Here is a 230,686-nt window from a genome sequence, read left to right on the forward strand (position 1 = left end):
ACAACGATGTAATGCCATCGCAGCTAAATTAAATACAAGACCAAGAAAGAGATTGGGATATAAAACACCAGAGGAATGCTTTTATGAATAATCACTTTTGTCGCACTTCAAACTTGAAACTAAGCTTCTTACTTAATTTTGAAGGTTAACTTTTTTAGCATAAAGCATAAACAGGTCATATGATTGACCTGTTGAACATTCGTTATTATAGTCATCGCAACTCCTATCATTTAACGATGCGGATTAGGAGTAACCTTAAGACAGTTTTATAGCTTTCTTATATACCAAAACAAAAGAAATTTAACTTAATATAAATTCATACCAATATGTTAATCTCAACTTTTGTACTGCTAACCCCATACTTAACGGCGATAAACAGTTGGATAAAACCGGTGCATCGCGAACGTTACCCACTGTTTTTTATTGATTTTAGTAAATAATTTAAATACAGAGAGCATTGAGAGCGTTAAGTATACTCAAAGCACCCAACTACCTTCACCGTGTAACGACATGCCAGATAACATAAAACCAAGACAAGAAACCATGTAGAATTGCCCATAAGACCGACTCATTTACACCCCATGAAATCGCAATAGAGAGTGCTGTTCCAAAGGTAACCCCATACTTTGCTATTTCTTTCCCTGAATTATTCATTAGTTATACGCCTCGTTTTATTATTTGAACTTAATATAAAAGTTGTGATGAAAAGACACCGCCAGCTGTAATTATTATCTATTAGATGGCTTGTTAGCTCTTTATTTCTTGAAGATGATTATATAAATGCATCACATGCGCAATTTCATATTCATCTTTTGTTAGTTCACCATATGCAAAGTGCGGGGCAAGAGCTCCCTGATAACGGTCAAACTCAATTAATGATTTTTTCAAGCGATTTAACGCTATCATAGCGTCTAAACCTTTAGTCAGTTTAGGCGCGCTTGGAATAGGCTCGTTTAAACCGTGAGTCATCTTGCCTTTAGATGCAAAAATTGAGAAGGCTAATTTGCCAACAGTTCGCTTAAAGAAACTCGATTTATGTTCTGGAAACTCAGACATCGAAAACTCTACACTTTGTGCGCAATGTGTAAATATTTGATATGGATCCCACTCTCCTATATTTAAAAAGTTATCATGGGACAATTTATCGAGTTTTCTTAAAGCTACATCTACAGTAAGGCTATCTTTACTGCTCTCTTCAATGAGCAAAAATGTCCCTGCGCCTATACCTATAATTCCTGCTCCACTTGCCAGTGAAGCTTTAACAAACTGCCTACGTTTCATAACTTGCTCCTCAAACGCCTTTAGTCTAATTGGACCGATGATATAATTAAGATAACAAGTGACCAAGTTTACCCGCAATAGAATTGCGTATTATATTAGCACCTTTAGCTTTAAATGCTTTTAACTAAAAACCAAGCCCATAGCTTAACTTAAATAAATAAACCTAGTATGATTAGCCCCTATTAACAATAAAATGCCCTATTCCCTCGTTTTAAAGTAAAGAGTGCCCATATTCTTGTATATTAATGTATAGAGATTGTCTAGACTCAGGGCCGAATAATCTAAGCTTATAAGAGTTGCTTAATGGCTAATGTGTTGATCGTTGGTAGAAGAAGTCGTTGTTATCGCGCTGCATTAAAAATGGGGCATAAGGTCTTTCTTTGGAGCGATGGCCCCTTACACGAAAGTCGAAAAGAAAAGTTGGCGGGTTGCATTGAAACACCTTTTTCATATTGTGAAAAAAATATTTTAACATCAGATATACAGGCGATCAGTAAATTCAATATAGAATTTGTTATTGCAGCGACTGAATCAAGTGTTGACATCGCTGCGAGGGTCCGCGAAACATTCAAACTTTCAGGTACGCCACTGAAAATCACCAGCATTTTACACAATAAAAATGCCATGAAACTCGAAGCCTTAAAACACGATATACCTATTACGAAGTTTCATCATATTAATGAAGAAGATACGCCCGAGGCGTTGGTAGAAAGGTTAGGATTGCCACTTGTTGTTAAACCTGTCGCTGAATCAGGTGCAAGAGGAGTTAGGGTATTAAAAAGCCTTGAAGATGTTAGTAAACATGCAAAACCAGGTCTTCTAGCAGAAGCCTTTGTTGAGGGCTGCGAAGTCAGTGTAGAAACGTTAATTCATAACGGAATTCCTATTTTTCATAATATTACTGACTACCTTCATCAGTGGAAAAAGTCAATATTACCCGCAACATTAGAGCAAGACTTAACACAAGAGATCATCAAAATAAATGATCGTGTCATTAAAGGTTTTGGCGTTGTAAATGGTATGACCCACTCAGAATTCTATCTCACTAAGAAGGGCCCTGTGTTTGGGGAAATGGCCGTTCGACCGCCTGGTGGCTATTATATGGAACTGATTGAGTCTGCCTATGGTTTTAATCCATGGAAAACCTACGTTCAACTAGAAACAGGCGCTACACCAGCGCCTTTACCCGCAAAGGCTAATAAATACGCATGTGTACTTATGATTCATCCTGGAGCGGGTATTGTTGACGAAATTTCTGGCTTAGAAAAGTGCAAAGCGCTGAAAGAAATAGAACAATTTAAATTTAAAATCGAACCCAGATTTGAAGTTCCCGAATATAACAGTACCAGCAGTGAAATTGGGCATATTATTATGGCTGGCGATTCACGTGAGATCTTACTTGAAAAGTTAACGTTTGTTGAAGACAACCTAATCGTCAAGATAAAAAAATAGCATCGCATCAATAATTAATTGCATGATTATAACCTCATTAAAATAACATTTAAATAGGAGCACTTAGTGCCAACATCTCCACTTATATCAGCGACGACGAACAAAAGTATTGACGCGCCAATAGCAAAGAAAATTCCACATAAAATGGAAGTGCATAATCATCAACGTGTGGATAATTATTATTGGATGCGCGACGATCAGCGTAGCGATGAAAGTGTTTTAGCCCACCTTAAAGCTGAAAACAACTATGCTGATGCCATGTTAGCGAGCCAAAAACCGTTACAAGAAAAACTTTTTCAAGAGCTCAAAGACCGGATCGTAAAAGACGACAATACGGTCCCCGCAAAAGACGGTAAATATTGGTATCACAGTGAAATTAATGGTGAGCAAGAATTTTCAAACTATTATCGCGCAACAAGCTTTACTGGCGACAATAAAGCACTGTTATTGGAGGTAAATGAGCGAGCTAAAGACCATGAATTTTATGATTTAGGTGATTTATCGATAAGTCCAAATGATGCAATAATGTCGATATCTGAAGACACCGATAGCCGCCGTATTTATACCATTAACTTTAAAAACTTAGTTGAATCTACTGATGCTAAAGAAGCTTATTTAACTGATACTCTCGTTGAAACTGAAGGACAAATTGTTTGGTCTAATGACAATCAAACGGTATATTATGTAAAAAAAGATCTAGAAACCTTATTAGGTACGCAGGTTTATCGTCATAAATTAGGGTCAGCACAATCAGATGACATTCTTGTTTATGAAGAAGAAGATCATCGTTTTTATATGAGTTTAGACAAGAGCAGAGATGAATCTCAAATTTATATTTGTTTACACGCGACCCAATCAACACATTATCTAGCACTCAATGCAGACGAACCTAACGGTGAATTTTTAGCGCTATTTCCCTATCAAGAACAGCATGAATATCACGCTGATAAATTGGGTGAATATTTTTATATTGTCACCAACTATCAAGCTAAAAACTTTAGGTTAATGAAAGCGGCTATTGATCAAATTGATGATATCAGTAACTGGCAAGAAGTGGTCCCACACAGAGAAGCTGTGCTACTAGAAGGCTTTGAAGTGTTTAATAACTTCATTGTCGTTACCGAAAGAGAACAGGGTCAAATTCGCTTCATTGTACACACAACCCAGGGAGAAAATGCCGGTCATCACTATCCGTTATCTTTTGACGACCCATGCTATTTTGCTTGCCTTGATGAAAACCCAGAGCCAAACAGTACTATCGCAAGGTTATATTATTCTAGTTTAACAACACCTGATTCTTTATTTGAGTTTGATTTAGCAACAGGCCATCGAAAACTGCTAAAACAGCAACAAGTATTGGGTGATTTTGAAAAAGAAGATTATCAATCAGAACGTTTATTTATTATCGCTCGCGATGGTGCAGAAGTTCCGGTATCTATTGTATATCGAGGCGATAAATTTAAAAAAGATGGCACAAATCCCCTACTTCAATACGGTTATGGTGCCTATGGGATCACCATAGATCCAGACTTTTCGAGTCAAACGTTAAGTTTACTCGACCGAGGTTTTGTTTACGTTATTGCCCATGTTCGTGGCTCAGAAATGTTAGGTAGACAATGGTATGAAACAGGGAAAAAAGAACATAAAAAAAATACCTTTAATGACTTTATTGATGTTACTAAGGCATTGGTTGCTCAGGGTTATGGGGCTAAGGATAAAATATTTGCCTCGGGTGGTAGTGCCGGTGGTTTGTTGATGGGGGCGGTAGTTAATCAAGCGCCCGAGCTATATTTAGGTATTGGCGCTCATGTACCATTTTTAGACGTGTTAACGACAATGCTCGATGAAAGCATACCGCTAACCACCAATGAATATGACGAATGGGGCAACCCAAACGAAGCACAAGCCTATAAAGATATTTTAGCTTATTCACCCATTGATAATATCAGTGCTCAACACTACCCCAACATACTGGTCACCACCGGATTACACGATTCACAAGTACAGTATTTTGAACCGATGAAATGGGTAGCAAAAATGAGAGCCCTTAAAACTGATGATAACTTATTGCTCTTTAAAACTGATATGGACGCAGGCCATGGCGGTGCATCAGGACGCTTTAAAAGTTTAAAAGAGAAAGCGCTCGAAATGAGCTTTTTTATCTCTTTATTGCCTGACTAAACGTGCAACGTTGTTATTTACACGTTTGTTTGGTTAACATTGTCGATAATAGAAATAAAAAAACCTGATAAAATCCCTCTAAAAAGTGACCCGTTTTATTGAACGGGTCACTTAACCATAAAAAGCCAATGATTAACCTTCAAATCACCCATAATTGCTAATAACTCATTCGTTTATTTATCTATAGATGCCACTGATATTTATAGATATTAAGCGCTTATTCGAGCATAATCACAATAAAAAATATAAAAACTTTTTAGCATATAATTTCTAATGTTAATTATGTTTCAACTTGATTTTATTGATGGCTTGCTTAAAAATAATACTATTTAAGCTAAAAACCTTTGCTTGAACTATAATATTAAAAAGTGATTATAATTGGCTTAACATTGCATTATTTAATTCTAGTTTATTGTTCAATCCTAATAGTCTTTGCGTGTTAACCGCATGGCCAAACGTTATAAGTTCATTTTCAACTTTGTGTTAATAGCCTTATTAGCTATTTCAATACAAGCATTCGCTGCTAACGTAGTACCGAAGCTTAAGCAAGTTAGTGTACAACTCAAATGGTTTCATCAATTTCAATTTGCTGGTTTTTATGCCGCTATAGAGCAAGGCTATTTTACCGAAGCAGGGCTTAATGTTAAATTAATTGAAGGAGGACCAACCATAAAAGTCATAGAGTCTGTGACAAGTGGTAAAGCAGAATTTGGTATCGGTAACTCATCACTGTTAATTGATTACAATAACGGCTCACAAATAGTGGCTGTCGCCACCCTATTTCAACACTCTCCATCGATTATACTTGCCAGACGTGACGAAACTATTCGCACAGTAAAAGATTTGGAAGGACGAACAATAATGGGAAAATTACACACTGCTGAATTGATGACCTATCTTAAAGTGGCTGGTGTAGACCTAAAAAAAATTAAATTAGTCCCTCACACTGGCACGGTTGAAAGTTTAAAGCGGCCCAGTGAAAGTGGCATAGATGCGACCACGGCTTACCTTTCTTCTGAGCCTTTCTTAGCCACACAACTTAACATCCCCTATCATATATTTAATCCTAGAGATCTTAATATTGATTTCTATGGTGATACGCTATTTACTTCTAGTCGTTTTGCCAACCTTCACCCTGAAATTGTTACTGCAATGCGTAATAGTCTTATTAAAGGTTGGCAATATGCCCTTAAAAATTCAGATGAACTTGTATCAATAATATTAGCAAAATACCACCCAAAAAAAGATCAATTAGCCCTTAGCTACGAATCCCAAGCTATAATTCCTCTATTTGCATCTGATATAGTTGATATAGGGCTTATGAGCCACAGACGTTGGCATGAAATAGGCAGTGCTTTTGTAAAATCAGAAACGCTAAAACAGAACTATACTGTTGATGGCTTTTTGTTTGAGAATAAAGAGCCCCTTCCGACATGGGTGTATAATTTATTAGTGGCAAGTTTACTTATAATTACCCTAACCACCTTCATTGCAGTGTATATTTTAAGCATTAATCGAAGATTAACACTCAGTCTTGAGCAAATAAAAGAACAAAAAGAAATCATCGAATATCAAGCAACTCATGATACGTTAACTGGTTTACCAGAACTGAGGCTTTTGCACGAAAGATGGGATAAAGCGGTAAGTCGCGCTGACAGGGACAATTCCAGAGCTGCTATATTATTTATTGATTTAGATGGTTTTAAATTGGTGAACGACACATATGGTCACCATGCGGGTGATTTCGTCCTTAAAATTGTTTCAAGCAAGTTAAACAAGTCAATTCGTAATGTTGACACTGCTGCACGATTGGGAGGAGATGAATTTATTGTCATATTGGATTGTATTAAGAGTATCGAAGACGCTCCACTTATTGCAAATAAACTCATAGCAGCCATTTCTCAACCTATTAGCTTCAACAATAGTGCCATTAGTATTGGGGCAAGTATCGGTATTGCTATTTATCCTGTGCATTCATCAAAGCCTGAAGAAATAATTAAACTTGCTGATCTATCTATGTATAAAGCTAAAAAATCGGGAAAGAACAAATTTAAGGTGTATTCCTCGAATTAACCCCCGAATACCTGCCAATACTCCGCTGGTGTATTTACAGAGCAAGAAGTTGATAACCTCACAAGAAAGTACTCAACTGTTAATCTATTTTCAAATCATGCTTACCGTGATTTTTTTTAGTACGTAGATAATTATTATTGTCATCTTTTAAATGCAAACTCGTATTCACTTGCTCTACGATATTAAAACAATCTTTTAAGGCATTTAATTTTTTAGGGTTATTGGTGATCAAACGTAAATCAGTAACCGCTAAGGCTTGCAACATCGCAACGGCGTCTTCAAAACTGCGTTCATCTTCTTCAAAACCTAAATGTTTATTGGCTTGATAGGTATCCATGCCTTGACTTTGTAATACATAAGCATCCATTTTATTGTATAAACCAATACCGCGACCTTCTTGACGAAGATAAAGGATAATTCCCCCTTTATCTTTCATTAGATTAATAGTTTCATCTAACTGTTCACCACAATCACAACGGGAAGAGTGAAAAACATCACCGGTTAAACATTCTGAATGCATGCGCACTAGGGGTGCTTGCTGATTTTTATCGGCTTGTTGAAAAATTAACGCAATGTGCTCATGGTTTTCATCAAACATATTAAAGGTTGCTATCTCTGCATCTATATCACTATGTAAACCAACTTTTAGATTAATTCTTGCACGTATTTCGTTCATGGGCTTCTTTATAAATTAGCAAAGGTGCCGTTATTGGCCCCTTAAATATTACCACTTGTTTACCTCATATTGAGATGTTTATCTAGGTTTCAAGTGCTTGTCATAAATGCCTATACGTTCAGAGTCAATCTTTGGTCCAAATTGTCTCACTTTTATTAGAATTATCATGGGGTGGCTCGCGTAATAAAGCATTTAAAATAAGTCTAAATCAAACTTTGATACTCTACCGTTTTGCAGCCCAAAAGGTAGGGTATCGTAAATCAGTAACGTTATTTTAACTAACCGTAATTTATTTTACGTATTTCTTAAAAGCGTTATCTACTGGCGTATTGGCTAAATGATTCGTGTAGTTACTCATCACTTTTTGTGATAAACCTAAAATAATTTCGAGCAATTGTTGTTTGCCATAACCTGCAGCAAAAAACGTTTCAATTTGTGCATCGCTGATCACGCCACGTTCACGTGCCATAGCGAGGGTTGTCTCACGTAGAGCTTCAAGCTTAGGGTTTGCAAGTGCCGTATTGTTAACAAGTGCATCAACAATGCTTTGATCAACTTTCATTGCTTCTGCAATGCCACTGTGGGCAGGCACACAATAATGACAGTTATGTTCGACATTAATTGATTGCCATACAACAGTGAGCTCTTCTGCATTAAATGACGTTTTTTGAAAAAGCTCATGTAATACTTGGTAACCTTCAAGTAATGTTGGCGCTTCAGCCATTACTGCATGTAGGTTTGGTAACATACCAAATGCCGCTACTGAATTAGCTAATAAAGGTTTTGCCGCTTCTGATGCATTGTCTGCTGTGTATAAAGTAAATTCTGTCATGTTTTGCTCCAATAAAAATAGTCTTTAGGTGATTCGATGCTATGGTGCTTGTTTTTGAGCGATCGGTCAAGTTATAATTGAGCGACTGTTCATCTTGGTTATAAATTATGGTTAACAAGGTTAAATTTGAACGCGACGATGTAATTCGTCAAGCAAGCCAATTATTTTGGGAAAAAGGGTTCCATGCCACCTCAACACGAGACTTACAAGAGGTGATAAATATGCGTCCCGGTAGTATTTATGCTGCATTTGGCTCGAAAGAAGGGCTTTATAGTGAATCGCTAAAAGATTACACGGCGCAAATACAAGCTCAAATTGAAGGTTTTTTAAATCACTCCGACGCCATACTAAGTGGCTTACGTGCATTTGTTAACAATGTAATTTTGACTCGCCAAGACTACCCTAGCGCTATTTGCATGCTGATAAAAGCCAACAGCGAGTTTACAGAAAAAGAAGATACCTTGCGTGAACTCAACTTAAAACTGCTCAGGGTGTTTGAACAATATTTATGTGTGTTATTTAACCAAGCCATTAAAAATGGTGAATTAAACAATAATCGTACTGCGCTCGAATATGCTCAATTTTTTCAAATACAGTTTACGGGATTACGCGGTTATTTGAATCGCCCCGGAATTGATGAGTTAGCACAACCGATGATCGACCAAATGTTTACTCTATTAAAGAATATTTAAGTGAAGATAATAGAGGGGAAGCTGTTTTTTAGATTTATCTAATTATGTTGGTGAATCTGATGTTAAATTACGCTGGCATTATTTCGATCTCAACGCTGCAGATTGGGATTGGTATGCACAAATAGATGTTGTTTCATTAGTCTTTGAAAATGTACCGCAAGCTATACAGTGTAATGTAAATTTGGATGGTTTTGTTGACCGTAGCGATATAAGATTAATCGCGGCTGCGCGTAATCAACCCACTGCACCTGTTAGTCCACATGATAATGATGGCGACGGTATTATTACCGTATCAGATGCACTTCAGCGTGTTCAGCTTTGTACTTTACCGCGTTGTGCACCTCAACCGTAGTAATAAATAATAGTTATAAACTAAAAAATCTCGGCATAAGCCGAGCTTTTTTTCACAACAGAGATACGTTTAGACTAAGGAAAAATTATTAATGTTCAGATTAATTTATATTGTAATCATCGCTTTATCTGGCTGTTTAGCTGGTAGTTCAACTGTCGCTGAAACAGCAAAAACCACAGAAACGTTGGCTAAAATAGAGTACGATTTTGCACTAACCAATCAAGAGCTAAGCTCTGTCATTACGATATACGCTGAAGAAGTTATAAAATATCAAAATTTGAAATTACGTTTGATCTCTTTAGAAGATTCTAGATGCCCCATTGGTATGGCATGTATTTGGGCAGGTCAATTGATTGTAACACTTGAAGTTTTAAATGAGTTTGAAGAAAAAATAGAGGTAAAATTGACACGTAAGCGCGAACCAGAAATTGCTCATGCTTTTGGTTATCGTTTACTTTTATTAAGCGTCGAACCCCATCCTAAAAAAGGTAAAGATATTCAATTGAGCGATCAAATCATTCAGTTTGAAATAACAAAGCTTGCTGATAAAGCATAAAACGATCCCTTTTTAGTCGCACCTCAATGCAGCAAATACTGAATTGAGGTGTAAATATAGCTTTGTATTACCTTTTATTCATAGCTTTAGTGTTCAACATATTACTTTAACCAATAAAGCATGTCTCAACTTACTGTTTTACTGTAAACAACATTTTTTATATTTCTTTCCACTGCCACACGGGCAAGGATCATTTCGGCCAGCCGTCGCTAATGAACTAACCGGCACACTGTTTTCTAAAATTGTATTTTCGTCATACAAAATATTAGCCAGTAAGCCGCCTTCTCCCATTAACGAATCAAATATATCAAGGTCTTCGTCTGGTATATTATCGAGTTCTTTATCGTTTGAATCATCATCAATCCAAGCACTTAAGGTATCAACAACATTAAACTCTGTTTGAATAATACCAGCCTCAATCAGCTTAGGTGCATCTCCCCTACCCCATGCTTTTACTTCACATTGTTTAAAGCGATCTTCATCAAATACATCTTTATCACATAATTCAATAAACTGATTTTTAAAGTCATCAAGTTGATATTCAATACAAGAATCTGCTAATGCACTCATCAAGAAACTACTGATTGAACTTGGCAAAGCTAAAAAGACTGATAACCATCGAGTTACGTGCTCACCTAATTCAACCTTATCGATAGTGCCCACTTCATATTGAGCAAATACCGCTTCAATAGCAGACGCTTTACAGTACATCGCTTGATGAACATCAACAATGTAATCAGATAATACTTGGCTATTACCATTTGCTACATTATAAAATAAGGTCGGTGTTAATTCAGTAAGGGCATCTCCAAATACCCCTTCAAGCGGGGTTGAAAACGTATCACTGCGCGAAAAGAGCTGTAAACATTTTGACAATGCAGGAGCATATTTTAATTCTGCTAATAATAACGTGCCAAAAAATAAAATGGCCTGTTGCTCATCGGTTAGCGAGGTATCATCAGTAATAAATTGATCTATTAATCGCGCTAAATCAGGATAAAATATCGACCAATTCGATTTAACGGTTTCGAGCGCTTCAACAGGTAGTTCGTTGCCATGTGAATGAGCTATTACCAATAAAGCTTGTTCTAAATTCATGTAAGTTCCGCGTTAAGTAATCAATGATGAGTGGCCAATGCCAAATGTTATATCTTAAACACTTCCTATTGCCGTTACCATTGAAAGCAACAGATCAAAACCAATTTTCATTTAATTTTTTAATTATTTGTTATTTCCTCCGATTATTTTATTAATGTCGCCTCCAGATACCAATACTCATGCGCAAATCAACTAACTTTTACACAAAAACATAGTTCGCAAATTATTAGAACATATTATTCATCAAGCGAGTATTCGCTCGTATAAAAAATTGTACCTTGAGACTTGAACGATGAATGCTCTTTTATCCGCAAACTTACTTTATAAACAGTTTGGCTTTAAAGAGTGCGAGCCATTTGGTCATTATCAACTAGATCAATACAGTATGTTTATGTCAAAGGATATCGTGTAACCTGTATCTAAGGAGCGAACACAAAAGGACAAAAAAAGATTTACTTTTTGTTCTCACTATTGTGCCCCTGCATAAGTTGCCACTTATTTGCGGCGGTTATATATCTTGATTAGCTGTGTAGTTATCTATGAGTAAATATTAAATGAAATTAAGACATAACCATATTTTTTTAGGACTTTTGTTATCAAGTGTAGCGTCGTGTTCTGATAGTGCTCAAAAGGCTGATCCCGATTTCATCCCAAAAAACACACAAAATAGCTTTTCTGGCTTAACTAGCCCCGTAGTGTTAATTGATGAAGCACATCATAATTTTCACACGACTCAAGGTAGATACAAACCCTTTTCACAAGTGTTGTCGAGCGATGGTTATACTGTTGAAGCGGGAAAAGAAAAGTTTACTTTAGAGTATTTACAACAAGCTGACATTTTAGTTGTTGCAAATGCACTAGATAACAGCAGACGGGATTATAACCCACCATATGGAGATGCGTTTGAAACAGAAGAAATTGAAGCCCTTATGCAATGGATATCTCAAGGTGGCTCTCTATTTTTAGTTGCCGATCATACGCCTTTTCCAAAAGTTATTGAAACACTCTCAAGTGCACTAGGCATTCAATTTAGTAATGGTCATGTCGGAAAGGCAATATTTCGCATTAATGATAATACGCTTGTTGATCACGCAATAACCAAAGGGAGTTCAACTCAAACTGACCTGCCATTAGAAAATGATACTTCTCCAATCTTACAAGGAAAGCCCAATTCAGAACAAATAATTCAAGTTAAAACATTTGGAGGATCTGCTTTTAAAGCTCCTGAGACTGCAAAATCACTTTTGGTTCTTAGTTATACAGCTGTTTCCGTGATGCCAGACATTCCTTTTCAGGTAAATGCTGAAACACCTAGGCTTGCGATTCCAGGGTGGAGTCAAGGAGCTGTTTTAGAAATAGGCAAAGGCCGAGTCGCTGTGTTTGCTGAAGGTATGATGTTTTCCTCACAACTAACGGTTAAAACAGGTAAAAAATACGGTTTACTATCTAAAGGCGCAGAACAAAATGAGCAGTTTTTACTGAATGTCATGCATTGGCTTTCGGGATTAATTTAATAAAAGTAATCCTAACGACCGTTAAAAAAGATACTGAAGCTAATTTTACTATTCACTTTATATAACTTATTTTTACATAATTGAGATGAATAATTAAAAGATGATGTCTTCTATTTAAATTATTTTATTCTATTTCTTTATATTTTCGCAAAATAAGGTTAATAAAAGGTCTTTCAATATCTTATTAATTTAGCCTAGATAAAATGAGTATTATGTTAGCAAAATTTATAGCAGTAACATTTTTTAAATGGTGTGATTACGGGTATATGTTAAGCTCAACCAAATTGAGAGCGTATGCACCTTATAAACACCAATTAGACTGGTTTTATGATTGAATTGACGTAACAACAAAATATAAAAAACTTACACATGGGATCTATTTGATGCAATTTTTAAACACCCTTTCTATCCGATCAAAACTGGTCATTGCCATGTTAATGGCTGTTATTATTTCAACCAGCATCGTCGGATTTGTTGGCCACTCAAAAGCAAAAGAGCTACTCATTTCAAGGCTGCAACAATCAGATTTACCTAACCTGCTTTTGCGTGTTCGTAATGCGGTGAATGGAGAAATTTCTGAAATGAAAGTGCTAACCAAATCAATTGCGACAAACCCCTTTCTTCTTGATTGGATTGAGTCTGGTGCGAACAAAGAAAATGAAGCTAATGTTATAAAAATGCTGAATAAAATAGCTAAAGATAACAATTTAAGTAATGCGTCTTTTGCCGATCGAAAAACAGCTAATTACTGGAATCAGGATGGGTTTCTGCGAGTGCTGAAAAATGATGAGCTTGATGGCTGGTTTTTTGCGTTCACCAATGGGGGGGAAGCAGAGTCGGCAAGTACCTATGGATATCCTAATGGCAATGTCGATGTATTTATCAATTATCAGCAGATAAACGGTCGAGGCGTATCTGGATTATCAAAGTCTTTTAATGACATGGTTAATTACTTAAATAGCTTTAAAATTGAAGAATCTGGCTTTGTTTATCTTGTTGATCATACCGGGTTGGTAAAAATTCATAAAGATAAAGAAAAAAGTGAAAAAACAAAAATCACTGACCTTTATAGCGATATAAATGCGCAAACACTGTTAACTCAAAAAGACTTTGCATTCCAAGAAACTGACAAATTAATTATTGCGACAAGCTACATCTCAAGCCTTGGCTGGTATGTAGTTGCCGAAGTTCCAAAAGAAGAGCTTTACCTCGCGCTAAACGAGTCTCGAAATTATATGCTTATGTGGTTTGCCATTATTGTTGCTGTCTTTATCTGTGTCAGTATTATTTTAGCAAAAAGTTTAACCAGACCGATTAATGATCTTGCGGTCATATTCAAAGAGCTGGGTGATGGAGATAGTGATCTTAGTTACAGACTAAATGAAAGCGGTGGTGACGAAGTATCGCGTCTGGCGCATGGTTTCAACGCCTTTATTATTAAGATACACACGGTGGTGAGTGATGTGTCAGCAACATCGAAAGATGTTCGTCAAGCATCTATAAAAGTTTCCCAAGATGCAGAACAGTCAAAGGTAGATGCTCAGGGGCAGCGTGATATCGCAATACAAGTAGCCGCGGCCATTAGTGAAATGGGTTCAACGATCACAGAAATTGCAGCAAACGCTGTACATGCAGCAGATTCGACGAATGATGCGACAACTCAAGCTAAAAATGCACAAGATATTGTTAAAGAATCAACTGAAAATATTTACCAAATGGCGCAGAAAATGGACTCGGCATCAACAACCATTGAATCTTTAGCGGATAAGAGTAATGCCATTAGTAGTGTGCTTGAGGTTATTCGTGGTATTTCAGAACAAACAAATTTACTTGCATTAAATGCTGCGATTGAAGCTGCACGTGCGGGTGAACAAGGTCGTGGTTTTGCTGTTGTCGCTGATGAAGTACGCAACTTGGCGAAGCGTACCAGCGAATCAACAGATGAGATTAATAAAATGATCAACCTTTTGCAGTCAGAATCTAAGCGAGCAGTTGACAGTGTAAGAGAAAGTAAAGAAACCGCCGATATTGCCGTAAATGATGCTCAGCAGACAACAGAGGCTCTCGAAGATATTGTTGCAAACATTCAACAAATTTCAGATCTAAATACTCAGGTTGCCACTTCAACGGAAGAGCAAGCAACCGTTGTTGGGGAAATTAATATTCATGTACACGCAATCAGTGATAGCACAGAAAACAGTGCACAAATATCAACTCGTATAGCCTCTGCAAGTGAGTCACTAACAGCAATGGCAATGAAGCTAGATAGCTTAGTCGAACGATTTAAAATATAAGAAAACTTTTAATCAGTAATAATATTAATATTTAAGCGAGAAATAAAAATTTATACGTCTTAGCTTTCTATCTTGTTATAGGGCCTCTGACACGTTACAGAACATATGCTAATGTCGATTATCATTGAAGGTAATCGACATTTTTTTGGGCAAAAGACCTGTTGTGACAACAAATTCTGAGCAATTTACATTAATATGCTAATGACTGCATTAATGAAAACCAGACAGTATATTTTATAAAAACTAAAACGTATGCATTAAACAGTCGATAAAATAAGTTAAGGTTGTTTACTGGTTAATCTCGTTAGAACTAATAATATTCACGATATTCTCATTTATGTAACGACGCATAATGTTTGAGACTCCCAACCACTAAATGAAACTGGCTTCTAATGATCAAATTTGCCAAAAAAGCCGTCCTTTTTTATGGTTTATAGATTATTTCTGCTAACGATAACTTAGGAGTTGAGAGCGGACATATCAGATTAACCAGTAATAAATTAGTCACGAGAGTTTTTATAATGCTGCTAGCAGGCCCTTTACTCTGCTTGATATCCAAAAGATTAACGGAAATACTATTCTGTATAATTGACTAACATTACGAACTAAAAATATAGCAGTAGTTTGAATTATATTTACTGTTATAGTTACATATCACAAGCTAAATTCTTGTATGTAATCAAGAAAAGATCCTTTTGTACCAGTGTTTCCGCCTATCACATAAGTAGTATCACCTAATGTTGTTGTTGCATTATGCCTACTGGCCTTATAACCAATATCAATCAACTCCCACTCATACGTTAGAAAATCATAAGAATAAGTAGAATTCAAATTATTGTAATTCCCAAAAACAAATAATTTATCTTTGACAATAGTGAGAGAGTGAGCGCTAATTCCTTCAGGCATAGTAGGAAGCGATTCCCATTTATTCAACTGTGGATCAAATCGTTCAAAAACATCAAGCGAAGAAGTTCGATCATACCCTCCAACAACATATATTAAACCGTCTCTAACCACCGCTCTTGTCGTTTTCGCTGTTGGCATATCAGCAGCTCGTACCCACTTTTTTTGAGCTATGTTTAAGACGGCTACAATCGGACTAGCTGTTATCTGCTCTTTACTAGGATATCCGCCACCAAAAACAAAAACACTTCCATTTAAAAATACTGCACTATTGATACGTGTTGGTGCGGGAAGCGGTTGTGCAAAGCTAACTTCATGTGTGATCGTATTAAATACTTCGACTCTCTTTTCATATCTAAATTTTTTGTCCTCAATACTTACTCCACCTAATATATAAATTGAATGCTTTCCATCCCAAACTGCTGAAAAATATCGCCTTGGTATTAACCTATTTTTTAGAATCTCTTTTTTTCCTAATAAGGGTTCAATAATCTCAATATCTGAAAGAAAACCTGATTTGTTCGCACCAGCCAGCACATATATCTTACTACCATCATTTACAGCAGCATGGCCATATCGAGCAGTAGACAAAGATAAAGACTCTGAATTCAAATCAGACTTTAAACTACAGCCCGCTAGAATAATTAATAAAAAAGTTGTCATAGATAGAGAAATATTTTTTGAATTTATCACGATTTTAATCCATTAAATGATGAAGTCTGTAGATTATTATATTTACGTCACACAGACAATAGCATCAAATAATTAAAGACAACCTTCCTTTTCACAAAGTTTGCTTTTTGTAAATCAGCGATAAATGCTCGCTTATAGCGTTGAATTGACCTAAAGAGCAGCTGATAGCTAACGATACTAATGCGAAAAAACGGTCCTGATTTTGATGTCATTTATCGTCCATACTGTGTCCATTATCTTCAAGAATAGCTAACGGGAGATGTTTGTAAGTTTATATATATGCTGATGAGCTATGTCAAATTGAAAATTTTAACAATAATTGTATCTAAAAACAGTGAGTTGAAGCATCATTTCAATTTTGCTCCAATTACTTTCAAATAAGCTTATTTCTTATAAATAACATTTTACCTAAAATGCTAATTCAGCGTTAGCTGGCAAGGCTTATACAGGATCAGTACGATTAAATTCCCTAATAAAAACATGATAATAATAGCCATTATTTATCTTCAATTTTTGAAATATTATCAGACAAGTTTTTATCTAATCTAGTGTAATCTGGATCAATCATTACACAGCCAGGTTTATCTTCGACAATCAAGGTGATAGTCGAGTTAGTTTGATTAATTAACTGGTTTGTAATAGATAATGCCTTTGCACTCCTACGTCCTGGGTATGCGCGGTATAATGCAATTTGTATTGACTCATCTATGCCTATCTCACTGACCAGTCCATCCTTATCTGTTGATAATCGTAATGCTTTAACATCGATCACAACCTCATAACGGCCATCAGGAAGCTCGCTAACAACCGCTTTATTAATAGCTAAATCGTATTCAATAACCTTAGTTAACCAATCTTGAATAAGGCCTTTTTGCAAGTTATTGGCGATATCTAATATTGCGCTGAGTAAATCATCAGTTGTGGCACTTAAAGTTAATTTGTGACTATCGATTAACTGTTTAAAGGCAGTATTAAGTTTTTGCTCTCCTAACAATTCTTTTAAGGCTGTAAATACCACCGGTCCTTTACCATAAGTAAGATAACGTTCATGGTCTGCATCGATTACGCCAACTTCAGCAGTACGAGCATAAGCACGTCCTGAAAAATAACGACGTTGAGTATATTTTGTTAATTGGCGAGCCATGTTATTTCCATACATTTTTTCTAATATCACCGCTTCCATATACTTGGTTAACGATTCAACTAATACACCTTCACCTTGGGTGATTTTAGGGGCTAATTTTTCTCCCCACCACTGATGCATCACTTCATGAATGGTATTTCGAGCTGTGTTATTAATGTCCGCACCATCATTATAATCTTCGATGTATAAACTTTCCGACAAAGCGACAATGCCCGATGTAGCTTTGCCACCAAAAGGATGATATTCAGGTACTTCAAGGATACGTAAACTGTCAAACGCATAAGGCCCAAGGTTTGCTGTTGCGTAGTCAAGTGTTGCTTTAGTTGCACGTAACATTTCATCGATATTTATCCCATGTTCAGGATGAAAATACATCTCAACAACAAGTCCATTGTGCTCAATGCTCTTCGTTTCATAGATTGCTGAGATGTAGTCTACTAGTGGATATATGGCTTTTTGCATTTTGTAATGGAAATAGTTTCGGCCATCTTGTTGCCACGTTTTTATCAATTGCCCTGAAGTTACGGCTGTTTGCTCAATTGACGTTGATAGTACCGCTTCAAACGTCCTTTTTTGGGTGATGAACTTGCCTTTATCTGTGAGTTTTTTTCTGTCTGAAATACTGGTGGCTTTGGCAGTTAAACCACGATTTTCACGTTCAAATTCATCATTTATTTCAATACGTTCGATATAGCCCATCAAGGGTTCAAATCCACTGTGATTAAGATAAGAGCCGTTATTCACTATGCCTTTATTAATAGCGAAAGGCGACGATGATTGCGATAATTGATAACTCATTGCTAAGCTTTCTCCTGATAATAATGGCTTTGTTAATTGAAATAAATATACACTCCAGTTTGCAGTTGAATCGTTAAGTAATACCGTTGCCCCCGAAATTTCTATACTTTGTAGCGGTACACGTGCGGTCACAAATATTTCATGCATTGCTTCATTACCCGTATTAACCAAAAGGTAATCCGCTTTAACTGAGTAACTTTTCAGATTGGGATAAAAATCAACAGCAAGCTTCATTTCGCTCACTTGTGGAATAACTAAGCTTTGATATTGCTTATATTTATGCTCATAAATCGCTTGGTCTTCAAAACTTTTATCCCTTGCTTGGTAATCACTCTTTACAGGAATATTGACTTGAATAAAAAAACCGAAGGCCAAAAGACCGGCTAATGATGCAGGTAAATACACCTGTGTTAAGTTGGACTTTGTCTGTTTCTTTGTATCATTGTTATACGATGGTGATTTTGTTTTACCTGAAAAATCACTTGTTTTATACCACTCGCCCCTATTCCATTTAAGTACAGTCAGTCCAGCAACGATAAGTGCAAATATCCCCCAAAATCCAGCTAAGTAATGGAACTTAATGGCAAACTCTCCATACCCTACTAAATCGGAATCAATACGTAATAAACTAGGCAGTTTATTGATGTTTAAGAAAGGATGTTCAAAGCCAAAGAGTCCATTTGATATTGCTAACAGTACAATAACAATCGCACTAATCATCATGCCTAAATATTTATTGGCAAAACGACTATTGGCAATACGCGTTTGTATAAAGAAAATTAATACCGTTTGAATTAACACCGGCAGGGCGACGAAATAAAACAGTGAAAGATAATGAGAAAATTCGAAGCGGTAATAATCATTGGATATTTGAAAAATAATCGATGCAACAATATTCATCGCCACGAGAAACAATGGAATAAAAAATAATGATAATAGCTTTGCACCATAAATAGTGGCATTAGCAACAGGTGAGCTGTCAATAAAACTGTCGGCTTTAAGGAGCTTTTCTTGCCAGATTTTTTCTGCACTATAAAAAATAATAATCGCAGTAACTAATGGAGTAAAAGCTTCGGTGCTATAGCTAACTAAAAGCACTGTTGTGGGATAACGTCCAGAGAAAACACCACTACTAAAGACCCCCACTGCCATCAACATACCCACAATGGCCAAGCCAGTAACAAATATAACTAAACCTCTAAATGCCCATTGACCGACGATTTGTTTAATTTCAATGACTGACAATGTTAACAAGGCTAAAAGTTGAAATTTAAGTCTTTTAGTATCAGTAATGACTAAAGGTGCTGCAAGATGTTTTTTAAATTGAGCTGGAACAAAGCTAGGTATAGCATTGATTATTTTAGATTTATTACGTGAATTTTTTCGTTTATCACTAGACGTGTTTTCACTTGGTTGAAAATGTTGAATAACAACTTTCCCAAGATATACAAATACAGCTAATGCTATCGATAACCAAATAACCCGATTTAACAATAACGAACCCGACAAACTAAATAACTGCTCGTTTTTTTGTGCCGGTGTCCAGAATTGACTTTGTTCAAAGAAAGCACTCGTACCAAAAGGGTCTAACAAAGCAAAGATGCTGACCATGCTTGGATCTTTAAACACCATGCTTCCAGTTACCGGCGCACCGATAAACATCATTGATACCCAAAAAAAGATAAACAGTGAAATTGCCGTGATGTAAGTGGCAAAAGCATTTTGTTTTTTTAAAGTCACTGCCACTAATATACTTGTGGCAATAAGGGTATTTGGTAAAACAAAGACTAACCAAGGCCATAAATAGTGGCTCAATGTAAATTGGCTAATTTTTTCTTGGTCAAGACTAGGAGATAATATTCCCAACATTAGCCCAATGGATAAAATAGAAACAACACATAAGGTACTCATTAATACTGCGATGGTACAACTGGTAAATCGTTGCTTTATCGCCAACATACCGACAATACCGTCAAAATGATGATCTTTGTCTCTAAGTAAACTATTAACACAAAATATCATCGCGGCGAAAATGCTAAGTACCGAAGTTAGTGCGATAAAATAACTTAAACGATAAGGCGAGTTAATGTGGAGTAATTCCATCCCCTGACCTAAAACATCTGCGTTAATAACAACACCATAACTCAGTAAAGCAAGTAAAAATATAATGAAAGACGGTTGTTTAATTTGATATAAACTCTCGAAACGTAATAATTGAGTCAACATATTTAGCTCCTTAGCTACTCTTTAGTTAGCGCTGTTGTTGCTTTAAGGTATGGAAATAAGCATCTTCTAAATCGGCTTCCACAGGTGTAAAACCATGCCCAGGATTAATGTCGGATACCAGCCTGATTTGATAACAACCACTCTTCAATCGCACAGACAACAATTCATATTGTTGCTGAACCTGCTCTAATTTATTTTTTGAGATAGTTTTTCTCCAAAGCCTGTTTTGTAAAGTGCTTATTAAGGCTTGTGGTTTCCCCTGAAAACATATTTCCCCTGCATTTAAAATCGCCATTTTTGGACATAAATTATTGATATCTTCAACAATATGAGTTGATAAAAGTATGATCATTTTATCTGCAATATCAGATAAAATATTATGAAAACTATTACGCTCAGCGGGGTCTAAGCCTGCTGTAGGTTCATCAATAATTAACAATTGAGGCGAGCCGAGCAATGCTTGAGCGATACCAAATCTTTGTTTCATACCACCTGAATAGTTGGCAACCGCTTTATTTTTGTGCTCGGTGAGATTGGTTAACTCCAGTAGATAGTCTATTTGTTTTTTTCTCGTTGTTTTGTCTATTACACCTTTTAATACCGCTAAGTAATCAAGTAGTTGCACAGCAGACATTTTAGGATACACACCAAATTCTTGTGGTAAATAACCAAGGTATTTCCGAATCGCGTCAGGGTTAGCTTGGCTGTCCTCACCATTGAAAATAATATTGCCATTGTCGAAAGTTTGTAACGTTGCCAAACTCCGCATAAAGCTCGACTTACCCGCACCATTTGGACCAAGTAAACCGAACATACCGTTAGCTAATGTTAGATTGACATTATTTAGGGCTCTAAAACCATTATGATAGGTTTTACTTAATCCAGAAATTTTAAGCTGATTCTCAATACTACTGTGCTTATTTGAATCGATATTCAAGCCTGATGTTATTGCTACTGCTTCCATAGTGTTACTCCACAAGAGAAAGGTAAATTTATTTGCAACAGTTATAACCAAGCCAATAACTATTCCCTAGTGATAAATAAACTATGTGACGTACCCTAGATTTTCTTGGCCAAACACCAGTTTAAAAGGCGTAATACCGTTTGTATCGAAAAAGACTTAATTGGACATCATAATGATAGGATTGGTCAAATAGCGTGATTTTACAGAGATTTTCGACAGTAAAGTGCTCGCTTGTATTACTAAATACGTGTATTTTTAGCGCTCTTTGATAAGGTATGCGGGGTGTTGTATGAACAGTTTATTTTTGGTGTTTTTATTGGTGGGACTTTTTATTATCGACAAATTCATTTGTAAATTAATAGAGCCAAAAAATTATTCACTTAAAGAAAACCTAGTGAAAGCTAAACTAGCCTTGTTCACTCAATGTAAAAAAAATCGAGTGAGCATATTATTGGTTTCAACTACGTTTCTGGCCTTAACCATGTTTATGTTGATATTAGATGCGCGAGAAAATCGCTTACCTTTTGCCATTACACTACTTTGTTTAAATTATCTCGTTTTGATCCTATTGATAATCGCTCATAGCCCAATGTTAAAGTCAATAATAGGGGTAAATATCTCCCAAAAAGAAAGTAATACTACAAAATTAAGGATGTTTTTAATTTGGCTTAATAACCATAACATCGCGTGCAGTTATTTATTGGCATTGAATACTTTATTAGTCTTTAAAGAAGTACATATCATTGATCTATTCTATAATTTGACCATAGCTTTTTGTTACGCGCTTATGCTTTATCACATCGTACTTTTTATTAAAAAAAAGTCACAAAGCCAGCCTCAATCATTTGATTTGAAAACCCAAAAAATTTATATCCTTTATGCGAGCTTTATTGCCGTATGTTTCTTTGCATCGAACACTGTCGATAATAGTGAATACGGCACTAAGTTCCAATTAACCATATTGAGCTGGCTGATGCTTTTTCACTTGTTTTCTCATTGGGTTATAGGTCAATGGAAGTTAGTTAAACAACTACAAAACGAACGTACTGATGCCGAGTTAATGCACTTAAAAAGTCAGGTAAATCCACATTTTCTCTTTAATACTATGAACAATTTATACGGTTTGGCGTTAGAAAAGTCTGATCAAACTCCGGGTTTGATCCTCAAACTTTCAGACATGTTGCGTTATACTATTTATCAAGGTAAAAAAGATCAGGTACTACTCAAGGATGAGATCAATTACCTTAATGATTTTATTGAGTTACAGCAAATAAGATACCATAAGCCAGTAAATATAACGTTTGCTCATGAGATAGCAGATGCTGGTTTAGCTATTTCACCCTTATTATTATTAATACTGGTAGAAAATGCATATAAGCATGGCGTTGAAAAACTCACTGATGAAGCTTTTATACTTATCAAGCTTGAGGCTACAGAACAAAGCATGGTATTTGAAATAGAAAATAATTTCGATGAGAGTGAACAAAGTTGCCATACGGGTATCGGGCTACAGAATTTAACACAACGATTAAAGCTGATTTATCCTGATTCACATCAGATCGATGTCACCTCAAGACATGGTGTGCATTGTGTTCGACTAGAAGTACAATTAAAGAGCCAACATAATTATGAATAACAAAGAGATTCGCTTCATGGTCATTGATGATGAGCCTATCGCGCATCGTATCATAGAAGAATATTGTACAAACTTGCCACATTTTAAGCTGGTTAATCATAGTTATAACGCGCTGGAAGCCATGCAATTTCTCGCGACCGACAGTGTTGATTTAATGTTTCTTGATATCAATATGCCAAAATTAAGCGGCTTTGATTTTCTCAAAACGTTAACCGTCAAACCTCAGGTAATTGTTACTACGGCTTATCAAGAGTTTGCCTTAGAAGGCTTTGAATTAAATGTCAGTGATTACCTGTTAAAACCTTTCAGTTTTGAACGATTTTTAAAAGCAGTAAATAAAATACACCCTAAAAATAAGTTACCTGTGGGGGAATACCGGACTACTTCAAATTCGCAAGATAAGACTAATGCCTTAGAGCAGAGAATATTTATCAAGGGGGATAAAGCTCGTCACCAAATAGCCCTGAATGACATTCTTTATATTGAAGCTTGCGGTAACTATTGTTTGGTTTACTCTAGTGATAGCAAAATAGTTACTCATCAAAAAATATCACAGTTCGAAAAAGAGTTACCCCAATGTTTGTTTATGCGCGTACATAAATCTTTTATCATTGCTAAAAATAAAGTTAACTGTGTCAGTTCTTCACAGCTAGAAATTTCCGATGAAACTATCCCTATTGGGCAAACTTACAAAAAAATGATAACAGAATTTATTAATAAGACTAGAGAATAAATAGCTAAGTTTACCTGATACTTTAAGACTATTTCAAATATTGCATACTTTAGTTCTCAATCAACTTTAAATTTTTCATTCTACTTTTAGGGATAAAAATATCTCACTTTCTGCCCCACAACGAGTTAGAACTAACCGTTATTTTTGCCAAAAACCCGTCCTAATTTAGGCGTAAATGTATCTTCATAAATAGTCAGCTTAACCACCATAGCGGTCATATAGATTTTTTGCTGTTGTATTTTTAATCTCAATAACAGCGCTAGTAAATGTTAAAATAAGATAATAATTATTTTTTTGACTTTAATTTATTGATATTTGTAGTTGAACTATCTATCAATGACTGATTTATTTGTTACCGCAAGCATCTCAATACTCAAGCATCTTGGTAAATAGCTCCAGCTAAGTTATTGTTAGCACTGTACGTGCGAGCCTTAAGCAGATTTAATTCTCTTACGATTTTCTTTTAGTATTGCTTAATATTAGCTTCAGAGCGTTTTATCTTATTGCTGATAATATGTGATTTGATAATGTAGTCATTATTACAGGTTGTAGATTGAGGTTGCTTTTGGGCTGACGTGATAGATTTAGACATTACATCTAATATTATTAACTTTTCAGGTTCGCCATCGCCGCAAGGCATTTGACTATATTTAATTATCCCTATCAACAGTACATTTATATACTGTTCCAGCTAACGTTTTATCAACCAATATCATTGATAATATAAATAAAACCACCCTGCTCATGACTATATCCCTGTCAATTTTCAATAAGATAATATTTACAAGACTAAACACAAATAATTTAGGCGAAAAATCACCGTTAGTAACTCAAAGGCTGACGTCTGTTTTTAGCGGTGAGAATAGCAACTAAACCCGATTGAATATCACCTTGACTGGCTCCTGATGCACCACAGCGATCATTCGTCATTAAACGCAGTGCGTAAGTGAGTAAATCGCTTCTTTTCCTGTCTGCTATTGATCTCAAAGAGGGTATTAACAATTTCACCTATCCGGTACGATCCTAACTAGAATAGGCGTTAACCCGTTGAACAAATAATAGTTGGATTATAAAAGTTAATTTCAGCATCTAGTACGTTATAAACATCGGAACTAACCAAAACAGCTTTTTGACAATCAATTAAATGTTGTATCCTACTCGCGTATTTCCCCCAAGCCTGCCTGTCTTGGTTGAACGTCACATATATGCTTATAGGATGATTCTCAAAACAATTATATGCTTCTCCTGAAATACGAATGACATAATCATGGGAGCTTTCAGGAAACGTAATTACATTTCCTTCTCTTACGCTCTTGCTTTGTATTTTATTTTGATCACAATTTAATGCTGTTAGGTAGCAACCTAATTTCATTTGGTGATATTCTCGATGCTCAGTAAGCACATCACTTAACTCTATGATTTTTATTTTTTTATTAGTAATCAACATTATCTTTCTCATGAATTGAAGCAATAGCATCGTCGGCAACTTTTTTATTCACCCATTCAATAGCAATAACGCGTTGCTTAATTTTAATTATACCGTGGCAGTTTTCAAGTAATATGATCTGACTTTTATACTCAATGAATGCACTTAATAAATGCTGCATGAGATTAAAAAAACCAGACGCTTTATACTTACTAAAATCATCATCAGGCGTTGACCAAGTGCTATAGTCAGCATCTTCCGCTATAGCGCCAAAGACAATAGTGAACTCAGCTTCCCCATAAAGAGTAAACTGCTCTAATAATTGCCGTATTCTACTGTATTCAATACTCATATCACTTTCGTTAAACATAATTTTTAACTAATTGCCTACCATGAAAACATCTTAACTCGCTGTGCGACAAAGAGTGTCGCAATAAAATATTTTTTAAGCGACACCGGTTGTCGCGAGAGTCATTATTATGTGTTATGGTAAAAAACATATTATCTAAGCTATTAAATTAAATGATTTTTTATTAATATTATAAAAAGGAGTTCACTATTAACGTCGGTATATTTTGGTTTTATAAAAACAACTTAATTGCTAAAAAAATAGCGATTGAAACTTTGGCCCCTGATGATATAGGCATGGTTGATAGTCCCTTTCAACATATAACAGAATGGGAAAATAAACACATTTACTTACCCCATTTTAAAGAACTTATCGCTAGCGAATACCAGGAACTTCCACGAGGAAGGGTCGTGTATTCTACGTTAGCAAACACAATAACCATTTATATGGATAGCTCATTATTTGCTAACGTATATAAAGAGCAATTAAAAAGTTATTTTGATTTTACTAATTGTAAAATAATCTGGAAAAAAGACAGTCACTATAAAGTTTATAACCACTAAAAAATCAATAAATTTATCTCCTAGGTAGCACCTTGTTATGTCTAAAAGTACTACATTACGTCATTTAGAGATGTTAAGAAAAATCCCTTTATCTCCAGGCAAACCCATAACGACCATTGCCTTACATCAACACCTTACAGATGAAGGGTTTAATGTGAGTAAACGCACTGTTGAAAGAGACTTAGTGAAACTGACCGATATAGGTGGGCTTTATTTAGAAGACACCGCAGAAGGTCGCGGTTGGGGCTGTATTCAAAATAACGCGAGCAAATTTAAAGGCATTCAACCAACTGAAGCGCTGATGTTGATTTTATCAGAAAAGCTGCTACTCAAAGCAATGCCTAGTGAATATACCCTTCGAGCAGAAGCACGAATAGCTGACGCTAAATGCACACTCAACTCAGACAATGCATTTAGCAAATGGCAGGAAAAATTACAGGTAATTTCAGAGGGCTATCCATTAATAAATAATAGTAGATTTATATCTGAAAGTGATCGTGAAATTATTTACGAGTGTGTGCTTTACGAAAACCAAATACAAATCGATTATCAAGCAAAAGATAAAAATACTGCGGTACATTATTGCTTAAACCCTTTAGGAATTATCATTCGAGGACAAAGCCATTATCTAGTGGCAACTAAAAAGGATAGTCCTGAAAAACCGATGTTATTTTTATTTCATCGTATTACAAACGCTGACAAAAACCATACAAAAATGGATGCTCCACTTTCTTTTACTCTGCAAGAATATTTCGCCAAAAACCCTTCTGGTTGGTTATTAAAAGCAGGTAACAAAAGAGAAATCGTTGCACTAAAAGTAAAGGGCTTTGCACTAGATACACTTACCAACAATCAATTAGCAGATGACCAACAAATTTTACAGACTTCAACTCAATGGACGCATGTACAATTTAGCTGTATCCCAACCTATGACTTGGTTGCGTGGATATTAAAATATGGTGCGGATGTAGTGTGCGAGTTACCAACTTATCTTAAAGTTGAAGTCGTAAAAGCCTTAAAGAGCTCATTAAGTAATTATGAATACTAAAATAATGTTAAGAACCAAACAATGACTAAAAACTACAATAGGATTAAATAATAAGATGAGCAAAGAGCCTAATTTTTTTGATTACGTCACTGGTGAACTTTCACAAGATACTTTTATTTATTTATTTGTTGGTTGCTTAATTGGCTAGATTATACAGAAGTGCATGAGTTAAAAAATGCAGCAAAAGAGTTCATTTTATTACTGTGTAAGAAAAATCACCCTCGTGCAGATAAAGTAACTTTAGAATCTATTGGTAAGTTGTTATTAACAGGGAAAGGGAAAGTTTTACAGCAATATAGGAAAATAGATGTGTTTTTCGCTATTGAAATTGGTGCTAAAAGATCAGCATTTATTATCGAAGATATAACAAATACATTCCCACATTCAAACCAGCTTTAAAAATACGTTAATTTTGTAATAGATGAGCAAAAAAGAGAAGAAAGAAAAAAATATCATTATGGAATCCTTAATTGTTATGCCATATATGATTTCCTTACTGGTATGGCTACTGATAATGTAATATTTACATCATATAGATATTACATTTCGAAAATAAAAGACAATCACGATGAAATCATTAGTCAATTAACTGAAAAAGAAGGTTATAAAAAACTTAAATTTGATTTTTTTCAAGACGAATTAATAAAATATATATCAAAATAGTGCCCTAAAACCATAGGTGAGATAGCAATAACTCATGGGACAAGTAGTGGGCGACCTTCGACACTGTATCGATTTATTTTTCTAAAAGATTTTATGACAAAAAGAAAAATGAAAGTGTTTTTACCGATTTGAAAAAAGGAAAAATAAATCTATCGGTGGATATGATTACAGCTTATCTATTAGGCAATATGCTGTAATTAACAACACTAGTATACCTAAAAAATAGAGCGACTGGGCATTTATAAAAAATGATTTTCTGAAGTAGAAATTGAAACATCTGGTTTGTCATTTGGTAAGGCAGTGAAAGATAAGTCAGGGTCTAACTCAAGTGAGATTGCGGTTTTATGCTTCGATAAAAATCAGAAAAACATGCATTCTTTAAAAAGGGTCCTACCACTAGTTCATAGTAAACCTTTAGCTTTGATAAACGAACATCGACAGTTAATTCCATAATCCATTAATCTTAAGTTGTGTTGTTCTTTCTATACGGAACGCACAGTAAACTGAAATAAAGGCAAGGAGGTTCTTTATTAAGATCAGTTCATGCCTAAATTATGACTTTCAGTGGCAGCGAAAATAGCGTTCTGAGATGAAATATAAACGGCCGTTATAAACTTTAAGCAGCTGTTAAGATTAACGAGCTGCTAACTTCAGTTTAGCGCACTAAGTACATCTTAATATTATTGATAGATTCTTATATATTCTGATTTAAAGTCTTCACATAAAAGTGAATTTGATGAGCCCCTTTAAAGTAAACCTAAAAACCTATATTCCAGAAATGCAAAAAACCCGCTAATCTTTCGATTGACGGGCTTTTCTTTGTTTGGCGGTGAGATAGAGATTTGAAAGCTACTCGAAGGTTTAATGCTATAACCCCTTATTTATCTTTAACGTAATGTTTTCAGTTCAAAATGCAAAAAACCCGCTAATCTTTCGATTAACGGGTTTTTCTTTGTTTGGCGGTGAGATAGAGATTTGAACTCTAGAAGGGCTATAAACCCTTGCTGGTTTTCAAGACCAGTGCTTTCGACCACTCAGCCATCTCACCTGAATGTCTTAAAACAATTGCTTGCTTGAAGACGGTGCAGATATTAAGACCTGCAATAACATTTGTAAAGCACTAATTTTATTATTTTATCTTTATGTTCAATAAACCAGCAAGGTAACTAAAAAAACAGCTTTTTAGCTGAAAGTCAGTATATTATTCATTTAAAATCACTTTTTCTCTTTTTATATTTCAATGAGATTGACCCGCACTTAGGCAACAATGAAGATTTAAAGCGCTTCATTGATGCAGCACATAAAGAAAATATAAAAGTATTTTTTGACATTATTACTTACCATACCGCTGACGTCATTAAGTACGTTGAATGTCGTGGCGAAGATGGCTTGCAATATCTGATGAAAGAAAATGACGGTTGCCTTTATAAGTCGCTTGCTCAAATCGCTGTTGGAGATGCCTATTAGCCTATTATTCCTAAAGGACAAGAAAGTCTTAAATCTCCTGCTTGGTTAAATGACAAAAAGTACTACCACAACCAAGGTGATACCACTTACGAAGGAGAAAATTCAATATACGGTGACTTCAGTGGTTTAGACGATATTGATACAGATTCACCAGAAGTTGTTCAAGGTATGATCGATATATTCAAAAACGTGACAAGTGAATTTAAACCTGACGGTTTTAGAATTGATACCATAAAACACGTCAATATGGCGTTCTGGGCAGAATTTGCACCTGCACTGGTTAATCATGCTCAAGAGCTTGGTATTCCAGAATTCGTCATGTTTGGTGAAGTTTATAGTGGTGACAGTGAAGAATTAAGATCATTTACCACTGAAGGAAAAATGCAATCTGTACTCGACTTTTCAATGCAGTTTGCTTTGCAAGACACCCTAATTAAACAACAAGGGACAGATAAACTCGTCGAGTTATTTGAGCGCGACCATTATTATAATGACAGCGACAGCAATGCCAATCAGTTACTTAATTTTACCGGTAATCACGATATGGGGCGCTTTGCTAGCATGTTAAAAGACAGTGTTCTTAATTACAGCGAAGCAGCAATAATTCAACGCACCTTATTAGCCCCTCGCGATGGTTTACTTTCTACGTGGTGTGCCAATTGTCTATTATGGCGACGAACAAGGTTTTGTTGGAGATGTTGGTGACAAAGGAGCTCGTCAAGACATGATGCCTTCATTGGTTAATAGCTACAACGATGATGACTTGCTTGCAAATACGAAAACCACTGCTGATGACAATTTTGATGAAAATCACCTACTTTATAAAACATTTGCTAAATATGCCGATGTTTATTATCAGTATCCTGCACTAAGATTTGGTGAACAAAAAACCTTATACGCTCAAGATACACCCGGTGTGTTTGCAATATCACGTACGCTAAAAGACAGCGACACAATGGTCGTTGTCTTTAATACCGAAAAAACAGTCCAGCCAATCAAGCTAGCACTATCTGGCGCGAAAAAAGTTTATCCCGCGTCTAAATATGATGAAGTGAACCCTGATTCATTAAGTGTGCCTGCGTTGAGCTTTGCTATTTATAAAATTAAATAGCCAGTTTTATAGATAAACATTACAGATAAAGAAAAACCAAGGAAGTATGGGAGTGTCCTTGGTTTTTAATCTTTTAGTCTTTATTCATTTAACTCTATTTCTATCACTGATGTTTCACCTCCTTAGATAAATTAATGAATCAACAAACCTAAACAACACTTAATAATTATTTGCCATTTGTTTACTATTACTGTGTAGCTTAATAACGACACGTCGATCGTAAAAACTCACTTCCTTTTCACTATTTGCCACTACAGGCGCTTGCTCACCAAAAGCAAATAACTGGATACGCTCAGCTTTAACACCTTGGTCGATTAACGCATGCTTAACCGTATTAACACGGGCAATAGAAAGCGCCTGATTTACCTTTTTATTGCCTTGCATATCGGTATAACCTGATAAATCGATAAATAATGTAGGCGATTGCTGCAACATTTCAGACAGAGCAACAATTTGACTGTGATAATGCGGTTGTAAGTCACTAGAGCCGGTTGGAAACTGTAAACTCATCAATAAGTTTTCTGCTTGTAACTGACTGGCACGTTGATATTTTTTATCAACGTTTTGCTCTAAAACAGAAAGTTCTAATTGGTGATTTTGCTCAGCGCGTGCTAATTTTTGACGAAATTGTTGTACGGCAATCGAATAATCGCTTTCTTGCTTATTTATTGACGCCTGCAACTCATTTAAATTTTCTTTGTCGTTTGCAGTTTTTGCTACTAGTGAGCCAGTAACACCAACAAGAATAGCGCCAACCGGCCCACCGAAAATAGCGCCAATGAACATACCAGCACCAAAACCAATGCCTTCTTTATCACTATCAGTAAGTTGTAGTGATTCATTATCAGTAGCGGTGTTATTGTCAAAAGCATAAGCAGACTGGCTTAACGTCGGCGCGGCAATAAGGGAAGCGATTAAAAATAATTTTGCTGGGCTTAATTTACTGTTATTCGTTGTTTTGATATTAATAGTTTTCATGTGAGTTCCTAAAGTAATAAGTTGTTTGTTGTTGACGAGGTAATTAAAACAAGAAAAATAGGCGTTGAAACGACATAAAAAAGGCAAAGTAATGAGCAAATGTGGCAACAATATGGCAATTACAATAATTGCGCGCTTTTATAAAAAAACTCTTATATAGTGCCTAAAATAAGTCAATAAATAGAGTTGCTAGACATTGTTAAAACGAATTGCCATAGTTGAAGATGAAGCCGCTATTAGAGAAAACTATGCTGATGTGCTTCGCACACAAGGTTATCAAGTTCAAACCTTTGCCAACCGAGAAAGCGCCTGCCAAGCATTTGCGATAAGCTTGCCTCATTTGGTTATCCTTGATATTGGTTTAGAACAAGAATATGACGGCGGTTTTACCCTTTGCCAATGGCTTAGAAATATATCAACCACATTGCCTATTATATTTTTAACTGCTCGTGATAATGATGTTGATACCGTCTCAGGTTTGCGCATCGGCGCAGACGACTATTTAACTAAAGATATTAGCCTGCCACATTTGTCAGCGCGTATAGCCGCACTTTTTCGTCGCCAAGAAGCGCTTAAACAACCTACCCCAGAAAGTAGCTTGCTAACATTAGGGTCCTTAACTATCGATAATCAGCGTATGACTATTGTCTGGCAACAGCACAGTGTTGATTTAACCATTACTGAGTTTTGGATGGTCTTTGCTTTAGCTAAACACCCCGGACATGTTAAAAACCGTCAGCAACTGATGAAAGATTCCAACATCTACGTTGATGACAGCACGATTACTTCTCATGTCAAACGTATCCGTAAAAAATTCAACCAAATTGATAAAGACTTTAACTGCATTGAAACAGTCTATGGCATGGGCTACCGTTGGAATAAAGATGAAAAATAAGCTCCATATTCGCTTTGGTTTGCGGGCAAAATTATTACTCTTATCAAGTTTCTTATTTGCTATTCCGTGGTTTGGTTATCAATACGTATGGGAGATGGAAAAGTACTTACGTTTTGGGCAAGAGCAAACAATAATAGGTACCGCAAGAGCACTGGCGACTTCTTTACATGAGCGCCCCAACCTGTTTAATAACCAAGCGAGTTTTTTACCTGATGTTGAAAAAGGTAAAGACTTATATGGTTACCAGTTATCTCAAGCGGTAAACCTTGACGGCTTACCCAACGACTGGCCAAGCTTTCAAGAAAAATCGCATTATTATGGTGTTAACAATCAACTAGGGACACCTTTGTCGGTTGAGCAATTAACCCATCATTTCAGCGCCGCCGTTGGAAAATACGATAAATACTTATATTTTTTTATACAAGTGGTTGACGACAAGGTTATTTATCGCGACGAAAATGCTCGGGCAATAAACAGAAATGACCATCTTGAATTAGCATTCAATGATGTTAATGGTAATTTTCAACGTTTTATTATTAGCAATAAGCGTCAAGGTTGGCTTTCCGCTTATCGTATTAATGATATACAAAGCAATGAAATACTTGAATTTCCAGCATCAATAAGCTTTATTCAAGGACAATGGCGCGATACAGACCAAGGCTATAATATTGAATTTCGTATTCCATTAACCAAAATCAGTGACCGTTTAGCTTTTGCGCTTCATGATGTTGATGCACCATTAAGTGCTGCAATCACCATCATAGGAAGTGCTGACCCTAGTACTGCTGACACCTTAGGTACTATTTTAGTACCATCGCCTGAAATTGAACGTATAGTAAAAGGCATGAGTTACACACAATCGCGTATTTGGGTTGTTGACCAACATCATCGTGTGTTGGCAAAAAGCGGTGACATAACAAAAGCCAGTGGGTTATGGCAGAAAAATATCAATACCTCTGATAAAGATGACTCTTGGTATGCTTGGACACAGAAATATTTAGCCCCTGTCTTTCAACATTTACTAAATAAACCGCAAAATGATTTTATTGACCAGTTATATGACACACAAAATCTGACTGGTGAACATATTGAAGCCGCACTCGCCGGTACACCTAAATCGCAATGGCGGTTAACCACCGATAAAAAAGCAGTCATAATATCTGCCGCCTACCCTATTTACATCAGCGACAAAGTCAACGGAGCGGTGATCGTTGAGGAAACGACCAATGGTATTCTCAGTGTACGAAATAAAGCCTTAGAGAAATTATTCACGTCGATACTTGCGATTATGTTATTGGGAGCGTTAGCTTTTTTCTTTTTCGCGTCACGTATTTCAAACCGTATTCGCCAACTGCGTAATCAAGCTGAAGTCGCTATTGATGAACACGGTAGAATTAATAATGATATTGCACAAAACATGCAAATATCAAAGGCAAATGACGAAATTGGTGATTTATCGCGTAGCTTTTCAACAGCAGTAAATCGGTTAAGCCAATACAATCATTACTTAGAAAACATGTCGTCGCGACTCTCTCACGAATTACGCACACCGATAGCCATTGTTAGAACATCTTTGGAGAATTTATCTTTACAGGCATTACCTGACAGCAGTTCAGCTTATATTGACCGTGCCCAGAGTGGCATTAATCGCTTAAACAATATTTTAACCAACATGAGTGAAGCGACGCGTCTTGAGCAAATGTTGAATCAAACTGACAATGTTAGTTTTAATGTATTCGATGTTTTAAATGGCTGTGTTCAAGGTTACCAGCAAATTTATCCTCATTTTGAGATTGAATATATCGCATCAGATAAAAAAGTTATTTTGGCGGGTTCTCCTGAGCATATCGCGCAATTACTCGACAAAGTAGTGACGAATGCCGTGGAATTTAGCCAAGACAATACGTTATTTATAACCACAGAAACAAAAAGTAAAGCGATAACTATTCACATTAGTAATAACGGCATACTATTACCTGAAACGATGGAACAGCGATTGTTTGATTCAATGGTGTCGATGCGTGAAACACCTCAAACCAAAGAAGATAAAACACCTCATTTAGGCTTGGGGTTATATATCGCACGGTTAATTTGTGAATTTCATCATGGCAAAATAGTGGCAAGTAACCATCATAACCCGCAAGGTGTTACGGTTTCGATCACTTTACCACTACAGAAAAAATAGTGAATGAGGGCTATTGTATAGCGAAGTATTTATTCAATGCCTAGATATTTGTGAACTTGGACTGATAAACGCCAGTTGTTTTCAATACAACTTTTGATCGCTAGCGCTGTTGCTCGTTCTTTTTGACTAATGGGCTGTAAATAAACTTGGGTATCAACAATACTATGCTCTGTTAATAACGCTTTTAAATCATCAATGTGTTGCTCGGTTGCAACGGGATGCTTTATTTCATTAGCACGTAGCATGGCTGAATTTAATATTTTGTAGCCCCCTTTCATATTTACTTTCGGTGAAACGGTCACCCAACACTGCTCAGAGACTTTAAGTTCGAAAGTCCCTGATGTTTCTAACTGACAGCTAAACCCCTTTTTTTCGAGTGCTTGACAAAGGGGGAGTAAATCAACCATAGCTGGTTCTCCACCCGTGATCACAATATGTTTTGCTTGATAACCTTTCTCGCTTATCACCGCTAAAATAGCTTCTACAGAGAGTTCAGACCACGTTTGAGACTCTACTTTTTTTGTTAACATTGCGGATGCGTTTACCTCATCATCAAGATTGATGTCCCAAGTATGTTTGGTATCACACCACGAACAGGCAACGGGGCAACCTTGTAAACGGATAAAAATCGAAGGTTGGCCAGTAAAAGCGCCTTCTCCTTGAATAGTTTCAAATAATTCATTAATTTTATATTTTACGGTCATTGGGGTTTTTGCCTGTTTATTGCTGGTGTGAATTGAAGTAAAATGTGCGACATTAATTATACCCTAAGAGACTTTAGAAATGACAAACAAAGTTGTTGTTATTTATTCTGGTGGCATGGACTCATTCACTGTACTTAATCGCGCCTTGCACGATGGAAAAGAAGTATTTGCCTTAACATTTGACTATGGCCAGCGTCATGTCAAAGAAATTGAGTATGCAAGCACCGTTTGTCAGTCACTCAACGTAAACCATAAAGTTATTGATATTTCATCAATTAATCAGCTACTTGCCGGTTCTTCATTAACTGACGATATTGATATTCCACAAGGGCATTACGAAGCTGAAAGTATGAAATCAACGGTTGTTCCTAACCGTAACATGATTTTATTGTCACTTGCAGTTGGTTATGCGGTTTCAGTCGGTGCTAGCCAAGTTTATTACGGTGCACATTCTGGCGACCATGCGATATACCCTGATTGTCGTCCTGAATTTGTGATGAAAATGAATGAAGTATGTAAAATAGCCAACTATGAGTCCGTAGAAATATTCAGCCCTTATCTTACTGTGACTAAAAGTGATATTTTAACGGATGGATTAAAAATGGGCTTGAAGTATGACAATACTTGGACATGTTATAACGGTCGTGAAAAAGCCTGTGGGCAATGTGGTGCTTGCCAAGAGCGATTAGAAGCTTTCAGTGATAATAATATGACCGATCCACTAAATTACGAATAACCACAACGGGTTGAACATGCTTTCATTCATCGTTTACAAACATCGACGTGCATGGATGTAGGCCTTGTTATTTTCTAGTACTCATTCATGACAACCTATTATGTACATAAAGATAAGACACATAAATGTGTTTTATCTTTTTTTATAGCATTAACTTGGCTAATCACAGCTTATATTTAAGCAAACAAAGCCGTATGTAGCTTTTCAACAGTTTCGTTCGCTTGCTTCTCATCCACCAAAAAACATAAATTATGTTCACTGGCGCCATGACAAATCATCCGAACATTTATGCCTGAAATTGTCTCAAAAATACTGGTTCCTACGCCATTACTGCGATGCATTTTGTTACCAATAACAGCAACTAACGATAAACCATGCTCTACCGTGACTTCACAAAGTTGCTCAAGTTCTTCAACAACGGTTGAATTTAACAGGGCTTGCGTTGACCCCGTTGGATTATCGAAAGTAAGCGCGACACTTATCTCACTCGTGGTAATTAAATCAACACTCAGCTCATGCTTGGCCAAAATACCAAAGACTTGCGCAAGAAAACCGCTTGCGTGCAACATTGCAGGGCTTTTTACGGTCACTAAGGTTTGTTCTCGTCGCAGTGCTATTGAGCGATAAATCGGACTTGATTCAACAAATTGCTGAATACGAGTCCCGCCCTTTTCTGGCTCTTTGCTTGAACCGACAAACACTGGAATATTCTGTCTCATCGCAGGAATTAACGTCGCAGGATGAAGAATTTTCGCGCCAAACGTTGCCATTTCAGCCGCTTCACCAAAACTAATTTCTTTAATCGCACGGGCCTGATCGGTTATGCGTGGATCCGTGGTAAAAATACCTACAACATCAGTCCAAATAGAAAGATTATCAGCGTGTAATGCTTCAGCTAATAGTGCAGCACTGTAATCAGAGCCACCACGACCTAATGTCGTGGTATAGGCATCTTCGTCTTGCCCGATAAAACCCTGTGTAACAACCACTTTATCAGCAAGTAGCGGAGTAAGGGATTGCTTTGCATGTGCAGATAATTGCTCAAGATCGACTACCGCTTTTCCATATTGAGCGTTGGTTTTCATGACTTGGCGAACATCAAACATTTCACCATTAACACCCACTGATTGCAGGACTTGTGCAAATATACGTGAACTCATTTGCTCGCCAAAGGACAAAATAGCATCTGATATACGTGGGCAATAATTTAGTGATTGGGCATTAGAAAACTCACTTAGCTGCTGAAGTAATTCAGCAATTTGGTCATTAAGCATTTGCTCTTGTGCTAAATGTTGGGTGATATTTAATTGAATAGCGCGAATATTGGTAATAATGTCTGTTTGTTCATGTTCTGGCACATTTTTTTGACTTAAACGAACCAATAAGTTTGTTACGCCCGAGCTTGCGGAAACGACAACCAGTTTATTACTTGGATCGTTTTTTATGATGTGAGCGCAACGCAACATCGCTTGGTGATCAGCAACACTGGTGCCACCAAATTTAGCAACGGTAAGAGGTGATAATGACATTAAGGTCTCCCTAATTAAGTCCTGATATATAAATATCAAATAACTTGTAAACTGTAAGGAAGAGCATGACTGAAGAGAAAGTGTTCATGAGTAGAGCCACTTAACTTTTCAGCCAGAAGCTCTCCACCATAAAATAATTAGGCTTTTAAAAGCACTAATTAGAGGTGACAATCCCAGGGATTCAGCCCTAGTAACCGAATAAATAACGCCACTCGCTAACTATTCTCGGCTGCAGTCTCCCTCAATAACAGTCAAAAGAATGGTGGTTCCTCGTGTTATTTACCTAGCTACAGCTCCTCTTCTGGTGTAAATACTAAACAAGTCAATTTGAGTATTTAGTCTAATATTTCACAAGCGAATTAAAACCTATATATAAAGAAAAATCAACCATCAACGTCAATATTTTGATAAATAAGCTTTCTCATAGAGAAAGCTTATGAGTAACAGAGCTTTGTTAACCGTGAAATAAATAGAAGTAACGCAAACAAGCACTTCACGAATAAATGCGCTGTAATATAGGCCTTCAATAACGCCACCTACATAGCAATACTTAGAGATTTACTTGGCCATATAACGCGTTGACGAAGAGGAATAGTTTGTTACCACGGGATAGCAAGAGCACTCATATTATTTACAGTCCAGGGATAGGGATATTTGCCAAGTTTAATTGGCGTTATTTAATAATTGAAACACCCGCAACTTCTACAACTGTTTTTGCATCCGCTCGTTCAATAACTTTTAGTAATGTGGTTTGAATGGTTTCGTCTTTTCTAGCATCAACTTTACTGGTAAATTTTTGCTCTTGAGCCGCCTCACCTTCGCCAGCGATAAAACCAACCACAACTTCACTTGCGTAATCAGCTGATTCGCCAAAATATGCCAGTGATATTTGAGGGTAACCTTGAAATCCTTTTTTAACTCTTTTTTCTATACGTTTTGTTGATTTATCTAAATTCATAGTAGGGTCCCAAAAGATATATAGCGCTGTATTAAACAACTCATTGTCATTAATTATAATGTTAAACGAAGTGAAAAAAAACTACTAGCTGATGTTATCTCACCTTTACAACAATATTTACTGGCGTATCTCCATCTTTTATTGTTGATTTTAATGTGCCTCCCCTTAGGTTGACTATAATGTAAACGCCATTACATTATTAAATGAGGCTTTAATCATCATCAATCAATTAAGCTTGATAAAATAACACAATCATCACATTTATCTGTATATTAATATCGTTTACGTCTATATTTAAAATGACATTTGCCATCCTATTAAAGGACTTAATAAGTTTTTATCTAAAAGTGACAATAATGAAACTAAAATCGGTTTATATACGTATAACAACCTATAACCAACTCAACGGTAAATAAAATGTTTGGAATATTTAAAAAAGACCCGATCAAAAAATTAAATAAACTCTATGAAGCTAAGCTCGAGCAAGCGATGTTCTCGCAAAGAAATGGCGATATTAAGTCGTATTCAATGATCACCGCTGAAGCTGAAAAAATAGCGGTTCAAATACAAGAATTAGAACTAGAACGTTCAAAAAAATAATCGTTCGTAAGTAGATTGAAGCGGAAAGTAATATTGTTAAACATTATATATTCCGCTTCTTAATCTCAGTGTAATACTAACTCGAAATAATGTTCTTGTTTGGTAAATCCAACACGCTTTAAATATATCCCATGGTTTTCATCTGATGCCTCTACCACCAAGTGCTTAATACCCTCTAATTTTAGTTTGTTATCTTGGTGGGAAAACATAAATTTAGCCGCTTTAAAATCTCGGTCTTCTGGAATAATATAATCAAGTAGTACTTCAACCTTCCCCATATCATTCAATTGTCGATAAGCAAAGAAACCCACGGGCTTCATGTTTCTAAACACTAATAGAACATGTGCATCATCGAGTTGTTGCCACTGAAATTTTGTACATAACTGCTTGATATCTTTACCGTAGCGCTCTTTTAACAAGCTAAACAGTGGCGTTTGTACTGACTTTAATTTAACTAAATCAAACTGATCTTTTTCTTTATAAATACGCACTAAGTAGTAAATATCTACTAAAGTTATCCAACCATTTAAAATAAAAACAGGATAAGCATCAATAAAGTAGCCATAAGCACTAAAGGCAGCAGCTCCAAATAAATTTATCCAACGCAATCGTTTGATATTCGACATCATTAACGACAACGCGATTAGCACACTAGCAACATAACCAAAGACTTCTAACAAGGACATCACATCACTCTTTTAATAAAAAATTAAATGAAAAACAATTTTCTGACCATTTGGTCAGAAAAAATAGGTTTTATCTTGACACAGCAGTCAGGAAAACACAATATATCCTCATTAACTGTAGATAACAGTCAGTTATGACACAAATAAAAACTAAGTAAAGCAATATAAATTGAGCAATTAGTCACGCTAACAGCTCAAGGCAAGATGCCATAATCGCTATAACTAACCCACGGAACAATTACCCTACGGATTGCTGTTCAGTGAATACCTAAAGCTTTTATAACACAATTATTATCTAAAGGATTTTTATGCACTTACCTCAAAATATTATTCGTCAAAAACGTAACAAACAAGCCTTAACCGTAGATGAAATTCAATGCTTTGTTGATGGCCTTAAAACGGGTGATTTTACCGATGCACAAGTAGGTTCTATGGCAATGGCAATTTGGCTTAACGGCATGACAACCGATGAAGTTGTAAACCTAACCATGGCTATGCGTGACTCAGGCACTGTTGTAAATTGGCATAGTATGTTAGATAAACCCATTGTTGATAAGCATTCAACTGGTGGTGTTGGTGATAAAGTGAGCTTAATGTTAGCACCAATAGTGGCGGCTTGTGGTGCAAATGTCCCGATGATTGCTGGTCAAGGTTTAGGTCATACTGGTGGCACAGTTGATAAATTAGAGTCTATTCCAGGCTTTAATGTACGTCCTAGTCTGTCAGAGTTCCAAGCGACAGTGCAAGTTCAAGGTACCGCTATTATCTCACAGACAAAAGACTTAGCCCCTGCTGACAAACGTCTTTACTCAATTAGAGATGTTACCAGTACGGTTGAATCTATTCCTTTAATAACCGCCTCTATTTTGTCAAAAAAATTAGCAGCGGGCCTTGAATCATTAGTTATGGATGTCAAGGTTGGCAATGGCGCTATGATGGCTGATATAGAATCAGCTCGAGCCTTAGCTCACTCAATAGTCTCTGTTGCCAATGGTGCTGGAACACCCACTCAAGCATTAATTACTGATATGAATCAACCTTTAGGTACAACGGTAGGTAACGCACTTGAAATACAAGAGACTATTGATTATTTAACCGGAAAGTACCGTGAGCCAAGGTTACATGAAGTAACAATCGCCCTTGCTGCTCGCATGTTATTAACCAGTAAGATAGCGACCAGTATTGAACAAGCAACCATTTTAGCCGAAGAGGCACTAACGTCAGGCAAAGCGGCTGAAATATTTGGAAAAATGATCACGGCAATGGGCGGCCCAGCGGATTTATTAACTAACAGTGAAAATAGACTGCCTAAAGCTAAGATCATTAAAAACATCAAGGCACCAACAGCCGGTTATATTGGCACAATGGACACTCGCGCTATTGGTATGGCGCTAGTAGAAATGGGTGGTGGTCGTGTCGATCATAATCAAAGCTTAGATTATAGTGTTGGCTTTAGTGATATAAAACCCAAAGGCACGAAAGTGGCGGAAGGTGACGTCATTGCTATTGTACACGCGAAAGATGAGGCTCAAGCAAGCCAAGCAATTAAACAATACTTAAGTGCAATTGAAATTTCAACGATGCAAGTTGTTGTTGAACCGGTTATCCATGAACTCATTACATAATACCTATTTGAGATAATAAGGCGCAATGATGCTTTATCTTTAATAATAAAAAACCGAGCGATAATAAGCTCGGTTTTTTATGGCTGTTATTATATTATCCCTTAAAATAACGCGCGAAGACTGCTGCATTCCCAGAGATAAAACAGCTTATTGAAGCTCACTCAATCAATAACATTATCGCTCACTTAAGGTTGATTAGCATAACGATATTGAGCAAGCAATAATTCGGTAGAGCTATCTGAAAGCTCAGTATTATTGGGTTGTCCTATACGGGATAATATATCATCCCCTAATATTTTCCCAAGCTCTACACCCCATTGGTCAAAAGAATTCAAATTCCAAATAACCCCCTGTACAAAGACTTTATGCTCATATAAGGCAATTAACGTTCCCAGTTGATAAGGCGTGAGTCTGTTAAAGGTCAAGGTATTTGAAGGTCGATTACCCGGCATTTCTTTATGTTTAGCAATCACTTTAGCTAACGCTTCTTCCATGCCTGAACCAACAAGTTCATCATAGGCTTGTTGATGGGTTTTTCCTTGCATTAGTGTTTTACTTTGCGCAAAACAATTGGCCACAAGCATATCTTGATGGCCATTCATCTTATGTTCTGCGACAAGAGGTTGAATAAAATCAACGGGGACAACCGAAGTCCCTTGGTGTAACAACTGATGAAATGCATGCTGGCCATTTGTACCTTCTGCACCCCAAATTACAGGGCCTGTGGTACTACTGACAATTTCATTGTTAAGCTGACAGCTTTTGCCATTAGATTCCATATCCATCTGTTGTACATACGCGGGGAAACCGCGTAAATAATGACTATATGGTAATAAAGCATGGGTTTGGCAGCCAAAGAAGTTATGGTTCCAAACCCCTAACATCCCCATTAATACGGGTAAGTTTTGCTCAAGCGGTGCCTCTTTAAAATGCTGGTCAAGATCCGCCGCACCTTTAAGTAATTCAGTAAAACCCTGATTACCAATAGCCATTGCAATGGGCATACCAATCGCTGACCATAATGAATATCTACCTCCAACCCAATCCCACATAGGAAAAACATTCTCGCCACTAATGCCAAATGCGACGGCTTTAGTAACATTGGATGAAATAGCAATAAAGTGACGACTCAATTGCTCAAAAGCCACGTTGTTATCATAAAACCATTGGCGAGTAGATTCAGCATTCGTTAAGGTTTCTTGGGTATTAAACGACTTTGAAGCAATCAGCACCAAAGTCGTTTCAGGGTTTAAATCACTTAAGACATCATGGAGATGATTACCATCAATATTAGCAACAAAATGCTGTTTAGGCCCTCCTTGAACATAAGGTTTTAATGAAGTCGTTACTATTTTTGGTCCCAAAAAAGAACCACCAATGCCTAGATTTAAAACATCAGTAATACATTTGCCACTATACCCCAACCATTGCTTGTCGCGCACTTGGTTCACGACTGCTTCTACCTTAATTCGTACCGCTTTGATTTGAGGCACTATATCAACTCCGTCAACGAGAATTGGCTTATCATCTTGTTGTCGTAAAGCGGTATGTAATACTGACCTGTTCTCAGTATTATTAATCGGCGCACCTGCAAACATCGCATCACGTTTTGCGGCTAATTGTGCTGAATCTGCTAATGCCATTAATAAAGCACGCGTTTTTAAGGTAATACGGTTTTTTGAGTAATCGAGATTTAAGCCACAAGCGCTCACTGATAAATTTTCTGCTCGTTTGGGATCACTAGCAAACAAGTCACGCAAATGGCTACTTTCTACCTCAACTAAGTGTTGTTGCAGTGCTCGCCACTTATCGTTAAAAGTATCCATTAACATGAGCGGTGTCCTAACGTTATCTTAAACGTATCTATTAGCATGAACGGTTTCCTGACGTTATCTTAAAATAATTGACTTAGTTGACTTTCGAGCTTGCATTGGTCAATGGCAAAGTTACGAATACCTTCTGCTAATTTTTCTGTTGCCATAGCATCTTGATTCATCTCCCAGCGAAATTGCGCTTCGGTTAATGATGCTGGCTTTTCTTGAATATTTGTTGCTGGCATTAATTGTTGTGTGATCTGCTGATAATTTTCTGATAATTCGCTCATTAATGGTGGACTGATTGTTAGTCTGTCACAGCCCGCTAATGCAATAACCTCATCAATATTACGAAAACTTGCGCCCATCACTACAGTGTTATAATTATGCTGTTTGTAATAATTATAAATTTCTGTCACTGAAATCACCCCAGGATCTTCAGCGGCTAAATAGCTATCACGACCGGTATCTTTTTTGTGCCAATCAAGAATTCGACCCACAAAGGGTGAAATTAAATACACTTGTGCTTCGGCACAAGCTTTTGCTTGAGCAAAGCTAAATAACAACGTTAAATTACATTGAATGCCCTCTTGCTCGAGTTGTTTAGCGGCTTGAATACCTTCCCAAGTAGATGCCATTTTGATTAATATACGCTCTTTCCCAATACCGGCTTCTTGATACATAGCGATAAGTTGACGGGCCTTAACCATACTGGCCTCTTTATCAAAAGATAAACGTGCGTCAACTTCTGTAGAAATACGCCCAGGTACTATCGCTAAAATTTCTAAGCCAATTAATACTGATAATTTATCAGCCGCAAGATTGACTTCAATGGCTTTGTCTTTAGTCTGACTTTTTGCCCAATTAACAGCTTCTGTCAGTAAGTTTTGATAAGCAGGTATAGCAGCAGCTTTTAATAATAATGAAGGATTAGTCGTCGCATCCATTGGTGAAAATTTTGCTATGGCTTCAATATCGCCGGTATCAGCAACGACTGTTGTCATGGTTTTTAATTGTTCGAGTTGAGATAGTTGTGCTTGCATAATAATTCCTGTAAAAAAGTTTCTGTTTATTTATTTGTTTAAATTAATGAGGTAAATTAGATAAAAATGCCTGCAATAGTTGCGCTCATCAGGTTAGCCATAGCGCCAGCGAGAACCGCTTTCATGCCAAGCTTAGCAATATCAGGTCGACGTGTCGGTGCCATATTCCCCATACCGCCTAATAAAATAGCCACCGATGAAAGGTTGGCAAAACCGCACAGCGCAAAAGTAATAATGGCTTGGGTTCTTGTCGTTAATTGATCAGCAACCGTAATAAAATCTAGATAAGCAACAAATTCATTGATGATAATTTTTTGTCCTAAAAAGCTCCCTGCCATGTTTGCTTCATGCCAAGGAATACCAATAAGGTAAGCGACAGGTTGAAAAACATAACCTAAAATCAGTTGCAAACTAAGGTTTTGTAGGCCGAACCATTCTCCAAATCCGCCTAATAAACCATTTACCATGGCTAATAAAGCAACAAAAGCTAACAGCATTGCACCAACATTTAACGCGAGCATCATGCCGTTAGATGCCCCGGTTGCTGCTGCGTCAATCACATTAACCGCTTCTTTAGCATCGGTGTTCATATCGTCTAAATTATCATTGGGTTGTTCTGTTTCAGGCACTAACATCTTTGCCATAAGCAAACCGCCTGGTGCGGCCATAAAGCTTGCAGCAATTAAATATTTTAAGTCAATACCAATGCCTGCATAACCGGCAACAACAGATCCAGCTACTGAAGCGAGCCCGCCAACCATTACCGCAAAAAGCTCCGAGCGTGTCATTTTAGGAAGAAAGGGCTTAATCACTAACGGCGCTTCTGTTTGGCCAACAAAAATGTTTGCGGTTGCTGACATCGATTCTGCTTGGCTGGTTTTAAGAAGTTTTTGTAGGCCACCACCTATAAATTTAATCACTAACTCCATCACGCCAATGTAGTAAAGCACGGCAATCAAGGCTGAGAAAAAAACAATAACCGGTAAAACATGGAACGCAAACATAAAGCCTAAACTTTTTTGCCCAATTTGTTCACCAAAGATAAAACTAATACCGTCATTAGCATAGCCAATAACACTAGACACACCGCTGGCAACACCCAGTAAAATGTCTTTTCCTGCGGGCATATACAAGACAAATGCCCCCAAAGTTACTTGCAACACTAAGGCACCGATGATGGTACGCCAGTTAATATTTTTTCGATCTGACGAAGCTAAATAGGCAACAGCTAAGAGGATGAATACCCCTAAGATACTGCGTAATATATTTGTATCCATGTTATTCCTTTATTATTTCTGATGACACTAGCTACCGATATAAATTACAGCGACATTAAAAATTTATTATTATTATTTGAATAAACCTGACTGTATAGTCAAGTTTAAATCTAAACTAAGAATCTATTAAGGTCAATAAGATATTTGCATTGAAAAGGCTATACAGTCTTTTAAAATAAGTCTTTATAGTTTTATTGCCGAGCTGAAACGAAAGAATATTAATGCGACTATATAAAAACCTGACCACCTGGTTAATTTATATTGCATTTAACATTTGATGTTATAGGAGGTGATTATCTTTGGCAGAACAGTTGTTCTCAATGAATTTGACACCGTTGTAGATAACCCAAAAGAGCGAAGAGATATATGCCGCCAATAGACACTAAAGACAGTAAATTGTTCAGAAACGGTTATATGAGTCCTGTAGCATAATGAAGTCGGTATTTTAAGCGCTGGTCATATTTTTTGGTTAGAGTTGCTCAGTGCTGACCAAGAATGATCAGCACTTAAGCCTAGGTCACAAAATGATGTTCGATAAAATAAAGGTAAGGCTAAAGCAAAATACCTTCATATATTCAATACTTTTGCTTATCACTTTCGCCTTTATTTGAATCATCAATAATCGCTCCAGCTTTAATCCAATGTGCTAGTTGCGCTCTTTCTTTGTCAGTTATATTAGTTTTATTGAGTAAAGGCATATCTTGACTATCAATTACCCGTGCTTTTATCCGAGGTGCCCACTGCTTAAGTTGTGCTTGAGTATCAAGCATTACACCTGCAGGAGCTGAGCTGAACACATCATCAGTGGGGGTTGCTGAATGACATGTCGTGCAACGTTGCTGCACAATACTCATTGCGGTACTTGCATTAACCGCTGCTAATTTGTCAGCGCTACTATCAGCTGATTTTGGCGCTATGACAATAGCGAGGGCTATTGTAGCCAAGCCTGCAGCAATAAGTATCATCGGTTTTTGCTTACCAAAGTGGCGAAGAATAAAATATTGTCTCGCTGCACCCGTAATAATAATTATCGCCACTAATACCGCCCAGTTATAAGGTTGGTTATAAGTAATGGGATAATGATTAGAGATCATAATGAACAAGACTGGCAAGGTGGTATAGGTATTAAAAGTTGACCGTAATTTCGCTTTTTGTGCATATTTTGGATCAGGGGCTTCGCCGCTTTCAACAGCCGCAACTAAAGCACGTTGTGCAGGCATAATACCGCGAAATACATTACCCGCCATAATGGTACCTATTACAGCACCAACATGAATAAAGGCACCTCGAGCACTAAAAACTTGGCTTAATCCATACGCTAAACCTGCGCCCATAAGCAATAATACCAGCGCAAAAAGCACTGAATGGTTAGCCAGTCTAGTCATACACATCAATTCATAAGCTAACCAGCTACCAAATATTACTGACAAGCCGATAATTATCGCCTGCATTTGACTAATATCGGCAACACGAGGGTCAATAAGATAGGATTCTGCGCCAACATAATACATTACAATTAGCAGTGCAAAACCGGTTAACCACGTACTGTAAGCTTCCCATTTAAACCAATGTAACGTCGTTGGCATTTTTTCTGGTGCAAGTTGATATTTAGCCACTTCATAAAAACCACCACCATGAATAGCCCAAAGGTCGCCTTTAATGCCTTTGTCTGCTTTCCACTGTGGTGGTGTTTCAAGGTGATTGTCTAACCACACAAAATAAAATGACGCGCCAATCCAAGCAACGCCCGTGACTAAATGTAGAAAGCGTAAAATTAAGTTAAGCCATTCAGCAATATATGGATCCATATTTTTTCCTACTTATTAATTCTTATAATTATTGTGTGCGCTAATCGTAATGAATATTGGCTAACTCGCCCTGTATATAAGTAGCCTTAACCGCACGGTCATCGCCTAATATAGTAAAAGAGAATAGTTTTTCTGCCAGTGTTTGGCACTGCTCTAATCTCAACTTAATTAATGGCGTTGCATGATAATCAAGTACGATAAAATCAGCTTCACAGCCCGGTAAAAAATTACCTATCGTACCTTCTAAATCTAATGCCCTCGCGCCGCCTAATGTTGCCAAGTAGAACGACTGCAGCGAATCAAGTTTTTTACCTCTAAGCTGTTGTGTTTTGTAGGCATCTTTTAATGTTTCTAATATTGAAAAGCTTGTTCCTGCGCCAATATCAGTCCCTAAACCCACTTTAATATTGTGTTGCTGTGCAACATCAAGTTTAAAGAGTCCGCTGCCTAAAAATAAGTTTGAACTTGGACAAAAGGATAAAGCAGAATTAGACTGGGCTAAGTCTTTATATTCAGCGTCACATAAATGTATGCCGTGAGCAAAAATACTGCGTTCACCGAGTAACTCATGTTTTTTATAGACATCCAGATAGTTTTCACAATCTGGGTTGAGTGATTTAACCCATTCCATTTCTTTCAAGTTTTCAGACAAATGAGTTTGCATATAAACACCTGGATATTCTTTTAACAATTGTCCTGCCAAACTTAACTGTTGATCACTGCTGGTTGGCGCAAACCTAGGCGTTACTGCGTATTGCAAGCGGCCTCTTCCATGCCAATTTTCGATAAGCTGTTTGGAGTCATCATAACTACTTTGCGCGGTATCGATTAAATCTATCGGTGCATTTCTGTCCATCATCACTTTGCCAGCAATCATTCGTAGATTTTTACGTAAAGCCACTTCAAAAAAAGCATCGACTGATTCAGGATGCACGGTACCAAAGACAAGTGCTGTTGTTGTACCACTGCTAAGTAATTCATTTAAGAAAAACTCGCTAATTTTGCTCGCGTACGCTTTATCAGCAAACTTTTTTTCGGTAGGAAAGGTATAATCTTCTAACCACTGAAGTAATTGCTCACCATAACTTCCTATCATTTCAGTTTGAGGATAATGGATATGGGTATCAATAAACCCAGGAACGATTAGGCCATTTTTAATGTGTGTAACGACGATAGCACTGTCTAAATTAACTAAGATAGCTTTTGCAGTACCGAGTTGTTTAACTTTGCCATTTTCTATAAGCAAAAGACCATCTTCAAAATACTGATAGCCGCACGATTCGTTTTGCTCAGTATTTTGGCAAGACGTTAAGGCAGGGTCTTCTGTGAAGTGTAAAATTTCACCACGAAAAGCTTTTACTGACATCGACTTAATAGTTCCTGTTGTCTAAATTAAAATGAATGGTTATTGTATTTTCTAACGTAACTTCATCGCAGTTTTTACCGACACCTTGTCGGTCAACAACTAAGAAGTCAGACGTTTTACCTAACGCTAAACTATAGTGATGCCACGTACCTTTATGGTAATTAACACCTTGGTTTCCTTGGGCAATAAAGATCTGAAGCTTGGTCACGTCAAATTCGCCCTTTGGTGCAACCACAACAAGGTAAGCGTTAACAGACAAAGGATAGAATGCTTGACTAGATAAGGGATGACGCTCCATACAATCAATCGTTAACTGCCCTTTCTTATCATTAATTTCGCAACATGCTTTTGGCGATGAACGAAAAACACTGATAATGCCTTGTCCTGCTTCATCGGTAACGTCAAGGGATGTTAACGCATGATATCTTTGTGTTAGGCCATAATTTATTGATATTTTTTCAGCATCATCACTGACTTCAATAACGTCACCAAAAGGTTCAAATGCCTCTCGGGTAAGTGGCTTAGCATGTAACTCCATACTAGCTACCACGATAGGTTGAGTAACCAAAAGCCGTCAGCAATAAGGGAATATGGTAATGGTCACCATCTCCACTAATATTAAAAACAATATCAACGTAAGGGTAAAATGCTTGTTCGTTCAGCGCGCTAAAGTAATCACTAATAGCAAAATGAACGCGGTAACTCCCAGCAGGCAATACCCGATTTTGTTCAAGTAAAGCAGGTACTCGCCCATCAGCATTTGTTTTACCTTGTGCTAATAGCAACCATTCTCCTTCATTATTACTGTTAAACAGTGAAATGGTAATACCTGCAGCGGGTTTACCGCGACTTGTGTCTAATACATGCGAAGTTATTTGACTCATCGTTTTATATCTCTTTTACGTTTGAAGCAGTGTTTATAGTCACAGGCGTTTCGATCATTTTTTCAATTCTGATCTGCAAAATTTTTCTTTGCTCTTCTGCAGCGTTAATAATTTCATCGGATCTTTCATTAACAATACGTTGACTCAATATTTCTAACATCTGCGACGCTGTTTTACCGGTGGCGCAAACAATAAAAATGAAAGCAAATTTTTCTTGATAGTCATCATTTAATTGCTTTAACTGAGTTAACGTTTTTTCTGTTGCGGTGTTCACACCCGATTGCTCACCCGCTGCTATTTTTTCTGTTGAGCGATATTTTTCTCTTAAACTTGATACATCACCAATTTTGGGATGCCCTTCAAAAGCTTGCAAATAATCAGCTTCCGTCAAACCTTGCCAGCTGATGTTAGCTTGCTCTTTTAGAGCTTCAACATGATTAAATGGCATGGCTGCAACCATTCTGTCAACCCAGGTATTAGCCGTACAGCACTGCATAAATTCAAGTTGTGCTGCTTCAGGTGCTAATTTATTTAACGCTGAAATTTTCATATTCTTTAGTTACCCCACGTAGCCCATAATGCGCATTCGACTAACACCACCATCAGGGTAGATATTTAATCTGACATGACTAAAAGACTGTTTATTATCGTCGACAACAAACCACTGCTCTCTATCAGCGTAAAGCTTTGTTTGGTCGATAATAGTTTGCCATTTCATCTCATCTAAAGCCGTTATGCTTTTTTCAGCATAAGCACCTTCTAACTTGAATGTGTCAGGGAAGTTACCTTTGAAGTGGCAGGTATCAATGAGTACTTTTTTGATTTGAGCGACTTTCGCCAATTCAATAATGATCCAGTCAGGTCCGGGGTCTCGGCGACGTTTAGTTTCCCAACCATCACCCATATCTTTACCACGACCCGGCATAATTAAATTGTTTTTATCACTAAAAAACATATCGCTACATAACAGGGCTTTACCACCATTGGTAATAGCAGCAACATCAATTAACTCGCCTGTTAAAAATTGCGGCCAATCAGCGACAACTTCACCATAAACGCGGAATCTTGCAACACCACCGTCTGGGAATATATTTAAACGTACATGTGTCCAAACTTGTTCGCTTTGCACGGCAAATACATTTTGGCTATGCGCATGAGTTTCATGCTTCGTTAATATTTCTGTCCATTGCGTGCTGTCATCAGGGTTATCTATTGAAATACAGCCTTCAATGCTAATTTGTGCGGGTGCGTTACCACGGAAAAAATTAGTATCCACGTCTACGCCTTTAATAATTCCTGGCGTACCTAAACGGATAACGCACCAATCGAATGCTCGACCATTGTCACGACCATAGCTTCTGCGTGATTCCCAACCGTCCATCCATTTACCACGGTCAGTATATTTATCATCAATAAAAATGCCACGACCAGGCTTAAGTAAGTTTTCCATTTCTGCAAAGAAATCATCACTACACGCGATAGTCTCTCCACCAATACGTTTTGACGCTAAATCAACATAGTTACTGGTTATAGTGTCCAATAAAGTATCAATACTTTTTGTATCTGAAGTGTTTACGGTTAAATCATTCATTTAAATTCTCTTTCATTAATGCTTTTATTATTAAATTTAGCTTTTATTTAACGCGCGTATTAGTAGTTATGTTTCAACAAAGTATTGCCTTGAGGTTGACCGATAATGTCTTGCTCGCTATAAACCAGTTGGCCACGGAGATAAGTTTTGCTGACTTCGCCCGTTACTTTTTTACCAACATAAGGGGTGATTTTATGTTTATGTTTGATCATATCACTACTAATAATGACTTCTTTTTCATCATCGAATACTAAAATGTCTGCATAAGCGCCTACAGCGATTTTTCCTTTTTTGTCATCTAAACCAACGAATTGAGCCGTTGCTGTCGACATTAAATGACTAATGTCTGATAACGTAAAACCGCGTTGTTTTGCTTCCGTCCAAATTAAAGGTAAACCAAATTGTAGTGCTGATATGCCTCCCCACGCACTCTCTAAGTCGCCAGAGTCAATTTTTTTCAACTCAGGCGTACAAGGAGAATGGTCAGAGACAATAAAATCAATATCACCGGCCTTTAATGCTTGCCAAAGTTTTTGTCTGTTTTCATCTTCTCGTATCGGCGGACAACATTTAAAAAGGGTTTTTCCATCAGGAATTTCTTCAGAAAACAGCGTCAAATAATGAGGGCACGTTTCCGCGGTAAACTTCAGGCCTGCTTTTTTGGCATAAATGATTTTTTCTAATGCATCACTTGATGATAAATGCACAATATGGATGTGAGCATCAACCCCTTCCGCTTTAGCTTCTTCGCCCAACGAGACCATTAGATCAATAGCGTCGTTCTCCCATGACCTTGGTCTAGAGTCGAGAAAACTTTGGTATTTATCGCCAATTTCCTGTGGTTCGTTATGCGCTTTATCTAATTCAGCATGGATCAAATATGGCACCTGATGTTTTGCCATAATCGGTAGTGCTTTTTTAACGTCTTCACCACTCACATTTGGGAATTCATCTACACCAGAATGTATTAAGAAACTTTTTGCGCCTAAAACGCCAGCACTCAACAATTCATCTAATTGTGCGCCATTGTTCTCAAGACTTTGGGGGATAACGCCGCCCCAAAACCCACAATCTACCCAAAGTTTTCCTTTAAGCGCTTGCAGTTTAATATCTAAGGCTTCTTTTGTAACGGTTGCTGGAATACAATTAAGTGGCATATCAACTAATGTTGTAATACCGCCAGCTGCGGCTGCTTGTGTAGCTGTGTTAAAGCCTTCCCAGTCGGTACGTCCGGGCTCGTTTATATGTACATGAGTATCAACTAACCCCGGCATTATCACTAAATTACCGTGATCTATTAACTCGCATTCAACTTCACATTCGTAAGGTAGTAAGGTATCAATTAAGCCGTTAATAATAATGATGGTCGCAGCTTTTACACCGTTTGGTGTGATCACACGTTTTGAGCGCAGTGCGAAATTATTCATTTATCTTCTCCGTAACCGATTTACTGAGTATAGGTTCATTATTGTTTTGGCTAGTATTTTTAAAATTTTCACTTTTAAGATCCGCACGTTTAAGGTTAGAGCCGCTATTGAGTAACGGTGCTAACGCTTTAAAACTAATGCCTTGAGCCTTACTTGAGTGATGACTAGCATTGTCATCTTTTTGATATAAACCGATAACTTCTGCCGCAATAGATACGGCAACTTCCATAGGTCGTTTACCCGGGACTTCGCTTAAGCCAATAGGACACTTGAGTTGTTCTATTGCTTCTTGGCTGAATTCTCTATGTTTTAAACGGTGCTGAAAGCGCTTCCATTTTGTCTCAGAACCAATAAGACCCGCGTATGCAAAGTCACCTCGCTTTAATAGCGCCTGACAAAGTTCGAAATCTAATTGGTGATTATGGGTCATAATGATAAAAAAGCTGCCTGCTGGCATATTGGCAATTTCGTCAACAGGGTTGTCACTAACAATACATTCAACATTATGAAGCCGATTATCAAGCATTTGGGCTGGAAATTGTGCTTCACGGTTATCTACCCATTTTACCTGACAAGGCAAATCAGCCAGTATAGTCGTTAACGCTTTACCAACATGCCCTGCACCAAAGAGCATTATTTGAGTTTTACACGCCGCAAAGCTTTCAAACAAAACCGTACAATCACCACCACAACATTGGCCTAACGTAGCGCCTAAAGAAAAATGTTCAATATGTTGATTTTCATCCTTGTCGGCTAATAATTTATGTGCAATAGCGATAGACTTAAATTCTAAGTGCCCACCACCAATCGTGTCATAAGTCGACTTGGCAGTAACAACCATTTTTGTACCCGAATTTCTTGGCGCAGAGCCATGAACACCAATAATAGTAAGCAGTACAAATGCTTCACCTTTAGCCTTTAATAAGCTAACAACTTCAGACCAACGTTGACGATTATCCATTTTCAACAATCCGCTGTTGCGCTGTTATCAATTGTACAGCTTTCAAAACTCGCTCTGGTGTAGCAGGTGTATCAAGAGATGGAATAACGCCTTTAACTCTGTCTTTAACATCAACAGAATTAGCAATGGCTGCTCGCAATGCTGACCATACCGAAATAGCCAACATAAACGGAGGTTCGCCAACCGCTTTAGAGTGGTAAATTGTTGCTTCGCGATTAGGCGAATCTTTTAACAACTCAACATTAAATACTTTAGGTGCATCACTAATCGCAGGAATCTTATATGTTGCAGGTCCCGTTGTTAACAAACGTCCTTTATCATTCCAATGCAATTCTTCTGAGGTTAACCAACCGACACCTTGAATGTAACCGCCTTCAATTTGGCCAATATCGATGGCGGGATTTAAAGAATCTCCAACATCATGTAAAATATCGGTTTGCAATAATTTGTATTCACCCGTTAGCGTATCGATTATTACTTCAGATACTGAGGCACCCATCGCAAAATAAAAGAAAGGCCTACCTGTTGCATTCTCTCTATCGTAATGAATTTTAGGTGTACGGTAAAAACCGGTTGACGATAAGGAAACACGAGCAAAATACGCTTTTTGAACCAGTTCAACAAAACTGATTTTGTCTTTACCTGCTTTAACAGCATCTTCACTAAAAGTAATATCGTTGTTGTCTACTTTAAAATGCTCAACCGCAAAATCAATCAATCTTTGCTTAATCGTTTGTGCGGCGTTTTGAGCGGCTTTACCATTAAGATCTGTCCCTGAAGAGGCCGCAGTTGGTGAAGCATTAGGTACTTTGTCGGTTCGGGTTGCAGAGACCTTTACGTTATCAACATCAATACCAAAAACCTGAGCAACTATCTGGGCGATTTTAGTATGTAACCCTTGACCCATTTCTGTGCCGCCGTGCGTTACGTCTACGCTACCGTCGGTATAGATATTAATCAACGCACCTGCTTGATTTAAATGCTGCGCAGTAAACGAAATACCAAATTTAACAGGCGTAAGTGAAAGGCCTTTTTTAAGAAATTTACTACTAGCATTAAAATCCACTATTTCTTGAAGACGTTCAGTATATCGAGCGTTTGCTTCAAGTTTTGATATCATCTCGCTTAAATTATTATGTTCAACTTGCTGATGATACGGCGTAATATTGCGATCATCGGTGCCATAAAGATTCGCTTTACGAACGGCTAAAGGATCTAATCCTAGAGAATAGGCAATGTCGTCCATTACGCATTCAATGATCATCATGCCTTGTGGTCCACCAAAACCTCGAAAAGCCGTATTAGATGCTGTATTTGTTTTACAACGATTGCCAGTAATACTCACTTGGTCCAAGTAATACCCGTTATCGGCATGAAACATCGCTCTGTCAACAATAGCGTCTGATAAATCAGGCGAGTAACCACAATTACCGTTAACGGTTAAATCAATTCCTTCAATAATACCTTGATCGTTAAAGCCCACTTGATAGTGATTTTCAAAGGGGTGTCGCTTACCTGTCATCATCATATCGTCTGAACGGTTTAGACGAATTTTTACTGCTTTTTGCGTTTTATTCGCTAGCACAGCCGCTAAACAAGCCCAACCAGCAGCTTGGGTTTCTTTGCCACCAAAGCCGCCACCCATGCGTTTCATATCGACAACGACACGATTAAAGGGAATACCTAAAACTTCAGCAACAAGCTTTTGTACTTCAGCGGGATGTTGGCTTGATGAATAAACGGTCATACCGCCATCTTCGGTTGGAATAACACTAGCAACTTGACCTTCAAGATAAAAATGTTCTTGTCCACCAATAGCAATTTTACCACTAAGTTTATGCTTAGCTTGCTTAATTGCGATTGCGCTATTTCCTCTTTTCATACTATGTGGCGGTCTAACAAAACTTTTGGCCGCTAACGCTTCATCAATACTAAGCACAGGCTTAGTTTCTTTATACTCAATTTTCGCAAGCGCTACTGCTTGTTTAGCGAGGTCATGACTTGTTGCTGCCACTGCAAAAATAGCTTGACCATAAAATTCGACAACATCGTTTGTTAATATCGGATCACCCGGAAAAACAGGGCCAATGTCTGTATGGCCGACAATGTCATCAAGGGTAATAACCGCCATAACACCTTTTGCGGTAAGCACTGCGGTCAAATCTATCGCCGTAATATTACCACTGGCAATGGTTGCCATACCTACGGCTGCGTGCAGTTGTCCTAACGACTCTAACTTATCGTCAGTGTATACAGCTTTGCCGGTCACGTGCATTTCAGCGCTTTCATGCTTAGTAGAGCGCCCTACTGCACCTGTATTGCTTTTCTTATTTTTTTGCTTATCTGCATCAGTCAATTTACGCATGAGTAACTCCATTTACTTGCAAGGTGTCAGTTTCAAACGTTTCAATTCGCGTCGACGCATGCGTCTGCTCTAGTTCATAAAAACATTTTCTGACTAAATTTTTTGCCACTTGTAAACGATATTCACTACTCGCTCTAACATCAGATAAAGGGGAGAAGTCTGTTGCTAACGCCTCCATGGCTAAAGCAATATTTTGGTCGTTTGGTACTTTGCCCATTAATGCTTGTTCACAAGTAAAAGCACGTTTAGGAATTCCCGCCATACCGCCAAAAGCAATTTTAATGTCTGACACTTTTTGGTGAGAAAATTCGATATAAAAACAAGCGAGCACGGTTGAAATATCATCATCTAAACGTTTGGAAATTTTAAATACTTTTAGGTGTTTTTTATTCACCGCTTTAGGGATTTCAATACGTTGAATAAATTCTCCGCTTTCAAGCTTAGTGACTTTATAATCAACAAAATAATCTTCAACAGATACTACGCGAGTACGTTGTCCTTTTCTCAGCACGAGTTTTGCACCTAAGGCGATCAAAACCGGTGGCGTATCACCGATAGGAGAAGCATTACCGACATTCCCCCCTAACGTGCCAGAGTTTCTGACTTGCGTAGAACCAAGTCGGTAAAGCATTTGACCAAATTCAGGATAGTGCTTGGTTAATAAAGCATGACTGTCTTGATAACTGACCATTGCACCAATAGACAGCATATCTTCAGTTTCCTTGATTTGAGCAAGTTCGCTAACATTACCCATCGCAATCATGGTTTGAATTTTCGCCATGTTTTGAGTAACACTTAACGCTAAATCAGTGCCACCCGCTAATAATTTTGCTTGCGGAAATTTTTCAACGAGTTGGGTTAATTTATCAAGGGTACTGGGCAGGTAAAGACTTTTATCGTTATTGTGAAGTACGACTGTTTCTTGCTGCTTTGCAATATCTTTCAGTGTCTTGATAGTGACTAATTTATCTTGGTCGAATTGATCAACCTCATCATTATTACAAGCTTGCTTTGCTGCATCAGTAATTGAACGGTATCCTGTACAGCGACATAAATTACCCGCTAATCCATGCTCTATGTCATTGTCTAAGCTTAGGTTGAGATCAGACGATGAAGATTCAGTAGTACCATCGGTAAAGGAAGTTTGCGCTAAGTTTTTCTTTAATGAGAAAAGTGACATAACAAAACCGGGGGTACAAAAGCCGCACTGAGAACCATGACAATCAACCATCGCTTGCTGAACAACATGTAATTTATTACCTTGTTGTAAATCTTCAACGGTTAGTAATTGTTTGCCATGAAGCGCCGATAAAAAAGTAATACACGTATTAATAGATTGGTAACTAAGGTTTTCGGTCGTTGACTGATTATTCTCTTTCGTCGCAACTTCGACAAGCACAGCGGTACAAGCACCACAATCGCCTGAGGCACACCCCTCTTTAGTTCCTTTTCGACTTAACTCTTGTCTTAAATAATTGAGCACTGTCATATTAGGGTCACAATTTTCTATGACGGTAAGCTCGTTATTTAGCAAAAATTGAATGTTATTTTCTGACATAGTGCTTTAACCTTTACAAGTATGCATTACAAAATTTAATCAAACTTTCTATTGTAACTTTAGTTCTTTAACTAAATTTTAACTGACGATTTACCGCTAATATTTTCGCGCATTTTAAGCGCGCCTCACAGTAAGTAAAAATGTGCCTTTAAACTCACTCAGCACTGCAACCATAAAGCCTGTAAGCTTAGGTTTATGCGGATATAATTTATTATTTTTAAGAACTTCAACGACAAAGACTCTGGCACATAGAATTAATTTGCAGAAGAATATCGCCTATTTGCGTATTTTTATTCATTTTTTAGTAATAGCTTCACTAAATTTTAGCTATTTTAATTTACATAATAGAAATAAGCTGACACCAGTGTCAAGTAATAAATGATTTTGATAAAATTAAACCGCCTATTGAGTATTAACTTTATTGTTGAAATAGCTTATATTTGCCACATTGAATAGATTGAGCAAAAATGATTGATTAATATGCCAATAATAAAAAGTAAAGACCAAAACACTTCACCTACAGGGCGAGTAAGAAAAAAAAATCAATCCATCATTTTAAAAGCCGCCGAACAAGATTTCTTAGCACATGGTTTTAAGGGGGCATCTATAAAAGGTATTGCAGAACGTGCGGGGATCCCTCGCGCAAATGTTCACTACTATTATAAAAATAAAGAAGCTATATATTCTGATATTTTATTAGAAATACTCTCGTTATGGGATTCATCTATTATTACATCGACTGAAGAGCCAGCTAAAGTTTTAGGTGATTACATTCTTGCTAAGGTCATGTATTCAAAGACTAATCCTGAAGCCTCTCGTATTTTCGCTAGTGAATTTATTCATGGCGCACCTAGATTACAACACTACTTACAAACGAGTTTTAAGACTTGGATAGATGAAGTTAAAACAACGATTGAAGGCTGGATTAAGCTAGGTAAAATGGATGATATTGACCCACTTTATTTACTCTTTACTATATGGGGTGCAACCCAACATTATGCCGATTTTTCTCCACAGGTTACTGCTGCAATGAATAAAGATAAATTAACCAATGAAGATTTTGAACAAGTGGCCAAAACCCTCACTCAGATCATTCTTAAAGGTTGTGGCATCACTAAATAGGAAGGCATTTCACCGTTTGATAAAATGCCTTATGTTATTTTCTAAGTCGAATATTTCATAGAGAAAACCTTTTAATTACTTCCCCAAATACGGTCAACATACTCAGGATGGTCAACAAAAGGGTTACGATTTCCTTGATGCCCAAGTGCAGCCTCATTACGGTCGATTTCTTTTTGGCTGACAGGGTCATTGGTATGCCAGCGCATTAACATGTCTAATTGCCACAATTCAAATACTCTGTTACTGCTACCATCTAAAATAGCATCACCATAAACTGAATTATTCTGCCAGCTACTAATCAAATTTTCATATCGCGTTGCCATATAAAATTGTGCGCGCGCTAAATCACCTTTAAATTCGTCAATCGGTTCAAAGACAGTACCGTTATAGCCTAACGTTGTCGTTGAAGAGCCAAGTTTACTGTTATTAGTTGAAGTAAAAGATGCCGATGCCACTTCACCAAAAGGAAAACCACCACGTTTTGAGTTAACAAAACCGTCGGTTGCATAAATGTGATGGACATCAGAATTCATCGGTTCAACCTTGCCACCAAACCAACTTTTAGGGAACGTATGTTCTCGGTTATAACAGCCCCCCTCACCACTATAGTTACCACACTGATCAGTAATCTTAGTAAAGCTATAATTGTCGGCTGACAGAGGATCCTCAGAATAGATATCTAAAATTGAACCATCATTTTCAAAATAAACATCCAGTGAATGGTTTTCATAGAAGGTCCATAGTGCTGAATAACCTTGGTTTGCGTGGTCTTTAATTAGATTATAAAGCTGTGTTTTTAAGGGATAACCGGCTGATGCTGTAATACCATCATAATAAGTACCAACATAGTTGCCCGTTACACTACCCGTATTGCCTAAACTGAAGCTTTTAGTTTCGCTCGAACTAAAGTCACTACCACTTATTAATGAGGTACCCGCAAGAGAAAATTCATAAGAGCCATTGCCATAGGTGCAACAGATGCCATCACCGTAACTGTCATCAATAATGAAGGTATAATCACCATCAACTAAACAATAACTTTCATTATAGCTTGTTGAGCTTTCGTAATTATTACCACTCGCAACTTGTTGGTTACTCTTGTTGGTTAAGGACCAGCTAGTTTCATAGCCGTAGTTGTCTGTCGTTAAACTAAAAACAACATCGTTGCTACTACAACTGTTACTACCTGATGCTTGGGTTGGTTGAAAATAGTCAACATAAACAATTTCAGAGCCATCAAAACCAGCAAGGTCATAGAAGCGTAGGCCAACAGCAATATCTGACGTGGCACTTGCAGTGTAGTTATAGGTGATTTTTTGCCATTGATTAACCAAACTTTCATCAGAATAGGCCTGATAGCCATCAATGTACAAACGCGCTTTAATGCTGCCTTCTGTGTGGTATATCCAAACAGAAAAGTCATAACTTTGACCTGAAACAACACTAACAAGCTGTTGCATGTCGGTTGAACCTTGAGTGCTTGTATTGACCGTGATTTCAGCGGAGCTCAAACCTTCTTGAACGATACGGGTATTCTTGTTTACACCTATACCAGAATCAATAGTGGTCCAGCCCGAAGGAGAGCCAGTGAGCCATGTTTCAAAACTACCATTAGTAACATCTGCCGTAGCATAGTGACTAACAGTGCAGAGTAATAAAGCTGCCATATTATTTTTATAATTCATTTATATACCTTACGTTTTATTGAATAATGATAAACCTCCCTATATCTTCCATAATGTTTAATGCTCCGTAATAAAACCCGAAAAAACCGACACTATTTACGTGCAAATTTGATACGTCACTAATTTAGAGAGTCTTAATCAACTAGTCAACATGTAACAAAAAGTAATATTTTTAATATAAGGTCCAAGCCGGTATCTAAGACAAGCGGTTCCTTAGAGTGATGTTTAACTCTTATTATCTCAAAGGTTTTTTTAACAGCTAAGCATTAGCTACACTATTAATTTATGCTTAAGATAATACAATGGGCTACACCCATACCAACGTTGAAATGCACGATTAAAAGAACTTTGGTCGTTAAAGCCTAGTTTATTTGCGATGATGCTTAAGGGGTATTTTCCTATGTACAGCAACAGTCGTCTTTTTCGTTCGTATTCAAGTAAATTAACGAAAGAGGTTTCTTCTTGTTTTAAGTAGCGCTGAACTGTTCTAGAAGTCATGTTTAATGCACTTGCTGTACGTAATAAGCTACAGTCGTCTAAATCATGTTTGGCCATCAGTAAATGGTTGATTTTTTCAGTTAATCGTTGTTGGCTTTTAAAGCGCGAAAGTTGCTGTGCCGATACTTGTTTGAGCGCTTGGTTAATGTGTGTATTGTCAGTTTTAAAGGGCAACGCTAAATAACTGCTAGGGAATGTTATTTGATTGTATTGAGCATTCGTTTCAACCGGGCATTTAAACCAATTAGAGAGTCTTAATTGCTCAGTACCATGCCAAGCGTGCGTAAAAAAAATACAACTGGGTGATAACTGCAGGTTAAGTAATTGACGAATAACACCTACCCAAGCGGTCATATTACGAAGCACCACCTGTGGGTTACAATTTGGGTCAGGCAACCAACGAATAACAGCAAAATCTTCTTGCTGTTCAAATTGTGCTTTTCCTATGTCTGCAACCAAACTGTCATAATTAAGAAGCGCTGTAATTGCGCTCGCTAAGTTATTACTCGATTCTATTAGATAGCCCAGTACACCAAAATCAGCAGTCCGAATTTGTTGACCTAGCATGAAACCAAATAATGGCTCACCTAAGGTCTGTTGGGCATACTCAAGAAGTGCATTATAGCTCGCTAAACTAATACGCGGGGCTAGCTGATGTGTCTGTTTATTGGAGTATTCTGTAAAATTAATAGCGAGCAAAACACGCTGACTTTTCAGCCCTAGAGTTTCAAGGTAATCTAGGCTGCTTGAAAAGTAATGATCGGCAAGTGTGTTCATTTGTCGCCTAAAGCTAAAAAATGGTCGTGTAAAAGCAAGTCTGCCACGGAAGTTTTTTATATACTAGTGAAAACTATAGATAGTTGTCGTTATAAAAATGATATCAATAACCTTAAAACAGAACGTTATCGCTTCGCCTTCACAAGTAAGTACTATCTTGCTGGAACATGATCAGTTGAATCGTTTTTTTGATGCGGACTTCTCACTGATAAAAAACCAAAATAATGGCGAAATAAAAGGTGGAAAAGGCGCTATTAGACAGATAAGTATGCTCGGTGTTAAATTTAAAGAAGAGATAATGAGTGCTGATAACCAACATATTCACTACAAAATAGTCGGAAATAAACCGGTTAGCGACCACCGTGGCGATATTTATTTTTGCTTAAATAAGGTAACGGCTATCCCAACAACTGAAGTTACCTACCATATAAGTTGTAAAGCTCCCTGGTGGCTACCGAGTTTTGTGCTGAGCTTTTTTATTAAAAAAGATGTCACTCAAGCTCTTAAAAAAATAGCGCTTCACTTCAAAGGCAAGACCCTATGACAATAGAAATTATTTTGCTTGCACTGAGTCCGATTTTTATTGTTTTTGTTAGTTTTGAATTTATTAAATATCGCCGCTATTACGATATAAAAGACAGCTTAGCCAATACCGTTCTCGCCCTTATGCATCAAGGTGCGGATGCCGTTGCCTTACTGGTATTAATGCCTTTTTTTTATTGGCTTTATACCTATCGGGTATTCGACATAGAACTTACAGTCTTGAGTGTATTTTCTGCATTTATATTACAAGATTTTTTATATTATTGGTTTCATAAAGCATCACACCATATTCATTGGTTATGGGCAGCACATGTAGTGCATCATAGTTCTACCAAAATGAACTTTTCCACCGCCTTTAGGCAGAGCTTGATGTACCCACTTGCAGGCATGTGGTTATTTTGGCTGCCAATGATACTAATAGGTTTTGACCCTATTACGGTATTTACCGTCGTCGCACTTAATTTGGCTTATCAATTTTTTGTTCATACACAAATAGTAAATAAGTTAGGTTGGTTTGAAGAAATATTTAATACCCCATCCCATCACCGGGTTCACCATGCAATAAACAAAGGTTACCTAGACAAAAACTTTGCAGGCGTGCTTATTATTTGGGATAAATTATTTGGTACTTATGCTGAAGAAGAGCCATTAAAACCTTGTAAATATGGCATTGTCGGACAATTGAAGAGTAATAACCCGTTGACGATCACCTTTCATCAATGGCGTTACTTAATTAAAACTACACTTAATGCTAAAGGCTTCAAAGCTAAAATGAAGGTACTCTTTGGCTACCCAACAAGTGCTATAAAACATCAGTAAGTATAAATAATTTGGTGTTAACATCAGGTTTTGTTATCGGGCCCTTTTAAAATGAAGGGCCTTTTTTTAGGGGAAGTCGAGGCTATATTTTATTGTTGAGCTTATATCCCTACCGCGTATTTAACCTTTTCTTTGTAACTTCTGCTCACTTTTAATTCTTTACCGTTACTCATCACTAAATAATATTCGCCATTAAGTTGGCTACAAAATTTATCCACATAATTTTTATTAACAATGGTAGAGCGATGACTACGAACAAATTGTTTAGGGTCTAAAATTTCTTCAAGCTGTTTCATTGTTTTACGTAAAATATGCGTGGTAGTATCCGTGTGAACACACATGTAGTCACCTGCAGCATCAATCCATAAGATATCTTTGACGGGAACTCGGCTAACTTCTCCAGCATCTTTAATAGCCAAAATATCAGAATAAGACGATAAGCTTACGGGCTGATTGTTTGCTAACTCTTCTAGAATTTTTTCACAGTCATTACCGGTGACATCACTCACTAACTGAATAAGTTTAGATTTATGTACCGCATTTTCTGTACTGATAAGTCTCTGTCGTACCTTGTTCATCGACTCAGCTAAGCGAGCTTCGTCAGCAGGCTTTAACAGGTAGTCTTGTGCATGAACTTCAAATGCTTTTAATGCATATTGATCAAATGCGGTAACGAAAATAACTATTGGTAATTTTAAACCTTGTTCAATAATAGCTTGTACAACTTCAAAACCATTGAGCCCAGGCATTTGAATATCAAGAAACATTAAGTCAGGCTCATAGGCACGGACTGCTTCGAGTGCCTCACGACCATTATGGCATTGTGCAACAATATCAACGTCTTTGTGATCAGCTAATCTTACTGCAAGACCTTTTCTTGCTAAAGGTTCATCATCAACAATGATTGTTGAAAGAAGCATTGTCATGTCTTTGTCTCTAGTTCATAGGGCATTCGGATGCTCACTTTAACACCTTTTGGTTTATTATTGGCAACAACCAAAGAAAAATCATTACCATACAATGCTGATAATCTTTCACGACTGTTAGCAAGGCCAACGCCATTTTCACGGTATAAATTACCATTTTTAATTTCAGCACCGGGCCCATTGTCTGCAAGTTCTAATAGCAAGTCATTAGCAAAGCGCGTTACGGTTACTTTAATTGTGCCACCATCTTCTTGAGAAGCAATAGCATATTTAATCGAATTTTCAGCAATCGGTTGTAATATCATACTAGGTACTAATGCACTTTCACAGTCGACAGCAACAATAAATTCTACGCACAATCGGTCTTCAAAGCGTACTTTTTCTATATCTAAATACAATTTAAGTGCTTGTAATTCGCTATTTAAAGTGACTTTTTTCATTGGGTCTTTATCAAGAGAGTAACGTAAAAATTCACTTAATTTAGTCACCATACCATTCGCTATTTTATTTTCTTGCACCAGAATAAGGGTCGAAATTGCGTTAAGGGTATTAAAGAGAAAGTGTGGATTTAATTGATAGCGTAGCATTTTAAGCTGAGCTTGATGAGCAACACTATTCGCTTCTAATACATTTTGTTTTTCTTTTTGTAGCATTTGATAATATTTGGTACCGAAATATAAACCACTCCAGCTCAAAATAATAAAAAATGAATAAACACTGTTTGTTGTGTAATACAGCCAAAAATCAGGGCGGTAACCGTGTTTATATATTTCCCAATGATTAATATTTTTAACAACTTGCCAAAGAACACCCACCAGATAAGACGCAACGATAACAATAACCGCTATTTTTGCGGGGCTAAAATTCCAAACTTTCCGATAAAGATACCGTAGAGGTACAGTAAAGAGCCAGCCGGCATAAGCATTTAAAAAAATAATAACGACAAAGATATCGCGAGGATCATGTAACAATGACCCTAAATAATGTACTAAAGCAAAACCAAACCAACTTGAGCTATGTACCAGCCAAAACAGTCGATTTTTGTTTTCTAATAATTCTTTCCAATTCACACAGTATAACCAATAGAATATATTACGATAATTATGGGGTAGCTTTGCATTTCACGCATTGCCATTGAGCGTAGCATTTCAGCGACTTATCTCATTTATTTTAAATAAAATAAAGAGAGTGTTTATATTGCTAACATTTTACCCAAATGCTGCCCACCCACTAAATGCATATGAATATGGTAAACCTCTTGGCCACCATGTTCGTTACAATTAATAATAAGACGGTAACCATCTTCTGCAATGCCTTCTTCTTTGGCAATTTTTTTGGCTACAGTGATCATTCGACCTAAAGTGAGTTCATCATCTTCGGTTACATCATTAATCGTAGGAATTAATTTATTGGGAATAATAAGAACATGTGTACTTGTTTTTGGTGTTATATCTCTAAATGCAGTAACAAGGTCATCTTGATAGAGTAAGTTGGTTGGTATTTCTTGTCTGACTATTTTTGAAAATATAGTTTCTTCTGCCATGATGTGCTCCAATTTTTAATGTTAAATTTTTTCGGCTGACCATTTATTATAGTGTATTGCTTTATCGACTGTACGTCTTGGCAACCACCCTGCACTTTCTAGCTCAGGTTTATCCTTAAAATGTGTGACATAGCCAATACATAAATAGGCAATAATTTCGATTTTTTCAGGTATATTTAAAGCGTCTCTTAGAATGTTGTCTTCGATAATACTTACCCAGCCCATACCTAAATTTTCAGCTCTGGCGGCAAGCCATAAATTCTGTATTGCACAAACCGCACTGTATAAGTCCATTTCAGGTTTGATGGTTTTCCCCAAAACTACCGGACCATTTCGTTCTCTATCGCAAGTGACACAAATACCAATCGGTGCTTCTAAAATACCTTCAAGTTTAAATTTTTGATACTGCCTTTGCTTATTATCAGTAAACATTGCTTTTGAAGCTAAGTTTGCTTGATCAAAGCCATTTTTAATCTGCTGTTTTGTCTCATTGTCATTTATAACAATAAAGTCCCACGGTTGCATAAAACCAACACTAGGAGCATGATGAGCAGCCGTTAATACGCGCTTTAAAACATCTTCAGGAATTGTTTCGTTGATAAAGTCGCTTCGAACATCACGACGGGAAAAGATAGTTTTATAAACAGCATTTCTTTCTTCTTCAGAGATATTCATGTGAATTTTTCGATTAAGGTAAAAATTTTAGTTAATAGTGTCGCATAAAAAAGGTCTAGATTAATCACTAATCTAGACCTCATAAGATATTTTAAAGCTAAACTTAGTTTTTTGTAAAAAACCTACGTGTAAAGCCAAAAGTTAATAAAGCAAAAAAGCTAAAAAAACCTAAACTGGCGCCTTCTCTTTCTACTTTCTCTTCAACGGCTGAACAGTCTTCAATCTCACCCGCTATAGGTTTCAACGTAACAGCACGAACCACATCTTCGACAAGCTGTTCGCCTGTTGTTGTATCAATTACCGGTTGACCTTTAGAATCAAGACGCGGAACTTTAATCAAAGCAGAAGCTGCTATTTCATTGTTGTCGTTAATATCACGGGCTTCAATAATCGTGTAATCAGACGCACAGGTTAAGAAATCATTAAGATCAGTAAACTTTTTACTGCCAATATCATACATAAAAGCATGTTTACGACGAGGAGCATTTGCACTGTCATTATGCGTTTCAACTTCACCTTCACCAACAATAATACCGTTTTCATTAATCGCACGAGCAGTGCTTGATGAACCTTTAAAGAAATCATCCGGTCTTATCATTGCCATAACACCATCAAAATCGTTGGTGTCTACATGGAAAAATTTAGTCCGTAAACTACCATTTACAAACGTTTTAACATGGCCAATAGCAATACCTGCGTTATTTATACCGTATGCGCGAGAATCAAAAAATTCGCTATGGTCTTCAGTAAAATCTTTTACTTGACCATTTTTATAAACAACTGCATAAAGTTGACGTTGTTCATTAGTACTTGGTTCGGTTTCAGTTTCATCCCACCATCCGTGAGCAAAACCTACAGCGACACCTTGATTGTTTATCGCTTGGGCGTAATTAACAAATTCACGTTCATCCTCGAGGTTTGGAGTAACTAAGTGGCCTAAAGTTTTTGACGAGGTAGGACCATCGGCACTGAGTGTCCACAAAATAGCTTCAGTATTGTACATGCTATCAATAGCACCTTGAATACACACCTTAAAAGGAACATCGTCAAGTATGTTAGGATCAGCACAACCACCTGTTTCATCAGTGATAAAATCAATGGCATTTTGATCAATGCTGGTACTTGCATAGCCGACAGCAAATAAAGATTCACTAATATCTAATATCGCAGACTCCCCACCAAAACGTAAGTTTTCAGCAATACTATCATCTTCCGTAGGTGGCTTTAATTCAATAATAGTTTCACCCGCATCAGGAGAAAAGAAAGCACGAGTAGTGAAATCACGCACCCAATGCACAACTTCATCACCATCGCTCTCAGTAAAATCTACTGGGATATATGGCGCAGAGCCATTACCGTAAATCCATCCGTCATTAGTAATACCATTAACAAAATTAACCGTTGAGCGTGTTAACGTTGTGGTATCAGGAAAGTTTTGGTCAAATACAACAAAATCTTCAGTATCACCGGCATTACCTGTTAAGTTGCGCATCGCTACAATGCCCCCAATTTTTTGATACAAGCTACTACTGGCTTGGCTATTTAAAAATTGAACAACCCAAGATAAATCGTTTGCAGTAGGCGTGCCCGCTCTTAAAGCAATTTCATCTTCAATATTATTTAAGGCGTAAACATTTTCATACTGCAGATCCGCTAGCCTTACAATATTGTCAAAATCTACTTCATCGAAATATTGAAATTGCACAGGGAAATTATAAAGATCTGAGCCAGAAATAGCCATTTGACTTTGGTTGTTTTCTTGCTGAGCATAACTATATTTAACTATGTTAATGCCACCTTTATCGATAACTTCATATTTAGCTGCATGTGTCATTGATACACTTAAAGTACTGCTAATGCCTAACACTAATACCGATTTTACAAATTTGTTCATATAACTACTTAACTCTCATTTCTTGTTATAATTCATCTAGCTCTTGCCATCTTGCGAAAGCGATTTCGAGTTTTGACTCGCTTTCTTCAAGCTGGTTCAATATTTTTTTTGTTTTATCACTATCTTGGGCAAAAAAGTTAGCATCATTTACCTGTTCTTGCAGTGAACTAATTAATAATTCAAGCTCATCAACTTGTTCAGGTAGCGCTTCTAATTCACGACTTTCTTTGAACGACATTTTTTTTTTAGCTGACACATTAACAGCTGGCTTACTTTCATTAGCTGAAGTCGGTGCTGTTTTTACACCGTCTGCTAACTGCTTACGCTGCTCAGCTTTGTAAACTAAATAACTATCAACATCGTCATAACCACCGACAATATTTGTTATTTGACCACTTCCATCAAAGTAAAGGCAAGTGTTTACACAATTATTAACAAAATCACGATCATGGCTAACTAAAATAACGGTTCCTGCATAATTTGCAACGACTTCTTCTAATAATTCTAAAGTTTCTATATCTAGATCGTTAGTTGGCTCATCGAGAATAAGTAAGTTGCTGGGTCTTAAAAATAAACGGGCTAATAACAGGCGGTTTTTCTCACCACCTGATAATGCTCTTACAGGAGTTCGAGCACGTTTTGGACTAAATAAGAAATCTTGCAAGTACCCCAATACATGACGTGTTACGCCATTAACAGTCACTTCTTGTTTACCTTCAGCAACAGTATCTTGAACAGTCATATTCAAGTCTAATGCATCACGATGTTGATCAAAATAGGCAACATCTAAATTAACACCTACTCGCATTTTTCCAGACGATGGTTGCTGCTGTTCCATGATTAATTTAATTAATGTTGACTTACCCGTGCCGTTTGCGCCAATAAGTGCTAAACGATCACCACGAGTAATCAATAAATCTAAATCATTGAAAATGGTTTTATCGCCAAAAGCCATATGTAAGTTTTCACATTCAAACACTAACTTACCTGAGCGATCGCCTGTTGATATATTAATATCACCCTGCTTTTTAACTTCACGACGCTCTTGGCGTTCAACACGTAATTTTTCTAGAGAGCGAACTCGACCTTCATTTCGGGTTCTACGCGCCTTAACACCCTGTCTTATCCATACTTCTTCTTCAGCTAAGCGCTTATCAAAAAGCGCATTTTGTGTAGACTCAACTTCTAAGTCATGGGCTTTTTGTTCGATATAAAGATCATAGTTACCTGGGTAGCTCACTAATTGACCGCGGTCTAAGTCTAAAATACGGGTTGCTAAACCACGAATAAATGCTCTATCGTGGCTAATAAATATGATCGTGCCCTTAAAGTCTTTCAAGAACTGCTCTAACCACAACACACTACTAATATCTAAATGGTTAGTAGGCTCATCGAGTAATAACACATCAGGTTCACTGACTAAAGCTTTAGCGAGTGCAAGTTTTCTTAACCAACCACCCGAAAGGTCGCAAATCATTTTGTCAGCTTCTAACGCTAACGTGGTTAATACTTTATCGATACGCTGTTCGTCTTGCCAAGCATTAGCTTGGTCAAGCTGTTGTTGAACATTCGATAACTTATTCAGATTTTTCTCTGAAGGGTCTTCGCCAATAATATGAATGATATGATGATATTGCTTAATCAATTCTGCATTTTCTGCAACACCTTGAGCAACATAATCAAAAACGCTCATGTCAGATGACTCTGGTGGATCTTGTTCTAACATCGCTAACTTAATATTGCTCGACATCAGTATTTGACCATCGTCAAGGTTTTGCTTACCCATTAACACTTTCATTAATGACGACTTACCTGCGCCATTTTTACCAACTAAACACACTCTTTCACCCGTTTTTACGGTCAAGTCTGATTTGTCTAAAATACTGTCTTCACCAAAGGCTAATTCGCCTTGAGCTATTCGGATTAATTCCATGGGCTATCTCAACTCTACTACTTGTGATTGTTCGAAAGGCCAGAATAACGTTGTATTGTCACTCAGACGCTCTAATACGGGAATATGAACACCGTATAATTTTACTAAGTTATTTTCACTTCCTTCATCGCCATCAATAATATCTACTACCCTAAGTTGGTGTTCGGGAATGATATTAGCGATTAGTGCTAAAGCTTGCTCACAAAGGTGGCAACCTTCACTACTATATAAGTGAAATAATACGGTCATTATTTATTAACTTTTTTACGGGTAATTAACCAACTGTTATGAATATGCTTATTGCGCTGAAAATCTTTATCACGCGTTAACTCAGAGATTGATTTAACCTCAAAGTTTAAAGCGGCTACTGCGTCGAAATCCATTTTAAAGTTTCGCTTATTATTGGTAAAAATCAGCTCACCATTTTCAGCAACACATTTCATCGCGTCAGTGATAAGTGAAACATGATCGCTTTGTACGTCGAAGCTGTCTTCCATACGTTTTGAATTTGAGAAAGTTGGCGGATCAACAAAAACAACATCGTAAGTGCTTCTGTGTTCTTTTAACCACGTTAAACAATCTGCTTGAATAAATTGGTACTTATGACCAGACAATTTGTTTAGCGCAAAGTTTTCTTGTGCCCAATTCAAATAAGTATTCGACATATCAACAGTTGTAACTGTTGCTGCACCATGAAGTGCTGCTTGTAAGGAAACAGAACCGGTATAGGCAAACAAATTGAGTAATGTTTTATTCTTTGATTTTTGAGCAACAATTTGTCTTGTTTTACGGTGATCTAAAAATAAGCCGGTATCGAGATAATCCCACAGGTTTATTTTTAATTTTGCGCCATGTTCAGTAATAATCATTGACTGCTTACTTTGATCAACACGCTGATATTGGTCGCTACCCTTTTGCTTAGCACGGGTTTTTAATATGACTTTATCGGTAGGTACGCCAAGTACCTTAGGTGCAAAATAAATAACTTCTTGCAAACGTTTAGCTACTTTACTTTCTTCAATAATCTTAGGTGCTGAATATTCTTGGATAACTAAGTAGTCACCGTAAACATCAACCGCAACATTATATTCTGGAATATCAGCGTCGTATAAGCGGTAACATTCAATATGCTCTTTTTTAAGCCAACCTTTTAAATTCTTTTTATTTTTCAATAAACGGTTGCCAAAATCTGAATCTTTATCTTCAAACTCGGTATCATTGCTTTGCCCTGAAGCTTGTTTTTCATCAACGTTATAAAGTGCTAACTGACAATCTAAAGGACCATTTTTAAATTTATAGCGTTTATGACTGGCAAGTTTCATCATAGAAAGCAATTCAACATTCGCTGTTAAAATTGCAATACGCCAGTCAACAAACTGTGCTTTAAGTTTACGACCTAATAAAACAAAGTTTTCTACAAGCTCAGGTAATTCACCAATACGTTCGCCATAAGGAGGGTTAAGTAAAAACGTTCCGTTGTGACCAAAACCATTATTAAGCGCATTAATATCTTTACATGAAAACTCAATAAATTTCTGTACACCAGCATTTCGCGCATTAACTTGTGCGGTATTTATCACTCGACTGTCAATATCTATACCAAAAACCTTCGTCTTTAATTGCTCAAGGCCTAAATGTGATTTTTGTTTAGCTTGTGTCAACTGTGCTTGCCACGGGTAAAGTTGATGACCTAACCAACAATCAAAGCCCCACTTTACTCTGTCGATACCTGGTGCATAGTCAGCTGCCATCATTATCGCTTCAATTAAAATAGTTCCTGAGCCACACATTGGATCAACAAGCGGCTTAGATGTATCGTCTAACCAACCTGAACGGGTAATAATAGCAGCAGCTAAATGTTCTTTTAATGGTGCTGCACCAGAATGTTCACGATAACCTCGCTTAAATAAACTACGCCCTGAAAAATCGAGATAAATAACGACGTTATCTCTTAACAAACGTGCTTGGAAACTAATATCCGGAGCGCTTTTATCAACAGAAGGTCTGTCCATGCCTTGATCACGAAAATGATCAACTAAAGCATCTTTTATAGTCAGTGCGCCAAATTGTGTATTTCTAATTTCATCACTTGAACCGACAAAATCAATAGCAAAGGTATGGTTACTCGAAAATTGCTCTGACCAATTAACGGTTGTTGCTGTTGCAAACAACTGGTCTTTATTCATAGCATCGCCTTCGGCAAGCTTTAATAAAATTCGCGTTGATAAACGACAATAAAGGCAAATTTTGTACGCTTCTTCAATTGTCGCTGTAAAATATACGCCTTCAGGCTTTTGCACGACTTGTGATGCTTTTAAATCTTTTAGCTCTTGGGCTAATAAAATTTCTATACCAGGAGATGTTAATGCTAAAAATTGCTGCATGAGTGTTTTCCAGACCGATTTATGACCGCGATTATAAACAAAGACGTTAACTACTTATATAGAGACATGTATAAAACACTCATATTCTCCGATATATATTTTAAAATATTTTCAATAACGGTGTTGACCTGTAATAAAAGGTCATTAAAGCAGCTTTTAGTCTACAATTAGGGCAATTTAAAGGCGTTTTTTGATAGATGTAAAAATGTTAAAGAAACGCCTTGCAATATGATGTAACTATCCTTAAGATACGCCTCGCTTTCAAGGGCAGATGTTTTTGAAATGCATTCGTTAATAACACGAATTAAAACAGTTATGGCTTGTTTAAGTAAATCCTTTATCGGAAGTATTTAAACCATTCGGACGCGGGATGGAGCAGTCTGGTAGCTCGTCGGGCTCATAACCCGAAGGTCGTCAGTTCAAATCTGGCTCCCGCAACCAACTTAAGATATAAGTATAAAATCAGGTCGTCAGTTCACTCTTCAAAGATATGGGCTGCCACAACCAATTCTTCTAAAGAGAATTAAAACCTTTAGGGCTTCCTACTTATTGTAGGTCATTCGGACGCGGGATGGAGCAGTCTGGTAGCTCGTCGGGCTCATAACCCGAAGGTCGTCAGTTCAAATCTGGCTCCCGCAACCAATTTAAGATATAAGTATAATATCAGTTCGTCAGTTCCCTCTTAAAGATATGGGCTCCAACAACCAACTACGTTTAAGTATAAAAACATTTTACCGAAGTTCGTAATTTCCCTCTTAAAAAATCACATGTTAAATATCAATAATTCTATTCCAAGTAAATATTCATTTTATTAATAAATATATGTTTAAAATCATAATTATATGATGGTAATGACTTTATAAAGTATGGAACGGGTATATAGATAATTAAACATTCCCGTATTATAAACTTCCTTATAAAATTAACTTTCCCTATTGGCACACACACCGTTTTTCTTTACGGGAGCCAATGATACTGAAGGATCCAAAATTCTATCCCAAACACGGCCAAGCATACTTAAATCAGGTCTATCACTTACTTTTTCAATATCACTCTTAACAATTCCAGTACTTGTTTGTGCGCCGACAATAAAATTGAATACATAGCTACACTCTGCCCCCATACGTAAATCAGATAAAACAATATTGTGATCTTCTTCTTTCACAGAATAGAAGCCTTTAGTGAACCATTGAAGCCTCTGTACATTCCAGTCGTCTTGAAGATTTATAAGCAAAAGATCTGAAGAATTATAGGCCACTAAACTCACATCCGATGCCGAGTCAAACACCGAGACATAACCCTCGTAATATTGACCATCCGACATCACCAATATTCGCCAAAGTAAGGTGGAAAAAGGTGCTGGTGTACTCAAATAATGATCTGCTTTTATTTGCTTATCGTTTAGGGCTACTGCTACTTTCTCGTCTATATAAAATTTTGCCATCAAAGACCAACAAATATAAAGGCTGCTTATGACTAGTGCACAATGATTAATTTTTGAGGCACTTGTAGGCTTAACACTAGGCAGAAAAATAACAATAAACGACAACAATAGTGGCAAGGTATACATGGGGTCAATAATAAACAAATTAGAAACCGCAAAGGGATACTCAGTAATTGGCCACAACAATTGTGTACCATAAACGGTAAAGCTATCTAAAATCCCATGGGTAGATAAACAAAGGAAAACCAAGCAGAACCATTTATTTTTGTAAATGGCAGTAGTTTGATGATATTTAATGAGTAACCAGGCAATAAAAGGGCTGATTAGCAAATGTACTAATAGCGAATGGCTAAACCCTCGATGGTAGGTAAAGGCTTCTACTTCACCACTGTATGGGAGAAACACGTCTAAGTCAGGTAAAGTCCCTAAAATAGCGCCATAAATAGCAGCTTTATGGCCAACTTTGTTGCCTAATACCGCATAACCGACCGCGCCACCCAAGACAACTTGTGTTAATGAATCCATAATAACCTTGTTAATTTAATAATTATTTACGTTCTATACGCCTCAACCATCAATCCTAGATCAGTAAAGGCATCCAATTTATGTGTTATTAGCCATCAGCGTCTTCAAGGACTGATAAGCGATTTTTGCAGGGCTCACTCAAAACTCGAAATTGTCTCATTTTTTACAAAACATCAATACAAAGTAGCGATTTCATTTTTGAAGTAACATAATTTTATCCTTCGTTAGGTGGTAAACTGAGGCCATTATTTACCTGTTCACTAACCTTTGAAAAGTAACTCTGACAGGATAAAAAAAGCCGCAATTAAGCGGCTTATATTATACTGACATCACCTTTATTTTGCTCTCATGTCCAATATTGGCATATTACTGCTGCCTAGAATTGTCGCTGGAAGCTTTCCATCCCAGTTTTGCGCTTCGGTGAGTTTAACAATTAAAGGATTATTACCCAACGCTTTAGCTTTAGCGGTAATCGCTTCTGCCTCAGCTAAACCTTTAATTCGAATTGATTCAGCCTCTGCTATAGCAACTAATTTGATACCATCAGCTTTAGCTTTAGCCGTGTTTACATCACGTTGCGCTTCTAAGTTTTGACGAGCTAGTTTATGTTTTTCCGCATCAGCTAGATTTTTTTCTGTTTGCTTAGTTTCAATAGAGGTTAAGTACTTAGTCGGTAATTGAATATTTTCAATTTGAATGTTATCAACAGTAACGGGGAAATCTTTCATTTCTTCGATAAAACTCGCTTCAATTGCCTGTATTGCACTCGCTCTATCTTGTATTAATTTTTCTGCATCATACTGAGGGATAACGTCTTTGGTAGCGGATCTAAAGCGCGGATCAAGAATTCTATTCTCAAATTGCTTTAAACCACCATATTGACGAAAAAGCTCAAGAGCAGCTGTTTTATCTACCGTCCAGTTAACAGAAACAATAACTGTTACCGGCATTTGCTCTTTGGTGCTTGATGCCATTTTTTCTTCGTTTTTACGTGTTCTGACTTCTATTTCTTCAACACTATCAATAAAAGGAACTTTGAAATGCAGACCCGGGTTAACTTGCTCTTTGGCTTCACTAAATCGTTTAACAATACCGATGTGACCTTCATTTACTGTATATACAGAACTAAAAAATAGGCTTGCTGCAATCGCTACCGTTATGAGTGTTTTCGTTGGGATATTAAATTTATCTATATTCACTTTTTTACCTCAGGGTCTTCTTTATTAGGTGTCGCTATTAATAAACACATTTTTAAATATTACAGCACGTTATTCGCTATAGACAGACCATAACCTTTTAGGTTGCTTGAGGTCAAACATCTGCTAATAGCAGACTTCAATCAATATATAAGTACAATTTAAATACATCTGTGCTTTATTACCTGCAAGATAATAAGCAATGACTAAAAGTAATAGTAATGAAGTGAACAAGCTAAACACAGGAAATTTATTGTCATAAAAAGCAGGAGACATATACTGGTGGGTTATAATTATTTTATTTTGTATTGCTGATCATTTTGATGGCGATGTCAGTTAAATCAGTTACTTCTCCTATACCAATAGTACTTTCTAACTGAATTTCAAGGTCATGAGCCAAATCTTTATCTAAACTTTTTAGGTAACTTATTTCGTCACGATAATACATATTTTGTACTTTATCACTTTTTTTCAGTTCTACTTTTAAAATTGCAGGTTTACCATGACTAGAAACTTTATTGGTATATTCTTTTAGTTGATTAGACTTCTTTAATACAGATAAATCACGATACCAGAATGAGTACTCTTCATTTTCATTTTTATCTTTAGGCAACACAAGGATATAAAAAGCGCGAGCTGATAAATTTTTATAAGCAAGTACCGCAATAATCGATAAACAAGACTCTCTAAATTTTTGATTACTTAACAAGTTAAGGATAATCTCCTCACTATTTTCGTTTTTATAAATAAGATGTTTGAGTGCTGAGTTACCACTAAAGCTCGCCGCATTGATATATTGTTGGTGCTTCGTCGCTTTTAAGTAAAAGGGAATAGAGAAGTGATTATGTGCATATATGTTTCTCATCGCTTTTTGCAAGCCATAAATACGACTACCACGCTTTCCGCAGGCTTCAAGGGTATCAACATGCTGATAAATATACTTTCTTATTGCTCTACAGGCTAAATGCTTACTCTCTATAGTGTTCATTAATAACCTGACTGCGCCATGACTGTCATAACCTAGGACAACATACTTTTGTTTTTTAAATGAACGTTCTTGTTCGTTAAAAGGTACGATTAATTCAATTTCAATTTCTTCACCTGCTTTAAATTTAGTTTTTTTTACCAAGTTAACTAATAGCCCTTGTACAGAAATATTTTTAGTTATGCCCGGAATATTTGTAACGACATTATTACTACGTGTAATTGCCATTTTAAAAGCTAAGACGAAGCGATCCTCACTTCTTAAGTCATCATTTTCAGCCGTTACTATTTCAGTGTCATCAAGTGAGTCAATCGCGCTGAGTTGATAACGCAGGGGTAATAAATCCTCTAATTCAGTAATATTGCCATTCACTGGTTGATATATCGTTTCATAAAGGCTGGTAATATCTGAAATTGTGATCATATGATCACAATCACTGATCATATCTAAAGCTGCTCTAGGGATCGCCCTATTTAATACCGCCATTTTAGGATGAACATGACAGGGTAACGCAGAGGGTACATAAGCATCTTCTTCGGAATTAATAAACGACGACGATATTTTGACTACCCTAAAAAGACCGTTTTTGAAAAAATTATTAAAAACAGACTTAGCACTTCTATTATTCACAAAGTCGTCGTACCAAATAAGTGAATACGTAAAACTACCTTTATGACTAGATTTTAATAATAAAGCATACTTATCAACGGTATTTCTTTCGTTTAACGCCTGCTGAATATCTTGATTTCCAAGCAGCACAGGTAAATGAAAGTTTTGCTTTATATCACTAAAAAAATTCCATAATTCGTCATTACCTGAGGTTTTCATTGCTACTTTAGCATGCCATATCTTATCTTTTTTATAGCAAAGTAACGGAATATCATGAGTTTTATTTAAGTAAAGTTGCTCGTAACCTTTAGACGTTACCGAATCAAATAATGGGGTGATAAAGCGCTCTGTCGGCCCTACGATGGCAAGTTTTTTTTGTCGTAAATAATGAGCGAATAAAACACGCATTTGTTGATCAGTTAGTGGGCTTGAAAATTTTAACAAATATTCAAAGCTATTATTCACTTTAGATTTTTGACTATCAATAATTAAAAAACCAAGCTCAAGTTCTTCCGTAAAATCGATTTCTTTATGATGGTCAAATAGCCATAAATAGACTTTATTAACATCTACATTTTTTAATTCATGTGACGTTTGAATAATAACCTTTTGGTTATTCATCTTTTCAATAATAGCGGTAATACCAACTTCTTTTTTTCCTTGCGTTGTCATCCCCATAATTGGATTGATAAAGACTTTACAAGAAGAGTTAAGCTTCTTTAACTCGTTAATTATTCTATTTTTATTAACTAAGGGTTTAGGTTCAGTTTTATCTATTCTAAACTCTGAAAATTTACTTTCATTTTCACTCTCTCCTCCGCTGACACTTTTATCTTTATTCGACGCCCTAAGTTGTGCATCTTCATAAACTTCATAGTACATCGCTGTCGTATAAAGATTTTGGTATTCAACAAGTTTTTGGTTGAATAACTCCCAGCCTGCACAGTCAAGATAGTGTTTGACTTTATTATGTTCAAACATTTCGCAATCAGAAAAAATCAACCGTAAATCAATAGATTTAGTTGCTTGTTTGGCAAGCTTTTTGATTTCATCTTTAACAGCGAGGTGTCGACTAGCATCTTCTTCAGGTAGGAGTTTTTTAACAAGATACTCTAATCTGTCGTTGCTGGCATAAGGAACTAAGCTTAATATTTGCTTTTCAAATCTTTTTAAGTGAGGACTTATGACACTGCTCATTAATCGTTGTACCTCATATTTTTAACAGAATTACATTAGAAGGGATCCAATCAATAACTCGTTAATGTTACTCATTAATGTTACTCGTTAAATCTTAGTGCATATTATCGAATAAAGGCTAAATAAATGTACCCATAACGAATAATAGATCTATCAAGTATATATATATTGGTTCCACTGTCACGATACTTTAATGCTTTTTAAGTATCTGTTTAAATAAAACAGAATGTTTTTTAGCCTAAAAAAGGAGGGTTTTATCAATAAATGAATACTTACACCGCCAATAACAAAGTAAAAAGCGTAAGTATCTCTTTTAAAAATTAAAAGCTTAAATCATTAACCTCAATAGTTTGCTTTATTTTATGATGAGGAATCGGGTTAATGAGTATAAATTAGTTTATCAAAAAGCATTTAATGAATACTAGTCGTTGATCAGCCAAAAAGTAACATCAATGACGAGAAACGAGACGCCTTTATTTACAAATCGGTTGTTCTAATCAAAAAATAGGAAGGCCAGATCTCTCGAACCTCACTTTCCCAATGAGGGTCAACGTTGCCATTAGGTGATTGTAAAAACCAATATCTCGCCCATTTATGAACAACCTTACCTGATTTACTTAATTTTAATGGCGAAAATCGGCGCTGATAAAACCTACCTTCATACTCAACAACCGCGTTATTTTTAGCTCTTTTATATAAGCCCTCTAATACTGCACTGATTAGCTCTACCGATGATAATGCCAATATGCCTTGTTCTTTTAAGCAAGCGAGTATCGCTGCTTTTTTTATACTTTCCTGCATATAATCATCAATGTAGGGTGTATAAACCATGCCCGTCAAACCATAAATAGAGACTCTTTCTCTATCAGCTAAAGCTTTTAAAGGTATAATTGACTGATTAATATCATGTAATTCGCTGATAATATGCAACTTGGGGATCACTTTAGACAATAGCTACGCTCTCATGAATTTTCATTAGTTTCTCATTAGCTTGGTGGATCAATATTATTGGCAATGCTGTTATTTAAACGAAACCAGCCCGCTATAGAGTATCTGTCTCGCTTTATGGGTAATACTTCATGTGAAAACTCTTCACTTAAAAATATCACTATTGTGCCAAAGCTTGGTATTACCTTTATTTCACTATTATCAACAACGGCAAAAATGCGAGACTTTTTATCATAAATAACTAACTCGCCACCATCATCTGCAGACGACTGTTGATGGAGATATACCACTACTGATAACACACGATTACCTTCACCTTTTAAGGCGTCTTTGTGCCGCTTATAAAAATCACCTTTGGCATAATGAGCAAAATGACTTTCAAAAGAAAATAAACCGAGAAATAAACGCCTATTCAAATAAGCCTGTAGTGATTCTGTACAGTTTATCCAAGCACAACTTGCTAGATTGTTATGAGTTATCCAGCTAATTTCGTCTGTTCGAATAAAGTCATTAATCATATGACCTTTAGCTCAACCTATACCCGCACGTTTAAATTTACCCGTGGGAAGTTCGATAATATGCTGTAGTAACAAGCATGTTAAATCTTTGGGCAAAGCATAAGGGCGAATACTGTATCCCTTTTCAACGATGTCATCGGATATTCATTCAAACAGTGATATGTTACCGCCAGAATAAGTGGTATGTGCTAGGTTAAACTACATCCTGTCTTAGGAAGTAAAACTAACATTTTATTGATAATCTAATAAAGTTGAATGTAAACCATAATAGCACTTTGACTATATATTAGCGTAAGCTTTCTTAGTAATAAATGGTTTAATAACTTGCTTTGCAAAAAAGCACATTCATTCCTACAGTTAACTATATAAAATTTTCAGTAGACAATAATAAATTCAAGGATCGAATGTGAAAGTTATTAACCAACTGGTGAAAGAAACATCTAAACAATTTTCAACGCATATATTAAATTCAGGAATAAAATGTGGGATCAGTAAAGATATTACGGATCCACAAGGGAAAAGAGTATTTTTAAAAGCAGGAACTGAAATTACAGATAAAATTAAAATAAGATTAGAGAACTTACAAAAAGAAGGCGTTATAGGGCATGAAGATGTTATTTCACTTACTCATAAACAATCGACCCAAGATTTATTAAGTCCTATTCTAGAACTTGCAAAAAAAAACCCCGTATTAAATAATTTTCAATTAAAAGGAACACTTGCAACTATTTCTGAATATATAGAGCAGGACTCCATTCCTAAAGAAATTGTTGATCATCTAAAGATATTTTCACATTTGAACCCTCTAGCTTATGAGAATACATTATTAAACTTAGTTTTTGGCACTCATGTTGGCAAAGCAAATAACTATTCTGCAAACGAATTATTTGAACTAATCTCCGTACTGTTTTTCGAAAATATAGGCTATGCCCGATTAAATAAAAAGATGAAAGACGCACAGTTAGTTCATCCTATTTTAAGCAAAGAAATTGTTAAAATTGCGGGGTTAGAAAATAAGTTAGTGTTAGAGTCCATAGAGCAGCACGAAGAAAAGCTTGATGGTTCTGGGTATCCAAAAAAATTAACACACATGCATGAGTATGCTCAAATTTCACAAATAGCGAACCAATATTCACAAATCACTCAAAAAAGTAAAAATATTAATACTGCCATAGGAGAACTTTGTTTATTGGGTGAAGGATTTGACTTTAGAACGAGTCAAAAAAAAAGTGCTCTTTATTCTTATCAATTACAAAAGCCTCTCTTATCAATCATGCAAGAGAGTATACAAACCAAAGTGCACCAACACGCCTATGGTAATCATTTGTACGACCAACTATCAAAAGTCATTAAATGGACCAATACACTAAATGCTACCAACGCTGAAATGAAGTTCATTCAAGCCAAACTTAGAAGTGCATTATGGATATCAGAGACATCTCAATATCCATTTCAAATTAATCGTGAAGAACTCAAAGATAATCAAATTTGTTCTATGTTTATAAACGACGCCAGAAAATTAGTCCTTCAAATATCTCAATTTGCAAACTACTTCAACCAAATACTTCATTACCCCATTAAAATTGACAACATTTCAACCAATAAAGAATATTTTTTAACGTTAATCAATCCAACAACTTAATAAAATAGTCTTTAGTGGCCAATACAAAATCAGAAAATTAAATACCGCCCATACAAAGATATTTAATTTCTAGATAATCATCAAGGCCATATTTAGAGCCTTCTCGCCCACCACCTGATTGCTTAACACCACCAAAGGGAGCGGCTGCGTTAGAAATTAGGCCCTCGTTAATACCTATCATTCCAAACTCTAATGCTTCTGATACTCGCCAAACACGTCCAATATCACGGGCATAAAAGTAAGCTGACAAACCGTATTCGGTATCATTGGCAATTTCAATGGCTTCTTTCTCTGTTTTAAAACTAATAATAGGCGCCACAGGGCCAAAAATTTCATTGGCAGCAATTGCCATGTCGTTGGTTACATTAGCTAAAACGGTGGGTAGGTAAAAGCAATTACCCATTTCAGATCGTCCCCCTGTCAGTAATTTAGCACCAGAATTAAGAGATTTGGCAACTAACTGCTCGACATCTTCAACAGCTGCAGTAGACACCATAGGGCCAACATACACGTTATTCTCTAAACCATTACCTACTTTCAACGCTTTAACCGCTTTTACAAATTTTTGGGTGAATGCTTCTAAAACGGCTTCTTGTACCAAAATACGATTAGTACACACACAGGTTTGACCGGCATTGCGGTACTTTGAAGCGATAGCGCCTTGAACCGCCGCGTCAATATCTGCATCATCAAAAACAATAAATGGCGCGTTACCACCAAGTTCCATTGATACTTTTTTAACTGTAGAAGCACATTGTTTAATTAAAGCTTTACCCACTTCGGTTGACCCCGTAAAAGTAAACTTAGCCACATCAGGGTGAGTGGTTAACACTTCCCCCATCGCACGTGAGTCGGTTCCAACGACGACATTAAAGACTCCGTCAGGTATACCAGCTTGCTTTGAAAGCTCCGCCAAGGCTAGCGCTGACAAAGGGGTAAGCGAAGCGGGCCTGACAACGAAGGTACAACCGGCAGCTAATGCAGCGGCAGCTTTTCGTGCAATCATTGCATTTGGAAAGTTCCATGGTGTTATCGCGGCAACAACACCTACTGGTTGCTTGATTACAACAATTCGCTTGTCGCTACTTAACGCTTGTATAGTGTCACCATAAACTCGCTTCCCTTCTTCAGAGAACCACTCAATAAATGAGCCTCCATAAACAATTTCACCTTTGGCTTCAGCTAAGGGCTTCCCCTGCTCTAATGTGAGTATTTTAGCTAATTCATCTTTATTTTTTATGACAAGGTCGAACCATTTTCGCATTAATATCGCACGTTCGTTTGCTGGCTTTTGAGACCAAGCAGCTAAGGCCCCCTTAGCCGCTTGAACTGCTTGTGTCGTTTCATCAACGCCAGCATTTGAAACGCTTGCTATTACACTGTTGTCAAATGGATTCGTTACGTCAAATTTTTCCAGAGATGATAACCATTGGCCGTTAATGAAAGAACCATTTTTTAATAAACGTGATTGATGCATAATTTCGCTCTTTGTATATTGTTGTGACACTAAATAAAAAAACTTAGTTTGCGTAGCTACTGCCAATGGCACTTAAAGGGAGTTCTAATTCAAGTTCTGGTACTTGATTACCTATCCAAGCAATAAAAGTATTACTATTAGGGCCTGGGAACATACTGTATTCATGTAACCAAGGATAAAGGGCTATAGCTGATTTAATTTTAGGAATAAGCTTTGCGGCTTTATCTCCTTTAATAGAGAGTAATAATGTAGGCTTTGACCCATACCAATATCTGTCAGGTGTGAGTGTTTCATAGTGCTTTATTGCCGATAGGCCTCGCCTAACTTGCCAACCCGTAACCTCATAAACACTATATTGAGTCGCTTGCTCTTCTTTTATTGCGACCCAAGGATGAACCGCAAACCAACCACGCCAACTAAAAGCGTCAGCAGCATAGAATTCTATAATAGCCCGGTTATCTTCACTCGGTAATGAAGCAATGCCTGCTGGTTCTCGACTAGCCGTGCGCCAGTTGCTATTAGTACAAGCGCTGAGTAGTAATACAACGCAGATAATCTTCCAATATCTCATATATTCTATTCTTATATCTTCTTTAAGCTATAGGCTGTTATTGCCTAACATTATAAAGCTATAGCAATGGTTAATAAAATTAAAAGTAGCAGTTATTTTGTTAGTGGTAAATCTACGAAGACGTAATTTTAACATCAACGTTCAAGAATAATGCGTAGTATTTGTATAAAAGCAGACGTTACCCTTTTTTCTAATGAAAGATGTTTACGACAGAGCGGACGTTAACATCAATAGTTTCCTCGGTTAAGTGCGTCGTTCAAAAGAAATAGATCTTCCTTTAGAAACAAAATCAAAGGGTCAGAACACTTTATTACGGTAGTATTTTTTTTATAAGATATGTTGTTGGAATTCGTTAGACATTGTCACTATGAATACATCTTAATTATGTTAAAACATTCTGTTAGAATAATAGGCTATTGATTAAAGGACACCGAGGCAGCATGTCAGAATTTAAAGAATTTTCACTTTTAGAGTCAATTATTGATCGCGTTACTCTTAAGGGCTATAAAGAGCCCACACCGATCCAAAAAGAATGTATTCCGGCTCTTATTGATGGGAATGATCTGCTTGGTATAGCGCAAACGGGAACAGGAAAAACGGCGGCTTTTTCATTGCCAATTATCAATAATTTTGGTCGAAATAAAATAGAAATAGAAGCTAAGAGTACGCGTTCGCTAATACTAACGCCCACAAGAGAGCTTGCTTCACAAATAATGCAAAACATTGATGACTACTCTGATGGTTTAGGGCTTAAAACTAAGGTTGTTTACGGTGGCGTAGGAAGACAAAATCAAGTTGACTCTATCGCACTTGGACTTGATATTTTAGTGGCCACCCCTGGAAGGTTATTGGATTTAATTGAAACGGGCGACATAAATTTTAAGGCGTTGGAAGTATTTGTGTTAGATGAAGCAGATACAATGCTTGATATGGGGTTCTTTAAGGATGTTCAAACTATTATAGCTAAACTGCCAAAGAACCGACAAACACTATTGTTTTCAGCGACTATGCCTGCTGAAATAGAAATACTAGCGACAGCAATATTAACTAGTCCAATAAAAATTCAAATTACTGCTGAAACGGTTACTATCGACTTGGTTAATCAAAGTGTATACCACCTTGAAAAAGCGAATAAAGTACCTTTACTCTTTAATCTCTTGAAAAATCCTGATTATAAAAAAGTGCTCATCTTTTGTAAAACAAAGTATGGCGCTGACATCATTGTTAAAGCACTAGAAAAAGCATCAATAACTGCCGCGAGCCTCCACAGTAGTAAAACACAAGTCGTTAGGGAAGAAGCCTTACAAAACTTTAAAGATTCTAATCTAAGAGTACTCGTTGCCACTGATGTTGCCGCTCGCGGAATTGATGTTGATAATATTAATTTAGTCATTAACTATAATCTTCCTGAAGACCCAAGAAACTACATACACCGTATAGGACGAACTGCTCGTGCTGGAAAAAGTGGCATGGCAATTTCATTTGCTGTAGAAAACGATATAAGACAATTAATTAATATTGAAAATAGCATAGGGCAAGTTATTCCTATTGTTACAGAACAGCCTTTCCATAAAGAGTTTTCAAAAGCGCCTAAACAAGTCAAAAAAAAGGTAAGTAAAGCAAACAAAACAAATAGAACAAGAAAAAAAAGTAAATAAAGTAAATAAAGACAGGTATAGATTAGCCGGTTAGACTAAAAATATTACCTTGTCTCACGATAGGTTAAACGTGACTTTCTTTATGGTGAAAACAAGCACACCAGGCAAAATTATCCGCATCGCCTGATTGGGGTAAAGAGAAATACCGTATGCTAAGAAATGTTTTACGGTCGGTGCGTATACGGTAATGGGTAACCACAACCATTGGGTGCTATTTATTGATGGGTAACAAACAATATCTTAGCCAACAAACAAAGTGGTTACCCTAAAGAAAAAGCCAATCTATACCCTCAGCGATACGCACAAAGTGAATGTTAACAATTTAACGATGAATGCACCGTTACTGGCTCAGGAACCAGTAATGCTTACGTACAATCAAGCTTAGAGTGTATGACGCCTGCAAGCTCATTGTTGGTGTTGACATCTCTAACCCGAAACGATTAAATCAAAGCAAAAACGACTACTTCAAATACTTTTACCGCATTGATTTACTCGAATAGATTAATTTTCTTTGTATAGGATCGAAAGTTCAGTAAAATAGTGAGTCTTTAACAGTTCTGTAAAGGTTTGTGATGAAACGTGTTGTTTTATATATTTCAGAGAAATGCCCCCATTGCCGTCAAGCTCAAAAATACTTGGATGATAATGGCATTCAATACAGATTAACAAATGCGAAAATGCAGCGCGGTAGAAAAGAGCTCGACGCTATAGGCGCTAGCTCTGTACCAGCTCTCAAAATCGGTAATAAAGTAATGATTGGCTGGGATTTAAAAAATTTTAAGAAACTCTATGCCGCAGATTAAGAACGAGAATTATCTAACGAGATGATTGTAAAACCAATGGGCACAGAGTTTTGATTACTCTATCTCAATGTAGGTAATATTAATGATTGTAATCATTAACTTGTCAAGTTGATTTTGATTTTGATTTTGATTTTGATAATCATAATAAAAACGTGAAATTGCTCACCGCGGAAAAAGATACTTTTACTGCATTAGGGACAGCACAGGAAAAAGCAGTAGTTAAAAAATTTGGAGTGAGAAAACAAACAGAACAATCCTTTAATGAAGATAAAGCATATTAATAAATGATTATTTCCTTCGCGATATTAATATATATCATTTAACGTGAATATTCTTAGATACAAAATTCAAAAAACCGCTAGTCTTTTGATTAACGAGTTTTTCTAAGTTTGGCGGGACGAATATGAGCACTGGTTTTATTCAATAAAATTGCCACTAGAGGAACTACTATAAAAAACTAAGGCGTATACATTAAAAAGTCAATAAAATAAGTTGAGTTTTTTTATGGGTTAATCTTGTAAGGGCTGATAGTATTCTCCTGGGTCTCATTTACATAACGACACATAATGTTTAAGACCCCCTATCACTAAATGAAACTGGCTTATAATGATCACTTTTGCCACGCAGAAGACCTAAGCATTTGATCATTTACAAGCAAAAAATTGAACGACTTAATGTTGAGTGATTAGGCTAACTAATGCCACAAAGCAGAAGTAAACATTTGAGACTTTTCACTGCAAAAATTTGTATGTTTTGATCTACAGCGGACATGGCTGAATAAAGCCATTACGCTAGCAGCTCCCTGATAGCGGTCTTTCACGTAATTGTATTGTCAGTTTAAGTTGTTTCTTGTATGTATAAATTGATTTAGTATTATTGGCCCCATAAAGCTATAGTAATGTATATTTCAGAATATTAGGTCATGTACACAGCACTTATTCCATTGTCATTTGAAGTGATTTTATATTGAAATACTTCTTCATTTTTACCTTCAGCTAAACTCCCTTCAAATGAAGATTTAATTTTAGTACTCCAATATTGATAAAGTTGATTATTTTGTAGAGCTTCAGGCGAGTCAACAGAAAACCTTACAATAACCTAATGTGTACAAAGGGAAATATATCAAATTACAACAAGTTATCTTCCCAAGAGAAACGACGCTCAAAGATACTCTCTCATATTAATCATTTTTTTTGGTTAATAGGCAAGTGAATAAATTTACCTATATTTCAACTAATAACAGAATTAAACTGGTTGTTTTTTAAACTACCAGTGTTGGCTTTATTTACAACAAGCTATGCCCTACAACAGTAAAAACCCCTAACTCGATGAAAAGATGCGTTTTTTAGTGCTTGGCTTTATATTTGCTTAAGTTAAGTCGATAATTAATAACAATTTATTTTTACACTGCCAATCCAAAATCTATGGAAAGGGATTAATAAGAAATATTTCATGAAATTAAAATTTATACAGGCTGCTGTAGCTGGTCTGATGTTTTCTGTTTGTAATATGGCTAATGCAGGATTAATTGATAGTGGTATTTGGAAATATGAGGATCAATTAGCAAGTTTTGATATATATTACTTTACTGCTAATACAGACACAGATGCCATATTCGATATATTCTCATGGGGAGAAGTGGATGGATCGAACATGATCAATTCTATGATGTGGTTATTAAAAAATGATGGTATTTTAGATAATAATTCATTGTTAACAAGTAATGATGACTTTTCGGATCTCACAATAGCTGGTGCTGATGGGTCAACATCTCATTTTGATAGCTATATTTCTATGAACTTATTTGCGGGTGATTATGTATTAATAGTAGGAACTGTCGATCTTGCAGGTAATACCCCTACCTTAAGTGATATAGATTTTTCTACCCAAATTCAAGACAAAGCAGCGGTATATTTTTATGACGGTATTGGTCATACGAGTGACAATGTACCCTATGGTAGTTATAGGTTAACATATGATGGAGTAGAACGTACTTTTACAAATCCTGTAAATCCCGTAGCTTCTGTTCCTGAACCTTCAACTTTAGCTATTTTCGCATTAGGTATAATGGGGTTAGTTACTAGACGCTTTAAAAAGCAATAATTTTTTCGTTATAGCTCAACAAAAAAGCACCTTAATATTAAAGGTGTTTTTTTTGCTATAAATTTAAGTTTTACTGTAAAGCTAATATGTAAGGTATTAAAATATAATAAAATTTTCACTAGATATGCGCACACTCAATATTAACCTCAAAAAATTCTGGTTTCATATTTGTACTAATAGCCGGTTTATCCTTTAATTTCCTAACTATAGCTAACCTTTCAACACTAAATTCAAGAATATCCTGCACGTTAAACGTTTTATCAACTAAACCAATATGTTGCGCTGACGTTTTAGGGAATTGGTTCTTTTTAAATTTGTTCTTAGTAAAAGATTTCCATTCGTTAAAATAAAATTATTATAAACTCTAAAAATAGAATGTGAACGACTATAATGTGCTTTCAGGCGACGGAGTTGATACTCTCATACTATAGGTGTAATTTACTTTTTGTGATTATAAAACCGATTTCGGCAACGTCTGCTTTGCCTTAAATTTTAAAGTTAGCTATCGGCTAGGTTAGGTCAACTACCAAACTTACAGCCGACCTAGACAAACACTCATAGTTTCAAAAATTTTCTTCCGCATTGCGCACCAAGAAGTCTTAAGCATTTGATCATTTGATCATTTACAAGCAAAAAATTGAACAACTTAGTGTTGAGTGATTAGGCTAACTAATGCCACCAAGCCAACCTAATTATTAAAGTAATTAACTCTATTTTCATGTCAACTATCTTTAGGGATAGCTAACATTAGGATATATACCCTATAGCGCAATGGCGCCCAGAGCGAGTTAGATTTATACTCACTTTTGCTTAGAAGACATAATTAAACCAATATTCACCTGGGATCATAGCACTGTCTCCTACCCTTCAACCAATGTGGTAATAATTTGGGGATCATTGTGCAACGTTCGGTGCACAGGACAACGGTTAGCTATTTCCATTAGTCGATTTTTTTCTGCATCGTTTAACGGTCCAAACAACTGAACTTTGCGAATTAATGACTCCATATTCTTGTTTTTTTCAGTCACATTACTCGCATCTTCTAAATAATTACGTTCGTGTGATAACGACACTTCCACATGCTCGAGTGGAATATCCTTGCGAGTAGCGTACATCCGAATGGTCATTGCAGTACAGGCACCTAAAGCAGCCAGTAAATGCTCATAAGGATCTGGGCCTGAATTTTTTCCACCGACTTGTACCGGTTCATCTGCATTCCAGTGATGGTGATCACTAAAAATATCTTGTTGAAATTTATGGTCTATCTCGGCCACCAAAACATGTCCTTTTGTGAGACTGGGACGAGATGTTTCTAGCGCAGGAATATAACGGCTTGCCCACCCTGAAATAGTTTGCGCGACATATTCACTATCTACTGATTTTGATAAAAGATGATCGGCAGTGTCCAAGCTAACAAAGCTTTTAGGGTGCTTGGCAGCTTTGTAAATTTGCTCGGCATCAGTAATATCTACGGTTAAGTCAACAGGAGAATGTAATACCAGTAAAGCTTTATTAAGGTGCTTTATATGCTCTGTGGTTTGATTACGTAAATCATCTAAAAATTGTTTTTTAATAGTAAAGTCACGCGTACCTAAACTTACTTTCGCCGAACCACTTTGCTCTATTGTTTCTATATGGGCATCAAAGTTGTGTATGACATGGCTTGCTTCAAACGGTGCGCCGATGGTCACAACCGCTTTTACTTTGGGAAGCTGTGCCGCCATAGCTAAAACCGCAGCACCACCCAGGCTATGGCCAATTAATAGTTGAGGTGCTTGATAATGCTGCTCTAGAAATTTTGCTGCTGATAGTAAATCTTCAGTATTGGATGAAAAATTTGTATTGGCAAAATCACCGTCACTGTTTCCCAAACCTGTAAAGTCAAACCGAAAAACTGCAAAACCATGTTGCACAAGAAATCGACTAATTCGCGAGGCCGCTGCAACATCTTTACCACAGGTAAAACAATGAGCAAACAGCACATAGGCTCGTATTTTTTGATCCGGCGTTTCTAGCAAACCAGCTAAATTTTGTTCTTGGCTAGGAAATTCTATTTTTGTTCTCATTGATTCTATCTCTTATTTTTAATAAAAATGCTGTCTAGCACATTTTATTATGACTATAACGATGGACTATTATGTATCTAACAAAGGTTCAATCACTGTTTTTCACTGCGCTAAATTTGATTTGTCATTAACGGGGATATTTCCAGCATTGTTGATAAATAATGTAGGGGTTGGCCAAATAATACGCGAATGCGGACATTGGATATTAATAAACGCATTAATGCTTATTTGCGCAGCGGCATCACCAAGTAGAAAACCGCTTGCACGATGTGGTATTGGTATCGTCATATGGGTGTTCCCTTGATTACTCTAGATTCATGGTTAAAAAACGTATACAAAACGAACAATACTGAGCATACTAATAATGAAGAACTTAACTCAGTAGCCTTTATTTAACTCTATTTGATTAATTTATCAATGAGTTAAAATAAAAGACCCTTGAGTTAAATTTTTAATTTTCTAACTAGAATAGGAGTAGTCGTTGCTTGAACGACAAGTGTGAAAATAACAATGCCAAACCCTATTGATTGAATTGTCCACCAATAAGGTAACTCTTTTGGCAATGACAATACTAATGCGATAGTGACAGCGCCGCGCAATCCCCCCCAAATCATTATAGGGGGGTATTTGGGGTTAATAGGCTGTCCTACGGTAAAATGATTTAACCACGTGGAAATATATACTGCGGCAATACGGGCAATAAAGGCGCCACATATTGCTAATAAAATGGCTAACCACATTTCAGTAAACATATTAAGACTAACAACTAAGCCAAGTAATACAAAAACAAATATGTTGGCTATAAAGCCAAGTGACTCCCACACACTGTGCAAGCCTGTATAAACATGCTCTAGTAAACGGTGTACTGATTTCTTAAAAATCAAGGCAGCAAACATGACGGCAACAATACCCGATACGTGTAATAAGTGCTCAGCAACATAAAAAGTTCCATAAGCAAGCAGCAGTGTAATAACCACTATATGCGGCACAGATACATTAATGAACCTAACTATAAGCGCTGCAATATAGCCCAGCAGACTGCCAATAATAATCCCGCCCAAAAACACTTTGCTAAATGTAATGATTGCAGACGTTACATCAGGCTCACTTTGCCCTAAAGCAATACTGAGAATGATGCCAAATAAAACGATAGCTGTAGCATCATTAAATAAGCTTTCCCCTTCAATCAAAACGTTTAAGTCTGCAGGCGCTTTTAATTGCTTTAATTGACTAACAACGGCAACTGGATCGGTAGCCGAAATAACAACACCTGTTAATAAAGCGGCAATAAAAGGAAAGCCTGAATGATTAATACCATAATAAAGAAGAACCGCAATAACAGTGGTAGAAATGAGTAAACCTATTGTCGCCAGCGTTAGTATATTGGGCAAATATTTGAACAAAAGCTTACTGTCTAATACGAATGCAGCTTCAAATATTAACACTGGCAACAAAATAAATAACATTAAGTCTTGAAAATTGCTCGCACGCACACCCGTCTCTATACCAAACTCTACGGTGAACAAGGAGAGAATAAACCCCAATGCCACTAATAATATTGTATAGGGAATACGTACGAAACGCTGAAGTACTATAGCGAATGCACCTACACCTAAGAGAAGTAAAGTAATAGCAACAACAGTGTGAATATTCATAGCTGAATTATACTCCTAGCGTGTCAATATGTGGCGAACCTTCTGGGTCCGGTATTGGGTAAAGGTCTGATAACAAGATACTTCGCCCATTTTCTGTAACAACTTTAGCATGATGTCTCTTGAGTGCACGAGGCTCCTTTACACCGCATGAATGTGCAATTGTACCTACTTCGTAAACCATATTTTTAATATACGATGCGACACGAACAGATTTATCGGCTGGGTTTAGACCTTTTTGAAACCTAGGGTCTTGTGTTGCTATGCCTGTAGGGCAAGTATTTTTGTTACATTGCAACGCTTGTATACAACCTAATGAAAACATGAAACCTCGGGCAGATGTAATAAAATCTGCTCCCATAGCAAGTGCCCAAGCAGCATTAGACGGTGTTACTAACTTACCTGAACTTATTACTTTTATTCTATTTCTCAGTTTATACTCAATTAACTTGTCTACTACAAAGGGAAGGCTTTCTTTTAAAGGCAAGCCCATATAATCCATTAAACTCTGTGGTGCTGCCCCTGTACCGCCATCGGCACTGTCAATTGTGATAAAATCAGGCGCAGAGGCTATTCCTCTTTCGTTTATTTTACTAAACAATGAGTCATAAAAATCTTGTCTACCCACGACTGCTTTAAATCCGACGGGTTTACCGGTAACACGACGTACTCGGGCAATCATGTCTAAAAGCTCATAACTGCTAGAGATATCTTTGTGGCCATTTGGGCTAATAGAATCTTGACCTACTTTGATACCTCGTATTTTTGCTATTTCAGATGAAACCTTAATTCCAGGTAAAATCCCCCCTTTGCCAGGTTTTGCGCCTTGACTCATCTTTATTTCGAACATTTTTACTTGGTCATGCGCAGCAATTTCTCTCAGCTTTTCATCGCACAAATTACCCTTTTCATCTCTTACGCCATATTTAGCAGTGCCTATCTGAAAAACAATATCTGCCCCACCTTCAAGGTGATAAGAAGATAAACCACCTTCCCCAGTATTCATCCATGCTCCTGACTCTTTGGCGCCAGTTGATAATGCAAGCACAGCCTGTTTTGATATTGCGCCAAAACTCATTCCCGACACATTAAATAAAGAATTTGTTTTGTAGGGATTTTTGGCATATCCGTCACCTATCGTAATTGTTTTTGGTAAGGCTGCATCTTCAGTTAGGGTTGGAAAAGGACAGCTGAGAAACATGACTTCTCCAGCATTAGCGAGTGAACGTGTTGAACCAAATGCAATAGTAGAGTCCACATTTTTTGCAGCGCGGTAAACCCATGACCGCTCAGCACGGTTAAATGGCATTTCTTCCCTGTCCATGGAGAAAAAGTATTGACGAAAAAATTCACCCATATGTTCAAAATAATATCGAAATCTACCAATAACAGGAAAGTTTCTCCGTATGGTTTGCTTAGTTTGCGTAACATCAGCGATATATAATAATAAGACGTAAAGTACGCCAATCCCTATGGCGACAATAAAAGCAGCAGCAGCCCATAGTAAAATAGTAAGTATCATGGAATCGAGCATCTATATTTCCTTCTAAATAATGTATGTATGTTGAACAAGTTATGCTTTATAGGTATAGGTCATTTATCTGGAAAGCAGGTACAACCATTAAACTTGCTCAACTATCGGGTAAGGACTCAATTAAAATAGTTTTAATTCACAACTACGCCCCTAATTAAGTGTTATTAATTTGATGCTTTCCTATTGAATAATTGTTCTTCTGCTATACGATCCAAGGCAAATCGACCACCACTAAAAATAACAACTTGTAGTAATAATACTCCCCATAAAATATGTTCTGCGAAGGCAGCAGGGGCTATTTCTTCTAAGCTTATGACTGCGACAATATTGACAAAAAACAAACCCAAGGCAGAAAAACGACTCGCTAATCCTGCGATTAATAACAAGGGTAAAATAATTTCTGCGGCAGTGCCTAAATAGGCGGCTAATTCAAACGGTAATATCGGCACTTGATATTCATATTCAAATAACATTAACGTGCTGTCCCAGTCTCTTAACTTAGTAAGCCCGGAGGAAAAAAACGCCCAAGCCACATAACAGCGAGCGGCTAATAACGCGAGGGGTTCTAAAAGGCTGATATTACTGGCTACATTACGATATAAATGGCTAGTAGATAACACTAGATTGTTTAGAGTATGCATAGTTACTTCTCTTTAATAAGATTAATTAAGTTACGTTCAATCGCGATAAACAGCCATTGTTCGAATGAAAATTCGTTGTTATATTTCAGCGCATCAAGTGATTGCGCCAATGATTGTCCAGACAATAAAGAAAACATAAACGTCCCTTCACTGGCCGATAAGGTAGTCACTTGCGGTTGAAACTCAGGACGAAAAATCATCACAACTTGTTCAATGTTTTTTTCTGACAGTGCTTTTTTTGCAGCACTCATTGCGGATTTTCGTTGAAGTTCATCACTGTGATGATGAGCCTGAAAAATTTCAGTCAATGGATAGGCTGTTTTAAATACTTTGACATTGTGATTAAAGGCGATGAAAAGTTGCTCTGGTTGCCCCTCACTAAGCAATTGTAATGTCGATGAGATAAGGGTTTGATCTCGTCCATGTAATGCACAATGAACATGCCAGTCGAGTACAGCACAATCAGCAAGATACGGGTAGTCTGTCCCCACTTCTGTGGTCCCTAAAAAGTGAGGAAATTTTTCGCCCCATTGCGTCCAATCCCCTAGGTTAGGTGGTGATACTCGTAAAAATTGATAAACAAGACTTTCGCTAATGTCGCTATCAAGCAATTCAAACACCGTTGGAAAACTAATAGATAATGCTCGCTGAGCATTTGCCAATAAATTTTTTCTATAAATGTTAATGCCTTGAGTATTAAAACCGCATTGTTCTAGGGCAATAGATTCATCATTCCAAATGACCTCTAATAACACGTGTTGTTCATTTTTAGCAGATTCATTAATGGTTGACTCATTTCTTCCTGTTTCATTTTTACCTAGCTCATTCATGCACTTTTCCTCGTTAATACAGCATGGGCGATATCACGTGCTTTTTTCGCTTCATCAACCAATACTGACCATTGAGGTAAATCACTGTCCCATTCAATTAACGTTGGCACCGCACCAAAACGTGTTAACGCTTGTTGATAGCCTAACCAAACATCATCAGAAACGGGCCGCGCATGATCATCAATGGTCATCTCGCCCGTTAAAGGTTCACTGCAACCCGCTAAGTGAATTTGTGCCACACTTGCCACCGGTAATTCATTGATATAATCAGCGACTGATTGTTGAATATCACCGCTTTCAAAGTTCATACTGTTAACGGCAATATTATTAATATCTAATAATATTTTTGCCCCCGTTCGTTGGCAAAGTTGTGCTAAAAAATCCGCTTCACTAAGGTAACTTTCATCAAACTTCACATAGGCAGAAACATTTTCAATGATCAGTTGCCGTCCTAAATAGTTTTGTACTTTATCCACTTGTTCAGACATTTTGGTTAACGTTTTTTTATTATGAGCAATCGGTAATAAGTCACCACTATGAATAAGCTGCCCTTGTTTTTGTCCCCAAGTAAAACAGGCATGTTCGGACATCATAAATGGGGCTATTTTTTCCATAAGCGTTTTTAAACTCGCCAAATATTGCATCGGAACATTCTGTGTAGAACCTAGCCCCATAGATGTTGAATGCAAACTAACAGGGTACATTTCTCTGACTTGAGTAAGCACAGACAAAGCGGCTCCTCCTTGACCAAAAAAATTCTCAGAATGTACCTCAACAAAGTCAATTTGCTTAGTTGTAGTTAGTATGTCGGTAAAATGTGGATGCCTTAAACCAACACCTACTATTACATCGCTATTTGTTACCGACATAGTCATACTTTAAGCGCCTTTTGTTGCTTTATAGTGATCTTTCGCTGCTTTTTTTGACAAACCGCCCAGCGTTGAACACGTGCCTTTTGTTACTAATTTCCATTCCCCCTTGTCGTTATCAACCTTTGACTGACCGGCACATGAATGGGTGCCTGCTAAATTTGCACAATCGTTTTGAGCGGCTTTGGCCACGCCATAACATTTTTCTTTTTTACCTGCTGCTTCTGCTGGAGCAATAACCCCAGTAGAAATTACCGCGGCCAATGCGGCGCTTACTAATAATTTATTGTTCATCATCAATCCTTATATTTAAAAAGTGAGCAGCTAAATTAACTGCTCTAACCATTGCATTAATTGCTGTGGTGGTAACCCACCAACACGTTGGTCAATAATTTCACCATTTTTGACCAACATCAGCGTAGGCACACTACGTATCCCATAATCAGCGGCAAAAATAGGCAATTGGTCGATATCCACTTTAATCGTATTAAAGCGACCGTTCATCATGTCCGACACGCCTTCAACTACCGGTGACATTGACTTACAAGGCCCGCACCACGAAGCAGTAAAATATAACAGTGAAATTTTTTGCTGTGAAAGTAACTCATCAAGTGAGTCAGCTGATGTTAGCTGTTTCATCATTAAAATCTCATGCTTGTTATTAAGTAACTCAGTATTAATCGTAAACTTTTTCAATCTGTTCTTCTGTTAACCCTTTAATATCGATCCAATTAGTTTGCGCTGTTTTGATGTAACTCGGAATATCCGTTACCCATTTCTTTTGTACGTTTTTATTTAGATTCAAATACAATTTATCGCCACGGATATGCCAAGCCATAGGATCGGTATCGAATTTCTTATGCATCGTAACGCCAAAGGCACAGTAACCACCGTATTGTGGTGCATATTTACTTGGCTCAACTTTAAATAAGTCGCGGTTATCAGCACTTGAAAACTGATAAATGGCACCATTGTATGCGGCGGTAAAATTATCAGTACCTTTAGTCGGCTCGCCTTTAGTAAAATAAGAGACCGCGTCGTATCCTTTAATCGCTAAGTCATTACCATTGGCATTCACTTCAATGTTTGCAGCAAAACTCAGGCTGCTTATCAATAATGCAGAAGTAGCGAAGGTAGATTTAATCAGTGTTGAAAGTGTCATTTTTGTTGCTCCAGTATTTAAGGTGGGACGTTCAAAGTTTGTTTGTTAATCAGTTAATGAATAAGGATGTTTTCCTTGGTTGATAATATAGGGCTTTCAATTAAGCAAAAGGAATGACATAGTCCTAACTTTGAACCCAATCGTCCTAAACGAGCCTAAAGGAGAGAAAAATGGATCAACTTTCAGTTATCTTGCAGCGCTTTTCGATGAATACAGAAGTTTTCTTTACAGGGAGCCTTTGTGGTGTCAGTAATTTCAGTAGAGAACCAAATCAAGGGCACTTGCACTTATTACGGAGTGGGGAGTTGACGATTATTGATGAAAGAGGAAAGTCTGAATTAATCAATGAGCCTACCGTGCTTTATTTTCCTACTCCCCACGCACACCGTATTATTGGCAATGAAGAAAATCCTCCTGAATTGGTCTGCGCTAATATCATTTATAATGAAAGTACGTCTAATCCAATTGCCAATGCTCTACCTGCTCTGATGTGCTTTAAGCTTAGTCATAGTGAAAAGCTCAAACAAACCGCGCTATGTTTATTCGAAGAAGCATTTCAAGACCAGTCCGGACGGATCCCCATGATTAGTTTGCTTACCGATATGTTTCTAATTCACATACTTCGTCATGTGCTTAATAATAATATTATGCAACACGGCCTGCTCGCTGGTTTAGCGCACCCACAATTATCAAAAGTCTTACTTGCCATTCATGAAATGCCCGAGAAGCAATGGGGGCTCGATGCCATGGCAGAGCTTGCCTTAATGTCACGTTCAAAATTTGCTGATCTTTTTAAACGTACTGTTGGGCAAAGTCCTGGAGATTATGTGATTGATTGGCGTATTGTGATAGCGCAAGGTTTATTACAACAAGATAAACCAGTGGCGTTAGTCGCCAATGCAGTTGGCTATGAAAATGGCTCAGCGCTAGCGCGCGTATTTAGAAAAAAGTTGGGCGTATCTCCTAAAGAATGGCTTGAAAAAACGCTTGGATATTTCCCTTAGATTAAAAATAAGTAACTTTTATTAAGCTCATATCCCAAGATTTCCGTGATTACTTAACGTAATCAAGTGCCCCATTATATTGACGGGTTTATCTTGGTAATATTTTGATACTTCGGCAACGTTGGTCAGATTGTGCGCGAATGCGGACATTAAATATCAATAAAAGCATCAATAGTAATTTGGGCCGCGGCATCACCAAGAAGAAAGCCGCTTGGCTGGTGTGATATTGGTATAGTCATATAAAATATTTTCCTAAATGACTTTAGATTAATAGTCTTAGTTTTGTATATTGAATTAACAATCAAACAAACTTTTGAGCAGTTAATTCAATGATCTACGCTGTACCTAATTTTCGGTGAAAATTTTTAAACATCATGCATTAAAAACTCCAATCCTATGTTTAACTTTCTAACAAACATAGGATTGGTAGCTCATTGAACGATAAGCGTAAAAAGTACCATGCAAAATCCTATTGATTTAATTGTCCACCAGTAAAGCAACTCTGTCGGCAATGGCAAAACTAGGGCAATAGTGACAGCGCCAACTCTCGCTAACATGAACGAAGGTTCTATGGAGTAATTACCCTAGGTGGCAGAGTAAATTCAATATCATATTTCTATAACGTCAAAAAGTCCAAAACTATAGTTATTTTAAACATCATCTTCTTATTAGCCCTAAATTACCTAATGAAAAAATGTAGTTACTTGGAAAATTTACTAGACATTCAACTGATATTTGCATTGTTGCGTTCTAGTTTTATCAATAATTGAAAAAGTGTCATTACACACAATGCTAATAATAACGAGATATAACAAAGAGGCATGCCTACGTTATTTTTAGGGCATATATCTCCCACCAGTAATTCAGCCACAACACCAAAAATGGCAAATCCAAAGACTAAAATCCACGCAATAGTAAAAATTTTATTTCTATTGCTCCCTGCGGGAAATACCTGCGTAAAGAGCATGGATAAGTATCCTGAAAATACTAGGTAACAAACATGTACAGTAAATATTTCTGGGCACGGATCTCTACCTGAAAATGTAGCATAGGATACTAAAAACGCACCCCAGCTACCGAATGCAAGGCATAGCAGCAATAGTGTTTTAACAGAGAGCTGCCAATACTTCATTAAAAGCGAATCATTTCATTGGAAAATTCACCGATCTTTTCAACCGTAGTACCATCGATGTATTCAACCGTAACTTTATTAGCGCTAAACTGAGATAAGCCAATAATTTGTACATGTGATTGATCTGAATTAAGGCCTTCACCTGAAATGAAGTCTCGATAAATTATAGAGCCATCACTTCTGGTCACTGTAATTTTTGCCGCAATTGAAGAAATAGTATCATCGAGCTTAACTTTCAAATAATTATTCTGCCTATTTTGGCTAATAAAGACCTTAGATTTACCAGCAATATTGATGTGCACAACATCAGGTGAACCATCATTGTTAAAATCAGCGGTAAGAGGCGTTATGCCATAACCGCGGTTAATAACACCACTTTGCTCACCCATCGCAGCAAATTCACCTTGTTCTGTTTGCAAAAGAAACCGGCCATTAAGTCTTAAAAAGGGTAATTTATGCGGAGGAAAACCAATGTAGTTTTCCGAAACAACAAGATCATCTAATCCATCAAGGTTAAAGTCTTCGAATATTGCGCCCCACGAAAATTCATAATCTGCCAGTTTTACTTGTTCTGCAACATCTTCAAATTTAAAATCACCGTTGTTTTTAAACATTATCCATTTAGGATTAAAGACTTGGTCTTCTCTTAAATCTCCCGTTACGATAAAGGATGGCGGTGTAGAACCAACATTGGAAAAAAAGAAATCTACAGTACCGTCATTCGCATAATCGGTTACGGCAATTCCCATTGGGTAGCTCGATTGTTTTGTATTTGGATTAGGCATATTTGAAAATTTGTTGTTACCTAAGTTTTTCCATGTTCTTACTTGCCCCGTGTCATGAGCTACAACCAAGTCTTCTAAGTTATCGTTGTCTACATCAACAAATATTCCCATAAATGTGTTGTGCTTGTAAGCAAGACCGGAAGAGTCGGTGATGTCGGTAAAAGTGTTATCGCCATTATTTAACAGCATTAGACTAGAGCCGCCATAGCCTTCTTTATTAAATATATTTTGCCCTTGGGCAAGTTCCTTTTTTATGTATCCAGCTACATACATATCAAAGTGTCCGTCTCTATTTATATCACTGATTGCCACAGATAAAGGAGATGTGTCAGCTGTAATAGGTAAATCTAGTTTCTGACCGGTAAAACGACCTCCATTATTTAAATACAACCAAACACCCGAAGTCCGAGAAATGATTAAATCTGAAAAACCGTTACCGTCTACATCAATTACTGAAGAACCGAACGTTGCTTCAGATAATTCTGTTTTTTCTAAGATGCTTTTATCTAGTTCAATAAATTCATTTTTAACAAATTTAAAAATGGCATCTTGTTGATTTGGCCCACCGCCTATAAATAGCTCTTCAGTACCATCATTATCGATATCAATAATGGCACTCGCCGTAAATGGAAGCGATTTTGATTGATCAATTTTATGCTCAAAACTTAACGGAATTTCTTTAAAGGTTGGAATAATCGTATCACCAAGTGCGACGTCGTAATCTATCTGTCTATCCATAGTGAATCGAACACTGATCACCGTGAATAAGATCATGATGAATATAATAGGAATCAAAAGTAGTTTTTTCATAGTATTCTCAGTTAGACCTTAGAAGTTAATGTTATTTTTTTTGCTTGAATGATGGACATAGCAAAAAAGATAAAAAATGCTACGTTCAAGGCGATAGGCATAATGTATTTACCAATATCCTTGTTAATGAGGTAGACGACAAAGCAACCGATTAATAATATAATCGGGTTAAATACCGCTTGCCATTTCTGATAATTCGAACGCCCGGTAAGCGCTAAATAGACGAACCCTGCCGATAATATGAGTGTTGTTATACGTATCACCGACAGTAAAGTCTCATATCTAACATCATAAAGTGCGATGAGTGAATTCAAATCCACGCCTAAACTTTGTGTATGGACTATAGCGCCGATTGATGCACGTGAACTTATCCAATCGCCACCAATGATAAAGCCGAAGGAGCCAACAAAAAAGAGGAGTAATGCAAACTTGCTATTTGCTGGTTTGAGCATCAAATATATATGCCAGCATCCAATAATGTAAAACGGTGCAGATAGTACACCGATAAAATGCCCTATGGTTTGTTGAGCCTCTGGGGCTGCCAACATAAAGTCATAACCATTTTCTGAAAATCGGGCTAAGGGATCGAAATGTAATAAAAACTCACCACACCCCACTAAAAATGAAGCAATTAGTCCTACGTAACCGGTAAGCAAAAGGACTTTGTGATCTGTGTTTTCTACTTCATTCATAAGTTTTCCTTAAATTTAATTATTGTAGTTAAAGCAAGTGCTACTACACTTGATAAATCTTAATAAAAAAGACTATTCATAAAAATTATTATCCAATTAAGTCATATGTTTCAACATCATGGATAAAAAGTAGTTTTACTGCTTTAAGTCAATCAAAAGCTTGTTTGTCATTGCTAAAAACAATCAAGTGTTCTCTTATACTGCAGGGGTAGTCTCTGTAATATTATTCCTATTTACTCTGTATTAATTATTTTGAGTTCTGTGATTAAATGAACAAAAATTTTAACTATCTACTTAATTTTTAATTTATTAATTAGTCATTATTTGGTATACATAATGCAATCTTTTCATCATTAACCTGATGCTTAAAATGTGTTAATAGCAGTCTCAATTTTGGATGGATATAAGTTTTACAAAATGGTTTGTTAGGTGAATTATATAAATAATTCTGTAATTCATCCTTATTCGCCTTAAATGAATCAAATGGCAGTACCTGCGTTATAATTGGTTTATCAAAATCACTTTGTAAAGCATCTAAAACACTGTTAGCTTCTTGGTTTTGCGCATCGTTATAGGTATATATAGCCGATCGGTATTTTTTACGCATAGAGTGGTTAGCTGTCGAGGCATGGGTATGTGCATGAATCTCAATCAATGTCTGCAAAGAAATCATAGATTGATCAAAACATACTTCAATAGCTTCAGATAATTCAGCATGATTATCGATTGACGCAATCCACCCTTGACTCACCGATATAATACCGATAAGTGATTCGAAAACGCCTTCGGTACACCAATGGCAACCACCACCTAAACCAATCTTACTGAAGTTTTCAGTAAGATTGGTGTTATATATACTCATTATTGAAGTTACTTTTATTGGCTCATTTTGCTAAAGGTAATACCCAGTCACTTCGGGGAAAGTGGCAAGTATAACCATTCGGTATTCTTTGTAGATAATCTTGATGTTCTATTTCTGCTTCCCAAAAATCACCTGCAGGTGCTAATTCAGTCACTACAGTCCCAGGCCATAAACCTGATGCATTCACATCGATGATCGTTTGTATCGCCACATAATTTTGCTCAGTTGTACAGTAATAAATCGCTGAACGATATGAAGAGCCTTGATCATTTCCTTGTTGGTGCTTTGTTGTTGGATCATGGATCTGAAAGAACAATTCAAGGATACTGCGGTAATTGACAACATCAGTATTGAATGATATCTCTATGCCTTCTGCATGACTGCCATGATTACGATAAGTTGCGTTGATAACGTCTCCACCGGTATACCCCACTCGGGTTGATGTAACTCCGGGAAGTTTGCGTATAAGATCTTGCATACCCCAGAAGCAACCGCCAGCTAAAATAGCGCGTTCAATTGTCATATTTATACATTCTCCACTTGATTAACGTATTCACCATAACCATTAGTGACCATCTCATCACGATGAATAAAACGAAGTGATGCTGAATTAATACAGTAACGTAACCCACCTTTACTTGTTGGTCCATCGTTAAATACATGCCCTAAGTGACTGTCCCCATGGCCCGAGCGAACTTCAGTTCGATTCATGCCGTGGCTATTATCATTAATTTCTTTAACATTTTTAGTTTCTATCGGTTTGGTAAAACTTGGCCAACCGCAACCAGATTCATATTTATCCGATGAAGCAAATAATGGTTCACCTGAAACAATATCGACATAAATGCCCAGCAGAGTATTATTAAGATGCTCTCCGCTACCCGCTCGCTCTGTGCCACTTTCTTGTGTTACACGATATTGTTCTTTGGTTAGTGCTGAAATTGCATCGGTGGATTTTTGATAGGTTGTCATAACTTTCTGTCCTCGGCGTTTTGTCACCTTTCATTGTGACACTATAGAAATTCACTGTATGGTTTAACGGTACTCATTACCTTATTTTATTTTATGATGCATTATTTTTGCACCGACATAACCAATCAATAATATTGGCAGTATCATATATGAAGTTACATATCGATGATAATTGGCAAAAGGCTTTATAAAGGTGATCATTAACAGCTCAAAATTTTGTTGTAATAGTTGTTGAAAAAATTCAAACCTAAAAAACCAGGTAGGCTTATAACACCTGCTATAGGAATATCAAAGTCAGTGCCTATTAAGGCACTGACGGGTAGTGAAAAAAACATAAAATACAAAGTATAAAGCATTATTTTTACTGATGAATTTAGCTATACTTTATTGGGTGATAAAGTCTTAGCACCCATTTTAGATAAACAGTAACGTGAAACGAACATAATGAAGCTAAGTATCAATATTAAGACTAATAGACCAAAGTTAATATGAACAACGAGTAAGGTCCAATTCGCACCTTCAGTTTGTGTAATATACCAATATCGATAATAAGCCGTTAAATAGGCTACGACAATACTAAAGACAATACTCCAGTGTAATATCCTTACCATAGTATGGTACACCCATATTTAGTTGATAAATATTTATTTAGAGCTACCGTTTAACACTTCTCTATCTTTACCTCCAAGTGCGGTATGACAACCTAGACACATCTCTGAACGGCCTGATAGATCTACGCCTTGATAGTTAATGATTCTACCATCAGCATAATACTCAGCCCAAAACCAATCACCATTAGTTGAGTCATAGCCTTTCTCACGTTGAAACATAATCGTAAGCGCGACATAATTATCGGCTTGATCATCGCTGTAGACTTTATGTGGTGTAAGTTCTTCTTTAACACCATAATTATGCTTAACAATCAATTTTCCTTTTTGCCCTTCTATTTCAGCGTTAGTTGAAATAACTTCTTGAATACTGCCATGGGGTCGGTTTCCTACAAAAGGATAACTGCGTGTACGCCCATCACCTACCAGTTTATTTTTAACCATGTATTGCCACATTTTAGCTGCATATGCATTATCCACGGCTGTTCCTGATGATATTTCAGCTTTTTTAGCCATGGTATGGAATGGGAGTAAAAAGAGCATGATTACCATAATTTTTAATCGATTTAAGGTATTGGTTGAAAATTTAAGCATATTTTTCTCCTACAAGCGTTACTGATAAAACTAGAAAAGTGAAAAGTGAAAAGTGAAAAGTGAAAAGGGTTATCATTTGACTTTAATAGATAATCAAAGGAAAAACGGCTTGGTAAGTTATTTTTATTTAATTGGCTTAAGACTGTCGAAGTATCCACCACCCGCTTTCATTTTCATCCCTTTACCCTGACTTAATACTGGGTAATATTGCGTAAAAACAAAATCATCAGCTGCAGCACCTGCATGACATGAATTGCAAGACTTTGAGGGGAATGCTTTTGCTGTTTTTGATAGCGTTTTATGATCTGCACTTGAGAAACTAAAATAAGCCCAGTTACCCGGTTCATCTTTAAAATGTTTTTTACTTTTAATGGTCGCTTCAAGACCGATAAAGTCGCCCATAAAATAGCCATTACCGCTAACAGCTGATTTAGAGCCAACAGAAACTAGCTCTTTAATAATGATAGTACCCTCACGAAATTCACCTTTGTTTTTCCAGTGTTTCCAGCTCTTAGGATCAATATAAACGTTATGAAGTTCAGGAAATGCCGCTTTGCCGTCATTCATATCGTTGGGTGTAACAGGAGTACCAACGTAGATCCATTCTCGATAGCCCGTAGGACGTTCTAGCTCACCGTTTTTTATTACAAATGCTTCATTTGCATAAGTAAATCCTGAAAAAATGACTTGCACAAACAGGAAGGATGCTGCTACTAATACTTTATTCGCTTTCATAATATACTCTGCTGAATTTCGTGTAACGTCACTATAGCAGTCATTACTATTAACCTTTGGTATCTGAAATGCTCAAAAATGTCGCTCATCAACTCAAATGTACAACATCAGAATTTAATGTGCTTGATGATGTTATTAATACACTTCGTTTTCGTGGCAGTATATTCTTTCATTCGAACCTTGCTGCGCCATGGGGAATGTCATTATCATCAATTGTAATGCCAAGATTTCATATTGCATTACAAGGACACTTTTATGTTGGGGCAGGAGCTAGCAAGATTACCGTAGAGCCAATGGATATCGTCATGATCCCAGGCGGAGATATGCATTGGATAGCAGATGAAATTGAAAGCGAACTGGTGCCTAGTGAACAAGCGGGCGACGCCTGCTCTTTAGGTATGCCACTTTTTCAACAAGGTAAAATCACCAATAAGATTATGTGTGGAATAGTGGAATACGATGAAGCTATTGAACACCCTATTCTCAGCGCCTTACCCTCCATAATTCAACTTTCCAATATTCAATCAAATGATAATATTTGGATGACAGTAAAATTAATTGACGCGGAAATAATCAGAACAAATAATAAGAAAAACAGTATTATCGACCGTTTAACTGAAGTATTATTTATTCAGTTATTGAACAGCTTTATGGAGAAAAATGAGCACCTATCGGGTTTCTTCTCAGCGCTTAAAGAGCCTCGTTTGAATAAAATATTACAGCTTATTCATCAGCACCCTCAAAGGCAATGGACGCTAGATATTATTAGTGATGTTGTCGGTATGTCTCGTGCCACCTTACAGCGTAAATTCAAAGCTGCCATAGGTCTATCGCCAATGGTTTATATAAGCCGTTGGCGTATGGCAAAAGCTTATCAATTATTAAAGCATTCAAATTTATCACTTGAAGGAATTGCTGATGTCATAGGATTTTCTGACGCTCGCACACTTTCACATGCCTTCAAAGACCATTATGGTGATACGCCAAGTCAATTCCGCAAGAAATTAGAGAGACTATTATAATAACTAATACTATCTATCTAAAATCTTATTTCGTATAGTTTACATTCGTATATAACTAGTGAGTACCCTTTGGACGACCAATCTAGTAGCATTATAGAATGTCATGAGTGCGCTTTATCTGTCAATATTTCCCTATTGATGGAACGACAAAAAGCACTTTGTCCACGCTGTGGTTTTTTATTATCTGCAAAACATCATAATGCCCTTGATAGAATACTGGCGTATTCTATCACTGCCCTATTTTTCTTGTTATTATCATTACCTTTTGAATTTTTAGCATTTAAGTCCAATGGAATTGAACGAAAAATTGATATTCTGGCAAGTTTAACTATTTTGAACAACAATAATTATCACGTTTTAGCAGTACTTGAAGTACTGACAATATTTGTAATACCGGCACTGATATTGTTTTCATTGATTTACCTCACCATTGCGCTGCGAAAAGGAATTTACCCTCGAGGTGGTCATTACCTTTTAAAACTCACCTATAAATTATTACCTTGGAGCATGGTAGAGATATTTGTTGTTGGCGTTTTAGTGAGTTTAATTAAAATTATTTCATTGGCTGACATTAGTCTTGGTCCATCATTTTTTGCTTACATTTTATTTTCCTTAGCGATGACAGCTGCTGTGTTGCATATGGATAAACATCAGTTGCAACAACTGTTAAACTATTGTAAATCAAATCAAGCGAGTCAAAAAAAACAGATAGAACCTACAAAAATCAAAGAAATAACGCCACGAAATCATTTGAGCCTAGTGTTAAAAAAGAGAATAAGTGTTCAAAAAACCTGGGCCTTACTGATAACATCTATCGTATTTTATATTCCCGCTAATATTTTACCCATCATGAATACTCGTTTTTTAGGGCAAGATGAACCGAGTACTATCTTAGGAGGCGTTATTTTATTATGGGAAATGGGATCTTATCCAATTGCTGCTGTTATTTTTGTCGCGAGTGTCGCAGTACCCATGGCCAAAATGTTAGTTTTGGCATGGTTGAATTATAGTGTTCAGCACCAACACAGTCGTTTCTCTAAAGAGCGCGTGAAACTTTATCGGTTAGCTGAGTTTGTCGGTCGATGGTCTATGGTTGATGTTTATGTGGTGATCATTCTGGTGACACTTATTCAACTAGGCAATACTATGAGTATTTATCCAGGTGGAGCAGCATTAGCTTTTTCTGGTGTAGTGATCACGACTATGCTGGCGGCGATGAGTTTTGAACCACAATTCATTTGGCAAACAAAAAACAATTTATATAGTGAAGAGTATAATGACCAATAACGAATATACCGATATATCTAATAAAGAGACTGAAATAAGCCCCGCAAATATTGAACAATTAAAGTCGATATCTATGATTTGGTTTGTACCCTTTGTTGCTTTGTTAATTGGCGCTTGGATGGTTTATTATCAGTGGAGTAATGAAGGTCCAATAATCACCATCGCGTTCGATTCTGCTGAAGGTATGGAGATAGGTAAGACTAAAATAAAAACCTATAATGTCGACATTGGTGAAGTATCTAATATCGTACTTAACGAAAATGCAGATGGCGTTATTGTAACGGCAAGAATGACAAAAAATGCAGAAAAATTACTTAATCAAAACAGTAATTTTTGGCTAGTGTCACCAGAAATTTCACATACCGGAATTTCTGGTTTAAGTACCTTAATATCAGGCGTGTATATTGAATTTTCTCCGTCTTCTATTTATGCAGACGAAGTCGATGAGTTAACATCAGAGTTTATTGCGCTAAAAGATCCACCGGTAACTCCTCCCGGAACACCTGGTTTACATTTAACGTTAAACAGTAACGATCAGTTTGCTTATTCAAAAGGTGACCCAATCATATATAAAGGCTTAACGGTTGGTCAGTTTGAGCACATTCACTTCAACCTTGAAGAACGTGTAGTTTATTACAATGCTTTTATTAAAGCGCCGTATCATCAATTAGTCACTACCAACACTAAGTTTTGGGATGTTAGTGGTTTACGGATGGACTTAACGGCCGATGGTTTATCAATACAAACCGGTAACATAGAAACCATGTTAACTAACGGGGTTACTTTCGATGTGCCCAAAGGCATGGTAAAGGGCGAAGAAATTACCGAGCGATCATACTTTGATATCTATGCCAATTATAAGGCAGCGGACGATGAACGTTATAAATACTCTGTTGAATACATTGTTTTGGTCAGTAATACCATACGCGGTTTGAATGTTGGCGCCCCAGTTGAATATAGAGGAGTATTAATAGGGCATGTTAAATCTATTAACCTATTAGCACAAAGAAATAGCGATAGACCTCAAGTTTTTCAGGACGACATAAAAATACCCATTTTGATAAGTTTACAACCTGGAAGAGTTGGCTTACCCGATAATGAAATGGGTGTAAGCCTTATGAAACAGCAACATCAGTTATGGATTAAAGACGGTTTAAGAGCGAGTTTAAAAACGGGTAGTTTATTGACAGGTAGTTTGTTTATTGATTTTCAGCATTATCCTGATTTGAATAAAGAGGAAAAAAATACACAAAGAACTGATTTTGAAAATAGCCAATATGGTGAATATACGATCATCCCTAGTGTTGATGATGAGTTTTCACAAATTACCGCGAAGGCAAGCCAGTTCATCGATAATCTTAATGCGCTACCATTAGATAAAATTTCTGGTAATACCAACGAACTTATTACTGAATTCACCCAAACAGCAAAGTCATTTCAAAGTGTTAGTGATAATTTATCAGGCGTACTTGATGGTGTGAATCAGCAACAATTGACTCAGGAATTGATAACTACCCTGCAAAGCTACACAAAATTAAGTAAAGATCTCTCTGCTGGTTCTAAAGGGTATGAAGACCTTCGTCAAACATTATCGGCATTAACTAAGGTTATGAATGAATTACAGCCACTTCTTAATCAATTAAAACACCAACCTAACGGCTTAATATTTGAATCAGGTAAAGTTGATGCGATTGAACCTAAAAAATATACACCTAATAAGAAGGCAGGATGAACTCAATGAAAACACCCCCCCCCATTTTTATCAGGCACTTTTTAACACTAGCTTTATCAACCTTAGTTTTTTTTCTAAGTAGTTGTAGCTCAAATTCAGAAATTCCCTTGGAAACAAATTACTACCTACTTAATAGCCAACACTTAGCTAAAAATTCGGTAAATATTAACAAAACAGTAGTGGTAGAAGTGCTAGAACTTCCGGCTTATCTAGACCAACCACAATTAGTCATGCAGCTAAATAGACATCAATTACATTATGCTCGTTTTGATGTGTGGGCAGAGCCGCTGCAAGCTGGTTTTACCAAAGCGTTAATTAATGATTTAAACTTAAATAATAACCGTATTCAATTTGTTACTGACGAAGTAAAGTCGAACAAAAAAAGTAATGATAAGTTAATGGTGAGAATTGATTATTTTCATCCCAGCACAGCTTCAAAGGTTGTATTATCTGGTGTATTTTGGACAGAGAATAATGAGGACAAAAACATAATACAGCAGCACTTTTCCTTCGAATTATTATTAAATGAAGATGGCTACACTCATGCAGTTTCCCAAATGCGACGATTGGTGTCGATGATGTCAGCGTCAGTTATATTAAAGAACTATCACATAACGAGAGAGAACTAATAAATTGATGTTAGCTGTATGATCAGAAAATTGACCTTGTTATTCAGGGGGCTTCATGTCTTGAATGTGCACTTAGTTGACACTATTTTTTAGCGACGTATTAGATCTTTCATAATTTTCTCACAACTTTTACGCAAGAATTATCATGATTTGTGAAGTTCCACATACATTTACTTATTAATAATTGGTCTAGATATCCCTAAATATGAACTAACGGACTGTTCTAAAATACCAATTAACTCTTCATCCATAGATTGATATTCATCAGGGATATCTAATACTTAAATATCTTTAAATTTAAGTAATCGGTGAACTCAGCTTTAAGCCAACTTTTATGCTTCTCTTCCATCACAAACACAGTCTCAGCCGATAGAATATCTTTTACATTTACCGCTTTTTTTGTGCTTGAGCTAGTACCTGCTGATCTCACATTGAGCTCAGCATGATTTTTAAATATTTTTCTCAGGTAGGGCTACGCCACTTATTTTTATTACAGATGAATAAGATATTTCTCAATTAATTTGCATTACATGTAGGCTGTTTTTAATGATCCGTTGGTCCAATATGAGTTTGCATTACCGTTGAAATTACTTTTTACATTCTGATTTAAGCAATCTATTTTCATTCTCTTTAGTTGGCAACATGCATGCATTGAGTATAAAGACTTTGAACTACTTAAAAATGGATTTAATCCAAAACAGGTTAACTAATTGCGAAAGTCAGAAACTAAAAGACAGCATTAATACTGATCTTGCAGGAGTATTAGAGTACTTAGTTTTTATTTAGCAACCCCAAAGATCTTGTATCACTTTTAGTTCTTTATCCCCAAGGGAACGCATTACTTTAAATAAATTAAAATCAAATTCTCTTCGTCCTCCAGTCCATACCTCGAAAGTGAGCCTTAACATCCTTGACTCCCCAGATGAGCATACAGATAAATAGCCGGTTTGATTGTTATGAAGAACTTCCTAATGATTGAGAGTGGACTGTAAAGAAGATTGGATAACAGCCTACCATTACTGCTTTATATTACTTTTTTGTAGAAAACATCTTATTAAGGCTCAATTGCCTTAGTGATATTTCCAGTTGTGCGCAGTATACTATTCTCTTTTTAAACCCTACTCTCTAGATTAGCCTGCGCAAATTAATGAAGGCTTAAAGTTGGCTTTAAATTTTGGACTTATCCGCTATGTTGCTATTATGGCGGTTTTACGTTCCCTATAAGGCAGCATTACTGCGTGGAAGTTTTTCAACTTAGAGATTATCAACAAGAAGCCGTTTCTGCGGTGCTCAAACACTTTCGAAAAACCAATGAGTCTGCGGTGATTGTTTTACCTACAGGCTCAGGTAAAAGTCTGGTAATTGCCGAACTCGCTCGCTTGGCAAAGCGAAAAATACTGGTGCTCACCCATGTGAAAGAATTGGTCGAGCAAAATCATCAAAAATATGAAAGCTATGGTGTTACCGCCGGTATTTATTCTGCTGGATTAAAACTGAAAGAAACGCAGCACCAAGTCACGTTCGCCAGCATACAATCGGCAGCCCGTAATCTAGATGACTTCTATGAGCCCTACTCTTTAATTATTATTGACGAATGTCACAGAGTTAACTTAGCCAGCGCTGATATGTCTAATGAACAGTCTAATGATAAAGCTAAAGACGAAGCTAAAAGTAACCAGTATCAACAGATCATTGAGAAATTGATGCAAGTTAACCCCAAGGTAAAATTATTGGGTTTAACCGCAACCCCCTATCGTTTGGGCATGGGCTGGATTTATAAAAAGCATTACCGTGGTTTTATGCGAAGTGAAGAAAAACGGCCTTTTGAACACTGTATTTATGAGCTACCGCTAAGTTACTTAATTAAACGCCAGTACTTAACCCAGCCCAATTTAGTAGATGCCACCATAGAACACTATGATTTTAGTAACCTGCGAGCAAACGCCTCTGGCGACTATAGTCCTACGGATATTAATCACCTACTAAACAAAAATCCCCGAGTGACTCAAGGCATTATGGAACAGGTCATTGAGTTAAGCCATAAACGTCAAGGTATTATGGTATTTGCCGCTACAGTTGAACATGCTAAGGAAGTCTTTAGTTATTTACCCACCCAATTGAGTGCGTTAATTACCGGGGCTACCGACAACACTGAGCGCGATAAGTTAATTAAGGCATTCAAACGTAAAGAAATTAAATATTTGGTTAATGTTTCAGTATTAACCACTGGTTTTGATGCTCCCCATGTCGATATGATTGCAATATTACGTCCAACACAATCGGTTAGTCTCTATCAGCAAATCATCGGTCGTGGTCTGCGTTTGAGTGATAACAAAAAAGATTGCTTGGTGATTGACTATACGGGCAATGATTATGACCTCTATCATCCCGAAGTCGGTGAGAAAAAGCCGAATGGTAAAAGTCAGCCCGTTCAAGTTGTTTGCCCAAGTTGTGAATTTCCCAATATATTTTGGGGCATTTGTGATGATGATGGTTATTTAGTGGAACACTACGGGCGACGATGCAAAGCCCTCATCGATGATCCAAATGAAGAGCAAACTACCGAGAGTCAATGTGACTATCGTTTTGTCTTTAAAGAATGCCCTCACTGCGGTGGTGAAAATGACATAGCTGCTCGTAACTGTTTACAGTGCCTTGAGATCTTAGTCGACCCCGATGATATGTTAAAAAAGGCACTGCAACTTAAAGATTCAAAAATTATTCGCTGCGCAGGTCTTAATTTAACAAAAGTTAGTGATAAGGGCGCTGATAAGTTAAAAATCACTTACCATGATGAGGAAGGCGCTGAACTCAATGAATCTTTTGACTTCGCTAAGCCAAATCAACTTAAAGCGTTCAATGATATCTTTTCTAAACGCCTTAGCGCTAAAATCAGTGTTCAACTGGGCTCTACTGGGTCGTATGAAGTGACTAACCTTGAACAAGCATTAAAGTTAGCTAACATATTGCCGTGTCCTGATTTTGTCATTGCAAGAAAACAGAAATTCTACTGGCGCATTAAAAATAGACTTTTTGACTATCAAGGTAAATACCGAAAAGCCAATGAGCTTAAATAAACTCATTAACTCGGGCTCATTTTCATAAAGAAGTTTAAACCCTATTGGAGTGGTACATCACTACTACCAGTAGATGGTACAACATGGTAAAGCCTATGAATAACCATTATAATCAACACTTTATTATACTAGCTGTTCACTGAGTTAGTCAAAAACACCTTTTTTAGATATTCAGAAAGTAAGAGTCAGCTAATCTCTCGATTTACTGATTCTTTAATGTGGCGGTGAGAGTGAGTTTGAACTCTACTCGAAGGTTTAGTGCTATAAACCCTTGTTTATCGTTAACGTGAATGTTTTCAGTTCAAAATGCAAAAACCCGCTAATCTTTCGATTAACGGGTTTTCTATGTTTGGCGGTGAGATAGAGATTTGAACTCTAGAAGGGCTATAAACCCTTGCTGGTTTTCAAGACCAGTGCTTTCGACCACTCAGCCATCTCACCTGAATGTCTTAAAACAATTGCTTGCTTGAAGACGAGGCGAATATTAAAGTGTCGAAAAACACTTGTAAAGCATTTATTTTCAAAAGCTGACCGTTTGCTAAAAAAAACAACACATTGCTAGCTATTTAAACAACATTTAAGGTTGTATATGAATAATGAAAACTCTGCCCTGAAAATTTGTCGCTGTTCTTGGCTTAATATCTCAAAACCTGATTATGTAAAATATCATGATGAAGAATGGGGGGTTCCTCTTTATGATGATCAAAAACTCTTTGAGTATCTATGTTTGGAGTCTGCTCAAGCGGGTTTAAGTTGGTATACCATATTAAAACGTCGTGATGGATATCGGGCAGCATTTGATAATTTTGATATAAATATTGTGGCTACTTATGATCAGAATAAAGTTGAAGTACTTTTACAAGACGTTAGTATCATTCGGCATCGAGCCAAAATTAACGCTGCCATTAATAACGCACAATGCTTTATTGATATTCAAAAGGAGTTTGGTAGTTTTAGCGCCTATATGTGGCAATTCGTTAATAACAAAACCATTGTAAATTCATGGAATAGCGGTGACAACAGCCCTGCTACATCTCCAGAATCAGATGCTTGGTGTAAAGATTTAAAACAGCGTGGTTTTAAATTTGTAGGTCCTACCATTTGCTATGCACATATGCAGGCATGCGGTATGGTTAATGACCACAATATTGACTGTTACAAACGCTCACAAATTATTAATGAATATCAACAGATTTAAGCAACTAAATAATAGTAATTTAAAAAACACCATGCCATAATATGTCAAGATGTCGAAGTAAATTTTAAGAATACTCTTGAATTCTACTTATACGGCCTTATCTAAAAAGTATAACCAAAGTTATCAGAGGAAGTTTTATGCAATCAAATACTAGTTTACAGGGTAGCAAAAGTTCAGCTATCGAAATTAACAAGGTACTTAAAAACACTTACATGTTGTTGTCAATGACTCTAGCATTTAGTGCCGTTACTGCCGCTATTTCTATGGCAATGAACCTACCACGTGGTGCAGCGCTTATAATGACCTTAGTTGCTTTTGGTTTGATGTTTGTCGTAAACAAAAAAGCTGATTCAGCGAGTGGTATTTTTTGGATATTTGCTTTCACCGGATTAATGGGCGCCTCTTTAGGACCAATGCTTAGCCACTATGCTTCAATGCCAGGCGGCCCATCAATGATAATGCAAGCACTAGGTGGAACAGCATTAATATTTTTCGCCTTATCAGGTTACGCATTAACCAGTAAAAAAGACTTCTCGTTTATGGGTGGTTTTTTAATGGTTGGTTTAATCGTTGCAGTTATTGCCATGATAGCGAATATGTTTTTCCAAATACCTGCGCTTTCGTTAGCAATTAGTTCTGCAGTTATTATGATCATGTCAGGTTTAATTTTATTTGATACCAGCCGTATTATCCGCGGTGGTGAAACCAATTACATTCGTGCAACGATTTCACTTTATTTAAGTGTTTACAACATTTTCGTTCACTTGCTAAGCATGTTAGGTATTTTGGGCAGCGACGATTAATGTCTCAAGGTCATAGAATATAAGCTGATTATTGCTTATAATATTAAACCTCGCTGGTCTTATGATCACCGAGGTTTTTTTATAGTTATTTGTTTTTGAACATCTAGGACATCTTGTGAAAAGTATCGCTTTTGTTATCACCACTCCTCCCAACAGTAATTTAACCGCTACCGCTATTAATATGGTTACCGCTGCCTTAAAAAGTGGTATTGAAGTTGTTGGAGTATTTTTTTATCAAGACGGTGTTTTAAATGGTAGCCTACACCTTGCCCTACCTAATGACGAATACCAAGCACATCAGCAATGGCAACAGCTTCACAACGACCATAACCTTGCTTTACATTTATGTGCTACGGCAGCAGATAAACGTGGGTTAATTGACGATATTAGTGATAACCAAGCGACTCATATTCATCAAGCATTTACCTTGTCAGGCTTAGGTGAGTTAGTAGAATTGAATGTAAACGCTGATCGTTTAATTCAACTGTAAGGAATTTATGATGACCCAACCTGAAAAATCCGTTGCTATAATTAATGCCAGCGCACCATTGTCAAAAGCCAATGCTAAAGATGCTCTCGATATTGCACTTATTTTTGGCTCTTATGAACAAGCCGTTAGTTTGTATTTTCTTGGTGAAGGCGTTTATCAATTAGTCGCGGGGCAACAGCCTGAGAAGGTTGAACAAAAAGACTTCTTAAAAACGTTTGCGGCTTTAGAGTTTTACGACATTGAAAATATTTATGTCTGTCATCATTCAATGATTGAACGTGGTTTAACGAACCATTTTTCTATTGAAAATGTACAAGTACTCAACCGTGATGATTTTTCAACATCATTACATCAACATCAAACAATATTAAGGTTTTAACCGACAATGAGTATGCTTCATTTAGTGCGCACTTCCGCTTTTCAAGCGAATGATTTCCAGCAATGCCTTAACGTAATACAAACAAGTGACACCCTCGTTTTACTCGATGATGGTTGCTACAATATTAGTCATGATTTATGGCAAAAAGCTTTAAATAAAGTCACCCTATCAGCACTTTATATTGTTGAGGCACATGCTCAAGCAAGAGCAATAGCTATTGATAAAAACATAATTAATACGTTATCACTAGAAGCTTTAATGACCCTTATTTGTGAAACAGAAAAATCGGTAACTTGGCAATGAGCTTACGCTTTAATGCACAAGAAATAGCTACCGACAAACAAGGCTATTTAATTAATTTTAAAGAATGGCACAGTGATTTAGCGCAGTTAATTGCAGATAAAGACGAACTGTTATTAACGGAACAGCATTGGGAAGTTATACGCTTCGTTAGGGCGTTTTATCTAACCTACAACACATCTCCTGCGATCAGAGCATTGACGAAGGCGATGAAAGCTGAGTTTGGTGAAGAAAAAGCCAGTAGTCGGTATTTATATCGATTATTCAAGGAAGGTCCAGCAAAACAAGCAACAAAGTATGCTGGCTTACCCAAGCCAGCACGATGTATTTAAGCTCAATATTTAAATATTAAACCTTAATATTAACATTATGCCCACTAACACCAACCGCAGGTAAAGCGGCTGAATTGCCCCCTCCAGCGGAAGTAAGAAGTGTTAACGCCATTTTCCCCTCAAGCTCTTGCTGCCCCTGTGCTAGCTTAGCCGTTAACAACGCGTGCCCAGTGGTTATATTGGCCTGAAAACTTTCAGTATTATTTATTGATATAGACATAAAGCCGCTCACATTTTGGCTATTCAATATAGCAAGTTAAAAAAATTACAATGTTTATTAAAAACTGTATCGACAATATTTATTAAAACTTTAGTTCATGAAAATATTTAGTCAAAAGCTGATAATAACGCTTCCACAGGATGGCGAGTCTGCATGTTACCTAAACGCTTTGTTTGGCTTCTACAAGAGTAGCCGGTAACTAAGACTTGTTTAGCCTCTAATGTAGCTAATTTATTTTGCCAACTCATTTCAAAAAGCATTTTTGAATTTTCAAAGTTTACTTGCTCGTGACCATAAGTACCGGCCATACCACAACAACCAACAGAAACATTTTCAAGTGGTAAACCAAATAACTTGAATATCTCACGCCATTGCCCTTCACTACCTGCTAATGCCGTTTTCTCAGTACAATGCGCAAATAATTTATAAGGAACAGCCTGCTTTTCATAAGTTAATAATGAAAGCGCGGTTTTAGTATTTTGATGTGCCATAACTGTTAATAACCATTCATGGGCTAACAACACATGAAAGTCACCTCGTTTATCGCCAAGCGTTTGTTTGTATTCATCGCGATAACAAAGTGTTAATGAAGCATCTAAACCTACCATAGGAATATTTAATTGATGTAGTTCATTTAAAAACTCAGCGGTATTTTTAGCTGTTTTTGCAAACTTGGCTAGAAATCCTTTTACATGCTGTGGCTTACCATTAGGTTTAAAGGGTAATAATACCGGTGTAAAACCTAATTTTTCGATTAACGCCATCATAGCTTCAACCACATTTGCGTCATAGAAAGAAGTAAAAGGGTCTTGCACGATCAATACATGACTCGCTTGCTGCTCGGCGTTTAGGTTTTTTAAATAAGCGAGATCAAAAATTTTATAATTTTTGTCGCTCACTTGCTTTGCCAAGGTGGGCACAGACAATATGGGGGTATCAATATACCCAATAGTTGCACGTGAAAATTTGTCGTACCATTGGTGAGATAACACTGAATTAATTAATTTAGGTGCTTTCGCCATCAATGGCGTCAACGTTTCTACATTAGCGACAAGATGATCTTTTAACGGACGAAAGTATCTTGAATGATATAGGTTGACAAAACGGGCTCTAAAGTCTGGTACATCAACTTTTACAGGACATTGGCTTGCACACGCTTTACAGGCTAAACAACCTTGCATGGCTTCCATCACCTCATGAGAAAAATCTTCTTGTTGATTAGACGAAAAACGATTCTTTATTTTATCGAGTAAACGTTTTACTGACCAATGCTGAATATTTTCTTCTAAAGCCAATATGTCTACACCCTTCGCTTCTAAAAGGCGTAACCACTCACGCATCAAACCTGCTCTACCTTTTGGAGAATGTCTTCTGTCACGAGTTACTTTACTTGACGGGCACATTGGGCTATCTACATCATAATTAAAACATAAACCGTTGCCGTTACAGTCAAGTGCTGAGCTAAATGAATCTTTAACCGTTATAGGAATTTGGCGGTCATAAAACCCTCGCTTGGTATCGTCAACTGAAACGAGCTTTTCATTCGACTCAAGCGGCGTACAAATTTTGCCAGGATTCATTTTATTAAGTGGATCGAATACTGATTTTATTTTTCTTAATTCGTTAAATAAATGTTCACCAAAAAACTGTGGGCTATATTCACTGCGGTAACCTTTACCGTGCTCACCCCACATTAAGCCGCCATACTTGGCGGTTAAAGCAACCACTTTATCGGAAATTTCACGCAATAATTTTTCTTGATCTGGATCGCACATATCAAGCGCCGGGCGGACATGTAAAACGCCAGCATCGACATGACCAAACATACCATAATGTAAATCGTAACTATCGAGTAACGCTCGAAATTCAACAATATAATCGGCTAAATTTTCAGGGGGAACGGCAGTATCTTCAGCAAAAGCTAACGGTTTTTGACTACCAGGCGTATTACCTAATAAACCCACTGCTTTTTTACGCATGCCATAAAGTTTATTGATACTGCTTAAGTCAGTAGTCACTTGGTAACCAATAACGCCCGTATTGTTGCTTATGTCTTGCGTTAAACGTGCGGTTAACTCCGCCACTTGCTCTGCTAGAGCTTCGATACTTGTTCCGTTGTATTCAACGATATTAATACCGTCCATCACTTTATTTTCTACGTCGGTAATTAGGTCACTCACAGAATGCCAAACAATGTCTTGCTTCGCTAAGTTTAAAACCTTTGAGTCAATAGTTTCAACAGATGTCGCTTTAGCTTCAACTAATGCTGGAGAATGACGAAGTGCCGAGTCAAAACTATCATATTTAATAACGATCAGTGTTTTAGCTTTTAATATTGGTGTTAAATTAAGCTTTGCTTCACAAACAAACGCTAATGAGCCTTCTGAACCGGTGATCAAACGAGAAACATCGAGTTGGCTTAAGTCATCATTAAAAACGTTCTCTAAATCATAACCCGTTAAAAATCGATTTAAACGAGGAAATTTTTCTAAAATTAAGTCGCGATTATCACGGCAAGAGTTAAGTACTTGTTTGATAATATTGCCGTAACTGCTATTTTCTTTGGCAAGTTCCTCTGCTAGCTCAATTGCCATTGGTGATGTTGAAAGCATCTCGCCATTCGCTAAAACTGACTCTAACGCCAACACATGGTTTGAAGTTTTTCCGTAGACCAAAGAGCCTTGCCCTGAAGCATCTGTATTGATCATCCCACCAATGGTTGCACGGCTACTGGTTGATAAATCAGGAGAAAAGAAAAAGCCATGAGGGCGTAAATAATCATTTAATTGATCTTTAATAACACCAGCTTCAACACGTATCCAGTTTTCTTCAGTGTTAATCTCTAAAATACGGTTCATATATTTTGATAAATCAACGACAATACCTGGCGTTAAACTTTGACCATTTGTACCAGTACCACCGCCACGTGCACTAAATTTTATGCTTTGATATTGTTCAGTCGAAGACAATTGACTGATCAATTGTATGTCTTTTTTGCTTCTAGGATGCAAAACCAATTGCGGTAATTGTTGATAAATACTGTTGTCTGTAGCAACCGCTAAACGGGCACTATATTGACAATTTATTTCACCTGTATATTGACTATTAGCAAGCTCCTGAGAAAACTTTTGATACAGTGGAGCGATAAGTTCTAGGTGTTCTAATGAAGGTAAGCTTTGAGACATAAGCGAAAAACATACTGACAATTAATAATGTTTTCAGTATATCACGTCAGTTTTGATTTATGACCAAATTTTGCTTAAGACAGCAAAAAGGCTAAGAACTTTTTAACTAAAATTATCGTTAAAAGATCCTAGCCTTTATTAATGATACTGCCAGCAAGACTAAAGCCTTACCCTAAAATACAGTTTATAAAATTATGCTTTGTGGTTTTCAGCAATATACAACCAAGTTGCTAGTACGGTATCTGGATTAAGTGAGACACTGTCAATACCTTCATTAACCAACCAAGCGGCGAAATCAGGATGATCTGAAGGGCCTTGGCCACAAATACCAACATATTTCCCACGCGCTTTACACGCTTTTATTGCCATTGATAGTAAGGCTTTAATAGCAGGGTTACGTTCGTCAAATAAATGAGCGATTAAGCCAGAATCACGATCTAAACCTAACGTTAATTGCGTTAAATCGTTTGAACCAATAGAGAAACCATCGAAGTGATCAAGAAATTGATCGGCTAACAAACAGTTAGAAGGTAATTCACACATCATAATAACGCGTAAACCATTCTCACCACGTATCAAACCATTTTCAGCCAGAATTTCAATAACTTGCTCAGCTTCTTCTACGGTACGAACAAATGGGATCATCACTTCTACGTTCGTCAAGTCCATATCGTTACGAACACGTTTTATTGCTTCACATTCAAGCGCAAAACATTCACGAAAGTCTTTCGAAATATAACGTGCCGCGCCACGATAGCCTATCATCGGGTTCTCTTCTTCTGGCTCAAACACGTCACCGCCAACCAAGTTAGCGTATTCGTTAGATTTGAAATCAGACATTCTAACAATTACTTTCTCTGGCGAATAAGCAGAAGCTAAGGTGGCAATACCTTCGGTTAATTTAGCAATATAAAATTCAACTGGACTAGCGTAACCAACAATAATATCGTTAATTTCATCTTTTAAATCATCAGATTGTTCATCAAAATTTAATAACGCTTTCGGATGAATGCCTATCATCTTATTAATGATAAATTCTAAGCGGGCTAAACCAATACCTGCATGGGGTAATCGTGCAAAACCAAAAGCTCGGTCGGGATTACCCACATTCATCATTATTTTTAATGGAACTTCGGGCATTGAGTCAACTTGAGACGTTGTTACGGTAAAATCAAGCTTGCCTTGATAAATAAATCCGGTATCTCCTTCAGCACAAGAAACCGTTATATCATCACCATTAGCAATACGTTTTGTCGCATCACCACAACCAACAACCGCAGGAATCCCCATTTCACGCGCAATAATAGCCGCATGACATGTTCTCCCACCACGATTAGTCACAATCGCCGAAGCGCGCTTCATGATAGGTTCCCAATCAGGGTCGGTCATATCAGTAACTAATACATCACCGGGCTTAATTTTGTCCATTTCAGCTAGAGAAGCTAAAACTTTTGCTTGGCCACTACCAATTTTGTGACCAATTGAACGACCTTCACAAATAACATCAGCTGTTGCTTGTAATTGAAACTGTTCCATTACGTTAGCACTTTCACGGCTGCGCACGGTTTCAGGACGTGCTTGCACAATATAAAGCTTTCCGTCTAAACCGTCTTTTGCCCATTCAATATCCATTGGACGTTGATAATGCTGTTCAATAATAACGGCCTGTTTAGCAAGTTCTTGTACTTCATCATCAGTTAATGAAAACTGGTTAGATAAGGCTTCTTCAATATCTACAACTTCAACTTGATTTCCATGACTTTCATCCGCTGTGTAAATCATTTTTATGGCTTTACTGCCAATATTACGACGTACAACTGCAGGTTTACCTTTGGCAAGTGTCGGCTTATGAACGTAAAATTCATCAGGATTTACCGCACCCTGCACTACCATCTCACCTAAACCGTAACTTGAAGTAATAAAGACTATATCTTCAAACCCTGACTCGGTATCAATAGAAAACATCACGCCACTTGAAGCAATGTCACTACGAACCATACGTTGAATACCCGCAGATAAAGCAACACCACGGTGATCGTAACCTTGGTGAACACGGTAAGAAATAGCACGGTCGTTAAATAATGAAGCGTAAACATGCTTTATAGCAATCATCACTGCATCGAAACCACGTACGTTTAAGAAGGTTTCTTGTTGGCCAGCAAAAGAAGCATCGGGCATATCTTCTGCTGTTGCCGATGAACGCACGGCAAAAGAAGCATCGTCAGCAAAACCGTCAGCTAACTTTTCGTAAGCCTGAGCAATATCTAACTGCATTTGCGGGAGAAAGGGCGTTTCTATAATCCAGTTACGGATCGTTTCACCTGATTTTGATAAGGCTGCTAAATCATCGACATCTAAATTATCAAGAAGCTGATATATTTTATCATTGATGCCACTTTGTTCTAAAAATTCATTAAATGCGAAAGAAGTTGTGGCAAAACCACCCGGGACTTGTACGCCTACGTTTGAAAGGTTTGAGATCATTTCACCGAGTGATGCATTTTTTCCGCCAACGCGGTCAACATCATTCATTCCTAAAACTTCATACCAAAGTACATTTTCTTGCACGACATCTTCTCCAAAAAAAAGAAACAAAAATAAATAGATTTATATGTAATACCCAAGCTACTTGAAGATGCAATTTCAGAGCTAAGCTAGGAAATCAGATTAAGACGCGATACGCAGAGAATGGTCATTCCCTTTTCAATTATCGCAACGCAGAACTTATTTTCTAGCTTATCTCCCTATGGGCAAGCCGAGAAAGGGTCATCTCCTAAGTTATTAATTTCGATAATAGAATAACTATTGTCTTCAATCAATTCCTTGGTGCTAACCCTTTCTCGACTTGCTGAAACTTGTATTTTCAAGTAGTTTGGGTATTTATCAGTATATTTATAGCTTAAGACATTTTACACTGCGAGCTTTATAAACTGAAATGTTATTTGAAACATTTTATAATAAGTTACAGTTATTGATAATAAAGAGGTTTTAAATGCGCGCTGCTTTTTATATTTCTGATGGTACAGCAATTACCTCAGAAGTTTTTGGCCATGCTTTGCTTTCACTTTTCCCCATGGAATTTGATCACGATACTATTTCATTTGTTGAAACCATTGAAAAAGCCAAAGCGGCGAAAATAAAAATTAATAAAGCCGCTAAACGAACGGGTATGCCTCCTTTAGTTTTTCATACTTTTGTTAATAACGACATCAGAGAGATTATTGATAGTTGCGACGGTGTTATTTATAATTTTTTAGAGCACTTCGTCGCTCCACTTGAAAAAGAGCTAAAGCTAGAAGCTAAGCCAACCGCACATAGAACACACAGTATCCATGAGGATAGCTACGATTATCGTATCGATGCGGTTAATTATTCTTTAGCAAATGATGACGGTTCAAATGTAACCAACTATGAGCACGCTGATGTTATTCTTGTCGGAGTCTCTCGCTCAGGTAAGACTCCTACTTCATTATATTTAGCACTTCAGTATGGCATTAAAGCGGCCAATTACCCTTTTACTGACGATGATATGGATGATCTAACGCTACCTGATTTCTTAAAACCCCACAAAAAGAAACTGTTTGGCTTAACCATTGATGCACAACGCTTAATTGATATTCGTGGGGAAAGGTTAGCCAATAGCAAGTACTCATCAGCCAGACAATGTCGAATGGAAGTAAGAGAAGTTGAAAAACTTTATAAGAAAGAAAAAATCCCCTTCCTTAATAGCACTAAGTTTTCGGTCGAAGAAATATCTGCAAAAATTCTCAATGAGACTGGCTTGCAACGCTATAAATATTAACTTAGTTCAAATTAATCTTTTAAAAGGCAGAAACCATTTCACATAAGCCGTTAATTTGGTTATGTTAGCGCGATAAATTATATTGCGCTGACTTTCATTGCGCATTAACGCTTTTAAATAAATTAGAATACCATGACTATTAAAACCGATGAGTTTAGAACAACGCTAATTGAAAACCTTGTTTCTCCGGAAGAATTAGCACAACAAATTCCACTAGATGATGAAACAGCAAGTTTTATTATTCAAAGTAGAAAAGACATTGAAGCGATCATTAATGGTGAAGACGACCGTTTATTAGTCATTATTGGTCCTTGTTCAATTCATGATACAACTGCTGCGGTCGATTACGCTAAAAGACTTAAAGTATTACATGATAAGTATCGCGATGAATTGTTAATCGTTATGCGCGTTTATTTTGAAAAACCACGTACCACTGTTGGTTGGAAAGGATTGATTAGTGATCCTGATTTAGACAAATCGTTCCATGTAGCTAAAGGTTTAAACTTAGCGCGTTCACTATTAATGGATATTAATAGACTGGGTTTACCTGCGGGCACTGAGTTCTTAGATATGGTTACTGGTCAGTATATCTCAGACTTAATAAGCTGGGGGGCTATTGGCGCTAGAACGACAGAAAGCCAAGTCCACCGTGAATTGGCCTCGGCACTTTCTTGTCCCGTAGGCTTTAAGAATGGCACTGACGGTAATGTACAAATTGCTGTTGATGCAATAAAGGCAGCTAGTGTTCCCCATGTGTTATATTCGCCAAACAAAAGTGGTCAAATGTGTATTTATCAAACACATGGTAATCCTTATGCTCACGTTATATTGCGTGGCGGTAAAGAACCAAACTACCACCTCGCAGATATTAAGACTACGGGCGAAGTGTTAGCTAAGGCTGGCTTAGATAATCGTATTATGATCGATTGTAGCCACGGAAATAGCGATAAAGATCACAATAAGCAAATTGATGTTGCCCGTTCATTAAGAGCTCAAATCGAGCAAGGTGATAAAGCCGTATTTGGTGTAATGGTCGAAAGTTTCATTATTGAAGGTAACCAAAAAGTTGTTGATGTAAACAAACTAACTTACGGACAAAGTATAACAGATGCCTGTATTAATTTAGACACCAGTGTAAATTTGTTAGATGAGCTATCAGCCGCTGTGCAAGCTAAACGCTCAAGCTAAATTAAAATATAAAGACAAAAAAGCCGCTAGGATAATTTCTAAGCGGCTTTTTTTATTAATAAATATATTTAATACCGTTCAAATAAGACCAATAAACGCTCTCTAACCACAGCGTTTATTGTTCTGTGTTAAAACCTAATGCTCAACTAATTCTTTCTTTTGTATGTAACTAAGCACTAATTTGTCTTTTTTAACCCCCACCTTTGCAACACCACCATGAGTGAGATCACCAAACAACAGTTCATTCGCTAAAGGCTTCTTTAATTGCTCTTGAATTAATCGAGACATAGGACGAGCGCCCATCGTTTTGTCATAGCCTTTCACTGCTAACCACTTTTTAGCTTCTTTAGTCAATTCTAATGAAACGCCTTTTTCATCCAGTAAAGCTTGCAACTCAACAATAAATTTATCAACAACTTGTTGAATAACGACTTCATCTAAATGATTAAACCAAACAATATTGTCTAAGCGATTTCTAAATTCAGGCGAAAAGGTTTTATTAATTTCACCCATCGCATCAATCGTCTGATCTTGCTGTTTAAAACCTATTGATTGGCGGGTTATTTCATGAGCGCCAGCATTTGTAGTTAACACAAGCACAATATTTCTAAAATCAGCTTTACGGCCATTATTATCGGTTAGAGTTCCATGGTCCATAACTTGTAAGAGAATGTTGTATACATCTTCATGTGCTTTCTCTATTTCATCGAGCAATACCACAGAATGAGGGTGTTTAATGACAGCATCTGTTAATAAACCACCTTGCTCATAACCTACATAGCCCGGAGGCGCGCCTATTAAGCGACTTACAGCATGCTTTTCCATGTACTCAGACATGTCATAGCGAAGTAACTCTACACCTAAAGCTTTAGCTAATTGTTGTGTTACTTCTGTTTTACCCACTCCAGTTGGTCCAGCAAATAAGAACGAACCTACGGGTTTTTGTTCACTGCTTAAACCAGCTCGGGATAGTCGAATAACAGAGGTTAATTCATCAATAGCGTGATCTTGACCAAAGACAACCATTTTCAAATTACGGTCTAGTGTTTTAAGACTGTCTTTTTCTGTTGATGAAACTGACTTTTCTGGGATCCTTGCCATTTTTGCAACGATCGATTCGATATCGCTATTATTGATCACTTTTTTGCGTTTAGAAGCAGCAACAAGTTGTTGTTTAGCACCCGCTTCATCGATAACATCAATAGCTTTATCAGGTAGAAAGCGCTCATTAATATATTTAGCTGACAATTGTGCAGCAGCACGCAATGCTTTATTGGTGTAACGAATACCGTGATGTGATTCGTATTTTTCTTTTAAGCCCTGCAATATTTTAGTGGTGTCTTCAACACTTGGCTCAACCACATCAATTTTTTGGAAACGACGGGCTAATGCACGATCTTTTTCAAAGACACTTTGGTATTCTTGATAAGTCGTTGACCCCATACAACGTAACTTACCAGACGATAATAGTGGTTTAATTAAGTTAGAAGCGTCCATCATGCCACCAGAAGCGGCACCCGCACCGATAATAGTATGAATTTCATCGATGAATAAAATAGCATTACCATCGTCTTCTAATTCTTTTAATAGCCCTTTAAAACGTTTTTCAAAGTCACCACGATATTTGGTTCCTGCTAATAATGCCCCCATATCAAGTGAGTAAATAGTCGTTTCAGCTAAGAATTCAGGTACATCGTCAGAAATCAATAAATTAGCAAGGCCTTCCGCAATAGCTGTTTTACCTACCCCTGCTTCACCAACAAATAACGGATTGTTTTTACGGCGACGGCTTAATACCTGCAACGTGCGCTCTAATTCACTATCGCGACCTATTAAGGGATCGATATTACCTTTTCTAGCTTCTTCATTAAGGTTAGTGGCAAAGTTTTCAATAGTACGTGGCTCTTCTCCTGCTTGTGCTTCATCAGTTGATTGAGGAGAATCAACATGTTCTATTTTGGATATTCCATGAGAAATAAAGTTAACAATATCCAAACGGCTAATATCTGATTTTTTCAAAAAATAAGCGGCCTGAGATTCTTGTTCACTAAAAATAGCAACCAACACATTTGAACCAGTAACTTCACTTTTTCCAGAAGATTGCACATGAAAAACTGCACGTTGTAATACCCGTTGAAAACCCAATGTAGGTTGAGTTTCACGCTCTACTTCACCTTCTGGGATCACAGGCGTTGTTTCTGCAATAAAGTCTAATAATTCTTTACGGATTTTTCCCATATCAGCGGCACATGCTTTGAGTGCTTCAATTGATGAAGGGTTATCCAATAAAGCTAATAATAAATGCTCCACCGTCATAAATTCATGACGAGAGTCTTTGGCTTGACGGAAAGCCATATTTAATGATATTTCTAAATCTTTGTTCAGCATAGACTACTCCACTTTAAACCATGCGAATTCACGCTTTTTCCATTGCACATTGCAATGGGTGCTCATTTTCTAATGCGTATTGGTTAACTTGCTCAACTTTTGTTTCTGCTATTTCAGAAGTAAAAGTACCGCAGCGACCTTTGCCTTTATAATGAATCTCTAACATTACGTCAGTCGCCTTGTCTGAGTTCATATTAAAAAATCGACACAACACATCTATAACAAAATCCATCGGTGTATAGTCATCATTAAGTAAAATGACAGTATACATAGGGGGCTTTTCAAATTGCTCAATGAACTCTTCTTCAAGAACTTCCTGATTATCTATTAACTCTTTCCACTTGCTCATAATTTTATACTAGTCTGTACCGGGTGATTTTGCTTTAACATTTACAAAAAATTCAATTTGTAAATTACTTATAAAATAAACTTGATTATTTTCAGAGGTTGTCTACTGTTTAATTTAGTGATTATTTTTTAATCATAAATGTATTTATGTTAATGCTTCTAGGCAAGCATACCTAATTACCGATGAATATAGAAGGAAGTTGAAGTATGGCTCACGGTACAGTGAAGTGGTTTAATAATGCAAAAGGGTTTGGTTTTATTCGTCCAGAGGACGGTGGTGAAGATATTTTCGCACACTATTCAACAATCCAAATGGAAGGATACCGTACATTAAAAGCTGGTCAGGACGTAGATTATGAACTAAATGCAGGGCCTAAAGGCCACCATGCTGCTAGTATCACACCTGATGAAATTGAAGGTGAAGAATAATTTTCAATGCTGCTAAAATAATCCAATAAAATACCTGTTTGTCAGTACAATAAACAGGTATTTTTTATAGATGAATGATTTTGTAAAGCTCTCTACCGTCAATATTGCTGGCGTTATCGAATAACTTTTATATTTTATATTTTATACTTGTACTAAATTATCGCTTTTTACTCTGTTTAAAGGCTGCTATGACTATTTACTCATGATATTTACGTATCACCGCCACTTTACCCTTTTCTATTTCTAAGACTTCCATCATCGTTTACCATAAGCTATCGGCTGGTTATTTTGAGGATGAATGCCTTTTGCACTATTCTTATATCTAATTGCTATTACTCAATGATTAAAAATAAATACATCCAACAGTTCTGCTTGATATTCAGTAAGCGCACCTAAATAAAATGCCATACCTTTACGCATTGATTTTTTCCCATCAGCCTCTCGAGAATCATCGGTTACATAAGGTAAATGCGAATGCCCAACATCATCAACAAGTAAAGCTAAATAATTTTCTAGTTCTTTTGTTGTTGCATCAGGTGCTTGACTCGCCACCATGGCATCAAAATATTGTTGAGCAAAGACCTTTAAATCTAGCTGTGACTCATCTCCCCAAGCGGATATCGAGCAGGTAAATAAAAAGGAAATAAGTGACCACTTTTTCATATAAAACCCCTTCTTATTTTAATCGAGTGTTACCAACTAATACACAGCCCCCCCTCCAATCATTCCTGCCAAGCTTCAATAGGCGTTTCGCCATTAAATGCTCGACTTAACTGAGGGCTAGCAGCATCATAAATATTACAGCCCCTCATAGCTAAAACAACACCAACAATGATAAATACAATTCCAAACATTTTATTATTCATAGATACATCCGATTCAAAACTCATTAACATTGCGTGAGTTTTGTTGGCTATACAACAAACACTATGCACGATTATAGACATAGAGAGTTAATATTTTAAAGTCGTATTTTTGGTAAATTTAGCAGAGTTTCTTTATTAAAAATGAGTAACTCTTATATTAAACATAATCCAATAATTATATGTAAGCCCTTCTATTAATGCATTATTTATAATCCAAAATTTTCTATTGATAATATATAGTAATAATTTGCACTCGGTATATACTGTTTAAATATTTTGAGACAGAAAGGCTGCGTTAATGTTTATACGTTTATTGTTTATTGGAGTTTTATGTGGGCTAAGTCAGCAGGTTAATGCGACAGATAACTTGATTGTTAACTTCGAACTTATGCAAGATAAAAGCTTACAAAGCCAAGGCAATGTTTTAGTAACATCAAAGCTTACGACTTGGAATAAAGGACTGAGAAGCAGTTACCTGCAATTAAAATGTCGACAATTAGAGAATGGTAAAACTGAAAAACTGTTCTCATCAATTGACTATTTTGATGGTCTAAAGCTAACCCATCAGATGCTAAACGATGAAGTAGAACTCACGGTTGTGCATAGTAGGGTTAGACCCCAAGCCATTGAAATACACAAACTACCTGATGATGAATGCAAAGATATGTCTCCAATCGTGACCACTACGGTTGAAACTTACAAGTTTATGGCCAAAAAAGGCGTAACAAAATCTTACCCTTTTGGCAAAAAAATGACCTTTAGTTATAGCCTTAATTAATCATCCGATGATGAGTGTCGCGGCGAATGATGATTAATCATCGCTATGCGATCTGCCTTTACTACCATATCAAAATCAAAATAATTGGCTTTATTGTTCAGCGTTTATTAAATTTTCAAACAGTCAATCTATAAAGACTTAATGCTTGGATTTGCTCTTAACATCGAAAATCAGCTCTATTTTTCATACTCGCTAAGCTCATTACTTTTTATAGCTTTTGAGTAAAAATACTTATTCTCTAGTTAAAAAAGTAGTAACCAAGCCCAACATAAAACACATAAAACAACGGTAAGAAAACTGATTTAATTTTACTGATTGAATGACCAAACAATAAAAACGCTGTTAATACCACCGTAATAAACAACAAGGCCCATTGATCAAAGTCAGTAAATCGCCCTTCAAAGGCAATAGGAGAAATTAAGGAAGAAACACCCAAAATCCCTAAAACATTAAAACATTAAAACATTAAAAATATTGCTACCCACAACATTACCAACCGCTACATCCATCTTTTTTCTCAATACCGCCATTATCGAAATTGTAAATTCGGGCAATGAGGTACCTATCGACACTAATGTTAAGCCTATAAGCGCTTGTGATGCTCTTAAATGCGTAGCGATAACCGAAGCACCCGTAACAAACCACTGTGCTCCTAGCATCAACATCACTAGACCTGATATGACAGATAATATCACGAACCCTATATTATGTGGCTTAGCATACAATGCTTTACCTTCGTCTTGATGGAGTTTCTGAGAAGGCGTTTTTGGGTTTTTTTCTGTATAAATAGTAAAGCCTAAATAAGCAAATAGTGCGCTAAGCATCAACAGACCCGAAAGCAACGAAAAAGCCCCCGTTAAGCCCACTAATATAAGTAAAATAACTGCCGCTAACATCACCAAAGCATCATGTTTAAGTGCTAACTGCTTAAACGCTAATGGCGCAATCAACCCACAGGTACCGATAATAAGGCCAATATTACCAATGTTACTCCCTATTATATTTCCTAATGCGACTAATGCGTTATTGTTCATAATGGCATTAACTGAAACGATTAATTCAGGCATATAGGTGCCAAAGCCAACAATAATTAAGCCACTTAAAAATGGCGATATCTTAGGTTATTCGCAGCAGACATAGCGCCATGCATTAAAAGCTCACCGCCAATAATTAACATCACCAGCCCTGAAACCATCATTATACAATTCATTAATTCGCCTGAAGGCTGCCCGTACAAAACTTTTAGTATAGAGTGAAAATAACAAAATGATGACAATTTTTTGTACGCTTTACTGTAGTTAGCTCCTATAATTGTGATTAATCTTATTGATAAAATACTAAGTCTTAAATCTTGTTTTACTTTATATCCAGCCGGTTATTAACCGGCTTTTGGTTTTTACTTTCTGACGGTGATATTACTTCACTACTTGTGGGTGTCGTCTTTATCCCAATGAGTGTTTATGTATCTGCCAAATTATCTGAAAAAACTGACCTCGCTAATCGTGCGTTTTACATTAATATCGCTAAGATACCAAAATTCATCTAGTTTTTTCTTTATCAATTCATAAAAGGGGGCACCGACACAGCAGTGAGATTGTTCTCTTTTGACATAAAATTACAGCCTGAATTTATACATTATCCTATTAAGTATTTGCCTGCAGGTTCACCAATGAATTTGTTTATGAATGAAGTGAGTTTATTACCAGGTTCTGTCAGTCTAATAAGAGAACCTACTAGCGTGCTCGTTCATGTATTAGCTGTCACTAAAAGTTCATTAGAATATATCTATGAATGCGAACTCGCGATTTGTGAACTGTATAGTTTAGATATCTATTCACAATGCCATGTTTCATCAACAAGAAAAGTGAGTTAAAAGTGACTGTTTTTATATTGCTGTGATTGTTCTTTTACTGCTTTGTTTAATTATAGGGTTAATAAGAGTATTCATTGGGCCTGACAACGCTAACCGTATGTTAGCCGCTCAACTGTTTGGCACTATAATTGTTATTATCTTGTCGGTATTACAAAATAACGAAGTGATAACTAACGTTGCGTTAGCCGTTACTCTATTGGCCTCGATTACAGTAATTGCATTTTTAAAGTTGGCAGAACAACCTATCAAGCCTACTTCTACTTAGGATAACCACTAACATGATAGCCAACCTATTTACGGTAGTAATGCTCTCGCTTGGTTGCCTTTTCTTTATTGCTGGAACCTTAGGGTTATTTCGATTCCCTGACATTTTTTGTCGCTTACATGCTCTCACTAAATCAGATAATTTACGGTTAGGCTTAATCACCTTAGGTTTGCTGCCAAAAGTAAATAGTGTCTCTATGGGAATAAAAGTTATCTTGGTATGGACTTTGTTATTACTCACTAGTGCAACGAGTTGTCATTTAGTTGCGCGACATGAGCGCAAAAGATAAATCAGTAAGAGCGATGGCAATCACAATACAAACAGGAAAAATGATAGATGAATAGAGACTTATCCGTTGATATCTTATTATGTATTTGTGTCTTGGTTATCGCTAGTTCAATGTTTTTAGTGAAGCAGTCGTTCACTGCCATTATTTTATTTATAAGTCTTGTGCTGGTGATCACACTTTGTTGGATCCCGTTGGATGCTATTGATTTCGCTATCGCTGAAGCGGCTATTGGTGCAGGATTAACCGGTGCTATGTTGCTGGCATCATGGAGAAAGCTGTCTATCGATAAGCCCGCTGAAAAAAAGACTAGAGGTGATCTTTGATAAAATTTTTGACAGACAGTCGTCACGTTATTAAAAAACATTGATTGTTATTTTAGTCACCCTTTTTACAGTATTTTTCATATTTGCTTTATTTAATCAGCCATTACACAATAATGAGTTACAAGCATTAGCCGTCAATCATCTTGATAAAACAGGTGTAACTAATAGGGTCACTGCGGTACTTTTAAACTACCGTGCTTACGATACCTTCATTAAATTTGCTGTTTTTCTCTGTGTGGCAGTAGGGGTATTACCTTATATTTTAGATACTCCGATATTAACATTTAAACTACAAGAAGAGTCTCAAGTTTTGCTCATTGCCAAGGTCTTTATTCCGTTAACCATTATTATAGCTAGTTGCTTACTGTGGATAGGTTCAGCAAAGCCAGGGGGGGCTTTACTAGCGCGGTGTTTGTATTTTATTATTAGTGGCGTTTCGCTTTTGATCTAAATATTTCAGCACATAATGAGGTTATTAGTTTGGTGCGTTTATATGCCTATAACATTTTCCCCAAATAGGTGATGAGAGTTACGGGTCTGCGTGTGTTTAACAAAACATTAGCACACCGACCTCATCAACCTTTAAAGTGTCTATGTCTTTCCACTGTTATCAGTGTCACTGTTAAGTCGTTTTACTGCTCTTTTACTGTGTTTTATCAGTTATCAGTGAGTTACTTAGTTATTGTTCACTTTAACGTCAATCACGGGGCTAACGACATTAAGTTTATGCCACTCTATATACTCATTTTTGATCATAGGTTTTGCAATCATATAACCTTGAATTGAATCAATATGCATAGCGGTTAATATTTCAAATTGTTCTATCCCTTCAACCCCTTCAGCAATCGCGGTTATATTAAGACTTTTGGCCAAATTTATAATCAAATTTACACGCTTAAGTCCGCTACCATCATCTAACACTTTATCAATGAGGCTTTTATCAATTTTAAATTCATTAATAGGAAAAACACTTAGGTGTGCCAGGCGAGAATAACCGGTACCAAAATCATCTATTGAAAAGATAAATCCATATTTGTTAAGTTCTTCCATCTGTCTTGCGGTACTTTCCATATCACCAGAGAGCATTGATTCTGTAATTTCTAATTTAATTTGTGATGGTCGTATATTAAAGTCATTAATCACATTAAGTAACTCAGAATTTAAGGAAAGTGAGTTAAATTGACAGTGACTTATATTAATCGACACACTAAATAAATCATCAATAATGTTTTCAACACTCAGTTGTTCAATTAAAACACAGATATCCTTTAGTACAATATGTTGTAACTTATGCATGAGACCATACTGTTCAGCAATCGGTATGAACTCATTGGGGGCTATCAGTCCTTTTATGGGATGATCCCATCGAATAAGCGCCTCTGCGCCAATAACTTTTCCTAATGCACTTATTTGCGGTTGAAAGTAAGTGCAAAACTCATTACTAGCGATAGCCCTGACAAGATCTGCTTCAAGTTCAGCCTGGTTTTCTAGTAATGTTTGTAATTGAGGATTATAGAAACTATAACGATTACCCCCTTTCATTTTAGAACGGTACATCGCGGTATCTGCGAACTTTAATATATTATCTGTAACTGAATTTCTCCTATCAACGAGGCAAATACCAATACTACAACTCATCTGAAATGCTAATCCCTCGACCTCAAATTTTTTCTTGAATACACTTTGCAGTTTTTGAGCAACAATTTCTGCTTCGATATTCGCTTGCTCATTGTCATCACCGACATATTCCAACAAAATAATGAACTCATCGCCTCCAACTCTGGCTAAAGTGTCAGATGCTCTTATAACAGAACTCAATCGGTATGACAGATCAACTAAAAGTTCATCACCAGCGCTGTGTCCTAATGAATCATTAATTTTTTTAAAGTTATCTAAGTCTAAGAATAATAAGGCGCCTGTTTTATGCGTACGTTTTATTCTTTCAACACACATAGTTAACCTTTCGTTAAGCATTCTACGATTAGGCAAGTTTGTTAATGAATCAAAAAAAGCTAATCGTTCGACTTCTTTTTCTGCATTCTTGCGGATCGTAATATCCCTTGCCATCCATACAATATGTCTTTTAGATGGGTTACTTGTTTGGTAATTTTCAATGGGTGCCGTTCTTCCTTCGAAAATAACGCTACCTTTTTTAACATCAAGTTCATATTCAAAAATTTGAACCTCGTTGGTAGCTAATGTTTTATCAATCACAGCCATAATTGGCTGAGAATCCTTTTGAGGCATAACGGCATTTACATTTTTATGAATAAGTTTACTCAACGACTTATATAACAACTCATCAGGTGAGCCATAAATGTCAGTATATTCACCTTCTTCACTTAAAATTAAGGTTAAATCAGGCATAACTTTAGTAAAAGCTTTAAACTTTTCATTACTTTGCTGTAGGTCAGCGATTAACTGCTCAACCAAAAGCGACTCAGTATTTTTTTCTAATGCTATGCTAGAAAAATGAACGAAATAATCGATTAATTCTAAATCTTTGGTGGAAGGTGTTTTAGGAGCGCTATGGTAAATAGCGAACGTACCGAGAATATTTGATTGTGTGGAAATAATAGGTGTTGACCAGCACGATTGAAGGCCAAAATTTAGTGCCAGTTCTTTAAAGTCAACCCATAGCAATGATGTTTCTATATCTTCAACAATAATACGGGACTTTAAATAAGCTGCAGTTCCACATGAACCTACATTTGGGCCTATATATACGCCATTTATTAACTGACAATATTTATCATCAATATTGGGTGCTGCACAATGAAAAAGTTGATCTCCCTTTAACAACAATATTGAGCATTTTGCCGACTTATCATCAATAATTTCTTCAATAGACAAACAAATATCGTGTAAAACATCATTTAAAGGTGTACCTAATGCAATTTTAGATAATATATCTTGTTGGTGAAAAAGTAACTTTTTTAACCTAACAGTATCCATACTTCACCATATACTTTTAATGACATTAATTATTCATTGTTAAAATATTTTAAGGGTCAAAGACATAAAAGAATTTACGTTATGAACTTCATTCCTATATCAGCATAGTTTATTAGTTATGATTAATCTGCTTTTCATTCCATTCACGTAAGTAATCAATCGCAATTAAGCTTAATTTAACCACGTTTGGAAAACCTTCATGTTATTTTGCAGACCGTAATAATGTTGTTGTAGTAATAAATTAACCTAAAGAAAAATAACGAACTCAGTACTTTACGATACTGAAGTTAATCATAGTAGCTGAAAATTAACGCTTAACTGCCTTTAAGGAGAATAATCAATACTGATAAAATTCAGAAATAAGTAAGAGGTAAACATGGGGAAATATGTTGGTGATATATTAAATTACGTATTTATTAAATATTGATAGTTGCATGATAGCTGCGAGATGGTAAGTATAATATAATTCATCGTATATTATAAATTCACTAAACAGAAAGTCCAGTAAAAAAGTGGTACCCGGAGACGGACTTGAACCGTCACACTCTATGAGCGAGGGATTTTAAATCCCTTGTGTCTACCAATTCCACCACCCGGGCATCGGATAATTCTTTTTAAAGTAGAGATTGGCTCCCTACTAACTCTGCTACACTTATATAAAATCGTGAAGAAGAGACTTGAGTAATTAATAAGATTGTATCTTATACTACTCTCTAGTTTATTAAAACACTAGAATTGTAATTATTAACAATTAATTACATTTTTATTAACAACTTACATTCATAATTAATGTCAATGCTTTGCTAATAAATTTAGTTTATTAAAAACTAAATTGGAGCGGCTAACGAGACTCGAACTCGTGACATTCACGTTGGCAACGTGATGCTCTACCAGCTGAGCTACAGCCGCTTCGTAGATTAAATAACTAAACATTATTTAAGGTATTACTAATAAAACTAAATTGGAGCGGCTAACGAGACTCGAACTCGTGACATTCACGTTGGCAACGTGATGCTCTACCAGCTGAGCTACAGCCGCTTCACTTCTTGTTTTACACAATAAATTGTTTTATTTGTATGAGCCAACATACACCATCAAATTAGCCGTTTAACTTCGTTAGAAGAAAAGTGGTACCCGGAGACGGACTTGAACCGTCACACTCTATGAGCGAGGGATTTTAAATCCCTTGTGTCTACCAATTCCACCACCCGGGCATCGGATAATATTTTTTATAGTAGTGATTGGTTCCCTACTTATTAGTCTTTCAGCTAATTCCTTTAAACATCCATAAATTATTCTCATAAGATATGGAGGCGGGTCCCGGAGTCGAACCGAGGTAGGCGAATTTGCAATCCGCAGCATAACCAGTCTGCCAACCCGCCAAACTTATTATTTGACAACAACAACAATATTATAAATCAAACTTGGAGCGGCTAACGAGACTCGAACTCGTGACATTCACGTTGGCAACGTGATGCTCTACCAGCTGAGCTACAGCCGCTTCATCTGCTGACTCCCTGTCAACTTGGGACGCATTCTACATTGAAATTATTTGGAGTCAACAGTTTAATTTCAATTTTGTTTTGACTGCTTAAAAAGCGGCTAATTTGACGTTTTTTTAACTAAAAACATCATTTTCTAACTGTTTTGTTTAACTAACTCAGGCCAAGCTACTTTAAAATAAGCGACCATCGACCAAAAAGTAAGCACTGTAGCTATTGCATAAAAGCTATAAGCGATAAACATTAATATTTCATGTGGAAAATTAAACAATATTAACGGAATATCATAATCGGGTTGCCAAATGAGTCCCATAATACCTAACATTTGTGCAGCGGTTTTATATTTCCCCATTTGCGACACCGCGATTTCATCTCGTTTACCACGAGAAGACATAAATTCACGCAAGGCACTAATGAATATTTCACGAGCAATCATTAAGATGGCTGAAATTGAAATCCACCATAATTGATAGTCTTGAATAAGGAGTACTAAAGCGGCAACAACCATTAGCTTATCTGCCACTGGATCAATGAACGCGCCAAAAGCTGAAGATTGATTGAGTTTACGCGCTAAGTAGCCATCAAGGGCATCACTAATAGCTGCAAGCCAGAATACGGCAAATGCGCCGAAATGATTCCATGATACCGGTAAATAAAACACCACTAAAAACACAGGTATTAATACTATACGGAACATAGTAATTTGATTTGGAATAGTCCACATAAATTTATTTTACTACTAATGACAACAAGCGTTGTCACATTCTACACAGATTAGAGGCTTGACGTAAATTTTTATCAAAAAACAAGCATAATAAGTAAACATATATTAAGTCATTCTTTTAAAAATCACTTCACTTATTTTTCATGGAGGGCATTATAAATAGCTTCAGCTAGCACTTTACTAATACCAGGAACTTTTTCAAGTGTGCTTTTATCTGCTTGCATAACTTCTTGTAGGCCGCCTAAGTACTTTAGAAGAGCTTGACGTTTCTTGGCGCCAATACCTTCAATAGATTCTAGTGTTGATTTTTTACTGGCTTTTTGACGTTTAGCTCGGTGTCCAGTAATAGCGAAGCGATGTGACTCATCACGTATATGTTGTACTAAATGTAAAGCTGAGGAGGTAGGGGGTAACGAAATTAATTGGTGGCTGCCGGCTAAAATCAACGTTTCAAGTCCAGGCTTTCGCCCTTCTCCTTTTGCAACGCCCACTAATAAGGGAATTTTGTCTAAGGTTGTATTAGCCTGAAGGTTTGCAAAAAACTCTTCTGCTTTTGATAGTTGCCCTTTGCCGCCATCAATAAAGACAATGTCAGGCATGTTTTCCATATTTGTCACTTTACCATAACGCTTGTTAAGCGCAAAAGCCATCGCCGCATAATCATCTCCGGGAGTGATGCCATAAACATTATAACGTCGGTAGTCACTTTTTAAGGGCCCTTCTTGATTAAAAACCACATTTGATGCCACAGTTTGTTGCCCCATGGTATGGCTAATATCAAAGCACTCAATTCGATTAATTCCATTATCAAGCTCAAAGACTTCGTTTAATGCCAAAAAACGTGCCAGCATCGAAGCTTTATGACTATTTTTTGTGGCTAATGCATTTTGTGCATTGGTACACGCTAACTTTAAGTATTGTGCGCGCTCACTGCGGACACTTGTTGATATTTTAACATTACGCTCAGCTTGTTCACTTAAAAGTTGAGTAAGTTCTTTAATCTGTTCAAAGCTTTCGCTGATCACTATTTCTTTTGGTATAACAGCACTGTTTAGGTCTTGCCCTAAGTAATGCTGGCTGATAAATGCCTGGTAGACTTCTGCTGGTTCGGTATCAGCTGGAACACTTGGAAAATAGCTTTTACTTCCTAAAATCTTTTGATCACGTATAAATAATACGTGCACACAAACCTGTGATTTCTCAATATAAATACCGATCACATCAAGCTCAGCCACAATACCACTAACGAACTGCTGTTTTTGAACTTGACGTAAAGTGGCTATTTGATCACGGTATTTCGCTGCACTCTCAAAATGAAGTGTTTGACTCGCCTCTTCCATTTTACTAACAAGACTAGTAATAACAGTAGAGCTTTTACCGCGTAAGAATAATTTTGCCATATCAACTTGTTGTTGATAATCAATGGCTGATATTTTGTCAACACACGGCGCAGAGCATCGATTTAATTGATATTGTAAACAAGGACGACTGCGGGCTCGGTAGTAGCTATCTTCACACTGGCGAACAGGAAATAACTTTTGCATTAAACGAAGGCTTTCCCAAACAGCTCCAACGGTTGGATAAGGACCGAAATATTCACCTTTAACCTTTTTCCCACCACGATGAACACCTAATTTAGGGTGTTTGTGATCAGTGATCAATAAATAGGGGTAGGATTTATCGTCGCGCAGTAAAATATTATATTTAGGGAGATACTTTTTAATATAATTATTTTCGAGGATTAACGCTTCGCCCTCAGTGTGAGTAACAGTAACGTCAATGGCAATGATATGACTGACGAGCACTTTGGTTTTAGTGCTGCCGACATCTTTACGAAAATAACTCGATAGACGCTTTTTAAGTTGCTTAGCTTTTCCTACATAGATAACGGCTTGGTGTTTATCGTACATCCGATAAACACCCGCTTGTTCAGAAACTGAAGAGAGAAAAGCTTGATGATCAAAAATGGGCTGAGTTACTGACAAAGTTTATAGTGTTTCTGTTTTAATCATACCGTGGCGAATAGCAAGATGAGTTAGTTCGACATCATTACCGACATTTAATTTTTCAAACATTCGGTAACGGTAACTATTGATCGTTTTGGTGCTTAAAATAAGTTGTTCTGAAATATGAGGAACTTTTTCACCACGCGTGATCATCAACATAATTTGTAGTTCACGTTCAGACAACATATTAAATGGATTTTCTTGATTAGATTTAAACTGGCTCAATGCCATTTGCTGCGCGATATCAGGTGTTATGTAACGTTGCCCGCTATTAACTGCACGAATAGCGTTAACCATTTCATCAGCACCCGCCCCTTTCGTTAAATAACCGGCTGCACCAATCTGCATAACTTTTGTAGGAATAGGGTCTTCAGAATAAACCGTTAAGACAATAACTTTTATGTCAGGCGAATAGCGGATTATTTTTTTAGTCGCTTCTAAACCACCGATACCTGGCATGTTCATGTCCATTAGTACAACATGGGGTTCATTTTTACGACAAAATTGTACGGCTTCCTCTCCAGTTTCGGCCTCACCAATAACCTTAAGTCCTTTAACGTCGTCAAGAATTCTACGTATCCCTGTACGAACCAACTCATGGTCATCAACCAATAAAACATTTATCAACGGAGGTTCACCTTAATTTACAATTTTTATTGTGTAGAAGAATATTGCCATTAATATCCATACTTTATACGTTCAGAGCATATAGGGTATTAACAAGCAGCACAATTGAATTTAACTATCTTGATTAAAAAAGTGTAGCATAAATTTTCCTCTGCCTTATTTACCGACAATGAGGTTGATTTTTAACTACAGGTCATGCTTTTTCAACCAATTATTCAGTAAACCAATTTGACCATTTTTATAAGCCGCATAGGTTAACCGAACGGCATTGCTTAAAATAACACTGTCAGTCCATTTAGTTTGTTCCGCAATGAGTTCATAGCAATTTTGCGCTTCTGGAGATAAATAACCACGCATTTCTTTTTTTCCACACTCTTTTTGGCGTTCACGGTAGCGTTTTTGCTTTTCTGCGTTGCTAAACGCTTTTTTATCATCTTTCATCAGTATGTTACCAAATTTCCTTTTTTAAAAAAAAGGTTATGCGTAACTAAATAATATCTAAAAAAGCAGTAATGATCTAACTTTATATCAATAAAATTCAAATAAAGTACGGCTCAGAGTTGTTTAGTGTACAGGTGTTCGCTAAAGTAGCGAATAATTTTATTACTGAAGAAAAGTGACCTCATGTTAGATCAAAATTCATACTCTAAAGAAGACTTAGTAAAAGCGGGTACGGGCGAAATGTTTGGCGAAGGTAATAGCCAATTGCCTTCTGACAATATGCTTATGATGGACCGTATTATTTCTATCACTGAAGATGGCGGCGAATATGGTAAAGGCGAGATTATTGCTGAACTTGATATTAGTCCCGACCTTTGGTTTTTTGATTGCCATTTCAAAGGTGACCCCGTAATGCCAGGCTGTTTAGGTTTAGACGCTATGTGGCAACTGGTGGGTTTCTTCCTAGGTTGGTCTGGTGGACCTGGCCGTGGCCGTGCACTTGGCGTGGGTGAAGTGAAATTTACCGGTCAAATTTTACCGACGAATAAAAAGGTTACCTATAAAATCACTTTAAAACGCGTCATAAAGCGTAAACTTTTCATGGGTATTGCTGATGGTGAAGTTTTAGTTGACGGTAGAGTAATCTACACAGCTAAAGACTTAAAAGTAGGTTTATTTACGGATACAACGTCTTTCTAAAATAAGTTTTATTTACATTATTACAGCGCGTCACACGATTAAAACTCAAGCCCACTTTTTAAACAGTGGGCTTTTTATTTTTATTAATTCCTGCCTTTATCACTGTTCTTCTGCTAAATTAATGAAATATAATCAATTTTTTTTGTCGCTATTCTTACATTATTCTTATGATCAAATTACCTTCAAGTATTTATAAAACAGCTAGATTAACTTTTATCTTTATGATTTTTCTAGTTTTAGTTTTTATTTTTAATAGCGTGTGGACATTTATCAGTAATATTGATGAACTTGCTCTGCGTGACGACTCTTCTTTAATCAGCAGTGAGTTTAGTTATTATATTGATCATGAAAACAATTTAGATATTAAGACACTTGTTAACCAAAAAGATTCTGTGGCTTTATTTATCCCTTCCTTAGCTAATGACATTCCTTATGATTTAGGTCATCAATCGTATTGGATAAGAATTGATATTAGCAATCATAGCCTAAGCACTCAAAAGCTTGTTTTACATGCAGATAATAGTATGTTGGCATTTTTTGATGTTTACAAAGTGAATGTAAATCTCGAAAATATCACCGCGATCACACAGCAAAAGCCAACACGTAAACGCGTAAAGTTATTGGACGTATTCCCCCATGTAAGTTTTGACCTACTCGCCAATAGCACGGTACAACTTATTGCCCATGTAAAAAGTAATGGCCCACCAAATGTACCATTAGTTGTTTATAACAAAGAGGATTTTGGTAAGAGAATTGATTACACACAAATTGTCTATGGTATTTTCATTGGTATTATTTTGTTGATGGCAACCTATAACTTTGTTTTATACTTTGCGACAAAAGATAAAGTTTACCTCGTTTATATCGGCTATTTGTTATCTTCTTTTATCGTTTTAGCTGGCGTTACAGGTTATGGCTATCTAATATTCTCAAAAGAATTTCAGTACTTTATTCATGAATATGTCTTATTTACACATTACGCCCTCGTATTTTTCTTATTATTATTTTCGTTATTTTTTTTACGCTATGACCAAGTTAATAATAATCTTTATAAAATAGGTATTACGTTAAGCATATTGTTAATGCTCGTTGCTCTGTATTCCCTGTCTTTAGACCAGATAACTCAAACTAAACTCTTCTTTTCAATTCAACCTCTTTTTTTTCTATTTTCATTATTTATTATTTTCAAAAGACTCTCTAAAGATTTTGCTTGGGCCCGATTCTATTTTATTTCATGGATACCTTTTCTAGCGGGGGCAGCAATCCAACCCTTAGTGTTATTAAACTATATTGATTCAACATTTTTAACGCAAAATGCATTTTTGTTTGCCGTAATGATTGAAATCACCTTCATGGCTTTTGCCCTGGCTGAACGCATGCGCAGAAATGACCAGGATAGAGTTCATAGTATCAGCTATCATGAATTGACTAATTTACCCCGTAAATCAATGCTTGAAGCCGTGATGAATAAATTGCAATTATCTGGGAATAACGATTTTTGTGTCTTAGTCATTAAGCCTGAACATATTGAACAGATATCTCTCTATATAGACGATAAAGCTAACGCCGCTTTATTTAAACGCTTAAGCCGTCGTTTAAGCTCATTGTTCATTTATAATGATGCGATTGAATCGTTATCGTCTAATAACGAAAAAATTTGCTTCTTAGAGAATAATTGTTTGGCTATTGTGGTCAATAAAAATAAGGGTACGCAAGATTTATCCGTTCTGATAAAGTCAATACAACAACTTATCTCAGAAACATTCCAGATTGATGATCTTAAACTGCCTTTATCCGCTGTCATCGGTATCGCTAATTATCCAGAGCACGGCGACGCTAATTATTTATTAATTAATCATGCTTTGTTAGCCGTTAATGATGCCCAACTCGTTTATGGCCGCTGGGCTTACTATCAAAGTGAAAAGTCAGATCAAACCAGCTATTTACTTAAATTAGCGACTGATTTAAAAGAGGCTATCGAAAAAGACACATTGGAAATATATCATCAGCCACAAATTGATTTAAAAACCTTACGAGTGTGCAGTAGCGAGTGTTTAATTCGTTGGAATCATCACAACGAGGGATTTATTTCTCCCGTTGTCTTTATCCCCTTAGCTGAAGATTTAGGGCTTATTAACCAACTTACGTTATGGGTCATTAAACGGTCTTTAGTACAACACCAGCAAATATTAGTAAACAATAATCATATGGTATCTATTAACATTAGTGGTAAAGATATTGCTCATGAGCACTTTTTTACTAATGCATTGACCGTTATTGAAGAAAGCGGTATTCCTGCTGAAAAAATAATATTAGAGATAACCGAATCTGCTTCAATTAGCCATAATCAACAATCTCTTGAATTAATTCAAAAATTAAGTGATTTAGGCTTTACCATTAGTATTGATGATTTCGGCACGGGTTATTCGTCGATGGCACAAATTAGTCATCTCCCCTTTCAAGAGCTTAAAGTTGACCGACTCTTTGTTGAAAATGTCAATGACGACCATAAACGTAAAACTATTGCTGAAGCAACGGTTAAAATGGCAAAAGGTTTAGGCTTAGAAGTTGTCGCTGAAGGTATTAATAGTCAAGCAGATGAAGATACATTACGCAGCTTTGGCTGTGATATTGGTCAAGGGTTTTACTACGCAAAGCCTATGCCAATTGACGATTACCTAGACTGGTTAGTTTTACAAAAAAAAGGTCGAACACAAAAACGTGTCGACCTTGATGGTGAGTTCATCCCTGCTGATAAAGACTAGAATAATCTGTTTTCTAATGTTTTGCCGTTAGTTAATTGTGAATATTGCCATTGCTGTTTATGGCAAAGCTGAAGTATTTGTAGATCTAACGGTTCACTTTCAAGCGAAATAGCAGAGCTAGTGATTAAAAACTCATTACTTTGCGTCTGTTCAATATGCTGTACATTAGCAATGGAGCCCACCAAGGATAAAAAGTCATCATACGACTGCCTCATTCTAATCGTTAAATAACGCTGTTCTTCTTCACTTTGTAAGTTCTGATGTTGTTGCAACTGTCCTTTTTCTAAATATAAAACTTGGCTACATAACCGCTCTAGCTCACTTAAATCATGAGAACTCAAAATAAACGTAATCTCTGATGATAAAGACGCAACCAACTCACGCACTTCTCGAGCATTTATCGGGTCAAGACCCGCCGTGGCTTCATCTAACATTACAATGTCTGGCGAACCTATTAAGGCTTGTGCAATAGCGACACGTTTACGCATACCATGTGATAATTCATCAGGTTTTGCATTAAAAGTATCCGCTAAGCCAACCAGTTCTAATGTTCTTTGCGCTTCTTTTATCGCTTTTTTACGGCTAAATCCTTGCAGTTGAGCATAAAACGTTAACTGTTCAGCAATCGAAAAACGCGGATCAAACTGAGCATCTTGTGGCAGCGCAGCCAACCGGCCAAATAAGTTTGCATCTCCTGTTTTAAACCCCGCGATGGTAATACTGCCACTACTTGGCAATAAATAACCACATAATAGACTGAACAAAGTGGTTTTACCTGCGCCATTAGGGCCAACCAATGCAATAGGTTGCCCTTTTTCTATGTTAAATGACACGTTATCTAACGCTAAATGGTCGCCAAATGATTTTGACAGGTTATTAACTTGAATTAACGGACCTGTTTGGCTGTTCAGTAAACTCATATTGACGCCCTTTTTAATAGTTTATCCGCAACAAATAACAAAACAACCGTTTGAAAGAGAGGAATTAAATAATGATAAAAATCGAGAGTTTCTAATGAAACTACGCGACTAATTTGTGTACCAGGAAAAATAAAATTAAGAAAAAGACCGCTGTTTAGTTGAAATTGAATAAAGCCTATCAATAACGCACCAAGAGTATAAAACAAAATTCCTGCAACAATGCTCATTTTAGCGGAGGATAAAATGCTGTTAAAAAATGACATAAGCGCAATAAAGGGTAAAATAATAATAGATAACTCGACAAACAGTACTGCAGCTTGTTTTATCGCAGGAAACAATAATGCGCCATCTCGGGCGACAGCTAATGCGACACAGGCCAATAATGTTAACAATATTAAGCTAACAAGAATAAGAAATTGCCCTAAAAATCGCCCAAGCAGTATTTCACTCCGTGTCGCTCTTAATGTGATAAAGCGTAAAGTACCACGTGCCCTGTCTGAGCAAGTTTGATCACTTGTCACCAGTAAAGTAAATATTGGAAAGGAATAAACAGCCACCAACCAGTAAATAGAAAACTCCGCTACGGGCCATTTTAATAAAGCACTTAACCCTAAAGAACCAAACAAAGTACTTGCAGCAACTTTAAAAGTATCCGAAAAAACAATGTCTGTTGCTGAGCTGATCACATAATATAAAAGAACAAACCAAACAGCACAAAAGGCTGTTAAAGCGATTAAACCATTTTTAGTTTTAAAAATACGGTTCAGTTCAAATTGAGTGAGAATAGAAAGTCTATGAATGTTTAACAAATGAAAGCCTGCTAATGATTATTTTGCAATACCATAAATGCACCGCCCAAAAAATGCGAGTGTTATTTTGTTTCACCATACGTCAGCCAAAGACATAACTATTTATTTTTGCAAATAAAAAGCCAATCAATATTGATTGGCTTTTTTATGCTACTTAAAATGAAACAGTCAATAAACTTATTTTCTACGTGTAGCAACTGATTCACTCAATTGAGCCAACAGTAATTCTGTATCGGTCCAGCCAATACAAGCATCGGTAATACTTTGACCGTATGTCGCGACTTCACCATCAACGAGGTCTTGGCGACCTTCCACTAAATGACTTTCAACCATCACACCAAAGATATTGTGATTCCCACCGCTAATTTGCTGACAAACATCATCGCAAACTAGCATTTGATTTTTAAATTTCTTACTACTGTTAGCATGACTAAAATCGATCATAATTTTAGTATTAAGTGAAGACTTCTCTAACTGCTCTGTGACGACTTTTACACTGTCAGCATCAAAATTTGTCGTTTTACCACCACGTAAAATAATATGACAATCTTTATTACCCGTTGTCTGCACAATAGCAGAATGGCCATATTTGGTCACCGACAAGAAATGATGAGAAGCACTTGCCGCGCCAATAGCATCTATAGCGACTTTAATTGTGCCGTCAGTGCCATTTTTAAAACCAACCGGGCAAGACAAGCCTGAAGCGAGTTCTCTGTGCACTTGGCTTTCCGTAGTACGGGCACCAATTGCTCCCCAACACATAAAGTCAGCCATATATTGTGGCGTTATCATGTCTAAAAACTCACCCGCTGTAGGCATACCCATATCATTTAAATCGAGTAATAATTTACGGCCAATACGAAGGCCATCATTAAGCTTAAAAGTATTATCCATGTACGGGTCATTAATTAACCCTTTCCACCCGACTGTTGTGCGAGGTTTCTCAAAATAAACCCGCATGACAATTTCAAGGGTATCTTTATACTTTTCACGTAATTTAACTAATCGCTGACCATATTCTAATGCGGCTTCAGTATCATGTATTGAGCATGGACCAATCACCACGAGCAAGCGATCATCTTTATCATTAAAAATTTCACTTATGGCTTTACGCCCAGAAAACACCGACTTAGACGCTTCTTGAGAAGCAGGAAATCGCTCAATTAATGCGATAGGAGGTAATAATTCTTTTATTTTGTTAATGCGAACGTCGTCGGTTTGGTAGAACATAGTCATTTCTCTTTACATCAACACTAAAACTGGACAGTAATTGCACACTTTAGTGTTTTATTATTTTCATTGTGTATGTCTAACTCGCTGGCTAGACTCCTAGATGGTTAACCCATCAACAACTTATCAGTGTTAAACAGACAATACCAATAGAAAATGCCTTAAAAACGATATATTCATAAAGTGGTTTATAATGGCTGTTGTCATCCTATTTTTATCGAAGTTCCTGCCAGTTTATTTTATACAACCATTGAAACCTCAATATTTATCTGTCTATAATAAAGCTTCAACAAACAATCTAATTTTATTATGTGGCGAAATTTTTCGATAGTGGTGTTTTTATTTGTATTAGCTTCTACAGCTAATGCTCTGCCTGCTGAAAATTTTACGAATAAGATAACCTTTACCACTACATTAACGATTGAAAAAAGTCACTCTCCTTTATCTCCTGACTTTACCTTGTTCGTCGATGAAAATGCCCCTGACCAATCATTCAACTTGCCACGATTAAATCGCATTTGTTCATCATTATTTACTAACGAAATACAGACTACACCGAACTACCTGCTCGTTATTGAGTTTTTTAAAGTTAAACTCACCGCTGGATTATTTAAAAATCTGGCTAATCCGCCTGTGCATATTAATTGGTATGAGCAACTTAGCCATCGCTCAAGTTCTAATCGACTTGCAGGTTGGAAAGATGGCAATAGTTTATACACAGCTAGCATAACCTACCATTCATAGATTCATCATCTAACAATTACTAAACAATCTTTTTCCTTTTTCTGCCACTTTTTAACCGTGGCCCTTGTTGTATGCCCTTTTCTAAAATTTAGAAAGCGAAGGCAACAAGAATTTACGAGATTTTATGATGAACTCACCGATGAAAAAGCCATATCGTTATTTTAAATGGCAAAATCTATTAATATTATTCACCTTACTTTTCTTATTAGTCAGTGCCTTACCGAATCTATATGTCGATAAAGTAAAAATTGAACTCTTGCCTATTAATTCAAGCGTTCAACAAATAACCACAGCAGAACTTAAAAACTTATTCAATCAGCAAAATTTATCTGTTGATGAAATTCATGTTACTAGCGAAAAAACAACAATTACATACGGTAACAAAGCCAATATAAAATCAATTAACTCACTGTTATATAATAAGTTAAAAGATGACTACCTTATTGAAATTAACAAGGTAAATAGCTTACCCTCATGGCTAGAGTCACTTAATGCTAAGCCAATAAAATTAGGCTTAGATTTAAGTGGCGGGGTATTATTTGTGCTTGATGTTGATACAAAACAAGCCTTATTTGATCGTTTAAAAAACATCGCATTAGCGATAAAAACACTTGCCATGGAAGCACGTATTCGAGGGGTTAATGTCATTCAAAGCAAGGCAAGCCAATTTGCTGAAGCACATCAACAAAACCTTTCTGTCAGCTTTCCTAACGTAGCGAAGAGTAAAGTTGATACGCTTTTTAGCAAACTAAAAGCAATCTACCCTGAATTATCCCAGCAAAAAAATCAGCATAACCAAGTGACGTTGTCATACTCCTCAAAAATAACAGCTCAATTTCGTCAAGAAACGATGCAGCAAACATTAAAAACAATGCGAGGAAGAATAGCAGAGCTAGGGATAACTGAAGCGATAACACAGCAACAGGGAAAAAATCATATTCGCATTGAATTGCCTGGTGTTCATGATCCCGAAGAAGCAAAACGTATCATAGGTGCCACAGCTTCACTCGATTTTTATCAGCTTGCAGAAAACTCAAAGGCAGCAGGTATATTGCGCATGTCAGATGAACATGGCAGAACACTCATCTTAAACAGCCAGGTGGTTTTTTCAGGCAGCAATATTAAAGATGCACGAGCAGGACAAGATCAAATGAGCATGCCTTTAGTCAATCTTACCCTAGATGCTATCGGTGGTAAGAAGATGTCGCAATTTTCTAAGCAAAATATCGGTAATACTATGGTAACGGTATTTTCTGAATTTTATCGAAATGCTGAAAATCAAATGGTCAAAAAAAGTAAAGTCATTAACGTCGCTACAATCCAACAACACCTTGGCTCTATATTTAGTATCACTAACATGTCAAGCCAACAGGCTGCACAAGAACTCTCATTATTATTGCGAGCAGGTTCGCTAACAGCGCCAGTCACTATAGTAAAACAACGCACCATTGAGGCGTCACTCGGTGAAAATAACATCAAAAAGGGTATTAAAGCCCTTAGCGTAGGTATTAGTATCACCTTGTTATTTATGGTTTTTTGGTATCGTTCTTTAGGAGTCATTGCAAATATAGCACTAACATTGAATTTGATCAGCTTACTTGGGTTGATGTCGTTACTGCCTGGTGCAGTACTGACTTTACCCGGTATTGCCGGTTTAGTGTTAACGGTTGGTATGGCTGTTGATACCAATGTTCTTATCTTTGAGCGGATAAAAGAAGAATTAAAGCGCGGCCATAAAGTGTTGTCAGCCATTGAACAAGGTTATAAAAGTGCTTTTTCAACAATTCTTGATGCCAATATTACCACCATGATCACTGGCATTATTTTGTACACTATAGGAAATGGTCCGGTTAAAGGTTTTGCACTTATTTTATGCTTAGGGATTTTAACCAGTATGTTTACGGGTGTTTTTGTTTCAAAGGGATTAACAAACATGGTTATTCGAAAAAATAAAACACAATTATTGGGAGTTAACGTATGAGTACCACGAAACTTAATAAATACTTTACTTTAAGCTACTTTCGCATTGCCAGCTTTTATTGCGCAGCAATATTTATTGTTATTGCACTTTCTGGTCTATTGAGCAAAAATTTAGCGCTTGGTTTAGATTTTACTGGCGGTTACCTTACTGAATTTTCAACGGAAAATCCCCTTAGCCAAACAAAAATGAAGACCTTACTCAGTGCTTATCTCCCTGAAAGCTTTAAATTAACCTCTGCTGAACAAGGAACACATTGGAGTGTTCAACAAGCAGATAATAACGTCAGTTTACAAGGTAAGGAATGGCTAACTCATTTTGCTGACAAAAATCAGTTAAACATCACGCCTCAAGACGCCGTTTACATAGGAAGCCAAGTCGGTGAAGAATTAATTAACCAAGGTGGATTAGCGCTATTAACCGCAATTATTGTCATCTTAATCTATTTGTCTTTTAGATTTGAGTGGCGTTTAGCCGCGGGTGCTGTTATTGCTCTTTTTCATGATGTACTTATCGTACTCGGGTTATTTGCATGGTTTGGCTTATCCTTTGATTTAACAATTTTAGCCAGTTTGTTAGCCATTATTGGCTACTCATTAAACGACTCAATTATTGTCGGTGACAAAATAAGAGAAATAATGAAATCAAATAATCATGCAAATATAGATAACGTGATCAATCAAGCCATTAAATCAACTTTAGTAAGAACGATGATCACCTCAGGAACGACATTAGCGACTATTATTGCCATATGGGGGTTTGCAGGAGAGTCTTTAGCAGGTTTTTCTATATCACTATTCACCGGCGTTTTAGTGGGTACTTTCTCTTCGATTGCAATTTCAGCAACAGTGCCACAATTACTTGGTTTAACCGCTGATTATTATCAAAAAATAGAAACAGATATTTGCCCCTTACCTTAAATAATAGTCCAGTAATTTCGGCTCGATAATCGTATCAAGACAATAACTCACAAGGGTATTTACTTAACCGTAAATACCCTTAACGACATCAGCTAGACGATGATATTTCCAACGCCGCATTTAATCTATCAAAACCTCTAGCAAGGTCGGCAATTAAGTCATCAACATCTTCTAAGCCTATATGCAAACGAATTAATGGGTACTCATAATGCCACTGAGTTGCTGTGCGTATGCGCCCGACATTAGTATTACCCAAAATCAAACTTTCAAAACCTCCCCAAGAATAGCCCATTTTAAAATGTTCCATACCATCGAGTAAGGCATTAAGTGACCGCTTATCACCACGCGTTAACACAAAAGAAAACAAACCGTTAGCGCCCGTAAAGTCGCGCTTAAAATATTCATGGCCCGGACATGATTCAAAAGCAGGATGAAGAATTACATCAACTTCATCGCGTGTTGCCAGCCAATTAGCTACTTTTAGGGCACTGGCTTGGTGTTGTTTTAAACGAACACCTAAGGTGCGAATACCACGCATCGCTAAATATAAATCGTCAGGCGACGTACATTGTCCCATTAAATAGCTATTTTCACGTAATTGTGGCCAGTACTCTTCTGTCGCCGTTGCCGTGCCTAACATCACATCTGAATGACCAACGATATATTTAGTCGCGGCTTGAATCGAAATATCAACACCGTAGTCAAAAGGTTGAAAATTGACCCCCGCAGCCCAAGTATTGTCGAGCATAACAATACAGCCATGCTGGTGAGCAACTTCAGCAATACCCGGAACATCTTGTACTTCCATAGTAATAGAGCCAGGTGATTCTAAGAAAATAAGTCGGGTGTTATCTTTGATAAGTGTGTCTATATTTTTACCCATAGTGGGATCGTAATAAGTGGTTTCTACGCCAATGTTAACCAATATCTTGTCGCAAAAATCGCGTGTTGGTTCATAGGCGGTATCAACCATTAAAATATGATCACCGGTTTTAACAAACGAAAGAATAGCATTAGTGATCGCCGCAGTACCCGATGGATAAATGGCACAACCTGCACCGCCTTCAAGATCAGTCATTGCATCTGCGAAAGCAAAAGCGGTTGAGGTGCCTCTTCGTCCGTAGAAAAGCACCTGATTGCCGCGGTTAGCGGTTGCGTGATTCATTTCTTTAACCGTATTAAAAACAACGGTTGATGCACGTTCTACCGGGGGATTAACAACGCCACGTGTCCATTTTGATTTTCGTCCAGCATTGACTATTTTGGTATCGTTGATCATGATTTTTCATCCTAAAGCATAAAATTCATTTAGCCATCTAAATAGCTAACTTAATAAAGTTACCTTATGATCTTTCCAAGCATGATGCACGATTTATTTACAATAATTACAGCGATAGACTTATTGAAATAAGTTCATTTGATCACTGGTTAGCTTTTCGAAACTGCTGCCAACAAAAGGTAAAAGAGCATCGGCAACAGTCGCTAATTGTCGGTCAATATAAAACTGGTAATCTAAGGGCGCTTTGACATAACCTTTAGCTTGCGGACCAGACGTCGTAATGAAATATTCTATCCAACCGCGTTGCTGATACTTTAACGGCTGATTGTTTATTTTATTAATGTCATCAGCTAAACGTGCAGCTTTGACATGCGGGGGCACATTTTTAACATAGTGATCTAATTGCCGGCGAATACGCTTACGATAAACCAGTAAGTGATCTAATTGCCCTGCAGAGGTTTGAGCAACAATACTGCGGACATAGTCGGCAAAAGGTTCGCCGTTAAATATTTTTAAATACAACTCTCGTTGAAAAGTTTTTGCCAATTCTGTCCAGTCGGTGCGAACACTCTCTAAACCTTTAAAAATAAGTTCAGACTTGCCCTTTTTTTCTACGATCCCCGCATAACGTTTTTTAGTACCAACATCTTGCCCTCTGATTGTTGGCATTAAGAATTGGCTAAAATTATAGACTGAGTATCCCAGCAACACCCTTTTTTACTCATACTACCAATAAACCCATTTAATTTGAGCAATCGACGATATTGATGACTGGCATACTGAACGCCTTGATCTGAATGAACTATTAACCCTGCTTTAGGTTGTCGTTGCCAAATAGCCATTGTTAATGCATCACAAACAAGCTGCGCTTTCATTCTTGATCCCATGCTCCAACCCACGATTTTTCGTGAATATAAGTCAATCACCACACATAAATATAGCCAACCTTCTGATGTCCAAACGTAGGTGATATCACCTACCCACGCTTTATCTGGCGCTTCAACAGCAAAGTTTTGCTTTAACTCATTTTGATAAATGGGTTTGTTATGGTCGCTGTTCGTTGTTGCCTTGTATTTCTTTTTATAACGAACCCAAACGTTCGCTTCTTTCATGAGTTGAGCCGTTTTACGTCGACTAACCGGAAAGCTTAATGTATTGAGTACTTTTTTAATCCGCCTAGCGCCATAAGTATTGTCACTGAATTTAGCAATATCTTTGATCAACGCAATCATTTCTTGATGGGTTAGATCATCAGCGGCACTTACTTTACGCTACTGAAAGCTATAGAGTTTATTACTTTTAACACCCAGTACGTGACACATTACTACCACAGGCCAGATCTTCTTATGTTGGGCAATGAACGAATATTTTACTTCGTTTCTTTGGCAAAGAAGACCGTCGCTTTTTTAGGATCTCACGCTCCATTTCTAAACGTTTAACTTACGCTTTTAGGTTGCGGATTTCTTCTTGCTCGGGTGTTAATTTCCCGTTACCACGAAAAGCATGACCATCCTCATTGTCAGCTTCTTTGATCCAACGACCTAGCATATTAGGATTAACACCTTAGTTTCTTGAGGCTTCTGCCTGGCTATAGTTTTGCTCAACGACTAAAGCGATAGCATCAGGTTTGAATTCTTTTGAATATTTTTACGTTTTGTCATTTTCGATCTCCAGTTAAGATTATTATCTCTTAACTAGGTAGTCGAATCCATTAGACCACGTCAAGGTACACCTAGTACATACCACTTGACCCTCAACCACTTATCTAATTCTTGTAAACTTGGTTTAATACTTTCCACTTCGCTCAACTATTAATATTCAAATATTATCAGTATAATAAATAAAATTTTACTACCTTAAACAAGTAGTTGTACCATAAGTTTATTATCAACCAACTATAGTTGGACAATTAAAATCACTTAAAATAGAGATTAAGACTGAATTCGATTCTAAAACTAAAGGATAAATATGCTTCATCTACCTTCTCTGGCTCCGTTGGTGAGGAGTCTAGATCAGGGTTGGTTTTTTCCATATATTACCCAACTAAGAACCCCATCTAACACCACTGAAAGTGCATCGGTTATTAATATACTAACCCACACACCCGATGAATTTAGTGCTTGAATATCATATTGGCTGGCATGCTCAACGTTACCCCAAGAGATAACCGACTCACCGTTACTTTCTGTTATTTGCACATTATTTGGTGCTGTTAGCCCGGAGCTAGGCACATAAGTAATAAAGGTTGTTATGTCACCTACATTTATAGGCACCCATGTTGTTTCTGCATGACTTAGTGCAGAAAAAAGCAACGTAATATAAAGAATTATAGCTGGGTTATTACGGTCATGTTATGCATTCCTTAGCACCTAATGCTACTGGCAAATGTTATATTGTTATTTTGAATGCTTTGCAGCATTTTTTTCACTCTACTCATCAGTTACAAAGATAATCTTTCTATTAACATGTTCATAATTACTATCAATATGTTCAAACGAAAACACCTCCCTTGTATCGACACTAATTAACTGTAGGTATTCTTGTTCACCTGTTACGACTTCATTATTTAAAAGCTTCAACCCGCTCTCGATTAAAGTAAACTGTTCTGAAAGTTTATCCCACGTTTGGGTGCTTACAACAAGACTTCTCTGACCATTTAGTACACTGTAATGCAATATTTTTTCGTGGTAAGTAAAATAAAAATTATTATCATCTGCTTGATAAACAATAGAGTCATCGACTGTTAAAAAATTATTGGCATGATACTTTTCACATATGGTATCTGCACCGCATATCGCCGCCTTAAAAACACTTTTCACTAGCTTACCTAAACTTGCCCATTCTTCTGCGGTCATTTCTATAACGTTGGCTTTTTCAGCATTTAAATTCAGCTGATAATACTTGTTATCATAAAGCATGTAATAGTTATTTTTTTCTAAACAATCAACATCATCCGTACAATCAAGTTGATATATTATAGCTAATTGTTCCGATTTCACTGGCTCTGACGCCAATGAATAATCAGAACAAACCTCATCAAGGCTGCACGCTTGAACACGGTAACGGTAACTTCTCGCTTGCTGATCTACAAGGACAACACTGTTGGTTTCATATCGATTTCTATTTTGCCACGCCCCTTCATTGATACTTACCTGTCGATAATAGTGATGTGCATCAGCAATCCAAGAAACAGTGATATCGTTACCATTTGAGATAGTTGCAAGCGGTTTGGGGGGCGCGGCCGTAACCGGCTCCGATGCTAGCGAATAAGGTGAACAATCATTAAGACTGTAACAGACTCTTACGCGGTACTCGTAGGTTCGAGCCTGTTGGTGCATGAACACTGCAGTCTTTGTTGTAAAGTCAGTAGCATTCTGCCAGCCGGCCCCATTTATATTTACTTCTCTAGTGTAATACTCACCATCTGGAGATGACTCCCACGAAACTCGTATCTCATTGCCATTTGTTACTGTCGCTATAGGTTTTGGACCGACAATAGTTACTTGGTCTGATGCCTTCGAATAATCAGAGCAAATGTCATTAGGGTTACAAGCTTGTACACGATAACGATAACTTCTCTCTTGCTGATCTAATAGCAGGATACTGGTAGTGGCATATCGAGTTTTATTTTGCCACTCACCATTATTTATACTCACCTGTCGATAGTAATGATTTGCATTTGCAACCCATGAAACCCTTATCTCATTGCCATTTATCACTGTAGCTTCTGGTTTTTTTGGGGCTGCTGTAACCGTATCTGATGCAGGAGAATAATCAGAACAGATTTCATCGGAGTTACAAGCCTGTACACGATAGCGATAACTTCTAGCTTCCTGATCTAAAAGCAATATACTCGTAGTGTTATATCGATTTCTATTTTGCCAAGCACCACCATTAACACTCACTTGACGATAATAATGACTCGTATTAGCCGTGGCGTTCCACGAAACAGTTATATCATGACCATTTGCGATAGAGGCATTTGGCTTTGATGGAACTGATGGTTCGGGTAAAACAGATATCGATTTAGAAGCAGAGGAGTAGCTAGAACATGTGTCATTAATGTTACACGCTTGTACTCTGTAACGATAGCTTCTCACTTGCTGATTAGATAACAGTACAGTGTTAAACGTATACTTATTTCTATTTTGCCATGCGCCATTATTAATACTCACCTGACGATAATAATGTTGTGTATTAGCTGTGGCAATCCATGAAACAGTTATATTATTACCATTTGCAATAGAAGCCTTTGGCATTGAGGGCGTTGATGGCACAGGTGGAATATTAACGGTAATACCTTTCTTTATCGAAAAAGCACTACAGCCATTGGCATTACAAGCTCTAATTTTATAATAGTAAGTTCCATTAGGTTTATTTCTACTTAATGATAAACCAGTACCGGCATATATTGTGCCGCTTAACTCACCCATCAATTCATAACGAGTAGCTGATGTAATTGGCTGCCATGAAACAGTATAACCACCATCACTATCATTACTTGGAACTGAAAGGTTAGGTGTACTTGGATACGCCGCAAATGCCTTTCCGCACAGCGTTAACACCATTAAAGCAATGATTTTTAATTTTAAAATTATCGAAAAAAAAGTAAATAACTGAGGCATGTAATCCCTAGGAGTTAGTAAATAGGGACAAAAGTGAAAGGTTAAATAATGAAAATTTGTTTTTCGTCATCATCCCTAACGACTTAAACACATAAATTTCCAAGCATGATATATAACTCCATATAAATTGTAACTAACTATTTACATTTTATTCAATAAATTGTTAATTAACCTGAGAAATGGATAAAAATTAAATTAATTGCCCACCTCGCGATCAGAACTTTCGACTAAAAACGATTTAAAAGCAACAAAGGTGGGCAGATGAATAAGTTAATAGATATATTTTGTGATGTCGATGATTTTTTCATAAATTTTTACCTGTATGGGAAGCCGAGTTAATCGCAAATGGGACTAAGAAGCGAAGGCGCCAATCAAAGATGACGACGAGTAAATGTCTGTCTATTGTTATTGCTTTTCATCAATCAAACCATAGGGATTTCAAGAACTTCTATATGGGATTAGTTCAACGATATTGGCGAGAAGACTTCCCTACCTTGTTAAGCTATACGCGTTTCTTACATAAAATGTCCGCGTTAATTATTCCTATGTGCGCTTATTTTCAAACGGTTAAAGGAAAGCCCACAGGCATTGCCTTTGTCGATTCTACAAGCCTGAAAGTATGTCACAACATTCGTATCCCACGTAATAGGGCCTTTAATGGTATAGCCAAACGAGGAAAACGAACCATGGGTTGGTTTTACGGTTTTAAGCTACATTTATTGATTAACCACATAGGTGAAATTATTTCTCTGAAGATAACACCTGGTAATACAAATGATAGAACGCCAATCCCTGAGTTATGCAAAAACCTTAAAGGAAAGCTTTATGCAGATAAAGGATATATAGGTACAATCTCAGTGAAAAATTAGCTGAAAGTGATATCGATTTAGTAACTACCGTTCGGAGAAATATTAAGACTAAGGCAATGTCCCTATTTGATAGAGCAATGCTATCAAAGATATACATAATTGAAACAATAAATGACCAGCTAAAAAATATTTCACAAGTTGGCATAGTCGCTACCGAAGTGAGACAGGTTTCATGTTAAATGTAATTTCAGGCATAGTGGCCTATTGCTTAGAGAAGCAAAAGCCACGTATTAAATTATCAGCGAGTGAATTTGGATTGATGGCTGTTTAGAAAGCGTCTCTCTTAAACAGATCTCAGGTTATATTTAAAATAAGACTACTTTCACTATTTCAGACATTCATCATTAAACTAGTAACGCCTCTATGTTCGTATTACTTTACGTTCAACTCTTTCCATATTCAGTCAACTGAATTTGGACAACATTGCATAAAAAGTTCAAAAGCATTTTATGTTCAACACTATAAAAACAGATTTGCTCAAGTTATTGTCTGAACAATTAATACCTTCGGCTTTCACATAAAAATTTAGGGTTAATGTTCTACATTTTTATATAATTTTAACGTTCGATGAGTGGCACACCATTTTCGATGGGTAGAAACAGCCCATTTGGCCATATTTACTGGGCTACCTGCGGCGTGAATAAAATGCCGATTAAATGCGGTTATTGTTTCAAGCCAATCTTGCTCATTCACCATAAATCGTTCAAATATAGGTTTAATATGAGCAGGGATAGACCCTCGTTTATCTTCTCGAATACATCGCCCTGTCCATTCCACCAATTGAAAGTAATCAATGAGTTTAAACGGTAAACCTATTTGTTGCTTACTGTGTGGCTGATAATAAGTAAATGGTAATATATTATCAGGCTGTGCTTGTTTACTTTCTTTTATCCCTGCTTTAGCAACCGTTTTTAGCCGTTGTTGAATGGAAGTGAAATCAGAGTTTTCAGGTGTCTCTGCAATAGCAGCGCGAATTGGGTTTAAATCAACATACACCATGCAAGACAATAATGCCGTTTCATCAAGTAATGCTTGGGACTTAAACCGACCTTCCCAAAAACGCCCTTTGCAGTTATCTTCTTTATTTGCTTGTACGGCAATGCTTTCGTTTAAACAACGCATGTACCAACCTAAATCATATAAGCGTGCTCGCCATACCTGAATAAGTTCAAGTGTTTTGTCTTTTTCTGCTTGAGTGGTTGCTTTGTTGGTTAGCCAACGGTCAACCATAATATGACCATTAAATAGCTGCTTCCAACGCATCACTACATCATAATCACTTAAGCTATCCGCTTTATCTTTATCAACTTTCAAGACTAAGTGGTAATGGTTACTCATTACGGCATATGCACAAACATCAATAGTAAAAATAGTTGAAAGCGTGGTTATTTTATCAACCACCCACTGCTTACGATGGTCAAAGTTCTGACCTGTGAACTTATCATCACCACATAAAAACGCCCTACGTACACAGCGACAAATACAGTGATAGTAAGGCGTAGCATCTAAACAAACTTGCTCTTTTCTGGCGCGGGTCATGGCTTAACCTATTAATTAAAAATCAAACAATATACTAAGCCTAGTTGACCTTTTTAATCAATCTAATTTGGGGGTGTCCCTTTTTATTTCCAATTAGACCGTCTAAGTCACCTTCAAGTTTTAAGGTGGCGGAAGTCGGATTGCCAGTCGGAGATTGAGGGGCATAAACTTGATAATATTTTCCTTCAAATTGGATAAAACCATCATTTTTTCTATCACCAATACGCCCTTGTGGTTTAACTTTTTTAAAGTCCTTGTTTGATGCACGCATCACATCGCAAAATAAATCTTCGAATGCATTTCCATTTGACTCATGGATACGCAGTTTAAAGGCTTTACGTACATCTAGTTTTTGTTGCACATCCATTAGCAATTCCCTATGAATTCTTCCTCACTTTGACTCTATATTACAAAGCCTCGGCTAGCGAGGGTTTGGAAAGTCCTTGTACCAATAATTAGATAATGACAGTAACACATTAATAAATCTAGCTAAAATATATCAACAATAGGTAAGCTGGATATTGATATTACGCAACAAAAAGCCCTATAGGTTATATAGGGCTATTTTCTTTGCTCCCAAAGAAGCCAAACCTTCGGGCAACTAGCCGTGGGCGGTTGAAATAAACCTCTAATATACTTTTATTGCTTAGCTTCTACTTTAACAATGTTCTTTGTTTTTCCGTCAACAAAGTAGGATACCTTAACAAATCTACCATTTGAAATAACTCCTTCACTCCTTTTTCTATTTGCAAAAAAATACTTTGGAGTAGCTACATCGTTATATTCAAATTTAACATTATTAATAATAAACGACTCCTCTCTACTAGCTATTTTTTCTGAAATATACCCTTCTATCATCCCTTCAACTAACTCAATATTTTTATTTGCAATCTCATTTTTAAGTTGGCTTACTTGATATGTCTTTATTAGATTCATACAAACATAAATCAGTACAACCCCAATAACAAAATTATATTTAATCTTAGTGATTTTTAGAATTTTTGAGTCATATATAGCCTTCATTTTTTTATAAAACAATAAAGCCAATAAGGACAGAGAAATATAAAAATAATAGCTAAAACTACTAAGCTCTATTACCGTTTCAAAATAAGTATTCATCTCGTTTCTCTATAATTCAAAAAAGTTAACCTTAACGATATGGTATTGGTGTTGTGGTCATATGCATCATACTAGCACCTGTTCCACCAAAACCAATGTCAACCCCCCATGAAGTCATTTGCGGCATGCCAGGCCCATAAGTTGTCGCAAAATCAGCCCCTACAGGCCCTAAAGGTACGGAATACTCAACGGAGTCACCAAAAAAATGTCCTCTAGATGGACTATAATCAAACGACATGCCATGGCTAACTTCACTACCAAATGCTTCATTCATGTTTAAAGGGTTCGGGTTATAACCTAACTTTTGATAAAAGCCTGCATCATCATTTTTTGTATCCCAATATACACCGTAACCTGCTTTAATACCGATAGTACTTTTAACGGCAGTAGCTTCATAGCCAACAGCATAAACACCAGATAGCTCGCTGTTCGCATTATCCCAATAATCACTCCATGTTCGCTTCATATCCTTCCATATTTTAGAGTAATTTGCTTTACTGGCTTGATTAAACATAAATTGATAAGCACCAGTCCTTGCACCATTAGCAAACTTTCCACCTGAAATTGCAGACGCTGTACCACCAATGACAGCAGAAATTACCGTGCCGCCGACAATTTCTCCGCCAGATAAATTCTCTCCGCCAGGTAAAAATGCACCACCTAATCCCTTAGTAACACCAGCACTAAAGAATCCGTGTCCAAATTTCCCCCCTTGAAGTTTCGATATTATACCTCCAGCCGCTGCATGACTGGCTATTTGCCCTGCGACTTGGCCCGAAGTAAGCATATTTCCACCAAATTCATTAAGCCCCTTAACACCATTGGCTACATTATTTGCTCCAACACCACTAAAGTGTTGTCCTATCCCATAAAATACAGCTCCACTAAAGGCACCTACTAAGGCCCCCTTAAGGCTACCTGTTGCTATCCCACCAGCGATAAATCCTTTAAGGATTGCCCCGCCAATTCCTTGCATCCCAGGAATAAACATCATTGCCATACCAACAAATGGAGCAAACTTCCCAAACATCTTATTCAGTCCTTTGAATAATTTATTAAAGAAATACCCACTCGGATCGGTATAGCTCATAGGGTTATTCAGCACATAACTATAACGGTTATAACTCTGGCTATTCTTAGGTGCCTGAATATGCGGATCAGCCTGCAAGAACCTCCCCAATGTTGGATCGTAGATCCGACCGTTCATATGAATAATATCAGCATGATCTACAGATTCATGCCCGGTAAAGCCTCTTGGCGTAATATCAAGTAACTGCGTTAAGGTTATCGCGCTAAATGATCCTAAGTTGGCGACATAGTTCCCCGTATTAATAACTTGCTTTTTACCCCAAGCATCAAAATACAGTTTTTGTTTAATGTCGCCATTAGCGTCTGAAATAGTGTCAATACTGCCCAAGTGGTCTTTATGTAAGTAGCTAATTTCACGGGTACCGTTACTACGTCTTAGCTCAATTGCACCGGGTAAGTTACGGCGCGTAGTGATCACTGACGAGTTAGATTTACTGACAATTTCAACGCTACCAAGGTAATACGTTGTCGTTGTCACGTCGATACCATCAACCTCTTCGGTTGTTACACGTTTAAAGCGCTTACGGTCGGTGCCATAGGTAAACTGAGTACTACCTTCGTTGTTGTTAATATTTACGGGCTTGTCAAAATGACTGTAATCAATCGTTCGACCTCTACCAGAGGTCATATTACCATTAGGATCATATTGATAACTTTGCGTAGTACAACCTGCACTGCCTATGCCACTAACTGCATGCGGCCGAGCTGAGTTATAGCAATAATTACCCACATCATACTTCCACAGTATGTTGCCATTTGCCGCATACCTGACTTTTTCAACATCATTAATATCTGTTAAGCGATTGATATCGTCATAATCAAAGGTTTCTAGTTGCCCTAATGTACCTGTTTTCAGGGTATCATTTTCGCGACTGCGTAAATTACCTAGGCCGTCAAAACTGTAAGCATTGCTTTGAATAGCAACACCATTACTTTGTGTATTAATAGTGCTAATAAAACCATTCGCTTGGTTAAAGCCTTTAATTGAAGAGGTTAGGTTGTCGCTTTGATTAAAGTGGGTAACATTGCCTAGGGCATCCATGGCTGTTACTTGGTAATAAACCTTAGCATTAGCACTGGCGCCATTTCTTGATTCCAGTTGTTTTTCAAGGTAACCATAAGTATTGTAGTGGTTTTGTACGCCCCAACAATTACCAACGGCACTGCTATTGTTTACACAGCCTTGTAAGCTCGAGCTGTCTGCTTCAAAACTTTGAAATAATCGCCCTTTTTCATCATAGGTAACTTGTTGACTGTAAGTCACATTGTCAAAGGTTGTTCTAACAATATCTGCTCGCCCAAAGGCATCATAGAAATACTGTTTGATTTGATTACCATCACTTTCCGATTGCAACAAATGTGAAGCAAAATAGCTATAGTCGGTATAATCTGTAACATTATTACCCGTAACTGCACGCAATACTGTTCTACCAATACTGTCTCGATAGAACTTGGTGATAAAGCCATTAGCGCTTGTTTGGCTTATTAACTCGCCTAAATTATTATAGCTATAGCTCCAATTACCTTTGTCGGGGTCGTTCATGGCAATTTTTCGGCCATAATTATCATATGTTGTTTCGATAATTGTGTTATCTACACCAATAACTTTTGTTAAATTGCCAACCGCGTTGTATTTGAATTGAACAGTACCAGCAGCATCTTGCACACTGGTGCTTTCACCTAAAACACTTTTAGTTTCAATACGACTTTGTGAGACGTTATGGCTATCGTTGGTGTTAACGGTTGTTGTCACCGTTAAGCCATTATAGACCATTGTATTTGATGTACCATTAGCGGTACCTGCTGCGGTGTCAGATGATTGCACACGACCAAAAACATCGAAATAGGTAATATTCCAATACTGTGTTGCGCCCGTATAGTAAGGCATGCTTTGTTTTACGGCTCTGCCGTAAGCGTCGTAAATAACACTCTGTTTGACAATGGTACCGTCAAAGCCAATTTTTTCAGTGCTAACGGCTAGACCACTGGTATTAAAGTGGCTGGTCATTCTTGGTTTATCTGATGAGGTGGTGTACTGCGTATAAAGTAATGTTGATGTACCCGACCAGCTGAAATCAAGATAGTTATGAAGTGTTTTTTTACTCCATTGCCCTAAGCTATTACCGGTATAATACTGATTACCAAAATCATCATAACCAATGTTAGTAACTACACCATTTATGTCTGTTGTTCGGGTTACTTGCCCACGATTATTACGACTATTGATAGTACTTAGCGCCGCAAACTTATCGTTACCTTTCGAAATAACATAGCGACCATTAGCATCATAAGTAGTTAAAGCACGGCGGAACACGCGATTATTTAACCCGTTAGTCCCGGCACTTTCTGTTTCAATATGCGCACTACTACAGCTAACACTACCCACATTGGCATATGCGATGGTCTTTATTTCATTGCCCTTTGTGTCATAGCAATGCAAAGTACTTAACGCTTCAGAGCCACCTAAGTTAACGGTTTCAAGACTCAACATACCACTTGTGCCATGATATTCGAATGACGAGTTTCGCGTGATAACTCTTTGAGCTACTGGATGCGCTGATGGGCGATTATGGGTAACAGAGGTGTTCGATACGCGACCTAACCACCAATTACTTACATTTTCATCCGCATAAGTATTAGTTGTCGTTACTGTTGACAGAGTCGTATTGTATGAATTTTTTGTGGTTACCGCTATCGTTTGTAAATTTGCATGATTATCGCTATACACTTGATAAGTATGATCAGTATTAACTTGTGCTATTTTAGCTGTAGCGGTACCTGCATCGTTAAGGCTGTACTGGTATTCCGTACTAACGTCTAAATATGGAAAGACAATAGTCGATGATTCTAACCATTTTTCACCATAACTATTTATTGCATATTTAATGCGCTGGCTTGTCGCTACCGATGTTGTGCCATTAATATTTAATGCATTTAGCTGCGGTTCACCAAAGTAACTTAATGTCGCCTTCGGCATGCCAATATAAGGGAAGTTTTGCTGATATACCGTATCGGTTGTAACATTTGACTGATGATCATAACTGGTGAGTTTTTCAAAACCTAAACTACCACGACCGCCTGCTTGTACACGTAAACCTTGATATTTATAACTTACGCTAACTTGATTATTTGATTCATACAAATTAGTCGAGGTATTATAACCAGGGGCATCTGAGGTAACCGTACTCACTAAATAGCTTGGTGAGATAATGTCATAAATGGGTGAGCCATTACCATAGTCGGTTAAATCTTCAGCGTTATCTGCTTTGGTATAGAACTCATCATTGGTGAGAAGATCATATTCGATATAAGTTTTTAAACCAAAACCATTGGTGATAGTGTGAATACGGTTACCCGGTTGGTTCGTCCATTGCCTTTCAAAATTAGGGTAATGACCGGTGAAGTACCAATCGGAATTACTACGATAGTAAAAAGTTTTACTGCTGTAATCAATTTTAGCAGTATCAAGCCTACCGTCACCGTTCCAGTCACCAACCAAGGTGCTGTCTGTATTCGAGTCAAAATTTGACTCTTCAAATAATAATTCGCTAGCACCAAATACTGTTGCTTGCTGATGATGCACACGCCATTCAGCATCCTTTTTATTAAAATATAAAATGTCTGCTTGACCATCTTTATTTACATCAACAAACTGCATACTTTGTATGTCGTCATTATTAACAGTGACTCCGTTACTGTCTTTCAGAGCAATATTGATTACTGAATCTGCAAAGCCATCACCTGTTGCAAGGAGTAATTTATAACCACTACTACTTTTGTGCAGAATATCACTAAGTCCATCACTATTGATGTCGCTGGTGAATAAACCACCATGTTCAGTACTTGCCGAGTTACTATATGAATCAGCTATATTTTCAACAAGTTGGTAACTGTAAGTGCCATTATTTTCAACTAATTCAAAGGCGGCCAAAAAATAATAACTTTGCACGCCACAGCCTACTTGAGCCTGACCTCTAATTCTAAAAATAGCATCGGCACGACCATCGCCATTAAAGTCAGTAGGCGGTAGATGAGACACAAGCGAAGAAACCGACAATGAGCCAATAGAGCTTGAACTGTACCTGACACCAGTCATAGATATGTTAACAGGTACTGCTGAACCGAAATCTCCATAGCTATTTTTAACAATATAGTTTGTACCGTTATGTCGGTATACCATGTCGGCGTCACCATCAGCATCTATATCGTTAAACATCACGTCAGTACCTGTTTGCGAGATGTTTGGCCCTAAATACTTAATATAGTTTGTGGTAGTTCTGTCTATGCCGGTGCGATCATCTTGGATAGTAGAAATTATTGCATCATCAAGGTCGTATGAAACCCACCTATTTAAGCTAGCAGAGCCTCGAGGATAAATAATTTCCATTTTACTGTCACCGTCAATATCTAACGGCGTTATGCTCGGCTGCACACCATTATTAAGTGAAAATGAATCTAAGCGAGAGGGTGGTTGAAGCGTACCTTGGTTGTTGTAGCTGATATACAAGTCGTAATGCCCTCTAGTCTCTACGATATACGCTAGGTCATTAAAACCATCGCCATCGAGATCAAACGGGACACTTACTTTAAGAGTATCTGAGCCTAAATCAAGGCTCTTATTCGGAGCCATAGCTCCTGAACTTGCACTTGTTTGATTATGCCAATCAAACACTGTGGCTGGTAAACACGTGCCGCTCGCGATGCCATTACATTCTTGAATTTCTTTAACGCGATATACATTGGTTATAGCATCATTTTCATACGTTAAATGGTAGCTTTGAATAGCGGAAGTTGTACTAAAGTGATTGTAAACAGCTATATCGTCTAATAGTGCCGTGGCTTCTACTTTTTCACCCTGCATATAACCATAAGCTTGATCAGTGCGATCTAACCCACTTCGGTAGTTAAATTCTATTTTATTATTACTATACTCAATTTTATCTATAACAACTTCATTCTTACCAAAACCGTCTGCTTCGGTATTGTAGTAAAAGAAAACTGAATTATCGATGTTTTTGAAATTGTCACTGGTACTGGCAATAAACCAAGTGAAGGCTGTGCCATTAGCACTAAGATGAAGACTGTCCGTTCTTGCAGCAGAAATATCTTGGCCACCATAATAACTAATAGAGCCATCTACCCGCTCTACGGTGAAATACGCAGGTCCATCACCAGAGTTACCTTTAGAAATAACTCTAACTTGGCTGTCAACTTCTGTTCTATATTCAGTTTCAGGCTCGCCGTAATTACCACTAACAGCTAATAGTTTTTGGCCATTGAGGCAGAAACGATCATCATTTGATAATGAAATAGTGCCAATATCATTGTCTTGTTCTTGTGTTTGTCGACATCGTGAAATTGCAGATAGACCACTAAGGTTCCACCCCATTCCTAAACTACCGTTGCCACTTCCAGAGTTATAATTGAGCGATAAACTTGGGGTTACATTGGCAATCCCTGCTGGTAACTTTACGGGTATGTTATAAGTTGCAGCACCTGACTCATCTACTTTAAAACTGCCTGGCGTTAAACCAATACGAGCATCGTGAAGTGCATCAATAGGTGGTATCGCAGCTAAGGAAGGGGCTAGTGGTTGTGCAACATTTCTTTCAACATTGGGTTCAACGTTTAAATTGATTTGGCCACTCCAACCACCTGTGCTTGAACAAGAGTTATAGGTACACGCCATGACTCTAATGCTCGTATAACCGGAAAAGCGACTATCAATAATCGTGGATAATTCATCAGTGATTAAAATGCTGACCCACTGCCCTGCGGAATTTAGTGCTTGAATTTCATATTGACTAGCATGCTCTACATCACCCCACGATATTGTTGATATTCCGTTATTTTCAGATATATGAACATTGGCTGGCGCAGCAAAAGTGCCTGTGGGTGTATAAGGAATGAATGTTGTAATATCTCCTACACTGATTGGGATCCAAGTTGTATCTGCTTGGTTATCAAGTGAATAAAACATGGTAAGCATCGTTAATATTTTAAGAGAAATTCCTCTCATGAAACACATTCCTTATATTTTTATTATTTAAAGAGTAATAAATCTACTACAGCTGAATTTGAGGATTAAGCTATAAAAATTTAGTTTACAGTCAAATTATTAATCCCACATCTACCAACAAAAAGTAAACATGACATATTATTATTTTTTATAATTTACATAGATACTTAATAAACAACGTTGCATAAGCACGTTAAAAAATATCATCTTAACCGTACAATACGACGGTAAACATTCTGATTGGCACCCCAAGCTTCACAGCTACCGGCTTCATTATAACTAACGGTTATATTTCTCCCTGTTGCTTGAGCAGAAAGTAACATTGCATACATTCTTGAGCGGCCCTCTGCTGACATTGCAGAACTTATTGCAAAAGTGTTCTTACTAAGACATTCCGCTACATTAACGCCAGGGGATGATAAAGTAACCAAAATTGTTTCTTTCCCCATATAGGTAACAATACCTGTCACTTTTCCTGAAGTATCCAACCATCCAGCAATACTGGTTTGTGATACGATTAAGAATAAAAGTGCAGCAAGGAATTTAAAATATTTCATTATATCTTTCCTAAATAATAGTCTGATTAAAATTGAATATAGTTAATGCGGATATAGGCCATATTGCCTGTACCACTTCCACATAATCCATGGAAAACAATCGGCAACTTACTTGCTTTCGATGTTAATGCAGCCGACAAGGCTGCACTCGCCGCAGGTGAACTTTTATCTAAATAGGCATATATTGCATTTTCACAACCTGGTGCTTGCCATGTACCGTTTTCTGGCACAAAGTAATAAGTAGCACTCGTACCTGTGTCTTGAATTCTAATTTCTTTAATGATCTTGCTTGCTGTTGTTGTTTGTTCATTCGCAGCACTAGCCGCAAAAAATGGCAATGCAATAAATAAAAAAACCAACCGTTTGTATTTCATGGTTATACCTTCAACGTATAATTTATTTAGCTTTTTAACAGTACAATGCCATAACCCGTTTGGGTAATATCGCAAGCTTTAGTACCATCGAAATGACTAATATTTGAAATCCGTACATAGTGGTCATTTGTTAAGGCTGTGGTAATTAACCCGTAATAGTAGGGATAGTTTTTGTCTGACTGAGGAATATACACATTAAAACCGTACCAACCGACTTTACAGAACTCATCGAACCTTGGCTCTGAGAGCTTTATCCATAACATGCCATCGCCATTAATTTGTATTCGTTCAACTTTTCCAACCAGATCGGTGCCTGAAAAACCATAGTTAGAAAAAGTTACTAACGAAAACAGTAAGGCTATTTTTATAAAAAAATTCATTAATTACGCTACTCTTTACTTATTTATTAAAAATTTAAGACACAACTTAAACAGCTATAATTTAAACAACTCCAATATAAACGGGCGCAGGTGTATTACCGTAAGTAGGTAATGCTGCACAAGTGCCTGAGCCAGGATAATAAAAAATAGCTTTATTACCCTCCTTTTTTATATTTTGTAACATGCTTGTCCACATTGCACAGGTGGTAATACTGACGCCTTGCCTAGCTTCATTTAGACTACATATAACAGTGAAATCATTTCTTCCTTGGTGAAGAACATTCACCGAACCATTGCCATAGACAAGAATTCTTGAAAGACCAACAGTACAATTAAAAGCAGCTTCGCTTAAGGTACTTATTGACAGTAATAAGGTGAACAGACTAATTTTCAGTTTCATATTTATTCCTTTAAAGTGTTTTACTCTTTATTTTAAAATTTTTTTCATGAGCTTTTTTGTTTAATATAGACGCGTTGAAATAGGTGCTCTATATCGACTGTTACAACGAATAAGCCAACTACCAAGAAGGTAACGATATAATACGAAGCGAGAATAGCAGCATATATTTGGTCAAAGGAACAATCTGCGGGAGCTAAACAATATAGACTTTATTTCAAAATTATCTCTAGTAGACACATCAACGCTGGGCATTGCGATTTTAGAATTATAATGAATTATTTGACTGACTTTTTCATAGGGAAACGAGCTATTCGCGTTGACTTGAAATGAACAGAATAAAATAATAACGAATAATACTTTCAACAGTTCAATCCTTGAGACAACATAGAAAATTTAATATTAGACAAACAAATCAAAGCCTAGATTTATTTTGTTACATAATTTACATTATATTAACTACATTTACTACATATTAATAAAAAATTAAAAAACATTATTTATAACTTCATTATTGCTTTCACTTAACAGTTACGCTGTTAGTTTAATTTGCTCTGGGGTGGTTGACAGTGTTGGTTATCATGAAAAAAATCAGTTAATGGTAAACGTTAAGCAGCATGCATACACCTGTTTTTTTCTGTGATCCGAAACAATATGGACAGTCGCAGGTGCATGAGGCCAGAAACATGCAAATCACTTTTTGCGATATTCTTAAGTGCTAGAGCAACAAAAGAGCCAGTTAGTAAATTACATTTTGATGGTGACAGTGTGTCTGCATCGTATAATGGATTTCAGTCGAGGCAAAAAGTTTTTATTCGTTACGTTAACTAATAAGTAAATAGCGAATTCAACGCCATGTTATGCGTGACTATTCTTGCATAACATGGTGTTATTCAACTGAAATGTAAAAACCGTAACATAGGCTTTAAAGATCAAATATCACACCATACACTCTATACTTTGCAATGGTCCATTTAACTAAAATTCAATCGAATTGCATCTATTTCACAAAGCCCCGCAATTATTTTGTCATTATAGAGTTGAAACCTTGCAATTTTTTGAGTTGTTGCTGCAACTATGGCAAGCGAATAGAGACGATCAAAACCTACCGAGTTTGGGTTTAAGTAACCTCCATTAGGGCATGATGAGTTCACATTGGTCATTTCAATTCTAATAATGCCACCTTGATAATCATCGTATGCTGATATTTCGGTTATTTTTACATCACCCACAGCTACTATTTCAGCATGGGCAATATTCATAATACACCCAATGAATAAAATCAGGGTTAAAGCTAAACTTTTCATATATTTCCTATGAGCCTCGCTTAATAAACTGACTCGATAAATTTATTTTATTCTAAGTTGCACGGCAAACTGCTACACGCACACTTTAAATAATTCGAATGGATGCCTGTTATTTCTCAAAGTAGAGGGATGTTTGTTATTTCCCGTCTCCGTTTTAGTCATTTATTTTGATACTTACTTAATCAATTTAATTGAAGATAATAAAACAACGGTGTTACCTGCGCCAATATAGCCATGTCCGACTATGCCTTTACAATATGATAGTTGTATCGACTTATCTGCAGCCAAGGCAGTAATCAATAAAGGCATAATGTTTTTTTACCCATATTCATTCAACTCGAGTGCCGCTATATTACTTAAAGTAGCATTTGTAGCGTCGGCACTGGCATCTAACCTGGTTCAATTTTTATCTAAGCAAAAACCACTAAACATATGAATATCTTTAACCTTTTGTGCTGCTCCTCTATTGTCACAAAAGCCAGCAAATACTGATGATGAGAAGAAGGTTAAAAGTGTGATTAATAGTAAAATATTTTTCATTGTTAGTTACTCTAGTAAACTGGTTTTAATTAATATTACACACGATTAAAGTTTGAGTGGGTGCCTGTTATTTTTTGCTATTTATTATTCCGAAAACACGTGTAAGTACATTGGGGTTAAATAATGAGATGATAAACTCTCACATGTTTCACCAGAGACCTTTACTCGAAAACTAATACTTTTACCCGACATTAAGGCTGATAAAACCATTGATTCACTTTTACTTGATATAGTGCAAACATATTTTCCATTGCTCTTATTACCATCTAACATGAACGCTAAATTACCGTTGCATTGTTGAGGCCATTCCAAAACAAGCTTTACTGTTCCCTTACAATCTACATCGGCAAAAGCTGAAGTAGACATTATTAATAGCATTATTAATATTAATTTTTTCATCAGTACTCTTTACCTAGCTTCATAGCCCTAATAATGACTTTAATAGTCGTTATGATCAGCGAGACAAGGGTATCGCCAGCTAATGTAGCTTATTTAATTAAGGTTAATTTTAGCCGTCGAGATGTACCCAGCGAGCGGTTGCAACTTCCCAGGCTCCAGCAGAAGAACAATTAGAGCTAGAAACGTTATCAAAATGTACACTAATTGATTTCCCCATAGAATAAGCCGTTAAAAGAGTACTATATGCAACTTTACATTGTTCTGCAGAAACAGGATAAACCGTTCCAATCGTCTTGCCTAAATTACAGATATTAACGGGACCAGCCATTCCTTCTAAACGCAAGAAAGCTCTATCTGTGCTATGAACGCCTAATGTAGTTATCTTACCTGTACAAACAAATGAATTTGCGGCATTCGCCGTAAATGTAAATAAAGTCGCTATGCCTAAGCCTATAACTGTTCTGTAAAATATGTTCATGTAGAATCTCTTAATATAATGTTTTTTTTGTAGATTTCTGATGTTTTTTACTTTTTAACTTAGCCCTCCAAGCCTATATAATAAAGCTGATAAGCACTTGAGCTAAAATTTTTCCAGTTGCCTTTTGTACAAGATGTATCGGTATCATTCCTAAAATACAGTCTTATTTTTTTCTTTGCCATTTTTGCACTCAATATCATACTTAATGCTGAATTGCATGCCTCTGGCGTATACTCTCCTAACTTAACGCCTGTATTACAAAGTACGTTTCCGTCTCCAATCGAGCCTATATTTACATGGATATTACCGTTTCCAGCGACTGCAATTGAATTCACATTACCTATGCAATGGTGAGTTGCCATAGATGAAAAGGATGTTAGTAATGTGGTTAATAATAAAACTTTTTTCAATTTTCGATACCCTACTAAACTTGGTTTAAATTAATTGGCAAAAGTTTTTATCTAGTTTATTAATTATTAAAACTAAAAATAGTGATAGGTCTAACGTTGTTATTACCACACCAAGAAATAGGGTCTTTAGGGAAAATATTCGCGGTAGTTTTATCAGCAGCAATCATAAACATTGCCATTGAAATAAAGTGATTTAGTTTTTGCTCACCAACATCACTCTTTCTAACTACCCAACGCTCACCATTGCTCATCAACATGGAAAAATCTGAGGCACAATAAAAAACACTTTTTATTTTCAAACCACTGCCACTTGCCATAACCTGATTACTGAGTAGTAGAAGACCGATTAACATTATTTTTTTTAACACTTAAAACTTCCTTATATAACGCTCCATTAGGGAGCGTTTCAACGTTGTTTAGCTTTTCAAAACACCCAATTTTAAACGATAAGAAATAATTTAATCAAAATTAACCTCTTTACCTTACATTTACGTATAAAAATTTTAGTCAAAAACATGGGTGTCCCTTTTTATTCAGAATAATCTAATTTGGGAGTGTCCCTTTTTATGTTTTATTTTCACTACGGATTTGTAGATAAGTGAATTTCGGTAAACACTTGCCCAGGCGAACCGATACTGCATCTTCCTTGTGCTTTAGTATAAATATCTACTTTATGGTTTGATGCTTTTGCTGCCATTAATACCGATAGTGCCTCTTTCTTAGCTTCTGGATCCCAACCTGTAAAGAGCACCCAATATGAGCCACTAGTATCTGACGAACTAGACATTAATACTACTTTATCAATGCCCTGCTGGTGATGAATACTTATTCTTCCCACATAAACACCAATACATTTGTCAAATGCTGCAGCTGCTTGATGAGAAAATAGAATCATTAAAACTAATAATAACCAACGCATTTTTTTACCTATTTATTTTTTGAGTGGATGTGTTTTCATTGAACTAAATATATGAAGAGGCTTTTTAATCTTTTATTGACAAGTATGTCAGTGCCCCCTGTCTATGTTAATTCGATAACATAATATAACCAGGGCTAGGCGCTGCATTGTATTTTGGAATTTCCGTACATGAAGGCACATTACTGTAATAAGCAATCATGGGAGTTTGTGCCGTTTTTCCGGTAATAACCATTGAAAGCCAGCTTTTACAAACATCGACAGTAACTCCTTCTCTTATTTCGTTTACATTACATATCGCTGTGTAATCGTTTCTCCAACTACCGAAAATAAACAATGTGCCATCTTTAGCGATATAGGTCCGGGATATAGTACCTGAACACCATTGACTACTTGCCGATGCATAACTTGAAAAAATTATAAGAATTAATAATAACCAACGCATTTTTGTATCTCTTCCTTTTATTTTTATTTTTATTTTTTAAATAACCAATGAGAATCATTCTCAATTGTTACTGGCCACTTTTACCCTGGATATTCAATGGAATATAATTTACACCAAAAACTGCCACTGCCAGGCCATTTTTGATCCGTGTGACCAGTAACTTTGACTTTAGTTTTAGCTTGGTAAGCGGCAAGAATGAGGCTGAGATTCGCATTAAAGCCAGCATCATTCTTGCTTATCCAATATCCGTAACAGTTAGCCGTTGGATTTGCAATACGAAAAACCACATCGCCACCACCAAACTGATTGTATGAAATAAATCGTGTAATAGTGGTGGCTTGGCTTGCTTCGGCAGCTTCAACATGGTTTATTCCAAGCAGTAAAACGATCCCTAAAATAATTTTCTTCATATATTCCTAATAGATTTACGTGTAAATGTTTTCATAAAACAGGGCTATTTATATAGCCTTATTTGAGAGGGTGTTTGCTATTTTTTTTATCACAACTGATCTATCAGTAGATAATCACTTATTTCTCAGCCAGAACACCGCTTAAAGCCAAACTTACATTATTTTTAGCATTTTTTGGGTGTCCCTTTTTATTCTGCTACTTTAATCCCGATTTTTTCGCCAACCAACAGGACGACCAAATTTTTTGGGCGTCATTCTCCTGCCCGTTAACGTGGCAAGTTGCGCTTTAAATGCATCATTACCTATCGCCATTCCTTGATTCAGCGCCTCTCGAATATCCGTTAACAGCTTTCCTTCAACATGGAACTTAAACAAAGCACGATAAGCCGCTTGACGTGCTATCAAATCACCTCCAAGTGCGATTAATAACGCATGCGGTGTACACAACACCGACGGCTTACCTAATGCATTAACCTGATAGCTTGACCATAGATAACTAGAAGGATCTGCTACCATGCCCGCCCGGACAGGGTTTAATTCAATATAACGATAAAGCTGTATTAAATATTTATCTTCTTGCACTAAACAAGACTTATAGCGCCCTTCCCACAAAGAGCCTGTACGCTTATAACTAAAGTTAAAATAGCGCACATATTGCCGCCCCAATGACTGCATTAACTTACTTACCCCACCGTCACACCTTGGCGTACAAAGTAAATGCACATGGTTAGTCATTAATACCCACGCATGTATCTCGACATGATATTTCTTGGCGTATTCCTCTAACCAGCCAAGATATGCGCTAAAATCTTGCTGACTAGCAAAACAAACTTGGCGGTTATTACCTCGTTGAATAACATGTTGTGCAACACCTATTGGAGAAACTCGTAATCGTCTTGCCATCGGCTTTACTCACCTTATTTCCGTTTAAAGAAAGATAAGATGAGTATAGAACAGGTTTAACTTTACACTGACCCCAGTTATTTCTCTTTTATTTTTCCGTTTAAAGAAAGATAAGATGAGCATAGAACAGGATTAACTTTACACTGACCCCAGTTATTTTTACTTGTAAATTTTTAATAACAAATAAGGCTATTTATATAGCCTTATTTAGGTAGCTATTTACTCTATTATCGGTTGAACCAAATGAGAATCAATCTCATGTGACACCGCCCCCTTTGACCCCTTTTATTATTTTTTGTTTAAATCTTTTACAGAACATTTTGTTTTCAAATGCAAATTTTTCAGTTTAGAAAAATCAGGCTGATGAGATTTGTTTTTATCTAAAAGCTGAACCATTTCACTTTCTATTCTTGAGCCGCTTTTGGCAATTGACAAACCAAACGTTAACCATGCCATGGCTATAGGTTTTAATTCATCACTATCAAGCAATAATGATGAAAGCCTTTCTATTGCGATTGGATTACAACTTAAAGCGGACTTTTTTAACCATTTATAAGCATCATTATTTATTAAACTATCCCTATTTAATTTTTTATAAAGCTCCCATTGCCCAGCACTATTTCCAAACTCTGAAGCTTTAATTAGATATTCTTTTGCTTTTTCATGATCTCTTGTTGCATAGTGATCATATAAAATGAGCATAGAATCAGTGTTCCCCCAAGATGCAGATAGTGAGAACCATTTTATAGACTCTGATGAAAGCCTCCCTTTTCCCCCAATATAAAACGTACCTAATAAATAAGCAGCATACACATCTTTATCTATTTCAACTTTTTTTTTCAAACATGCTATATCGTGTTTTTCAGCTATCATAAATGATGAGTTTCTTTTACAGAAATCAACTGTATCATCAGCATTAACGCAAAAATTAACTGATAAACAACACACGATAATAAAATAAAATTTAAACATAGCTCCCCCTTAGTTCTTTGGTGTTAAAAGTCTCCATTGAGCATTATTTTGTAACGTAACTTGCCCATATTCACTAACATGTATAAGACCTGTTGGAGCCCATACATTGACATTATGCATATTTGAAAACTGTTGTCCGATTGAATTTTCTCCTAAGCCCGCATTGCAAGCATAAACACGTAAAGTTGTCTTGAAATCATAAATTGTATCAGTTTTTAAAAACTCACTTAACCCATTTGCATCTACATGTTTATACTTCAAATAAACTTTTTCCCCATTTGTTTCACCATGAGAACCATACGAAAACTCTCCATCTTTTCGTTCAATCCGGCTCATCAGATCATGATCTTCAGTACCTAGTGCATTTCCATTAGCATCTACACCCTGACCGACTCTGTAGCCGTTATGAGTTTTAATCGCTGCCTGATTAAACATATATTGAAATGCTGCGGTATTAGCACCATTAGCAAACTTCCCACCAGAAATTACAGAAGCCGTACCACCAATCACTGCAGAAACTACTGTGCCATATGCAATTTCACTACCAGAAAGATCGCTCCCTCCTGGCAAGTAAGCACCACCTAATCCTTTAGTAACACCTGCGGAAAAGAAACCATGGCCAAAATTACCACCGCTGACTTTGGAGATAACACCTCCAGTAACCGCATGCGCTGCTATTTGCCCTGCTATTTGACCCGAAGTGAGCATATTCCCCCCGAATTCACTTAAACCTGCAGTACCACTGGCTAAATTCTTGACACCTGCAGCTTGGAAACTTTCACCTATTTGTTGAAAAGCTTTAGCCGATACATAAGCAATGGCCCCTGCTTTTAATGATGCACCAAGATCACCTGTAACAGCATAAGTAGAAGCCGACGCATATGCTGCACACCCCCATGGGCCACCATAGAAACAAGCAGCACCTTGCGCTATGGTATTTAAAATAGGTATTTTAGCAATTGACCGTAAAAGCTTCTTAGCACGCTTTAAAGGATTAAATGAGAAGTAGCCACTCGGATCGGTATAACTCATCGGGTTATTCAATACATAACTATAACGATTATAACTTTGACTATTATTTGGGTACTGTACAAAAGGATCAGCCTGCAAAAACCTGCCAATTTCAGCATCATAAACCCGACCATTCATATGAATCAAATCAAAGTGGTCAATCCCCTCATGCCCAGTATAACCACGCGTAGTTGCGGAACCTCGCGTTAAGTTAGCCACGAGGCTACCCACATTGTTATTTATAATAACCTTGGTTTTCTTGCCCCAAGGGTCATAAATAAACTGCTCGGCAACTTGCCCATTTTCGTCGGTAATGGTAATAGCAGAGCCTTGGTAGTCGGTATGCGCAAAGAGCGTACTAAAGGTTGTTTCACCTTCTTTACGGGTTAATACTGCCCCCGCTATTTGATATTTATGCTCAATTTTACTGCCTGCACCACCGGTGCGTTCTATACGTTCGTAAGCGCCAACATAATGGGTTTTATATTGTGTTAACCCTGAATAGTTATTGCCATTCGGCATTTTTTCTTGAATCTCATCTTCACGTAAATAACGGCTGCGATTCGCGTATTTAAATTTACTACTTTGCACGCCGCTGGTAATTTGCCAAGGTTTGTCGAACGGTGTGTAATCATAGTCTCTGCTACCATCACTGGTTACATTACCGTTAGCATCGTAACTATAGTTGCGGTAACTGGTGTTACTGCCTTTTTGAATATTATGTAAACCACGGCGTTTTAACGGATAAGCGCTCGTGCTGTCGCTATGGGTTTGCCACTGGTAATTATAGGTATAATTATTTGCATGGTTTACTTCTTCTCTTTCTCCACCACTAATAGGCCAATGGTTACCAGGTGTAAACACTGGTGGCCTTGGGTCTATAATTTCGCCAAAACGAACTAATTCACTACTGTATTTACGGGTAATATTGCCAATAAAGTCGTATTCATAGTTTTGCTGGTAGGCAAACGCTTCGTCAAGTTGGCTTACATCAATATTACTGTAATCAATGCTTCTTTCTTTTACGCGGTTAATACTGTCGTATTCAAAGTTTTCACTAAAGTTAATACTGCCTGCATAATTTTGATTGCGTTCGGTTAAGTTGCCTACATAGTCGTAGTCGTAACTTAAGTTATGCAGTACTTGTCCACCCGACTTGGTTAAACTTATATTAGATACTCGGCCTATTTCGTCATAACCGTTGGTTTTACGGATACCTTTACCAATGGTTTCCTTTTTTATTCGGCCTGCGGCGTCCATTTCGGTAATTTCACGTAGCGTTAAGTCACCTTGTTTGATGCGTTTTAAGTAACCATATTGGTATTGGGTATTTACAACTAACCCTTTGGGTAACGTTTGGGTACTTACTCGGCTATAAGCGTCGTACGTTTGACTTTGTAAAAAGCTTTTCCCTTCAAAGGTTGTAGTTGTGCCAGACAAACGGCCTAATTGATCAAAATTAACACTTTGCTGCCACGTGGCCGTGGTATTAATTTTAGACGCACAGTTAAAGCCACTTAATGCACTATTACTACTGGTAAACTGTTGTTGCTTAATGAGTTTCCCGACATTTTTATCGGCTGTACTCGTACCGTAATGAAAACAACTGACTGTTGCATTATAGTCGCCTAACGCTTGCTCGGTAGATTTAGTTTTTCGCCCTAATACATCGTAATAGTTACGTGAAGTTAAATTATTTGCACTTGTTTGAGCCGTAAGTTCGCCAAAGGCATTATAAGCATATTGCCAATACCCTTTGTCAGGATCATACATGCTGGTTTTACGGCCTTCGTTGTCGTATTGCGTATGAATAGTGACTTTTTGACTCGTATTGTTAGAAGCATAATTACTGACTTTGGTTAATTTACCGAACACATCGTATTGGTAGTCGGTAATAGACCTGACAAACGTTGTGATTGTCGTAGGTGGTGTCGTTGGTGGCGTTGGTTCAGTAGGAACATACAGCGCACTAAACATTCCCTTAAAGGCATCTTTTGCTTGTAACATTGTTTCGTCGCCACCCGTTTCTTGCGTAATAGTGGTATGAACGGGTGTTGTTACTTTAGTTAACTGCCCTAAAGCGTTAAATGTTTCGGTGCGGGTATTTTGTTCACCGTCGGTGTATTTATTTTCTAAGGCGTTATACCTTCGCTTATTAATGGCGCCGTCTGGTAATTTTTCTTCAGTAACACGCCCTAAAACGTCATAATAAAAGGTGGTTTTATCAAGGGCTGTGGTTGGCGCTAAACCATTAAGTCTCGATTCAAAATATGCTTCACTGGTGGTTTTTCCACGAGCTAGTGCATCGAAAGTATAATATTGGCTTGACCATTGGTTTCCTGAAAAAGACTGTGTTTGTGCTTTTACTTTACGACCGTAAGCGTCGTACCACACCGTAGAACTTGGTTTACCACTTGAGGTTGTCGTTTCAGAAAAGCAAAGTTTCTGGGTATTGACAATACAGTTACCTAGATTAGTGCTTGAACTGTATGCGCGAGTAATCAAACTGGTTGTACCGTCAGCCCTTTGCTCTTTAACTAATTGGCCTTGAATATCAAAATATTGTGTTGTTGCTATTTGGTTAGGGCCTGTGGTTGTTTTTGACCAAATACGGCCATTAACGCTACCCGCTTGACCGTTATATAAATAACGTTCACTTTGCGCTATTGCATTCTCTACACCGGTAACAAAACGGCCATCTGAAGACCAAAGTGTTGTTGAACAACGTGACTCACTGGTGTTTTCGTCAATAACACAAACCTTTTCTTTGCTACCGAACGCGTTGTATTTATACGTTGTTTTTTGCTTTAAACCATCGATTTTTGACCATGCCAACATGCCATTAGCTTGATAACCAAAACTTGAACTTCTTGTTTTGCTTTCGCTACCACGGGTATGAGTTACTGATGAAGTATCTAATCGCCCTTTTTCTGCTCCGCCACCTAAACCATTATAAGTATTACTGGTAGTAACACGCGCTAACTCAACAGTCCCCCCTGCATTAGCAAATTGCTTGCTAGTGCTGCCGGTTAGATTCCCGAAAATGTCGTAATTTGAATCTAATTGGCTATGGCTAGAAAAAGCGACAGTGTTGTTAGTTAATAAGCGCCACTTTTTATCGGTAGCAATGTCAATGTATGGGAATAGACCAAATTTCGGGCTCCAAGTTGGAGCAAAAGTATTTGTTGATTCACTTAATACCTTTCCGTCGTAGCTTTGTGTTGTTGATATTGGCATACCTACATACGGAAAAGCTTGGCTATATTTGGTGGTGGTTTTTATGCCTGTAGTATTATCTATGGTGGCTAATTGTTCAAATCCTAATGAGCCACGCCCGAATCTGTGCATTAACATACCTGAATATTGATAACTAATAGATACAGGTTTATTTCGGCTTAGCTCGTCTTGGTATATTCCGTAAGAGTCGTAACCTATATTGGTTACGTTTGAGACAACCCAAAGGCCTAAGTTTGGTTGTACAAAGTCACTTTTAAAATATGTAGCATAGTATTTTGAGGCCGCATCTCGCCTAATGTTAATTAAAGAGTCTAAATAGGTTGAACCCGTTTGAATACGATTACTATCTTCTTGCAATAAACCATAATGAATTTCTGTTGTTTGTCCGAAACCGCTGGTGACCACATCAATAACGTTTTTACGTTGTTGTGGAATTTTAGCTAGCTTGTATTTCATTTGGCTGCCTTGCTCAAATAAAATATCTAACTGACTATCACCGTCGAAATCTGCGAAGTGCATTTGTTTTTTATCGTCAACATCTACCGATATAGTTAAGCGTTGAGTAAAAATTGGAATATTATTCTTATTTGCTTGGGCTAAATAAACTGCAAAATAGCTGCCTTTGTAAGCAAGAAGATCGGTTAAACCGTCGCCATTAATATCAGCAAAACGATGATAACCATAGATATCAGCATCTGATGCATTTAAAACATTCGTTGGAATAGCATTAGTGATAAATTTGCCATCGCCTTTCGATATTCCTACATGCCACTTACTGTTTACTCGATATAAAACATCACTTAAACCGTCACCGTTAAAATCAGCAATGCGAATATCTTCTTCCACATCAACGAAAGCTAAAAAGTTTAGTGGATATGCCGACTGATAATTAGGCGTACCGCTACTATTTACCGTCCCCATTAAAGCTACAGGTATGGTTAATGAAGTTGATCGATTGCGGTAAGTTTGTTCATTTTTTGCTATAAGTGGATCACAATAGGCTTTGGTTTCAGAACGTACGTAGCTATGATAAACAATTTCCCAATGACCGACATTGCTAATTTTAGGTGTAGGAGCAGTGCCAATTAACTTTTCACAGTAATATTTTGAAACCGAGCCCTTTGATATCAGGTCTGAAATACCGTCGCCGTTTAGGTCTAAAAATGCAGCATTTTTAAGCGCGGGGGTTTGTAAATGAACTTTTGAGGCATTGCCGCCTAGGTTATTAGTCACCATGCTATTAGTGATTAATTTTTTGTAAAAAGGACTTATGTAACCACCAAAATTGTAATAAACCAACAAACCGGTCTCTTTTTTGGTAACCATATCAATAAAGCCATTACCGTCGACATCAAGCAATAAAGTGTTTTTATGGTCATCATCCCTATAGCTATTGATATATGTATTGGTTAGTTTATTATCTGCTGATAAAGCGAGCTTGTACCATTTTTTGTCATGTGGATAAATAACTTCCATTCGACCATCGCCATCAATATCAACAACTCTAGCGTAGTCAGAGCTTCCTTTACTAAAAGTACTTCGATGTGAGTCAGAGGTTTTATAAATAATTCTATTATCGCCTTCTCCTGTAGCAGACATAATAGCTATTGCCCATTTACCGTCATCAACATAATAGATATCGCTCAGACCATCGCCATTTGCATCTGCGGTAAGGTTTGTTTCAGAATTTCTAAAGTCACTATCAAAGCTAATATTTTTAACATCACCAAAAGGTTCGAAATTTGCAGTTTGGATGATTGTTTTCCATTTTTTACAAATTTGATGCCCTTTCGGTTTACCATAATAAGATGTGTTGTCAATGTCTTCGTCAAACCACGCTTCACACACTTGTTTTTCTCTTGTGCCCGTTTGTGTACTGCTCCAATTAAAACTCGAAGCAGTGAGGCACTGTTCAGTTGTATTTTCAACTAAACATTCTTGAATATCTGTGACACGGCTTATATTTTCTTCAGTTGGGGTGACATCTTCATCTACAATTCCGTTATCCCATGTAATGTTATAACGGCGAATAAGTGTTCCTGATTGTGTTAATTCGACATTATTTATGTATTTCGTTTGCGCGAATTGTCGGCCATATCTATAACCATAATGAGGTCTAGGGTTAGGAATATAATTTACTTTTAGCTCGTTTGGTGCGGCTGTTGCTCCCCAAGTAATTGTGTCTAAGTTAACTTCGTCTACCTCTGTGTCGCTAACATCGAGTGCGTTGGCGTGCGAGTAGTTGTAACTTATTTGGTTTGCTTTAATGTCTTGAATAGCGGCAATTAAGTAAGCACTCGGTGAAGATATGCTGCCAACATAAGCAGCAGCGTTAGCATTTACAGTATTAGTACCAAAGTAATGTGTTTCACCTGACTTAGTTTCTACTTCAAACCCTGTTGCGCCTTGGGTATTGGAGCTGGTGATAGTAATAACACTAAAGTCTGCAAATTCAGTATGGTATACAGCATTGGTTTGCCCATGCGTACCGCTTACTTTGATTAAACGCTGGCCGTTGTAACAATATTCATCGACAATCGATAAGTTAACTCCGGCAATATATCCGTCTTGGGCATAATTTTTAGGGCAACGGCTAATGCTTGTTAAACCAGAAAGTGACCAACCTCGACCTAAATTACTGTTACCACCGTTAGATGAGTAACTAAACGCCATTTGTGGAGCAACACCCGCAATACCTTGGGGTAATTTCAATGGTATTTGATAAGAAGCGGAGCCATCTTCTGCAACTCTAAAGCTACCGCCTGTAGCGCCTATTATTTCAGCTTGGCTCGTTTTGTATCGTGAGGCATTAAAGAATTTTTTATGAATATCACCTAGCAAGGTGTAATTTGGATATTGAATGTCTTTGTAGCCATCGCCATTTACGTCAATAAATTGGGCACCACTACCTTTTGATAAATCGACACCATCTCTGTTTACGCCGTGCACGCTAAAAGAGATTGACCCATTTTCTAAACCATACAAAATAAAGCTGTCATTTTGAATGTTCTGAGATCTTAAAACAACTTCAAGATCGCCATCGCCACTAAAGTCATGATACTCAATATTATAATCAGAAGGAGTTAGTGTTAAGGCATTAAATTGCGCTTCGGTTAGGATTTCTACTTTCCATACGCCATTTTCTTCATATAATCTAACTAAGGCATTATTAGGGTAAACAGATAAAGGTATAGAAATATCGGCATGAATGAGAACAAACTGCTTTGGGAGCTGTAAGTAAATATTCCCTTGGGGGTCTTCAAAAGCTTGATACTCCTGATATAAAGGCGTATCTCCTGCTTGTGTTACTGTAGATAAAAGGCACAACAAAAAGACAATAGATTTGACGAATCTATTAAACATACTAACTCCTGAAATATGTTCCCAAAGGCTACATATCGGTAATGTAAATTTATTCAAATTGATTTATTAAGGTTTATTATTATTGTTATTAGAGACTTAGTTCCTAGGCCAGTAGCACTTACTATTAAGGGAATTGCATCCTTGTAACGCGGCTAGTCTAAATTAAAGTAAAGAAAAAGAACAGGGAAATGTAACCAAATATTAACAAGACATAATTATCTATATAACATCAGTGGGTGTTTGTAACAAAATCACAAAACCAAAATGATAAATATTCAGTACGTTATTTGCACTATTTTTTATGAAGAGTTGATTGCAGCCATCGTGTTCACTGAATGTTTCATAGCCGTTATATCGGTTTAAAATTGGGTCAGCGTTTATATAAAAAAAGGATGCGTGCGCATCCTTTTTTTATATATGAATCGCAACTAACTAAATATTTTTATAGATAGATAACGTTGAAAGGAGATTACTTTTTCACAATAAAATAACCATTTAAACTCCGATTATGATCCCAACCATCAATGCAATCGCCTGAAATTTTAACAACAAAAGATTCATCTTTAGTTGTGTTTCCGGAGCCAACTAAAGTTGAAACAGAAAATAATTCAAGAACTTCACCACCATTAGCTAAACTATCAGCAACTGCATGACTTGAACATACTTAAGTTAAAAATACACATAATGCTTTTTCATACTTACACCTAATTTGATTAACACTCTTTGAATATAACGCCACATTAAGGGGCAAAAAATAGTTGGTCAAAATGTTGAACGGTGTGATAAAAACCAACTGTTTTATGTCCGTTTTAACGCCTTGCAATAGGTTTACTGCAAATACAAGCTTGAATATTCTTCTAATATGGCATCAAGCGCTTTTGTTGTACATCTTAAATTTTCAGTAACTAGTACAATAGGTGTTTTCTACCACATCTTAGTTATTTTAAAGTAGAACTTCGAGAACCAATTAAGGTTACTAAAGAATTTATTGTCATCATTTAGGTGAATAGAGAAATGTGGAGGTGGATTCAAATCAGGACAGTTTATTAATTTAACATCCGACCATTCAATTAGGATGTCATTAGGCAAAGTTGAATGATCAATTAATCCTTCAGGTGTAAAAATAAGTCCTAAACAAGTACTTCTGACAATTAAGAATTGAGCATATGAGTAAACACTCATAATAAGACCAATAGCTATAAATAATATTGAATATGAAACACTAATTTTCTCGATATACAGCCAATAAATGCCATATACAATTAAAGGAGGTTCAATGAATAAACTTAGTAATGCGTAAAATAATGCTTTACGTTTGTTTATCTCAATTTGCACCACAACTCCTTAAACGTTAACGCCTTGCAAAGCGGAAAGTAATGGTTGGCTATACTCTGTGAGACACGAGCGCGGCCAACTTTTTTTTGTCATGATTAATTTGCTTGTTAGACTTTATTTACTTAACTATATGTATACCTTAAATAATACACCATTTTGAGCTACTCGAACCTCGCCAAGGTTTGCCAGTGTATGCATGTATTTCAACATTGGAATTAGAATGAAATGCTGACATTGCAATACTTAAACTTGAGTTCAAGCCCGCTGTACCTTCTAATAATAAATATCCTGAGCTACAACTTGCTGAAGGTTTATCAGCTCTTATTAAAACATCACCACTCGCGGAACTGGAATGATACGCTCCCACCCAAATTATTTTCGTGCGGCTTGATTTCTCATACTCGGCAGCATATGTAATTGAAATGGTAAAAGTACATAAAATGAGAATGAGATAATTAAAAAATTTATTCATATATACTTTCCATTATTAGGATTAAAGTCTAACGCCTTGCTAAGCGGAAAATAATGGTTCGCTATAATAGAGAAGCGATGACCAACTGTTATTTTTCCGTTTGAGCAACTTGTTATGTTTTAGTGCTTAATTGTTATTACATTCATATCTTCAGTATCAGGCCAAACGGTGCAAGTATTTTTCCCGCCTGCGTCTACAATATTTTGAGTGCTATAAGCTGTCAAAGCTAAAGATAGTATTGCTTTACCTGTATCATCATCTGTTTTAATTTGCATTCGCTTCCTACTTTTAGTGTGGCAAGTTGGAGAGTCTGAGAGAGCTTTATCAAAATATATTGAGCACATATTTGCTCCATCGTAATAACCACAATAAATTTGAGTTATTTTTGCATTACTAACAGAGCCAGCTAATGTAGTCGATGAAACAACTGCAATATTTATAAATAGAAATGTGTTTAATAATAAAGTTTTCATTTTTGAATTACCAAATGTTGGATGAAGAAACACAACGCCGTTTTAAGCGAAAATTACAGTTGGCTAAAATAAGTGAGGTACGAGCAAATAGCCAGCTGTAATTTGTCCGTTTTGAAAACCCTTGTTATGTTTAATTTCCAGATACAGTGAGGTTTTTTACATTGCACCAATGAGACTTATCACCTCGATCTACGTAAGTAACAGCAACTTTATTCCCTGACATTAAGGCCGCAAGAGCTGTTGAATGAACAATTTTATCATGTGTCCATAATTCACAAGTAACGGCTGAGTTGTCTGGGTTATTACCTACGCGACTATTTCCATTAATATGTAACCATACATTAATAGATTCATCCGCTGTTTCATAAGCCTTGATAGATGTAATTTTAGCATTGGAAATAGTTAATTCCGTAGCTAATGATGTACCTGAAAAAACAAGAAATAAAGATAAAAGTATCACTCTCAATTTTGAACTCCTTTAAACATAACTCCCCATTAAGAGGCTTTTAATTGTTGGCTAAAATGTGAAGCAAAACGGAACCTAACCAATTGTCAAAGTCCTGCTTGGATGGCTTGTATGGCAAAGTAACAAATTTATTTAGGAAATACATTGAGCCCTTCAATAGAACAATGCCACCAACCACTACTAGTTGTCTCTTTATATCTCACAGTCCCTTTGAATGTTTTACTCGCCATCATAGTTAACATAAGTGAATACAATTCCTTATAATTTGGATTAGCCTTTGCTAATCGCCCACCTTTGTTGTGACTACAACCTGGCATACTGCCACTTTGAAACTCCACATAAAGTCCATCTCCTGGCTCTAGATAAAATGCGGTTGGGTATAAAGAATCTTGTTGTGGTCCGACCTTTAGTTCCGTGGCATTAGATAACGAAGTAAAAGTACAGAAGACGATAGCGGGTATTACTTTTTTTTGCATTTATAAACACCTTAATTTAACTTGTTTGCTTAACGCCCTATTAATGGGTAAATAATTGTTGGCTAAAATAAGCGACGAAGGAGCAAAAACCACGGTTATTTGTTGATTTTCTTATTAGCTTTTATTTACTGCTAGTGATGTGCTTGATTCTTGATATCCCTTGAATACACCCATCTATACTTAGCGAAAGTGATTGTGATGAAATATGAGCAGAAAGGATCAGCGAGTAAATCTCGTTGAAATAAGAATGTTTATCATCAAGTATATAATAATCTGCACGACCACATCCTCCTAAATCATACATTCCTATTTGTTTAACTACCCCCCTGCGCGGCCTTCATACCAATGAATAGTAGTAATTTTTCCGGTACTTACTCCCGATGCTGCATTCGCAGAACCAAAAATTGATGTGCATACTAAAAATAGAATGGTGTAGATAATATTTTTCATTGAGATATCTCTGAGTTAATTTAGAAAGCTAACGCCGTTTTAAGCGGAAAATTGCAATGGGCTAAAAAGTGTAGCTGAGTGAAACAGCCAACTTTTTTTATCATTGTTGAATTTCTTGTTATATTTAATTTGTCGTAATATAAGCATGCCTTAAATCTTCTGAGGTTGAGGCAAGACTACATTGTCCTGTTCCACCTAATGTAATAGTCTGCTTTGAAACTTGAGAAGCCAACAAAATAGAAAGAATATTTTTCCCTTCATTAGTTGATCCATCAAAAGTAAATCTCCATGAACTAGTACCACAAGTTTGGCTTGATATAGCACCATTAACTTGTATTTGACAGTTCTGGCTGATTCCAGTTGTGTGGCAAACTACTTTATTAATAGTCCCGGTAAACGAAGCTCCAGCAAAAGAGTAACTAGAAATAACAAGACTTAGAAATAGACACAATATTCTCATTGATACACCTTAAATATAACGCTCAATTAAGAGGTAAATAATAGTTGAAAAAAATAAGCGACGAAGGAGCAAATAGCTAGCTGTTATTTGTCCTGCTTGAACGGTTTATATTTATTTACCCCATTTTAAGAGGAATGAGTACCTCCAAGAGTCATTTCCCCTACGGTACAATTAGCATCTTTTAACCACAAAGAAACATCCTTATTACTCATATATGCAGCAAGAAGGTTGGCATGAATAGCCTTTATTCCAGGGTGAGTATGATATATAGAAGCATATTTAGCTCCATATCCACTTTGTGAAGTACAGCCACTTAACTCAGGTGATAAACGAACATTTATCCCCCCATTTTGAGTCACAACTAATTTCACTACTTTTGAAGAAACAGTCCAACCTGCCTCCGCTGCTTGAGAAATTACAGGGGTCAAGATCAAACTAAATAAAAGCATATTTTTTACATAGGTTTTCATTGATATACATCCATATTGATTTATAAAAATAACGCTTCATTAAGAGGCAAATAATGGTTGGCTAAACTAATCCACGAAAGAGAAAATAGGCAACTGTCTTTTTGATTGACTTGTTATATTTTTAGCAGCTAGGGCTACCAAGGCATTTTTCCAATTTTGATCCCCAATAGATCTTGAGCGTTGCCCCAATGATTACAAGTAGTATTTACTATAAGATCTACTGATTCTTCACCTGTTGCATATGCGGTCATCACTATGCTAACCATTTCTTTAAAATTAGGTGTGTTACTATCAATGGCAAAACGTTTCGTAGTTGCGCATGAAGACATCGTAGATTTATCGCCGTCAATATCAACAAATAAGATACTTTTTGTACCACTATAGTAAACACCAGCACCTACTATTGTTCTTTCTCTAAAATATTCAGCAGCTGACACACTATTGATAATCATCAAGCTAGCAATCGTAATAATAATTTCTTTCATAATTAATCCTAAATAAATACGTAAGTCTATTGGAAAAATATAACGCCACATTAAGCGGCAAGTAATAGTTGGCTAAAATAAGTGAGACATGAACAGAAAGCCAACTGTCATTTGACCGTTTGAGTAACTTGTATGTTTATTTACTTACTGATATAAAATCAGCACCTGTACAAGAATTATCAGAATAGTTATGTATTCTAACTTTTTTATCCGCAGCCAATGCCATTGTAGCTAATGTAAACGATTGATTATATGTTGTAATAGAAGATACCTTTACCTCTGGAAAGTATATCCACCCAGAGCATAAACCTGTACCTCCTGTAACCTTAACAGCAAAGTTAGCTGCATTTGATCCATTTGACGCAACTTCTAAGACAGTAGATCCCTTTGTGAGCTCTCCTCCTAAAGAGTTAAAAGCACAGCCAATTGCTAACAGAGTCACTAACCTTTTATTCATCTTCAAAATCCTTAATTAAACATAGCGCCCCATTAATGGGCAAATAATAGTTGGTTTAAATAAGCGACGAAGGAGCAAAAACCAACTGTTATTTGTCCTGCTTGAATGCCTTGTTAGCTTTACTTGAGCACCATATATCCGATATGACAGTAACTCTGCCCTGATGAGTTTTCATGGTTTGTATATAGAACTACTTGCTTATCCGCCATTTTTGCTGCTAAAAGAACACTTACGAAGGTTTTATAATTAGAATCAGATTCATTTAAATATGCCCATGTATGATTATTTCCACAAAGTTTTGGGCTGTTGATTAATGAAACTCTAAAACCATAATTTTGCCCTGGTGCAACATCTATTGAATTGATTTTTCCAGCAACCGTGCCATCCCATGAGGCTAATGCATTAGTTGATAAAAAGAATGAAGAGTAAAAGAATAATTTAGTTAATTTGGTCATGCTATGTCCTATAAAGCTAACGCCCACTAAGAGGCAAATAATAATTGGCTAAAATAAACAACGAAGGAGCAAATAGCCAACTGTTATTTGTCATCATTGAATGGCTGTTGTTATACGCAAATACCACCTAACGTTAGCTATTTCGTTAACGTACATTATTTTTTATATTACCATCTGGATCTATGCTAGTAGCTACATCCTGCTTAGCACATGAATTATAAGTCTCGGGAGAAATATTTCTGTGGGCACCTTGTACTACTACGTTAAACAAACCAACAAAAATATCGCTAATAAAATCAGAGCTCCAAGAGCTTTCTTTATCGTGCTCACTATAAGTAGAGCCGGAAGTAAAATTGCAACCAGCCTCTTCGGCACCACGAGAGGAGCAACCTGAAGTTACCAAAATTAAAATAAAAACAAACGTAGATTTAAATGACATTGATCATCCTTGCGTATAACGCCCACTTAAGCGAACAAAACAGTTGGTTATAATGTGTAGCGAAGCGGAATCTAACCAACTGTTTTTGTTCCGTTTGAACTTATTGTTATGTGTGATTTAAATACCAATATATTCCAGTTTACAAGCACCACCTATGATAGGAGCTAAAGGATTAACATTTACCATTACGGTTTTATCTGCCATTTTGGCTGCTAACGCTAAAGATAAGAGTCCCGCATTACTATTTCGGATATAAAATGGTGCTAAACCATTTGACCAGGCTGTTGGTTTACAAATATTCCCTACAGAAGTCACCCCTTCTAAAGTAATCCATGTCACATCACTCCATATATTCCCTTCTGTGTAATAAGGTGCAGCATGAGACTTAAACTCAACAATTTTTGTTGTTTTAAATGTCTCTGCTTGAGCAGTGAATGCAATACTCAATAAACCTAATATTAATATTTTCATAATTACCCATAGTTTTGAACAAGTAGCTTGACAGTGAATAAACACATAACACCTCACTAAGAGGTCAATAATAGTTAGTTAAAATAAGCGACGAAGGAGCAAAAACCACGGTTATTTGTTGATTTTTTTATTAACTTTTATTTACTGCTAGTGATGTGCTTGATTCTTGATATCCCTTGAATACAGCCATCTATACTTAGCGAAAGTGATTGTGATGAAATATGAGCAGAAAGGATTAGCGAGTAAATCTCGTTGAAATAAGAATGTGTATCATCAAGTATATAATAATCTGCACGACCACATCCTCCTAAATCAGACATTCCTATTTGTTTAACTAAAACCCCTGTGTGGCCTTCATACCAATGAATAGTAGTAATTTTTCCGGTACTTACTCCCGATGCTGCATTCGCAGAACCAAAAGTTGATGTGCATACTAAAAATAGAATGGTGTAGATAATATTTTTCATTGAGATATCTCTGAGTTAATTTAAAAAGCTAACGCCGTTTTAAGTGGGAAATTGCAGTTGGCTAAAATGTGAAGCGCTGCGATACCTAACCAAGTGTTTTTAGTCCTGCGGATATGGCTTATATGTTTATTTATCTCACAATAAATCTATTCTTGTTATTTTTGGCTTAGTTTTACCCCAAACGTCAACACATCCATTAACATAACCGTTAACAGCTGCTTTGGCATGCATTGCAGCAAGTAATCCTGAGTATATTTCAGAGAAGTGTTTATGAGCATTTGGTAATACATAAATTGATTTATCATCACATGTTTCTCCATGCGTAGTCGTCCCGTTGAAAAACACATATAGATTTCCTGAATCATGGAACATTAACTTAGAAACTGTCCGCTGTCCTATAGGAGTGTTAGCAAAGGTTACTCCTGAAAAAAAAACTAAAAAAAACATTAAACAACACTTGAACATATAACTTCCTTTTTTTGAAATACTATAAATACCCCCAAATAAAGGTAAATAATTGTTGGTAAAAATATTAAAAAGAGTGAAATAACCAACTGTTATTTCACTCCGTTTGAACTACTTGTATGGACTGGCTATTGAAAATTGACCCACTCTATAGTGTAAGTATCACTCCCAAGATTTTTTGAGTTAACCACAACACGAATTTTACTTTTTGTTGTGTATGCCGAAAGAGTCATCGAAACTATTCCACCATATGCGGGTTCGGTATTTTTCATCATAGCAAATGTAACATTACTACAAGCTGAACTTTTGTCATTTTCCAACGTGAGAAGAACTGAGTTTTGATGAAGCCCACTATCTTGTCTTTCTCCCTGCACGTATAAATTTTTTATAGTTGCCATGCCGCAATCTAAACGTGCTGCATTCACAATAGCTGGAAACAGAAATAAAAGAAAAAACATTTTTTTCATAGTAAAACCTTAATTAAATTCTAATGCCTATATTAAGCGGTAAGTAATAGCTGGCTAGGTGTGTGATGCACGAACAACAGCAACTATCATTATACATTTGAATTACTGTTAACAATATGTTTACTTAATTGTTATATATTGTAAAAGACAATACGTTCCCGCTGGGTACTTAATTGTATCCTCTAGCGTAATTAGTACTTTTTTATTAGCCATCTTGGCTGCAAGTAACATTGAAACAGCCATATCATCACCGTCTTTAATGCTAACTTTATTACTTGTACAAAAAGTTTTATCTGAATTGATTAGCTGAAACCAAATGGTTTTATTCCAAGCCGGCGCTAAGGTCCCTTCATTTATATGGTAGCGAATTTCACCAATTTCGCCGGTAGCATCGACTCTTGCTCCCAAAGCAGTGCTCGATATAAAAATTAAAATTATTGATAAATAGAAAGATATTTTCATTATTACCCTATAAATTAAAATCAAAGTGTCGCCAAATGTGCAACTGCACCTTTAAATATTGCTAACGCCCATGACCCTTTGCCCTTTTTGGATGAATTTCATGCTTTATTTTACAGGTCCAGTATATTGGCCAATCCGTATATAATCCAAAGTTGGGTATGCACCTTTTTGGCAAGTTCCTGGGCCGCCTAAATCAACCTTTATACTTTGGGCTTGGGCACTCAAAGCCAAACTAATTAGGGCTTGTACCTTAGGACTTGTTAAATCTAGAGGTAAAGCTGCCCAATTTTTCACAGGTAAACCGCCACATGTAATTTGAGAAACATTGGCATGTTTATCAAAAGATATATACATCAAATTGGCAGATCCAATTTGAACATGATGTAAAGTTGTTTGTGAAACTGTCCAATTAGATCCAAAAGAACTAAAACTTACTAATAATAAAGCTAATATTTTAAATTTCATCGAAAACCTTATAAACCAACGCCCAATTAGCGGGTTAAAAATTGTGGGATAAGCTTGAGCGAAGTGGAACTAGCCAACTGTAATTTGTCACGCTTGAACAGTTTGTTAGCAGTAGTGTTAATTAAGAACACAAAAACCACCGACAACACTCAAAGTAAATGGATGAATGGAAGTGATATGTAACAAAATACATCTACACTTAATAATACATAAAAAATAACAATATATAAACAAAAAAGTCACAATTAAAAATAAAGGAAATAAACATTATAAATTATATTGATATGTTCTCTAAGCTAATGTCAGGAGAGCACATAGTTTGAAAATAAAACAGACTTAGGATATGAACAACTGAGTAGATAATACAGCTAATAACTTTACTCATCTGCTATTTTAGTTATCAGTGAACTTTACAAAAAAATAAGCTTATAAATATTCAGTGGCTATTTTAAGTACACTCTAAATTTACGTTTAAAAACTCAAATAAAACTGTGAATTATGATTTATTTTTCAGGCTAGTTAATGACATTGATGCGCACAAAGTGAACATTAAAATATTGTTAATAAAATTCAAAGAAATAAAAAAGCTTTAGTAAAGAACTTTATTGTTCATTAAACAAGTTATTTGTATTACTCTCAGGTGTATAAATAACTTTGTTCGATATCATCACAGAAGGTGTAGCAGTTAACTAGTCTTGGCCAAGCTTTAAATTTTCCAACTGAGATACCTTTTATTAGTAGGCCAAATTAACCATTCCACTACAATTTTGATTTTCGTCCAGCATTGACTATTTTGGTATCGTTAATCATGATTTTTCATCCTAAAGCATAAAATTCATTTAGCCGTCTAAATAGCTAAATCAATAAAGTTGCTTTATGATCGTTCTAAACATGATGCACGATTTATTTACAATAATTTAATGAGCTTGAGGAATAGGTAACCGTTAATATAAAGGCAAAATTGAAGATTGATATAAAAAGTAGTGCTTAACGATTATGGGGAATTATTAATTTTTTAGTCTAAAGTCATTTACTTCAAAACAACCCCATTTGGTTACTGGTTATTGCATCAAAGTCTTTACCTATAAAGGGCAATATATCATTAGCAATGGGTTTTATTTGTTTCTCTACATAAAAGTCATAATCAAGTTTGCTCTCGTTGTATTCTAAAGGCTGTACGCCATCAAGAGTGATAACATATCGAATAGTTCTTCTGTTAGTGTATTTAGGCTTTTTGCCCTCTCCCTCTAGTTTGCTGTTTGCAATTAAGGCTGCTTTAACATGTGGTGGTGTATTCACGTAATCGGGCAAGCTACGTCTAATCTTTTTCTTATAGATAAGTTTGTCATCATGAAGGCCTTGCTTTAGTTCATCGACTATATTTTTGATATAATCGTCAACAGGGTCTTCATTAAATATTAGCCGGTAAAGTTCTTGCTGAAATATCTTACTAAGCTCTGTCCAATCACTTCTAACCGTTTCTAGACCTTTAAAGAGTAGCTTTCCATTGACTACACCTGCATAGCGTTTTTTAGTACCTACTTTACTTTGTTCTTTAACCGCTTCTTGTCCGCGAATAGTCGGCATTAAAAATTGACTAAAATGGGTTTCAAACTCAATTTCAAGTTGGCTTTCTATTGAAAACTCTTCTTTGAGCGTTGCTTGCCACCGAACATTAATCTTATCTTGTAACGATTTACCTAAGACTTGGCATTGCTCGGCTGTTTTATCTTCATCAACATGAACAAAAATTGAATCGGTATCGCCATAAATCACCTGATAACCATCATTTTCCAGCCACAGCGAAGTCGTCTTTAATAATTCATGGCTACGCTTGGTAATCGAGCCCGATAAACGGGGATCAAAGAACCGACAACCTGTTGAACCTAGTACGCCATAAAATGAATTCATAATAATTTTTATTGCTTGCGACAAGGCCGAATTTTTATCTTTTTTAGCGATATCTCGCTCTAACCAAAGTTCGTTAATAATGTCAGGTAAGAAGTGTTTATCTCTAGAAAAATAAGCACCATCAAAGCCTTTAATGCTGTTTTTGGGTGATTTTAGTCCTTCAATCAAACCCATAGGATCAATATTAAAACTTCGAATAATAGAGGGGTAAAGACTTTTAAAATCAAGTACGAGCACATTCTTATATAACCCTGGGACGGAGTCCATCACATAACCGCCTGGGGAAACCAGCCCTTGCAAACCATCACCCATATTGGGCGCAACATAGCCACTACGATGAAGTTTAGGTAAATATAAGTTAGTAAACGCGGCAACAGATCCGCCAATTCTGTCTATTGACAAGCCCGTTAATTTTGCGCGTAAGCGGGTGAATTCAAGTAATAAAGACTGTTCAAAAATGAGCGTAACTAAACGACAATCTTCAAGGTTATAAGCGGCAAGGGCAAGTTTGTCATGATGAAAGTTGTCGTTTATTTCTTGTATTCGATTTTCAACATCATCGACTTTCTTTCCTTTGCCTAATAAGGCATTCGCGACAAAGTCGAGAGAAAAACTAGCAAAATTATAGGTGGCATTTTTGAGTAAATCAATGCCATCAAGTACCACTCTGCCAGCGACATCAATAAATTTTTGTTCATTTTGGCTCCCCCCTGCAGATCGGGTACGCCACCGTGGCGACTGGTAATTACGGCCAATGTTAAAGGCAATGTTGTGGATATCGCAACGTTTTTGTAATAAATTAAAATCGAAATTAATGACGTTCCAGCCAATAAAGATATCAGGGTCGTGGACCCTTACCCAAGCGATAAGCGCCGTTAAAAGCGCTTGCTCATTGTCGACCCAAACGATGTGCTCAGCGATCTCGCGGGCTTCTTCATTAGATAATGTTGACTGTTTTGCTTTTGCTAAGACATTATTGTGATCCCCGATCATCAAAACACATTTTATCGGCTTACCATCAGACATTTTATGCGAATGTAAGCCAATAGAATAAAGCTCCCCGGCCATTGAACACTCAATATCAAGTGATACCATAGTTAACGCAATATCATCAAGTAACTGAGTCTTATTCGTTGCACGGCATTTGTCACTATAAAAGGTAGCAAAGTTAGTCTGTGAATACTGTTTGGCAGATTCGGTTATCGATAAAGCTGTTAACCGAGGGATAAATTCAATACCAGCGGTAATAAAGCGCTCCATTAAAAAGCGTTCATCGGGGCGAAAATCGTCTTCGTAGCATTTTATCTGGGCTTGTTTTAAAATATCGCGTGCGCGATAGAATTCACGCATCGTTGAAAAATAAAAGCCACTGACGAGTTGCTGATTAAAGGTTTTAAGCGCAAGCGGGGTAACTTTAGCCGTTACTATTCGCTGCTCCGACAGGAGACTTTGCGCGTGTACTTGCTGCGTTTGTTCAACAAAAAATAATGCCTGTTGATTTTGCACAATAACATTAACAGCACCTTGGAGGGTTTTAACCCATAAAGACAATTCGATACCTTGTTTGGTATCATAGGCTTGACGGGTTAATAAAAAGCCATAATTCAAGCTAGGCGTTAATTTTTCTACAGTTAATGACATTAATTATTTTAATTCGTTGCGGATAACGATAAACTGTTAATATATACAGCAGTATATACTCATCCTATTTGAAGATACAGGATTCAGCCTATTTAACTGGAATGTGTATATAACCTAATGAACCCTAAATGGCTAACAGCATGCTAAGCGATAAAATTAAAGTAGCAATTCGCACATCGTATAAAACCATTGGTGAAAATTTAGAAAACTTTCATCCAAGAAAACAGCAAACTTTTTTGATTGCCGAAATAGCTAAAACTTTTGCGGGAGAATACGATAAAGCGCGCAAAATTATTATCATAGAAGCCGGCACCGGTACGGGTAAATCCTTGGCTTATTCATTAGGCGCTATTCCGTTAGCGATGTCACGTCAAAAAAAGGTCTGTATTTCTACTGCAACAGTTGCGCTACAAGAACAATTAGTGGATAAAGATTTACCCTTCTTAAAGAAACATTCAGGCTTAGATTTTAATTTTACCTTAGTCAAAGGTCGCCAACGCTATGTTTGTCGGCAAAAATTAGCGCTTGCTGTGAGTCAAGACGATTCACCTCAGGCCGGTTTCACCTTTGCGCAAAAACCTAATGCCATGGATATAAAGCTATTACATCATTTACATAAAGCGTTAACGGATAATAAATGGCAAGGCGATCTAGATTCTTGGGCTGACCCTATCCCTCATCATTTATGGCAACAAATTCAATGTGACAAACACAGTTGTTTAAAACATTTAGCCGATCACACCCATTGCCCTTTTCATAAAGCGCGAGAAACCATGGAGTCTGCCGATGTGTTGGTCATTAACCATAGTTTATTACTGGCTGATTTAGAGCTTGGTGGAGGTGTTATTTTACCCTCGCCAGAAGACACTTTTTACGTTATTGACGAAGCACATCATCTGCCTAAAGTAACCCGTGATCATTCAAGTGCGAATGTTGCCATTAAAGGTGCTATTGATTGGCTAACTAAGTTAAAAGAAACCGGCGATAAAATGGCAAAATTAATAAAGTCGACTTCGGCCATTTCACCCTCGTTAAAGTTAGGGGACGATTGCCAAGATTTATTAATGGAAATGCAAAAAGTAGCGAGCTTTATCGAAAACAATCAGGCGTTATATTTCAATGAAAAAGCTAAAGAAAATAGCCGTTTCTCTCGTGATGACGAGGCGGCATTATATCGTTTTGAAAACGGAATCGTTCCACCGAACTTAAAAAACTCAGCTAAAGATTTAGCAGAGCTCAGTAAAAAATGTTTAGGACATTGCAACAAACTCTATAATTTATTGATGGAGTCAGTGAAAGACGGGGAGTGTAAAATGTTTGTTGCCGAGCCCTTACTTGCAGAAGCGGGTTTTATGATCCAACGATTAGAAAATTTCAACTCGCTATGGAAAATGTATGCCAAAACAGACAGTGAGAAAGGCGCTCCAATGGCAAGGTGGTTCGAAAAACTGACAGGCAAACGTAGTGACTTTTTAGTGTCGGCTTCCCCTATTGAAGTGGGCTTTACCCTTGAAGATATTCTCTGGTCAAAATGTGAAGGGGCGGTATTATGTTCAGCCACTATTTTAGCATTGAATTCGTTTGAGCATTTTCGACGCCAGGTCGGTTTACAAACGAATGATGGCACCCAATATCAAAAAGTCGACTCACCGTTTGATTATCAAAACAATGCGCAACTTGTTATCGCTAAAATGAAAAATGAGCCAAGTAGCCCTCAGTTCACCGATGAATTAATTAATGAGTTACCAGCATTAATTAAGCAAGAAAAAGCCTGTTTAGTGCTATTTTCTTCGTATTGGCAAATGGAACAAGTCGCTAAAGCCTTACGAGAGCAGCACAAAATGGAGATTCTAGTTCAGGGTGAGCAGTCACGTCAGCATATAATAGAGGCCCATAGAAAGCGCTGTGATGAAGATAAAACCAGTATCATTTTTGGCACGCAAAGTTTTTCTGAAGGTTTAGATTTACCAGGTAAATATTTAACGAATTTAATTATTACTAAATTACCGTTTTCTGTTCCTACCTCTCCGGTTGAAGAAGCCCAAGCTGAGTACATTACCACTAAAGGGGGGAATCCTTTTATGTCAATTTCGGTACCAGAAACATCAAAAAAACTAATTCAAGCAACAGGACGTTTACTGCGCAATGAAAAAGATACCGGTATTATCACCTTAATGGATAAACGTTTAGTCACCAAACGATACGGTAAACAATTACTTGATTCTTTACCCCCATATCGAATTATTTCAAAAGGATAAACTGTGACTGATTTCACTAAAACGATAAAAGCGTCAAACTCAACCAATCGTCGACTATCGAAGAGCCGTTCATTAAAAGAAGTTAAGCCTCGCCCTGCTCCTGCCGATAGAGTTTTGGTCCTTTTTAATAAACCGTTTGATGTGCTCTCACAATTTACTGACGACCAACAGCGTAAAACCTTAAAAGACTTTATTCCGGTAAAAGATGTCTATGCAGCGGGCCGTTTAGACCGTGACAGTGAAGGATTATTGTTACTAACAAACGATGGAAAATTGCAACATAAACTGGCTAACCCAAAAGAAAAAACCGAAAAAACCTACTGGGCACAAGTCGAGGGAGCTCCACAAGAGTCTGACTTACAAAAGCTTCGAGAGGGTGTGGAATTAAAAGATGGTAAAACCTTACCTGCACACGTAAAAATAATCGCCGAGCCAGATCTTTGGCCACGCAACCCGCCGATTAGAGAACGGGCGAGTATTCCAACCACTTGGCTGAGCATCGCTATTACGGAAGGAAGGAATAGACAAGTCCGCAGAATGACTGCGGCTATTAATTTCCCAACACTACGACTTATTCGTTACCGCATAGGCAAATATACCCTTAATGGTATCGAAAATGGTCATTACCAACAAATTAAAGGTGAATAAGATAATGACGTTAACCGTTGATAGCATCAATAACGCGCATGGTGAAAATCAATTTAAACCCAACGCCACAGTTGCTGCTATTATTGCTCATCAAAATAAGTTTTTATTGGTTGAAGAAATTGAAAACGGTAAAAAAGTCTTTAACCAGCCTGCTGGGCATCTAGAGGCTAATGAAAACTTAATCAGTGCTATTGAACGAGAAGTACTTGAAGAAACAGGATTAACATTAACACCTGATTACGTTTCAGGTATTTATTACTTTCACCGAGCTGAAATTAATCTTTACTACCTGCGTTTTTGTTTTGTTATCGAACTTAATGAATTTCTGCAAAGTTCCCCACAAGATGATGAGATTATTGCCACTCATTGGCTAACCTTTGAAGAAATAAGAGAAAAATCATCACAATTACGCAGTACACTGGTTTTAGAATGCATTGAAGATTACTTATCCATTTTGAAAAGTGGAAAAAAAATATCATTATCTTCATTAAAATCCAATCTTTAATCTATGCCGCAAAATCTTGACATGCTATAATTTTTCGCCTTTTTCTTTAGATTTGTAGTTTTAATGTCATCACAAGTATCATCGAGCGCTGAAAGCCAAAACTCTGCGCCTAAAACCAAAGCACCATGCGACACCAAAGTTATTGTTGGAATGTCTGGCGGTGTTGACTCCTCTGTTTCTGCACACTTATTGATTGAACAAGGTTATCAAGTTGAAGGCCTGTTCATGAAAAACTGGGAAGAAGACGATACCGATGAATACTGTGCTGCTGCACAAGACTTAGAAGATGCGCAACTTGTTTGCGACAAACTCGGTATAAAACTACACACCATCAATTTCGCTACGGAATATTGGGACAATGTCTTCGAATATTTCTTGGCCGAATATAAAGCGGGCCGTACCCCTAACCCCGATATTATGTGTAACAAAGAAATCAAGTTTAAAGCCTTTTTAGAGTTTGCTTGTGAAGACTTAGACGCTGACTATATTGCGACAGGTCATTACGTGCAACGTAAATTTATTGATGGGCAATGGGCGATGTTACGCGGTTTAGACAGTAATAAAGATCAAAGTTATTTTTTATACACGCTAAGCGACGAACAAGTTGGCCGTACCTTATTTCCCGTTGGCAATATTGAAAAGCCAGCTGTACGTGCAATTGCTGAACAAGCTGATTTAATTACCCATAATAAAAAAGACAGTACCGGTATTTGTTTTATTGGCGAACGAAAATTTAAAGATTTTCTAGGACAATATTTACCCGCGCAGCCAGGCAAAATTGAATCCGCCGAAGGTGACGTTATTGGCGAGCACGACGGATTAATGTATCACACACTGGGTCAACGCAAAGGTCTGCGCATTGGCGGCTTGGCGAATGCGGGTGAAGAACCTTGGTATGTGGTTGAAAAAGACTTACTGCGCAATGTGTTAATTGTCGGTCAAGGTCATAACCACCCTCGCTTATTTTCTAAGGGTTTAATCGGTAATCAGTTACATTTAGTTAATCGTAAATCTCTTGATGCGCCAGTAAAATGTACGGTTAAAACACGCTATCGCCAAGATGATGTACCCTGCCACTTTTCACCGATGAGCGATGGTGAATATCTAGTGATGTTTGATGAACCCCAAAGTTCAGTGACACCTGGCCAATCCGTGGTTTTTTATCAGGATAACATTTGTCTTGGTGGCGGTATCATCAACACACTCATTCGCTAAGTGAACGTTATAAAATAGTTGAGCACTAAATAGTTATGAACAGCATAAATGAACAAACATTAACACTTGCCGCCGTTTGCCAAGTGGCTTATTGGGTACAAAAAATATCACGCAGTGGGCAAATAGACGAAGACGAACTCGCTTTGTTACTTAATAGCGTAATGATCACCTCTCCAGAAAATACCATGGAAGTTTATGGTGGTGAAATTAGCCATTTAAAAACAGGGTTAACCACGTTAGTCAACCATTTAGGTAATAAGTCAACAAACAAAGACCCTGAAATTACCCGTTATGTGGTGAGCTTACTGGGTTTAGAGCGCCGTTTAAGTAAAGATAAGATGAATGCACTCGGTGAACGTATTACCCAAAGCCAACGACAATTAGCGCATTACGACATTATCAGTGAAACACTTGTTTCAAGCTTAGCCTCTATTTATAGCGATTTAATCAGCCCCCTTGGAACGCCAATTCAAGTAGCCGGCGATCCTACAATATTAAAGCAAACCGTCAATCAACATAAAATACGTGCGCTTTTATTAGCGGGTATTCGTTCGAGTGTATTATGGCGACAAATTGGCGGACAACGCCGCAGTATCATATTTTCACGTTCAAAAATAGTTGAGTGTGCAGAGCAATTACTCAGAACTTGTTAAACAAATTCAAATTAGTTTTTAACCTTACTTTAAACATTAGGAAAACCCTATGGAACTTTCAGCATTAAGTGCAATATCTCCAGTAGATGGTCGTTATGGCAGCAAAGTTAAGTCATTACGCCCTATATTCAGTGAATTTGGTTTAATAAAATACCGTGTTACCGTTGAAGTACGTTGGTTACAAAAACTTGCAGCCACCGCAGAAATTGCTGAAGTTCCTGCTTTTAGCTCAGACGCAACGGCAACATTGAATGCGATTGTTGACCGCTTTAATGAAGAAGATGCTCAGCGTATTAAAGATATTGAAGCAACCACTAATCATGATGTAAAAGCGGTTGAATATTTTTTAAAAGAAAAAATTGCTGATAACGCTGAATTAAATGCGGTAACTGAATTTATTCACTTTGCTTGCACCTCAGAAGATATTAACAATCTTTCACACGGTTTAATGCTCAATGACTGTCGTACTGACGTTTTATTACCAGAAATGGATAAAATATTAGCGTCGATTAAAGCATTAGCGATTGAATACAAAACCATTCCAATGATGTGTCGTACCCATGGTCAACCTGCTTCTCCTAGTACCTTGGGTAAAGAAATGGCCAACGTTTATATTCGTCTTAAACGTCAACGTGCCCAAATTGCTGATGTTGAATTATTGGGTAAGATTAACGGTGCGGTGGGTAACTACAATGCGCATTTATCCGCTTACCCTGAAGTTAATTGGCATGAATTTGCTAATGAATTTGTTACTTCATTAGGTTTATCATTTAACCCCTTTACTACTCAAATTGAGCCGCATGATTATATTGCTGAGTTATTTGACGCAATTGCACGTTTTAACACTATATTAATCGATTTTGATCGTGATATTTGGGGTTACATTGCAATGGGTCACTTTAAGCAAAAAACAATTGCTGGTGAAATTGGCTCTTCAACAATGCCACATAAAGTTAACCCTATTGATTTTGAAAACTCTGAAGGTAACTTAGGTATTGCTAACGCATTATTTACTCACCTAGCACAGAAATTACCTATTTCTCGCTGGCAACGTGATTTAACAGATTCTACCGTGTTACGTAACTTAGGCGTTGGTTTTGCTCATGCGATGATAGCTTACGGCGCAACGTTAAAAGGCATAAGTAAGCTACAAGTAAACGAAGCGAACCTTGCGGCTGAATTAGACAGTAACTGGGAAGTTTTAGCTGAGCCTGTACAGACAGTGATGCGTCGTTATGGCATTGAAAAGCCATACGAAAAATTAAAAGAGTTAACACGTGGTAAGCGCGTCAATGGCGACTCAATGCGTGCTTTCATTATGACGCTTGAACTACCTGATGCCGCTAAAGCACAGTTATGTGAAATGACACCCGCGAGCTATATTGGCCGTGCAGTAGAATTTATTAACGAACTAGATTAATTTTATGTAGACTTATGCTAATAAAAAGGAACCTCGCGGTTCCTTTTTATGTTCAGGATGAACGGTATAACGTGGTGGCATGTTAGCTCCTAGGCGTCCATGCCTTTGCGACATTAGCACATCAATGTGCAGGGATGCCATTGAACGTATATGTTCAGGCCTTTCTCAGACATCCTGTCTTTCAAGGCATTAGTCCATCCACGCACGTCGATGAACGGTATTAATAAAGAGAGAAAAAAAATCATGCAAAAGATTCATTGGGGCGACCTAACGCCTGAGCAATTTTTAAAAGACTATTGGCAAAAAAAACCTTTATTAATAAAAGGCGCATTTAAAGATTTTACCGACCCTATCGATGCTAATGAGCTTGCGGGTTTAGCGATGGAAAGCGAAATAGAATCACGAATTATTGCCTGTAATAATAACGAGTGGCAAGTAGAACATGGCCCTTTCAAGTCATTCGATAAATTTGGTGAAGAAAACTGGACCCTACTAGTGCAGGCGGTAAACAATTGGTCTCGAGATACTCAATCACTGCTAGCTGCGGTTGATTTTTTACCTCAATGGCGTATTGACGATGTGATGGTGAGTTTTTCGACACCCAACGGGGGTGTTGGTGCTCATTTAGACCAATATGATGTCTTTATTGTTCAAGGTGAAGGAAAGCGCCGTTGGCAAGTTGGTACACCTGACAGTTCACTTCAACTGTTATTACCACACCCTGATTTGAAACAGGTCTCAACGTTCGCGCCTGTAATAGACGAAGTGACGGAAGCTGGAGATTTACTTTATATTCCCCCTAATCATCCACACAAGGGCGTATCAATAGAGAACTCAATGAACTTTTCTATTGGCTTTCAGGCACCCAATAATCAAGAACTCTGGTCAGCCTTTGCTGATAAATTAATCGATGAGAACCTAGGTGAAGCACGTTTTCCTGATAAAGCACGTTCATTAACCCATCGACCTGAACAGCTTGAACAAACTGATATTGAGAAATTAAAAGTTTTCATGCAAGCACAACTAGACGACGATAATTTATTTATACCTTTTATCGGGAAATATCTGACTCAGAATCATCACGCCTTAGAAATATTGATGCCAGTATCCCCAATCTATAGTGAACAGCTTAGTGATATTCTGGCTGAAGCAGAAAATACCTTAGTACCCGTTTCAGGTATAAAAAGCTTAATTATTCCTATTCACCAAGGAGATGAGTCAATAGAAAGAAGCTACTTATATATTAATGGCGAAAGTTTCTTAATTGATAAAGAAACAATCGCATTAGCGACTTGCTTAACAAAGCAGCAGACTTTGACCACAGAAAAAGTAAAAAGTTTAATTATAAATTTGAAAAATGAAAAATTATTGACTAATGTTCTTAATATGGGGCTTTGGTATGTAGAATAAGAACAAGTGGAATAGCTATAATGTCGTTTAGTGTCAGTAGAGTGAATTGGGAACAAGCAGCATCATTGTTAAGGGATGTTCGTGAAAAAGTTTTCATTTGTGAATGGCGTATTCCACGAAAAATTGAGTTTGACCGTAAAGATCAATATGCATTTCATGTGTTAGTTTGTGATGATATTACCCAAGAGCCCGTTGCAACCGGCCGGATATTGTCTACCGGAGAAATATCTCGTATAGCCGTATTAATGTCTTTTAGAAAAAGGCACATCGACCGAGAGGTTGTCAAAGGATTACTCGCTATTGCAAAAGACCTCAAATTGGATGAGGTTTTTATTTACAGCCCACTTGATAATGTTGAATATTTTAGAAAATTTAACTTTATCAGTGCGGGGTCGGTTTTTATGGAAGCCGGCATGCCACGACAGCGTATGGTTTGCTCTGTTGACAATGTCAGTAAATCCACCAACTTCGCTTTCAATCACTGACTTACTAACTATTTATTACCCTTATAAACAGTAATCACCGCTGTTATTTCGCCTATTTTTTAATTGTTGTGCTTGATTCTATACATTTATCCTAACAAATCGACAATAATTTTTTGATGCCACATCTAGCGAAGCATTAGGCTAAATGCTATTGTGCGCACCGAAACATTACAACTCTTATTACATAAGTAAAAAGAACATTAAAAAACTTTTTACGTGGAGATTTAGAAGTGGCAATTTTTGATTTAGTAGATTTCGACAATCATGAACAAGTTGTTTATTGCAGTGATGATGCAACAGGCTTAAAAGCGATCATTGCAGTACATAGTACAGCACTCGGACCAGCAGCAGGTGGCTGTCGTTTTTGGGATTACGTAAATGATGAATCAGCATTAAAAGATGTTTTGCGTTTATCAAAGGGCATGACCTACAAAAATGCTATGGCCGGCTTAAAGCTCGGCGGTGGTAAAGGGGTTATTATTGGTAACCCTAAGCACTTAAAATCAGATGATTTATTCAAAGCTTATGGTAGAGCAGTAAATAACTTAGGCGGTCGCTATTACACCGCTGAAGATGTAAATATTACCACAGGTGATATGGCTGTTGTTAACCAAGTAACTGACTTTGTATCAGGTTTAGAAGGAAAAAGTGGTAACCCCGGCCCCTTTACTGCGCTAGGGACTTTCTTAGGTATTAAAGCCGCCGTTAAGTTTAAATTAGGCACAGATGATTTAACGGGAATTAAAGTTGCCGTTCAAGGACTTGGTAGTGTTGGTTATTCATTGTGTGAAAAACTTCACGCTGCGGGTGCAAAACTGATTGTTACTGATATCAATCAGCAAATTTTAGATAAGGCGGCCACAGAGTTAAATGCAACGATTGTCAGTCTTGATGATATTTATAAACAAGAGGTTGATGTTTATGCGCCTTGTGCATTAGGTGCTTCAATTAATGATGATACGCTTGCAGAAATTAAAGCGGTGATCATTGCTGGCTGTGCTAACAATCAACTTGCAGAAAGCCGACATGACCAAGTACTTTTAGAGAAAGGTATTTTATATGCACCCGATTACGTCATTAACGCCGGTGGTATTATTAATGTTGCTCTTGAGATTTATCCAGAACCTTACTGTGCAGATAAAGCGACAAGTTTAGTCCAAAATATCTATCATACCCTAATGAATGTATTTGAAACGGCCAAAGCGAAAAACTTACCTACCGGTCAAGTCGCTGATGAAATGGCGAGAGCTATTATAGCAAAAGGTAAAAAGTAGTATGTCTTAAAAATAAAAAACCGCATTTATGCGGTTTTTTTTTCGCTAAAATTTAGCGGGAGGGGGAAATAAAAAGTCGCTTAAAGCGACTTTTTATTAATAAAATTGACGTTCAATGTAAAAAAAGTAAAGGTCAATTCATAACGAACCTAGGTAATTGGTAACGTGGGTACTTGAATACCTGCCATTTCCAACATAACACGAACAACCTGACAGCTGTAACCAAATTCATTGTCATACCATACATATAATACAGCGCGATCGCCATCGACAATCGTTGCTTGAGAATCAACAACACCCGCGTAACGCGAACCCACTAAATCCGTAGAAACAATTTCAGTTGAAGCTGTATAGTCTACTTGATTTTGTAGTTTTGAATTTAACGAAATATTACGTAAATAATCGTTTAGCGCGGCTTTATCTGTCGACTTTTTCAAGTTCAAATTCATGATAGCCATTGAAACGTTTGGTGTAGGAACACGAATAGCGTTACCTGTTAACAAACCTTTCAATTCAGGTAATGCTTTAGCAACAGCTTTAGCAGCTCCCGTTGTACTGATCACCATGTTTAACGGTGCACTGCGGCCACGACGCGGCGCTGGATGGTAGTTATCAATCAGATTTTGATCATTCGTGTATGAATGAACCGTTTCAACGTGACCATTTTTAATACCAAACTCATCGTTAATAGCTTTTAACACAGGTGTGATAGCGTTAGTCGTACAACTAGCAGCAGAAATAATTTTGTCATCGGCTAAAATCATATCTTGGTTTACGCCATAAACGATATTTTTAATATCACCTTTAGCGGGAGCTGTTAACAATACTTTAGCAACGCCTTTTGACTGTAAATGTTGACCTAAACCTTCTTCGTCGCTCCATACCCCTGTGTTATCAACAACTAAAGCGTCATTAATTCCATATTGTGTATAGTCGATGTCGCTAGGGCTTTTTGCATAAATGACTTGGATAAAGGCACCGTTAGCTTTAATGACACTATTTTCTTCATCGATAGTAATACTGCCGTTAAAAGCACCATGCACTGAATCACGACGTAATAAACTGGCACGTTTAGCTAAATCACCCTTACCACTGGGACGAATAACAATAGCGCGTAAATTTAATGTTGAGCTTGGACCAGCACGTTCAATTAATAGTCGAGCTAATAAGCGTCCAATACGACCAAAACCATAAAGGACAACATCTTTAGGTTTTTGAATGCCTGAATTTTTGTTAATAGTGACTAATTCTTTTTCTAAAAATTGTTCAATTGATAAGCCATTGGCTTGACCTTGAAACAGGTAACGATAAGCTAATTTACCCACATCAATACGAGCAGGTGCTAAGTCCATCTTGTTTAATGCATCAATAAAAGGAAAGCTTTCACGTAAACGTAACTTACTCTCTTCATGTAAAGCGACAGACTTATGTGCTTTAATGATGTCAATTGCAGAAGCATTGACTAATGGTCGACCATAAATAGATACTTCAAGACCTTTGTTTCTGAAAAGTTGCCCTATAATAGGTTGCATATTTTCAGCAAATGTTTGGCGTTCTTGCCAGCTAGCTTGGTATTGTTCCTCAAGAAGAGAAGTCATTGCGTAAACCTTTTTATTTCAGTCAATTGAACGATGAGTTATTATTAATATTAGCTATAATATTAGCACTAACTACAATAATAATTAAATGCGGCACTATTGTAATCGAACCTGAAAACTTTCGCCACTAGTTACACAGGATTTTACTTTCAAATATGGTACTAAAATGAAGACAACATTAAGATTTTTTTCACTACTTTTTTTATTATCCGCCTGTGATAACCAACCAAACTTTGCGGAGCTTTGTGAAAATAATACAGAAATTTGTGATGAATTTAAAGAAGACTCATGGTGTAAGCGGGAACGTATCATGGTGGGTTTTTCGAATTTAGAACAGAAATTAGCCGCCTCAGATTTACACAAATATCACCAGCTACTCAGTTATGAAAACTATGCACAATGTATGGTTCATGCATCAAAAATTGAACATATTAAATTAAAGCATAAACAAACGATGCGCGTAGACAATGCCATTAAAGCGAAGAATCGTATTAAAGAAATTTCAAAAGAAACAGAAATCTCTGAACACCCTCACCTACTTTATTACCATTGGTCACGTTACATTAATGAAGGGGCATTAGACAAGTTTTTAGCCCAAGAAGGTAGCATCGCATTAGAAAACCCTAGGTCTCAATTCAATCTAGCGACTTACTATACAAAAATAGATTCAAAGAAAACGCTCAAGTTACTTTATCACTCTCTAGAGCTATCAAACGAAAATGAGCAAATAAATCCAGAGGTTTTTGAGTCAATATCAACTATATTTATCGAAAAGCAACAAGTAAAACGAGTCTACATTTGGTTACGGATCTTACGTTTATATATGCCAGAACATAAAGAGGTGACAGAAAACTCTCTAAACAATTATATCAGTGGTTATAACTTAGACAAAAATTTATTAGACAAAGTAGCTAAGTCGACATTAGAAAAAATAAAGTCAGGGACGTTTAAAGCCCCCAAAATATAATGTTTTTAACTATTCGCTTTATAGATACTAACGAGAAATAAACTCTAAACTGAGTGAATTAACACAGTAACGTTTGCCTGTTGGCTGAGGTCCATCATCAAAAACATGGCCGAGGTGTGAATCACAATCACTACAAGTGATCTCTGTACGTGTCATCCCATGGCTAACATCTTCAATATAACCAACATTTGGACTGATCGCTGCAGAAAAACTTGGCCATCCACAACCTGATTGAAATTTATCAGCTGAGGAAAATAATTTTTTTTCACAGCACGCGCAATAATAAGTCCCCTCTAGCCAATGATCATTATATTCACCACTAAAGGGTTGCTCTGTAGCCGCTAACCGGCATACCTGGTATGCCTCTGGTGATAATTTGTCTTGATAAGCGTCTGTAGACATATTGTTATTACCTTTTATTTAGAGTGACCAAATTCGATCATTTCACGCTCAGGATGAGACCATTCGACATGAAATTTCTTTCCTGCTTCTTGATCTAACCGTTCAAAAGTATGGGCGCCAAAAAAATCTCGTTGCCCTTGTAATAAATTTGCAGGAAGCACCGCTGTGCGCATAGCATCATAATAAGTTAACGATGAACTGATGGCACTGGTTGAAATTCCCATTAAAGCGGTTTCTGCAACGGTTTTTCGCCAGTTCAATTGGTGAGCGTTTAGTTGCTCAACAAAGAAGGCATCTAACATTAAGTTTTCTAGCTTCGCATTGCGTTTAAAAGCTTCAGTAATAGATTGTAAAAATGCCGCACGAATAATACAACCTGCACGCCATATTTTAGCAATACTGGCAAAATCTAATTCCCAGCCGTGTTCTTTCTCAGCTTGCTTCATTAACTGAAAACCTTGTGCATATGCACAGATTTTTGCGCAATAAATTGCATCATGTAATCGCGCAATAAAGGCTGATTTTTCTTGTGGGTTTAATGCTATTGCTTCAGGTCCATTAAGTAAACTCGCACCCTGCACTCTTAAGTCTTTAAAAGAAGAAATAGAACGCGCATATACCGCTTGCGCTATAGTAGGTGCTGGTGTACCTAATTCTAAACTACTTGCGGCTGTCCATAAGCCCGTTCCTTTTTGCCCTGCTTTATCAAGAATTAAATCAACCAGAGGAATGTTATCATCCGTTATTTTATGGCGTAATACTTCTACAGAAATCTCCATTAAATAACTATCTAAAGGCCCTTGGTTCCATTGTTCAAAAATATCAGCGATTTCATCTGGTGATAAATTCAAACCAGCGCGGAGGGTATGATAGGCTTCACATATAATTTGCATATCAGCGTATTCAATACCGTTATGCACCATTTTTACATAATGTCCGGCACCTGCAGGGCCAATATATGCAGCACAAGGTTCACCTTTTTTAATTGTTTCTCCAGGTTTACTCCGCTCTAAAGGCTTACCTGATTCGGCATCAACTTTTGCTGATATAGCTTCCCATATAGGTTTAATACGTGTCCATGCATAAGGAGAGCCACTAGGCATTAATGCTGGACCAAATCGTGCTCCTACTTCACCGCCAGAAACAGCCGAAGAAAATAAAATAAAATTATTTTTGTATTTTTTCTCACGGGCTACCGTATCAACCCAAAGGCTGTTACCGGTATCGATAATAATATCATCGGGTTGGATACCAGCACCGATCAAGCTTTCAGAGACTTGATCAACAGGCGCACCAGCAGGCACAGAGAGTACAATAAGATGAGGAGTTTTTAAGCGTGATAGTAATTCGGTATATGAAGAACAACCATGAACACGTTGTTTATTTTCACCATTTTCCAATTTGTCTTGGGCAATAACACCAAGCACCTTTTCATTATCTAAATCAAAAGCAGCAATACTATAGCCATTATCAGCTAAATTTAGCACTAAATTTTTACCCATTACACCAAGGCCAATAAAGCCGATGTCACACAAACTATTGTCTTGTGTCATATTAGAAAGTCCATAAATACTAAGAAATATAATGGCATGCATTCTACCATGAACAAAACTAAGCCACTAGCAATAAAAGCTGCCTTATATACGTAATAAAACGACCTTTTAATCACTAAAACTCAACTAGCCTTAAAGTATTGCTTGTAAAAATCTCAAAATGATGTAATTTTACTACATTATTTTTATTTAAGGTTTCAGCATGACTATTAAAGTTGGTATCAACGGTTTTGGACGCATTGGCCGTTTTGTATTTAGAGCAGCAGCACAAAGAAGTGACATTGAAATTGTCGGTATAAATGATCTAATCGACATTGATTACATGGCTTACATGCTTAAATATGACTCAACACATGGTCGATTCAATGGAACTGTAGAAGTTGAAGACGGACAACTCATTGTCGACGGTAAAATTATTAGAGTAACGGCAGTTCGTAATCCTGAAGAATTAAAATGGGATCAGATAGATGTTGATGTTGTTGTTGAATCAACCGGTTTATTTTTAACCGATGAGACTGCCCGCAAACATCTAATCGCTGGTGCTAAAAAAGTTGTACTTTCAGCCCCATCAAAAGATGACACGCCGATGTTTGTTTGTGGAGTAAACCTCAACAAGTATAAAGGTCAAGACATTGTTTCCAATGCATCATGTACCACCAACTGTTTAGCACCTATTGCTAAAGTACTTAATGATAACTGGGGTATTGAAAGTGGTTTAATGACCACTGTTCATGCAACTACAGCAACGCAAAAAACAGTTGATAGCCCTTCAGCTAAAGACTGGCGTGGTGGCCGTGGTGCAGGGCAAAATATAATCCCTTCATCAACAGGTGCAGCAAAAGCGGTTGGTAAAGTTATTCCTGAATTAAATGGTAAACTTACCGGTATGGCATTTCGGGTACCTACACCGAATGTCTCTGTTGTTGATCTAACGGTTAATCTTAAGAAGAGCGCAACTTATCAAGAAATTTGTGATGCGATGAAGTCAGCCGCTTATGGAGATTTAGAAGGGATTTTAGGTTACACCGAAGATCAAGTTGTTTCTAACGATTTTATTGGCGAAACTTGCACCTCTGTTTTTGATGCGGGTGCGGGTATTGCACTTACTGATAAATTTGTAAAAATAGTTTCTTGGTATGACAATGAAATTGGCTACTCAAACAAAGTACTTGACTTAGTTGCCTACATTAGTGCCTATAAAAACTAAAATTATTTATTAATACCTCTAATATAAAAAACCAAATATAAATATTTGGTTTTTTTATTTAAATAAAATGATATAAGTAACATTTAGTTATATAAATATTGATTTTAATCAATATTGTTTAACTCCCTCTCTACAAGCCATACATTTCCCTATAAAACGTAAATGATAAGCGATAAGATCATTCTTTAAAGTGTTGACCTTAAGCTTTTTTATTGTGGTTTCCCTTCTCAACAACAAGTTAGCGTATGAACGAATATCGTATTAAAAGTATTGTTAAAAGCTTAGCCAATATAAACAGTGCTAATTTCTTCCATGACATTTGTTTATCATTGAGTAAAGCGATTAATGCTGACTTTGTCTATATTGCATCATTAGATGATAACGACACATTGGCAACCACTATTGCTTTAGCTAGCCAAGGAAAGATCATTGAAAATATTTCTTATTCTTTGCCTAATACGCCATGTGAACAGATAGTTAATTCATTAATTTGTACCCATCGCTGTAATATTCAGCAACGATATCCTAATGATGCACGATTAATTGATATGAGTATTGAAGGCTATGTTGGCGTTCCTCTTAAAAATGTAGAGGGAAATATTGCCGCTATTTTAGTTGCTCTTTTTCAAGAACCTATTTCTAACACCAATGAAATCGAAACATTATTCCTGTTATTTTCCGGTTTTATTGAAAGAGAGTTACACAAAAAATCCTACTCTGAAAAGTTGGAGTTAACGAATACTATTATAGAAAATAGCCATGAAGCTATTTTAATTACTGACGCACACACTCGTATTATTCATACCAATAAAGCTTTTAGTAAAATTACTGGTTATCACATCGATGAAGTGACAGGGGAAACGCCAAAGTTTTTCCAATCGGGTCATCATGACAAACACTTCTATCAAAAAATGTGGTCTCAGTTAAAACGTCGAGGACACTGGCAAGGAGAAATTTGGAATAAGCGAAAAAGTGGCGAAATATACCCTGAATGGCTGTCCATAAGTACTATTTATAACAAAGTAAATCAAGTGACTCACTATGTGTCTTTTTTTTCAGATATTACGCAACAAAATAAAGATAAAAGCAAAATAAAGCGCCAGTACTACTTTGATTCGTTAACGAAACTCGCTAATAAAAAAATGTTATTTCAACAAGTTGATCAAGCCATAAAGCAAAATTGCCAAGAACCGCAGAACATACAATCTTTATGTGGATTACTTGTTATGGATCTTGATCTATTTAAACATATTAATAACACCTACGGGCATGCCTTTGGCGACAAGCTATTAAGGCTAGTCGCTAATCGTTTGAAATCACTTATACGTGCCACTGACACCGTAGCAAGAACAAGTGGTGACAGTTTTGCCCTTTTTATTAAAAACCTGCCGGATGAGCAAGGAGCGCAGCGTATTGCTGAGAACATAAAGAAATCTTTCTCAGATCCGTTTCACTTAGACGGTATCACCACAAGTTGTTCGCTCAGTATAGGCATTGCACTATTTCCACATGATGAAAAAAATGCAGCAGGTTTATTTAAAAAAGCGGAACAAGCGATGTTTGATGCAAAAGATAATGGCAGAAATTCATTCCGCTTTTTCACCTCAAATATGGAAGAAAGTGCCGCTCGAATTTTAAAGGTGAAAAGTGAACTTGAAGAGGCGATTAACAGTAATAAACTCGATGTCGTATTTCAGCCTATAATTTCATTAAAAACACAATTATGTACCAAATTTGAAGCCCTTGTGCGCTGGAATAACAACGGGACTTGGGTGTCACCTACTGATTTTATTCCTATCGCTGAGCACTTTAACTTAATTGATAAAATAGGTGATATTGTGCTAAAGAAATCTTGCCAAGTACTTAAAACCCTTAAAAACGCGGGTTTTACTGATATTATTTTTAATATAAATCGTTCTATTTATGAATTCCCCATAGATGAAGCCAATAACAATTTATGGTTAAATGTTATCGAGGCGTCGGGTCTATCACCCAGTGATATTTGCTTTGAATTAACGGAGAGTGTATTAGCACCAGAAAACGGCAACAATATATCTTTATTAAAAAGTATCCAAGATGCTGGTTGTAAAATAGCGCTTGATGACTTTGGTACGGGTTACTCATCGTTAAGCTATTTAAGGCGTTTTTCTATTGATATTCTAAAAATAGACAGAAGTTTTATTAAAGAAATGACGATGGTTAAGGATGACAAAACACTTGTAACAGCCATTATTACAATGGCAAAAGCATTAGGTATTGCCGTGGTCGCTGAAGGCGTCGAAAAAAAAGAAGAAGTAGAAATATTAACAGAGCTCGGTTGTGACTTTATCCAAGGGTACTATTTCTCAAAACCTTTGCCTGTTCAAGCATTAGAGATTTTTTTAAAGAAATTCAGTTTTACCCACCCTCTCACTTAAAATGCCAATAATTAGATGACAAGGCTGAAGTAACTTCAGCCTTGTCATCTTTAATAACACATTATTTTACCTGGGCTAACGCTTGCTTTGCTAGTTCAGTAATTTTAGGCCAGTCTTTATTTTTTATGATCTCGTCAGTAACCAACCAAGAGCCACCACAACAAGCAACATTTGATAGAGCTAAGTAATCATTAACGTTACTTAAATTTATGCCACCCGTTGGGCAAAAGAGAATATCGGGGAATGGCCCCCCCATTGACTGTATTGCTTTAACACCGCCAGAGGCTTCTGCTGGAAAGAACTTTAAATGATCATAGCCAAAATCAATGCCATCCATCATTTCTGAAATCGATGAAATTCCAGGGATAAGTGCAATATTACCTTCGTTGCCTGCTTGTAATAAGTCTTTTGTTAAACCTGGGCTTATCGCAAACTTAGCACCAGCTTCTTGGCAACGTTGGAGCATTTCTCGGTTAGTCACCGTTCCTGCACCGACACAAGCTTCAGGTAACTCTTTAGCAATGATTTTAATGACATCAAGTGCTGCTGGAGTTCGTAAAGTCACTTCTAAGACTTTTATACCTGCAGCAAGGAGTGCTTTGGCAATAGGTAATGCATCTTCAACATCTTTGATAACAAGAACAGGTACTATTGGCCCCATAGCGAAAATGTCTTTTGGCGATAGTTGCCAAGTTTTTGTTATGGTCATGATTTACATTTGTCCTTTCATTGAAGATAATTGTTGACGAATATAGGCTGATGCCCCTATTAAACCAGGTTGAGCTTCAGTGATCACATACGTCGGAATATTGTTAATAAAACTCGATAGTCGGCCTTTCGCGTCAAAACGCTGCCTAAAACCACTATCCTTGATAAAATTGATAAAACGAGGAACAATACCTCCAGCAATATACACACCACCAAAACACCCTAATGTTAAGGCTAAATTACCCGCGAAACTGCCTAAAGTCTTACAGAATTGCTCTAATGCTTTTTCACAGAGTGGACAGGAACCCTCAATCGCTTTTGCTGATATTTCTTCAGCGGATAATTTGTGCTTAGGCAGGTTGTCAATCGACAAAAAAGCTTGATAAATTTGCTCTAACCCTCTGCCACAAAGTAATTGTTCATATGAAATTCTATGCTGTTTTAGGTCAAGTAAATAATTTAATATTTTAATTTCATTAGCGTCAATGGGAGCAAAATCAACATGCCCGCCTTCACCTCCTAAACAACACCAACCATCACTGGTCGGTACTAAATTAGCGACGCCTAAACCGGTTCCAGGCCCACAAATAGAAATTGGTTTACCTGCAAGAGCAACCCCCTCACCAATCTGTACTTTTTGTGAGTTGTTAAGTAAAGGTACGGCATGAGCAATTGCTGTATAATCATTAATTAAAAATAACTGGTTTATATTTAATTCATTTTTTAAAGCCGATTGAGAAAATGTCCAAGGTAAGTTGGTCATGGTAATTTGATCATTCTCTACCGGGCAGGCAATAGCTAAACAAGCGTTTAACGTTTTTCCGTCACATGCATGTGACGATAAATAAACGCCAATAACATCGGCTAAGCTGTCATATTTGTCGCACTGATAAGTGTTAATGTCAGACGTTGTTCCGTCGTCATTAACCAGACCAAATCTGATATTAGTACCACCAATGTCAGCAACTAAATTGATGGTTGATTCACTCATGACATTTTTCCGGCTACATCAGTTTCATCAAATAATGAACAAGCACCTGTTTCAGCTGTACTTAAGTTGCGACGCATAAAACCAAAAAGCTCTCGTCCCATACCTTGATGGTGGCCATTAACTTGAAAAATAGCGTTGTTGCGTTGGGCAAGTTCTGCCTCGTCAACCATTAAGGTCAGCTCTCCGGTTTCACCATTAACAAGGATCATATCGCCCGTTTTCACTTTCGCAATCAAGCCGCCATCAAGTGCTTCGGGACATAAATGTATCGCCGCAGGTACCTTGCCGGAAGCGCCAGACATACGTCCATCTGTCACCATTGCAACTTTAAAGCCTTTATCTTGTAAAACACCAAGCGGTGGTGTTAATTTATGTAACTCAGGCATTCCTCGGGCTTTAGGCCCTTGAAAGCGAACGACAGCAACAAAGTCTTTCTCTAACTCACCCGCGTCAAAAGCCGCTTGTAATTCGTGTTGATCTTCAAAAACAACCGCGGGTGCTTTAATAACAAAACTACCTTCGCGTAGCGAAGATGTCTTGATAACAGAAACACCTAAATTACCTTTAAGGACGCGTAAACCACCCGTAGGTTTAAATGGCTGAGCAACAGTAGCAATGATGCTATCGTCAAGTGACTTTTCAACACAGTCAACCCACTTAAGCTCACCACTCTCTAAAACAGGTTTTTTAGTGTAACGCGTTAAGCCACGACCACAAATGGTTTCGACATCTTCAAAAATTAAGCCACCTTCTATCAACTCTCTAAAAAGTAGTGCCATACCCCCTGCTTCTTGAAACTGGTTAATATCAGCTTCACCGTTAGGGTATATACGCGTTAAAAGTGGAACCGCTTCAGATAAGTCATTAAAATCTTGAAAGTTAATAATAATGCCCGCAGCTTTTGCAAAGGCAATAATATGCATTGTCAGGTTAGTTGAACCGCCCGTGGCAAGTAATGCAACAATGGCGTTAACAATTGAGCGTTCATTAACCATTCTACCAATCGGCATATAGTTACCTGATTGTTGTGTTAACCGTGTGACTTGGCGTGCTGCTGCTTTAGTTAACTCTTCACGAAGCTCGGTATTCGGCGCGATAAATGAAGCGCCCGGTAAATGAAGTCCCATGACCTCAACCACTAATTGATTTGAATTCGCCGTACCAAAGAAAGTACACGTACCCGCAGAGTGGTATGATGCAGATTCAGCTTCGAGTAACTCTTCTTCATTGGCCTCACCTTTAGCATGTTGTTGGCGTACACGTGCTTTTTCTTTATTGGGTAAGCCTGAAGGCATTGGACCTGCAGGAATAAAAACGGTTGGTAGATGTCCAAAAGTCATACTGGCAATTAACAGACCAGGCACAATTTTGTCACAGATGCCAAGCATTGCTGCGCCATCAAACATATTGTGAGATAAACCAACAGCAGCAGACATCGCAATAACATCGCGACTCATTAAGCTTAAGTCCATGCCAGGTTGACCTTGGGTTACACCGTCACACATAGCGGGAACACCTGCAGCAAACTGTGCTACACCGCCTGCATCTCTGACTGCTGCTTTTATAATCGCAGGATAAACTTCATAAGGCTGATGAGCTGATAACATATCATTGTAAGCTGATACAATGGCGATATCTGAGTGATGTATACCACGTAGTGAGACTTTGTCTTCTTTACCACAAGCGGCAAAACCATGGGCTAAGTTACCACATGACAAACCAGCACGATGGACAGTTTGAGAACTTTCAGCTTCAATTTTGGCTAAGTATTTAGCGCGTGAAATTTTACTACGCTCTATAATTTCATTGGTGATCGCTAAGATTTTTTTATTCATTTTAATTGTCATATGTTACTCCGCCCAATACACTTGTGTATTGATATCTGGGTTTTGTAAAAATGCCCTTATTGGCATTTCTTTTTGGTTGTTATTTGAAAGTGCTTTCCCTAAAACGACCTTTTTACTTTCACCACATACATGTAAAATAATATTTTTACTCTGCGCTAAATGCGCATAAGTAAAAGTGATGCGAGCATTAGGAGCGGTTTGAGGAACAACTTTCATTAAGGCTACTGTGTTGTCAGGTGCTAGTGCTGCTGATATTTCATTACTACACGGAAATAAAGAAGCGGTATGACCATCTTCGCCCATGCCAAGAATAAGCACATCTAATGGCAATAAGTTACTTTTAGCATCTGCATTTAATAACGCCAGGGTTGCTTGATTAAATTCGCCGGCTTTTTTGAGATGAAAAAAACGAGCAGCAGAGGCCTTATTTTGCAATAAGTTTTCATGTACCAAACGCGTATTACTCGCCTCAGACTCAAACTCAACCCAACGTTCATCGGCCAACGTTACCGTGACTTTTTGCCAGTCAATATCTTTATTTGATAATGCGGTAAAGAAACCTTTAGGTGTAGAGCCACCAGAGACAGCAAGGCTTGCTTTACCTTTTTTACTAATAGCGTCTGATAAAATTTCAGCCACTGCCTTAGCTAAAGCATTATCTAAATCTGCTCGCTGAGCAAAATCATTTAATTGATACATAGTTATTCCCTGAAATTTATATTATTACTAAAATTTAGTTACTCAACCCACTGGCGATCATCACGAGCAATCATTGAAAGCGAAGCAACGGGCCCCCAGGTTCCTGCAGGGTAAGCTTTAGGTGCTTCATTACTCGTCTGCCAAGCTTCAATAATACTATCAGCCCACGTCCAAGCGGCCTCAACTTCATCACGACTGACAAATAATGACTGATTACCATTAATAACTTCTAGCATCAATCGTTCATAAGCATCAACAACACGCTGATTTTCATAGGTTTCTGAAAAGCTCAAATCGAGTTTATTTTCTTGAATATGCATTTGTGATGCAATACCCGGAATTTTATTCATCATTTGTAACTCAACGCCTTCATCGGGCTGCAAACGAATGGTTAATTTATTAGCGGGTAAATCTACATGGCTCTCTTTGAAAATATTGTGAGCTTGGGGCTTAAATTGCACCACAATTTCACTGTGCTTAGCTGGCATACGTTTACCTGTGCGAAGGTAAAACGGAACACCTGCCCAACGCCAATTGTCAATTTCCGCTTTTATTGCGACAAAAGTTTCGGTATCACTTTTTTGATTGGCATCTTCTTCATTTAAATACCCTGGTACAGGTAAACCATTTAAGTAACCATCAGCATACTGTCCGCGTACTGTTTTTTCTTTCACGTTCATGCGGTTAATGGGTACAAGCGCCTTCACAGCCTTTAATTTTTCAGCACGAATGCTCTCTGCACTTAAATCAGCTGGCGGCTCCATCGCTAATAAAGATAGAATTTGTAATAAATGATTTTGTATCATGTCACGCATTTGGCCTGCGTCATCATAGAATCCCCAGCGCCCTTCAATACCAACACTTTCAGCAACGGTTATCTGTACATGATCAATACTATTACGGTCCCAGTTATTGGTAAAAAGTGAGTTGGCAAAGCGCAGTACTAATAAGTTAAGTACGGTTTCTTTACCTAAATAATGATCAATACGGTAAATTTGGTTTTCATTAAAATAACGAGAAACTTGGTCATTAATAACTTTAGAAGAAGCAAGACAATTACCAATCGGTTTTTCCATAACGACACGGTCTGCGTCAGTAATAAGTGTTGCTGATTTTAAACCGTCGGTAATATCGCCATAAATAGCAGGAGGTGTTGAGAAATAATAAACGCGCGTTTCATGGCCACCTTTTAACGTGGTCGCTAAATGGCTGTACGAAGCGGTATCTTTAAAATCTAATTGTTGATAAACCAAACGGGTAATAAAACGAGCCATCACCTGTTTGTCTAAACCCTCTTTAACAAACTCGGTAAGGTTTTCAACCACAAAAGCAGTAAATTCTTCGACTGAATGGTCTTGTCTAGCAACACCTAAAATTCGGCTCTCATTGTTCAATAAGCCGGCTTGGTCTAATTGATACAAAGCAGGTAATAATTTACGACGAGACAAGTCACCAAGTGCACCAAAAATAACAATTTCACTGGCAGACTGAAGGTCTGAATTTTTCATATAACATTATCTCTTATGTTGGCTTGTTTTACTGATACCTAATAATAGCTAAAATTATGTCATCAATAAATACAGCACATATTGTAACTAAACTACATTTATCCATAATTTAACGGGTATACTCACATCAGTAAAGAACTTTTTGTAATTAAATTACATTTTAGGTATTATGAATATATATCGAGTTCAAGAGATGATTTCACTAAAAATTCTCTGCTGGTTAGCTATTTTAGGTTAAACATTAATTAAAAATTTGCTAAAAATTGCTAATGTGTTTTATATTAGCGGTAATTATGAAATAAATTTTCATTATTCTCGTGATTTAAACAGAAAATTAATTACAATTTTTGTAAAAGTAGGATTAACCGACATGAATATTTTAGAAAAAATCGCCAACGAGTTAGATACGTTCAGTAAATCTGAACGTAAAGTGGCGGAAGTAATATTATCTTCTCCCAGTACCGTTATTCATGCCAGTATCGCAGCATTAGCTAAGCAAGCAAATATCAGTGAACCCACTGTTAATAGATTTTGTCGTCGTTTAGATACTAAAGGTTACCCTGACTTTAAACTTCACTTAGCACAAAGTCTGGCAAATGGTACACCTTATGTTAATCGGCACGTCGACGAAAATGATACGGCTGATGAATATACGGATAAAATTTTTGAATCAACCATGGCAAGTCTTGAATTAGCTCGTAAAAGTTTAGATGCTAATGTGATCAACAGATCGGTTGATGTATTAACACAAGCCAATAAAATTTCATTTTTTGGGCTAGGCGCTTCTGCTGTTGTTGCACATGACGCCTTAAATAAGTTCTTCCGTTTTAATGTCCCTGTCGTTTATTTTGATGACATATTAATGCAACGTATGAGTGCTATTAATAGTCGCCAAGGCGATGTAGTGGTGGTCATTTCACACACAGGGCGAACAAAGTCACTGGTTGAAGTGGCAAGTTTAGCCAAAGAAAATGATGCGATTGTTATAGGAATAACAACCGCAGGTAGCCCTTTATCAAAAGAATGTAATATCGTTTTATCTGTTGATGTTGCTGAAGATACCGATTTATATATGCCCATGTCATCACGTATTGCGCAACTTGCACTTATTGATGTGCTAGCAACCGGATTTACGTTAAGACGTGGGACGAAATTTAGAGATAATTTAAAGAAAGTAAAAGATAGTTTACGTAGCTCACGTTTTGAGCGTAAAGACTAACTATCATTATTAATGAAGACAAACCTCGATATTTGTCTTCAACAATCACTCCATTACATAATAAGGATTAAGATGCCTAGAAGAACGAAAATTGTAGCGACCTTAGGGCCAGCCACTGATGACAAAGCCGTATTGAAAGAAGTACTAGCCGCTGGTGTAAACGTGGTTCGATTGAACTTCTCTCATGGTATTCCTCAAGATCATATTGATCGTGCTAATAACGTACGCGAAATTGCCAAAGAACTTGGAATATATGTTGGCATTTTAGGCGATTTGCAAGGCCCTAAAATACGTATTTCTACGTTTAAAGATGGCCCCATTAGATTAGCGATCGGTGATAAGTTTGAACTTGATGCGACATTAGAAAAAGGTGATGGCTGCCAAGAAAAAGTTGGCATTGATTACAAAAAATTACCACAGGACGTTATTCCTGGGGATATACTTTTACTTGACGATGGTCGTGTGCAACTAAAAGTATTAAGTACACAAGGACAGTCAGTTTTCACTGAAGTCACTGTCGGTGGGCCTTTATCAAATAATAAGGGCATTAACCGTCAAGGTGGTGGTTTAACCGCTCCAGCCTTAACCGATAAAGATAAAGAAGATATTAAGTTAGCGGCAAAAATTGATGTCGATTTCTTAGCAGTGTCTTTTCCTCGTGATGCAGCAGATATGCGTGAAGCTCGTTTATTAGCCCAAGAAGCGGGTTGTGATGCTCGTTTAGTGTCTAAAATTGAACGTGCAGAAGCGGTAAATGATGACAAAATCCTTGATGAAATCATTTTAGCCTCTGACGTTGTTATGGTTGCTCGTGGTGATTTAGGTGTTGAAATTGGTGATGCTGCATTAGTGGGTAAACAAAAACATATTATTGCTCGTAGTCGTCAATTAAACCGTGTGGTCATTACCGCAACGCAAATGATGGAAACGATGATTGAAAACCCGATGCCAACACGCGCTGAAGTTATGGATGTGGCAAACGCTGTTCTTGATGGTACTGATGCAGTTATGCTGAGTGCTGAAACTGCCGCGGGTAAATATCCAGTAGAAACAGTAAAAGCAATGGCATCTGTATGTATTGGCGCTGAAGAACATCGCTCAGTCAATATGTCAAACCATCGTAATGAACTCACTTTTTCTGAAATTTCAGAAACCATCGCAATGTCTGCTATGTATGCTGCAAATCATCTTGTTGGTGTTAAAGCGATCATATCTTTGACTGAATCAGGGCATACCAGCAAAATAATGTCGCGTATTACTTCTGGCTTACCTATATATTCTTTATCTCGTCACCAGAAAACACTTAATAAAACGGCTATTTACCGTGGTGTTTATCCTGTTGAGTTTGACTCTACCCATTTTTCAGACGAAGAATTGTCAAATGAAGTACTCAATAAAGTACTCAATAAATCAAATTTAAAAGTTGATGACATCGTTATATTTACTCATGGTGATATGATGGAAACTGTTGGTGCAACCAATACATTGAAAGTCTTAACGGTGACCAAAAAGCACTTAAGTTAATTGGGTAAAGTTAAGCAATAAATAGGTACGTTAAAAAGGTAGCACTTTAGCTACCTTTTTTTATCGGCAAAATTTACTTAAGGTAAGCAATGACGAATGTAAAAAATTTCAGTAAGATAAACGTTATGATATAACGTTAAAAACTGATTATGATGATAAAAAAGGTTGCAGTGTTAACAAGTGGGGGCGATGCTCCCGGTATGAATGCAGCGATACGTTCGGTGGTACTTGCTGCCCATCACTATAAATTACAGACTATCGGTTTTTATTCGGGCTATAACGGTTTAATAGAAGATAGTTCAACTCCCCTAACCCCAGCAAGTGTTAATGGTATAATCCACCGCGGTGGCACTATTTTAAAAAGTGCTCGCTGCCCTGCTATGCTCACAGAGCAAGGCTTAAAATTAGCCGCAGTCACACTGAAAAAGGAAGAAGTAGACGCATTAATTGTCATCGGTGGCGATGGTTCTTTTAACGGTCTACTTGCTTTAAATCAACATTGGTCAGGACATATTATTGGTATTCCTGGAACCATTGACAATGATATTGACGGCACCGATTTCACCATTGGTTTTTCTACAGCGGTCAATACCGGTATTGAAGCTATTGATAAAATACGCGATACCGCAGAAGCTTTTGAACGTATTTTTATTGTTGAGTTAATGGGCCGCCATAGCGGTCATATCACGTTTAACGTTGGCATTGCTTGTGCTGCTGAGCAAATACTTTCCTTCGAGAACTTCTCTCAAAATGATGAACAAGAAAAGCTTAGCCATTTAGCAAAAGAAATTAGCCAAGCACAGCAAAACAGGCATGCCAGTTACATCATTGTTATAGCCGAAAACCTTTGGCGAGGTGGGGCAACCGAGCTTGCAAGACAATTAAAGGAAACGGCAAACATTGACTGCACCGCGTGTATACTTGGCTATATTCAACGAGGAGGTTCTCCTGTCGCTAAAGACCGAATTTTAGCTACAAAAATGGGCGTTTCAGCGGTACAGGAACTGATTGCAGGCAATAACAAAGTGATGATCGGAGAACGTAATAATCAATTGATAACCGTGCCACTTGCGGTTGCTGTTATGCATAAAGAAAAAGTCAGTGAAAATTTAGTTTCAGCCCAAGAAAATATCCTCGCGCTAACCGCCCAGTGACGTTACCTCAACAAAAACGCCTAGATAAAAGGGAATGAATAGGCGTTTAAAATATCACAAAGTAATGAACGATAAGTTATATATCGAGATCTTTACACCATTGGCAGGCGGCAACAAACTCTTGTTGAATAAAGGTGGCATCAAGTGAATACAATTCAATTAATTGATTTATATTTTCGCCATTACCTGTTATATATTTCATTGTAAAATCAAGTAATTCACCCAACAAACCCGAGTGATCAACTAACGCGTTTTCAATTGGAATAGCCAGCGGCATTGTTTTAACAATTTCATTGATGGGCATACGTAAAATAACTTCAATGGCGCTTAATAAGCCAGTAATAAAAGCAAAATCACTGATCTCTTTGAACACACCTTCTTTTGCTAGTGAAGTCATCAATTTGGCGGTGATCAACGCTTGCTTCGATACTTCATCTGTTTTTTCTGTAGTTAACTTAGATAAAGCCAAAATAGTAACAAACTGTTTAAGTTTATCTTCGCCTAAATAAGCGGTGGCTTGTTTTAAAGAAGTAATTTCAATCCGTATTGATGTTGCAACATTGTTGACCATTTTTAATAAACCAACCGTCAAATTTACATCATGGCTGATGATAGTCGCAATAGTTTCAAAATCGAGTGGCGAATGAAATGTTTCACTGATTAAATTCAACATTTGAGCTTTTATTGGCGCAAGTGTTTGCCCTTCAACTATCTCAGGCTCGTGATAAAAGTAACCTTGATAATAGTTAAAACCGACTTCTGCTAAGGCTTGTACTTGAAAGTTGGTTTCCACCTTTTCTGCAGCAAGTTTAATGTCGTGATCTTTTAAGCGTTCAAGCACTTTATGTAAACGTTTAGGATTAACCACTTCTATGTCAACTTTGATGATTGCTATATAAGGAAATAGTACATCCCATTTTTCGTCTAGATCATATTCAGTTAGTGCAATTTTATAACCTTTTTCGTAATAAAACTTAATGATTTTAAACAAACGCTCTGTCGGCATTTTATGGCCAACAAGTTCAATAACAATCGTATTTTTATCAAACATTAACGGGTATTTGTTAACCAGACATTTTTCAGTAAAATTAATAAAAGCCAGCTTGCCCATACTAATAGAACGAATGTCACCTTGAAGATGATTTTGAATGATTAATTTTGAGCTCGCTACGTCTTGATCAATTTCAGGGAATTTATTATCAGGGCTATCTCTAAATAAAAGTTCGTAACCAATAGTGGTATGGGTTCTATCTAATATCGCTTGTCTTGCTATATAGGTGTTATGCATATATTAAAACTAAAAATGTCATTAAGTATTATTAACTTTAACATACCTTACTTTTCTTATATTTGGAAAGTAAATAAGCACTGAGCACTTAATTTATTGAGAATTTGAGCCAGTAATATGTCTTTTTGTATTTTACAGAATAAATAAGTGTAATGACCTGCAGTAAATATTTATATATTGTGATCAAGAAAGATCAATTGTTGATAAATCGCATCAGTCGCCAAATGGAAAAACTCATGATTAACATTACTGTAGGTGTCACTCGATTCGTGGTAGTTAATGTGAGTACCCACACCAAAATAAATAAACGGGATCCCTGCCTGATGAAATACTCCGTGATCACTCGACAATAACCATTTTATCCGACGGTTTCCTCTAAAGCTTTTAACCTTAAATCCCTCTCTTATTAGAATATCGAATGAATTTTGCAACGTCGTTAATTGTTCTATATTACGTTCATTGAGTAATTGATTAAAACCTCGGGTCATATAGCGTAATTTTTTTGTTCTTTTACTACCCGCCAGCATATCTAAATTTATATTCAGTTTAGTATGGCGCATAATATTGGGATGATCTTTTACAAACGCTTTAGCCCCTCTTAAGTTAAGTTCTTCGCCATCAGTAAAGAGTAAAATAATATTATGTTTTATGGGATTTTTAATAAGTTGTTGAGCGATAGAAAGTAACGCAGACGCTCCTGATGCATTATCATCTGCTCCGTTATAAATTTTGTTTCCTTTTATACCGATATGATCAAAGTGTGCAGATAAAACAATATAACTCTCGATTTTTTGGTGACCAGGGATCATCGCAATAATATTACTTCCACTCAGACGACTAAAAAAATCATGTTGATATTCTTTATTCAAAGGGAGTATTGAATGATTAACTAATTGATTAATTATATATTTTTGAGCTTTTCTATTGCCAACACTGTCAATTTTACGCCCAGCTAATTCGTCAGACGATAAGTAAGATAGATGCTTAAGCAATTGATCTTTGTTAAGTGTAATATTCGTTATATCGACGATGGAAGCGCGAACACAGCCGCTTAAAATCAGGTACATAAATAAACCTAACGTTAGTAATTTTTTAATGATCTAGCTCCTGCTTTTTTAAAAAATTCAATTTTGCTATGTATGTTACATCAATGCTATTTATCCTGTTATACAAAATAGCCTTACCCATTGCTTTTTGTGCTTTTCTATTTTCATTTAAGGCATAATAAACTTTTGCTAAACCAAAATAAAAGGCATGTTCATGTTTATTTAGTTTTATCGCTTGACGATAATAAGCTAACGCTTGTTTGTTATTGGCTAAATAAAAGGCTTGATTTGCAAGTAGGGCAAAATAATATGGATTATTTTCTCTTTGATTTTTTAGTGTTTTTCTTATGTTCGCTAACTCTTTTCTGTCTTTTAGATTATCAAGTAATAATGACATATTAGACATTGCAGTAAAGTTTTCAGGGTTAACCTCAAGTGCATATTGATAGCTTTTTTTAGCCAGGGCTAGATGGCCACTCATGCGATACAAAATACCTAAGTTTGCCCAAGCAGGACTAAAGTTTGGTGCAAGGGTCGTTGCTGCTTTAAAATAGGCATAGGCTTTAGTCAACTGCTTATTGACTAATGCTTGTGCTCCTTTATTGCTATAAAACATTGACAACACGTATGACTGACTAATAATCGTTTTAGGAAATGACGCTTTAATAACAAAGGGATCAAAATCAATCGTTAAAATGTCACTACCGAATACAACTTGAGCATGTGGACTTTTAGGCTTAGTAACCACTAAATTCACGTGACCAGTTAACATATTATAGGCACCATTTCGTACCCAATACTCAGGTATTTTAACCTCCTGAAAGTCGACTGCTAACTGAGCTTCTTTGGCTAAAGCATAGGACATAATAGTAAGCGATAAACAGTTCGCCTGTTGATTATTATATGCACCAATAGCACTGACATTAGCCGCACTGTTATAAGCTAAGGCTACATTGTCTTGATCAAATATATGTTTAAGTAGTTTTCTTGCTCTTCTTTTTATATCCCGCTCAGTCATTAACTTTTCTTTTACCATTAGCCGCATTCGATCATCTAAAGCAAAGATGTCTTCTTTGCTTTCTACTTTTACAGCTTGGTAGTTAGGAAAGTACTCATCAAAATATAGATTTTCATTCACATAAACATTTTTATGCGCTAACTTATCACTGGTTTGACATGCCGATAACAGTAAAGTTAAAAAGAATAAACAGCTCACTTTACTGAAATTATTTATAAAAATATTCATAAATCCTCCCATAAAAATGTAATGACCTTGGTAAAAAATTCCAGTCTCTTAAAAGTATACTAGGGATCTCATATTTATTTATATTATTGAGGAATATTAGTAATCAGTAACTGTGATATTTTTTATAGAAGACTTTAGCTGGTTAGCTTATTAAACCCTAAATGGCGCTTTTGATAATGCTTGTGCTAGGGGAATATCTTGATAATAATTTGCGCGAACACTATGAATAAATTTTAGTGTTTTAAAAGCGTCAAACCAAACGTCTAACTGTTTATTAAATTGCTTTTCGCTATTATTTGTTTGTTTATTAACAAAGCTATCAAATCCAATTTCAGTTAACGCTGTACTTACTGGTGTTGAGCGTTGTTGTAACCATGTTGCTACATCAGCACGGTGATGCCACAAGTTGGAAAATGAACACAGTGTAGATTTCAATAGTATGAATATTTCTGGATGGTAATAACAATAATCTTGCTTATTCTCTTGTAAGTCTAGAATTTTTTGTACTGCGGGCCCCGTGCCAAAGGGTACTCGCTGAGACGTTCTTGCTTCAAGCGTTACAATCACTTCTTCAATAAATTCAACATCGCCTAACTTAGCGAGTTTGTTTAATAAATAAAAGTCTTCACCTGCGCTTCTTTTTGGAAAACCGCGCGCTTGAACATAGACCTCCGCTTTAAAAGCTAAAAGACTACCAATAGTGAAAAAAGCATACGGTGAATTGGCATAATGTAAGCCGGCAACATAATAACGTAATGCGGTTTCATACAGAAAATTAGCCTGATGAACACGTTTATCATCGCTACTATGCTGAAAATTAAAACAACAAACTACCGTACTTTTATCGCGTGAGTGCAGTGCACTAAAGTAATTGTCGGGTAAATAAGCATCGGCATCACTTGAGCAAATCCATGGCTGATCTACTCTCTTTATCGAGATTAAATAAGCGCAGAGATCTGCGCCTATTTTACGGGCGAGCCCTACGCCCTGCTCTTTTTCTATGCCATGCGTAAACCTGTCAACCACTAAAAGCCAGCTCTGGCTTTGATGTACTTTAATTAATGTTAAGTTTTCATGCTGCCACGATATATCACCGCAAGAGAGTGAGTATTTGTGTAATTTTTTTTGAGGGTTAAGACTATTAACGTGGGTATTTTTTAAATCTTTGCTAAAGCGTTCAGTGATTTGAGCAGCTGAAGATTGGGCTATTGGCTCGTTGATAACGACGACCATAAGCACAGGAGACTTTACAAGTGATGAAGCTAAAAAGCGCTCAATAAAAGCGCTCGTTTCTTGATAAGCAGGGATCACTACTACGTGTTCCACCAAAAATTCGTCAGGTAAAAGTAATTCGTGCTGAATTAATACCTCAACTTCATTTGCAGCATAGCGGCTAAAATATTGGTTAAATGCTTTTGACATCAGCTTAGCCTGTTAATACTTTATCGTTAAAGCATTAATGCAGAGCTGCTCTAAAAGGGAGTTTTGCACAAATTTCAGCTTCCAGCGTTAACACTTCGTCTAAACGTATATCGACTTCTTCTTTATCAAAATATTCGTATGCAAGCTCAATAAAAAGATTTTTATGCTTTTCTTCAGACTTTGCAATAGCGTCATATAAAACTTTATCTTTGCCTTCAGGTAATGCTTCAGCAATAAGAGAAAATCGTTCATAGCCTCTTGCTTCAATAACGCCAGCAACGATTAATCGGTCCATAAAAAAGACTTCAGTGCCATTGCGAAACGCCTTGCGAATTTGCGAGATATAAGGGTCTTTTGTATCTGCACCCAACTGAATTCCACGCGCATTAATTAATTTTAACACTTGTTTAAAATGAATCAGTTCTTCGATAGCTAAATCAGCCATCGCTTTAACCATATTTTTTCTATCCGGATAATGTGAGATCATAGACATTGCCATACCTGAAGCTTTTTTTTCTGCGGTAGCATGGTCAAGTAAAAAGGCATTAAAATCAGCGAGTGCAACTTGCGCCCATTCTTTGGGAGTATGGTATTTAAGTTCAAACATAATAATACTTATTATTTATTGGCAGAGGAAATTTGCCCGCTATTTTATAGGAAAATAACGGGCGAACAAACATAAATGTTAACTTGTTTGTGAAACTATTTTATAGACTGCTTTGCCTAAATTTTTTCAAGCGCAAACTGACTACAATAAATAATAACAGCCAATACATACTGCCACTGCTTGATTGCTCTGGATCTGTTTCTTTTGCCACTTCGGCATTAGGGACTAACGCAATTCCACCCGGATCGTCAATAATACCATTCACAAGGCCATCGGCATCATTTGCACCACCATCTTCAATCCATAAACGCACGCATTGATGCCCTGCCGATAAACCGGCTTGATATAAATTGCTTTGCGGTGGTGGACAGACATCGTTGTCTGCTGCGCTAGACGCTAAACTATTATTGCTGTTTTCCACAAAATTCTGCCAACCATTTAGGCGGTTAAATTTTCGATAAAGCGAATTGTTTGGAATGCCATCATTTAAAGGAATAACGACATATGCAGAGGCACCAAACGGAGTAACATTATGAATTTCAAAATCAAAATAATCACTACGATGATCATAATCATCGGTTGGCACTAAGCCTGTTGCATCCATTTCTTGTTGGCTCATTTGCACGCCATCCGAAAATTGCTGTAAAGCATATTTACCCAAACGTAATCTCAAGCCCGGTTCAGTTTCCATCAATTTAGTTTCACCCGCGTTTACATGCAATGGCTGTAGATAAGCAATATTGTTATTATCAAGAAATGCGGGTACACCATCGTTGTCCTCATCAGCATAGCCTTCAATATTGTCAGCTATACCATCACTGTCGGTGTCACTGCCGTCGAGTCGAGCTAAGATATTATTAACGGGGATATTAAGGCGATGAGTTTGTGATAATTCGCCGTTACCATTATCGGTAACACTGACTTCTACCACAATTAAACGCTGTATTTCATCAGGTAAAACAAATGAATCCGGTTGTAAATAAACCTTTAATTGATTCGCGCTTATTTCTGCATTGATATACTCAGGCAATAACCAATTAATGATGTGTAGATCATCAGGATTAACATCCGTTATTTTTAATTCAATCGTCACTTCACCTTGATCTTTACTGATGCTTGAAACGGCTATGTTATTTTGCGTCATGCGCAACTCTGTCAACGGTACGATATTAGTTTCAGTAATAACAATGGTATGGGTTTTGTGTACACCCGCATTTATTTCACTGCCAAAGCTCAATATAAGTTGTTCATCATTTTCTGCTTGAAAGTCTTTATTGATCAAGACATCAATAAAGCCTGTGGTTCCCTCATTAATAACCACTTTATTAT

Annotated in this window: 202 protein-coding genes, 10 tRNA genes, 3 pseudogenes and 1 riboswitch (1 of these 216 cut by a window edge); of the genes and pseudogenes, 69 read left to right on the forward strand and 146 right to left on the reverse strand. The window is 36.9% G+C overall.

Translation table 11 applies throughout. The annotated features are described in order from the left end of the window. Nucleotides 1-495 precede the first annotated feature (495 nt). A complete protein-coding gene (locus H4J73_RS02385; protein ID WP_182180996.1) occupies nucleotides 496-654 on the reverse strand; it encodes a hypothetical protein in 159 nt (52 codons plus the stop codon). 93 nt (nucleotides 655-747) lie between these two features. Beyond that, complete coding sequence (locus H4J73_RS02390) at nucleotides 748-1,281, reverse strand: DUF1569 domain-containing protein (RefSeq protein WP_182180997.1); 534 nt, start codon at nucleotides 1,279-1,281, stop codon at nucleotides 748-750. Nucleotides 1,282-1,584: 303 nt separating this feature from the next. Here H4J73_RS02390 and H4J73_RS02395 point away from each other — a divergent pair, with 303 nt between their 5' ends. The 3 genes from H4J73_RS02395 (at nucleotide 1,585) to H4J73_RS02405 (ending at nucleotide 6,987) form a co-directional block, all read left to right on the forward strand. Continuing rightward, the gene (locus H4J73_RS02395; RefSeq protein WP_182180998.1) at nucleotides 1,585-2,733 is read left to right on the forward strand and encodes an ATP-grasp domain-containing protein; all 1,149 of its coding nucleotides are present in this window, start codon (nucleotides 1,585-1,587) and stop codon (nucleotides 2,731-2,733) included. 66 nt (nucleotides 2,734-2,799) lie between these two features. Beyond that, nucleotides 2,800-4,914 (forward strand): S9 family peptidase, encoded by a 2,115-nt coding sequence (locus tag H4J73_RS02400; RefSeq protein ID WP_182180999.1) that lies wholly within the window; start codon nucleotides 2,800-2,802, stop codon nucleotides 4,912-4,914. Between the two features lie 447 nt (nucleotides 4,915-5,361). Beyond that, a complete protein-coding gene (locus tag H4J73_RS02405) occupies nucleotides 5,362-6,987 on the forward strand; it encodes a GGDEF domain-containing protein (RefSeq protein WP_182181000.1) in 1,626 nt (541 codons plus the stop codon). Nucleotides 6,988-7,066: 79 nt separating this feature from the next. Here H4J73_RS02405 and ribA read toward each other — a convergent pair whose 3' ends face one another. Both ribA and H4J73_RS02415 read right to left on the reverse strand, forming a co-directional pair. Further along, nucleotides 7,067-7,663: a GTP cyclohydrolase II RibA gene (gene ribA, locus H4J73_RS02410; RefSeq protein ID WP_182181001.1), complete on the reverse strand. Its 597-nt coding sequence runs from the start codon at nucleotides 7,661-7,663 to the stop codon at nucleotides 7,067-7,069. A 289-nt stretch (nucleotides 7,664-7,952) separates the two neighbouring features. Next, nucleotides 7,953-8,495, reverse strand: coding sequence for a carboxymuconolactone decarboxylase family protein (locus tag H4J73_RS02415; protein ID WP_182181002.1), 543 nt, complete (start codon nucleotides 8,493-8,495; stop codon nucleotides 7,953-7,955). 107 nt (nucleotides 8,496-8,602) lie between these two features. Here H4J73_RS02415 and H4J73_RS02420 point away from each other — a divergent pair, with 107 nt between their 5' ends. From H4J73_RS02420 to H4J73_RS02430, 3 genes are all read left to right on the forward strand, one after another. Continuing rightward, nucleotides 8,603-9,187: a TetR/AcrR family transcriptional regulator gene (locus H4J73_RS02420; RefSeq protein WP_182181003.1), complete on the forward strand. Its 585-nt coding sequence runs from the start codon at nucleotides 8,603-8,605 to the stop codon at nucleotides 9,185-9,187. A 181-nt stretch (nucleotides 9,188-9,368) separates the two neighbouring features. Further along, nucleotides 9,369-9,539 carry a hypothetical protein gene (locus tag H4J73_RS02425; RefSeq protein WP_182181004.1) on the forward strand — a complete coding sequence of 57 codons (171 nt, stop codon included), beginning with the start codon at nucleotides 9,369-9,371 and terminating at the stop codon, nucleotides 9,537-9,539. Between the two features lie 91 nt (nucleotides 9,540-9,630). Further along, nucleotides 9,631-10,095, forward strand: coding sequence for a hypothetical protein (locus H4J73_RS02430; RefSeq protein WP_182181005.1), 465 nt, complete (start codon nucleotides 9,631-9,633; stop codon nucleotides 10,093-10,095). A gap of 138 nt (nucleotides 10,096-10,233) precedes the next feature. Here H4J73_RS02430 and H4J73_RS02435 read toward each other — a convergent pair whose 3' ends face one another. Beyond that, nucleotides 10,234-11,193, reverse strand: coding sequence for a DUF1186 domain-containing protein (locus H4J73_RS02435; RefSeq protein ID WP_182181006.1), 960 nt, complete (start codon nucleotides 11,191-11,193; stop codon nucleotides 10,234-10,236). 554 nt (nucleotides 11,194-11,747) lie between these two features. Here H4J73_RS02435 and H4J73_RS02440 point away from each other — a divergent pair. Beyond that, complete coding sequence (locus tag H4J73_RS02440) at nucleotides 11,748-12,707, forward strand: DUF4350 domain-containing protein (protein ID WP_182181007.1); 960 nt, start codon at nucleotides 11,748-11,750, stop codon at nucleotides 12,705-12,707. A 383-nt stretch (nucleotides 12,708-13,090) separates the two neighbouring features. Beyond that, nucleotides 13,091-15,001 carry a methyl-accepting chemotaxis protein gene (locus tag H4J73_RS02445; protein WP_182181008.1) on the forward strand — a complete coding sequence of 637 codons (1,911 nt, stop codon included), beginning with the start codon at nucleotides 13,091-13,093 and terminating at the stop codon, nucleotides 14,999-15,001. A gap of 654 nt (nucleotides 15,002-15,655) precedes the next feature. Here the strand turns inward: H4J73_RS02445 and H4J73_RS20750 are convergent. The 3 genes from H4J73_RS20750 to H4J73_RS02460 all read right to left on the reverse strand — a co-directional run bounded on the left by H4J73_RS20750 (nucleotide 15,656) and on the right by H4J73_RS02460 (nucleotide 21,729). Continuing rightward, the gene (locus H4J73_RS20750) at nucleotides 15,656-16,597 is read right to left on the reverse strand and encodes a kelch repeat-containing protein (protein ID WP_182181009.1); all 942 of its coding nucleotides are present in this window, start codon (nucleotides 16,595-16,597) and stop codon (nucleotides 15,656-15,658) included. A gap of 496 nt (nucleotides 16,598-17,093) precedes the next feature. Further along, nucleotides 17,094-20,765, reverse strand: coding sequence for a M1 family aminopeptidase (locus tag H4J73_RS02455; protein WP_182181010.1), 3,672 nt, complete (start codon nucleotides 20,763-20,765; stop codon nucleotides 17,094-17,096). A 25-nt stretch (nucleotides 20,766-20,790) separates the two neighbouring features. Continuing rightward, on the reverse strand, nucleotides 20,791-21,729 hold the full coding sequence (locus H4J73_RS02460) for an ABC transporter ATP-binding protein (RefSeq protein ID WP_182181011.1): 939 nt from the start codon (nucleotides 21,727-21,729) through the stop codon (nucleotides 20,791-20,793). A 289-nt stretch (nucleotides 21,730-22,018) separates the two neighbouring features. On the opposite strand from H4J73_RS02460, the gene H4J73_RS02465 reads away from it, so the two are divergent. After that, on the forward strand, nucleotides 22,019-23,365 hold the full coding sequence (locus tag H4J73_RS02465; protein ID WP_182223690.1) for a sensor histidine kinase: 1,347 nt from the start codon (nucleotides 22,019-22,021) through the stop codon (nucleotides 23,363-23,365). Further along, nucleotides 23,358-24,098 carry a LytTR family DNA-binding domain-containing protein gene (locus H4J73_RS02470; protein WP_182181013.1) on the forward strand — a complete coding sequence of 247 codons (741 nt, stop codon included), beginning with the start codon at nucleotides 23,358-23,360 and terminating at the stop codon, nucleotides 24,096-24,098. Before H4J73_RS02465 ends, H4J73_RS02470 begins: the two co-directional genes overlap by 8 nt. 822 nt (nucleotides 24,099-24,920) lie before the next feature. On the opposite strand, the gene H4J73_RS02475 is transcribed toward H4J73_RS02470, so the two are convergent. The 3 genes from H4J73_RS02475 to H4J73_RS02485 are packed head-to-tail and all read right to left on the reverse strand — an operon-like array spanning nucleotide 24,921 to nucleotide 25,876. Continuing rightward, nucleotides 24,921-25,106, reverse strand: a complete 186-nt coding sequence (locus H4J73_RS02475; protein WP_182181014.1) for a hypothetical protein — start codon at nucleotides 25,104-25,106, stop codon at nucleotides 24,921-24,923. Nucleotides 25,107-25,137: 31 nt separating this feature from the next. Beyond that, complete coding sequence (locus tag H4J73_RS02480) at nucleotides 25,138-25,545, reverse strand: hypothetical protein (RefSeq protein ID WP_182181015.1); 408 nt, start codon at nucleotides 25,543-25,545, stop codon at nucleotides 25,138-25,140. After that, on the reverse strand, nucleotides 25,532-25,876 hold the full coding sequence (locus H4J73_RS02485; protein WP_182181016.1) for a hypothetical protein: 345 nt from the start codon (nucleotides 25,874-25,876) through the stop codon (nucleotides 25,532-25,534). The genes H4J73_RS02480 and H4J73_RS02485 overlap by 14 nt, the downstream gene beginning before the upstream one ends. 597 nt (nucleotides 25,877-26,473) lie before the next feature. Here H4J73_RS02485 and H4J73_RS02490 point away from each other — a divergent pair. Together H4J73_RS02490 and H4J73_RS02495 are read left to right on the forward strand one after the other, a co-directional pair. After that, nucleotides 26,474-27,484: a YafY family protein gene (locus H4J73_RS02490; protein ID WP_182223691.1), complete on the forward strand. Its 1,011-nt coding sequence runs from the start codon at nucleotides 26,474-26,476 to the stop codon at nucleotides 27,482-27,484. Nucleotides 27,485-27,643: 159 nt separating this feature from the next. After that, on the forward strand, nucleotides 27,644-27,883 hold the full coding sequence (locus H4J73_RS02495; RefSeq protein ID WP_182181018.1) for a hypothetical protein: 240 nt from the start codon (nucleotides 27,644-27,646) through the stop codon (nucleotides 27,881-27,883). Between the two features lie 1,221 nt (nucleotides 27,884-29,104). Here the strand turns inward: H4J73_RS02495 and H4J73_RS02500 are convergent. Then, nucleotides 29,105-29,195 (reverse strand) — tRNA-Ser (locus H4J73_RS02500). A 197-nt stretch (nucleotides 29,196-29,392) separates the two neighbouring features. Here H4J73_RS02500 and H4J73_RS20885 point away from each other — a divergent pair. The 3 genes from H4J73_RS20885 to H4J73_RS20320 are packed head-to-tail and all read left to right on the forward strand — an operon-like array spanning nucleotide 29,393 to nucleotide 30,725. Then, a complete protein-coding gene (locus H4J73_RS20885) occupies nucleotides 29,393-29,614 on the forward strand; it encodes an alpha-amylase family glycosyl hydrolase (RefSeq protein ID WP_404851854.1) in 222 nt (73 codons plus the stop codon). Nucleotides 29,615-29,620: 6 nt separating this feature from the next. Next, nucleotides 29,621-30,319, forward strand: coding sequence for an alpha-amylase family glycosyl hydrolase (locus tag H4J73_RS20315; RefSeq protein WP_404851855.1), 699 nt, complete (start codon nucleotides 29,621-29,623; stop codon nucleotides 30,317-30,319). Further along, nucleotides 30,246-30,725, forward strand: coding sequence for a hypothetical protein (locus H4J73_RS20320; protein ID WP_259366725.1), 480 nt, complete (start codon nucleotides 30,246-30,248; stop codon nucleotides 30,723-30,725). The genes H4J73_RS20315 and H4J73_RS20320 overlap by 74 nt, the downstream gene beginning before the upstream one ends. A 159-nt stretch (nucleotides 30,726-30,884) precedes the next feature. Here the strand turns inward: H4J73_RS20320 and pdsO are convergent, their stop codons facing one another. Further along, a complete protein-coding gene (pdsO, locus tag H4J73_RS02510) occupies nucleotides 30,885-31,703 on the reverse strand; it encodes a sortase-associated OmpA-like protein PdsO (RefSeq protein WP_182223692.1) in 819 nt (272 codons plus the stop codon). Between the two features lie 196 nt (nucleotides 31,704-31,899). Here pdsO and pdsR point away from each other — a divergent pair, with 196 nt between their 5' ends. Next, nucleotides 31,900-32,598, forward strand: a complete 699-nt coding sequence (gene pdsR, locus H4J73_RS02515) for a proteobacterial dedicated sortase system response regulator (RefSeq protein WP_182181020.1) — start codon at nucleotides 31,900-31,902, stop codon at nucleotides 32,596-32,598. Next, complete coding sequence (gene pdsS, locus H4J73_RS02520; RefSeq protein WP_182181021.1) at nucleotides 32,588-34,783, forward strand: proteobacterial dedicated sortase system histidine kinase; 2,196 nt, start codon at nucleotides 32,588-32,590, stop codon at nucleotides 34,781-34,783. The genes pdsR and pdsS overlap by 11 nt, the downstream gene beginning before the upstream one ends. A 29-nt stretch (nucleotides 34,784-34,812) precedes the next feature. Here the strand turns inward: pdsS and queE are convergent, their stop codons facing one another. Continuing rightward, on the reverse strand, nucleotides 34,813-35,487 hold the full coding sequence (queE, locus tag H4J73_RS02525; protein ID WP_182181022.1) for a 7-carboxy-7-deazaguanine synthase QueE: 675 nt from the start codon (nucleotides 35,485-35,487) through the stop codon (nucleotides 34,813-34,815). A gap of 79 nt (nucleotides 35,488-35,566) precedes the next feature. Between queE and queC the strand changes: the two genes are divergently transcribed. Beyond that, on the forward strand, nucleotides 35,567-36,223 hold the full coding sequence (gene queC / locus H4J73_RS02530; protein WP_182181023.1) for a 7-cyano-7-deazaguanine synthase QueC: 657 nt from the start codon (nucleotides 35,567-35,569) through the stop codon (nucleotides 36,221-36,223). 176 nt (nucleotides 36,224-36,399) lie between these two features. Here queC and lysC read toward each other — a convergent pair whose 3' ends face one another. Then, entirely contained in the window at nucleotides 36,400-37,752 is a 1,353-nt protein-coding gene (gene lysC, locus H4J73_RS02535) for a lysine-sensitive aspartokinase 3 (protein ID WP_182181024.1), read from the reverse strand. A gap of 108 nt (nucleotides 37,753-37,860) precedes the next feature. Then, a riboswitch (Lysine riboswitch) is annotated at nucleotides 37,861-38,061 on the reverse strand. A gap of 364 nt (nucleotides 38,062-38,425) precedes the next feature. Continuing rightward, on the reverse strand, nucleotides 38,426-38,710 hold the full coding sequence (locus H4J73_RS02540; protein ID WP_182181025.1) for a hypothetical protein: 285 nt from the start codon (nucleotides 38,708-38,710) through the stop codon (nucleotides 38,426-38,428). A 417-nt stretch (nucleotides 38,711-39,127) separates the two neighbouring features. Between H4J73_RS02540 and H4J73_RS02545 the strand changes: the two genes are divergently transcribed. Next, a complete protein-coding gene (locus H4J73_RS02545) occupies nucleotides 39,128-39,310 on the forward strand; it encodes a DUF6435 family protein (protein ID WP_182181026.1) in 183 nt (60 codons plus the stop codon). Nucleotides 39,311-39,375: 65 nt separating this feature from the next. Here the strand turns inward: H4J73_RS02545 and H4J73_RS02550 are convergent, their stop codons facing one another. After that, nucleotides 39,376-39,996 (reverse strand): hypothetical protein, encoded by a 621-nt coding sequence (locus H4J73_RS02550; protein WP_182181027.1) that lies wholly within the window; start codon nucleotides 39,994-39,996, stop codon nucleotides 39,376-39,378. A 308-nt stretch (nucleotides 39,997-40,304) separates the two neighbouring features. Between H4J73_RS02550 and deoA the strand changes: the two genes are divergently transcribed. Next, on the forward strand, nucleotides 40,305-41,621 hold the full coding sequence (gene deoA, locus H4J73_RS02555; protein WP_182181028.1) for a thymidine phosphorylase: 1,317 nt from the start codon (nucleotides 40,305-40,307) through the stop codon (nucleotides 41,619-41,621). A gap of 185 nt (nucleotides 41,622-41,806) precedes the next feature. Here deoA and pgi read toward each other — a convergent pair whose 3' ends face one another. From pgi to xdhA, 13 genes are all read right to left on the reverse strand, one after another. Then, the gene (gene pgi, locus H4J73_RS02560; protein WP_182181029.1) at nucleotides 41,807-43,453 is read right to left on the reverse strand and encodes a glucose-6-phosphate isomerase; all 1,647 of its coding nucleotides are present in this window, start codon (nucleotides 43,451-43,453) and stop codon (nucleotides 41,807-41,809) included. Nucleotides 43,454-43,515: 62 nt separating this feature from the next. After that, complete coding sequence (gene tal, locus H4J73_RS02565; protein ID WP_182181030.1) at nucleotides 43,516-44,478, reverse strand: transaldolase; 963 nt, start codon at nucleotides 44,476-44,478, stop codon at nucleotides 43,516-43,518. Between the two features lie 56 nt (nucleotides 44,479-44,534). After that, nucleotides 44,535-45,755 (reverse strand): NupC/NupG family nucleoside CNT transporter, encoded by a 1,221-nt coding sequence (locus H4J73_RS02570; RefSeq protein WP_182223693.1) that lies wholly within the window; start codon nucleotides 45,753-45,755, stop codon nucleotides 44,535-44,537. Nucleotides 45,756-46,330: 575 nt separating this feature from the next. Continuing rightward, nucleotides 46,331-47,563, reverse strand: coding sequence for a urate hydroxylase PuuD (locus tag H4J73_RS02575; RefSeq protein WP_182181032.1), 1,233 nt, complete (start codon nucleotides 47,561-47,563; stop codon nucleotides 46,331-46,333). A gap of 40 nt (nucleotides 47,564-47,603) precedes the next feature. Next, nucleotides 47,604-48,929: a guanine deaminase gene (gene guaD, locus H4J73_RS02580; protein ID WP_182181033.1), complete on the reverse strand. Its 1,326-nt coding sequence runs from the start codon at nucleotides 48,927-48,929 to the stop codon at nucleotides 47,604-47,606. Between the two features lie 4 nt (nucleotides 48,930-48,933). Then, nucleotides 48,934-49,467, reverse strand: coding sequence for an ureidoglycolate lyase (locus H4J73_RS02585; RefSeq protein ID WP_182181034.1), 534 nt, complete (start codon nucleotides 49,465-49,467; stop codon nucleotides 48,934-48,936). A gap of 1 nt (nucleotide 49,468) precedes the next feature. Beyond that, nucleotides 49,469-49,813 carry a hydroxyisourate hydrolase gene (gene uraH, locus H4J73_RS02590; protein ID WP_182181035.1) on the reverse strand — a complete coding sequence of 115 codons (345 nt, stop codon included), beginning with the start codon at nucleotides 49,811-49,813 and terminating at the stop codon, nucleotides 49,469-49,471. A gap of 4 nt (nucleotides 49,814-49,817) precedes the next feature. Then, complete coding sequence (gene uraD, locus H4J73_RS02595) at nucleotides 49,818-50,363, reverse strand: 2-oxo-4-hydroxy-4-carboxy-5-ureidoimidazoline decarboxylase (protein ID WP_182223694.1); 546 nt, start codon at nucleotides 50,361-50,363, stop codon at nucleotides 49,818-49,820. Between the two features lie 9 nt (nucleotides 50,364-50,372). Further along, entirely contained in the window at nucleotides 50,373-51,404 is a 1,032-nt protein-coding gene (alc, locus tag H4J73_RS02600; RefSeq protein WP_182181037.1) for an allantoicase, read from the reverse strand. A 59-nt stretch (nucleotides 51,405-51,463) separates the two neighbouring features. Beyond that, entirely contained in the window at nucleotides 51,464-52,831 is a 1,368-nt protein-coding gene (gene allB, locus H4J73_RS02605) for an allantoinase AllB (RefSeq protein WP_182181038.1), read from the reverse strand. Beyond that, nucleotides 52,824-53,792, reverse strand: coding sequence for a xanthine dehydrogenase accessory protein XdhC (gene xdhC, locus H4J73_RS02610; protein WP_182181039.1), 969 nt, complete (start codon nucleotides 53,790-53,792; stop codon nucleotides 52,824-52,826). Before xdhC ends, allB begins: the two co-directional genes overlap by 8 nt. Further along, on the reverse strand, nucleotides 53,785-56,157 hold the full coding sequence (xdhB, locus tag H4J73_RS02615; RefSeq protein ID WP_182181040.1) for a xanthine dehydrogenase molybdopterin binding subunit: 2,373 nt from the start codon (nucleotides 56,155-56,157) through the stop codon (nucleotides 53,785-53,787). The genes xdhC and xdhB overlap by 8 nt, the downstream gene beginning before the upstream one ends. After that, complete coding sequence (xdhA, locus tag H4J73_RS02620) at nucleotides 56,150-57,715, reverse strand: xanthine dehydrogenase small subunit (protein ID WP_182181041.1); 1,566 nt, start codon at nucleotides 57,713-57,715, stop codon at nucleotides 56,150-56,152. Before xdhA ends, xdhB begins: the two co-directional genes overlap by 8 nt. Before the next feature lie 480 nt (nucleotides 57,716-58,195). Here xdhA and H4J73_RS02625 point away from each other — a divergent pair, with 480 nt between their 5' ends. Next, nucleotides 58,196-58,837 (forward strand): TetR/AcrR family transcriptional regulator, encoded by a 642-nt coding sequence (locus tag H4J73_RS02625; protein ID WP_182181042.1) that lies wholly within the window; start codon nucleotides 58,196-58,198, stop codon nucleotides 58,835-58,837. A 71-nt stretch (nucleotides 58,838-58,908) separates the two neighbouring features. On the opposite strand, the gene H4J73_RS02630 is transcribed toward H4J73_RS02625, so the two are convergent. Both H4J73_RS02630 and H4J73_RS02635 read right to left on the reverse strand, forming a co-directional pair. Further along, on the reverse strand, nucleotides 58,909-60,522 hold the full coding sequence (locus H4J73_RS02630) for an endonuclease (RefSeq protein ID WP_182181043.1): 1,614 nt from the start codon (nucleotides 60,520-60,522) through the stop codon (nucleotides 58,909-58,911). A 270-nt stretch (nucleotides 60,523-60,792) separates the two neighbouring features. Then, nucleotides 60,793-61,797: an AraC family transcriptional regulator gene (locus H4J73_RS02635; protein WP_182181044.1), complete on the reverse strand. Its 1,005-nt coding sequence runs from the start codon at nucleotides 61,795-61,797 to the stop codon at nucleotides 60,793-60,795. A gap of 97 nt (nucleotides 61,798-61,894) precedes the next feature. Here H4J73_RS02635 and H4J73_RS02640 point away from each other — a divergent pair, with 97 nt between their 5' ends. Further along, complete coding sequence (locus H4J73_RS02640) at nucleotides 61,895-62,341, forward strand: SRPBCC family protein (protein ID WP_182181045.1); 447 nt, start codon at nucleotides 61,895-61,897, stop codon at nucleotides 62,339-62,341. After that, nucleotides 62,338-63,159: a sterol desaturase family protein gene (locus tag H4J73_RS02645; RefSeq protein ID WP_182181046.1), complete on the forward strand. Its 822-nt coding sequence runs from the start codon at nucleotides 62,338-62,340 to the stop codon at nucleotides 63,157-63,159. Before H4J73_RS02640 ends, H4J73_RS02645 begins: the two co-directional genes overlap by 4 nt. 101 nt (nucleotides 63,160-63,260) lie before the next feature. Here the strand turns inward: H4J73_RS02645 and H4J73_RS02650 are convergent, their stop codons facing one another. The 8 genes from H4J73_RS02650 to rlmKL form a co-directional block, all read right to left on the reverse strand. After that, on the reverse strand, nucleotides 63,261-64,079 hold the full coding sequence (locus tag H4J73_RS02650) for a LytTR family DNA-binding domain-containing protein (RefSeq protein ID WP_182181157.1): 819 nt from the start codon (nucleotides 64,077-64,079) through the stop codon (nucleotides 63,261-63,263). Nucleotides 64,080-64,081: 2 nt separating this feature from the next. Continuing rightward, nucleotides 64,082-65,155 (reverse strand): sensor histidine kinase, encoded by a 1,074-nt coding sequence (locus tag H4J73_RS02655; protein ID WP_182181047.1) that lies wholly within the window; start codon nucleotides 65,153-65,155, stop codon nucleotides 64,082-64,084. Nucleotides 65,156-65,277: 122 nt separating this feature from the next. Next, nucleotides 65,278-65,628 carry a purine nucleoside phosphoramidase gene (hinT, locus tag H4J73_RS02660; protein ID WP_182181048.1) on the reverse strand — a complete coding sequence of 117 codons (351 nt, stop codon included), beginning with the start codon at nucleotides 65,626-65,628 and terminating at the stop codon, nucleotides 65,278-65,280. A 21-nt stretch (nucleotides 65,629-65,649) separates the two neighbouring features. Then, complete coding sequence (gene bluB, locus H4J73_RS02665) at nucleotides 65,650-66,303, reverse strand: 5,6-dimethylbenzimidazole synthase (protein WP_182181049.1); 654 nt, start codon at nucleotides 66,301-66,303, stop codon at nucleotides 65,650-65,652. A gap of 103 nt (nucleotides 66,304-66,406) precedes the next feature. Continuing rightward, nucleotides 66,407-68,197, reverse strand: coding sequence for a DUF3466 family protein (locus tag H4J73_RS02670; RefSeq protein ID WP_182181050.1), 1,791 nt, complete (start codon nucleotides 68,195-68,197; stop codon nucleotides 66,407-66,409). A 25-nt stretch (nucleotides 68,198-68,222) separates the two neighbouring features. Then, a complete protein-coding gene (locus H4J73_RS02675; protein WP_182181051.1) occupies nucleotides 68,223-70,130 on the reverse strand; it encodes an ABC transporter ATP-binding protein in 1,908 nt (635 codons plus the stop codon). A 3-nt stretch (nucleotides 70,131-70,133) separates the two neighbouring features. Beyond that, nucleotides 70,134-70,379, reverse strand: a complete 246-nt coding sequence (locus H4J73_RS02680; RefSeq protein ID WP_182181052.1) for a glutaredoxin family protein — start codon at nucleotides 70,377-70,379, stop codon at nucleotides 70,134-70,136. Then, the gene (gene rlmKL / locus H4J73_RS02685) at nucleotides 70,379-72,514 is read right to left on the reverse strand and encodes a bifunctional 23S rRNA (guanine(2069)-N(7))-methyltransferase RlmK/23S rRNA (guanine(2445)-N(2))-methyltransferase RlmL (RefSeq protein ID WP_182181053.1); all 2,136 of its coding nucleotides are present in this window, start codon (nucleotides 72,512-72,514) and stop codon (nucleotides 70,379-70,381) included. The genes H4J73_RS02680 and rlmKL overlap by 1 nt, the downstream gene beginning before the upstream one ends. 364 nt (nucleotides 72,515-72,878) lie before the next feature. Between rlmKL and H4J73_RS02690 the strand changes: the two genes are divergently transcribed. After that, nucleotides 72,879-72,955 (forward strand) — tRNA-Met (locus tag H4J73_RS02690). 124 nt (nucleotides 72,956-73,079) lie between these two features. Next, a tRNA-Met gene (locus H4J73_RS02695) sits at nucleotides 73,080-73,156 on the forward strand. Nucleotides 73,157-73,436: 280 nt separating this feature from the next. On the opposite strand, the gene H4J73_RS02700 is transcribed toward H4J73_RS02695, so the two are convergent. The 5 genes from H4J73_RS02700 to H4J73_RS02720 all read right to left on the reverse strand — a co-directional run bounded on the left by H4J73_RS02700 (nucleotide 73,437) and on the right by H4J73_RS02720 (nucleotide 79,936). After that, the gene (locus tag H4J73_RS02700; RefSeq protein ID WP_182181054.1) at nucleotides 73,437-74,483 is read right to left on the reverse strand and encodes a metal-dependent hydrolase; all 1,047 of its coding nucleotides are present in this window, start codon (nucleotides 74,481-74,483) and stop codon (nucleotides 73,437-73,439) included. 335 nt (nucleotides 74,484-74,818) lie between these two features. Beyond that, nucleotides 74,819-75,682, reverse strand: coding sequence for a prohibitin family protein (locus H4J73_RS02705; protein ID WP_182181055.1), 864 nt, complete (start codon nucleotides 75,680-75,682; stop codon nucleotides 74,819-74,821). Nucleotides 75,683-75,977: 295 nt separating this feature from the next. Next, nucleotides 75,978-78,470, reverse strand: coding sequence for a hypothetical protein (locus H4J73_RS02710; protein WP_182223695.1), 2,493 nt, complete (start codon nucleotides 78,468-78,470; stop codon nucleotides 75,978-75,980). Between the two features lie 477 nt (nucleotides 78,471-78,947). Continuing rightward, nucleotides 78,948-79,412, reverse strand: a complete 465-nt coding sequence (locus H4J73_RS02715) for a hypothetical protein (RefSeq protein ID WP_310649691.1) — start codon at nucleotides 79,410-79,412, stop codon at nucleotides 78,948-78,950. Nucleotides 79,413-79,456: 44 nt separating this feature from the next. Further along, nucleotides 79,457-79,936, reverse strand: a complete 480-nt coding sequence (locus tag H4J73_RS02720; protein WP_310649690.1) for a 2OG-Fe(II) oxygenase — start codon at nucleotides 79,934-79,936, stop codon at nucleotides 79,457-79,459. Between the two features lie 406 nt (nucleotides 79,937-80,342). On the opposite strand from H4J73_RS02720, the gene H4J73_RS02725 reads away from it, so the two are divergent. Then, entirely contained in the window at nucleotides 80,343-81,578 is a 1,236-nt protein-coding gene (locus H4J73_RS02725) for a hypothetical protein (protein ID WP_182181058.1), read from the forward strand. Nucleotides 81,579-81,615: 37 nt separating this feature from the next. On the opposite strand, the gene H4J73_RS02730 is transcribed toward H4J73_RS02725, so the two are convergent. Then, a complete protein-coding gene (locus tag H4J73_RS02730) occupies nucleotides 81,616-83,055 on the reverse strand; it encodes an NAD-dependent succinate-semialdehyde dehydrogenase (RefSeq protein ID WP_182223697.1) in 1,440 nt (479 codons plus the stop codon). A 43-nt stretch (nucleotides 83,056-83,098) separates the two neighbouring features. Further along, on the reverse strand, nucleotides 83,099-83,626 hold the full coding sequence (locus tag H4J73_RS02735) for a DUF3750 domain-containing protein (RefSeq protein WP_182181060.1): 528 nt from the start codon (nucleotides 83,624-83,626) through the stop codon (nucleotides 83,099-83,101). 440 nt (nucleotides 83,627-84,066) lie between these two features. On the opposite strand from H4J73_RS02735, the gene H4J73_RS02740 reads away from it, so the two are divergent. The 3 genes from H4J73_RS02740 (at nucleotide 84,067) to H4J73_RS20325 (ending at nucleotide 88,190) form a co-directional block, all read left to right on the forward strand. Continuing rightward, nucleotides 84,067-85,284, forward strand: a complete 1,218-nt coding sequence (locus H4J73_RS02740; protein ID WP_182223698.1) for a DEAD/DEAH box helicase — start codon at nucleotides 84,067-84,069, stop codon at nucleotides 85,282-85,284. Nucleotides 85,285-85,856: 572 nt separating this feature from the next. Further along, on the forward strand, nucleotides 85,857-86,087 hold the full coding sequence (locus H4J73_RS02745; protein ID WP_182181062.1) for a glutaredoxin family protein: 231 nt from the start codon (nucleotides 85,857-85,859) through the stop codon (nucleotides 86,085-86,087). Nucleotides 86,088-87,539: 1,452 nt separating this feature from the next. Then, a complete protein-coding gene (locus H4J73_RS20325) occupies nucleotides 87,540-88,190 on the forward strand; it encodes a DVUA0089 family protein (RefSeq protein ID WP_182188811.1) in 651 nt (216 codons plus the stop codon). An 860-nt stretch (nucleotides 88,191-89,050) separates the two neighbouring features. On the opposite strand, the gene H4J73_RS02755 is transcribed toward H4J73_RS20325, so the two are convergent. The 10 genes from H4J73_RS02755 to H4J73_RS02800 all read right to left on the reverse strand — a co-directional run bounded on the left by H4J73_RS02755 (nucleotide 89,051) and on the right by H4J73_RS02800 (nucleotide 96,944). Then, nucleotides 89,051-90,256: a bifunctional alpha/beta hydrolase/OsmC family protein gene (locus H4J73_RS02755; protein ID WP_182181063.1), complete on the reverse strand. Its 1,206-nt coding sequence runs from the start codon at nucleotides 90,254-90,256 to the stop codon at nucleotides 89,051-89,053. 102 nt (nucleotides 90,257-90,358) lie between these two features. After that, the gene (locus tag H4J73_RS02760; protein WP_182181064.1) at nucleotides 90,359-90,544 is read right to left on the reverse strand and encodes a hypothetical protein; all 186 of its coding nucleotides are present in this window, start codon (nucleotides 90,542-90,544) and stop codon (nucleotides 90,359-90,361) included. A 155-nt stretch (nucleotides 90,545-90,699) separates the two neighbouring features. Further along, the gene (locus H4J73_RS02765) at nucleotides 90,700-91,911 is read right to left on the reverse strand and encodes a sodium:proton antiporter (RefSeq protein ID WP_182181065.1); all 1,212 of its coding nucleotides are present in this window, start codon (nucleotides 91,909-91,911) and stop codon (nucleotides 90,700-90,702) included. Nucleotides 91,912-91,918: 7 nt separating this feature from the next. Continuing rightward, nucleotides 91,919-93,442 carry an FMN-binding glutamate synthase family protein gene (locus H4J73_RS02770; protein WP_182181066.1) on the reverse strand — a complete coding sequence of 508 codons (1,524 nt, stop codon included), beginning with the start codon at nucleotides 93,440-93,442 and terminating at the stop codon, nucleotides 91,919-91,921. A 164-nt stretch (nucleotides 93,443-93,606) separates the two neighbouring features. Beyond that, nucleotides 93,607-94,083 carry a DoxX family protein gene (locus H4J73_RS02775; protein WP_182181067.1) on the reverse strand — a complete coding sequence of 159 codons (477 nt, stop codon included), beginning with the start codon at nucleotides 94,081-94,083 and terminating at the stop codon, nucleotides 93,607-93,609. 2 nt (nucleotides 94,084-94,085) lie between these two features. Next, nucleotides 94,086-94,913 carry a putative DNA-binding domain-containing protein gene (locus H4J73_RS02780; protein WP_182181068.1) on the reverse strand — a complete coding sequence of 276 codons (828 nt, stop codon included), beginning with the start codon at nucleotides 94,911-94,913 and terminating at the stop codon, nucleotides 94,086-94,088. Further along, nucleotides 94,910-95,788: a DUF692 family multinuclear iron-containing protein gene (locus H4J73_RS02785; RefSeq protein WP_259366726.1), complete on the reverse strand. Its 879-nt coding sequence runs from the start codon at nucleotides 95,786-95,788 to the stop codon at nucleotides 94,910-94,912. Before H4J73_RS02785 ends, H4J73_RS02780 begins: the two co-directional genes overlap by 4 nt. A 3-nt stretch (nucleotides 95,789-95,791) precedes the next feature. After that, nucleotides 95,792-96,076: a DUF2282 domain-containing protein gene (locus H4J73_RS02790; RefSeq protein ID WP_182181069.1), complete on the reverse strand. Its 285-nt coding sequence runs from the start codon at nucleotides 96,074-96,076 to the stop codon at nucleotides 95,792-95,794. A 30-nt stretch (nucleotides 96,077-96,106) separates the two neighbouring features. Then, nucleotides 96,107-96,478, reverse strand: coding sequence for a co-chaperone YbbN (locus tag H4J73_RS02795; protein WP_182223699.1), 372 nt, complete (start codon nucleotides 96,476-96,478; stop codon nucleotides 96,107-96,109). Beyond that, nucleotides 96,459-96,944: a YHS domain-containing (seleno)protein gene (locus H4J73_RS02800; RefSeq protein ID WP_182223700.1), complete on the reverse strand. Its 486-nt coding sequence runs from the start codon at nucleotides 96,942-96,944 to the stop codon at nucleotides 96,459-96,461. The genes H4J73_RS02795 and H4J73_RS02800 overlap by 20 nt, the downstream gene beginning before the upstream one ends. 170 nt (nucleotides 96,945-97,114) lie before the next feature. On the opposite strand from H4J73_RS02800, the gene H4J73_RS02805 reads away from it, so the two are divergent. Further along, nucleotides 97,115-97,948 carry an AraC family transcriptional regulator gene (locus tag H4J73_RS02805; RefSeq protein WP_182181072.1) on the forward strand — a complete coding sequence of 278 codons (834 nt, stop codon included), beginning with the start codon at nucleotides 97,115-97,117 and terminating at the stop codon, nucleotides 97,946-97,948. A 724-nt stretch (nucleotides 97,949-98,672) separates the two neighbouring features. Here the strand turns inward: H4J73_RS02805 and H4J73_RS02810 are convergent. From H4J73_RS02810 to H4J73_RS02850, 9 genes are all read right to left on the reverse strand, one after another. After that, the gene (locus tag H4J73_RS02810) at nucleotides 98,673-99,080 is read right to left on the reverse strand and encodes a hypothetical protein (protein ID WP_182181073.1); all 408 of its coding nucleotides are present in this window, start codon (nucleotides 99,078-99,080) and stop codon (nucleotides 98,673-98,675) included. Continuing rightward, a complete protein-coding gene (locus H4J73_RS02815; RefSeq protein WP_182181074.1) occupies nucleotides 99,080-100,675 on the reverse strand; it encodes a VCBS repeat-containing protein in 1,596 nt (531 codons plus the stop codon). The genes H4J73_RS02810 and H4J73_RS02815 overlap by 1 nt, the downstream gene beginning before the upstream one ends. 11 nt (nucleotides 100,676-100,686) lie before the next feature. Beyond that, nucleotides 100,687-101,367, reverse strand: coding sequence for a DUF6796 family protein (locus H4J73_RS02820; protein WP_182181075.1), 681 nt, complete (start codon nucleotides 101,365-101,367; stop codon nucleotides 100,687-100,689). A gap of 313 nt (nucleotides 101,368-101,680) precedes the next feature. Further along, nucleotides 101,681-102,229 carry a peptide-methionine (S)-S-oxide reductase gene (locus H4J73_RS02825; protein WP_182181076.1) on the reverse strand — a complete coding sequence of 183 codons (549 nt, stop codon included), beginning with the start codon at nucleotides 102,227-102,229 and terminating at the stop codon, nucleotides 101,681-101,683. Nucleotides 102,230-102,251: 22 nt separating this feature from the next. Continuing rightward, nucleotides 102,252-102,752 carry a peptide-methionine (S)-S-oxide reductase MsrA gene (gene msrA / locus H4J73_RS02830; RefSeq protein ID WP_182181077.1) on the reverse strand — a complete coding sequence of 167 codons (501 nt, stop codon included), beginning with the start codon at nucleotides 102,750-102,752 and terminating at the stop codon, nucleotides 102,252-102,254. 2 nt (nucleotides 102,753-102,754) lie between these two features. Continuing rightward, nucleotides 102,755-103,201, reverse strand: coding sequence for a peptide-methionine (R)-S-oxide reductase MsrB (msrB, locus tag H4J73_RS02835; protein ID WP_182181078.1), 447 nt, complete (start codon nucleotides 103,199-103,201; stop codon nucleotides 102,755-102,757). A 377-nt stretch (nucleotides 103,202-103,578) separates the two neighbouring features. Then, nucleotides 103,579-103,812, reverse strand: a complete 234-nt coding sequence (locus H4J73_RS02840) for a hypothetical protein (protein WP_182181079.1) — start codon at nucleotides 103,810-103,812, stop codon at nucleotides 103,579-103,581. Between the two features lie 33 nt (nucleotides 103,813-103,845). Beyond that, the gene (locus H4J73_RS02845) at nucleotides 103,846-104,403 is read right to left on the reverse strand and encodes a hypothetical protein (protein ID WP_182181080.1); all 558 of its coding nucleotides are present in this window, start codon (nucleotides 104,401-104,403) and stop codon (nucleotides 103,846-103,848) included. 123 nt (nucleotides 104,404-104,526) lie between these two features. Next, nucleotides 104,527-105,138 carry a cytochrome P460 family protein gene (locus tag H4J73_RS02850; RefSeq protein WP_182181081.1) on the reverse strand — a complete coding sequence of 204 codons (612 nt, stop codon included), beginning with the start codon at nucleotides 105,136-105,138 and terminating at the stop codon, nucleotides 104,527-104,529. 68 nt (nucleotides 105,139-105,206) lie between these two features. Here H4J73_RS02850 and H4J73_RS02855 point away from each other — a divergent pair, with 68 nt between their 5' ends. The 5 genes from H4J73_RS02855 to H4J73_RS02875 all read left to right on the forward strand — a co-directional run bounded on the left by H4J73_RS02855 (nucleotide 105,207) and on the right by H4J73_RS02875 (nucleotide 112,885). Continuing rightward, the gene (locus H4J73_RS02855) at nucleotides 105,207-106,160 is read left to right on the forward strand and encodes an AraC family transcriptional regulator (RefSeq protein ID WP_182223701.1); all 954 of its coding nucleotides are present in this window, start codon (nucleotides 105,207-105,209) and stop codon (nucleotides 106,158-106,160) included. 69 nt (nucleotides 106,161-106,229) lie between these two features. Next, nucleotides 106,230-107,447: a paraquat-inducible protein A gene (locus tag H4J73_RS02860; RefSeq protein ID WP_182181083.1), complete on the forward strand. Its 1,218-nt coding sequence runs from the start codon at nucleotides 106,230-106,232 to the stop codon at nucleotides 107,445-107,447. Then, nucleotides 107,437-109,179: an intermembrane transport protein PqiB gene (gene pqiB, locus H4J73_RS02865; protein WP_182181084.1), complete on the forward strand. Its 1,743-nt coding sequence runs from the start codon at nucleotides 107,437-107,439 to the stop codon at nucleotides 109,177-109,179. Before H4J73_RS02860 ends, pqiB begins: the two co-directional genes overlap by 11 nt. Before the next feature lie 5 nt (nucleotides 109,180-109,184). After that, nucleotides 109,185-109,808, forward strand: a complete 624-nt coding sequence (locus tag H4J73_RS02870) for a membrane integrity-associated transporter subunit PqiC (RefSeq protein WP_182181085.1) — start codon at nucleotides 109,185-109,187, stop codon at nucleotides 109,806-109,808. Nucleotides 109,809-111,046: 1,238 nt separating this feature from the next. Next, a complete protein-coding gene (locus tag H4J73_RS02875; protein WP_182181086.1) occupies nucleotides 111,047-112,885 on the forward strand; it encodes a DEAD/DEAH box helicase in 1,839 nt (612 codons plus the stop codon). A 350-nt stretch (nucleotides 112,886-113,235) separates the two neighbouring features. Here H4J73_RS02875 and H4J73_RS02880 read toward each other — a convergent pair. Continuing rightward, nucleotides 113,236-113,326: transfer RNA gene (locus H4J73_RS02880), tRNA-Ser, on the reverse strand. Between the two features lie 148 nt (nucleotides 113,327-113,474). On the opposite strand from H4J73_RS02880, the gene H4J73_RS02885 reads away from it, so the two are divergent. From H4J73_RS02885 to H4J73_RS02910, 6 genes are all read left to right on the forward strand, one after another. Beyond that, nucleotides 113,475-114,083 (forward strand): DNA-3-methyladenine glycosylase I, encoded by a 609-nt coding sequence (locus H4J73_RS02885; protein ID WP_182181087.1) that lies wholly within the window; start codon nucleotides 113,475-113,477, stop codon nucleotides 114,081-114,083. A 137-nt stretch (nucleotides 114,084-114,220) separates the two neighbouring features. Beyond that, nucleotides 114,221-114,886: a Bax inhibitor-1/YccA family protein gene (locus H4J73_RS02890; RefSeq protein WP_182181088.1), complete on the forward strand. Its 666-nt coding sequence runs from the start codon at nucleotides 114,221-114,223 to the stop codon at nucleotides 114,884-114,886. Nucleotides 114,887-115,001: 115 nt separating this feature from the next. After that, on the forward strand, nucleotides 115,002-115,376 hold the full coding sequence (gene tusD / locus H4J73_RS02895) for a sulfurtransferase complex subunit TusD (protein ID WP_182181089.1): 375 nt from the start codon (nucleotides 115,002-115,004) through the stop codon (nucleotides 115,374-115,376). A gap of 7 nt (nucleotides 115,377-115,383) precedes the next feature. Beyond that, nucleotides 115,384-115,755, forward strand: coding sequence for a sulfurtransferase complex subunit TusC (tusC, locus tag H4J73_RS02900; RefSeq protein ID WP_182181090.1), 372 nt, complete (start codon nucleotides 115,384-115,386; stop codon nucleotides 115,753-115,755). A 6-nt stretch (nucleotides 115,756-115,761) separates the two neighbouring features. Continuing rightward, nucleotides 115,762-116,058: a sulfurtransferase complex subunit TusB gene (gene tusB / locus H4J73_RS02905; RefSeq protein ID WP_182181091.1), complete on the forward strand. Its 297-nt coding sequence runs from the start codon at nucleotides 115,762-115,764 to the stop codon at nucleotides 116,056-116,058. After that, nucleotides 116,055-116,387, forward strand: a complete 333-nt coding sequence (locus H4J73_RS02910; RefSeq protein WP_182181092.1) for a TusE/DsrC/DsvC family sulfur relay protein — start codon at nucleotides 116,055-116,057, stop codon at nucleotides 116,385-116,387. The genes tusB and H4J73_RS02910 overlap by 4 nt, the downstream gene beginning before the upstream one ends. A 16-nt stretch (nucleotides 116,388-116,403) precedes the next feature. On the opposite strand, the gene H4J73_RS02915 is transcribed toward H4J73_RS02910, so the two are convergent. The 3 genes from H4J73_RS02915 to ppsA form a co-directional block, all read right to left on the reverse strand. After that, on the reverse strand, nucleotides 116,404-116,607 hold the full coding sequence (locus H4J73_RS02915; protein WP_182181093.1) for a cytoplasmic protein: 204 nt from the start codon (nucleotides 116,605-116,607) through the stop codon (nucleotides 116,404-116,406). A gap of 107 nt (nucleotides 116,608-116,714) precedes the next feature. Then, complete coding sequence (locus H4J73_RS02920) at nucleotides 116,715-119,792, reverse strand: FAD-binding and (Fe-S)-binding domain-containing protein (protein WP_182181094.1); 3,078 nt, start codon at nucleotides 119,790-119,792, stop codon at nucleotides 116,715-116,717. Between the two features lie 192 nt (nucleotides 119,793-119,984). Further along, nucleotides 119,985-122,360, reverse strand: coding sequence for a phosphoenolpyruvate synthase (gene ppsA / locus H4J73_RS02925; RefSeq protein ID WP_182181095.1), 2,376 nt, complete (start codon nucleotides 122,358-122,360; stop codon nucleotides 119,985-119,987). Between the two features lie 424 nt (nucleotides 122,361-122,784). Here ppsA and H4J73_RS02930 point away from each other — a divergent pair, with 424 nt between their 5' ends. Together H4J73_RS02930 and H4J73_RS02935 are read left to right on the forward strand one after the other, a co-directional pair. Further along, complete coding sequence (locus H4J73_RS02930) at nucleotides 122,785-123,594, forward strand: pyruvate, water dikinase regulatory protein (protein WP_182181096.1); 810 nt, start codon at nucleotides 122,785-122,787, stop codon at nucleotides 123,592-123,594. Between the two features lie 132 nt (nucleotides 123,595-123,726). Continuing rightward, nucleotides 123,727-124,782, forward strand: a complete 1,056-nt coding sequence (locus H4J73_RS02935; RefSeq protein ID WP_182181097.1) for a 3-deoxy-7-phosphoheptulonate synthase — start codon at nucleotides 123,727-123,729, stop codon at nucleotides 124,780-124,782. A 135-nt stretch (nucleotides 124,783-124,917) separates the two neighbouring features. Here the strand turns inward: H4J73_RS02935 and clpA are convergent, their stop codons facing one another. Beyond that, nucleotides 124,918-127,170: an ATP-dependent Clp protease ATP-binding subunit ClpA gene (gene clpA / locus H4J73_RS02940; protein WP_182181098.1), complete on the reverse strand. Its 2,253-nt coding sequence runs from the start codon at nucleotides 127,168-127,170 to the stop codon at nucleotides 124,918-124,920. A gap of 28 nt (nucleotides 127,171-127,198) precedes the next feature. Continuing rightward, nucleotides 127,199-127,519 carry an ATP-dependent Clp protease adapter ClpS gene (clpS, locus tag H4J73_RS02945; protein WP_182181099.1) on the reverse strand — a complete coding sequence of 107 codons (321 nt, stop codon included), beginning with the start codon at nucleotides 127,517-127,519 and terminating at the stop codon, nucleotides 127,199-127,201. 206 nt (nucleotides 127,520-127,725) lie between these two features. Here clpS and cspD point away from each other — a divergent pair, with 206 nt between their 5' ends. Further along, nucleotides 127,726-127,947 (forward strand): cold shock domain-containing protein CspD, encoded by a 222-nt coding sequence (gene cspD, locus H4J73_RS02950; RefSeq protein WP_182181100.1) that lies wholly within the window; start codon nucleotides 127,726-127,728, stop codon nucleotides 127,945-127,947. A gap of 196 nt (nucleotides 127,948-128,143) precedes the next feature. Here the strand turns inward: cspD and H4J73_RS02955 are convergent. Together H4J73_RS02955 and H4J73_RS02960 are read right to left on the reverse strand one after the other, a co-directional pair. Beyond that, nucleotides 128,144-128,610, reverse strand: a pseudogene (locus H4J73_RS02955) (nuclear transport factor 2 family protein). A 59-nt stretch (nucleotides 128,611-128,669) separates the two neighbouring features. Then, nucleotides 128,670-128,813: a DUF3185 family protein gene (locus H4J73_RS02960; RefSeq protein WP_182181101.1), complete on the reverse strand. Its 144-nt coding sequence runs from the start codon at nucleotides 128,811-128,813 to the stop codon at nucleotides 128,670-128,672. A 298-nt stretch (nucleotides 128,814-129,111) separates the two neighbouring features. On the opposite strand from H4J73_RS02960, the gene H4J73_RS02965 reads away from it, so the two are divergent. Then, nucleotides 129,112-129,591: a hypothetical protein gene (locus H4J73_RS02965; protein ID WP_182181102.1), complete on the forward strand. Its 480-nt coding sequence runs from the start codon at nucleotides 129,112-129,114 to the stop codon at nucleotides 129,589-129,591. Between the two features lie 238 nt (nucleotides 129,592-129,829). On the opposite strand, the gene H4J73_RS20890 is transcribed toward H4J73_RS02965, so the two are convergent. Beyond that, nucleotides 129,830-130,027, reverse strand: coding sequence for a hypothetical protein (locus tag H4J73_RS20890; protein WP_404851853.1), 198 nt, complete (start codon nucleotides 130,025-130,027; stop codon nucleotides 129,830-129,832). A gap of 13 nt (nucleotides 130,028-130,040) precedes the next feature. Beyond that, nucleotides 130,041-130,658, reverse strand: a complete 618-nt coding sequence (locus H4J73_RS02970) for a sodium:calcium antiporter (protein ID WP_182223702.1) — start codon at nucleotides 130,656-130,658, stop codon at nucleotides 130,041-130,043. 1,084 nt (nucleotides 130,659-131,742) lie between these two features. On the opposite strand from H4J73_RS02970, the gene H4J73_RS02980 reads away from it, so the two are divergent. From H4J73_RS02980 to H4J73_RS02990, 3 genes are read left to right on the forward strand one after another with little or no spacing between them, the layout of a single operon-like run. Continuing rightward, entirely contained in the window at nucleotides 131,743-132,018 is a 276-nt protein-coding gene (locus tag H4J73_RS02980) for a monovalent cation/H(+) antiporter subunit G (RefSeq protein ID WP_182181105.1), read from the forward strand. Between the two features lie 47 nt (nucleotides 132,019-132,065). Beyond that, the gene (locus tag H4J73_RS02985; protein WP_182181106.1) at nucleotides 132,066-132,341 is read left to right on the forward strand and encodes a hydrogenase subunit MbhD domain-containing protein; all 276 of its coding nucleotides are present in this window, start codon (nucleotides 132,066-132,068) and stop codon (nucleotides 132,339-132,341) included. A 40-nt stretch (nucleotides 132,342-132,381) separates the two neighbouring features. Further along, complete coding sequence (locus H4J73_RS02990) at nucleotides 132,382-132,792, forward strand: hypothetical protein (RefSeq protein WP_182181107.1); 411 nt, start codon at nucleotides 132,382-132,384, stop codon at nucleotides 132,790-132,792. Between the two features lie 224 nt (nucleotides 132,793-133,016). Here H4J73_RS02990 and H4J73_RS02995 read toward each other — a convergent pair whose 3' ends face one another. The 11 genes from H4J73_RS02995 to H4J73_RS03045 form a co-directional block, all read right to left on the reverse strand. Next, the gene (locus H4J73_RS02995; protein WP_182223704.1) at nucleotides 133,017-135,296 is read right to left on the reverse strand and encodes an EAL domain-containing protein; all 2,280 of its coding nucleotides are present in this window, start codon (nucleotides 135,294-135,296) and stop codon (nucleotides 133,017-133,019) included. 513 nt (nucleotides 135,297-135,809) lie between these two features. Next, nucleotides 135,810-135,895, reverse strand: a tRNA-Leu gene (locus H4J73_RS03000). A gap of 234 nt (nucleotides 135,896-136,129) precedes the next feature. After that, nucleotides 136,130-136,205 (reverse strand) — tRNA-Gly (locus tag H4J73_RS03005). A gap of 53 nt (nucleotides 136,206-136,258) precedes the next feature. Then, nucleotides 136,259-136,334 (reverse strand) — tRNA-Gly (locus H4J73_RS03010). Nucleotides 136,335-136,424: 90 nt separating this feature from the next. After that, nucleotides 136,425-136,510 (reverse strand) — tRNA-Leu (locus H4J73_RS03015). 94 nt (nucleotides 136,511-136,604) lie between these two features. Next, nucleotides 136,605-136,678 (reverse strand) — tRNA-Cys (locus tag H4J73_RS03020). 43 nt (nucleotides 136,679-136,721) lie between these two features. Continuing rightward, a tRNA-Gly gene (locus tag H4J73_RS03025) sits at nucleotides 136,722-136,797 on the reverse strand. 137 nt (nucleotides 136,798-136,934) lie between these two features. Beyond that, on the reverse strand, nucleotides 136,935-137,522 hold the full coding sequence (pgsA, locus tag H4J73_RS03030) for a CDP-diacylglycerol--glycerol-3-phosphate 3-phosphatidyltransferase (protein WP_182181108.1): 588 nt from the start codon (nucleotides 137,520-137,522) through the stop codon (nucleotides 136,935-136,937). A 134-nt stretch (nucleotides 137,523-137,656) separates the two neighbouring features. Continuing rightward, the gene (uvrC, locus tag H4J73_RS03035; RefSeq protein WP_259366679.1) at nucleotides 137,657-139,507 is read right to left on the reverse strand and encodes an excinuclease ABC subunit UvrC; all 1,851 of its coding nucleotides are present in this window, start codon (nucleotides 139,505-139,507) and stop codon (nucleotides 137,657-137,659) included. Between the two features lie 3 nt (nucleotides 139,508-139,510). After that, nucleotides 139,511-140,155: a UvrY/SirA/GacA family response regulator transcription factor gene (gene uvrY, locus H4J73_RS03040; protein WP_182181109.1), complete on the reverse strand. Its 645-nt coding sequence runs from the start codon at nucleotides 140,153-140,155 to the stop codon at nucleotides 139,511-139,513. A 186-nt stretch (nucleotides 140,156-140,341) separates the two neighbouring features. Then, entirely contained in the window at nucleotides 140,342-140,596 is a 255-nt protein-coding gene (locus H4J73_RS03045) for a hypothetical protein (protein ID WP_182181110.1), read from the reverse strand. A gap of 183 nt (nucleotides 140,597-140,779) precedes the next feature. Between H4J73_RS03045 and fabA the strand changes: the two genes are divergently transcribed. Both fabA and H4J73_RS03055 read left to right on the forward strand, forming a co-directional pair. Then, nucleotides 140,780-141,295 (forward strand): bifunctional 3-hydroxydecanoyl-ACP dehydratase/trans-2-decenoyl-ACP isomerase, encoded by a 516-nt coding sequence (fabA, locus tag H4J73_RS03050; protein ID WP_182181111.1) that lies wholly within the window; start codon nucleotides 140,780-140,782, stop codon nucleotides 141,293-141,295. 221 nt (nucleotides 141,296-141,516) lie between these two features. Beyond that, complete coding sequence (locus H4J73_RS03055; RefSeq protein WP_182181112.1) at nucleotides 141,517-144,060, forward strand: EAL domain-containing protein; 2,544 nt, start codon at nucleotides 141,517-141,519, stop codon at nucleotides 144,058-144,060. On the opposite strand, the gene H4J73_RS03060 is transcribed toward H4J73_RS03055, so the two are convergent. The 3 genes from H4J73_RS03060 to aroG form a co-directional block, all read right to left on the reverse strand. After that, nucleotides 144,057-144,980 (reverse strand): ABC transporter ATP-binding protein, encoded by a 924-nt coding sequence (locus H4J73_RS03060; RefSeq protein WP_182181113.1) that lies wholly within the window; start codon nucleotides 144,978-144,980, stop codon nucleotides 144,057-144,059. The two genes, H4J73_RS03055 and H4J73_RS03060, sit on opposite strands and share 4 nt — an antisense overlap. Continuing rightward, nucleotides 144,977-145,789 (reverse strand): hypothetical protein, encoded by an 813-nt coding sequence (locus H4J73_RS03065; protein ID WP_182181114.1) that lies wholly within the window; start codon nucleotides 145,787-145,789, stop codon nucleotides 144,977-144,979. The genes H4J73_RS03060 and H4J73_RS03065 overlap by 4 nt, the downstream gene beginning before the upstream one ends. Before the next feature lie 177 nt (nucleotides 145,790-145,966). Continuing rightward, nucleotides 145,967-147,019, reverse strand: coding sequence for a 3-deoxy-7-phosphoheptulonate synthase AroG (aroG, locus tag H4J73_RS03070; protein WP_182181115.1), 1,053 nt, complete (start codon nucleotides 147,017-147,019; stop codon nucleotides 145,967-145,969). Nucleotides 147,020-147,349: 330 nt separating this feature from the next. Between aroG and H4J73_RS03075 the strand changes: the two genes are divergently transcribed. From H4J73_RS03075 to secF, 3 genes are all read left to right on the forward strand, one after another. Further along, on the forward strand, nucleotides 147,350-147,763 hold the full coding sequence (locus tag H4J73_RS03075) for a hypothetical protein (protein WP_182188810.1): 414 nt from the start codon (nucleotides 147,350-147,352) through the stop codon (nucleotides 147,761-147,763). A 127-nt stretch (nucleotides 147,764-147,890) separates the two neighbouring features. Then, complete coding sequence (gene secD / locus H4J73_RS03080; RefSeq protein ID WP_404851856.1) at nucleotides 147,891-149,744, forward strand: protein translocase subunit SecD; 1,854 nt, start codon at nucleotides 147,891-147,893, stop codon at nucleotides 149,742-149,744. Continuing rightward, nucleotides 149,741-150,661 (forward strand): protein translocase subunit SecF, encoded by a 921-nt coding sequence (secF, locus tag H4J73_RS03085; protein ID WP_182181118.1) that lies wholly within the window; start codon nucleotides 149,741-149,743, stop codon nucleotides 150,659-150,661. Before secD ends, secF begins: the two co-directional genes overlap by 4 nt. 88 nt (nucleotides 150,662-150,749) lie before the next feature. Here secF and H4J73_RS03090 read toward each other — a convergent pair whose 3' ends face one another. From H4J73_RS03090 to H4J73_RS03110, 5 genes and pseudogenes are all read right to left on the reverse strand, one after another. Next, nucleotides 150,750-151,940, reverse strand: a complete 1,191-nt coding sequence (locus H4J73_RS03090) for a cystathionine beta-lyase (RefSeq protein ID WP_182181119.1) — start codon at nucleotides 151,938-151,940, stop codon at nucleotides 150,750-150,752. Nucleotides 151,941-152,060: 120 nt separating this feature from the next. Next, nucleotides 152,061-152,609, reverse strand: a complete 549-nt coding sequence (locus H4J73_RS03095) for a DNA polymerase domain-containing protein (RefSeq protein ID WP_182181120.1) — start codon at nucleotides 152,607-152,609, stop codon at nucleotides 152,061-152,063. Nucleotides 152,610-152,638: 29 nt separating this feature from the next. Then, nucleotides 152,639-153,557, reverse strand: a pseudogene (locus H4J73_RS20330) (IS3 family transposase); the annotation flags it as partial. A gap of 395 nt (nucleotides 153,558-153,952) precedes the next feature. Continuing rightward, the gene (locus H4J73_RS03105; RefSeq protein ID WP_182181121.1) at nucleotides 153,953-154,213 is read right to left on the reverse strand and encodes a hypothetical protein; all 261 of its coding nucleotides are present in this window, start codon (nucleotides 154,211-154,213) and stop codon (nucleotides 153,953-153,955) included. A gap of 156 nt (nucleotides 154,214-154,369) precedes the next feature. Then, nucleotides 154,370-156,565, reverse strand: a complete 2,196-nt coding sequence (locus H4J73_RS03110; protein WP_182181122.1) for a fibronectin type III domain-containing protein — start codon at nucleotides 156,563-156,565, stop codon at nucleotides 154,370-154,372. Nucleotides 156,566-156,826: 261 nt separating this feature from the next. Here H4J73_RS03110 and H4J73_RS03115 point away from each other — a divergent pair. Further along, a pseudogene (locus H4J73_RS03115) lies at nucleotides 156,827-157,705 on the forward strand (IS982 family transposase). A 260-nt stretch (nucleotides 157,706-157,965) separates the two neighbouring features. Here H4J73_RS03115 and H4J73_RS03120 read toward each other — a convergent pair. The 37 genes from H4J73_RS03120 to H4J73_RS03295 form a co-directional block, all read right to left on the reverse strand. Further along, nucleotides 157,966-158,973, reverse strand: a complete 1,008-nt coding sequence (locus tag H4J73_RS03120; RefSeq protein ID WP_182181123.1) for a transposase — start codon at nucleotides 158,971-158,973, stop codon at nucleotides 157,966-157,968. Between the two features lie 40 nt (nucleotides 158,974-159,013). Further along, on the reverse strand, nucleotides 159,014-159,340 hold the full coding sequence (locus H4J73_RS03125; protein WP_182223706.1) for a hypothetical protein: 327 nt from the start codon (nucleotides 159,338-159,340) through the stop codon (nucleotides 159,014-159,016). A gap of 272 nt (nucleotides 159,341-159,612) precedes the next feature. Next, nucleotides 159,613-160,092, reverse strand: a complete 480-nt coding sequence (locus H4J73_RS03130; RefSeq protein WP_182223707.1) for a hypothetical protein — start codon at nucleotides 160,090-160,092, stop codon at nucleotides 159,613-159,615. 31 nt (nucleotides 160,093-160,123) lie between these two features. Then, nucleotides 160,124-167,200 carry an RHS repeat-associated core domain-containing protein gene (locus H4J73_RS03135; RefSeq protein WP_182223708.1) on the reverse strand — a complete coding sequence of 2,359 codons (7,077 nt, stop codon included), beginning with the start codon at nucleotides 167,198-167,200 and terminating at the stop codon, nucleotides 160,124-160,126. Between the two features lie 203 nt (nucleotides 167,201-167,403). Next, nucleotides 167,404-167,757 carry a hypothetical protein gene (locus H4J73_RS03140; protein WP_182181125.1) on the reverse strand — a complete coding sequence of 118 codons (354 nt, stop codon included), beginning with the start codon at nucleotides 167,755-167,757 and terminating at the stop codon, nucleotides 167,404-167,406. A gap of 26 nt (nucleotides 167,758-167,783) precedes the next feature. Beyond that, nucleotides 167,784-168,131 carry a hypothetical protein gene (locus H4J73_RS03145; protein ID WP_182181126.1) on the reverse strand — a complete coding sequence of 116 codons (348 nt, stop codon included), beginning with the start codon at nucleotides 168,129-168,131 and terminating at the stop codon, nucleotides 167,784-167,786. 26 nt (nucleotides 168,132-168,157) lie between these two features. Continuing rightward, complete coding sequence (locus H4J73_RS03150; RefSeq protein WP_182181127.1) at nucleotides 168,158-168,511, reverse strand: hypothetical protein; 354 nt, start codon at nucleotides 168,509-168,511, stop codon at nucleotides 168,158-168,160. 61 nt (nucleotides 168,512-168,572) lie between these two features. Next, nucleotides 168,573-168,911: a hypothetical protein gene (locus H4J73_RS03155; protein WP_182181128.1), complete on the reverse strand. Its 339-nt coding sequence runs from the start codon at nucleotides 168,909-168,911 to the stop codon at nucleotides 168,573-168,575. A 971-nt stretch (nucleotides 168,912-169,882) separates the two neighbouring features. Then, nucleotides 169,883-170,215, reverse strand: coding sequence for a hypothetical protein (locus H4J73_RS03160; protein ID WP_182181129.1), 333 nt, complete (start codon nucleotides 170,213-170,215; stop codon nucleotides 169,883-169,885). 174 nt (nucleotides 170,216-170,389) lie between these two features. Next, nucleotides 170,390-170,524, reverse strand: a complete 135-nt coding sequence (locus H4J73_RS20335; protein ID WP_259366680.1) for a hypothetical protein — start codon at nucleotides 170,522-170,524, stop codon at nucleotides 170,390-170,392. A 315-nt stretch (nucleotides 170,525-170,839) separates the two neighbouring features. Continuing rightward, nucleotides 170,840-171,154, reverse strand: a complete 315-nt coding sequence (locus tag H4J73_RS03165) for a hypothetical protein (protein ID WP_182181131.1) — start codon at nucleotides 171,152-171,154, stop codon at nucleotides 170,840-170,842. Nucleotides 171,155-171,263: 109 nt separating this feature from the next. Continuing rightward, on the reverse strand, nucleotides 171,264-171,632 hold the full coding sequence (locus tag H4J73_RS03170) for a hypothetical protein (RefSeq protein ID WP_182181132.1): 369 nt from the start codon (nucleotides 171,630-171,632) through the stop codon (nucleotides 171,264-171,266). A 59-nt stretch (nucleotides 171,633-171,691) separates the two neighbouring features. Further along, nucleotides 171,692-172,042: a hypothetical protein gene (locus tag H4J73_RS03175; protein WP_182181133.1), complete on the reverse strand. Its 351-nt coding sequence runs from the start codon at nucleotides 172,040-172,042 to the stop codon at nucleotides 171,692-171,694. Nucleotides 172,043-172,101: 59 nt separating this feature from the next. Then, nucleotides 172,102-172,410 carry a hypothetical protein gene (locus tag H4J73_RS03180; protein WP_182181134.1) on the reverse strand — a complete coding sequence of 103 codons (309 nt, stop codon included), beginning with the start codon at nucleotides 172,408-172,410 and terminating at the stop codon, nucleotides 172,102-172,104. 212 nt (nucleotides 172,411-172,622) lie between these two features. Next, a complete protein-coding gene (locus H4J73_RS03185) occupies nucleotides 172,623-172,961 on the reverse strand; it encodes a hypothetical protein (RefSeq protein WP_182181135.1) in 339 nt (112 codons plus the stop codon). A gap of 106 nt (nucleotides 172,962-173,067) precedes the next feature. After that, on the reverse strand, nucleotides 173,068-173,403 hold the full coding sequence (locus H4J73_RS03190; protein ID WP_182223709.1) for a hypothetical protein: 336 nt from the start codon (nucleotides 173,401-173,403) through the stop codon (nucleotides 173,068-173,070). Nucleotides 173,404-173,483: 80 nt separating this feature from the next. Then, nucleotides 173,484-173,813, reverse strand: coding sequence for a hypothetical protein (locus H4J73_RS03195; protein WP_182223710.1), 330 nt, complete (start codon nucleotides 173,811-173,813; stop codon nucleotides 173,484-173,486). Between the two features lie 201 nt (nucleotides 173,814-174,014). Next, nucleotides 174,015-174,716 carry a transposase gene (locus tag H4J73_RS03200; protein WP_182223711.1) on the reverse strand — a complete coding sequence of 234 codons (702 nt, stop codon included), beginning with the start codon at nucleotides 174,714-174,716 and terminating at the stop codon, nucleotides 174,015-174,017. Nucleotides 174,717-175,004: 288 nt separating this feature from the next. Beyond that, on the reverse strand, nucleotides 175,005-175,688 hold the full coding sequence (locus H4J73_RS03205; protein WP_182223712.1) for a tetratricopeptide repeat protein: 684 nt from the start codon (nucleotides 175,686-175,688) through the stop codon (nucleotides 175,005-175,007). 9 nt (nucleotides 175,689-175,697) lie between these two features. Then, nucleotides 175,698-183,299 (reverse strand): FG-GAP-like repeat-containing protein, encoded by a 7,602-nt coding sequence (locus H4J73_RS03210; protein WP_182223713.1) that lies wholly within the window; start codon nucleotides 183,297-183,299, stop codon nucleotides 175,698-175,700. 1,474 nt (nucleotides 183,300-184,773) lie between these two features. Beyond that, nucleotides 184,774-185,106 (reverse strand): hypothetical protein, encoded by a 333-nt coding sequence (locus H4J73_RS03215; RefSeq protein WP_182181140.1) that lies wholly within the window; start codon nucleotides 185,104-185,106, stop codon nucleotides 184,774-184,776. A gap of 119 nt (nucleotides 185,107-185,225) precedes the next feature. Continuing rightward, nucleotides 185,226-185,579: a hypothetical protein gene (locus tag H4J73_RS03220; RefSeq protein ID WP_182181141.1), complete on the reverse strand. Its 354-nt coding sequence runs from the start codon at nucleotides 185,577-185,579 to the stop codon at nucleotides 185,226-185,228. A gap of 130 nt (nucleotides 185,580-185,709) precedes the next feature. Continuing rightward, nucleotides 185,710-186,045: a hypothetical protein gene (locus tag H4J73_RS03225; protein ID WP_182181142.1), complete on the reverse strand. Its 336-nt coding sequence runs from the start codon at nucleotides 186,043-186,045 to the stop codon at nucleotides 185,710-185,712. Nucleotides 186,046-186,173: 128 nt separating this feature from the next. Beyond that, the gene (locus tag H4J73_RS03230; protein ID WP_182181143.1) at nucleotides 186,174-186,521 is read right to left on the reverse strand and encodes a hypothetical protein; all 348 of its coding nucleotides are present in this window, start codon (nucleotides 186,519-186,521) and stop codon (nucleotides 186,174-186,176) included. A 574-nt stretch (nucleotides 186,522-187,095) separates the two neighbouring features. After that, entirely contained in the window at nucleotides 187,096-187,431 is a 336-nt protein-coding gene (locus tag H4J73_RS03235; RefSeq protein WP_182181144.1) for a hypothetical protein, read from the reverse strand. Nucleotides 187,432-187,556: 125 nt separating this feature from the next. Next, complete coding sequence (locus H4J73_RS03240; protein ID WP_182181145.1) at nucleotides 187,557-187,901, reverse strand: hypothetical protein; 345 nt, start codon at nucleotides 187,899-187,901, stop codon at nucleotides 187,557-187,559. A gap of 134 nt (nucleotides 187,902-188,035) precedes the next feature. Further along, nucleotides 188,036-188,386, reverse strand: a complete 351-nt coding sequence (locus H4J73_RS03245; RefSeq protein WP_182181146.1) for a hypothetical protein — start codon at nucleotides 188,384-188,386, stop codon at nucleotides 188,036-188,038. 136 nt (nucleotides 188,387-188,522) lie between these two features. Continuing rightward, nucleotides 188,523-188,843, reverse strand: a complete 321-nt coding sequence (locus H4J73_RS03250; protein ID WP_182181147.1) for a DUF5992 family protein — start codon at nucleotides 188,841-188,843, stop codon at nucleotides 188,523-188,525. A gap of 119 nt (nucleotides 188,844-188,962) precedes the next feature. Beyond that, on the reverse strand, nucleotides 188,963-189,298 hold the full coding sequence (locus H4J73_RS03255; RefSeq protein WP_182181148.1) for a hypothetical protein: 336 nt from the start codon (nucleotides 189,296-189,298) through the stop codon (nucleotides 188,963-188,965). 145 nt (nucleotides 189,299-189,443) lie between these two features. Then, nucleotides 189,444-189,737, reverse strand: a complete 294-nt coding sequence (locus H4J73_RS03260; protein WP_182223714.1) for a hypothetical protein — start codon at nucleotides 189,735-189,737, stop codon at nucleotides 189,444-189,446. Nucleotides 189,738-189,854: 117 nt separating this feature from the next. After that, nucleotides 189,855-190,208 carry a hypothetical protein gene (locus H4J73_RS03265; protein ID WP_182179996.1) on the reverse strand — a complete coding sequence of 118 codons (354 nt, stop codon included), beginning with the start codon at nucleotides 190,206-190,208 and terminating at the stop codon, nucleotides 189,855-189,857. Between the two features lie 137 nt (nucleotides 190,209-190,345). Beyond that, nucleotides 190,346-190,675, reverse strand: coding sequence for a hypothetical protein (locus H4J73_RS03270; RefSeq protein ID WP_182179995.1), 330 nt, complete (start codon nucleotides 190,673-190,675; stop codon nucleotides 190,346-190,348). Between the two features lie 135 nt (nucleotides 190,676-190,810). Then, entirely contained in the window at nucleotides 190,811-191,122 is a 312-nt protein-coding gene (locus H4J73_RS03275) for a hypothetical protein (RefSeq protein WP_182224368.1), read from the reverse strand. Nucleotides 191,123-191,268: 146 nt separating this feature from the next. Then, nucleotides 191,269-191,607 carry an imidazole glycerol phosphate synthase gene (locus tag H4J73_RS03280; RefSeq protein ID WP_182179991.1) on the reverse strand — a complete coding sequence of 113 codons (339 nt, stop codon included), beginning with the start codon at nucleotides 191,605-191,607 and terminating at the stop codon, nucleotides 191,269-191,271. Between the two features lie 120 nt (nucleotides 191,608-191,727). Beyond that, complete coding sequence (locus tag H4J73_RS03285) at nucleotides 191,728-192,069, reverse strand: hypothetical protein (protein WP_182179988.1); 342 nt, start codon at nucleotides 192,067-192,069, stop codon at nucleotides 191,728-191,730. A 105-nt stretch (nucleotides 192,070-192,174) separates the two neighbouring features. Beyond that, entirely contained in the window at nucleotides 192,175-192,534 is a 360-nt protein-coding gene (locus H4J73_RS03290; protein ID WP_182179986.1) for a hypothetical protein, read from the reverse strand. Between the two features lie 1,035 nt (nucleotides 192,535-193,569). After that, nucleotides 193,570-196,086: a DNA polymerase II gene (locus H4J73_RS03295; RefSeq protein WP_182179984.1), complete on the reverse strand. Its 2,517-nt coding sequence runs from the start codon at nucleotides 196,084-196,086 to the stop codon at nucleotides 193,570-193,572. Between the two features lie 140 nt (nucleotides 196,087-196,226). On the opposite strand from H4J73_RS03295, the gene dinG reads away from it, so the two are divergent. The 9 genes from dinG to H4J73_RS03340 all read left to right on the forward strand — a co-directional run bounded on the left by dinG (nucleotide 196,227) and on the right by H4J73_RS03340 (nucleotide 205,954). After that, nucleotides 196,227-198,344 (forward strand): ATP-dependent DNA helicase DinG, encoded by a 2,118-nt coding sequence (gene dinG / locus H4J73_RS03300; RefSeq protein ID WP_182180028.1) that lies wholly within the window; start codon nucleotides 196,227-196,229, stop codon nucleotides 198,342-198,344. A 3-nt stretch (nucleotides 198,345-198,347) separates the two neighbouring features. After that, a complete protein-coding gene (locus H4J73_RS03305) occupies nucleotides 198,348-198,992 on the forward strand; it encodes a pseudouridine synthase (protein ID WP_310649656.1) in 645 nt (214 codons plus the stop codon). A gap of 4 nt (nucleotides 198,993-198,996) precedes the next feature. Next, nucleotides 198,997-199,497, forward strand: a complete 501-nt coding sequence (locus H4J73_RS03310) for an NUDIX hydrolase (protein ID WP_182179982.1) — start codon at nucleotides 198,997-198,999, stop codon at nucleotides 199,495-199,497. 63 nt (nucleotides 199,498-199,560) lie between these two features. Further along, on the forward strand, nucleotides 199,561-200,712 hold the full coding sequence (mnmA, locus tag H4J73_RS03315) for a tRNA 2-thiouridine(34) synthase MnmA (protein WP_182179980.1): 1,152 nt from the start codon (nucleotides 199,561-199,563) through the stop codon (nucleotides 200,710-200,712). A gap of 35 nt (nucleotides 200,713-200,747) precedes the next feature. Continuing rightward, a complete protein-coding gene (gene hflD / locus H4J73_RS03320; RefSeq protein ID WP_182179978.1) occupies nucleotides 200,748-201,365 on the forward strand; it encodes a high frequency lysogenization protein HflD in 618 nt (205 codons plus the stop codon). A 49-nt stretch (nucleotides 201,366-201,414) separates the two neighbouring features. Then, nucleotides 201,415-202,785, forward strand: a complete 1,371-nt coding sequence (gene purB, locus H4J73_RS03325) for an adenylosuccinate lyase (protein WP_182179977.1) — start codon at nucleotides 201,415-201,417, stop codon at nucleotides 202,783-202,785. Nucleotides 202,786-203,028: 243 nt separating this feature from the next. After that, nucleotides 203,029-204,195, forward strand: coding sequence for a cupin domain-containing protein (locus tag H4J73_RS03330; RefSeq protein WP_182179975.1), 1,167 nt, complete (start codon nucleotides 203,029-203,031; stop codon nucleotides 204,193-204,195). A gap of 20 nt (nucleotides 204,196-204,215) precedes the next feature. Next, nucleotides 204,216-204,680 (forward strand): GNAT family N-acetyltransferase, encoded by a 465-nt coding sequence (locus H4J73_RS03335; protein WP_182179973.1) that lies wholly within the window; start codon nucleotides 204,216-204,218, stop codon nucleotides 204,678-204,680. A 230-nt stretch (nucleotides 204,681-204,910) separates the two neighbouring features. Continuing rightward, complete coding sequence (locus tag H4J73_RS03340; RefSeq protein WP_182179971.1) at nucleotides 204,911-205,954, forward strand: amino acid dehydrogenase; 1,044 nt, start codon at nucleotides 204,911-204,913, stop codon at nucleotides 205,952-205,954. Between the two features lie 149 nt (nucleotides 205,955-206,103). Here H4J73_RS03340 and H4J73_RS03345 read toward each other — a convergent pair whose 3' ends face one another. Then, complete coding sequence (locus H4J73_RS03345) at nucleotides 206,104-207,552, reverse strand: glyceraldehyde-3-phosphate dehydrogenase (protein ID WP_182179969.1); 1,449 nt, start codon at nucleotides 207,550-207,552, stop codon at nucleotides 206,104-206,106. Between the two features lie 166 nt (nucleotides 207,553-207,718). On the opposite strand from H4J73_RS03345, the gene H4J73_RS03350 reads away from it, so the two are divergent. Further along, on the forward strand, nucleotides 207,719-208,519 hold the full coding sequence (locus tag H4J73_RS03350) for a DUF2989 domain-containing protein (RefSeq protein ID WP_182223716.1): 801 nt from the start codon (nucleotides 207,719-207,721) through the stop codon (nucleotides 208,517-208,519). A gap of 27 nt (nucleotides 208,520-208,546) precedes the next feature. On the opposite strand, the gene msrB (H4J73_RS03355) is transcribed toward H4J73_RS03350, so the two are convergent. Then, complete coding sequence (gene msrB / locus H4J73_RS03355; RefSeq protein ID WP_182179965.1) at nucleotides 208,547-208,921, reverse strand: peptide-methionine (R)-S-oxide reductase MsrB; 375 nt, start codon at nucleotides 208,919-208,921, stop codon at nucleotides 208,547-208,549. A gap of 14 nt (nucleotides 208,922-208,935) precedes the next feature. Next, a complete protein-coding gene (gene gndA / locus H4J73_RS03360) occupies nucleotides 208,936-210,474 on the reverse strand; it encodes an NADP-dependent phosphogluconate dehydrogenase (RefSeq protein ID WP_182179963.1) in 1,539 nt (512 codons plus the stop codon). 202 nt (nucleotides 210,475-210,676) lie between these two features. Between gndA and gap the strand changes: the two genes are divergently transcribed. Then, nucleotides 210,677-211,681 carry a type I glyceraldehyde-3-phosphate dehydrogenase gene (gene gap / locus H4J73_RS03365; protein WP_182179960.1) on the forward strand — a complete coding sequence of 335 codons (1,005 nt, stop codon included), beginning with the start codon at nucleotides 210,677-210,679 and terminating at the stop codon, nucleotides 211,679-211,681. A 245-nt stretch (nucleotides 211,682-211,926) separates the two neighbouring features. After that, nucleotides 211,927-214,098, forward strand: coding sequence for a bifunctional diguanylate cyclase/phosphodiesterase (locus H4J73_RS03370; RefSeq protein ID WP_182179959.1), 2,172 nt, complete (start codon nucleotides 211,927-211,929; stop codon nucleotides 214,096-214,098). A 61-nt stretch (nucleotides 214,099-214,159) separates the two neighbouring features. Here the strand turns inward: H4J73_RS03370 and H4J73_RS03375 are convergent, their stop codons facing one another. The 5 genes from H4J73_RS03375 to zwf are packed head-to-tail and all read right to left on the reverse strand — an operon-like array spanning nucleotide 214,160 to nucleotide 219,851. Further along, nucleotides 214,160-214,807, reverse strand: a complete 648-nt coding sequence (locus H4J73_RS03375) for a bifunctional 4-hydroxy-2-oxoglutarate aldolase/2-dehydro-3-deoxy-phosphogluconate aldolase (RefSeq protein WP_182179957.1) — start codon at nucleotides 214,805-214,807, stop codon at nucleotides 214,160-214,162. Between the two features lie 3 nt (nucleotides 214,808-214,810). Continuing rightward, nucleotides 214,811-215,797 carry a glucokinase gene (locus H4J73_RS03380; protein ID WP_182179955.1) on the reverse strand — a complete coding sequence of 329 codons (987 nt, stop codon included), beginning with the start codon at nucleotides 215,795-215,797 and terminating at the stop codon, nucleotides 214,811-214,813. Further along, nucleotides 215,794-217,632, reverse strand: coding sequence for a phosphogluconate dehydratase (edd, locus tag H4J73_RS03385; protein WP_182180024.1), 1,839 nt, complete (start codon nucleotides 217,630-217,632; stop codon nucleotides 215,794-215,796). The genes H4J73_RS03380 and edd overlap by 4 nt, the downstream gene beginning before the upstream one ends. A gap of 15 nt (nucleotides 217,633-217,647) precedes the next feature. After that, nucleotides 217,648-218,343: a 6-phosphogluconolactonase gene (gene pgl / locus H4J73_RS03390; protein ID WP_182179953.1), complete on the reverse strand. Its 696-nt coding sequence runs from the start codon at nucleotides 218,341-218,343 to the stop codon at nucleotides 217,648-217,650. Between the two features lie 38 nt (nucleotides 218,344-218,381). After that, nucleotides 218,382-219,851 carry a glucose-6-phosphate dehydrogenase gene (gene zwf, locus H4J73_RS03395; RefSeq protein ID WP_182179951.1) on the reverse strand — a complete coding sequence of 490 codons (1,470 nt, stop codon included), beginning with the start codon at nucleotides 219,849-219,851 and terminating at the stop codon, nucleotides 218,382-218,384. 370 nt (nucleotides 219,852-220,221) lie between these two features. Between zwf and H4J73_RS03400 the strand changes: the two genes are divergently transcribed. The 3 genes from H4J73_RS03400 to H4J73_RS03410 all read left to right on the forward strand — a co-directional run bounded on the left by H4J73_RS03400 (nucleotide 220,222) and on the right by H4J73_RS03410 (nucleotide 223,748). Further along, nucleotides 220,222-221,070, forward strand: coding sequence for a MurR/RpiR family transcriptional regulator (locus H4J73_RS03400; RefSeq protein ID WP_182179949.1), 849 nt, complete (start codon nucleotides 220,222-220,224; stop codon nucleotides 221,068-221,070). A gap of 72 nt (nucleotides 221,071-221,142) precedes the next feature. Beyond that, complete coding sequence (gene pyk / locus H4J73_RS03405; protein WP_182179947.1) at nucleotides 221,143-222,594, forward strand: pyruvate kinase; 1,452 nt, start codon at nucleotides 221,143-221,145, stop codon at nucleotides 222,592-222,594. Nucleotides 222,595-222,746: 152 nt separating this feature from the next. Then, entirely contained in the window at nucleotides 222,747-223,748 is a 1,002-nt protein-coding gene (locus H4J73_RS03410) for an ATP-dependent 6-phosphofructokinase (RefSeq protein WP_404851848.1), read from the forward strand. 76 nt (nucleotides 223,749-223,824) lie between these two features. Here the strand turns inward: H4J73_RS03410 and H4J73_RS03415 are convergent, their stop codons facing one another. The 6 genes from H4J73_RS03415 to H4J73_RS03440 form a co-directional block, all read right to left on the reverse strand. Then, on the reverse strand, nucleotides 223,825-225,036 hold the full coding sequence (locus H4J73_RS03415) for an EAL and HDOD domain-containing protein (protein ID WP_182179943.1): 1,212 nt from the start codon (nucleotides 225,034-225,036) through the stop codon (nucleotides 223,825-223,827). A 170-nt stretch (nucleotides 225,037-225,206) separates the two neighbouring features. Then, nucleotides 225,207-226,103, reverse strand: a complete 897-nt coding sequence (locus H4J73_RS03420; RefSeq protein ID WP_182179941.1) for a M28 family peptidase — start codon at nucleotides 226,101-226,103, stop codon at nucleotides 225,207-225,209. A 25-nt stretch (nucleotides 226,104-226,128) separates the two neighbouring features. Continuing rightward, on the reverse strand, nucleotides 226,129-227,328 hold the full coding sequence (locus tag H4J73_RS03425; RefSeq protein WP_182179939.1) for a tetratricopeptide repeat protein: 1,200 nt from the start codon (nucleotides 227,326-227,328) through the stop codon (nucleotides 226,129-226,131). Nucleotides 227,329-227,478: 150 nt separating this feature from the next. Beyond that, entirely contained in the window at nucleotides 227,479-228,750 is a 1,272-nt protein-coding gene (locus H4J73_RS03430; RefSeq protein WP_182179937.1) for a hypothetical protein, read from the reverse strand. Nucleotides 228,751-228,784: 34 nt separating this feature from the next. After that, on the reverse strand, nucleotides 228,785-229,357 hold the full coding sequence (locus H4J73_RS03435) for a tRNA-(ms[2]io[6]A)-hydroxylase (RefSeq protein ID WP_182179935.1): 573 nt from the start codon (nucleotides 229,355-229,357) through the stop codon (nucleotides 228,785-228,787). Between the two features lie 100 nt (nucleotides 229,358-229,457). Continuing rightward, nucleotides 229,458-230,686 carry the final stretch of a thrombospondin type 3 repeat-containing protein gene (locus H4J73_RS03440; RefSeq protein WP_182223717.1) on the reverse strand. Its footprint extends 3,220 nt past the window's final position, so 1,229 of the gene's 4,449 nt are visible here — the last part of the coding sequence; the start codon falls outside the window, past its right edge; it ends in the stop codon at nucleotides 229,458-229,460.

Source organism: Colwellia sp. MB3u-41, from assembly GCF_014076845.1.
GTDB lineage: Bacteria > Pseudomonadota > Gammaproteobacteria > Enterobacterales > Alteromonadaceae > Colwellia_A.

Excerpts from the sequence above, each read along its gene's own strand:
- H4J73_RS02825 (WP_182181076.1), bottom strand. The coding sequence starts at position 102,229 with ATGAGTATATATAACACCAATCTTACTGAAAACTTCAGTAAGATTGGT.
- H4J73_RS03435 (WP_182179935.1), bottom strand. The coding sequence starts at position 229,357 with ATGTTTGAACTTAAATACCATACTCCCAAAGAATGGGCGCAAGTTGCA.
- H4J73_RS02800 (WP_182223700.1), bottom strand. The coding sequence starts at position 96,944 with ATGACACTTTCAACACTGATTAAATCTACCTTCGCTACTTCTGCATTA.
- H4J73_RS02480 (WP_182181015.1), bottom strand. The coding sequence starts at position 25,545 with ATGTTGATTACTAATAAAAAAATAAAAATCATAGAGTTAAGTGATGTG.
- H4J73_RS03245 (WP_182181146.1), bottom strand. The coding sequence starts at position 188,386 with ATGAAAGAAATTATTATTACGATTGCTAGCTTGATGATTATCAATAGT.
- H4J73_RS03275 (WP_182224368.1), bottom strand. The coding sequence starts at position 191,122 with ATGTTTTTTTTAGTTTTTTTTTCAGGAGTAACCTTTGCTAACACTCCT.
- H4J73_RS02730 (WP_182223697.1), bottom strand. The coding sequence starts at position 83,055 with ATGCATCAATCACGTTTATTAAAAAATGGTTCTTTCATTAACGGCCAA.
- H4J73_RS03165 (WP_182181131.1), bottom strand. The coding sequence starts at position 171,154 with ATGAAAAAATTAATATTAATAATGCTATTAATAATGTCTACTTCAGCT.
- H4J73_RS02390 (WP_182180997.1), bottom strand. The coding sequence starts at position 1,281 with ATGAAACGTAGGCAGTTTGTTAAAGCTTCACTGGCAAGTGGAGCAGGA.
- tusB (WP_182181091.1), top strand. The coding sequence starts at position 115,762 with ATGAGTATGCTTCATTTAGTGCGCACTTCCGCTTTTCAAGCGAATGAT.
- H4J73_RS03095 (WP_182181120.1), bottom strand. The coding sequence starts at position 152,609 with ATGCCAACAATCAGAGGGCAAGATGTTGGTACTAAAAAACGTTATGCG.
- H4J73_RS03200 (WP_182223711.1), bottom strand. The coding sequence starts at position 174,716 with ATGGCAAGACGATTACGAGTTTCTCCAATAGGTGTTGCACAACATGTT.
- H4J73_RS03210 (WP_182223713.1), bottom strand. The coding sequence starts at position 183,299 with ATGTTTAATAGATTCGTCAAATCTATTGTCTTTTTGTTGTGCCTTTTA.
- bluB (WP_182181049.1), bottom strand. The coding sequence starts at position 66,303 with ATGAATATCTCTGAAGAAGAAAGAAATGCTGTTTATAAAACTATCTTT.
- tal (WP_182181030.1), bottom strand. The coding sequence starts at position 44,478 with ATGCAAGCACAACTATCTCAACTCGAACAATTAAAAACCATGACAACA.
- H4J73_RS03335 (WP_182179973.1), top strand. The coding sequence starts at position 204,216 with ATGTCGTTTAGTGTCAGTAGAGTGAATTGGGAACAAGCAGCATCATTG.
- pgl (WP_182179953.1), bottom strand. The coding sequence starts at position 218,343 with ATGTATCAATTAAATGATTTTGCTCAGCGAGCAGATTTAGATAATGCT.
- H4J73_RS03375 (WP_182179957.1), bottom strand. The coding sequence starts at position 214,807 with ATGACCATAACAAAAACTTGGCAACTATCGCCAAAAGACATTTTCGCT.
- H4J73_RS02980 (WP_182181105.1), top strand. The coding sequence starts at position 131,743 with ATGATAGCCAACCTATTTACGGTAGTAATGCTCTCGCTTGGTTGCCTT.
- H4J73_RS02930 (WP_182181096.1), top strand. The coding sequence starts at position 122,785 with ATGCGCGCTGCTTTTTATATTTCTGATGGTACAGCAATTACCTCAGAA.
- H4J73_RS03120 (WP_182181123.1), bottom strand. The coding sequence starts at position 158,973 with ATGACCCGCGCCAGAAAAGAGCAAGTTTGTTTAGATGCTACGCCTTAC.
- msrB (WP_182179965.1), bottom strand. The coding sequence starts at position 208,921 with ATGTCTACAGACGCTTATCAAGACAAATTATCACCAGAGGCATACCAG.
- H4J73_RS03290 (WP_182179986.1), bottom strand. The coding sequence starts at position 192,534 with ATGAAATTTAAAATATTAGCTTTATTATTAGTAAGTTTTAGTTCTTTT.
- secD (WP_404851856.1), top strand. The coding sequence starts at position 147,891 with ATGAACTCACCGATGAAAAAGCCATATCGTTATTTTAAATGGCAAAAT.
- H4J73_RS03370 (WP_182179959.1), top strand. The coding sequence starts at position 211,927 with ATGAACGAATATCGTATTAAAAGTATTGTTAAAAGCTTAGCCAATATA.
- H4J73_RS03190 (WP_182223709.1), bottom strand. The coding sequence starts at position 173,403 with ATGCGTTGGTTATTATTAATTCTTATAATTTTTTCAAGTTATGCATCG.
- lysC (WP_182181024.1), bottom strand. The coding sequence starts at position 37,752 with ATGTCATTATCACCTCTTACCGTTGCTAAATTTGGTGGCACCAGTGTT.
- H4J73_RS03090 (WP_182181119.1), bottom strand. The coding sequence starts at position 151,940 with ATGATCAACGATACCAAAATAGTCAATGCTGGACGAAAATCAAAATGG.
- H4J73_RS02540 (WP_182181025.1), bottom strand. The coding sequence starts at position 38,710 with ATGAATTTAGATAAATCAACAAAACGTATAGAAAAAAGAGTTAAAAAA.
- H4J73_RS02415 (WP_182181002.1), bottom strand. The coding sequence starts at position 8,495 with ATGACAGAATTTACTTTATACACAGCAGACAATGCATCAGAAGCGGCA.
- H4J73_RS02790 (WP_182181069.1), bottom strand. The coding sequence starts at position 96,076 with ATGAACAATAAATTATTAGTAAGCGCCGCATTGGCCGCGGTAATTTCT.
- gap (WP_182179960.1), top strand. The coding sequence starts at position 210,677 with ATGACTATTAAAGTTGGTATCAACGGTTTTGGACGCATTGGCCGTTTT.
- H4J73_RS02915 (WP_182181093.1), bottom strand. The coding sequence starts at position 116,607 with ATGTCTATATCAATAAATAATACTGAAAGTTTTCAGGCCAATATAACC.
- H4J73_RS03255 (WP_182181148.1), bottom strand. The coding sequence starts at position 189,298 with ATGACCAAATTAACTAAATTATTCTTTTACTCTTCATTCTTTTTATCA.
- H4J73_RS02570 (WP_182223693.1), bottom strand. The coding sequence starts at position 45,755 with ATGGATACAAATATATTACGCAGTATCTTAGGGGTATTCATCCTCTTA.
- H4J73_RS02785 (WP_259366726.1), bottom strand. The coding sequence starts at position 95,788 with ATGACTATGTCGGTAACAAATAGCGATGTAATAGTAGGTGTTGGTTTA.
- H4J73_RS03285 (WP_182179988.1), bottom strand. The coding sequence starts at position 192,069 with ATGAAAATATCTTTCTATTTATCAATAATTTTAATTTTTATATCGAGC.
- H4J73_RS03140 (WP_182181125.1), bottom strand. The coding sequence starts at position 167,757 with ATGAAATATTTTAAATTCCTTGCTGCACTTTTATTCTTAATCGTATCA.
- H4J73_RS03205 (WP_182223712.1), bottom strand. The coding sequence starts at position 175,688 with ATGTTTAAATTTTATTTTATTATCGTGTGTTGTTTATCAGTTAATTTT.
- pyk (WP_182179947.1), top strand. The coding sequence starts at position 221,143 with ATGCCTAGAAGAACGAAAATTGTAGCGACCTTAGGGCCAGCCACTGAT.
- msrB (WP_182181078.1), bottom strand. The coding sequence starts at position 103,201 with ATGACAACCTATCAAAAATCCACCGATGCAATTTCAGCACTAACCAAA.
- H4J73_RS03295 (WP_182179984.1), bottom strand. The coding sequence starts at position 196,086 with ATGTCATTAACTGTAGAAAAATTAACGCCTAGCTTGAATTATGGCTTT.
- H4J73_RS02700 (WP_182181054.1), bottom strand. The coding sequence starts at position 74,483 with ATGGATTCATTAACACAAGTTGTCTTGGGTGGCGCGGTCGGTTATGCG.
- H4J73_RS03150 (WP_182181127.1), bottom strand. The coding sequence starts at position 168,511 with ATGAATTTTTTTATAAAAATAGCCTTACTGTTTTCGTTAGTAACTTTT.
- H4J73_RS02745 (WP_182181062.1), top strand. The coding sequence starts at position 85,857 with ATGAAACGTGTTGTTTTATATATTTCAGAGAAATGCCCCCATTGCCGT.
- pdsO (WP_182223692.1), bottom strand. The coding sequence starts at position 31,703 with ATGAAAACTATTAATATCAAAACAACGAATAACAGTAAATTAAGCCCA.
- H4J73_RS02575 (WP_182181032.1), bottom strand. The coding sequence starts at position 47,563 with ATGGATCCATATATTGCTGAATGGCTTAACTTAATTTTACGCTTTCTA.
- H4J73_RS02935 (WP_182181097.1), top strand. The coding sequence starts at position 123,727 with ATGACTATTAAAACCGATGAGTTTAGAACAACGCTAATTGAAAACCTT.
- xdhC (WP_182181039.1), bottom strand. The coding sequence starts at position 53,792 with ATGGATAATCGTCAACGTTGGTCTGAAGTTGTTAGCTTATTAAAGGCT.
- H4J73_RS02430 (WP_182181005.1), top strand. The coding sequence starts at position 9,631 with ATGTTCAGATTAATTTATATTGTAATCATCGCTTTATCTGGCTGTTTA.
- H4J73_RS02670 (WP_182181050.1), bottom strand. The coding sequence starts at position 68,197 with ATGAACAAATTTGTAAAATCGGTATTAGTGTTAGGCATTAGCAGTACT.
- H4J73_RS02765 (WP_182181065.1), bottom strand. The coding sequence starts at position 91,911 with ATGAATATTCACACTGTTGTTGCTATTACTTTACTTCTCTTAGGTGTA.
- H4J73_RS03345 (WP_182179969.1), bottom strand. The coding sequence starts at position 207,552 with ATGACTTCTCTTCTTGAGGAACAATACCAAGCTAGCTGGCAAGAACGC.
- H4J73_RS02440 (WP_182181007.1), top strand. The coding sequence starts at position 11,748 with ATGAAATTAAGACATAACCATATTTTTTTAGGACTTTTGTTATCAAGT.
- H4J73_RS02470 (WP_182181013.1), top strand. The coding sequence starts at position 23,358 with ATGAATAACAAAGAGATTCGCTTCATGGTCATTGATGATGAGCCTATC.
- H4J73_RS03380 (WP_182179955.1), bottom strand. The coding sequence starts at position 215,797 with ATGAGTGAATCAACCATCAATTTAGTTGCTGACATTGGTGGTACTAAT.
- H4J73_RS03400 (WP_182179949.1), top strand. The coding sequence starts at position 220,222 with ATGAATATTTTAGAAAAAATCGCCAACGAGTTAGATACGTTCAGTAAA.
- H4J73_RS02995 (WP_182223704.1), bottom strand. The coding sequence starts at position 135,296 with ATGGATACTGTTAGGTTAAAAAAGTTACTTTTTCACCAACAAGATATA.
- H4J73_RS02855 (WP_182223701.1), top strand. The coding sequence starts at position 105,207 with ATGCTCAAAAATGTCGCTCATCAACTCAAATGTACAACATCAGAATTT.
- H4J73_RS02755 (WP_182181063.1), bottom strand. The coding sequence starts at position 90,256 with ATGAGAACAAAAATAGAATTTCCTAGCCAAGAACAAAATTTAGCTGGT.
- H4J73_RS03215 (WP_182181140.1), bottom strand. The coding sequence starts at position 185,106 with ATGAATAAATTTTTTAATTATCTCATTCTCATTTTATGTACTTTTACC.
- H4J73_RS02970 (WP_182223702.1), bottom strand. The coding sequence starts at position 130,658 with ATGCCTGAATTAATCGTTTCAGTTAATGCCATTATGAACAATAACGCA.
- H4J73_RS02545 (WP_182181026.1), top strand. The coding sequence starts at position 39,128 with ATGTTTGGAATATTTAAAAAAGACCCGATCAAAAAATTAAATAAACTC.
- H4J73_RS03240 (WP_182181145.1), bottom strand. The coding sequence starts at position 187,901 with ATGAAAACCTATGTAAAAAATATGCTTTTATTTAGTTTGATCTTGACC.
- H4J73_RS03130 (WP_182223707.1), bottom strand. The coding sequence starts at position 160,092 with ATGAATACTTATTTTGAAACGGTAATAGAGCTTAGTAGTTTTAGCTAT.
- pgi (WP_182181029.1), bottom strand. The coding sequence starts at position 43,453 with ATGTTAATGGATACTTTTAACGATAAGTGGCGAGCACTGCAACAACAC.
- H4J73_RS03220 (WP_182181141.1), bottom strand. The coding sequence starts at position 185,579 with ATGAAAACTTTATTATTAAACACATTTCTATTTATAAATATTGCAGTT.
- xdhA (WP_182181041.1), bottom strand. The coding sequence starts at position 57,715 with ATGTCAGAAAATAACATTCAATTTTTGCTAAATAACGAGCTTACCGTC.
- H4J73_RS02805 (WP_182181072.1), top strand. The coding sequence starts at position 97,115 with ATGGATCAACTTTCAGTTATCTTGCAGCGCTTTTCGATGAATACAGAA.
- H4J73_RS03330 (WP_182179975.1), top strand. The coding sequence starts at position 203,029 with ATGCAAAAGATTCATTGGGGCGACCTAACGCCTGAGCAATTTTTAAAA.
- H4J73_RS02890 (WP_182181088.1), top strand. The coding sequence starts at position 114,221 with ATGCAATCAAATACTAGTTTACAGGGTAGCAAAAGTTCAGCTATCGAA.
- H4J73_RS03160 (WP_182181129.1), bottom strand. The coding sequence starts at position 170,215 with ATGAAAAGTTTAGCTTTAACCCTGATTTTATTCATTGGGTGTATTATG.
- H4J73_RS02650 (WP_182181157.1), bottom strand. The coding sequence starts at position 64,079 with ATGCTTCTTTCAACAATCATTGTTGATGATGAACCTTTAGCAAGAAAA.
- H4J73_RS03250 (WP_182181147.1), bottom strand. The coding sequence starts at position 188,843 with ATGAATAAAAGGTTAGTGACTCTGTTAGCAATTGGCTGTGCTTTTAAC.
- H4J73_RS02680 (WP_182181052.1), bottom strand. The coding sequence starts at position 70,379 with ATGACCGTATTATTTCACTTATATAGTAGTGAAGGTTGCCACCTTTGT.
- H4J73_RS02645 (WP_182181046.1), top strand. The coding sequence starts at position 62,338 with ATGACAATAGAAATTATTTTGCTTGCACTGAGTCCGATTTTTATTGTT.
- H4J73_RS02490 (WP_182223691.1), top strand. The coding sequence starts at position 26,474 with ATGTCTAAAAGTACTACATTACGTCATTTAGAGATGTTAAGAAAAATC.
- H4J73_RS03310 (WP_182179982.1), top strand. The coding sequence starts at position 198,997 with ATGACGTTAACCGTTGATAGCATCAATAACGCGCATGGTGAAAATCAA.
- H4J73_RS03410 (WP_404851848.1), top strand. The coding sequence starts at position 222,747 with ATGATAAAAAAGGTTGCAGTGTTAACAAGTGGGGGCGATGCTCCCGGT.
- H4J73_RS02885 (WP_182181087.1), top strand. The coding sequence starts at position 113,475 with ATGAATAATGAAAACTCTGCCCTGAAAATTTGTCGCTGTTCTTGGCTT.
- edd (WP_182180024.1), bottom strand. The coding sequence starts at position 217,632 with ATGAATAAAAAAATCTTAGCGATCACCAATGAAATTATAGAGCGTAGT.
- hflD (WP_182179978.1), top strand. The coding sequence starts at position 200,748 with ATGAACAGCATAAATGAACAAACATTAACACTTGCCGCCGTTTGCCAA.
- H4J73_RS03415 (WP_182179943.1), bottom strand. The coding sequence starts at position 225,036 with ATGCATAACACCTATATAGCAAGACAAGCGATATTAGATAGAACCCAT.
- H4J73_RS03280 (WP_182179991.1), bottom strand. The coding sequence starts at position 191,607 with ATGAAAAAAATGTTTTTTCTTTTATTTCTGTTTCCAGCTATTGTGAAT.
- H4J73_RS02435 (WP_182181006.1), bottom strand. The coding sequence starts at position 11,193 with ATGAATTTAGAACAAGCTTTATTGGTAATAGCTCATTCACATGGCAAC.
- queE (WP_182181022.1), bottom strand. The coding sequence starts at position 35,487 with ATGACCGTAAAATATAAAATTAATGAATTATTTGAAACTATTCAAGGA.
- pdsS (WP_182181021.1), top strand. The coding sequence starts at position 32,588 with ATGAAAAATAAGCTCCATATTCGCTTTGGTTTGCGGGCAAAATTATTA.
- H4J73_RS03420 (WP_182179941.1), bottom strand. The coding sequence starts at position 226,103 with ATGTACCTGATTTTAAGCGGCTGTGTTCGCGCTTCCATCGTCGATATA.
- H4J73_RS03265 (WP_182179996.1), bottom strand. The coding sequence starts at position 190,208 with ATGAAAATATTAATATTAGGTTTATTGAGTATTGCATTCACTGCTCAA.
- H4J73_RS03425 (WP_182179939.1), bottom strand. The coding sequence starts at position 227,328 with ATGAATATTTTTATAAATAATTTCAGTAAAGTGAGCTGTTTATTCTTT.
- purB (WP_182179977.1), top strand. The coding sequence starts at position 201,415 with ATGGAACTTTCAGCATTAAGTGCAATATCTCCAGTAGATGGTCGTTAT.
- mnmA (WP_182179980.1), top strand. The coding sequence starts at position 199,561 with ATGTCATCACAAGTATCATCGAGCGCTGAAAGCCAAAACTCTGCGCCT.
- msrA (WP_182181077.1), bottom strand. The coding sequence starts at position 102,752 with ATGACAATTGAACGCGCTATTTTAGCTGGCGGTTGCTTCTGGGGTATG.
- H4J73_RS03350 (WP_182223716.1), top strand. The coding sequence starts at position 207,719 with ATGAAGACAACATTAAGATTTTTTTCACTACTTTTTTTATTATCCGCC.
- H4J73_RS02550 (WP_182181027.1), bottom strand. The coding sequence starts at position 39,996 with ATGTCCTTGTTAGAAGTCTTTGGTTATGTTGCTAGTGTGCTAATCGCG.
- H4J73_RS03230 (WP_182181143.1), bottom strand. The coding sequence starts at position 186,521 with ATGCAAAAAAAAGTAATACCCGCTATCGTCTTCTGTACTTTTACTTCG.
- H4J73_RS02960 (WP_182181101.1), bottom strand. The coding sequence starts at position 128,813 with ATGAATAATAAAATGTTTGGAATTGTATTTATCATTGTTGGTGTTGTT.
- H4J73_RS20325 (WP_182188811.1), top strand. The coding sequence starts at position 87,540 with ATGAAATTAAAATTTATACAGGCTGCTGTAGCTGGTCTGATGTTTTCT.
- H4J73_RS02815 (WP_182181074.1), bottom strand. The coding sequence starts at position 100,675 with ATGAAAAAACTACTTTTGATTCCTATTATATTCATCATGATCTTATTC.
- H4J73_RS02420 (WP_182181003.1), top strand. The coding sequence starts at position 8,603 with ATGGTTAACAAGGTTAAATTTGAACGCGACGATGTAATTCGTCAAGCA.
- H4J73_RS03270 (WP_182179995.1), bottom strand. The coding sequence starts at position 190,675 with ATGAAAAATATTATCTACACCATTCTATTTTTAGTATGCACATCAACT.
- tusC (WP_182181090.1), top strand. The coding sequence starts at position 115,384 with ATGATGACCCAACCTGAAAAATCCGTTGCTATAATTAATGCCAGCGCA.
- rlmKL (WP_182181053.1), bottom strand. The coding sequence starts at position 72,514 with ATGCAGCAATTTTTAGCATTAACATCTCCTGGTATAGAAATTTTATTA.
- H4J73_RS03060 (WP_182181113.1), bottom strand. The coding sequence starts at position 144,980 with ATGAGTTTACTGAACAGCCAAACAGGTCCGTTAATTCAAGTTAATAAC.
- uraD (WP_182223694.1), bottom strand. The coding sequence starts at position 50,363 with ATGAAAATTTCAGCGTTAAATAAATTAGCACCTGAAGCAGCACAACTT.
- H4J73_RS20335 (WP_259366680.1), bottom strand. The coding sequence starts at position 170,524 with ATGCCTTTATTGATTACTGCCTTGGCTGCAGATAAGTCGATACAACTA.
- H4J73_RS02385 (WP_182180996.1), bottom strand. The coding sequence starts at position 654 with ATGAATAATTCAGGGAAAGAAATAGCAAAGTATGGGGTTACCTTTGGA.
- H4J73_RS02675 (WP_182181051.1), bottom strand. The coding sequence starts at position 70,130 with ATGGAATTAATCCGAATAGCTCAAGGCGAATTAGCCTTTGGTGAAGAC.
- H4J73_RS02920 (WP_182181094.1), bottom strand. The coding sequence starts at position 119,792 with ATGTCTCAAAGCTTACCTTCATTAGAACACCTAGAACTTATCGCTCCA.
- H4J73_RS02445 (WP_182181008.1), top strand. The coding sequence starts at position 13,091 with ATGCAATTTTTAAACACCCTTTCTATCCGATCAAAACTGGTCATTGCC.
- H4J73_RS02850 (WP_182181081.1), bottom strand. The coding sequence starts at position 105,138 with ATGAAAGCGAATAAAGTATTAGTAGCAGCATCCTTCCTGTTTGTGCAA.
- H4J73_RS02985 (WP_182181106.1), top strand. The coding sequence starts at position 132,066 with ATGAATAGAGACTTATCCGTTGATATCTTATTATGTATTTGTGTCTTG.
- H4J73_RS02910 (WP_182181092.1), top strand. The coding sequence starts at position 116,055 with ATGAGCTTACGCTTTAATGCACAAGAAATAGCTACCGACAAACAAGGC.
- H4J73_RS02780 (WP_182181068.1), bottom strand. The coding sequence starts at position 94,913 with ATGAATGAGCTAGGTAAAAATGAAACAGGAAGAAATGAGTCAACCATT.
- H4J73_RS03135 (WP_182223708.1), bottom strand. The coding sequence starts at position 167,200 with ATGAGAGGAATTTCTCTTAAAATATTAACGATGCTTACCATGTTTTAT.
- H4J73_RS02820 (WP_182181075.1), bottom strand. The coding sequence starts at position 101,367 with ATGAATGAAGTAGAAAACACAGATCACAAAGTCCTTTTGCTTACCGGT.
- H4J73_RS02395 (WP_182180998.1), top strand. The coding sequence starts at position 1,585 with ATGGCTAATGTGTTGATCGTTGGTAGAAGAAGTCGTTGTTATCGCGCT.
- clpS (WP_182181099.1), bottom strand. The coding sequence starts at position 127,519 with ATGAGCAAGTGGAAAGAGTTAATAGATAATCAGGAAGTTCTTGAAGAA.
- H4J73_RS02455 (WP_182181010.1), bottom strand. The coding sequence starts at position 20,765 with ATGTTGACTCAATTATTACGTTTCGAGAGTTTATATCAAATTAAACAA.
- H4J73_RS02630 (WP_182181043.1), bottom strand. The coding sequence starts at position 60,522 with ATGAATTATAAAAATAATATGGCAGCTTTATTACTCTGCACTGTTAGT.
- H4J73_RS02585 (WP_182181034.1), bottom strand. The coding sequence starts at position 49,467 with ATGGAGTTACATGCTAAGCCACTTACCCGAGAGGCATTTGAACCTTTT.
- clpA (WP_182181098.1), bottom strand. The coding sequence starts at position 127,170 with ATGCTGAACAAAGATTTAGAAATATCATTAAATATGGCTTTCCGTCAA.
- H4J73_RS03260 (WP_182223714.1), bottom strand. The coding sequence starts at position 189,737 with ATGTCATTTAAATCTACGTTTGTTTTTATTTTAATTTTGGTAACTTCA.
- uraH (WP_182181035.1), bottom strand. The coding sequence starts at position 49,813 with ATGAGTCAAATAACTTCGCATGTATTAGACACAAGTCGCGGTAAACCC.
- H4J73_RS03055 (WP_182181112.1), top strand. The coding sequence starts at position 141,517 with ATGATTTTTCTAGTTTTAGTTTTTATTTTTAATAGCGTGTGGACATTT.
- pqiB (WP_182181084.1), top strand. The coding sequence starts at position 107,437 with ATGACCAATAACGAATATACCGATATATCTAATAAAGAGACTGAAATA.
- pgsA (WP_182181108.1), bottom strand. The coding sequence starts at position 137,522 with ATGTGGACTATTCCAAATCAAATTACTATGTTCCGTATAGTATTAATA.
- H4J73_RS02810 (WP_182181073.1), bottom strand. The coding sequence starts at position 99,080 with ATGAAGTATTGGCAGCTCTCTGTTAAAACACTATTGCTGCTATGCCTT.
- secF (WP_182181118.1), top strand. The coding sequence starts at position 149,741 with ATGAGTACCACGAAACTTAATAAATACTTTACTTTAAGCTACTTTCGC.
- H4J73_RS02640 (WP_182181045.1), top strand. The coding sequence starts at position 61,895 with ATGATATCAATAACCTTAAAACAGAACGTTATCGCTTCGCCTTCACAA.
- zwf (WP_182179951.1), bottom strand. The coding sequence starts at position 219,851 with ATGAAAAATTCAGACCTTCAGTCTGCCAGTGAAATTGTTATTTTTGGT.
- allB (WP_182181038.1), bottom strand. The coding sequence starts at position 52,831 with ATGAATAATTTCGCACTGCGCTCAAAACGTGTGATCACACCAAACGGT.
- H4J73_RS03125 (WP_182223706.1), bottom strand. The coding sequence starts at position 159,340 with ATGGATGTGCAACAAAAACTAGATGTACGTAAAGCCTTTAAACTGCGT.
- H4J73_RS02845 (WP_182181080.1), bottom strand. The coding sequence starts at position 104,403 with ATGCTTAAATTTTCAACCAATACCTTAAATCGATTAAAAATTATGGTA.
- H4J73_RS03430 (WP_182179937.1), bottom strand. The coding sequence starts at position 228,750 with ATGTCAAAAGCATTTAACCAATATTTTAGCCGCTATGCTGCAAATGAA.
- H4J73_RS02465 (WP_182223690.1), top strand. The coding sequence starts at position 22,019 with ATGAACAGTTTATTTTTGGTGTTTTTATTGGTGGGACTTTTTATTATC.
- H4J73_RS02460 (WP_182181011.1), bottom strand. The coding sequence starts at position 21,729 with ATGGAAGCAGTAGCAATAACATCAGGCTTGAATATCGATTCAAATAAG.
- gndA (WP_182179963.1), bottom strand. The coding sequence starts at position 210,474 with ATGACACAAGACAATAGTTTGTGTGACATCGGCTTTATTGGCCTTGGT.
- H4J73_RS02840 (WP_182181079.1), bottom strand. The coding sequence starts at position 103,812 with ATGGTAAGGATATTACACTGGAGTATTGTCTTTAGTATTGTCGTAGCC.
- dinG (WP_182180028.1), top strand. The coding sequence starts at position 196,227 with ATGCTAAGCGATAAAATTAAAGTAGCAATTCGCACATCGTATAAAACC.
- H4J73_RS03185 (WP_182181135.1), bottom strand. The coding sequence starts at position 172,961 with ATGCGTTGGTTATTATTAGTTTTAATGATTCTATTTTCTCATCAAGCA.
- H4J73_RS03045 (WP_182181110.1), bottom strand. The coding sequence starts at position 140,596 with ATGAAAGATGATAAAAAAGCGTTTAGCAACGCAGAAAAGCAAAAACGC.
- H4J73_RS02635 (WP_182181044.1), bottom strand. The coding sequence starts at position 61,797 with ATGAACACACTTGCCGATCATTACTTTTCAAGCAGCCTAGATTACCTT.
- H4J73_RS02625 (WP_182181042.1), top strand. The coding sequence starts at position 58,196 with ATGCCAATAATAAAAAGTAAAGACCAAAACACTTCACCTACAGGGCGA.
- queC (WP_182181023.1), top strand. The coding sequence starts at position 35,567 with ATGACAAACAAAGTTGTTGTTATTTATTCTGGTGGCATGGACTCATTC.
- H4J73_RS02735 (WP_182181060.1), bottom strand. The coding sequence starts at position 83,626 with ATGAGATATTGGAAGATTATCTGCGTTGTATTACTACTCAGCGCTTGT.
- H4J73_RS02965 (WP_182181102.1), top strand. The coding sequence starts at position 129,112 with ATGTTTATACGTTTATTGTTTATTGGAGTTTTATGTGGGCTAAGTCAG.
- H4J73_RS02770 (WP_182181066.1), bottom strand. The coding sequence starts at position 93,442 with ATGCTCGATTCCATGATACTTACTATTTTACTATGGGCTGCTGCTGCT.
- H4J73_RS02710 (WP_182223695.1), bottom strand. The coding sequence starts at position 78,470 with ATGAGCAGTGTCATAAGTCCTCACTTAAAAAGATTTGAAAAGCAAATA.
- alc (WP_182181037.1), bottom strand. The coding sequence starts at position 51,404 with ATGAATGATTTAACCGTAAACACTTCAGATACAAAAAGTATTGATACT.
- xdhB (WP_182181040.1), bottom strand. The coding sequence starts at position 56,157 with ATGCGTAAATTGACTGATGCAGATAAGCAAAAAAATAAGAAAAGCAAT.
- H4J73_RS03170 (WP_182181132.1), bottom strand. The coding sequence starts at position 171,632 with ATGAACATATTTTACAGAACAGTTATAGGCTTAGGCATAGCGACTTTA.
- cspD (WP_182181100.1), top strand. The coding sequence starts at position 127,726 with ATGGCTCACGGTACAGTGAAGTGGTTTAATAATGCAAAAGGGTTTGGT.
- guaD (WP_182181033.1), bottom strand. The coding sequence starts at position 48,929 with ATGTCAGTAAAAGCTTTTCGTGGTGAAATTTTACACTTCACAGAAGAC.
- H4J73_RS03155 (WP_182181128.1), bottom strand. The coding sequence starts at position 168,911 with ATGAAACTGAAAATTAGTCTGTTCACCTTATTACTGTCAATAAGTACC.
- H4J73_RS02720 (WP_310649690.1), bottom strand. The coding sequence starts at position 79,936 with ATGATTAATGACTTTATTCGAACAGACGAAATTAGCTGGATAACTCAT.
- H4J73_RS02870 (WP_182181085.1), top strand. The coding sequence starts at position 109,185 with ATGAAAACACCCCCCCCCATTTTTATCAGGCACTTTTTAACACTAGCT.
- H4J73_RS20320 (WP_259366725.1), top strand. The coding sequence starts at position 30,246 with ATGGTTTACTTTCTACGTGGTGTGCCAATTGTCTATTATGGCGACGAA.
- H4J73_RS03235 (WP_182181144.1), bottom strand. The coding sequence starts at position 187,431 with ATGAGAATATTGTGTCTATTTCTAAGTCTTGTTATTTCTAGTTACTCT.
- H4J73_RS02775 (WP_182181067.1), bottom strand. The coding sequence starts at position 94,083 with ATGCATACTCTAAACAATCTAGTGTTATCTACTAGCCATTTATATCGT.
- fabA (WP_182181111.1), top strand. The coding sequence starts at position 140,780 with ATGTTAGATCAAAATTCATACTCTAAAGAAGACTTAGTAAAAGCGGGT.
- H4J73_RS03110 (WP_182181122.1), bottom strand. The coding sequence starts at position 156,565 with ATGCCTCAGTTATTTACTTTTTTTTCGATAATTTTAAAATTAAAAATC.
- H4J73_RS02405 (WP_182181000.1), top strand. The coding sequence starts at position 5,362 with ATGGCCAAACGTTATAAGTTCATTTTCAACTTTGTGTTAATAGCCTTA.
- H4J73_RS02485 (WP_182181016.1), bottom strand. The coding sequence starts at position 25,876 with ATGAGTATTGAATACAGTAGAATACGGCAATTATTAGAGCAGTTTACT.
- ribA (WP_182181001.1), bottom strand. The coding sequence starts at position 7,663 with ATGAACGAAATACGTGCAAGAATTAATCTAAAAGTTGGTTTACATAGT.
- H4J73_RS02760 (WP_182181064.1), bottom strand. The coding sequence starts at position 90,544 with ATGACGATACCAATACCACATCGTGCAAGCGGTTTTCTACTTGGTGAT.
- aroG (WP_182181115.1), bottom strand. The coding sequence starts at position 147,019 with ATGTTCTACCAAACCGACGACGTTCGCATTAACAAAATAAAAGAATTA.
- H4J73_RS03195 (WP_182223710.1), bottom strand. The coding sequence starts at position 173,813 with ATGAAGAAAATTATTTTAGGGATCGTTTTACTGCTTGGAATAAACCAT.
- H4J73_RS03145 (WP_182181126.1), bottom strand. The coding sequence starts at position 168,131 with ATGAAATACAAACGGTTGGTTTTTTTATTTATTGCATTGCCATTTTTT.
- H4J73_RS02740 (WP_182223698.1), top strand. The coding sequence starts at position 84,067 with ATGTCAGAATTTAAAGAATTTTCACTTTTAGAGTCAATTATTGATCGC.
- hinT (WP_182181048.1), bottom strand. The coding sequence starts at position 65,628 with ATGGCAGAAGAAACTATATTTTCAAAAATAGTCAGACAAGAAATACCA.
- deoA (WP_182181028.1), top strand. The coding sequence starts at position 40,305 with ATGCACTTACCTCAAAATATTATTCGTCAAAAACGTAACAAACAAGCC.